This is a genomic window from Flavobacterium sp. HNIBRBA15423, from assembly GCF_052655965.1.
Genome location: NZ_CP199751.1, coordinates 346,030 through 576,715, shown reverse-complemented (window position 1 = coordinate 576,715; position 230,686 = coordinate 346,030). Strand labels below are relative to the sequence as shown.

Below are 230,686 nucleotides of genomic sequence, written 5' to 3'. Positions count from 1 at the left end.
AATACCAACAATCTTATAGGAATAATGATCGTGAACTTCACCTTCCGCAGCATCTCCATGTGAACCAAAAAATTCATCACCTACTTTTAAATTCAATTTTTGGGCCATTTCTCCACCTACTACTACTTCAAAGTTCTTTTCGAATATTTTCCCTTTAGATATTTTAGCTCCATATTTCTCTAAATAATCAGGTGTTGTTCCTAAAATTTTATACCCTTTATAATTATCTCCAAATGCCAAAGGAATTGCCTTCTTAATAAACGGATGCTGCATCCAAACTTTTGCAGAATCATAACTAATATTACCTGTAGGAGCATCTACTTGATAAACTGAAGACAATATTAATTGTAACGGACTTCCTTGTGCTCCAAGCACTAAATCTACTCCATCAATATTACTATTAAATTTCTCTTCAAATTGTTTTTCCAGCAACACTAAAACCGTAATAATTGCTACACTTGAAGTTAATAAAATAATACTTAAAATGGTATTTAAAGGCTTAAACCAAATATTTCTCCATGCTAGTTTTGTTATCATTTTACACTAAGGTTATTCGGTTACTAAATTTTTCTTTGATTCGACTATCGTGCGTTACTATAATTAAAGCTGCTTTGTATTCTTTAGATAAAAAAGTCAGTAATTCAATTACTTTTTCAGCATTTCTATCATCTAAACTAGAAGTAGGCTCATCAGCTAATAGTACTTTAGGTTCATTCATTAAAGCACGAGCAATAGAAACACGTTGTTGTTGACCAATGCTTAATTGATTAGGCAATTTATCACTTTGACTTATAATATCTAATTGTTCCAAAAGTTTTTTGGCTCTTGCCGAATTTTTCTTACCTGTTGCTAACCAGCTTGCCATTTCTAAATTTTCTAAAACTGTCAAAGCGCTAACAAAGTGAGATTTTTGAAAAACTATTCCAATATTCTGACCTCTAAATTTATCATTTTTACTTTCAGATAAAGTTACAATATTAGTCTTATCAATCTCTATTGTTCCCGTTGAAGGACGAAGCAAACCTGCTAAAATATGCAAATAAGTAGTTTTTCCTTTTCCTGAATCACCAGTTATCAAGATTGTATTTCCTGCATCACAGTGCAAATCAGGCAAAATAAAGATTTGATCTTTGTTATAAGAGAATGTAATGTTTTTAGTGCTTATCATTTTTGATATGCTTAGTTTTTAATGAGCTGCAAGATAACAAATTGAAAAGAAAGAATTTCTTAATGTTTTAAAAAAATTTGGCCTTTGTAGTTTATATGAAAACGTATTAATAACCAAACAATAACAATTAACTCCACAAAGAGCCAAATTAATTTACAACACTAATGTTTATGCTTTTTCAAATTCAATACATGACCTAGAATCATTCCAATTCCAGCCAAATACATTATAATAGTATGCTCGTGAGTTATGATTGTATAAATTATACTAAAAAAAATAGAACTTATTGAAATCAATAAAATGGCTTTAATATATTTTTGAACATTAGTTTTTAGTATTTTTACAACTGCATACAAACCAATCATTACAAACAATAAATCTATCCAATGATTATGACTTATTCCTACAGGAATAATTGCTAATAGAGGAAAAAGAACACAATGTATTAGACATAAAGTGGCACTTGAAATTCCTATATAGTCAAGAGATTTTGAAATTTGAGTTTTCATTTTTTAAAATATTTAAACGCAACATTGTTGCAAATATATAATAAAAAATAATATAATGGATAAAAAAATAAAAAGAGAAAGAAATTCAACAACTAAACAAGAAATAATAAATTTATTAGAAAACAAGCAAGAAGCCCTAACTCATAAAGATTTTCAAGATTTTTTTAAAGAAAAAATAGATAGAGTTACAATATATAGAGCATTAGATCGATTAGTTGACGAAGGAAAATTACATAAAATTGTTAACCTTGAAGGAGGCATTCAATATGCTATATGTAAAACTTGCAATCATAAAGAAGAAATTCACACTCACAATCATATCCACTTCACCTGTAAAAAATGTGGAAAAACAATTTGTTTGGACAAAATAACTCCAGAAATAAAACTTCCAAAAGGATACAAAATTGAAGAAATGCAACTCTTGATTTCAGGAATATGTTCTAATTGTAGTGGATAAAATTATTTGAAAATTCTCTTATCAAAAGGAAAATCATCTTGTTGAATAATTTTAATTTTCTTAAAATCATCATGAAAAGGATTCAATAAATAATTATAATCACCTTGAACTACTGCTGAAGGCACTTTTAAAACTGCACTTTTTTTATTTCTAAGAAACTCATCCCCTATTTTCTGTGTATCTACAAGTTCTGGAAAACTATTCCAACCGAGTGGTAATTTCTTTATATCTACCATCTCTATAACAACTTCGTCAGGAATAAAAATAGTTAGCATAGCATAACCACTGGGTAAAGTTGCTAAAGTAACATGAACTACAACTTCAGCCATAGCGAGCGCTCTACTCTCAGCTGTGTAAACCACTTCTATTCCTTTAGAATTCCATCTTGCACCTGTAATAGAAGCACCAACTCCTGAAAGTTCGATAGGATATTTTTTATTGGCTAACCGAAATACTTCCATTACACAAATATTCCGTATTGAATTTTATTCAACTCATTCATAACCATTTCTTTTCCGTATGAGTCTTTTAACAACTCAAAAGGTTGCAAATTTCCTAAGGCAAAATTAGGAGTATTTAACCAAAGGTAAAATTGTTCTTTGGAATCAAATACTTCTTTTCCAAGCGAAGTAACTTCAGCTAATTCTAGAATCTTTTCTGTAGGAATAGGATCAAAAACAAAATCTTTTTTTGACTTATTACGCTGTAATGTTCGCAAAGAAACACCTAAAAACTGAGCCCAATCTTCTTCATTAAAAGGAGTGCGTTCTTTAATTAAATCATATAATTCATAAGGCAAACCTCTTCTAATAGAATGTACAATTAACATTCTATTAGATAAGAATTTTTTATAAGTAATATTTTTATCAACCACAGTTAAATCAGACTCCTTTCCCACTTTAGAGACATACATTCTAACAGCTTTATCTATCTTAACATCTGAATTCGCAACTAACTTTGTCATAATAACGTCATTTGTCTGTAAATTTACGACAATTGTCCTTAGTAAACAAATTTATTTACATCATTCCTTCATCTGCAAAACTAAAATAGCCATTTTCTGTAACTATAATATGATCTAGAACTTGAATCTCTAAACTTTTTCCAGCCTGTTGCAATGCTTTTGTTAATTGAATATCAGCCTGACTTGCCTGTAATTTTCCAGAAGGATGATTGTGTGATAAAATAATTGAAGTAGCATTATGTTCAAAGGCTAATTTAAAAATAACACGAGAATCAACAACAGTTCCAGTTAGACCTCCTTTACTAATTTGCGATTTATAGATAACCTTGTTTGCATTATTAAGATATATTACCCAAAATTCTTCATGTGACAATTCACCAATAATAGGCTGCATCAATTCAAAAACAGCTTTACTTGAAGTGATTTTTGCAAGTTCAACAACTTCCTCTACTCTTCTTCTTCTACCAAGTTCTAAAGCAGCCGCAATTGAAATTGCTTTGGCTTCACCAATTCCTTTAAATTGCATTAATTGAGTAATGGAAAGTTTACCAAGTAGATTAAGATTATTGCTTGAAGAAGCTAAAATACGTTGACATAATTGAACGGCACTTTCATTTCGAGAACCTGAACCGATTAAAATAGCAAGTAATTCAGAATCTGATAAGGTTGATTTACCTTTAAGGAGAAATTTTTCACGTGGGCGATCATCTTCAGCCCACTGATTAATTGGCGTGTACATATATTGTTTATTTTGGCGTTTATAAAAAACAAATTAAATTATTTTTTTATTAGTTTCAAAATATTTAATTTACAATTTACTAATTACTTTTCCGTTATTTATTAAAAAATAGAAGATGAAATATATTTTACTTTTAGCATTACTTATCAATTCATTGGGTTGCCAAGAGAATAAAGAAAAAAGAAAATCTATAGTTGAAATTAAAGAAATAAAAAAAGACATTACAACTGAATTAATTTACCCAAAAACATTTGCAGAAAAGCTATCTAATGCTGCGATTTCAATTATTGACCCTGAAGTCGTCTACACTCCAAGTTATGTTGGTATAAAATATCCAAATGGTGATGTTCCTGAAAAAACAGGAGTTTGCACTGATGTTGTGATTCGCGCTTATCGAAAATTGGGAATCGATTTACAAAAAGAGGTTCATGAAGATATGAAGTCCAATTTTTCTAAATATCCAAAAACTTGGGGTTTAAAAACCACCGATAAAAATATTGACCACAGACGTGTACCAAATCTTGAAATTTTTTTTACTAGAAAAGGAGAAAAACTAGCCGTAAGTCAAAATCCAAACAATTATAAAACTGGAGAGATAATTACTTGGATGATAGGTGATAAATTACCCCATATAGGAATTATTACTCATTTGAAATCTAATGACGGTAAACGCCCTATGATCGTTCATAATGTAGGAGGTGGTCAAGTGCTAGAAGACTGTTTATTTAATTATACAATTGTAGGCCATTTTAGGTTTGAGAAGTAATAGATTATTTGCCATTTTAAATCGACACATTAAAAATAAATTAATTGACTAAATCTTTAACTTCATCAAAATCCAAACCTCCATAATTTCCTGAACTCATTAACAATAAAGCGCTATTATTAAAATTTTGAGAGAACAAAAAGTCTTTAAACTCCCTTGGATTTGTATAAATAATTAAGTCGTCTCGTTTAAAAGATTGAGCAATTTGGTCATAAGTTACCTCTTCTAGCTGTTTAATTTTTACTGCATCTGGTGAATAAAAAACAACTGCTACATCAGCACTGTCTAATGCTCCTTCATATTGTGTTAAAAATTCTGCATTTAAACTACTATAAGTATGCAATTCTAAACAAGCTATCAATTTTCTATCTGGATATTGATTTTTAACTGCTTTAGTTGTTGCAGACACTTTACTTGGTGAATGAGCAAAATCTTTATAGGCAACTTTATTGTTGCTTTCTGCAATTTTTTCTAATCGCTTGCTTGCGCCTTTAAAACTTCCAATCGCTTCGTAAAACTCAGCTTCATCCACACCCATACATTGGCAAACCCATTTGGCTCCAGCTAAATTATTTAGATTGTGAGCTCCAAAAACTTCAATTGGCATTGGTCCTTCTGGTGTATCTAATAAAGTCATTCCATTTTCAACAATATAGCTTGGTGTTTGATAGGCTATTTTACGAATTGGGTTTTCTGTTTCTTCAGCTACTTGCTTTACAGTTTCATCTTCTTCATTGTAAATTAAAATTCCACCCTTAATAATTTGATTTGCAAAAATTCTAAATTGTTCTACATAATTATCAAATGTTGGAAACACATTAATATGATCCCATGCAATTCCAGATAATAAAGCAATGTTAGGTTGGTACAAATGAAATTTTGGACGTAAATCTATTGGTGAAGACAAATATTCATCTCCTTCTAAAACAATAAAATCATTATCTTCAGTAAGATGAACCATCGTATCAAACCCTTCTAATTGTGCTCCTACCATGTAATCCACTTCAATATTATGAAAGTGCATTACATGCAAAATCATTGAAGTTATAGTAGTTTTTCCATGTGATCCACCAATAACAACTCTAGTTTTATTTTTCGATTGCTCGTAAAGAAATTCTGGATAAGAATAAATTTTCAATCCTAACTCTTTAGCTTTTAATAATTCTGGATTATCGGCTTTGGCATGCATTCCAAGAATAATAGCATCTATATTTGAAGTAATTTTTTCAGGAAACCATCCCATTTCTAGTGGCAATAAGCCTTTTTTCTCAAGTCTTGATTTAGATGGTTCATAAATAGCATCATCACTACCTGTTACATTATATCCTTTATTATGCAATGCTAATGCTAAATTGTGCATAGCTGCACCTCCTATTGCTATGAAATGTGTATTCATTTAAAATTCCAATATTTTAAAATCTAAATTCCAAATTTTCATTGATTGGATTTGAGATTATTATTTGTTATTTACTCTTTATTGTATTTATCTGATTCCTCTTGAGCTACTTTTGCTTTTTGAAAAAGTTTCATTTTATTATACAAATTAATTAATCTTTTATAAGCTGTAGCTGAGTGTGTTAAACTAACACTTTGTAAAAAATATTTTTCCGCAGAATTGTAACGTTCAAAATATTCATCTATGTGCCCTTTTGCCATTACACCATCAATTTTTGAAATGTTCATCAGTTCATCAGCGTATTTTTGAGATTTTTTTTCACTTCCACCTATTATTGCGGGTAATTCTAGATATAAAATTACTAAAGCCCAGCGTGTATCAATATGTTTAGTATCTAATTTTGCAGCTGTTTTAAATGATTCTTCAATTTCATCAATCATTCCTAATGCTTTAAACTTATTACTTTCTTTAGCTTTCATTCCCATTGCACCACCATATTTATAATGATAGTTCGCGTTTTTGGGAAATTTTTCTTTTAGAAGTTTATACCTTTCTATAGCTTCATCCCAATTTTTATAATATCCTGCAATATCTCCAAGATATTCAATAGTTTTATAATCATTTTTATTAGACTTTAAACAATCTTCAAAATACACATTAGCTTCACTATATTTTTTTTGATTGAATAGTTTCTCTCCTTTTTCAAAGTTAGTTTGAGAGAAAACAAAAATTGGTAAAAAAAACAAAATGATTTTATACATAATAAAATTTATTGCTCAAAATTAAGAAAATACAATGATTAAAACAGAATGAAAAAAATATTTATCTTAGGCAAAGGTTTTTTTAAAAATCAAATCCAACCTTTTATGTTTTTTATCACTCTATATTAGAAAACCCATTATATGAAGAATTATTTTATCCTTTTGTTTTTTTTAACAAGCTCAACTATTCTATCACAATCTAATTATAACAAAGAATGGCAAGAAGTGTATCAATACGAGCTTGATGGAAAAACACGTTCCGCATATGAAATCGTACAAAATATTTATAAAAAAGCCAAAAGAAAAGAAGATGAAACTGAAATTATAAAATGTTTTTTCTATGTCTCTAAGTTTACTCAAGCACTTGAAGAAGAAGCTCAATCAAAAATAATCGCAAACTTAACGAATGAAATTAAAGAAGCAAATACAACGTCAAGAGCCATTTTAAATTATACTTACGCAACGCTTTTAGTAAAATATATAGCCCAAAATAGATATAAAATCAATCAGAGAACTTCCATTGAAAATGAAGACGAAAGTAATTTTCTTTTTTGGTCTTTACCAAAATTTGAAACTGAAATAGAAAAAGCATTTGAAAACACACTAAAAAACAAAAGTGCTCTGCAACAACAAAACATAACCAATTACAAAGATATTTTTGTTATTTCACCTGATGTTGATGCCAAAAATTATACGTTATATGATTTTTTATGGAACGAAGTTTTAAAATATCGCAAAGACAAAACCAATACTTGGGAAATTAAAGCTACTGCTACTAATGATTATTTTGTTGAAAAATTATATGCTAATTCAACCACTTTTTTAAACGCATCAACTGAAATTATTAATGATGATAATTTTAAAAAAATAATACAATTATTACAAGAATACGAAAACTTCTATAATACTAAAGATAAAGACAAAACAGATGAAGCTCACTTAAACAGACTGAATTACATTCATTCCATTTTCAAAAACAGTACAGTTTACATAAAGGAAATAAAAGCTTTAGAAAAGCAAACTTTAAATAAGCATCTAAAACAACAAGTAAGAGTTGACAGAGCAAATTACTATTACTCTATTGCTCAAAAGAATTCTGAAAAAAACTATTATAAGGAAGTATTAGCACTTTGTGATTCTGTTCTACAATATAGAAATAACAATAATGCATTGGCAGCAGCTGAAACAATAAAAAATAATATTTTAAGAAAAACATTAAATATTCAAATTAAGAAAACACTTTATGAGAATGAAAACAGTAGAGCTTTTGTTACTTATAAAAACATTGACACATTAACCATCCATTATTACAAAATTCCTAAAAACTTAAATGTATTAAAAAATTACACTAAAGAATCGGATTCTATTGTTCGTAATATTATCAATAAAAAAGAAGCGATAAATTCATTTCGCAGCATACTTCCAAATAAAAAAGATTACTTTGAATACAGTACAGAAATTTTACTAGAAAAAATGCCAATTGGTGAGTATCTTTTAGTTTTTCAACCCAATAATAATTCTTTACAAGAAAGTAATTTTGAATACGAAACTATAACTGTTTCTAACATTGCTTTTATTCAAGATGCAGATAATAAATACGATTATTTCTATGCTTCAGATAGAAAGACAGGAAAACCACTTCAAAACATAGTCATCAAAAACAATGAAGCAACCCAGCTAACTGATGCTTTAGGAAAAGTAAGCTTTAAGAAAAAAAAATATACAAAGAACATAGCAACTGTTTCAAATGTGTTTTTTATTCAGAATAAAGACACTTTAATTGGTCTTTACAATAAAGGTTGGTTATATGAAAGTAGTAAAGAGGAAGATGATTACGAAGATTTTGATGCCAAAGCCAAAGTCTATTTTGACAGAGCTATTTATAGACCTGGACAAAAAGTATATTATAAAGGAATTATGATTCAAAATAAAGATGATGTAAAAAGCGTGGTGCCTTTTGTAACCGTTTTAGTTACTATTGAAGATGAAAACTACACTACTTTAAAAGAATACGAAGTACAAACCAATGAATTTGGTTCGTTTACTGGTGAATTTGATATTCCAAAAAATGTTTTAACAGGTCAATTTACCATCACTATTGATGAACCTGATAATTATGAAAACGATAAGAAATATTATGATAAAAAGGAAAACGAACATAAATTTTGGGATAATGTCGATTTAGATTATAACAATGAATTCCATTTTCAAGTAGAAGAATACAAACGTCCTACTTTTGAAGTCACTTTTGAAACCATTAAAGAAAATTATACTATAGGTGATACTTTAAAAATCATGGGTAATGCCAAAACTTTAGCAGGAAGTAATCTTACGAATGCCAAAGTAAATTATAGTATTTCCAAAAGATTATATACTAACAAATACAATAAAAATCTAAAAAGAGAAGACATCAACGAAACAATTGAAACGGATGCAAAAGGTAATTTCACTATTTTGTTGGTTGCGAATGATAGCCTAATTGCTAACAATGACATTAGAGAAATCAACTATACTATCGATGTAGAAATAATTGATTTGAATGGAGAAACTAGAACTGCCTCTAAACAGGTAACCGTTGGAAATCGAACACTAAAATTAAACATTACCACAAATCCAACTTTATATAAGGAAGACGAAAACCAGCTTACTATTACTGCAACAACCTTAAATGATTATGCCATTGATACAAAAGGGGAAATAGAAGTATATTATATTGAAAAACAACGATTCCTTAAAAAAAGGCAGTTTTCAATTCCCGAAATTCAAACTATAACAGAACCAACTTTTAAAAAATTATTTCCAAATGAACCTTATGATTCAAATGAAACAAAAGTTGAGGAAATACTAATAAAAACCATTTCTTTCGACACCAAAAACGGAAAAACAATTCCTCTTTATTTTTTAAAAGAATTTAAAAAAGGGAATTATAAATTGGTTGCCAAAGCGCTTGATAGTAAAAAAAATGAAATAGAAGCTACTCATCATTTCGAACTAAAATCAAAACAAGAAATATTTGATGCATCGGTTTTATTTACTTTTAAAGATGTCACAGATGTAAAAAGTGATTATTTCGAATTTGAATTTCAATCTATTATTCCTGATTTAAGTATTTTCTCTAGATTTTATATTGGAAAAGAATTGAATAAAGAAATTGTTGTCCAACTTAAAAATGGCATTGCTTCCTTAAAAATTAAAAAAGATACTGCTTCAAAAGAAAACTTCCATTTTCATTTTTCAACTCGCCATGATAATGACTATTTTGACAGAAACTATACTATTTCAAAAGAAGAAATAATCAAAAAATTAGAATTTGAGATTATTAGTCTTCGCAACAAAATAGAACCAGGAAGTAAAGAAAACTGGTCGTTTAAAATTGTGAACCAACAATTAACAACTGAAATTTTGGCTAGTATGTACGATAGTTCTTTAGATCAATTTAAAAAAGAAAACTGGGACAGTGATTTACGATTTAACACCAATTACAATTATCCAAATTACCCGTCCTATTATGAGTATAATGTACAAAATATCCATTTTAATAAATTTGATCAAAGTACAAGATATTACAACTATTATATAAAGAATCCAGAACTCAATTGGTTTGGATTTAATTTCAATGATGCTGACAACAAATATGTAAAAGACAAATATATCAAAACAATTGAGCCTTTAGTAGAAATACCTAAAAATGCAAAAATGCTAACTGGTACTATTTTAGACGAAAATGGTCTACCATTACCTAGTGTGTCCATTCAAGTTCAAGGCACAAAAAGAGGTACACAAACCGATTTTGATGGTAATTTTAGTATTAAAGCAGAGGCAAATGAAATTTTAACTTTTTCATATGTAAGTATGGTTGATTCATATTACACTTCAAAAGGAAAGAATGAAAATATAACCATTATGATGAAAGAAGATGCACATAGATTGGAAGAAGTAGTTGTAACAGCTTATGGAATTAAAAAAGAGAGCAAATCTTTAAGCTATTCAACAACTACTGTTATAGAAAGCTCTTATGCTGATGACGTCCCCTTATTACAAGCACTTCAAGGACAAGTAGCTGGCTTACAAATTTCAGTTGACTCAGGTCAACCAGGAAGTGCAGCATCTATTAGAATCAGAGGCACAAGTTCCGTTTCAGGAAATAACGAAGCTTTAATTATAGTAGATGGAGTTCCTATGAGTATAGAAGATTTTAAAAAACTCACTGTTGGCGACATTGAAAGTTTTTCAGTTTTAAAAGATGCTTCTGCAACTGCTTTATATGGTTCAAGAGCTTCTGGAGGTGCTATCATCATAACTACAAAAAAAGCACTAAAAGAAATTGTCCAAGTCAAAACAAGAACTAATTTTAATGAAACCGCTTTCTTTTTCCCACAATTACAAACAGATAAAGAAGGCAAAATAAACTTTTCTTTCACTTCTCCTGAATCTTTAACAAGATGGAAATTGCGTTTGTTAGGTCATAATAAAAACTTTGAAACTGGTTATTTCCAAAACGATATTGTTTCTCAAAAAGACATTATGGTCATGCCAAATTTACCAAGATTTGTAAGAGAAAAAGACACCCTTACCATTACTACAAAAGTGGTAAACATGACCAATGAAACAAAATCAGGTATTGCCATGCTTCTTTTATTTGATGCTACAAATGGAAAAGCCATTGATAGTATTGCATTCAACCAAAAGAACAGAAAAGATTTTATTTGTAAACCAAAAGAAAGCGTTTCCGTTTCATGGACAATTGCCATTCCTGAAAACCTACAAGGATTACAATATAAAATTGTAGCCAAATCCGGTGTTTTTTCAGATGGAGAAGAAAATATTTTACCGGTTCTGAGCAATAAAATTTTAATTACCGAAAGTATTCCGCTTTGGGTAAGAGAAAATAGTAAGAAGGAATATGTATTTGAAAATCTAAAAAACAACACTTCAAGTGCTTTACAAAATCATAGTTTTACTTTAGAATATACAACAAACCCTATTTGGTTTGCCATTCAATCTTTACCTTATTTAATGGAATACGAACATGAATGTGCCGAACAAACCTTTGCTCGTTATTATGCAAACACCATTGCTAGTGAAATTGTAACCAAAAATCCAAAAATCGCAAACTTGTTTGAATCTTATAAAAATGAAAAAACACCTAAAAACAAATTAGAAATAAATGAAGAATTAAAATCAATTTTATTAGCAGAAACACCTTGGTTTTTCGATTCAGAAAATGAAGGCGAAAAGAATAAACAATTGGCTTATTTATTTGATTTGGCAACATTAAAAAACAAACAAGAGCAAACTTTAGAAAAACTAGAAGCTAAATTATTACCTTCTGGTGGTTTTCCCTGGTTTGATGGTGGTAATGAAAACCCATTTATTACCCAACATATTTTAGCCGGAATTGGACATTTGAATACTTTATTTCCAAATGACAATACAAAATATAAAACAATTGTAAGTAAAGGAATTCCTTATTTAGATCAAAAATTCATTTCACAACATGTAGATAATAAAACTTTTTTTAGAAACTATTCTTACAACGACATTCACTATTTATATATGAGAAGTTTTTATTTAACAGAATATCCTATTTCAGTAAAATTAGATTCGTTGTTGCAATTGCAATTAAAAGAAGTGAAACAAAATTGGTTGACCTATTCTTTATTTCAAAAAGCACAATTAGCTCTAGTTTTTAATCGTTTTGGAGACACCGAAATGGCAAAAAAAATGATAACCCATTTAAAAGAAACAGCCTCTTTAAATGAAGATTTAGGCATGTATTGGATTGCAAATACTAAAAGTTGGCATTGGTACCAATCACCAATAGAAACACAAGCTTTATTGATTGAAGCTTTTAACGAAGTTACCAAAGACACAAAATCGATTGACTTAATGGAAGTTTGGTTGCTTAAAAACAAACAGAATAAGAATTGGGCAACCACAAAAGCTACAACGGAAGCCATTTATGCTATTTTACTTCGAGGAAACGACTGGACTTCTGTTAAGGATAAAACCAAATTTAAAATTGGCAATGAAAAGATATTGAGTGACAAATTGGCTTCCAACGAAAAAGAAGTAGAAAGCGGTTATATAAAGATCAATTGGAAAGTGGATGAAATTTCAAAAGATATGGCAAACATCAGTATTGAAAACAATTCGGATGTTCCTAGTTATGGAGGTATCTATTGGCAATATTTTGAGAATTTGGAAAACATAAAAGAAAGTACAAATGCCGTCTTAAACATTAAAAAAGAAGTATTTAAAAAAGATAAAACTGGAATTGGAACTATTTTAAAAGCTATAGAAAAAGAAGATTTGAAGGTTGGTGATATTATTACCATTCGTTTAACTATAAAAGCAATAGAGGACTTAGAATTTGTACATTTAAAAGATTTAAGAGCTTCTTGCTTTGAACCTTTAGATGTTATTTCGAAACATGAAAGTAAAGATAACTTATATTATTATAAAAGCACGAAAGATGTTGCAACTCATTTTTTCTTTGATAAAATAGATAAAGGGACTTATATTTTAGAATATGATATTCGCATTAATAACTCAGGAAGTTTCAACGATGGTGTTTCTACATTGCAAAGCATGTATGCACCTGAATTTTCAGCCAATTCAAAAAATAGTATAATAAAGGTTACAAAATAATAATTTTAACAAACAAAAAATAGCCTAAATTTTTCCTATATTTGAGTATTAACATATAAAACAAACAAATTATGGGATTATTTTCATTTGTAAAAAATGCTGGTGCTAAATTATTTGGTAAAAAAGAAGAAGAAGCTCCAGTTGAAGAAAAAGCAGTATTAAAAGCAAGTGCTTTACTTGAACATGTAAAATCTCTTGGTTTAAAATACAAAACCATTAAAATTAGCCTTAAAGGAGATGATGTTATTGTAGAAGGTGATGTTGACCAACAAGAAGATGCTGAAAAAATTGTTTTAGCTATTGGAAACGTTGAAGATGTAGATACTGTAGACAATCAAATGACTGTTATTGAACCAAAACCAGAAGCTCAATTTCATACAGTTGAAAAAGGGGAATGGTTATCTAAAATTGCTAAAAAATACTATGGAGATGCCAATAAATTTAATGTCATTTTTGAAGCTAATAAACCCATGCTAGATCATCCAGATAAAATTTATCCCGGACAAGTGTTACGTATTCCTAATTTAGATTAATCATCTTATAAAAGTATAAAAAAAGGAACGCAATGCGTTCCTTTTTTTATACTTAGTTTTTAACTTCCGAATCTGTATTCAACATTTTCCACAATTTATCTTTGAGCTCCTGTAACCCTTGTTGAGCAACAGAAGAAATAAACATATAATCAATACCTTTAAATTCTTTATCTAATTGTATTTTCATTTCAGCTTGCAATTCCTCATCTAACATATCTGCTTTAGAAACAACTATTAGTCTATCTTTATCTAACATTTCAGGATTGTATCGTCTTAACTCATCTAATAAAATTTCATATTCTTTCTTAATATCTTCTGCATCCGCAGGAACAAGAAACAAGAGCGTAGAATTACGTTCTATATGTCTTAAAAAATAATGACCTAATCCTTTTCCCTCAGCTGCTCCTTCTATAATACCTGGAATATCAGCAATTACAAAAGATTGGAAATCTCTGTAAGCTACAATTCCTAAATTAGGCTTTAAAGTAGTAAATGGATAATCCGCAATTTTAGGTTTTGCAGATGTTAATACAGACAAAAGTGTTGATTTTCCTGCATTGGGAAAACCTACTAAACCAACATCTGCTAGAACTTTTAATTCTAAAATAATATCAAGTTCTTCACTTGGCATTCCTGGTTGTGAATAACGTGGTGTTTGATTTGTAGAGCTTCTAAAGTGCCAGTTTCCTAACCCTCCTTTTCCTCCTTTTGCTATAACTCTTGATTCTCCATGCTCTGTTATTTCAAAAAGCACTTCTCCAGTTTCTTTATCTTTTACAACCGTTCCTAAAGGCACTTCTATAATTTTATCTTCTCCATCAGCACCTGTACTTCTTGAACTTCCTCCATCTCCTCCATGACCTGCTTTTACATGTCTTAAGAATTTTAAGTGAAATAATGTCCATAGTCCTTTATTACCTACTAGAATAACATGTCCTCCACGGCCACCATCTCCTCCATCTGGACCACCTTTTTCAATAAATTTTTCTCTATGTAAATGTGTAGAACCTTTACCTCCTTTTCCAGAAGCTAAATATATTTTCACATAATCTACGAAATTTCCTTCAGTCATTTTTTTATAAGTTTTCTGTAATTTATGTCCTAATAATTAAAAAACACTTCTTCTTACAGTTATTATTGTGATGTTACAAATTATAACCATTTAACTGATTATTAATCAATAACCTTATTGTACTAAATATTATTCTTTCAAATTTTTAATTAAAATTTTACTTATCTTAACTCCATTCATAAGAACTACTTCAAATTCTAATTTGTTCCAAACTAATTTTTGTCCAACTTTAGGGATTATACCTAATTCTGTTATAATTAATCCGCTTACAGTTGTAACTTCATAATCACCAATTAATTCATCCATATCAAAATAGGTTAAGAAATCGTGAAGTGAATAATGCCCATCTACTAGCCAAGAACCATCATTATTTGGCACTAATTTAAACTCGTGCTCATGAAAATCTGCTGCATTACCTACCAATGCTTCTAAAATATCATTCAAAGTAATAATTCCTTGAAAAACGCCATGTTCGTCAGTAACTAGTGCATAATGTATTTTTGATTTCTTAAAACTCTCTAATGCTTTATATGCGGTTGTATGTTCGATAAAATAAACTGGTTCAGATGAAATTTCTTTTAAATCAAATTTACCTTTTTCGAAATTCAGAAACAATTCTTTCAAAGATACTATTCCTTCAACATCATCTAAATTATCTGCACAAACTGGATAAATGGAATGAAGTTCATTTAAAACTTTTGATTTAATTTCTTCAATTGAATCTTCATAAGACAAATAAACAACAGCGTTTCTATGTGTCATTAATGAATTTACTTTTCTGTCACCAATATGAAAAACACGTTCTACTATATCTTGCTCAATTTCTTGGACTTCACCACCTTCTGTTCCTTCTTTAATGATAGCTTTTATCTCTTCTTCTGTTACTTTCCCGTCTGCAGTTGGCCTAATTTTTAATAATTTCAACAAAAACTCTGTTGAAGTTGTTAATAACCAAATAAACGGCATAGTAATTATAGAGATTATTTTCATTGGAACTGCGACTATTTTTGCAATTCCTTCTGGGTAATTTAGCCCAATTCTCTTTGGTAAAAGCTCTCCTAAAACAAGAGAAAAAAAAGTTAATATCACTACTACTATTCCAACAGCAATAGAATCAGCATAAGATTCTAGTATTTCAAAACTTGCAATATAATTTTTTACATCTGATGTAATCTTATCACCAGAATAAATTCCCGTTAAAATCCCAATTAGGGTTATACCTATCTGAACAGTCGATAAAAATGTATTGGGAGAATTAGCTAGATCTAAAGCTATTTTTGCGTTTTTATTTCCTTTTTTTGCGGCTGTTTCTAAACGATTTTTACGTGCAGAAATAAGTGCAATTTCTGACATCGAAAAAACACCATTTAACAAAATTAAAAAAAGAATAATTAAAATCTCCATAATTTAAATTTATAAAAAAGGAGCATAAATCCCAAATTTCGGGAATAGCTCCAATTTAGTTTGCAAATATCAGAAAAAAAAATCTAATGTTCTAAATTTATATTATTTACAGATCTTAAGATTATAATTGATCTAAAACTTCGCTTAATCTTTCTGTTACTTCTGCAATGCTTCCAATTCCATTAACGGTTTTGAATTTATTTTGTGCTTTGTAATAATCCATTAATGGTGCCGTTTTTTGATTATATTCTACATAACGATTTCTGATTTTTTCTTCATCTTGATCGTCTGGTCTTCCTGATGTTTTTCCTCTTTCTAACAGGCGTTGTACTAAAATTTCATCATCAGCTTCTAAAGCCACTGTTGCTGTAATTTCTTGGTTTTTTGAATTTAAAAAAGTATCTAAAGCTTGTGCTTGGGCAATTGTTCTAGGGAAACCATCAAATAAAAAGCCTTTTGCTTGAGGATTTTCATCTACTTCACTTTGCAACATTTTAATGGTAATCTCATCTGGAACTAAATCTCCTTTATCCATATAAGTTTTTGCTAACTTCCCTAGTTCAGTACCATTTTTGATATTATACCTGAAAATATCTCCCGTCGAAAGATGTACTAAATTGTATTTTTCTTTTAAGAAATCAGCTTGAGTTCCCTTTCCAGCTCCTGGCTTTCCGAATAAAACTATATTAATCATTTGTGTGTTTAAATTTTCTATTGCTAATTGATAAACGTCTGGTAAATTTCTTCCTAAACCATCATAGTCTAAACCAAAACCAACGATGAATTTATTAGGAACACGAATTCCTACGTAATCTAATTTAATATCCTTTTTATATGCGTCAGGTTTAAAAAATAAAGTTGCAATCTTTAAGTGTTTTACTTTCTTTTCTTTAAAAATAGCTTTTAACTCTTCAACTGTATTTCCTGTGTCGACTATATCTTCAACAATTACAACTGTTTTCCCTTCTAAATCTTCGTTTAAACCAATTAATTGTTTTACTTGATTAGTAGATTGTGTGCCTTCGTAAGAAGCTAATTTAACAAAACTCACTTCACACATTCCTCTGTAATACTTCATTAAATCGGAAACAACTTTGAACGAACCATTTAAAACTCCAATAAATACTGGAACTTCATCAAAAAAATCATCGTCCATTTGTTTTGCCATATTTTGAATCGCAAAATCTATTTCATCTGAAGAGATAAAAGGTTCAAAATGTTTATCGTGTAATTGAATCACAAGGTTTGATTTTAAAAATAAGCAACAAATTTACTAAAGTAGAAAGGATTAGCATATTAATAATTATTATTTTTTTTCATTTTTTGTATTTTTAGCGAATGAAATCATTTTTTTACACACAAATAGAAAATAGTACAGCTCATAGAAAATCTAGAGATTTTATTTGTGAATCCGCTTTAATAAATTCAGAGAATTTAGAAGAGTTGTTTCATTTAGCTTTTGACATTAGTAATAAAAATCATTTTAAAGCATGCTGGTCATTAGAACTTGTTCTTGAAAAAGACTTAAAATATATAATTCCCTATTTAGATATTTTCATAAATATAACTTTTAAATATAAAAATGATTCCGCTAAAAGATCCATTTCAAAAATTTGTATGTTTTTATCCAATTCAAAGCTTATTAAATTATCTGAAAAACAAGAACAAATTCTAGTGGAAACTTGTTTAGATTGGCTTATTAAAAATGAAAAAGTAGCTACTAAAGCTTATGCGATAAGAGCATTATATAACTTTAGTAAAAACCAACCTTGGATTAAAGATGAACTAAAAATTATTTTAGCACAGGATTATAGCTTGCACTCTGCTGCTTACAAAACAGTTGCTAGAGAAATTTTAAAAAAACTGAATAAATAAAAACATTTTTTTTACGTAAATTTGCGAAAACCATACGTATATGAATACTAAACTTACATTATCTCTCGAAAAAGAGGTAATTGAAAAAGCAAAAATATATGCCAAAGAAACAGGTACAAGTTTATCTGAGCTAGTAGAATCCTACTTTAAAAACTTGACTAAAAAATCTAAAACAGATAAGGATGTTCATCCAAAAGTAAGAAAATTGATTGGGAGAATTACTCTTCCTGAAAATTTTAACGAAAACAAAGCCAAAGAAGAATATTATAAAGAAAAACATGGTTTTTAAGCAAATTTTTTTAGACACTACTATATTAATTGACATTATCACTAATAGAAAACCTTTTTCTAATGAAGCTATTTTAATTTTTGATTATTGCCAAAGAAAGAAAATTAGAATGTATGCCACTTCTCATTCCATAGCAACTTTATATTCCCTATTAAAAACTATGGAAGAGGAAAAAGAATTGCGTTCCATTATAGATGATTTGTTAGATACAATATCGGTTATTGCTATTAGTGAACCTATTTTAAGAAAAAGTATAAAATCATCTCATAAAGATTTTGAAGATGCTATTCAAATTGTTGCTGCTCAATCTATACATACTATGAATTGCATTATTACTAGAGATATAAAAGATTATAAAAAAGCAAAAATAAGTGTTTTTACTCCTGACGAATTTTTAAATAAATTTTTTTAACAATGAATTATTTTTCTTCAGATTTCAAACTAGGTATTCTTGGAGGTGGTCAACTTGGCAAAATGTTATTAGCAGATACTCGAAAATTTGATATTCAAACATTTGTATTAGATCCAAGTGAAGAAGCTCCAGCACGATTTGGTTGCAATAATTTTTATAGAGGTAGTTTAATGGACTTTGATATTGTTTACCAATTTGGCAAATTAGTTGATTTGTTAACTATTGAAATTGAAAATGTAAATTTAGATGCTTTAGATAAATTAGAAGAAGAAGGTTTACCAATATTTCCTTCGCCAAAAACACTTCGTTTAATTCAAAACAAAGGAAAGCAAAAAGATTTGTATGTAAAAAACAATATTCCTACTTCAAAACATTTACGATTTGTAGGTCTAGATGATTTAAGAAATAGTTTAGCCAAAGATGAATTAGAATTTCCATTTGTATGGAAAAGTACACAATTTGGTTACGACGGAAATGGAGTTAAAATATGTCGTTCTGCTTTAGATTTAATAAAATTACCTGATGTAGAATGTATTGCTGAAGATTTAGTTCCTTTTAAAAACGAATTAGCTGTTATTGTTGCTAGAAGTTTTTCAGGGGAAATAAAAACGTATCCTGTTGTTGAAATGGAGTTTCATCCAGAAGCAAACCAAGTGGAATATGTTATTTGTCCAGCACGAATTGATGAAAAAGTTGCAAAAAAAGCACAAGAATTAGCTTTAAAAGTATCAGAAACCTTCAATCATGTTGGTTTGCTGGCTGTTGAAATGTTTCATTCTGAAGATTCTAAAGGAAACGATGTTGTTTTAGTAAATGAAGTTGCGCCAAGACCTCATAATTCAGGTCATTATAGTATTGAAGCAAGCTATACTTCACAATTTGAAAATCATTTGAGAGCCATTTTAAACCTTCCATTAGGAAATACAGATAGTAAAGTAGCTGGAATAATGGTGAATCTTGTTGGAGAAGAAGGTTATACTGGACAAGTTTACTATAAAAATATAGACAAGATTATGGCAATTGATGGAGTAACACCTCATATTTATGGAAAAAGAGAAACAAGACCATTTCGAAAAATGGGACATGTTACAATTGTAAATGAAGATATGACTGAAGCTCGAAAAATTGCTGAAGAAGTGAAAAATAGTATTAGAGTGATTAGTGTTCAGTAGCAATTTGCAGTTTGTCATGCTGAACTTATTTCTTTTTCTACTTTTAGGCAGTTTTCACTTTTTATCTGATAAATTTTATTATATCAAGGTTATTAGATGAAAATGATTTACAAAATAGTTCATTCATATATAATTTCATATACAATATTTTATTTTTATGGATAATTGTTTTCTTATATTTCCAAGTCAAACACAACTTTAAACTTGTAAACCTTTTCAACAAAATTAAACCATAATACACAACAACATTAAACTAAAAACAAAATGAGTAAAGTAGCCATCATAATGGGAAGTATCTCTGATATGTCTGTAATGCAAGATGCTATCGACATATTAAAAGAATTCAATATTGAAACCGAAGTAGATATAGTTTCTGCACACAGAACACCAGAAAAATTATTCGATTTTAGTCAAAATGCTCACAACCGTGGTATTTCTGTAATAATAGCTGGTGCTGGTGGAGCAGCTCATTTACCAGGTATGGTAGCTTCTATGTCTCCACTTCCAGTAATAGGTGTTCCTGTAAAATCAAGTAATTCTATTGACGGTTGGGATTCTGTTTTATCTATTTTACAAATGCCTGGTGGTGTTCCTGTTGCCACTGTTGCTTTAAATGGAGCAAAAAACGCAGGTATTTTAGCCGCACAAATCATTGGCAGTAATGATAAAAAAATCTTAGAAACTATCATATCTTATAAAGAAAGCTTAAAACAAGCCGTTTTAAAGGCTTCGGAAAATTTAAAATAAAAAAATCCCGATGCAAACAATAACATCGGGATAAAAATCTATTCACAATTAAGTGACAACTATAAAAAAAATTCTATTTCAGGGACAAAAAGGTTTTATTTCAACATTTTTGCTGGTACAAATATAATCACTTAATCGAATAAAGCAAACATTTTGTCGGTAAATGTAAAATATTTTATAAAAAAAATAAAAAATCATATTTTTAAAAGTAAAATTCTTACAATTTGATGATACTTTTTTAATATCAATTACTAAAAAAAGTGCTGGATTAACAACAAAAGGAGTGATATGGAAATTTGAAACCTTTTTTAATTCTTAAGTAGAAATCGTTATTTTTGAATAAAAAAAATCCCGATGCAAACAATAACATCGGGACAAAAATCTATTTCACAATTAAGTGACAACTATAAAAAAAATTCAGTTTTGGTGGCAAAAAGAGTATCTTTTTCGATAACTTTCTAATACAAATATATTCACTTTATCGTAAAAAACACTCACTTTGTCGGTAAAAAAATAAATAAAATGTAAAAATAATTTCAAAATACTGATAATCAACATTTTAAAAAAGTTAATAAAAATAAAAAATGACTATTCTAACAAAAAAATTTAATACAAAATATACAACAGCTCCTTTCTCAAAAATTCAAAATAAGGATTTTAAAGAATCTTTTATCCAATTAATTGCATCATCTAAAGAGGAAATTAACCAAATTATAATTAATACCGAAAATCCAACTTTTGAAAATACAATCGAAGCTTTAGATTTTACAGGTAATCAGTTAGATCGTGTTTCAAGTATCTTTTTCAATTTAAATTCTGCTGAAACTTCAGAAGAAATGCAAAAAATTGCTCAAGAAGTTTCTCCTTTACTAACTGAATTTAGTAACGACATAACTCTTAATGAAGACTTATTTAAAAAAGTAAAAGCAGTTTATGATAGTAAGGAAAGCCTAGAACTTTCAATTGAACAACAAACATTATTAGACAAAAAATACAAAGGTTTTGTAAGAAATGGTGCTTTATTAAATGAAGAACAAAAAAAGAAATTAAGAGAAATCGACACACAATTAGCAAAGCTAAAATTAACCTTTGGTGAGAATGTATTAGCAGAAACAAATAATTACCAACTTCACATTACAAATGAAGAAGATTTAAAAGGTTTGCCAGAAGGAGCAAAAGAAGCTGCAGCTTCATTAGCAAAATCAAAAGAATTAGAAGGTTGGGTTTTTACTCTCGATTTTCCAAGCTATTTACCTTTTGTAACTTATGTTGAAAATAGAGCACTAAGAAAAGAAATAAGTATTGCTGCGGGCAAAAAAGCATTTCAAAACAATCAGTTCGACAATCAAAATAATGTAAAAGAAATTGTGCGTTTACGTCACGAAAGAGCAACTCTTTTAGGTTACCCAACTCATGCTCATTTTGTTTTAGAAGAAAGAATGGCACAAAACCCTGAAAAAGTAATTACTTTTTTGAATGATTTATTAGATAAAGCAAAACCAGCAGCCGAAAAAGAATTTGCAGAATTAACTGTTTTTGCTAAAGAATTAGATGGTATTAACCAATTAGAAAAATGGGATGGAGCTTATTATTCTGAAAAATTAAAACAAAAATTATTCAATCTTGATGATGAAAAATTAAAACCTTATTTCAAATTAGAAAACGTATTAAAAGGAGCTTTTACCATTGCTGAAAAATTATATGGCATTACCTTTAAAGAAGTTTTTGACATCGATAAATATCATGAAGATGTTCAAACATTTGAAGTATTGGATTTTGAAGGTAATTTAGTTTCAATATTCTACACAGATTTTTTTCCTAGAAAAGGCAAACGAAATGGAGCTTGGATGACATCATACAAATCACAATGGATTAAAGATGGCATTAATGAAAGACCTCATATTTCAAATGTATGTAACTTTACACCTCCTACTCCTACAAAGCCTTCTTTACTTACTTTTAATGAAGTAACTACATTATTTCATGAATTTGGTCATGGTTTACATGGTATGTTAGCAAACACTACTTATCCTAGCTTATCAGGAACATCAGTTTATTGGGATTTTGTAGAATTACCAAGCCAAGTAATGGAAAACTGGTGTTATGAACCTGAAGCCTTAGCGTTATTTGCAAAACATTATGTAACTGGTGAAATTATTCCGCAAGAATATATAGAAAAAATAAAAGAAAGTGCCAGTTTCCTAGAAGGCATAGCTACTATGAGACAATTAAGTTTTGGCTTATTAGACATGGCATATCATGGAAAAGTACAAACTATAAAAGATGTAAAATCTTTTGAAGAAAATGCATTTGAAAACACAAAATTATATCCAGATGTAGCTGAAAATTGTATGAGTACCTCATTTTCTCATATTTTTCAAGGTGGCTATTCTTCTGGTTATTACAGTTATAAATGGGCTGAAGTATTAGATGCTGATGCATTTACATACTTCCAAGAAAATGGCATTTTCAATAAAGAAGTAGCAACAAAATTCAAAGAAAATATATTGTCTAAAGGAGGAACCGAACACCCAATGACGTTATATAAAAAATTTAGAGGACAAGAACCAAAACCAGAAGCTTTGTTAAAAAGAGCTGGTCTTATTGAATAAAAAATTGTAAAGAAGTATATTTACCAAAAATAAAATAAAATGCAACATATTATAGATCGTTTTATAAGCTATGTAACTATAGATACAGAATCAGATCCAAATTCAGACACTACTCCTAGTACAGCAAAACAATGGGATTTGGCAAATAAATTAGTAGAAGAACTAAAAGCAATAGGAATGCAAGAAGTTACTATTGACGAAAATGCTTACATCATGGCTACTTTACCTAGCAATGTTGAATATGAAGTTCCAACAATAGGATTTGTCTCTCATTTTGATACCACACCAGATTTTACAGGAGCTAATGTTAAACCACAAATCATAGAGAATTATAATGGTAAAGACATTGTTCTAAATGCAGCACAAAATATCATTTTATCTCCTAATTACTTTGAGGATTTATTACAGTATAAAGGGCAAACTATCATTACAACAGATGGAACTACTTTATTAGGTGCAGATGATAAAGCTGGAATTACAGAAATTGTAAGTGCAATGGAATATTTAGTACAACATCCAGAAATTAAACATGGAAAAATTAGAGTTGGATTTACACCAGATGAAGAAATAGGTCGTGGCGCTCATAAATTTGATGTAGAAAAATTTGGTTGTGATTGGGCTTACACAATGGATGGAAGTCAAATAGGAGAACTAGAATATGAAAATTTTAATGCGGCTGGAGCCAAAATTACATTCAAAGGAAAAAGTGTACATCCTGGTTATGCCAAAGGAAAAATGATTAATTCTATGCTTTTAGCAAATGAATTTATAACAGCTTTACCAGATAATGAAATTCCAGAAAGAACTTCCGATTATGAAGGCTTTTTCCATGTGCATCATTTAAATGGAAGTATAGAAGAAACTGTTTTACAATTAATTATTCGCGATCATGATAAAGATCTTTTTGAAGCTAGGAAAGAATTAATTCATACAATTGCAACAAAAATCAATAACGAATATGCAAAACAGTTTGGTGAAGATATTTGTATAGCAGAAGTAAATGATCAATATTACAACATGCGTGAAAAAGTTGAACCTGTTTTCCATATTGTAGAAATTGCAGAAAAAGCCATGAAAGAAATAGGCATTACTCCAATTATAAAACCTATTCGTGGTGGAACAGATGGTTCTCAATTATCTTATAAAGGATTACCTTGTCCAAATATTTTTGCAGGCGGTCATAATTTTCATGGAAAATATGAATATGTTCCTGTAGAAAGTATGGTAAAAGCAACAGAAGTTATTGTAAAAATTGCAGAGTTAACAGCTCAGAAATAATTCAGTAAGGAGAAAGTAAAATTTCTCCTTTTTTTATATTTTAAATTATGCCTGAAAAAAACGCTTGGAACAAAACCAATCAATGGGAAAAAGAATTAGAACTTTTAAAATCTATCCTTGCTAAAACCAATTTGACAGAAACAGTTAAATGGGGTGCGCCAGTTTATACTTTTAACAAAAAGAATATTATAGGAATTGGTGGTTTTAAATCCTATTTTGGGATTTGGTTTTTCAATGGTGTTTTTCTAAAGGATGAAAAGAAATTATTAATTAATGCACAAGAAGGAAAGACCAAATCGTTACGACAAATGCGTTTTCAATCTCTAGAAGAAATAGACGAAAAAATTATTTTACAATATTGTAAAGAAGCCATTTCAATTGAAGAAAAAGGACTTGCTATAAAACCAGAAAAACAAACTTTTCATTCTGACCTTTTAGCAACCGAATTAAAATCAAATCCCGATTTAGAAAAAGCCTTTAATTTATTTACTAAATACAAGCAAAATGAGTTTATTGAATATATTGCAACCGCAAAGCAAGAAAAAACTAAACTTTCTCGCTTAGAAAAAATTAAACCTATGATTTTAGAAAATATAGGTTTAAATGACAAATACAGATAAAAAATCAATTAGATCATAAAAAAATCCAAATTACCTTTGAGTAATTTGGATTTTTTTTATAAGCATATTGAAAATTAGAAAAATTACTTTTTCTCTTTTTCTTTTTCTAATAATTTCGCACTCATTTCTAAAGAAATAGCCGATTTTTCCATCTTAATTTTTCCAGCCATTGTTTCAATAACAACTGTAGTATCAGATAATTCTGAAACTTTACCGTGAATCCCTGATTTTGTGATTACTTTATCTCCTACTTTCAAACCTGATTCAAAAGCTTTTTCTTTTTTAACTCTTCTTTGTCCAGGCAAGATTATAAAAAAATAAAAAATTGCTATTATTGCTAATACCTGTATAACTATTGGATTCATCTTTTTAATTATTTATTATTAAGTTTATTTTGCTATTCCACTACCTTCTTTAGGGAGAACATTTGCTTTAATAGTGAAATTTTCTTTTCCGTTTTCTGTATTTGTAGTTAAAGTAACTGTTTTACTTTGCTGACCTGTTTTTCCTGTAGAGTCAAAAGAAACTTTTATAGGTGCAGAACTACCCGGTTTAATTGGTTCCTTAGGTGGATTTGGAACAGTACAACCACAACTTCCTTTGGCATCTAAAATTACCAAATCTGCTTCACCAATATTTTTAACCATAAATTCAGTTTCAACTTTATCTCCATCTTTAATTGTTCCAAAATCATGCTCTAGTTTACTAAATTGAATTTTTGGATATTTACCATCTACAGGTTTAGTAGCTTGATTTGCATCAACTGTTTGAGATTCAGTAGACTGTGTTGTTCCGCTTTCACTATTAGCAATAACTTTTTCAGATTCGAAGGTTTTCATATCTTCTTCTGTTATTTTGGCAGATTCATTGTTTTTACAAGCTGTAACTGATAATAATAATGATACTACTAATAGACTTACTGTTTTTTTTAACATAACTAAAAAAATTTTAATTGTTTATAATAATCCTCTTCCCGCTTTAGTTAAACGGTTATCTTTTTGAAAATCTTTTACTAAATTATCAAGAATTCCGTTGATAAAAATACTACTTTTTGGTGTAGAATACTCTTTTGCAATCTCTAAATATTCGTTAATAGTTACTTTAACTGGTATTGAAGGAAATTTCAACAATTCGCAAATTGCCATTTTTAAAATAATAGTATCAATTTCTGCAATACGTTCTGTATCCCAATTAGGTGTTTTATCGATATATTCTTTAGCTAATTCTGTTTCGTTTAAAACTGTTTTTCTAAATAAGCTTTTTACATAATCTTTATCGTCAATATCTTTATACAATTTGGAAATAGAAAAATCTTCGTTGTGAGGTTTTAATTGTTTCAATTGTTTTAAAATCAAAGTATTTACAGTTGGTAAATCATCTAACCAAGTTAATTTATGCTCTTCTAAATAATCATATAATTTTTCATTAGGAGCTATTACTTCAGTAAACAGAGTAGCAATAAATTCTCTATCTTCATTGAAATCATTATCACCTGTACCATTTCCCATGTAATCCTCAAAAAAACTGCTAGTCTTTATCGCTTCTAATAAAAATAAAACGATATCATCATTACGCTTCCAATTTGTTATCTTTCTATCTTCGATAGCATTGTTTATAGAATTACTATTAGATAATAATTCTAAAACCTTATTTTTCACAAATTTTTTACTTGGATTTCGCTCTTCTTTAGTTGCTAAATGTTTCTTTGAAGCCAATTCTAAATATTCTTCTTCTTTTTCTCGAATCTCTATAAGAGCAGAGAGCATTAAAAGATATAAATCATGCATATTATCAATGCTTTGAAACAAGAATTTCTCCTCTCTATCTAGGTTTTCACCTTGATGTTGGTGCATAGCATAAATACTTTGCATCACTTTAACGCGTATATGTCTTCTATTTAACATACTAATTTAAGAACTTTTTAAAATTAAGAAAGCGAAAGAAACTCTTTCGCTTTGCAAAAATACAATATTATTTAAATATTATTTATTCTCTAACTCTTTTTTTCTATCGTCAATTCTTTTTTGAGCAATCGACAATGCTGCTTGATGAGTCGTAATATTATTCTTAGCCGCAAAATCGAAAATCTCAAGAGATGTATTATAAATATTCTCTGTTTTTTCCATTACTTGCGCTTTCGTTAAATTAGCCAATTCAGAATAAACATTAATTACACCACCCGCATTAATTAAGAAATCTGGTGCATATAAAATTCCCTTCTCTTTTAAAATTTGACCGTGAATTACTTCATTTGCTAATTGATTATTTGCAGCTCCTGCAATAATTTTAGCTTTTAATCTAACGATAGTATCGTCATTAATAGTAGCTCCTAAAGCACAAGGCGCATAAATATCTACATCAGATCCATACAAATCATCCCCTGTAAAAATCTTTGCTCCATATTTTGAACCTACTTCGTGTAAACGATCTTCATTTATATCAGAAATCGTAACAATTGCACCTGCTTGTGTAAGATGATCTACTAAAACCTCACCTACATGACCAATTCCTTGCACTAAAACTTTTTTTCCATCTAAATTATCAGAACCAAACTGATATTTTGCAGCTGCTTTAATACCTACAAAAACACCATAAGCAGTAATAGGTGAAGGGTTTCCTGAACCTCCTTTACTTTCTGAAATTCCAGAAACATATTTTGTTACTTCTCTTACAGTATCCATGTCTTTGGTTTCCATACCAACATCTTCTGCTGTTATATATTTTCCAGATAAAGAATCTACAAACTGTCCAAAACGTCTCATTAATTCTGGAGTTTTCTGAGTTTTTGCATCTCCTATGATAACCGCTTTTCCACCACCTAGATTTAATCCAGAAATTGAATTTTTAAAAGTCATACCACGTGATAAACGCAATACATCATTTAAAGCTTCCCATTCGTTAGAATAATTCCACATTCTGGTTCCTCCTAAAGCAGGTCCTAAAACTGTATTATGAATTCCTATAATTGCTTTTAATCCTGTATCTTTGTCATGGCAAAAAACAACTTGCTCATGTCCGTCAAATGAAACTTGACCAAAAACTGGATCAACTTTATGTAGCTCTTTAGCTTGTAATAGTTCTGTTGACATATGATTAATGTGTTGAAAATTATTCAATAATTGAACACAATATTACGAATTATTTTAAAATAATTCAATATATTATGTGATTTTTAGTAATATGATAATTTTTGTTGCCAAATTCAAAAATTTGTTTTTATAAAAATAAATCATAATTTATTGCTTTTTTAGCAAAGAACAATATAACTTATAAATCATAAATGAAAGAATTACAATATTTAAATAAATATTTTGCAAAATACAAATACCGATTTTTACTAGGTATTATCATTACCATTGCTGCTCAAATTTTCAAGCTGTTTGTTCCAAAGTTTTTTGGTGATTCTTTACGAGCCATCGAAAATAATTTGATTTCAAAGGAAGAAGCCTACAGTATATTAGTAGATAATTTCATTTATACTTTAATAGCTGCTTTAATTGGTGGTTTTTTAACTTTTTTAATGCGACAAACACTTATTGTAATGTCGAGACACATTGAATTTGATTTAAAAAACGAAATTTACAAGCATTATCAAGCATTGAGTCAAAAGTTTTACAAACAAAACAGAACTGGTGATTTGATGAGCCGTATAAGTGAAGATGTAAGTAAAGTAAGAATGTATGTTGGTCCTTCGGTTATGTATTCTGTAAATACTTTAATCATATTCATAGTAGTAATCATTCAAATGGCTTTAATTTCTCCAAAGCTTACTTTATATTCATTAATTCCATTACCATTATTATCGTATGGTGTTTTTAAAATAAGTTCAAAAATTCATGTGAAGAGTGGTTTATTTCAGCAAAACTTAGCTACACTATCCTCATTTGCACAAGAAATGTTTTCTGGTATTCGAGTAATTAAAGCCTATGCCATTGAAGAACAAAAAATGAATGAATTTTCAAAATTAACCAAAGACAGTAATGAAAAAGCGATGAGTTTAGCCAAAACCAATTCGTTATTTGGACCTTTAATGATTCTTCTTATAGGTTTTAGCAATTTAGTTGTTATATATGTAGGCGGAATGATGTACATCAATGGTACAATTCCAGACATTGGAGTGATTGCACAATTTATTTTATATATTAATATGCTTACATGGCCAGTAGCTTCTTTAGGTTGGGTTTCTTCATTAGTTCAAGAAGCAGAAGCTTCACAAAAAAGAATTAACGAATTTTTAAAAACTGAACCCGAAATTTTTAACCAAGTTGAAGAGCATACTGAAATAAAAGGAGACATTAGTTTTAACAATGTATCGTTTATCTATGAAGATACAAACATTAAAGCATTGGAAAACATTACTTTCAATATAAAATCTGGACAAACATTAGCTATTTTAGGAAAAACAGGATCAGGAAAATCATCTATATTATCTTTAATTAGTAGATTATATGATGTAACTTCAGGAAGCATTTTAATTGACGAAAAGCCAATTCAAAAAGTTAATTTAGACGACTTAAGAAACAACATAGGAGTAGTTCCTCAAGATGCGTTTTTGTTTTCCGATTCTATAAAAAACAACATCAAATTTGGTAATGAAAGTGCAACAGATATAGAAGTTATCGAAGCTGCAAAAAAAGCATATGTACATCATAATATTGAAGGGTTTACCAATAAATATGACACAGTTTTGGGAGAACGAGGCATAACGCTTTCTGGTGGGCAAAAGCAAAGGGTTTCTATAGCAAGAGCATTAATTAAAAACGCACCTATTTTATTGCTTGACGATTGCTTAAGTGCTGTAGATACTGAAACTGAAGAAGCGATACTTAATAACCTAATGGAGTTTTGTAAAAATAAAACTACAATACTTGTAAGTCACAGAGTTTCATCTGCGAAGAATGCCGATTTCATCATTATTTTAGAAGATGGAAAAATCATTCAACAAGGCACTCATAATCAATTATTAAATAAAGAAGGCTATTATAAAGAATTATACAATAAACAACTCTCAGAAAAAGAAATTGTATAATTTATTGCTTTATACATTTTTTTTTTAGACTTTTGGAAAACGATAAAACTAAAAATTGACAGTTTGGATTATGAGAGAAAATGAAATGTTAGAAAAAGAAGATATCTTTTCTAAGGTATTAAGAGCTGGAAGAAGAACATATTTCTTCGATGTAAGAGCTACAAAAGCTGATGATTATTACATTACCATTACTGAAAGTAAAAAATTCACAGAAGAAGATGGTTCTTATCACTTTAAAAAACATAAAATCTATTTATATAAAGAAGATTTTGTTGCTTTTAAAGAAATTTTAGACGAAATGACTGAATTTGTTGTCTCTCAAAAAGGAGAAGAAGTTATTTCTGAAAGACACCAAAAAGATTTCAAAAAAGAAGTTTATACAGAATCAACTTCAGAAATCTCTTCTACAGACAGTTTTACTAATATAGATTTTGATGATATTTAATCATTTTCTATTAAAAAAATAGAAGTCCGATTTGTTATCGGACTTTTTTTTATGCCATTTTTAGACCATTCGGAACAGGAAAATCAGGCGACAATAAAACCACATCCTTTTCTTTCCCTACTAAACCAAGTACTAAACATTCACTCATAAAATTACCAATTTGTTTCTTTGGAAAATTTACTACTGCAATAATTTGTTTTCCAATTAAATCCTCTAATTTATAATGGGTAGTTATTTGAGCAGATGACTTTTTGATGCCAATTTCACTACCAAAATCGATTTGCAATTGATAGGCTGGGTTTCTTGCTTTTGGAAATTCATTAACTGTTATTATTGTTCCTACTCTTATTTCTACTTTTTCAAAATCACTCCACGTAATCATACTATTTTCCACTAAAAATTGAATTTATTACCCATGCTGGGCCAATTAATAAAAACTGTAAATCTTTTAAAAAAGAAGGTTTTTTTCCTTCAATCTTATGTCCGTAAAATTGCCCTATCCATCCTGCTGCAAAAAGGCAAAAAGAAAACCAAGCCAAAGGAAGATTTTGTCCTATCCAATAATTTCCCAATAAACATACAACGGCAAAAAGTGTCATTTTTAAACCCATTGAAAACGATAATCTATAATAAAACAACAAAACTAAAAGCAAAACTACAAAAGCCCAATTAGCTATTATAGGATGAGTTGAAGTCAAAAATTGCAAGGAATCATTTGGAATACTCATAACTAAACCTACAACCGAAAAAAAAATCAAAGGCACGCAGATATAATGAATTTTCTTATTTGTTATATTCTGATGACTAACACTATATTCTACAAACCAATCACTTAAAGTTTTCATGTCCATAATATATTAATTGCTATATAAAACTAACTATTTTGTAACTAATTAGCAAATCTTACGTATAATAATAACAGAAGAAACTCTTCTAATCTCTAACATGTAATTTCTAATTTCATAATGGCACAAACTCCTTCCAATATGCTACCATTAGGTACAAAAGCGACTGATTTTTTATTACCAGCAACCAATTTTAATACCAATTTTAATTTTAACGAATGTAAAGGTCAAAAAGGAACATTAGTAATGTTCATCTGTAATCATTGTCCTTTTGTGTTGCATGTAATTGATGAAATTGTAATGATTGCCAATGATTATCGTGTACAAGGACTTGGCATTGTAGCTATTTCTAGTAATGATGTTGCAAAATATCCACAAGATGCTCCAGAAAAAATGGCTGATTTTGCCCTTGAAAACAAAATTGATTTTCCTTATTTATATGATGAAAGCCAAAATGTAGCTAAAACATACCAAGCAGCATGTACACCTGATTTTTACCTATTTGATTCAGAAGATTTATTAGTTTATAGAGGACAACTAGACGATTCTCGTCCAGGAAACGGAATTCCTGTAAGCGGAAGTGATTTAAGAAATGCTATTGATAGTATTATTTACAACAGACATTTGAATGAAGTACAAAAACCAAGCATAGGTTGTGGTATTAAATGGAAGTAGTGTTTTAATAATTAGTTTTCAACAACAGTTTTTAGGGATTAATTAGCTAAAAACAACTTGTATCGCTTGCAAATTGAAAAATTTGAATTGACAAGCAAATTATTTATTCGCTTCCAATAATTTAACTTTGAAAAATTAATGACTAACTTAATTACCAACAAAAATTGTTGGTAATATTTTAAGCACTTACTTTTTTATTGAAAAAAACTCCTTTTTTTGAAGAAACACATGGTTATTTTCCAATTGGAATAAGTATTTGGAGTTTTGCTTGTTACATTTCTTTCACTTTTTCAGCCAAAAACTAAACAAAACTTTCATTTTTTAGTTACAGAGGCATTTTTCTTTAATTAATTATTTTACCAAACTTGAAATTAAAATTAAAAGATTTTCAAAAAAAGTAGCATAAAATTATGAATATATTAACAAGAAAAAAAATATTAAAAAATAGTCTTTTTTTCATAATACTTTTTTTGAAAATAATGTATTTATGTATATTTTAGCCCATTATATAATTTATTAGCCCTTAAAAAACACTTTAACCTTATGATTCAAATTACCAAACCAAAACCCATAGACAGAGAAGTTACTTGGGACAAAAGAAAAACTGTTTTAAGTAAAACTGATAAGCGTGGCATGATTGAATATGCAAACGAGACTTTTGTAGAAGTTTCAGGATATGAAGATTATGAATTAATTTCACAACCCCACAATGTTATTAGACATCCTGACATGCCAAGAGTAATTTTTAAAATTTTATGGGAAAATTTAAAAAAAGGCAACAATTTTCATGCTGTAGTCAAAAATTTAGCTAAGTCAGGAAGATATTACTGGATGGTTACTGATTTCGAGCTTGTTTTTGATAATAATAATGAAATTACAAATTATATTGCTAAAAGAAAAGCAATGCCTGAAGAAGCATTACGCAAGCACATTGAACCATTATATAAAAAATTATTACACATTGAGCAAGTAAGTGGTATAGATGCAAGTGAAAAATACTTAATCGGTTTTCTTGAAGAAAGGAGAATGAGTTATGAGGAATGGATTAAAGACTGTGTAGGATCCAAAGGCTTTTTTTCTAAACTATTTGGAAAAAATTAATCATAAAAAATAAGGTCTTCTCGTGTAAGAAGACCTTATTTTTTATCATACAATCAATTTCTCTCTAAAATAACCTCGATTGGTCGATTAGTTCGTGGTCCAAACTGCCTTGATTGCTTTTCATTTTCTGAGGAACACAACACATACAAATTAAAACTTTGCAATGGAATCGTTTGTGTTTTGTAAATTCCATTTGTATCTTCTATTTTAATACTAAAGTTATCTGCTGGAAAAGTATTAGCTACTGAAATAAAATAATTGTCTTTTGCATACGGAAAAAAATAACGTTCCTTTTCTCCTTCTTTACTTACTAAATAATTCTGAGTAAAAACCATAGGCTCATTCCCTTTGTTCCAACTATAGATATTATTTACATTAATGACTTCTACACCATTCTCAGTAACGATCGTAATTTTTAACTCTTTTGGGTTTTCACTAATTCCGTTTTCATGAACATTTACAACTATATAAGACGTAAAATCGTAACCACAATGTTGAATTTGACTAAAAGTGATGAGAGAGAATAGAAAAAAGAGAACAGAATATAAATGTTTCATAAACGTATTAATATTGGCAAAAATACAAAATCAAAAATTGTACCAATAGATTTTGCCATAAAGCTCACAAAGTTCTCTCTAAGAACAAAAAAGTTCAAATATACTTTTTGAAATAGATTATTGTCCGTTATTTAAAGTATTTATCTAAAAAATCGAATACTAAGTCAAAATGTTTTAATGGCTCAGTATGACCTCCTTCAATAGGAATGTGCTGATAAAATTTATTAAAATCATTTTCTTTTAATCGATTAATAACACTATCAGACATTGCCGTAGAAGGCCATTCTTCATCATTAGTTGCAGAAATTAACAGTATATTTCCATTACTGTTTTCAATAGGAATTTGAGCTTTTTTTGCTGCTTCTGTTTCATTTAACATCAATTGAAAAGCACCTAAACGATCTCCTGAAAGTAAAAAAGGTATGATATCATAAGGTGGTAAAATAAAAGGCAGCTCTTTATCATTATGACACCAAGATGACGTATTGCTCATAAAAGTATGAGCTGGAAAACTAACATTACTAGGAACTATTGCTACAACAGCAGAAATATCTTTATATAAGCTGGCCAAATTTAAAACCAATTCTCCTCCTTTTGAACCTCCAATTATTGCAATTTTTGTTTTATCTATTTTAGGATTGTTAGCATTTTTAAGAATAGTATTATGTATGGCATTAAGTGAAATTCTGTCTAAATTGGATGGAGTGTTTTTTGTTCCAAAATAACCAATTGCTAAAAAAGCATATCCTCTTTTCAAGAACTCATCTCTAGTAGGTTTCCAATGCTGACTATCCCATGCATTACCCCCTTCAGAACCACCAAAACCCACAACTAGCGGCTGATTATTTGAGTTCCCTAAATACAATTTAGCTTCAACTTTTCCATAATTTTCATCTAAAGGAGGTGTATACTTTTCTAAGAAAAAATAGATTCCAACAACAAATAAAGCAAGAATTATAACCAATTTTAAGAATTTCTTCATTTTTTAAATTATTTTGATTTAACTCTACAAAATTGAACTTTAAAATGAAGAAAACATTTGATCTATATCAAAAAATTACTTTCTAATTCTACTTAATGTTTCTTGGGTAATTCCTAAATACGTTGCAATCATTCCTAAAGGAATTCGATGGTGAATATCATGATAAACCTTACAAAAGTGATAATATTTTTCTTTTGCATTGGTAAAACGGAGATTTGTGATTCGTTCAATTAAATGTCCAACCACAGTTCCCATAGATAATCGTGCGTATCTTTCCATTTCGGGAAAATTTTCAAATAAAAAAACCAAATCATTTACATCTAAGCAAAACACATTAGTATCCTCAATAGCATCAATAGAATAAATATCTAATTGTCTTTGCATAAAACTCTTAGGCGAATTAACCCACTCATTTTCACAACAAAAATATTCACTTATTTCTCTTCCATCCTTAAGAAAATAAGTTCTTAAAAGCCCTTTTTGAATAAAATAACTTTTGGTACATATCTTATTTGCATCATGAACTAATTCTCCTTTTTTAAAACTTTTAAAATCAAGTCTATTTAAAAGCTCTTTTTTTAAACTAGCATTTACAGGAATAAATCTTTCAAAATGCTCATATATAATTTCTGATTGTTCGATAATTTCAATTTTAAATTATTATTTGTGACACATAGTTCAAATATAGAGAATTCACTACATAATCTATAATCCTTATAAAACAAAAAATCCCGAAAAATTACTTCGGGATTCATTTAATTATTTTTATCCGTTTCAAATACTGAACATGAATTACTGTAAACTGAACACTATTTTACATCCATTAATTCTACATCAAAAACTAAAGTTGCATCTGGTGGAATTACACCTCCAGCACCACGAGAACCATATCCTAAATAAGAAGGAATTACAAAACGTGCTTTGTCTCCTACTTTTAATAAAGAAATACCTTCGTCCCAACCTTCAATAACTTGACCCACTCCTAATTGGAAATCGATAGGTTGTTTTCTTTTGTAAGAAGAATCAAAAACTTGTCCGTTTTCTAAAGCTCCTTGATAGTGAACAGATACTTTTTTTCCTTTTTCAGCTTGTTTACCATTTCCGTTTTGAATAATTTGATAACGTAAACCACTTTCTGTTTTTTGGAAACCAGCAGCTAATTTCTCTAAAGCTTCTTCAGCTTGTCTTTTTTGTTCAGCTAATCTTTTTTCACGAGAACCTTCAAATGTTCTAAATGCTTCAATAGCATTCCAGTTTTTCGCTTCATCACCTACTCTAACAATCTCTATAGATTCTATGGCATCACCTTGAGCAACTGCATCCACTACCTCTTGACCTTCAACAACATGACCAAAAACAGTATGTTTCCCATCTAACCAATCTGTAGGAATATGTGTAATAAAAAATTGGGATCCATTTGTGCCAGGACCAGCATTTGCCATAGACAACACTCCTGGTCTATCATGTTTTAATTCTGGATGAAATTCATCATCAAATTTATAACCAGCATCACCCATTCCAGTTCCTTGTGGACAACCACCTTGAATCATAAAATCTGGAATAACTCTATGAAATTTCAAACCGTTATAATAAGGAGTTCCCATTGGTTTTGCAGTATTTTCTAATTGACCTTCAGCCAATCCAACAAAATTACCAACAGTTCCTGGAGTTTTATCGTGCGTTAATTTTACTAAAATGCTACCTTTAGGCGTAGTAAACTTTGCGTAAATTCCGTCTTGCATGTCTTGTTTATTTAAATTAAAGTACAAATTTAGTAATATTATATCTAAAAGATTTATAAATAAACTATAAAATAATACTACTTTCTCTAATTTTGCAATCTCAAAAAATCAAAATGAATCCAATTATAATTTCTTACCAACCTGAATATAAGGCTAATTTTATCGCTCTAAATACAACTTGGCTTGAAGAATACTTTGTTGTAGAACCTCACGATAAAGAAGTTTTTGAAAATTTAGAAACGTATATTTTACAACCTGGTGGTGAAATCTTCTTTTGTTTGGTTAATGGAGAAATTGCTGGAACAGTAGCAATGCAAAGAGTTGATGACATTACTTTTGAATTGGCTAAACTAGCCGTTGACAAAAAATTTCAAGGTTTAAAATTGAGCAATCTTCTTATGAATGCTTGTATTGAATTTGCAAAATCAAAAAAGGCAACCAAAATTATGTTACTTTCTAATAGAAGATTAGAAACTGCATTGAAATTGTATTTAAAATATGGTTTTGTGGAAGTCCCAATGAAAGAAAATGAGTATGCAAGAGCTAATATTCAAATGGAATTGAGTCTATAAATAATACCTTTATTCTATATTAATTTTATTTTCAGCCTTCATATTAGTTTACTAATAAATTTTACCTAAAATTAATATAAATATACGACCTATAATGTCCAATTTAATAGCAAAGATGTAACTTTACTACAAACAAAAAAAACTAAAATGGAATATTTAAAAGGCAAAAAAGCTATTATTACTGGAGGAAGTAGAGGATTAGGAAAAGCCACTGCACTAGCTTTTGCAAAAGAAGGAATTGATGTAGCTATTACTGGGCGACACGAAAAAACACTTCAAGAAACAGTTAGCGAATTACAAGCATTGGGTGTAAAAGCTACTTATGCAGTTTTTGATGTAGGTAATTATGAAGAAGTAAAAAACGGAATTAAAAAAATTATTGCTACTATTGGTGCGGTTGATATTCTAGTAAACAATGCTGGAATTGCAGCTTTTGGTACATTCAATGATATGGAAGTAAATCAATGGGCTGAAATAATTCAAACCAATGTAATGGGAATGTATTATGTAACCAAAGAAGTTCTTCCTTTCTTGATAGAAAAGAACCAAGGTGATATTATTAATGTTTCCTCAACAGCTGGATTAATAGGAAATGCAAGTACTTCAGCTTATTCAGCTTCAAAATTTGCAGTTATTGGAATGTCTGAAGCTTTGATGAAAGAAGTTCGTAAAAATAACATTCGTGTTTGCACTTTAACACCAAGCACCATTGCTTCAGATATGTCTATTGAATTAGGAATAGCAAGTAAAGATTCAACAGAAACGGTTTTACAACCAGAAGATTTTGCCGAATTAATAGTTGCAAGTTTAAAGCTACCAAGAAGAGCCATGCTGAAAGGAGCTTCACTTTGGTCTACAAATCCATAAAATAATGCTATAGAACATTTTATAATAATGCATAATTGAAAAACAATTATGCATTTTCTATTTATACTTAAATATTCTTAGATAAAGGTATTGTATAATTGAGTTACTAGACATCGTCAATCAAACTCAAAAAATATACAATTATTTATCGTAAAACAATAATTATTTATATATTTGCAGTAATAATTTATTCGTTTTATGAAAACTACTAGAATCATTTCTGTTCTTTTATTCTATTTTGTTAGAATAATTTCTATTTTTTATTTAGCTACGACTATTCATATTACTTTGTCAACAATCTTTAAATTATCTTCTCTAAAAATTTTAGAGAATAACCGTTTTGCTGTTTGTTATCCTTTTACCGAAAAGCATTTCATTTTAGGCAGCGAATACACCTTTTCCTATATTACTGAAATGATTACAATACTTACCTTTTATAGTATTTTCTTTTATTTATTGAGTAACGTATTTAAAACTTTCAAACAAACAAAACTTTTTACCCATCAAGGTGTTTTAAATTTAAAAAGATTTTATATTATAAATCTTATAATAGCACCACTATTTTTCATTATTGTAAGTATCAATTCGGGTGAAGATTATCCTTATTTTGCAATAATAGCTGCACATTGCATTATTGGAATATTTGCCTTTTTTATAGCTTCTATTTTTCAGCAAGGAGTAAATTTACAAACTGATCAAGACTTAATTATTTAAATATGCCAATTATTGTAAACATAGATGTTATGCTAGCTAAGCGCAAAATGCAAAGTAAGGAATTGGCAGAAAAATTAGGAATAACGCAAGCCAATTTATCCATTTTAAAAACTGGTAAAGCCAAAGGTATTCGCTTTGAAACATTAGAAGCTATTTGCAAAGCTTTAGAATGTCAACCAGGTGATGTTTTAGAATTTGTAACAGAATAACAACTCATTTAAATCGTTTCTTTTTTCGACAAAACAATTGTCGACAGGAATTCTTTTGCTTAAAATTTAATCAAAAAGAAATACACAAATCATCAAAATCAATCAAAAAATGAACAATTTAAAAATTAGAAATCTCCAAAAAAAGTATAAAAATGGAGTAACAGCGATTAATGATATATCGCTAGATATTACAAATGGAATGTTTGGTCTATTGGGTCCAAATGGAGCTGGCAAATCTTCCTTAATGAAGACCCTTGCAGGATTGCAAAGTCCAGATAGTGGTTTTATTTTATTTAACGATGTTAACATTACCGAAAACCCTTCTTTCATTAAAAAACAATTAGGTTTCTTACCTCAAGATTTTGGAGTTTATCCAAAAATTACTGCTGCTGATTTATTAAACCACATTGCTATCTTAAAAGGATTAACTAATAAGAAAGAACGAAAAGAGCAAATAGGTACTTTATTAGAAAAAGTAAATCTTACTTTGCATCGAAATAAAGAAGTGCATACTTTTTCTGGAGGAATGCGTCAACGATTTGGCATTGCACAAGCTTTATTAGGCAATCCGCAACTTATTATTGTTGATGAACCCACTGCTGGACTTGATCCTGAAGAACGAAATCGCTTCAATAATTTACTAAATGAAATAGGTGAAGACATTATTATTATTCTTTCGACTCACTTAGTAGAAGATGTTAAAAACCTTTGTACACAAATGGCTATTATTGAAAAAGGAACCGTTCTCGCTCAAGGAAAACCAAATGATTTTATAGATGCCTTAAATGGAAAATTATGGCAAAAAGCTATTGATAAAAAAGAGATTAGTAAGTATGAGCAAGAATACGATATTGTTTTAAAGCAATTAAACATGGGCAAATCAACTATTCATGTAAAAGCGGAAAACAAACCTGACGAGAGTTTTGAATCGATACATCCTAGTCTTGAAGATGTCTATTTTTCTATTCTAAATCAAAATAAATAATCGTATGAATACCTTATTACATTTTGAGTTACAATCTTATTTTAAGAAAATAGGATTCTACATAGTAATAGTTTTTCTAATTGGAACAGGAATACTTGCAGGCTCTACATTTTCCATTTCACTTAGTCCAGATATTTATAAGAATTCGTCCTATACGATTGCTTATATGATAGGATTTCTTAGTCTTTTAAGTATTCTTTTCACAACACTTTTAGCATCTCAAATTTTATTTAAAGAAAAAGAAGCCAATTTTAACTTGATATTATATGCAACTCCAATAACTAAAATAAACTATTTATGGAATCGCTTTATTCTAATTTTTGGATTAAGTTTCTTCTTTCTAACACTTGTCATATTAGGATTTGGAATTGGACAATCATTAAAATTGAATGAATCAAATTATTCTAATTTATATTTGTCATTTTATATTTTACCTCTCTTTTTATTTGGTTTTATTAACACTTTATTTTGTAGTGCAATAATTTGTAGCATTAGTTGGATATCTCAAAATAAATTAATGACCTATATTTCAGGTTTGTTTATTTATATTTTATATATGGTGATGTTACTCTTTTCTGGCTCTCCATTAATGGCTAAATCAATGCCACAATCGGAAGTAGCCATGAAAGCATCAGCTATTTTAGATCCTTTTGGACTTTCTGGTTTCTTTATGCAAACAAATACTTACACCATTCTTCAAAAAAACACCAACTTACTATTTCCAACTGATTTATTTTTGGTAAACAGACTAGGCACTTTAGGCATTTCAATACTTTTCTTATTTATAGCTTTTAAACTTTTTTCATTTACCACTTCTGAAAAGAATGCAAGAAAAAAGAAGTTAGAAATAAATGATTCTAAAAAAATTAGTAGTGTTAGATTAAACCCAATTTTTCCAGTTTTCAACAGAAAAACCACTCTAAAAACACTTTTATCATTAATACGGTTAGACCTTACCTACATAACCAAAAGCATACCTTTTATTTTAATTTGTTTTGGATTACTTTTTAGTGTTTCAATGGAAATCTATGGAGCTATTGAAAAAGGAATTCGATTACCTCAAAAATATGCTTCATCAGGATTAATGGCTAATACTATTATTGATAGTTTTCCTGTTCCAGGATTAATAATCATTCTTTTCTATGCACACGAAATTATTTGGAGAAGCAGAAATAGCAATTTTCACCTTATTGAAAATACAACTCCACAATACGAAAGCACTATTCTTCTCTCAAAATGGTTCTCACTCTCAATAATTATTATAACACTAAGCACGTTAATGATTTTTCTAAGTATCTTTTTCCAATTCTTGTATGATTATGTAATTTTTGATTGGAAAGCTTATTTTAGCATCTATGTTTTTGTTAGTTTCCCTTTAATTTTAAGTGCAGGATTTATTTGTATCATTCAAAAATGGATTAACAACAAATATATTGGTCTAACAATATCATCTATTTTCATCCTTATTACTGCAACTTCAATAGGAAAATCAATTTTAATTCATCCTTTACTTCGCATTCAATTACCATTCAAAGGAATCTATAGCGATATGAATGAATATGGATCATATCTTTCTGCTTTCTCTTGGCGAAATCTATTTGGCTTAACCCTAGTATTACTAATTTTTATATTTAGTATGGAGATAAAACGAATGAGATTAAGAATATTATTACCATCAATACTTTTACTAATTGTAGCCTATATTTCTGGTACAATTTTTACCAATGGCTTTGTGTTTGAAAATCCAGAAAAGAAGTTAGAAAATCTAGCTAATTACGAAAAATTATATCGAAAATTTGAAAATATTCCGCAACCTTCAATTACTGACGTAGTTACTAATGTAGCCTTATTTCCAACGCAAAACGCTTATAAAATAATAGGAACTTATACTATTCAAAACAAAACCAATCAACCTATTTATCAAATTCTGATAAATTTTGATGATGGTTTCTCTATTAAGAAAGCCATATTAAGTCACAATAAAGAAGCATATAATACAACAAATCAATATGAGATAATAAAATTAAAGAAACCCTTATTACCAAAAGAAAAGGCTCAATTTGATTTTATCTTAGCATATCAATGGTTTCCAGTTAATGGACATAAATCTTTTAATTCAATTATTGAAAATGGTTCTTTCATGCGAATTAGTCGTTATTATCCTCAATTTGGATATTTATCTGAAAAAGAATTAGAAAAAGAAGAAGATAGGAAAAAGTTTCAACTTCCAGAAACTACTCAAATCCGTAAAATTGAAGAACCAAAAGCACTTGCTGACGATTTTATCAACTTAAAAATGACTATTTCTACTGAAGGAAATCAAACAGCTATTGGCATTGGAGAACTAACTAAACAATGGAAAGAGAATAACAGAAATTATTTTGTTTATGAAACCACCTCACCTATTCCATTTCGTTTTGCTATTTCTTCAGCAAAATATGCTGTAAAAACAACTACCCATAAGGGCAGAAAAATTGAAGTCTATTATCACCCTTCACACCATGAAAATGTAGTTCATTTACTGAAAAACATCAAACTTACATTAGAGTATTGCGAAACAAATTTTAAAAAATATCCTTTTAAAACAATACGTTTCGCAGAAGTATCATCATTTACCAAAGGTTTTGCAGCCACAGCTTACCCAACTAGCGTTTTTATGACAGAAGATATAGTATTTCATACCAATATAAAAGCAGATAAACAGCAAGATGTTATTAATGAATTAGCTGGTCATGAACTATCACATATTTGGTGGGGAAACAATCAAATTAATCCAGATGATAGAGAAGGTTATACTATGTTAACAGAAACGTTAGCCATGTATACCGAATTAATGTTAGTTGAAAAAATGCATGGTAAAAAAAGAGTCATGGAGAATGTTAATTTACATTTAGGCATCTATCTCAATGAAAGAGGGTTTTCTGAAGAACAACCTTTATATAAAGTAAATCATTATGATACACATATTTGTTATTCTAAAGGATTAGTAGTTATGCATCAACTTTGTGAAATAATAGGAGAGCAAAAAATAAATTTAGCATTAAAAAATTTCCTAGAGAAAAACACTTATCCCAATCTAAACCCAATATCTACGGATTTCATTGATGAATTATATGCGATTACTGATAAAAAGCTACATTCGAAAATTGATGATTTATTCAAAAAAATAACCATATATGATTTCCAAACAGAAAACATAAGTGTAAAAGAAAAAAAGGGTTTATATGAAGTCTCTTTCAATATCCTTGCAGACAAATATTATGAAGATGGTAAAGGAAATAAAACAAAAACATCTTTCAATGACTCCGTTGAAATAGTTTTTCACTTTATAGATGGAAGTAAGAAAACGATACAAACAACTCCATTTAAAAACAATCTTGACTTTAAAATAATTTTAGATAAAAATCCACTAAATCTATATTTTGATCCTAATCAAAGGTTTATAAAGAGAACTAATGAAACTATTCCTATAAAACAATGATTTATTTATAACAGAAAAAAACAAGCAGGAATTATAGATAGAATTAAATAAATTAACCCTCAAAGTCAAAAGTGCTTTGGGGGTTAGTTTTTTACTCCAAGTTATTTTTGTTTCAGATTTAAAGTTACTTAAATTTGCATCCAATGTTTTATACTTGAAACATCAAACCAGAAACAAAAGTCAAAATGCGTATTGATATCATAACTGTTCTACCAGAATTATTGAAAAGTCCGTTTGAAGGTTCAATTATGAAAAGAGCTATCGAAAAGGAATTAGTCGAAGTACATTTTCATAATTTAAGAGATTACACTACTAATAAACAAAAGAGTGTAGATGATTATCAATATGGTGGTGGTGCTGGAATGGTAATGAACATTCAGCCTATTGATGATTGCATTACTCATTTAAAATCAGAAAGAACTTATGATGAAATCATTTATATGACACCAGACGGTTCAACTTTGAATCAAAAAATGGCCAATGCTATGTCAATGTATGAAAACATTATTATTTTATGTGGTCATTACAAAGGTGTAGATCAAAGAGTACGTGATTTGCATATTACCAAAGAAATTTCTATTGGCGATTATGTTCTGAGTGGAGGTGAAATTGGCGCTATTGTATTTTGTGATGCGATTATCCGATTGATTCCTGGTGTTTTAAGTGATGAAACTTCTGCTTTAACAGATAGTTTTCAAGACAATTTACTTTCTCCTCCAATATATACAAGACCCGCTGAATATAAAGGCATGAAAGTTCCAGATATTCTATTAAGTGGGAATTTTCCAAAAATAGAAAAATGGAGAGAACAAAAAGCATACGAACACACTAAGAATAGACGACCTGATTTGTTAGAGGATTAGTAAAAGATAACGGTGTGAAGACTTAGATTTTCATCAAAAAACAAAATAATTGATAATTGATAATTTATATTTGATAATTATTTTTTACATTTGCACCCACATTTGGATCAACCTCTAGCGAAAGACGTGTATGTTGCTCTAAATCAAACATTTATTTTATACAAAATGGCTAATTTAGTTGATTTCGTAAATAGCGAATTCGTTACAAAAAAAGATTTCCCAGAGTTCAATTCTGGAGACACAATTACTGTGTACTATGAAATCAAAGAAGGTGAAAAAACTAGAACACAGTTCTTCAAAGGGGTTGTAATCCAAAGAAGAGGTTCTGGTATGACTGAAACTTTTACAATTCGTAAAATGTCTGGTGCTGTTGGTGTTGAGCGTATCTTCCCAGTTAACATGCCAGCATTACAAAAAATTGAGGTAAACCAAAGAGGTAAAGTTCGTAGAGCTCGTATTTTCTACTTCAGAGAACTTACTGGTAAAAAAGCAAAAATTAAAGAAAAAAGAAGAAGATAATCTTCTCTTTCTGAGAATTATAAAAAAGTCGCAACAATATTGCGACTTTTTTTATACACTTTTTCAAACAAACGTAAACTTAAAAAGAAATCATTTATTTAAGTATATTTGATATACTAACCTTAAAAAACTATTGTATGAGAATAGCAACAATTATCATTCGCATCCTTTTAGGATTATTTTTACTTTTTGCATCTATCACTTACTTTTTTCCAATAGGAGAACAACCAGCTCCAACAGGTGATATGGCAACTGTTTTTACTGGATTTATGGCAACAAAATACCTAATGCCATTAGCTAAAACTGTTGAGCTATTAGTAGGTTTATCGTATGTATCTGGAAAATTTGTCAAATTATTTAATTTAGTTTTATTACCAGTATCTTTAAATATCTTATTATTAAATATTTTTCCTTCACAAGATGCTTTACCTATAGCTTTAATTTTATTTTTAGGAAACTTATTTTTAATCTATTCACATTGGAATAGTTATAAAGAAATCATAAAAGCCTAAGCTTATAAAAAAATCCAAATTCTTAAAATTTTAAGAATTTGGATTTTAAACTATTTTGAAATCTTTAGGATTATACGTGTAAAGCTCTATTATCAGTAGCAGCTAATGCTGCTTCTTTAATTGCTTCTGCAAATGTAGGATGAGCGTGAGACATTCTTGAAATATCCTCAGCACTAGCCCTAAATTCCATAGCTGTTACAGCTTCAGCAATTAAATCGGCACAACGAGCACCAATCATGTGAACTCCTAAAACCTCATCTGTTTTTGCATCTGCTAATATTTTTACAAATCCATCAGTATCACCACCCGCTCTAGCTCTTCCTAATGCTTTAAATGGAAAACTTCCCGATTTGTAAGTAACACCTTCTTCTTTTAATTGCTCTTCTGTTTTACCCACAGCAGCTACTTCTGGCCATGTATAAACCACACCAGGAATTAAGTTATAATCGATATGTGGTTTTTGTCCTGCTAAAATTTCAGCAACCATAGTTCCTTCTTCTTCTGCCTTGTGAGCTAGCATTGCTCCACGAATCACATCACCAATTGCATATATATTAGAAACATTGGTTTGTAAATGATTATTTACCTCAACCATTCCTCTATCAGTAATCTTTACACCAGCTTTATCTGCATTCAAACCATCAGTATAAGGGCGACGACCTACAGAAACTAAAGAATAATCTCCTTCTAAAGAAATAATCTCACCTTTAGTGTTTTCAGCTTTAACGGTAACCACATCACCATTTCTTTCAACTGATTGTACTTTATGAGAAACATAGAATTTCATTCCTTGTTTCTTTAATACTTTCGTCAATTCTTTAGACAAAGAGCTATCCATTCCTGGAACAATTCTATCCATGTATTCTACAACAGAAACCTGTGCTCCTAATCGTAAATATACCTGACCTAATTCTATACCAATAACTCCTCCTCCAATAATCACTAAATGTTTAGGAACTTCAGGCAACTTTAAAGCCTCTGTAGAAGTAATTACTCTTTCTTTATCTAATTTAATGAATGGTAAATTAGACGGTTTTGAACCTGTAGCAATAATAATATATTTAGATTCAATTACTTCGGAAGAACCATCTTTTTTAGATACTTTCACATGTGTAGCATCTTCAAAAGAACCTAATCCTTCAAAAACCGTAATCTTATTTTTATCCATTAAATATTTAACTCCACCTGAAGTTTGATCCACAACTGCTTGTTTACGAGCAATCATTTTCTCTAAATTAATTTTTACATCCCCAGAAACTTCAATTCCATGATCTGCAAAATGTTGTAATTCTTCATAATGATGAGAAGAAGCTAGTAAAGCCTTAGAAGGAATACAACCAACGTTTAAACATGTACCTCCAAGAGAAGCATATTTTTCAATAATCGCAGTTTTAAATCCTAATTGGGCACATCTTATAGCTGATACATATCCACCTGGACCAGACCCTATAATGGTTACATCAAATTGACTCATAATATATTATCTTTGATTTGTTTTAAAGCACAAAATTAGGAAATATAAATCCTTTTTCGATATAATTTCAATATTATTAAAGTAAAAAAGTCTGCCAAACAATGACAGACTTTTCATATTTATTCACAAAATGAATTAAATTTCTTCTTTACAAGTATATACTTGCGGGCATGCAATAAATTGAACACAATAAAATGGACCAGTTACAGAACCACTGCAAGAACATCCACATTTAGATAAATCGTAAGGACCACTAACTCCTCCTAAAATATTTTTTTGATTTTCTTTAGAAAGAACTTCTACTCCTTTAATGTTTAAAAACTTACTTTTCATGATTAAAATTATTTATTTGTTTAAGTAGCTAATATACAAAAATCAATTATTATTTAATCTAAAAATAGTTGTATTTTTTACTTCTCCAATCATAAAAGTGCTATGTGTACTACCAATATGCTGAATAGTAGTTAATTTAGTAACCATAAACTCTCTATATGCTTCCATGTCTTTTACAAAAATTTTTAAAATATAATCATAATCACCACTTACATGAAAACACTCTAAAACTTCATCTAACTTAACTACTTCTTTTTCAAATTGAGCAATCAAATCTATATTATGTTGTATTAGTTTTATATGGCAAAAAACCACAAAATTTTTCTCTATCTTTGATTTATCTAGTAATGCAACATATTTTTGTATAACATGTTCACGTTCTAATTTTTTAATTCGTTCGTAAACAGCTGTAACAGATAAATTTAACTTCATAGACAATTCTTTAGTTGTCTTTTTTGTGTCAGCTTGTAATAACTCTAATAATTTCTTATCAATATTATCTAGTTTCATTTTATTTATTTTTAATCAAAAATAACAAATTATAGAATATAAAACTATATAAAAATAGTTTTATAGTTATTTATTCTAAATAAAGCAGTTTCTATTGAAAATTAAATTAAGTTTAAACAACTTTGATAAAAATTTTAAAAAACGAAACTATGAACTCATTCAACCCAGCAGACAACATCCAAGACTTACAATATTTTGGAGAATTTGGAGGAGTAAATCCATCTATATCTGACAGTTCAACCTATACATTTCTTTCCGCAAAAACCATGTTCGATACTTTTGAAGGAAATGCAGAAGGTTGTTATCTTTATTCTAGACATTCTTCTCCAAGCAATCTTTATTTAGACAAAGCATTAGCTGCAATGGAAGGTACCGAAACTGCAAATGTTGCAGCTTCTGGAATGGGTGCTATTACCCCTACTCTGTTACAACTATGTAGCAATGGAGATCACATTGTCTCAAGTAGAACAATTTATGGAGGAACTTATGCTTTTTTGAAAAATTTTGCTCCTAGAATGGGTATTCAAACTTCATTTGTTGATATTACCAAAATAGATATAGTTGAAGCAGCCATAACTCCAAATACTAAAGTCATATATTGTGAAACTGTTAGTAATCCTTTATTAGAAGTTGCAGATTTAGAAAGTCTATCAAAAATTGCAAAAAAGCATAATTTAAAACTAGTTGTAGATAATACTTTCTCCCCTTTATCAGTTTCTCCAATACAATTAGGTGCTGATATTGTTATTCATTCTCTTACAAAATACATTAACGGAAGTAGTGACACTGTAGGTGGTGTTATTTGTGCTTCTCAAGAATTTATAAATGATTTAAAAAATGTGAATTCTGGTGCTAGTATGCTTTTAGGACCAACAATGGATAGTATGCGCAGTGCAAGTATAATGAAAAATTTACGAACCTTACATTTAAGAATTAAACAACATAGCTATAATGCAGCCTATTTAGCTGAAAAATTTGAGCAAGACGGACTTAAAACAGTTTATCCAGGCTTAAAAAGTCACCCAAGTCATGAAGTTTACAAAAACATGATTAATCCAGAATATGGTTTTGGTGGAATGATGACTATAGACGTAGGTTCTCTAGAAAAAGCAAATGAATTAATGGAATTAATGCAAGAAAGGAATCTAGGTTACTTAGCGGTAAGCTTAGGATTTTACAAAACGTTATTTAGCGCACCAGGAACATCAACTTCTTCAGAAATACCTTTAGAAGAACAAAAAGAAATGGGCTTAACAGATGGATTAATTCGTTTTTCAATAGGTTTAGACAATGATATTGAAAGAACGTATCAAATGATGAAAATGTGTATGAAAGAATTAAACATTTTATAATAAAATACTAATTACATGTTATAAAATCCAATTACAAATCTTGTAATTTGGATTTTTTTTATCTTTGAAAGAAAGTACTTTAATGAAAAAGACAATTCTATTCCTTTGTTTCTATTATACATTATTCACTTACTCACAACAAGATTTTAAAATCTATGATATAATCAATAAAATATCATCTGAAAGAATAAAAAATGACATTACTACATTAGCCAATTTTGGTACAAGAAATACATTTAGCGATACTATTTCTAAAACTAGAGGAATTGGAGCAGCAAGAAGATGGATAAAATCTGAATTTGAATCTATTTCAAAAGAATGCAAAAATTGCTTGGATGTTTTTTACCAAAAAGACTATGTAACCACAAATGATGGAGAGCGTATTCCAAAAGACACTTGGATTGTAAACGTAGTTGCCGTTCAAAAAGGAACAAAATATCCCAATCGATTTATTATAATGAGTGGTGATATTGATAGCAGAAATTCAGATACAATGGATTTCACAGTAGATGCTCCTGGAGCAAATGACAATGCTTCTGGAATGGCTGGAACAATTGAGGTTGCCAGAGTACTTTCAAAATATCAATTTGAAAACAGCATCATTTATTTAGGTCTTTCAGGAGAAGAGCAAGGATTGTTTGGAGGAAAAGGATTTGCTAATTATGCTAAAGATAAAGACTGGGAAATTATAGGAATTCTAAATAATGATATGATTGGCAACATAGAAGGAGTTGATGGTGTAATCGACAATCGAACTTTTAGAATATTTTCTGAGCCAACACCCGCTAATGAAACAGAAAAAGAACGAAACATGAGACGTTTCTATGGTGGAGAAGTTGACGGAATATCAAGGCAATTAGCTCGTTATATAGAAAGAATAACAAAAATATACATGCCAGAAATGAACCCGATGATGATTTACAGACTGGATCGCTTTGGAAGAGGTGGTCATCATCGTCCTTTTAATGACTTAGGCTTTCCTGGAATTCGAATTATGGAAGCGCATGAAAATTATAACCGTCAACATCAAAATATTAGGGAAGAAAACGGCGTAAAATATGGTGATGTTTTAGAAGGAGTAAATTTTGAATATGCAAAAAAGCTCACTACAGTGAATGCAATTAATTTGGCATCATTAGCTTGGGCACCACCAGCTCCAAAAAATGTACTAATAGGTGGAATTGTAAAACCTAATGTAAAATTAAAATGGGATAAAAATGAAGACGAAAGCATATTAGGCTATAAAATATACTGGAGATTAACCACTTCTCCTCAATGGGAATTTAGCCGATTTGTAGGTCTAGTTAATTCTTTTGAATTAGATGGAATTGTAATAGATAACTATTATTTTGGTGTAGCAACAGTTGGTAAAAATGGTCATGAAAGTCCCGTAGTATTTCCTAATGACATCATAAGAGACACATTTAGAAAAAGATAGCTTTTAAATCTTATTAATTAACAAACCAAACTCCTATATATTAGTATTTGTTCTTTGAGAATACTAACACTTTGGCTATATTGCGTCTTCAAATAAAAATAAATGGACAAAAAAATTATAAAAAATAAAGAATTAAATATTTGGGAAGCACTAATTCCAGTTATAGCATTAGTTACAATGTTAGGCTACAATGTATATGTATTTGGAGACAGCGCATTAGGAGGAAGCAATCAATTTATTTTATTACTAGGTGCGGCAGTGGCTGCAATTGTTGGTTTTTTCAACAAAATATCCTTCAAAAATATGATGGACGAAGTAGCAGAAAATATTAAATCTACTACTGGAGCAATACTTATCTTATTAATGGTAGGAGCTTTAGCAGGCACATGGCTTGTTAGCGGTATCATTCCTTCAATGATATATTATGGTTTACAAATATTAAGTCCAGCTATCTTTTTACCAGCTACATTAATTATTTGTTCAGTTATTTCAATTGCAACTGGAAGTTCATGGACAACATCAGCTACGGTAGGAATTGCTTTAATTGGTATTGGTGGTGCTCTAGGCTTTCCAGTAGGAATGGTAGCAGGAGCCGTAATTTCAGGAGCCTACTTTGGAGACAAACTATCACCAATGTCTGACACTACAAATTTGGCTCCAGCAATGGCAGGAACTGATTTGTTCACACATATTAGATATATGACGTTAACTACGATACCAACTTATGTCATATCACTAATTTTATTTATAATACTAGGCTTGACTGTTGAAACAACAGGAATAGCAGATTCTTCTTTATTATTAGCAGATATTCAAAAATCATTCAATATAACTCCTTGGTTATTTCTAGTACCAGTAATTGTTATTGGGCTAATCATTAAAAAAACCGAACCCCTAGTTGCATTATTAGTAGGTATATTATTAGCAGCTATTTTCGCAATTATTTTTCAACCAGAAATTATTTTAATGCTTTCTGGAGGAGAATCTTTGAATTTTACGAATGCATATAAAGGTGTATTAAATGCTATCACTACAGATTCAGTAATTCCAACTAACAATGAAACTTTAACCGATCTTTTTAAATCTGGAGGTATGCAAAAAATGTTAGGTACTATTTGGCTAATCTTATGCGCTATGGTTTTTGGAGGAATAATGGATGCTATTGGAGCTTTATCAAGAATTAGTCAAGGTTTATTAAGTTTAGCTAAATCTACTTTAGGGCTATTTGCTTCCACTGTAGGAAGTTGTTTAGCTTTAAATATTACAGCTTCTGATCAATATTTAGCAATTGTTGTTCCAGGAAAAATGTTTGCAAAAGCATATGCCGATAAAGGATTAGCACCAGAAAATTTAAGTAGAACATTAGAAGATTCTGGGACTGTAACTTCTGTTTTAATTCCATGGAATACATGTGGAGCATATCAGTCAGGAACTTTAGGTGTTGATACTTTAGATTATCTTCCTTATGCCTTTTTTAATATTTTAAGTCCGTTTATGACCTTAATTTTTGCTGCATTCAATATTAAAATAAAACAATTAGTTTCTACTATTAAAAAATAGATACACTATAATCAAAATCTATTTTTAAATAAAAATTAACCATTACTTAAAAGAAGTAGTGGTTTTTTTATTTGTAATTTTGAGAAACAATCAATTGATTCTAAATGCATTTATCAACAAACAATAAATTAATAATAAAACCAACAAAATTATGGAACATTCAAACGACTTAAGTAAATGTCCTTTTCATCAAAAAGAGGATATTATAAAAGCAGGGACAAACAATCAATATTGGTGGCCAGAATCACTTAACTTAGACATACTCCATCAACAGGACACTAAAACCAATCCTTTAGGAGAAGATTTTAATTATGCGGAAGAATTTAAGAAAATAGATTTAGAAGCATTAAAAACAGATTTAAAAAATTTCATGACAGAAAGTCAAGATTGGTGGCCTGCAGATTGGGGTCATTATGGTGGTTTAATGATTCGTATGGCATGGCATTCTGCAGGAACATATAGAGTTTCAGATGGTCGAGGTGGAAGTAATACAGGAAACCAACGATTTGCTCCTCTTAATAGCTGGCCAGATAATGCAAGTTTAGACAAAGCTCGAAGATTACTTTGGCCAATTAAAAAGAAATATGGAAATAAACTTTCATGGGCAGATTTAATGATTTTAGCTGGAAACATGGCATATGAATCAATGGGACTAAAAACTTTTGGCTTTGCAGGTGGTCGTGAAGACATTTGGCATCCAGAAAAAGATATTTATTGGGGTTCTGAAAAAAAATGGTTAGCGGAAACCAAAGAAAGATATGATAGTGATGAAAAAAGAGAGTCATTAAACAACCCACTAGCTGCTGTTCAAATGGGTTTAATTTATGTAAATCCAGAAGGAGTTGATGGAAAACCAGACCCATTAAAAACAGCAATTGATGTGCGTACCACTTTTAAACGCATGGCTATGAATGATGAAGAAACCGTTGCTCTTACAGCAGGTGGACATACAGTAGGTAAAGCACATGGAAATGGAGATGCTTCAATTCTGGGAAGAGAACCAGAAGCTGCTGAATTACACGAACAAGGATTTGGTTGGCATAATCCTACAAGAACAGGTATTGGTGCAGACACAGTAACTAGTGGACTTGAAGGTGCTTGGACAACTAATCCAACACAATGGGACAATGGATACTTTTATTTATTATTTACTTATGATTGGGAATTAAAGAAAAGTCCTGCTGGTGCTTGGCAATGGGAACCAATCAATATTAAAGAAGAAGACAAACCTATTGATGCTTTCGATCCAACGAAAAGAAACAATCCAATCATGACTGATGCTGATATGGCTATGAAAATGGATCCCATTTATAGAGAAATCTCAGAGCGTTTTTATAAAAACCCTGATTATTTTACAGATGTTTTTGCAAGAGCATGGTTTAAATTAACTCACCGTGATTTAGGTCCAAAAAATCGTTACCTAGGATCTGATGTTCCAAAAGAAGATTTGATTTGGCAAGATCCAATTCCAAAAGTTGATTATACGCTATCAGATTCAGAAATTGAAGAATTAAAAGAAAAATTACTAAATAGCGGTTTAACAAGATCTGAATTAATCAATACCGCTTGGGATAGTGCTAGAACTTTTAGAGGTTCCGATTTTAGAGGCGGAGCAAACGGGGCAAGAATTCGATTAGCTCCTCAAAAAAATTGGATAGGAAATGAACCAGAAAGATTACAAAAAGTTTTAAATACCTTAACTCAAATCCAAACAGGTTTAACTAAAAAAGTTAGTATAGCAGACTTAATTGTTTTAGGAGGAAGCGCTGCAATTGAAAAAGCAGCTCAAGAAGCTGGCATTTCTATCAAAGTTCCTTTTCTAGCTGGGAGAGGCGATGCAACAGATGAAATGACAGATGCGGAATCATTCTCAGATTTAGAACCAACTCATGATGCTTTTAGAAATTGGTTAAAAAAGGAATACTTAGTAAAACCGGAAGAATTAATGCTCGATAGAGCGCAATTAATGGGATTAACTGCTCCTGAAATGACAGTATTGTTAGGAGGAATGAGAGTATTAGGGACAAATCATGGTGGAACAAATCATGGCGTTTTTACAGATAGAATAGGTGTTTTAAGTAATGATTTCTTTGTTAATCTAACTGATATGAAATATTCTTGGAAACCAACTGGTAGAAACTCATACAACATTGTAAATAGAAAAACTGGAGAAACTAAATGGACTGCTACACGTGTTGATTTAGTTTTCGGTTCCAATTCTATCTTAAGAGCTTATACTGAAGTATATGCACAAGATGATGCAAAAGAAAAATTTGTTAAAGATTTTGTCAAAGCATGGGTAAAAGTCATGAATTCAGACCGATTTGATGTATAAAGCATATAAATAAGTGAGATATGTAAAATTTTAAATACCACCTAATTAGGTGGTATTTAAATATATGAATAAATTATAGCTATAATATTAAATTATAAGCAAAAAAAACGTTAATATATTGTAAGAAATATATGCATAATTATTATCTATTACTCAATAAAAACAAACCATCTAATCAATCCATAAATGACAATTGATTTTGTAATTTTGAATTATTAAATTAACATTAAAAATTATTTAACTTATGTCATTAGTAGGAAAGAAATTCCCAAACATTACAGTTGATGCAATCTCGGAAATGGGAGATAATTTAAGAATCAACGTATTAGAAGAAGCTACAAAAAACAACAAAAAAGTTTTACTGTTTTGGTATCCAAAAGATTTCACTTTTGTATGTCCAACAGAATTACATGCTTTCCAAGCTGCTTTAGGAGAGTTTGAAAAAAGAAACACTATCGTTATTGGTGCATCTTGTGACACTAATGAAGTACATTTTGCATGGTTAAATACTCCAAAAAACAATGGTGGCATTGAAGGAGTAACTTACCCATTACTTGCTGACACAACAAGAAATTTATCTGCAGCTTTAGACATTCTTGATGCTGAATGGGTTTATGACGAAAATTTAGAAGAAGAAATACTAGAAGGATCAAATGTAACATTTAGAGCTACTTATTTAATTGACGAAGAAGGTAAAATTTTCCACGAAAGTGTAAACGATATGCCATTAGGTAGAAATGTAAACGAATATTTACGTTTAATTGATGCTTATACTCACGTTCAAACTAAAGGAGAAGTTTGTCCTGCTAACTGGGAAGAAGGTAAAGATGCAATGAATGCAGACCGTTTAAGTACAGCTGCATATTTGAGCCAAAACTAACAATAACAAAAAACAATGTCAAAATCAACATCACTAATTTAAAACATTATTGTTGTTGATTTTGACATTGTATTTTAAATTTTAAAATATGTTTACAGAAATAGAACAAGATAATTTATCAGAAATCATTAATACAAATAATATTGTAGTTGTACAGTATTCGGCTTCATGGTGTGGTAACTGTAGAATTATGAAACCAAAATTTAAGAAATTAGCTTCAGAAAATGAAAACATTCCTTTTTTAATGGTAGATGCTGAAAATTTTCCTGAATCTAGAAAATTAGCTAAAGTTGATAATTTACCCACATTTGCTACCTTCAAAAATGGAGTTTTAGTAAACCAAACTCAAACTAACAAAGCCGAAGTATTAGCCGAATTAGTGAGTGAAGTAATCTAACTGGTTTATTAGATTTATCGATTATTCGAATAATCCAAAATTCAAAAAATCTAAAATCCAAAAAAAAATGAAATTACCTGTTATAAAACAGTTGACGCAATTCATTGAAGACAATGATGCAGATTATTTAGTTGAAACTATTGAAGTCTTAGAAAACCTAACAGAAGTGAGTTCATTGAAGGATGAAGAACTTGATGTTCTAGGTGAATTAATATCTAATATGTATGGAGCATTAGAAGTTCATAAAATGACAAAAGAAGGAAAAGATAAAAAAACCGCTTTGAATGATTTTATGAAACGCGTACTTGGTTCTATTGATAAAGAATAAACTCTCATTATTGAGAGTTTTTTTTTATCTTAGTTCTAATGGAAATTATTATCATATCAATTGTTGCATTTGCAACTGCTATTCTCACTTTTTTTTCAGGTTTTGGACTTGGCACTATATTAACACCTGTATTTATGGTCTTTTTTCCTGTTGAAATAGCTATTGCACTTACTGGAATTGTTCATTTTTTCAATAATATTTTCAAATTATTTATTGTAGGTAGAAATTTTGACAAAGATGTAGCATTTCGTTTTGGAATACCTGCGATTATTTTTGCTTTTATTGGTGCTTTTCTATTATTACAAATTCCAAATATGGAAGCAATTTATAGCTATTCATTATTTGGGAAAACATTTCAAATTTTCCCTTTAAAACTAATTATTGCTACACTACTTTTATTTTTTGCAGTAATTGATTTGATTCCTTATTTTAAAAAATTAGAATTTAGCAAGAATAAATTACCTATTGGTGGAGCTTTAAGTGGTTTTTTCGGAGGACTTTCTGGTAATCAAGGAGCATTGCGAAGTGCTTTCCTTATTAAAGCTGGTCTATCTAAAGAAGCATTTATTGGCACAACCGTTATTATTTCATGTTTTGTAGATTTTACAAGACTAAGCGTGTATTCTTCAAAGCTAATAAAGATAAACTTAACTGATAATTTATCATTATTAATCTCTGCTACTTTAGCCGCTATGTGTGGAGCTTTTATTGGCAACAAATTATTAAAAAAAGTAACCTTACAATTTTTACAAATTACTGTTGCAATAATGTTGGTATTCTTATCAATAGCATTAGGATTGGGTTGGATATAATTTAATTAAAAATACAGCATTATATTTTATGTGATAAAATATAATGCTGTATTTAAAAAAAAAATTAACTAATTCAAAAAATAACTTTACTGTTTTACAATTTTACAAGTTTTTAATCCTAATGAACCCCTAAATTGAACAAAATAGATTCCAGAACTAAGAGTAGAAGTGTTAATTACAATCTTTGTATTATCATTAAAATTTCTCTCCTCTAAAATTTGACCTGCACTATTCATCATTAAAAGAGTTTCAAAAGAATCTTTATCTTTAATCTCAATAATTACTTCCTCATTTATAGGATTTGGATAAATTTTAAACATATCATCTGTTACTATCTTACTTTCCGTTAAATTTTCTGGCATTCTAGCACTATTACTAGTACAACTACCTAGAATAAAATTCATTTTATCATTAACTGTATTACTCTCACCTCCAGTTGGTAAGCTATAAGTATAATAGAAATATGCTGTTTGCCCTACGTTTAGATTTATCTTAAAAGGCACATTTGGTTGAACTAAATAACCAGGGTACGTTCCATTAAGAGTTGTATTGTAATATAAAATAAGTACACTATTACCCACACCAACTCTATTAGGAACAAAAGTTATATATGACTCATTAGAATCATTTGTTATTACAGCATTAAAATCTCCATTAGCTGTGACTCTTGTACAAGAATCTGCTGGAGGCGGTGGAGTTTGAGATGCTTCCGTAAATGTAAATTGTTCCCAAGTGTCTTGCGATTCTATTCCAACTTGTTTTAAAATACCAGCACTTGTCATTTGTAATCTTCTGAGGTTACTAGCAACAGTAGTAAGGTAAAATTTTCCATTCCCTGCTGGTGTTATTTCCCATCTTTCCCATGTACCATCATAACTTGATGGTTGCATATCTGTAAAATCTGAATTATCAGAACGTAATCTTGGATTTGTTTGTCCTCCAACACAATCTATATAATAAGTATTATTTGATGCTGCTGTAAATTTCCATTCTACTGTTGATCCTGTTGTAGTTATTGCTGTACTAAAAGGATTTTCTGAACCATTAGCACCAATTCTTTTATTATGGAAAGGATTGTTAATATAATATGTTTTATTTTCATCTGGTGTAAAAGTTGCCACTGTATTTACAGTTACAGAAAAAACTATACTACTTGTTGTTCCACAATTATTAGTAAAAGTAGCTGTATAATTGCCCGCATTACTTGATTGAACATTTGAAAGTGTTATTTCTCTTGTTGTAGCTGAAAAATTATTGGGTCCAGTCCAAGACCAATTTCCTCCAGTTGTAGGTTGTGGACCAAAAACAACACTATCACCTGATTGAAGTGAAACCGAAGTATTTGAAACCCAACTTTGTCCATTAACATTATAATATGGAGTAATTGGAGTTGGTTGACAAACTGAAGGATTACCATCAATCCAAGTAATGTCATCTATAGCAAACTGAAAATTATTCGTAGGAATAGCTCCATCACTTCCTATACGAAATAGATAAGACATATCTTGAAAAGCTACTAATCCTCCTAAATCACTTATTGGAATTGTAACTTCTCCCCATTCTCCATTCCTTACTAAACCGTATTTTGTTTGTCCTGCAGGAAATTTCACTTCAGCACTATTTGTATAATTATCATTAATTCCAATTAAAAAAGATACATCAGCTGGAATTTTTATTTTAAATTTCAACGAACCATTATCGCTATAATTAGACATATTTTTACCAAAAAGACTAATTATTCCTGCTCCAAACCAACCTTTAGTTTTATCATTTGTAAATAACAATACATTTGAACCTTCATAAGGTGATGTTACAGTATTAGCTACTAAAGTCTCTCCAAAAATGTAAAATTCTGAATCAGTACCAAATGTTAGTTTATTAGTTGTAGGTGTGTCATCTGTATAAACACCAAAAGTGCCTGTTTCTGCCACAATAGAACCATCTGACAAAGTTACGCTTCCATGACCGTTCCATTTGTGTACACGAACATAATCAACATACATTTTCCCAGGCAAAGGAGCACTAATCCCGTTGTTTGAAGTTACTCCTGGTAATGAACCTCCAACAGCTAAATTCATCAACATATAAAAAGGCTTAGTAAAAGGAGTTGTATTAGGATTATTAACATCTATTGGAAATGGATTTTCATATAAATCATACTCCGTATTTCCATCAACTACAGTAAAGCGAATTTGAGTTGGCTCCCAATAAATTCTATATTTTACAAAACGATCGTTTAAAGGTGTTGTAGCCACATAAGGTTTGTTATAATTTACATCATAAGCAATATTTCCTACTCCACCTCCTGGTGTGGGGAAAAAAGCATTAGCTCCCACATAATTATTAGTTGTCGAACTAGTTTCTCCTTGAATATCTCTAGCAGCTTGACTAAACCCCATTTCCATCATATCAATTTCCCCTTTCGTTGGCCATGTTAAGTTTGCAGTTCCTAACATCCAAACTGCTGGCCATAAGCCTTGAGTTAGATTTGGTACTCGGACACGCACTTCAATCATTCCATAATGAATAGCCACTTTATTATCGCTATTTATTTTTCCAGATGTAAAACCTCTTGAACCTGAAACTTCATTTTTAGCTTCTAGCACTAAAGCTTTATTTCCTGCTTCACTAGGAATATCAGCTACATAAACATTATTAGCTTCATAGGATTGTAACTCTTGGTTTCCCCAACCACATAGTCCAATATTGCATCCGTCACCAATATCCTTTGTCCATAATTGATTATTAAATGTATTGAAATTATCTTCCCAAATAACTGGACCAATTTGCGCATTTAGCACATAAGAAGAGGATAAAAAAAGAAAAAGAGGAAAAACATATTTAATAAAACTCTTTGAGCTTATTGATGCTGTATTACTTCTAATAAATAGACTTAAGTTTTTGTTTATTTTCATGTTTAGTATAGTTTTTGTTTATTTTAATGCAGAATCTTAGTTTATTTGTTCTCTATTCAAAAGAAGCTCCTTAAACCAAAAAATGAAATATTATTATTTTAAATCATTTATTTTTATAATTATATAAATTTAACGTTAAAAAAATATAATATAATCAAATACAAGGCTAAAAAAAATATACAAAATGAAAAAAAATTGATAATTATCAATTTACACATGCTAAGATGCACTTCATCGTCATTTTTGGTATTTAATAGATAGTCACTAAAGGAATTTGAAAAAAATAGCTGCTCAAAAAACAGGAGATTTAGAAGGTGTATAGGTAATGTTGAGCTAATTGCCTTTATTAACAAAAAATGAAGTAAAAAAAAACGACACTAATATTCTAAAGACAAGAATACTTACATTCTCTTTTACAAAATAGATTCAATATCTTTAAATTTTTATTGTATTGATAATTTTCTAGGCATGTTGGTTTTTTAGCCCAGATAGTAACAGCATCCTTTTGCAGTTGAAAACTAATTTTTGTTAGTCTTAAAAAGCGACCATAGAAGCTCTTTTAAGACTAACAAAAATAGTTTGAAACAAAAAAGATAACGTGAATAGCTGGATTAGCTACTTACAATTAACAACAACTTGAATCTGGTGCACATGAATTTTCTTTTAGTTTCCCTTCACCAATTTTTACTTTTAGTTTCTCTGCTGGAATACCGCATTTATCTTGAGCCAAACAGTTGGTTAGCTTAGAAGTTAGCAAGAAGTTTGTTCCGTCAAAATCCAAACTAAATTTACCAATGGTATCTTTCATTTGATATTCTACTTCTATTTCTAAATCTCCTATTTCGATAATTTTTTCAGCTAATTCTATGATGCGAATTAATTTTTCTGGATGCAAACGATGATCATAATCATTAGCTTCCCATAATTGAAAATTAGCCACTTCTTCTTTACGAACTGTTCCTCCACAATCAATAAAATGTTTAGAGACTTTACCCACTTCTGTTACATGAAAATGATTAGGAACTAAATCTCCATTTGGTAATTGAAAGGCAATTGTTGACAATTCTTTCAGTTTGTTTTTAATTTCTGATAACTTCATAATTTTATAATTAGTAATTAATAATATAGGATTAACATTATCTATTTTTATTTGATAATCCTTTAAAATAGTTTTTGAATAGTTGTAATTATCCTTTCGTTATGACAATGCCAAGAAATAATTTTAAATAAAAAAGCAATTTGATTTTACTTGTTTGTAAAAAATTATTTTGAAACTCTAATACAAATATTATTGTATTGCAATATTACGATATAATAATTAAATAGACTAAAATATTCTAAAAAATTTCTTTCTAAACTAACAATGATACATCATAACAGCAAGTTGTTACATTCGTTATAATAAAAGACACATGAGAACTTTAACTTTGAATGATAAAATCTAAAATTAAACATCATGAAAAAATTTAATTTACAATTGATTAGTCTAGTATTTCTTTTTCTTTTATCGTGCCAAAATGAATTAGAAGAAAAAGACAATAAGGAGTTTCAAAATGAAGAAGTCAACAATTTTCAAAGAGCAGCAGCACCTTGTCGAGAACTTTATGCATTAGTCTTACCAGCTAGTGGAACTGGAAGTCCAATTTTACCTAATATTGAATCTTTTATTTTCAAAGTAGAATTAAACACAATTCCAATTGGGTATAATTTTGTTTCGCAAATTAAAATAGCTGGAACGCCTGTAACTTGTGTAACTGGTTTGTCTGATATGATTGGTATTCCAGATTATGCATGGGCAGTAACTGGTCAAAATTCAAATTTTCCAAAAAAATTGCTAAAAGTAAATATTTCATCTGGTCAAGCTACTATTGAAGCCAATACAACTGACTATTTACAAGACATCGAGAATTTAGATGCGAGTGGCAATAACCTTGTAGGAATAAAAGAAGGAACATCTCAATTAATGAAAGTAGACATTCCCTCAGGAATTTGCACACTTTTTGGCCCTAATGGACCTACAGAACAATATAATGGATTAACTAGTATGGGTGGAAAATTATATGCAATTTCTGGATTGACAGATTATATTTGTCCTTCAAAAAGAGGTGATATTTTTGAATATGAATTAACAGGTGGTGATTATATTAATAAATATTCCTACAAATCAACTAATGCCACCTATACTATGAAGGAATTAGGTTTTTACTATGATAATTGCTATGGAAAAAAATGGCTTATTGGGAGTTCACAAGCTATAATAACAAATAACATCAATATAAAACCATGTATTCTACCTTATCCAACGTTCTTATTAAATACAACCACAACCCATCAAAACTTTCATGGTATATTTGACTTTATGACCAAATGATTGTATAAAAAAACTCCCAACTTTTACAAGTTGGGAATTTTAAATATTAAAAATTAGAAAAAATTATTTTTTTTCTCCTTTTTCCATTTTAGCTTTTAATTCAGCTAATACATCAAGATCACCTAAAGTTGATTTTTCTGCATTATTATTAGTAGAAGAAGTATTATTAGTTTCAACAGTTTTAGCTGCTTTTTCTTCTTCTTCACGGAAGATAGCTGTATGAGAAGCTACAACTCTTTTGAATTCTTTATTGAATTCAATTACTTTAAAGTCAGCAACATCACCTTTTTTCAATTTTTTACCATCTTCTTTTTCTAAATGACGAGTTGGAATAAAAGCAACAACATCATCACCAAAATCTACAGTTGCACCTTTGTCAACGATTTCACCAATAGTACCATTATGAACAGTTCCTACAGCAAAAGCATCTTCATGTTTATCCCATGGATTATTAGTAGTTTGTTTATGACCTAAAGATAATTTACGTCCGTCAACATCTAATTCTAATACAACAACGTCCATTTTATCTCCAACATTCACAAATTCAGATGGGTGCTTGATTTTCTTAGTCCAAGATAAGTCAGAAATATAAACTAAACCATCGATTCCTTCTTCTAATTCTACGAAGATACCAAAGTTTGTAAAGTTTCTAACAATACCTGTATGTTTAGAACCTACTGGATATTTTGCTGTGATATCAGTCCATGGATCTTGAGTCATTTGTTTAATCCCTAAAGACATTTTTCTTTCATCTCTATCAAGAGTTAAAACAACTGCTTCAACTTCATCACCAATTTTCATAAAATCTTGAGCACTTCTTAAGTGAGTTGACCAAGACATTTCAGAAACGTGGATTAAACCTTCAACACCTTCAGCAACTTCGATGAAAGCACCGTAATCAGCTAAAACAACTACTTTACCTTTTACTTTATCACCAATGTTTAAATCAGCACTTAAAGCATCCCAAGGATGAGCATTTAATTGTTTTAAACCTAATTGAATTCTTGTTTTCTCGTCATCAAAATCAAGGATTACAACGTTTAATTTTTGATCTAATTCAAGAACTTCGCTTGGATGATTAATTCTAGACCAAGATAAGTCAGTAATATGGATTAATCCATCTACACCACCTAAGTCAATGAACACACCGTAAGAAGTAATGTTTTTAACCACACCTTCTAAAACTTGTCCTTTTTCTAATTGACCAATAATTTCTTTCTTTTGTTCTTCGATATCTGCTTCGATAAGCGCTTTATGAGAAACAACTACATTTTTGAATTCGTGGTTAATTTTAACTACTTTGAATTCCATAGTTTTGTTTACATACTGATCGTAATCACGGATTGGCTTCACATCAATTTGAGAACCAGGTAAGAATGCTTCAATTCCGAAAACATCTACAATCATACCACCTTTAGTTCTGCATTTTACAAAACCATTAACGATTTCACCAGACTCATGAGCAGCAATAACTCTATCCCATGCTTTGATAGTTCTCGCTTTTCTGTGAGATAATACTAATTGACCTGTTTTGTCTTCACGAATATCGATAAGTACTTCTACTTTATCTCCTACTTTTAAGTTTGGATTGTAACGGAATTCGTTTAAAGAAATAACACCTTCAGATTTAGCATTGATATCAACGATAGCGTCTCTATCAGTAATTCTAACTACAGTACCTTCAACAACTTCTTCATCTTTAGTATCAATAAAAGTTTTTGATACTAATTCTTCAAATTCTAATAAGTTTTTTTCATCTACTACATCAATTCCTTCTTGGTAATTGTGCCAGTTAAAATTTGCTAAAAACTCTTCTTGTGTTTTGTTAATTTCAGACATATGCTGATTTAAAAATTTGTATGTTGTGCTTTTACAGGGTTTTTCAATACAGACTAAAAACAACAACAGTGTTTACATAAATGATTGATACCTAATGAAAACCCAATTCTGTCAAAAGGTGTGCAAAATTACAAATAATTTATTAATTACCAAATATTTACAAAGAGAAAATAGATGAAAGAAAAAAAGAAAAGAGAATCTAAAAAATGCCTTATAAGATATTTCAAATACAATAACCATACACAATTAAAAAAACACTAAAATATTTAGCACTTTATGTTCAAAATATTTTAAACTTAAAACAAGAATTTAAAGTGTTATATTCCAAATAAATATCTGTTATTTAAACTCCAATTTTTTACTTGTTCTGATTTTTCATTATATTTACTATTCAATAATTTTGTTATTTATTTCATTTGAAAACTCATTCGTTTTTCAACTATACTGAAGACTTCAAGAAAAGGAATTTGTAGAACAACAGTTGTATTTGAAGATTTAATTGAACCAAAAAATAAAATATGAAAACCAATTTCACATCCGTTGATGATTACATAATTACTTTTCCAAGTAAGATCCAACATCTATTGCAAAAAATTCGGGAAACAATAATAAAAAACGCACCAAATTGTATAGAAAATATATCTTATGGAATGCCAGCTTATAAACTCAACAATAAACCTTTGGTATATTTTGCGGCTTATAAAAACCATATTGGTTTTTATGCCACACCTACAGGACATAAAGAGTTTGAAAAGGAATTGTCAAAATACAAACAAGGGAAAGGTTCTGTTCAATTCCCTCTTACTGAATCCATACCTTATGATTTAATAGAAAAAATAGTAGTATTTAGAGTAAAAGAAAATTTGAGTAAGTAAAAAGTTTAAACAAAAAAGATTCTAAAATTTACATCTTCTCTTCAATCAACTTCATAACTAATTCAAACTGTTCTTTTTTACTCAAAGTCGAATTGTTTATTTCAATAGCATCTGAAGCTTTTACTAATGGTGAATCTTCTCTATGTGTGTCAATATAATCACGCTGTTGTACATTTTCAAGCACTTCTTCAAAAGTAACATTTTGCCCTTTTTCAACTAATTCTTCAAAACGTCTTTGTGCTCTAGTTTCTGCGGAAGCATTCATAAACAATTTCAATTCGGCATCAGGAAAAACCACTGTTCCAATATCTCTTCCATCCATCACAATGGCTTTATTTTTACCCATAGCTTGTTGCTGCTCCACTAATTTAGCTCTTACTTCAGAAATTTCAGCTATTTGGCTTACATTTCGAGACACTTCAATTGTGCGAATAGGTTGCTCTATATTTATATTATTCAAATACATTTCAGCAAACCCTAAATCATAATTATATTGGAACTGTAATTGAATATTAGGTAACTCAGCTATTAAACCTTCTTTATCTAAATATTTTTCAGTAATAAACCCGTTTTGCATAGCAAAGTAAGTTACTGCTCTATACATTGCTCCAGTATCTACATATACATAGCCTAATTCTTTCGCTAATTGTTTAGCCAAAGTACTTTTACCAGTTGACGAAAAACCGTCTATTGCTATTGTAATTTTTTTCAAACTTTTACTATTTATAGTTTGTTCTTTATGATTATAATTGCTCAGATTGAAATTCTATTTTCTCTGCTCTTTCCTCTTTATTCTAAATTAATCATCAAACCAAACAAATTGCTACTTGCTGCTAATGTGTATCTAGAATACGAATAATCAAACTTTATTTTTCCAAATCGCAAACCAAATCCTGCAGAAATTCCTGCAAAACTTCTTTGATCTAATATTTTTAATTCTTGTCCTCTTCTAAAATTATAACCTAAACGAATATTGAATCCTTTTTCAGGGAATAGTTCTGCACCCATAATTACATGTCGCAAAGCATTATTAAAAAAAGATACTTTTTCTTCATTAGTTTCACCATCTAATGTATTTTCTGCCCTATTAGGATTTGAAAATGCAATATTCCATTGTTGTAAATTTTCAAAGGTTAAATGCCAACGAATAGGAACATTTTCTAATAATTGAGAAACTCCAGCATCAATCGATAAGGGTAGTTTTTCTCTCACATCTTGATAAGGAGTAATTTGAAAACCTAAATTACGAACGGCAAGTCCGTAATTAATATCATTTTTCTCGTCAACATATAAAAACCCTAAATCGGTTGCCACTCCCCAAGAATTATAAGACTCTAAAGTGGATGAAATTAATTTTAAATTGGTTCCAATATACATGTCTGTCCAAGGAATATTATAAGCATACCCTAAAGACAAAGCAGCCTCGCTACCTGTAAAATCGGAAGTAGTATTTCCTAACTCATCTCTACCTTCAAATGTTCCATAATTAATATAATTGACTCCTGCATGAAAAGTTTGTACATGTTGATCCCAAGTATAAGCGTAAGCAGCTGTCCCATAAGAAACTTCTCCATAATAATTTCCATAATTAGCAGATAAGCGATTGCTCATTTTTTGATTAATGGTAGCTGGATTATAGAAAGCCTGATTCACATCATAATCCACAACAGTAACCGTTTTTCCTCCTAAAGCCGCCTGACGTGGAGATTGTGCTAAATTTAGAAATTGGTATACATACTTACCTCCTATTTGTCCATAATGAACAGTAGAGAAAAGAAACAAAGAAAATAGCAATATTCTTTTAAGCATTTTGAAATGTATAAGCTATAAACGCTTATGCGAAGATAAAATTATATATGGATATAATAAAAACAAATTCCGACTTATTTCTAAATCGGAATTTCTCTTATATACTAAAATTGAAAATTAATCTAATTTCTTAGCATTTTTTACTTTTTGATTAGTAATTGCTATAGCAACTACTTCATTCATTCTATCAACATAATGAAAAGTTAATCCTTTTAAATATTCAGGTTTAATTTCATCTATATCTCGTTTATTTTCATGGCAAAGAATAATTTCTTTAATATTAGCTCTTTTAGCAGCTAGTATTTTTTCTTTAATTCCACCTACTGGCAAAACTTTTCCTCTTAAAGTTATTTCCCCTGTCATGGCTAAACTTTTTTTGATTTTCTTTTGAGTATATGTAGAAACCATAGAAGTTAACATAGCAATACCTGCACTTGGTCCATCTTTTGGAGTAGCACCTTCAGGAACGTGAATATGAATATTATTATTATTTAAAACTTCATCAGGAATGCCGAGTAATTCACTATTTGATTTAATATATTCCAAAGCAATTGTTACCGATTCTTTCATTACCGTTCCAAGGTTTCCAGTCATAGTCATTACTCCTTTTCCTTTTGAAATAGTCGACTCGATAAACAAAATATCACCACCTACTGAAGTCCAAGCTAAACCTGTTACTACTCCAGCCGTTTCATTGTTTTCATATTTATCACGTTCTAAACGAGGAGATTTTAATACTGCTAAAATATCTTCATCGGTTAAGGTTTTATTATATGTTTCTTCCATTGCAATAGATTTTGCAGCATTACGAACTACTTGTGCGATTTTTTTCTCTAAACCACGCACACCAGATTCTCTAGTATAACCAACAACTATTTTTTCTAATTGTTTTTTACCAATATGCAAATCATCTGAACTTAATCCGTGTTCTTTTAATTGTTTTGGCAACAAATGCTTTCTTGCAATTTCTACTTTTTCTTCAATAGTATAACCTGACATGTTAATAATTTCCATTCTATCTTTCAAAGCAGGTTGAATGGTTGACATGCTATTTGATGTTGCTATGAACATTACTTTAGACAAATCATAACCTAACTCTAAGAAATTATCATGAAAATCACCATTTTGTTCAGGATCCAAAACTTCTAATAAAGCTGAAGATGGATCACCATTAAAACTACTTGATAATTTATCTATCTCATCTAAAACAAAGACAGGATTTGAAGTTTTTGCCTTTTTTATACTTTGAATAATACGACCTGGCATTGCTCCTATGTATGTTTTTCTATGCCCACGAATTTCAGCTTCATCACGCATTCCTCCTAATGAAATTCTAACATATTCTCTTCCTAAAGCTTCTGCTATAGATTTTCCAATGGAGGTTTTTCCTACACCTGGAGGACCAAACAGACATATAATAGGAGATTTCATGTCATTTCTCAATTTTAAAACGGCTAAATGCTCTATTATTCTTTGTTTTACATCTTCTAAACCAAAATGATCTCTATCTAATATTTTTTGAGCTCTTTTTAAATCGAAATTATCTTTTGAAAATTCGTTCCATGGCAAATCTAAAAACAATTCCAAATAATTTCTTTGAATACCAAAATCGGGAGAATTTGGATTAGAACGTTGTAATTTTGAAACTTCTTTTTCAAAGTGCTCAGCTACCTTTTCATCCCATTTTTTCGCTTTAGCTTTCTCACGCATCTCCTCAATTTCTGCCTCATAAGAAACACCACCTAATTCTTCTTGAATGGTTTTCATCTGCTGATGCAAGAAATATTCTTTTTGTTGTTGATCCAAGTCAAATCTAACTTTGGACTGAATATCATTTTTTAATTCGAGTTTTTGTAACTCTAAATTCATAAAACGAAGTGTCTCTAGTGCTCTTTCCTTTAAATTATTAATAGAAAGTAAATTTTGCTTTTCTTCAACTGAAAGATTCATATTTGAAGACACAAAATTGATTAAGAAAGGATTACTTTCAATATTTTTAATAGCAAAAGTAGCTTCTGTTGGAATATTTGGACTTTCCTTTATGATTTGGATAGCCAAATCTTTTATAGAATCTACAATTGTATTAAATTCTACATCATCAGCATTAGGTCTTGCTTCACTAACTTCTTTAATTGTTGCTTTTAAATAAGGTTCTTCTTGTGTAAAAGTATCTATTTCAAAACGTTTTTTACCTTGAAGGATTACGGTGGTATTTCCATCAGGCATTTTTAAAACTCTAATAATACGAGCAACAGTACCTATATGGTGTACATCATTTGGAGTTGGCTCTTCAATATTTTCATCAATTTGAGCTACAACACCAATAACTTTTCCACCAGCATTAGCATCATTAATTAATTTAATAGATTTATCTCTTCCTGCGGTAATTGGAATAACAACTCCAGGAAATAAAACGGTATTTCTAAGCGATAGAATAGGTAAATCATTTGGCAATTGTTCATTATTCATCTCCTCTTCATCTTCAGGAGTTAATAATGGAATTAATTCTGCATCAGAATCAATTTCTTGAAGTGACAAGTTGTCAAATGTTAATATTTTTTGATTTGGCATAATTATAAAAGGGTCATTTTGTCATTAATAACTAGTAAAAATGGTTATTATTGTATTGCAAAATTAGTATTAAAATACTGAAAATCAACAATAATAAGCAATTTAGCTTCTCACAAGCTAAATAAGAAGTCAAGATTTGTGCCATAAAAAAATCCTGAAAGTTTTCTTTCAGGATTTAAATATTTTTTTTTAAACTTTTTTACTGATAATAAACATCAAATTCCCCATCACTAATACTATGTGTATCTGTGGTAAGAAAACTAGTTCCGGTAAACTGAAATGTACCAACTATATGCTTTGTTGCAACATCATGAGTAGTAATTGTTACGGTACCAGGATTAGCACCAAATGAATTCATTCCAGACGCATCTTGATTATATAATCCGATATTATTAGTACCTAATGGCAAATTCTCTAAGTCATATGTCCCTGGAGCCATTCCTCCTACTAAACTTAAAGAAATATTTTCTATATTTCCCCTTCTACCGATTATTGTTATAGAATTATTAGCTTGAATACCATCAACATTTGTAGGAATAAAATCTGAACCATCTAACTTACAGAAAAAACTATTTGTAGAAGGAGATGTATTATTAGATGTGAAAGGAACAGAAAATTGACCATTTGTAAAATTTTTTGTTTCCGTTTGCGTTAAAGTACTATCATATCTTACTCCAGTAAACTTAAAAGTACCTGTTATAATATTTGTAGTTGTGTTAATTGAAGAAATCACTAATTCTGCAGTATCTACATAATTTGTAAAGCCTTGATTAGTTGCGTCAGAATTACTTAGGCTGACAAATGGCACCTGACCACTTCCAGCAGAATAAACTAATCCAAGAGAAGTTATAGATGTTGCAGTAGCCCAATTATAAGTTCCTACTGTTCCTTGAGGAATTGTTACTTGAAAAAAACTTCCATTACTCTTCATTGCTGAAATAGATATATAATCTGAATTCACTATTGCTTGTATAGTTGAAGCATTATTCCATGTTTGTCCATCAAAATCAGCTTTAAAAACAGTTCCTGTAGTACTTCCTCCTCCAGAATTTCCTCCACCAGTACTACCTGATCCAGAACCATTTCCATTACCCGAATTTACTTGACCAGACAAAACAGGATCCAAAGGCTCCACTTCGCTACAAGAAGTGATTGAAAAAGTAGCTATTAAAACAATAAAAGCAAAAAGATTGTTTATTTTTTTCATTACATATAAATTAAAAGTAGCCAAAAATAGTTTTTATTTTTATTTTTTTGGCACTCTTACTAATAAAAAGACTCCTATTATAAAAAAAGCAGCTAAAAAAACAATTGCATTTCGCATAGAACCAGATATTTGATCAATTGTCGCAAAAATCCCCATTCCTATAACAATACCTATTTTTTCCGCTACATCATAGAAACTAAAATAGGAAGCTGTGTCTTCTGTTTCTGGTAAAAATTTAGAATATGTTGATCGAGATAAAGATTGAATTCCACCCATAACTAAACCTACAAATCCTGCTGTTACATAAAAATGAATAGGTTCTGTTACAAAAAAGGCAAAAACACAAATTACTGCCCAAATAACATTGATAAAGAGTAATGTTTCAATATTTCCGAATTTTAGAGCCATTTTTGAAGTGATATAAGCTCCAAATACAGCAACCAATTGAATAACTAATATACTTATAATTAATCCTGAAGTTTTTTGACTATCCGTTTCCCAATTAATCTCTTGTTCTCCAAAATAAGTCGCAACAAGCATAACTGTTTGCACAGCCATACTATATACAAAGAAAGCTATCAAATACTTTTTTAAGACCAAATTATTAAATAACTGTTTTTGAACTTTTAGCAATTCTTTAAAACCGTTTAAAAATATTTTTCTGGAGACTTTATTGTTCGATTTATTTCCTTTTGGTAAATAATAAAAAGTATATTGACTAAATAGAAGCCACCATATACCTGTTAATACAAAGGACAACCTCATAGCATTCGTTGATTCTTCCTTACCTTCTTTAGTTAAAATTAATCCCAAACAAATAAGCAACAAAATAACACTCCCAACATATCCATATGAAAACCCTTTTGCACTAAGAGAATCTTGTTGTTCAGTATAAGCAATATCTGGCAAATAGGAATTATAATAAACAATACTTCCCCAAAAACCGATTAACCCAAAATAGAAACAGCAAATACCCCAATAAACATTTTTTTCTGTAAACCAATACAAACCAATACAAGATAAAGCTCCTAAATAACAAAAGAATTGCATAAATCGCTTTTTATTACCCACATAATCAGCAATACCAGAAAGTAAAGGAGACAAAAAAGCTACCGTTAGAAAAGCAAAAGCTGTAACATAGCTAATTAGTGCCGTGCTTTTAAAATCGTTTCCTAAAAAATTTATTGTTGGATTTTCTTTAGAATACAAAAAACCAAAATATAAAGGAAATATACTTGAAGATATTACTAATGAATATACAGAGTTTGCCCAATCATAAAAAGCCCAAGCGTTTAATAACTTTTTACTTCCTTTTTGTAATTTTTCCATAATGATATTAAAATAAAAATCCCGAGTTTAAATCGGGATTGAATATACTTATTTTTTTAATATTATTTAAATGTAACACCAAATTTTGCAGCTTCTGTTTTTGCTGCAGGAATTAATGCCGTTAATTCTTTTATTCTCGTTTCATTACTAGGATGAGTACTTAAAATTTCTGGAGTAGAAGAACCAGTAGCTAGGGCAGACATTCTTTCCCAAACACGAACTGCATTAATTGGATCATAACCTGCAATTGCCATTAAATTTAAACCAATCATATCCGCTTCACTTTCATGACTTCTACTAAAAGGCAACATTCCTCCAACTTGTGAACCTACTCCATAAGCTTGCATTATTAATGCTTGTGTTTGCGGATCTTTATTACCTACTGCAACTTGTGCTCCTACAGCACCTAATTGTTGTAATAAACCTGCACTCATTCGTTGCTGTCCGTGATTTGCTAATGCATGTGCAACTTCATGCCCCATAACTGCTGCAATACCTGCATCGTCTTTACAAACTGGAAGAATCCCTGTATAGAAAACAATTTTACCGCCTGGCATACACCAAGCATTCAATTCCTTACTATCCACTAAATTATATTCCCAAGCATATCCTTCTAAATAATCTGATTTACCATTAGCGTTCAACCATCTTTCAGCAGCAGTTTTAATCTTCATTCCAATATTTTCAATTTTTTTTGCTTCTGAAGTTCCTTTTACAACTTTATTCTCAGACAAAAACTGATCATATTGTTGAAAAGCTGATGGAAAAATTTGACTATTAGGAACAAAAGCCATTGTTCGTTCTCCTGTAAAAGGATTTTTCGCACAGGATAAAACCAATGCAAAAAATAATACAAATAGAAATTTTATTTTATGATTCATCTTTAATTTGTTTTAAACAAAGTTACTACTTTTTAAAAATGAATTCAAACATTCATTAAGAAAAATTAATAGTATTTTTGTATCTTAAATCTACCAATAATATTGATATATGAATAAAAGAAAAAAAAATATTTCTACTGATTCTATTCCTTCTTCATTACTCAAATTTATTTCTATTTTACAAAAAGTATCAACCAAGCTTACTGTTAAATTTGCGACTAAACTCTTTGGTTCTCCTATAAAATACAAAATTCCAAAAAGAGAATTTTTTATGGATAAAAACAGCAAGCAAGAATTGTTTTATATTCCAAAAATCAAAAAACAAATCATGGTTTATCAATATGGAGAAAGTATAAAAAAAGTATTATTAGTTCATGGTTGGTCAGGAAGAGGCACTCAACTTGTAAAGATTGCAGATAAATTATTAGAACTTGGCTATTCTACTATTAGTTTTGATGCTCCTGCTCATGGTAAGTCACCAGGAAAAAGCACTTTAATGCCAGAGTTTATCGAAAGTATCTTAGAACTTGATAGAAAATTTGGTCCTTTTGAATATGCAATAGGACATTCATTGGGAAGTATGTCAATTTTAAATGCCATTAAAAATGGTTTGCAAGTTCGAAAATTAGTTATCATTGGCAGTGGAGATAGCGTAAATGACATTTTAAAAGATTTTGTATCAAAATTGAAACTAAAACCCATTATTGCAGAAAAAATGAGAAACTTATTTGAAAAGAAGCATAATATCAATATGGAAAGTTTTTCTTCAAATGTAGCTGCAAGAAATATTGATGTTCCTACTTTGATAATTCACGACAAAAATGATATAGATGTTCCTTATACAGCATCTAGAAACATACACTTACATTTAAAAAACAGCCAACTAATTACAACTGAAGGTCTTGGTCACCGAAAAATATTAGGAGATGAGAAAGTAATTCAAGAAATTGAATCATTCTTATTAAACTAATTTAAAACAAAAAACACTTCTAATTATAGAAGTGTTTTTCATTGTTTTGTAAAACATCACGCTAACTACATTCCTAACATTGATTTTTTTAAATCTTTATCTGCAGGATTGTTAGACAACCAAATGCCAAATAATGCTTTTTTAAAGTTTTGCCCATCAACAGAACCTTTTTTCACGCCATTTTTATAAACGACTACTCCTGTTCCTGGAACATTTGCAAATGTAAAAGAATCTCCTTTTTTAAACTTTTCATTAAAAAAAGATTTAAATTTAACAATATCATTTTTAATTGGCTCAATGTTATTATTTGTTGATTTTAAAAACCCTTCATCTAATGCACTCATCATTTTTTCAGAAGAAACCATTCCTGAAACAACGTCTAATTTTATTGCTGCCATTTCAGTACTATTTACTACTTCAGTTCCATTAGTGCTTTTTTTAGGAAGATATAAGGATCCAACATATAAATCTATCCACCATTTCTCTCTAGTTCCAGCACCATTAAAAACTAACTTCTTACCTTCAACAGTAATAGTTTCGTCAAGTTTTACACCAGAAACTGTTGTTTGAGCACCAACATATGATGTAATAAAAATAATTAAAAATGTAAAAAAATGTTTTTTCATAATTTTGTTTATTGTTTTTTTGCTAATTTACATTTTTTTATTGAAATTTTTATGAAATTCCTTTTGTTAAAGAAAATAAATATCTATTTCACAAAAAAATTACAAGCCTAGCATAGCTTTCTTTAATTTTTCATCAGCTGGTTTTACACACAGCCAAACACCAAATAAAGCTTTTTTAAAGTCATGACCTTCAATGACACCTCTTTTTACACTATTCTTAAAAACTGTAATTCCAGTTTTAGGATTATAAACAATCATGAATTCATCATTTTCTTTCATTGTGCTATCAAAAAATGAAATAAATTTATCTATTTCAGTTTTTAAAGCAGAAGTACTTCCATTCATTGAATTTTGGAAACCTTCATCAAACATTTCCTTCATTCTTTCAGACTTTAATAATCCAGAAACTACATTAATTTTAATAATCGCTGGTTCGGTACTGTTGATAATTTGATCTGCATTTGTAGTTTTTGTTGGCACATACAAAGATGCAACATACATATCTATCCAAACTTTTTCTTTGACACCCGCACCATTTAAAACGAGGCGATTGCCTCCAAAAGATAATGTTTCATAAACACTTACACCAGACAATTTAGATTGAGCTGTAGAATAAATTAGGGGTAACATTGTAAAAGTTAACAGTAGGTAAAGTTTTCTCATAGTTCAAATTTATTAAATAATTGTTAAATATATAAATTTTTTCTTTTTAATTTGTTAATAGTTGCATTTAATTCGAAACCTAGTAAAAGAACCATACAATTTATCCAGATATAAAACATTAAAACAAGAAGCGTGCCAATTGATCCATACAACTCATTATATCTTGCAAATTTCTCAACATAAATACCAAATATATAAGAAGTTAGAATAATTAACAAGGTTGTAAAAACCGCTCCATAACTAATAAAAGAGATGTTTTTTGTTTCTGTTGTTCCAAATTTATATAAAATTGATGTTGTTATTAAAATCATTAAAATCACAAATAAATATCTGCCCCATTCCATCAAATAAACATCATTACTTATAAATCCTTGAAACTTAATTTTTTGAATTAATACCTCAAAGATTATTATTGAAGCAACTGTAATAATCAATATTAAAGACAACGTTATTGAAATAGCTAAAGAAATAAAATATTGTCGAAAAAAACCTCTTGTAATGGTAATATGTGTCGACATTTCAAAGCCACCTAATATTGCATTTACCCCGTTTGTCATTAAAAAAATAGACAAAATAAAACCAGAAGAAAGTAAACTTTTATAACTAGTATTCATAATATCACTGATAATTAACGCTATAGCTTCATAAGTATTTGGAGGTACGCCCTTCTCAACAAAATACAAAAAATCATCTTGAAAATTTTCGATTGGAATATAAGGAATTAAATTTAAAATAAATAATGCAAATGGAAATAATGCCATAAAAAAACTAAATGCAACAGCACTAGCCCTATAAGAAAAGGCTCCTTTGAAAATCCCTAAAACATATAATTCAATTATATCATAAAGTGATAAGCCTTCCAAAGAAGAGAAAGTAATCTTCTTCCCTAAAGCAACAAGATGTTTTACAACTGGAATTTTATCCAATTTATTTTCAATCACTTCAGACATTAAATTGCTTTTAAGCTTAAATCCATGTTATAAACAGAATGTGTTAATGCACCGGAAGATATATAATTAACACCACATTCCGCATATTCTCTTATTGTATTTTCATTAATATTACCTGAAGATTCTGTTAAGCAAGTATTACCAATTAATGCAACCGCCTCTTTCGTCATATCAAAAGTAAAATTATCTAATAATATTCTGTAAACAAAATTTGCTTGAAGAATTTCCTTAACTTCTTCAATATCTCTTGCTTCAACAATTATTTTTAAATCTTTATTATTTTCTTTCAAATATTTCTTTGTTTTCTCAATTGCTTGAGTAATACCTCCTGCAAAATCAATATGATTATCTTTAAGCATTATCATATCATAAAGAGCAAACCTATGATTTTCTCCACCACCAATCTTTACTGCCCATTTTTCAGCAGCCCTAAGTCCAGGCGTTGTTTTTCTAGTATCTAAAACTTTAGTAGAAGTCCCTTCTAATAAATTTACATAGTGATTAGTTTTAGTAGCAATTGCACTCATTCGTTGCATAGCATTTAAAACCAGTCTTTCTGCTTTAAGTATAGATTGTGAGCTTCCAGAAACATGAAAAACTACATCACCATATTCTACTTTCTCTCCATCATTAATAAAAGTTTCTATAATCATTTCTTTATCTACATAAGCAAATACCATTTTAGCAAATTCTACTCCTGCAATAATTCCTTTATCTTTAACTAATAGTTTTGCTTTCCCTTTTGCTTCTTTAGGAATACAGGCTAATGAACTGTGATCACCGTCTCCAACATCTTCTCTTATGGCATTAGCAATAATTAAATCTAATTCTTTTTGAAATTGTTCTTCTGAAATCATATTCTAAAATTTGAAATGCTAAATTAAGAATTCGATTTCATAAATATTTTATTTTTAACATAAATACAAAAAAAATCCCGATTAAATCGGGATAGATTAAACAACTTATTATTTATAAGCAGCTTCTTTTTTAAAATGCTTCGTTAATAAATAATAAAAGACTGCTCTATATTTATTTTTATTTGATTTTCCATATTGATCAATTACTGCTGCAATTGCTTTATCTAATTCAGGTCCGTCTTTTAAACCTAATTTTTTAATTAAAAAATTATTTTTTACAGTTGCTAATTCTTTATCATCTGTTCCAGAAACTGTTGAAGAATCTGCATTATAAATTGATGGTCCACAACCAATTGTTACTTTAGTTAATAGCTCCATATCTGGAGTAACACCACATTTATCTTTTAAATCTGCTGCGTACTTGGTAATTAACTCGTCTCTTTTACTCATAATTTTGTTATTTAAGTTGTTTTTAGATTTTTTTAAAATTAGTTAATTTTACTACAAAATGTAAGATTTATTCATAAAAGTATAATTTTATTTTAAATTTTTAAAATAATCTAATAAAATTTTATCGTTTATTTTTTCTGGAGTATTAATTTCTAGTAAACTTGGTTTATCCTCTTTTAAAAAGAATAAAGACAATTCCGATTCTAATTCTTCCAAGTTAGTAGCTCTTTGATAATTAAACCCAAACATTTTAGCTAGATGCTTTGCATTCAAACTATGTGAAGTTTCAAAATATGTATTAAAAACCTCATCTTCTTTATGCCCTGGTAAAATTCTAAAAATACCTCCACCATTATTATTAATCAGTATAATTTTGAAGTTTTTTGGAATATAATTATTCCACAACGCATTACTATCATAAAAAAAACTAATATCACCTGTAATAAAAACCGTTTGTCTATCAGAAGCGACAGCCGCTCCAATAGCAGTTGAAGTACTTCCGTCTATTCCACTAGTTCCTCTATTACAGAAAACGGTTATAGATTTATCAATATTTAATAATTGTAAATATCTTATAGCTGAACTGTTACTAATTTGTAACTGACAATTATTAGGCAAACTTTTAGTTATAAAATCAAATACTTTAAAATCTGAAAAAGGAATTTCACTTAAATAAGAAATCGTTTTGTTTTTTCTTAACTGAATAATTTCTTGCAATTTTAAATTATACCCTTCTTCATAAGAACTATTAGGAGTTAGTAGTTCTTTAAAAAAGGTTTGAATATCAGTTTGAAAATGTTTTGTAAGACTTCCATATGTATTATAAGCTCTTAATGTATCTACATGCCAATGTTCATTTGGTTTATATTTCCTAAGAAAAGCCTTTATTCGTTTTGAAACCACCATTCCTCCAAAGGTTAACAAAATATCGGGTTTAAAATAAGAGAATTCTTCTTCTGTAAATGGAGTAATAATAGTATCAATATGACTCACAAAACTATCATGATGAAGATTAGATGTTTTTTCAGTCATGACTATTAGAGAATTGTCTTTAGCCAAAAAGTTTATGATAGATTCTTCAATTATATTTGGCTTACTTTCTCCAACTAGTATTAATTTTTTCCTACTTGAATTCCATCTTTTGACATCTTCTTCTTTGAGAACAAAACTTGATTGTGCTTTACTCTCAAATGAAGCCCATTTAGGAGTTACCAAAATTTCATCGACAGTTTCATACAAAGGTTCTTCAAAAGGCACATTAATATGCACAGGACCTTTTTGGCTTACAGCCAAATGCAAAGCATATTGAATAGCAATATCGTTTTCTTCAGAAACATTTTCAGTTAAATTTGCACTATTAATAATATGATTTGAAAAAACATTTTCTTGACGAATCGTTTGACCATCACCAATATCTATTTTATCTTGAGGTCGATCTGCACTAATAACAACCAATGGAATTTGGCTATAAAAAGCTTCCGCAACAGCTGGATAATAATTTAAAACAGCAGAACCAGAAGTACAAACAACCGCAACAGGTTCGCTTAATTGTTGTGCAATTCCCAATGCGAAAAAAGCTGCACAACGTTCATCTGCAATACTGTAACACTTAAAAAAAGAGTTGCTTACAAAACCTATAGTTAAAGGAGCGTTTCTAGAGCCTGGAGAAATAACAATATGTTTTAATCCTTTGGCCTTACAAATAGCAATAATAGTTTGCGCTAAAGGAATTTTAGGGTATTTATTTTTTGGTATCAAATCTTTACAGTAAAGGTTCTTAAATGGAACGAATAAATTGAACTACAAAGGTAAAAAGTTAACAAGGTTTTTAATAATTTTACAAGAAAATAAATTCTTCTTCAATGTCAGTTACCTTAAGACCTTATAATTCCTCAGATTGTAAAGCTATTTTAGATATAATAAATTATAATATTATTCATACTACTAATATATATGAATATGAGCCAAGAAATCTTGAAGAGCAATTAAGTATATTTGAAGAGAAGCTTGCAAAAAGCTTCCCAATTATTGTTGCAGAAGTAAATCAAAAAGTAGTTGGCTTTGGTTATTATAGTGAATTTCGCTTAAGAATAGCTTACCAATTCACAGTAGAACATTCGGTTTATGTTTCTAAAGATTACCATAAAAAGGGAATAGGAAAATTACTATTAGCCGAATTAATTACATTAGCCAAAAAACAAAATTTGAACACAATGATAGCTGTTATAGATTCAGAAAATCAAAACAGTGTGTCATTTCATAAAAATTCAGGTTTTGAAATGATTGGAACAATAAAACAATCTGGTTATAAGTTTGATCGCTGGCTTAATTCTATCCTAATGCAATTATTTTTAAAACCTTAATTACTCTTTATTTTCAATCCAATTAACAATTGAAGCATCAGTTGGTGAAGTACGTGGTGAAATTACATTTTCCAATTCTCCTTTTTCATTAATAAGGTATTTCTGAAAATTCCATTCTACTTCACTATTTTCTAAACCGTTCTTTTCTTTTTGGGTCAAAAACTTATAAATCGGATCCATATCTGATCCTTTGACAGAAATCTTACTCATCATAGGAAAAGTAACTCCATAATTTCTTTCGCAAAAAGCTGCTATTTCCTCATCATTACCTGGTTCTTGAGAAGCGAAATTATTTGCAGGAAAACCTACAATTACAAAATTATTGTCTTTATATTTATCATACAAAGTTTGCAAATCTTTATATTGTGGTGTTAATCCACATTTAGAAGCTGTATTAACTACCATTATTTTCTTTCCTTTTAAAGTGGAGAAGTCAAATTCATTCCCTTCAATATCTTCTACTTTAAATTGGTATATATTTTCTTTCATAATTTCGTTTTTTGTTTTCTCTTTCTTATGAGTCGTTTGAGCTTGTAAATTCTGACAAATCGAAAATAGAATAGTACAAATAATTAAAACCTTTTTCATTTTATAAAATTTATGATAAAATTACGTTTTTTAGCATGCTAATCTTCTTAAACAAATCATAAATATTAATAAAATTTTGTACTTTAGAAAACTAAATAAATAAGCATTATGTTTTTCTACAGAACCTTAATTTCATTTTTGCAAGATGATGAATACCGAGATTTGTTAATTACCACCATAATGATTGTCTTAATTGGAACTGTTACTTATCATTTTTTAGAAGGATGGAGTGTAATAGATTCACTTTATTTTTCTGTAGTTACCCTAACTACTATAGGTTATGGGGATTTTGCTCCAAAAACTGATGGTGGAAAATTATTTACTGTTTTATATATAATAGTTGGTATTGGTATGATTCTTAGTTTTATTAATACCATTCAACATCATTACACGCACATGCGTTATAAAGAACGCAAAGAAATTTTAAGAAAGAAATTAAAAAAACAAGGAAAGGATTTCCAATAATTTACCAAACATTTATAAAACAAAAACGAATTATCAATTAAGACAATTCGCTTTTAAAACAAACATGTCAAGAATTTATCTTAGTGTTTTTTATGACCTTTATGTTTTCCTTTATTATACTTATGTTTCTTTGTTTTATATTTCATTTTATGATCGTGAAAATAGGTATAAGGTCTTTGTCCATGGTAATCTAGCTCTACTCTATATCCTCTCTGAACATCATAATCATTGTAATATCTAGGTAAACATTTAGTTCTAACCCATCCATTTGAACCATAATAAATAAATACAGAAGATTGTAGATCAAAATAAACTTCAATTTCTGGGTAGTAATAATAATCTACTACTTCTTCATGATGACATCTTGTATTATGAACATGTCTATGTTCAGTTTCATATACACGACTTGTATTTGAATTTATAATAATACTAACCGATAGTTGAGCATTACTTTGTAAAGCAAAAAATAATACAAAAAGAAAAAGAAAAGTTTTCGTCCTTTGTCTTACAACTTCATTAGTACTTTTAGTGTTTATAGTTTTCATAATATATTTCTTTAATTTGTTATTGATAGAATAAATCCAAATATTATGCCAAAACAAACTTTCATTTTTTTTTGAAAGTTTAAAAACTTTTATATACATTTGTACTATCAAATATGATAAAACAAAAAAATGGAATTCAAAGAAGCAAAAAACAAATTCGTTCAAACTTGGGGAGCATTAGGTTCGCAATGGGGAATTAATAAAACCATGGCTCAAATTCATGCTTTGTTAATGATTAGTAACGAACCTGTTTCTATGGAAGACATTATGGAAGAACTACAAATTTCTCGTGGTAATGCAAGCATGAATATTAGAGCTTTAATGGATTGGGGAATTGTTTACAAAGAATACAAAGCTGGTGAACGTAGAGAATTTTTCACAGCAGAAAAAGATTTAGATGAATTAGCCGTAAAAATTTCTAGAGAAAGAAGCAAAAGAGAAATTAAACCAGCTTTAAAAGTATTAAAAGAGGTGTCTTCTATAGATGCAAAAAGCACAGCAGAAGAAAGACATTTTGTAGAACAAACTAGCAAATTATATGATTTTGTTTTAAAAGCCGATAATGTTTTGGATAAGATTACAGAATACAAAGACAATTGGTTAGCCAAATTGGTTGTTAAAATAATGAAGAAATAACTAAAAAAATTTAATCAAAACTTTCATTTTTTTCTGAAAGTTTAAAAATAAATAGATTTATGAAAGCGATACGATATTGGAACACATTTGCTATAGGATTACCAATTATACTTTTATTTTTGGGTTGTATAAGTGAAACATTCCTATTTTATGCTGCTGTATCCACCATGTTAACAGGGCTAATTCAAGTTATTTTAGGATTAATAATGTTATTTAAAAATCCTTCAAACAAGAGTTTACAATTGTATGTTGTAAGTGTTGGTTTATTTTTTATAACATGGGCAATAAATGCAGGATTGGATTACATAGATATTGTAACTTATATATTAGCACCTATACCTTTTATTTTACTGGTTTATTTTTCAGTAATTATTTATAACACTAAAAATTAAGCTATGAAATTATCAATAAAACATATTAAAGTCATCAATATAATTGCACTTCTCTTTCTACTTTTTGGTGGATATGGAATAGGTTTTACAGGAATATTTCAAGTTTTAGCTGCAATTCTTTTTATGCTACATTCTCCAAAAAACAAACTAATCTATATTTATTTTGGTTTAGTTTTCTTTTTCTTCATTTTTTGGGATGGTAAATTTAGTTGGTTCTTTTTAATTCCTGTTTTTTTAATTTTCTTTCTAACTTATATTATTCATATTCGCAATAGAAAGCCAATTAGCTTCTTAACCGCAAACTGGAAAAACTTGGCCTTAATCAATTATGAAATTGATACTACAATTTTAGAAAAATATCTACCAAAGGGAACTGAAATCGATTTATATAATGGAAAATGTTATGTAAGCTTGGTTGGTTTTCTTTTTCAAAACACTAAAATATTAGATTGGAAAATTCCTTTTCACGTGAATTTTGAAGAGGTAAATCTTCGTTTTTATGTCAAACGTTTTGAAAATAACGAATGGAAAAGAGGTGTTGTTTTCATTAAAGAAATTGTTCCTAAACATGCTTTAACCTTTGTAGCTAATACTATTTACAAAGAACATTATCAAACACTTCCTATGAAACATAGCATTATAATTTCTAAAGAAATATCAGATTTTGTTTACCAATGGAAATTAGACCATAAATGGAATTCAATTGAAATAACTGCAAAAAATGAATTACTTCCTATTGAAGCGAATACTGAAGCTGAATTTATTTGCGAACATTATTTTGGCTACACCAAATACAATGATAGAACCACTTTTGAATATGAAGTAAAACATCCAAGATGGGAACAATATGAAGTTATAGATACAAAAATTGATGTCGATTTTAAAAATGCTTATGGAACTGATTTTGCTCAATTAGAAAACACAAAACCAAGTTCAATAATTTTAGCAAAAGGTTCTGAAATAAGTGTGGAAAATAAAAGAAAACTCTATCATGAAAACGCTAAATAATCATACCCTGCTTTACGATGAAGATTGTCCGATGTGCAACCTTTATACTTCTGGATTTATAAAAGCAAACATGCTAGATGAAAACGGAAGAAAATCATTCACAACACTATCGGATGAGGAACAAAAGTATATTGATTTAGATAAAGCTAAAAACGAAATTGCATTAGTAGACACTAAAAATAAAAAAGTGCTTTATGGAATAGACAGTTTACTAAAAGTGATTGGCAATTCATTTCCTTGGATAGAACAAGTAGGTAATTGGAAACCAATAAATTACTTTTTAAAAAAGTTATATAAATTCATCTCATACAATAGAAAAGTAATTGCTCCAAGTAAAATAATTTATGAAAACAAATTAGCCTGCGTACCAGATTTTAACATAAAATATCGGATTTTCTATATTGCATTAGCAACACTTTTCACAGCAAATATATTGTTTCAATATGCGGAATTCATTACACTTTTACCCAAATCTAATTTTGGCAGAGAACTTTTATTAGCTGTTGGACAAATTGGTTTTCAATATCTTTTTATTCGAAAAGCAAGCAAACAAAATCAACTCAATTATATCGGAAACTTGGTTACCATTTCTGTCATGGGAAGTTTGCTTTTGACACCTCTTTTACTAATAAGTCAATTTATTACGATGCATGAATATGTTGTTCTAGGTTGGTTTGGGCTAACCGTTACTTTAATGATATTGGAACATTATAGAAGAATTAAACTTTTAAAATTACCAAAACACTTAACATTAACATGGATTTTATATCGAATTCTAGCTTTAATCTTCATCATACTTTTATAACATGAACAAAATAGTCATAGTAGCAGGAACAGGTTTTTTAGGAGCAGTTTTAATCAATTATTTCAAAACCAAATGTGAAGAAATCGTGATTTTAACGCGTGGAAAATCTGAAATTAGAAACAATATAAAATATGTGCATTGGGATGCAAAAACACTCACAGGTTGGGAAACCGAATTAGAAAACGCAACTGCATTAATCAATTTAGCAGGAAAATCTGTGGATTGCCGTTATACTGCCGAAAATAAAAAAGAGATTTATGCTTCAAGAATAGATAGTACTGCGATTCTTAATATTGCTGTTTTAAGTTGCAAAAAACCACCGAAACACTGGTTAAATTCTTCAACGGCTACTATTTACAGACATTCTGAAGACAAACAAATGACTGAATTAAATGGTGAAATAGGAAATGATTTTTCTATGAATATAGCCAAAACTTGGGAACAAACTTTTTTTGAAGTGCCTACAAAAGAAACTTTAAAAACGGCATTACGAACTTCAATCGTTTTGGGTAAAAAAGGTGGTGCTTTTATTCCATTAAAAAGGTTAACACAATTTGGTTTAGGTGGAAAACAAGGCAATGGCAAACAATTTATAAGTTGGATTCATGAATATGATTTTGCACGAGCTATCGAGTTCATTTTACAAGAAAAAATGACTGGTGTTGTTAATATTGTTTCTCCAAAACCTATACGAAACAACGATTTTATGAAGCAATTGAGAAAAGCAGTAAAAATGCCCATTGGTTTACCAACACCTACTCTCTTTTTGAAATTTGGAGCAAAAATAATTAGAACAGAAACTGAACTCGTTTTAAAAAGTAGAAATGTCATTCCTGAACGATTACATCAAGAAGGTTTTCAATTTGAATTTGATACATTAGAAAAAACATTTCAAAATTTAGTATAAATTATGACAACAATTCACCTCACTACTATAATAAACGCTCAAATTGAAACTGTTTTCAACAACTCTAGAAATATCGATTTACATCAACAATCGGCTAGTCAAACTCATGAAAAAGCAATAGCAGGGAGAATTACAGGATTAATTGAAAAAGGAGAAACTGTAACATGGAAAGGAAAACACTTTGGTTTTTATATTCAACATCAAAGTATTATTACAGAAATGGATTTCCCTACTTATTTTGTGGACAAACAATTGAAAGGTCATTTTAAATCATTTAAACACCAACATCTATTTGAAGAGAAAAATGGTACAACTATAATGCAAGATATTTTGCAATATGAAACACCTTTTGGATGGTTTGGAAAATTGTTTGATTATTTTTTTCTAAAAAAGCATTTGATTGCATTTCTACTGTATCGAAATGAAATCTTGAAAAATAAAAAATAAGAGAGGTATACAAAATTTGCAAACCTCTCTTCTATTTGATATAAATTTATTTTACCTAGTTCATTTCACTTACATCTGCAACTCTAGCAACGTTTGGCCCCATTTCTTTTGTTGTAGTTAATTTTATAAAATATGCATACGGTCCATTTGCAGGTTCTTCTGCTATATAAGCACAATTCCAACCTGTTCCCCAAGGTAATTTGGTATCCCATTCAGGTTTATGTTCATTATCCCAACTCCATGCCTTAGCATTATCTGTTGGCTTTTCTGGGAATCCACTTTTATAAACATATACTCTTCCTTGTTGTGCTCTAAATGGTGCATTAGTACTCCATTTTAAAAACAAATTCCCTTGTTTTTCATAAGCTTCTAACTGCCATGTGAAGGTTGATTTTTCCATGATATTTATTAATTTATTTGTTTCCTTACTCTTAAGGCTTTTCAGGTTTCGCCTCGTTTTTTAATGTGGTTTCAGAACTCCACTATGCCTTTTGTAATATTACAGTGTAAAAATACTTCTTAACTTTTGTGTTTTTTAGAGTATAAACATCTGATTTTCAAATACGTAAAAACACTCAAGCTCTAGGTAGAAATCCCTATTCAAATCAAAAAAGCACAGAAAAGTCTGTACAATAACAGAAGTATCTACAAAATAATTCTTTAGTAAGAAAAGATACTCCCATAGTAAAAATGGAACAGATAATGAAAAAATTGAGATAATCAATAAAATGGATATTTTAAAAAATAATCCATACTTTTCTTATAAATAAAAAGCACTATTAAACCAGCTTATAAATAAATTTATTAAGCAAAAGGATAAATGATTTCAACAGCTACAAGCTGACAAGAAGAACTTGTAATATCATTGTTATTTGGTGGTAAATATCCAGGAGGCTCTGGTTTAATTACAACCATGATGGTTTCATTTGTTTCATTTAAAAACCTATAAGAATAAGGGAATGTCATCGATGGTTTTCCTATTGGTTTACCTAAAAAATTAAATTTTGATTCTTTATTTTTTTCGAAATAATTTTTTACTTTTTTTACGTCACAGTTTGTAAATGTAATATATAACTCAAGAAACTGACTAAACACAATGGAATTTATAAATCCAAAATCTCCATCTTTGCCAAAATTAAAACTAGGTTTACTATTAAACACATAGCCAGTAATACCAGTAGGAGCTGGATATCCGTTTTTAATTGCCTCTTGTACTGGTTCAGAAAGCATCCAGCCAGTATTTGACATAATATCAAAAGGCCTAGGAGTACATTTCATTTGTGGATTAACAACTGGATTATTAACGATTGCTTCTACAAAATAAGATGTGCCAGAAAATGTTTCTTTAAATACACTAGTTATAATTCCATTTTCTAAAGTATTAGATAAAAATCTTAAAGGGGAAATCGTAACTTCTTGAGAATTTACAATTTTTATTTTTAAAAGATTTGAAGATAATTTAACTACTTTATTATTATTGCTATATAGAACAACAGGATTCATATTTAGTTGATTTACTATATTATCAGGATTAATAGGTTCAAACAATAATCCTGGAATTAGTTTACTAGATCCAGTTAAAGAAAGTCCTTTATTCTCCTTAGTAGGCCTTTGTAAATTACTGATTATACCCGCTAAGGTATGAATTGCATTAGCAATACAAGATGTTATTTGTCCTGCTGCTCCTGAAAGTTTATATACATTTATCATTAATTCCACCATCTCATTAATAACTGTTTTTGGAATTTGATTGTAAATATTTTTAAAATCATCGATATGCACATAAGGAAAAGAAGGATCTTCCTTTAATGTTTCAATATACTCATGATTAATCCATATTGTATTCAAAGTATCTGTAATTTGAATTAGTGCAATGTCTGTATTCGTTTCATTTAATTTACTAACGTTTTTTGGCTGAAATTGAGTAACCCAAGTATTCCATAAAGGAACCAGTTCTTTTATTGTGGCTGCTACACTAACATTTATCCTTTGTTGAGTTGCTTTGTCACTTGGAGATAATTGATACCTTAATTTTGTATAAACACTTAAATAACTATTTATAAATGAATCTAGTGTTAAACTTACTTGCTTCACCCCATATTGAGCTCCTTCTCCTAAAACTCTTTGGTTTAATAAATTATTATATAGACTAGCATTAACTGCTCCTTTATTGTCCATAAAATAAAATGAAGCTTGTGCACTAGATGTTCCTAATAAAAACTGTAATCTACTTGAATTTGGTAATTGCGAAATAATATTTGACATGTATTCTGCATAAATCTGATATTCTTCAAGGTTATCTGACGAAATATCATCAACAGTTCTATTATAGATATTTGATATAAAAGTTTCCATTTATGTTTATTTTAATTAATCATTTCTTTTTATTACAATTTCACTATATAATTAAGACTAATATTTAATAATAAGAGGATTACTAACCATAAATCCTGATTAATAATCCTCTCTTAAATTAATTTAACTCAATGAAATTAAGCAAAAGGGTATTCTACTCCTACAGCAACTAATTGAGATAATGATTGATTAATACTATCTGTTCCTGGAACATACCCTGGTGCTACAGGTTTTATTGTAACTTTAATTGAAGTAGTAGTTTCTTCACTATAAGAATAACTATAACTTGCAGATTGACTTACTCCTCCTAAACGAATACCTAAGAAATATACTCCAGTATCTGTATGCTCTTCAAAGTATTTTCTAACTTGTTTGCTGTCACATTTTTCAAAACTAATGCTAATTTCAAGAAATTGACTAAATACTAACGAATTAATAAATCCGAAATCCGCATTCTCATTAAAATTAAAGTTTGGTTCGCTATTAAACACATAACCTGTAATACCTGTTGGTGCTGGATATCCATTCTTAATTGCGTCTTTTACTGGAGAAGTTGACATCCAACCTTGTTTAGTCGAAATATTGTAAAGCATTGGACTACTACTCATAAGTGGACTAAGGGTTGCGTTATTAACAACTATATTTACTTTAAAATCTGAACCTGAATAGTCTCTTTCAAAAATACTTGTTTTAACTCCTCCACTTGCTCCAATAGAAAAGAACGATAAAATAGGAATCGATATTCCTCCACTAGCTGATGCTTGAACATTCAATGTAGTTTCACTTGATTTAGTAACTCTTCTTGAGAATTGAAAAACAGAAGAAGGAGGGAAAGTGCTAAGTTGCTCCACTAAAGCGTTTGGTCTAGCTGGTTCAAACACTAATCCTGGAATTGCTTTATCAGATCCTGTAATTGTCATTCCACCATTTCCACCATCTCCAGTCGTTGGTTTTTGTATATTATCTATAATACCAGCTAAAGTTTGTGTTGCATTAGCAATATCAGCAGTTATCGCTCCAGCTGCACCAGATTTATTGAATACTTCTATCATATAATCTCTCATTTGTTTAGAAACAGATACTGGTATTTTATTATAAATAACATTAAAATCGTTTAGATGAGTATAAGGAAAAGAAGAATCATTTTGAATAGTTTCTAAATATTCTGGATTAATCCAAACTGTATTTAGAGTATTAGTCATTTGAATCAAGGCTATATCTGTATTAGTTGCATTTAGCTTCTTAACATCTGTAGGTTGAATTGCATCATACCAAGCATTCCACAAAGGAATAAGTGCTCTTACTGTTGAAGCAACATCTGCATTAATCTTTTGTTGGGTAGCTTTATCATTTGGAGACAATTGATATCTTAATTTTGTATAAACACTAAGATAACTATTGGTAAATGCATCTTGTGCTAGTCCTACTTGATCCACTCCATTAACTTGCCCATCTCCTTCAATTCTTTGATTTAATAAATTATTATACAAAGTAGCGTTTACTGCACTTGTTGCATCATCTAAAAAATAAAAAGATGCTTGTGCGCTTGAAGTATTTGTTAATAATTTCAACTTACCTGGATTTGGAAGTTGCTTAATAATATTTGACATATATTCTGCATAAACATCATATTCTGCAGGTGTGCCAAGTGTTTTCAAAGTCGCATTTTCTTTTAAAATTTCTTGTAAAGTTTCCATGATTCTATTTATTTGTTTCCTTACTCTTAAGGCTTTTCAGGTTTCGCCTCGTTTTTTAATGTGGTTTCTGAACTCCACTATGCTTTTTGTAATATTACAGTGTAAAAATACTTCTTAATTTTTGCTCTTTTTAGAGTATAAACATCTGATTTTCAAATACGTAAAAACACTCAAGCTCTAGGTAGAAATACCTATTCTATAAATCAAAAAAAACAGAAACATTTGTACAATAACAGAAGTATCTAAAAATAATTCTTTAGTAAGAAAAGATACTCCCATAGTAAAGATGGAATAGATAATGAAAGAATTGAGGTAATCAATAAGTTGTTTTAAAAAAGGCTTTATATTCATTCAAAAAGCCACAAAGTTGTGGCTTTTTGAATGAATAAATTTAAGTTAAAGAAACAATTATCCTTGTAATTGTGGATTTAAAACTCCTGCAGTTACTGTATAAATTAAACCATTTGGACCTTCTTGAGCAAAACCGAAAATACCATACTCTCCTTCTTGATAAATCTGATTATCTCTCTCATTATAAGGTATTGCTGCCCATTTTTGAACATCTGATGCTTTAACTGTAATTGATGTTTTTGGATAGTTTGAATCTGACGGACATGAAATTTGTAATTCAAACGAAGTTTCTGAAATATCACTATCAGGTATTAGAAACCATGTTGGTGTTGGCCCTGAACCATTTTGTCCTGGAGGAGTTGTTAAATGAACCAGTTCATTAATAGGAAACGAACCTGTTCTTAAATTGCCTTTAGCAATTTTTGTTACTTCACAAAAAATTTTACTCCCGTCTGCAGCTCCATTCTCATTTTGACTTAGTGCTGATAATTGAAATACTTTACTTGTTGTCATGTTTTTGTATTTAGTTATTAAATTTAAATTCTATAATATTTAGTTGAATATTCATTTTTTATTTCTCTAATAAAGTTATTGCTTTATAACTGCTTTATTAGAGAAATAGTCATAAGTAGCTGATTTTTATCCATGAGAAAGGAAAACTTAAGCATGAGACTACTGTTTTAAAACAAAGCATTCTTTTATTTATATTAATCTACAATAGCAGTAAGAAGAGAAATTTGTAAGGTGTCTACAGTTGCCGGATTTAAGGAAACTAATACAGGTGAAAAACGATCAGAATAAGCAAAATTATAAGCATCCGATAGCTTTTGTAATGTAGCTGCATATTGATTATAGTTGGAAGGACTATTTTGTAAATTACTAAACAAAGAAGTATTGGGTATAGTAAACCAATCAGTACTAGTCATTGCTCCAACCATTGTTTTATTAATTACAGTTTCTGAACCAATCGCTCCAATGTTTAACCCAGCTAGTAAATCACCCGTAATCCAACCATAAACATCATTTGCTGGATTTTGTGAAGCTCCTCCATTAAGTGAAAAAGGAGCATTAGCACCATATATGCCACTTGGGTTTATAAGGTCACTTTTTTTATAAACCATAGTAGTCGTTCCAGAAACGCTTCCTACAGTTCCTGAAAGTGTTATATCTCCTGAAGTATCTATTGAAGCAGTTAAATTATATGTCTGAGCACTTTGTGGTCCAGATGTAGGAACGTTTGGACCAACACCGTTAAATTGACCCGCAATTGTTGCTATATTTCCATTTCCTAGTTCAGGAATCGTTTTCCCAACAGTAGTACTTGGTCCAAAATTTTGAATTAGAAAATTTAGATACGCTTCAAAAAGATTATAAGGAGTAACAGGAACTCCTCCAATTGGTGGATAAGATGATGGACCTATAATACGAGCGAATCCTGTACCAGGTTGATTAGGTTGTTGTGTGAAATTTCCTGGAACAAGTGCTGGCAAAGCATTTGCTAAACCAGATTGTGGTGTAGCTGTTAATGCATTTAATTGTGTGTAAATTTCGTAAGAAGTCATTCCTGTTTTAATACCGTTATCCGTTTGAACAATTGTTCCGTTTAGATAAGTTTCTAGTTGCATAGGAATGCTCCAATAATCGATACTTGTTAAATCGGCTACATCTGCTGGATTTCCGTTAAACGTTAGTTCCATTTTATCATAACGGAGGAAAAAATTTGCATCTGTAATATTTTGTGCAGGCTCATAACCCGTGTTCAAAACCGACCATGTTTGTCCATAAGAAATGTAAATTCTGCCACTAAAATTTTGAATGGAAACTCCATTACTCAATTCCTTTAAAGAATACCAATTTCCTTTACCTATTTCTTGATTTAATGGTTGTACTTCTAATTCTAATGGTTCTAGTGAATTTGGACTTGGATAGCTAATGCTAAATGGTGCTGTTTGACTACCTGACACAAAACCAATAGACACAAGTTTGTCTGATAATCCACTGTTGTTTTTAAAAATTACTTTTAATGTTGCCATACTATACTTTTTTGAAGTTTATAAATTGATTTTTATTTACTTCTATAAAGTTAGATTCAAAAGTAATTTAGAATTTAAAAAAAGGCATAAGATGGTTAATTAAGAGCACAAGAGTAGTGTATCGAAATAGGAATACCATTTTATAGCTATTAATACTAACTAAATAAAATGAGATTTAAGTAAAAAAGGAATTGGCAATTATTTTAATGTTCGTACTTTTTTTATGATATCCTTATATTTTTCACTCAATGTTATTTTGTGACCTCCAATTAAAATAATAAGATTATCGCTAGGAACAATTTCTGTTATTTTTTTAGTATTCACAATGTAATTTCTATGTGTTCTAGAAAAAATGGTTTCATCAAATAATTCCAAAATTTTAGTTAGTGAAATTAGAATAACAAACTTTTCTTTTTCTGTAATGATGTTACAATATTTTTCTTCAACTTCAATATAAATTATATCTGCAATGAGTACTTTTTTTAGTGATTTTCCTTTTTTTATGAATAGATATTCTTCACTAATGACGGTGTTTTCTTCATCGCTAAGAAAAACATCGTTCTGTGCATAGAATTTTTCAACAGCCAGTTCTAAAGCATACAAAAGTTCAAGTTCATTAAAAGGTTTCATTAAATAACTAAATGGTTTAGTCAGTTTTGCCCGTTCAAATATTTGTCTGTCTGTAGAACTTGTAAGAAAAACAAATGGTTTTGAAGCGTTAGGCACAACATTAATAGTTTCTGCAAAAGCAATACCATCTGGAGAACCGTTTAAGAAAATATCAATTATTACAATATCTACTTTATTATTATAAAATAATGTGAGAGCATCTTTATGATTTGTTGCTAAACCAACTATATTGTAATTATTTGCTTCTAATACTTTTATTAAAGCATCACTTTCTGAAGGAGAATCTTCAAGTATTAACACATTGATATTATCCATTTGGTTCCTTTTTAGACAAAGATACGATGATTTTTGTTCCTTTCCCTAACTTGCTTTTTATATCTAATTTTCCATTGTTTTTCTGTATCATTGATTTACAAAGTTGCATTCCTAATCCTGTGCCTATTGTTTTCTCGTTTTCTTTTTTAGACAATAAAGTAGTCTCTTTTAAAAGATTCTCACGTGTGTTTTCACTCATGCCTAAACCGTTATCTTCAATAATTAAATCGCAATAGTTTTCATCATTATTCTCTGAATAGATTTTTATAATGCCGTTTTCTTTGGAAAATTTAATTGCATTATCTAAAAAGTTTCTGAGTATTATTTTAAGTGATTCCTGATCGGCAAAGATGATGTCTTTCTTAGACACTGTATTTTCAAACTGAATCTTTTTTTCTAGCATTAAAGGTTGATAATTATAAGCCATTTGTTCAACAATAAAATACAAACGCATAGAAACTATTTCAAAATAGGACTGTTTGGTTTGTAATAATGCCCAATGTAATAAATTGTCTAATAGATTATAAGTACCGTTTGCAATAGCACTATTTTGATGCAGAAGAGCGTCTAGTTCTTCTAGGTTTTTAGTTTCAAGATTTTCTAACAACTTAGCATTACTCGTTTTCATAGCATTTACCGAAGAACGCAAATCATGACTTACAATGGAAAACAACTTATCTTTTGTAGCATTTAACTCATCAAGCGATTCCTTCTGAGCTAAGATTATTTTATTTGTTTTAATTTTTTCTCTATAAAAATAAATTGCTGTTCCAAGTAATAAAAGCAAAACAATAGCAGAATAGAACAAACCATTTCTCTCTGCTATTTTAATTTTATTTTCTGCTTGTAAAAGACTTACTTCTTTTTGTTTTTCTTTAACTGCAAATTGTTTTTCTAATTGGGCAACTTCCCATACTTTATTTTGATCGTTCAAAGAGTCTTTCCATTGCTCAAATTCTTTTCTATATACTAATGCTTTTGGAAAATTTTTGCGATTTTCTTCTACTACAGCCATATTGAGTGCTGTATTTTGTTTTAATTGGTGATTATTTATTTTTTTAGATAAATCATAAGCTTTCTCAAAGTAAGGAATGGCCAAATCATCTTTGTATTGCTCATAGTACAAAGTAGCTATGTCTCCATAAGAGCCTATTAAATCTAAAGTATCTTTTTGCTCTTCTTGAAGTTTTACACTTTCTAGTAAGTAAAATTCTGCTTTATCAAATTCTTCTAAGTGCAAATAACACAATCCCAAATTATGTTTTACAAAACTCTTTTTTATTCCTAAAAGCTGATTATCATTTAACTCTTCAATTTCTTTAAAATAATGAATTGCCTGTTTAAATTCTTTTTGTTCTAAAGTAATTTCTCCTAATTTAATTCTTACTTTATAATAAAAAATAAATTCTTTAGAAATTTTAGATAGTTCTTTTTGACTCTGATTAAATATCTTTTTCTCTTTTAAACTAAATCCTCTAAATAAATGACAGTAATTTTTAATTTCTTGATTTTGATTAGGCAAACTTAACTGCCTCATTGTATATACTAAAGTAGAATCCCAATTTTTCTCTAAAAAAAATAGCTGTGCCTTTTTAAAATTAGGCTCATCCATAAATTGACTACTCCTATTTTTAATTTCTTCTTCAAAAATAGTTGTATTCTCTATATTTTGAGAGAAAACAAATAAAAAATTAGCTAGAAAACTAAACAATAATAGTAATTTAAATGAATACTTCATAAGCGAAATTTATTCGCAATGTAGTTTAAATTCAAGATAAAAAAAAACAGAGATTATTGTTCTCTGTTCTTTTTTATCTTGAATTTTTCTATTTCTTTTAGGCAGATTTCACAGTTGTAACCGTTCCTCTAGAACCCACAGGGTCTTCGTCCCATAAAAAAGAAACAATCTCTTTTAAGTCTAAAATATTCGGATCTGGCATAACTGGTAAAGTTCCATTTGGAGTATATCCTTCAGGAGAATTAATTGCATTGAAAGTTAATTGAAAAACATTAAAAGCCGAACACGGTTCAGGTGCTATATCATAACATACATAAAAATTAGCATAAGGCATTTTATCGTTAGTATAACTAAAATCTTGAATAACACATAAATCATCTGAACTTATATCTGTGTTTTTACTAACAAAAACTACAATACTAATCTCCATTTCATTATTGTCATTTATTGCTACTTCTGCAATAGTAGGTAAAGGTTTGTTATGTCTAGGATTAGGGAAACTTATTTGAAAACCTAAGTTATTTACCTTAACTTCTTTTATTTCAATACCCGCAGGTTTTACTGTTTTTTCACAAGAACCGTCTTGTTGGTTAGTTGCATTCATAATACTATTTTTTAATTCTTAAATTGTTTTTAAATGTAAGCAAATACATCTTGCTGTTAAAAAGATTAGGGAAGTTTTTTAATTCTCAACTCTTTCCAAATGTATTTTACACTCCTAAAACAAGCCATTTAGAAGTGATTATTCCTCCTGGATCACCACCTACATTTATGGTAACCACTCCTGCTGAAACAGTAAATGTAAATGTCATAGGTACGCATCCATTGTTTAACTGCATAACATTACCCGAAGTAGTTAAACTTGCATTTGTACTTGAGTTTAAAACAAATACATCATTAGTAGTACAATCTAAATAAATCGTTGCTACTGCACCTTTAGCACCAATACAATTTTCTTTTAAAGAAACCATTAACATAGCAGATGTATTACCTACTGGAAAACCCATTTGTTGACCAAAAGCTGTTGTAGCAAAGCTATAATATGGAGCACCCGCATTTACTGGTGTAGTCCAAGTAGCTAATCCATTAGCATCAGAAGTTAATACTTTTCCATCACCTTGTGTTCCATCAGTAATTTTTATAGTACCTGCTACATCTAGTTTTGCAGTTGGGTTATTGTTACCAATACCAATATTATTATTTAACCCCCAAACTTCTGGACCTGTACTTCCCAATTTTAAAGCTGCACGATCTGAATTTTGAACACCATAAACTCCTAAAACATTTGGCACATCAACATCACTTAAATAAGTATCATCACCTATTTGAAGGTTTTTTCCTCCAGCGGTATAAATGTCTGCTAACTGTAATTGAGCAGTTGGTGAAGTTGTATGAAGTCCTATACTTGTACCATTATTATAAAAATTGGTGTTATTTGTAACCCAAGTTGTTCCATTCCAAAATGGTGTAACACCAGCAGCTGAACCATCATTTAGTCCTCCAGCAGCACTTCCTGCATACATTGCATAAGGTACACTTAACAATTGGCTTGTACCTGAAATTGTATAAGATGTACCACCAGTAATATCTGTTTCTGACTTGATATAATAGTCTCCTGTAGACCAATTTATAGTTGAAAGATTACCAGAAACTACTGATCCAGACCCAATTTCAATACTAACCAATCCGTTAGCGTTTGTTGTTGGTGTTTGTGTTTCAACATACACTGCTGTTCCTGATGCAGAACCTTGTAAAATTGATATTTCCATTCCAATTGATGTAGAAACAACTAAATTTCCACTAGCGTCTCTTATGACTGCTTGGTAACTCATTTTTTGTGGAACTTGTGCCAAAGCAATGGTGCAAATAAATAGAAATGTAATTAAAGTAAATATTTTTTTCATGAGAATTATTTTTTAATGATTTTAAATGTTTTGATGATGGTATTGTTTTGAGTTACATTAAGAATGTAAATGGCTTTTTGATATTCAGTCATAGGAATGGCTGTACTTTGATTGGAAATTGTACTACTTTTGATTAATCGTCCGTTGAAATCAATAAGTTGATAGGACATGCCTGAAAATTCGCTTTCTTCAATAGATAAATTTAACACATCGGTTGTTGGATTTGGGTATGCCAACATTTTTAATTTAATTGAAAATAATTCGGTACCTAATACCTCTTGAATTTCGAAAGGTTGCTGCACACCTTGTGCTACTGAACCATTTGTACCCGTACTAGTGGTGTAAAATGGCTGACCAATTGTGTAGGCTACACTACCTTGCGTAGCAGAAGCATCTCCTCCTGAACTGACGGTACCATTTTGAGCTTTCATTCCAAAAATACCCAAGCCAAATAGCATTGCTACATAATACTTTGTCTTTTTGTTTTTCATAATTTTACTTTTTATTGATTAAACATACATTTGTATTTAAAAAAAGAAAAGTTTCAAAAGGCTTACCCCTTAGTAAAAGCTAAGTCTTACAAATGAAACTAATCTTATTAAAAAAACAAATCGAATTAATCTTGATTCTAGCAGTAATTAATTCTATTCAAATGTATTCTAGAAATGAAAATGAAAAATAGAAAATGGCATAAGACTGTCTTTTTTTGGAACGAGATAAACCATTAAAATCATAAAAAAAATGTTTTCATAATAACTATGAAAACATCTTTTAAATAACTTATAAAATCGAATTGAGAAAAAACTCAAAAATTGCTTTTTACTTACTCATTATAAAACATACCTCTTACTTAAACGCAATAAAAAAACCGTAATTCAGTAAATCACGGTTTTCTATATTAAATGAGGTTTATATTAGTATTCATACTCATAATCAACAATTGTTTTTAATTTTCCTGTATGTTCTATATGTGTCTTAGGATAATTTAAATCATTATAGGTGTACACATATTTATATTCTTTTTTGGAAGGTGTTGTTGATGTAAATTTTAAAAAATTATGATAAGAAATGCTTTCTAATGGAAATTCTTTTTCATGTGGTGCTATCAAAGTAACAATTGTTTTATAATTCTTACCAAAAACATTTTTTACTACTAATCTCATAGCAGATTCTTTATCGTCGTAATCGTAATTATCTGTCGATTTATCTCCAAATACTCCTTTGTAAGCAATTAAATCTCCTTCAATATAATCTATTCTTTTATTACTAATGACTTTTTGATTAATATCTCGCTCTGATTCATTAATAATTCTACCGTTTTCCAAAGTATAATCTATCCATTGCACAAATTTAAGTGTACTATTACTTTTTTTAGTTATGGCTCTAATTTTGCTTCCCTCATAATTGTAAGTAATTGTTTTGGTAACACTTTTACCTCCATCTACATATTCATTAATATATTTTATCAAATTACTTCTCTCATCATAGAAATAAGAAGCCACTTCTTTCCAATCACTCATTTCGTTTTCACGAACGGTTCTATCTAAATTTCCTTCTTTATTATAAAAAAAAGATTGAATGATATCTGAAGTTTTAATGGTAGCTAATTTACCATTTTGAAAAGAATATGTTTTAGTAATAACTTCTCCAGTACTAGTATTAGTTTCTGTACTTTTAATTTGTTTTAACTTTACTGATACTTCTGTTTCTTGGGCTTGTGTAAATAATGCTAGCACAAACCCTAATAGGGTAAGTAATCGTTTTTTCATAGGTGTATTTTGTTAGATTTGGGATTGCTAAAATACAAAATCGTTTTTTATAAAAAAACTTTTATAACATCATTCTCAAAAACAGCTTTTTTAAAAAATTGATTTACAACAAAATATGATTGAAACATTTATTTAGATTACATAATATAGGTACAATAATATAGAAGCTATTTGCAAGAACCTTTTTTCTATTGGATAAATTGTAATTCCTGTGTTTTCTTCTCCTTTGATTAGCTCTCCTGCATCAGACCATTGTATTAATTCTCCAGAGGAGCTTGTAAATTCTCCATTTTTATAAACTCTAATTACTGCTTTTCCTTCATTGTCAAGAAATAGCGTCTCATCTTCTCCTAATTTTAAAATTGTTCTTCCTTTTTTATCAGAAATTATTCCGTTTTTTTCCACACAACCTACTTTATCACCATTTTTAGTTATAGTTCCTTTTTCATCAATTTTAATTATAGATTGACCGTTAGCATCGGTAATTTTAAATTTAGAAAAGTCTAATTTTTCAGGTTCTGCTTCACAAGCTAACACAGTTATAAATACTACTAATAAACATTTAATCTTTCTCATTTTACTTTATTTTAGTTATTATATTGTCTTAGCTCTTTTCTGAAATAAAATTTCATTTCTATGCTATCCTTATTCAAAAAGTGTATTTTGAAATACAACTACAAAAGCATTTCTTAAATTACTTTCATTAAATACTCAAATGTAAAAACAACAATATGGAGGCTGTTTGAAAGGAATTTTTGTCTGCTGGAAAGATTCTTAATCCTGTTGTCTCATCCCCTTTCATTAATTCTCCACTTTCTGACCATTGTATTATTTCTCCAGAACCTTTATCTACCGTACCTTCTTTATCAATTTTAATTACGGTATTTCCTTCTCCATCAATAATTTGATTATCCTCTATTACTTCTGCTAAGACGGTGCCGTTTTTTGTTATTATTGTTCCTTCTTTATCTATGATTCCAATTAAATTATCGCTTATAAAAATAGAACCATTATCTTCCACTTTTATCTCTGTCAATCCTCTAGCGTTACTGATTATAAATTTTGAAAAGGTCAATTTTTCTTTCTTAGTGGCACAAGAAATTAGCAGTAGAAAAAGCAACATAAAACGAGTAATATTCTTCATACCTCTTTAAATTAATGATTTATTGTTTTTTTTAAACAAGTTAATTTCTTGTATATAAAATACTTAAAAAAAATATCTTCTTTAAAAATAAGAAATTTAATAGAACCAGTCAATACGTATTTATACGTATTTTTGGGCTTTTTCCTACGTAGAAATACGTACTTATTCTTACAAAAAGGCAGTTTTTGTTAAAAAAGGTATATTTTCTTCCTATTTTTTTATGCGATTAATTAGTACAAAAAATGGTGAAAATTAGTTTTAAAATCAGTAAAGTGAATTTTATACGAATAGATGAGAATTTAAAGTTAAATAACTTTATAAAAATGAATGTTCAATTTTGTTTTCATACTATTTGCTCCCAGTATCCTAACCTTTGATTAACCTTTGATTGGGAGTAATAAGCAAGTAAGGATGAAGTAAACCCCCATTATTTTTCATTAAAAACCACCTTCAAAAACCTTAACAAAAATTACAGTTTTTCTACCTCAAAAGTTAAAGTCAAAATAAAACTATTTTTAACTACCTAACCTACATATTTTTGCTGCAGAAAAAAATAAAAGTCTTTTAACCAACCTTTTCGTGTTTTTTACCCTCTAATAGTATAAAAAGAGGCAAACTACGTAAAAATACGTAGTAAAAAAGGGCAAAAATACGTATAAATACGTATTGACTGGTATAGGAAGAATGACCTAGTTTTGTTCTCGAGTAAAAATTATATGCTATTCTTATGATAAAAAACACCCACTTATGTTTGGTTGCATTCCTATTTGCGACCAGTTTAGCCTATTCCCAAGACATCCTTTGGGAGAAATCCTACGGAGGTAAACATGCCGAATTTTTATACGATGCCATTGCCACACCAGACTATGGATTTATTCTAGCAGGAAGTTCGATTTCAGGAAAAAACGGTAATAAAGAAGACAACAACAAAGGAGACCTAGATTATTGGCTTTGGAAAATGGACGAAAAAGGCAATCTCGATTGGCAAAAAAGCTTTGGAGGCAATAAAGTAGATTTACTACAAAGCATTGCCATTACTCAAGATGGTGGTTTTATCCTAGGAGGCACTTCCACTTCAGACAAAGGAATCGACAAAAAAGAAGACTCCAAAGGACAAGAAGACTTCTGGGTGATTAAACTCAACGCAAAAGGACAAGAAATCTGGCAAAAAACCATAGGAGGCAGTAGCATGGAAAAACTACTAAGCATAGCACCAACAAAAGATGGTGGCTATATTTTAGGAGGCACTTCTAGTTCAGATGCTTCAGAAGATATTGAAAAAGACAAATACTCCAAAAATGAAGATTCCAGAGGAAACTTAGATTATTGGGTAGTAAAATTAAAGTCAGATGGCACGATGCAATGGCAAAAAACCATTGGAGGTCAATACCAAGACGAATTAAAAAGCATCCATCAAACTACAGATGGTGGGTATATCTTAGGAGGGTATTCCAATTCTCCTATTTCAGGAGACAAAACAGAAGCCAACTACGGATTAGGCGATTACTGGATTGTAAAACTAAACGAAGAGGGTGTTATTGAATGGCAACGCACATTAGGTGGTGATAAGGATGACAACTTATTTGCGCTTTCTCAAACGAAAGACGGTGGCTTTATAGTGGGCGGAAATTCCAATTCAGGAGCTACGAATTCCAAATCAAAATCCAACAAAGAAGGCACTGATTTTTGGGTACTAAAACTCGATAAAAACGGAAACATCGATTGGCAAGAAACCTATAATTATGGTAAGATTGACGTCTTAACTTCGATAGTAGAAAACCCTGATGGTAGTTATTTAATAGGTGGTTATGCACAGAGTGAGGCACAAGTGAAAAGTCAAAAGTCAAAAGTGAAAAGTTTGCAATCAGATAAAGAAGGTATTAACGACTACATTGCTTTAAAAATCAATGCTAAAGGAGAAGAAATCTGGACGCAAAGCGTAGGCAGTAAAGGCGATGAAGTACTAAAAAAATTACTAGAAACCAGAGATGGCGGATACTTATTAGCAGGAACTTCAAACGGAAACGCCTCAAGAGACAAGAATTCCACAAAAGGAGGTACCGATTTTTGGGTAGTAAAACTACGTGACAAAGAAAAAGAAGAAAAGCTAAAAATCACAGTAGAAGCCATGCCCAATCCTGCCATTAGTTTTACCAATGTCATTGTAAATTTTGACTACCAAAATGGCACGGCAACCCTGTATGATTTAAACGGAAGAAGCCTACAAACCCAAACCTTAAAAGGAGAACACACCATTCCTATGGAAGTAAGCCGCCTACCACAAGGCATTTATCTAATCGAGATAAAAACCAATACTGAAACAGGAAGTGTAAAAGTGATTAAAAAATAAGATAGAACATCATGAAATATATAAACAAGATTAAAACAATTGGACTACTCCTTTTATGTAGTTTTTCGGTTTTTGGACAAGAGTTACCACAAGTAGTGCCGCCTACACCAGAAGCAAGTCAGATAGCTAAATTTGTAGACATGCCCGTTTCATTGTATAATGGAACACCAAATATAAACATTCCGATATATACCATTAATTCAACAGGAATTCAAGTACCTATTTCTTTATCCTATCATGCTAAAGGAATTCAGGTTTCAGAAATTGCATCTCGAGTTGGACTAGGATGGACCTTAAATGCAGGTGGAGCTATTACCCGACAAATTAGAGGCATGGCAGATGAATCTAATAATGGGTATATTCATGAAGATTATATTCAAGATTTCACTACAAATTCTATTAAAAGACAGTCCCTACATACAGACGATACAAATAATCAATTAGACTATTACCCCGATTTGTTTCTGTTTAATTTTATGGGCTATTCTGGAAAATTTGTATTTGACCACACCACAGGAGAACCTGTTTTACAAAGCTTTTCGGATATTAAAATCGAAAGATTTAATGGAAATACTGGGCATTTTGACAGTTTCATTATAACCACACCCGATGGGACTAAATATTATTTTGGACAAAATGACCATCATGATTACAGTACTACTCATAGTTATAAATACACCAATAATTCTACTGGACAAGAAGATTTAGGAAGTTCACCTTACAGTTTTCCTACCACTTGGCATTTAACTAGAATTGAAACTATCGCAAATAATAATGTCTATTTTGGTTACGAATTAGATGATATAGTTCATTATGAAGTTTCAGAAATTAACAATCAAGGGAATACGAAATACATGAGCTACGTAAAAAATACTAGCTATCAAAAACAAATTAAAGAGATTAGTTTTAAGGAAGGAAAAGTTATTTTTAATGCCTCACAAGAAGACAGATTAGATTTGTTTGGGGGAAAATATTTAGATAATATAGAGATTCAAGATAATCTTGACAGTATTATAAAAAAGTTTAAATTAAACCATTATTACACAACCAGTACAGATGATAATTTACAAACCGTATATGATTTTTTAAAGATTGAACCACAAGCTAATCTATCTAAAAAAAGATTGTTCTTGTCCTCTATTGATCAAATTAATTTAATTGATAATTCAGAGCTGACCACTTCCTTTGAATACAACCCTATTGTTTTACCCAACCGGTTTTCCAATGCAAAAGACAATTGGGGATATTATAATGGAAAACCAAACCATTTTTTAAATGTTTTCTTTAATACCGATAGAACAGTAGACATAGTGCAATCGGAAGCAGGCATGTTGAAAAAAATAAATCATCCTACTGGAGGATATACAGCATTTGAATATGAACATAATAAAGTGATTCCGCCCACTTATTTTAAAAATATGCTGATTCCTTTTAACAACCCTACAACTACAAAAACAGTTGGGTTGCTTAAGGATTATAATCAATACGATTCGGCTACTAATAGTTATTATAAAACGTTTGAAGTTAAGTACAAAAGAACAGCATTGGATTTTAATGTGTTATTTGATTACACCAATTGCCAAATGAATGGTCCTGATCAACCTGGATGTAAGTATAGTATATATATTACTACTGAAAACGGAGGAATAATCTATCAACTAGTTTTAGGAGCAAATAATGGTTTGGTTTTATATCCCGGAATCTATAAGATTAAAGTTACTCCAAGAGGAACACATCATCCAAATGAATTTATAGAAGATGAAGAATTTGCCATAAATGGAAATTGGGAAGAACAAGAAATACCTGACGATCAAGAATTACTAGTAGCAGGTAAAAGAATTAAAAAGATTACAAAAGGAGACATAAATGGTGTGCTACTTGAAAAAGAGTTTTTATACACAGATGAAAACGGATTGTGTAGTGGGAGAACATTTTCACTACCTGCTTTTTATGACATAATCACCACCGTAGGAACAGCTAACTTTGTAGGACGCCAAGTTTCTGGAGCTACAGGTCCTATATCTGAATTTGCAGGTAACAATTTAGGCTATTCGATGGTTACAGAAATTCAAAAAGGAAATGGAAACAATGGAAAAATAGTAAATACCTTTACTAATTATGAAAACGGAGGAGAATATTATAAATTTCCATATCATTTACCCATAGACTATGAATGGGGAAGAGGATTACCTAGAGAAGTAAAATATTATAAATATACCAATGGTACTTATAGTTTAGTAAAAAAAACAATTAATAAATATGCTTTTTATAAATACGATTGTGCAGCAGGTCCAGACCCTGATTGTGTTAGTAATGCACCATTGGATCCCGATTTACCACCAAGTGGAGTTTATCCAGATTATTTTGTTTCTCCACATAGATATATTGTTCCATCTTATAAATTTGGAGGCTATTGGAATGGTTTAACAGCTCCTTGTAAAATTACTTCTCCAAATTGTTATCGAACTACTTATTTTATTGGAGGAAGGTTTAATCTTTCCGAAACTGAAGAATTTAATTATGTTCCATCAGGATCAGTTTATTCAAAAGCTACTTATAATTATGATAGCAATTTGCATTATCAAAAAACATCTGAGACTTCAACAAATTCTCTAGGAGAAACTTTAGAAACCAAATATTTCTACCCACAAGATTCACAAATGAGTACCAAACCTGTAGTAAACCCTTTAATAAGCAGTAATATGGTAGGTATTCCTTTGGTGGTTGAATCTTATAATGGAACGGAAAAATTATCAGAAGTAGAGACTGTTTATAGGGATTGGACTAACGGTTTATTGGCTCCAGAAATTATAAAAACGGCAAAAGGAAACAATGCATTAGAAACACGAGTGAAGTATAATGTACTGGATAATTCCAATGGTAACCCACTAGAAGTACAACAAGAATCAGGCATTCCTATCACTTATATTTGGGGATACAATAAAACCCAACCTATTGCCAAAATAGAAAATGCCACTTATGCAGAGGTACAGCAATATGAAGCAAATCTACAAACCCTTTCCAATGGAACCGATGAAGCTAGCTTGATAACTGCTTTAAATAATTTAAGAACCGCCTTACCAAACGCAATGGTAACCACTTATACCTACAAACCATTAGTAGGAATCAGCACCATTACCGACCCAAAAGGAAACAAAATAACCTATCATTACGATTTGTTCAATCGTTTGGAATTTGTAAAAGACCAAGATGGGAATATTTTGAGTGAGAACAACTATCATTATAAAAACTAAGGCAAGATGAAGAAAATATTATACATACTAACACTTATACCAGTTCTTGCTTTAGGACAAAGTTTAGATCAAAACTGGGTGCAAACCACAATTTATAAACAACCAACTACTACACCTATTACTAACCCAGATGTGACGGTTGCCAATGTACAAATCACCTACTTTGATGGACTAGGACGTCCCATCCAACAAGTAGCACACAAACAATCCAATTCAGGGAAAGACATTGTAACGCATATTGAATATGATACCTTTGGCAGACAAACCAAAGAGTACTTACCTTATGTGAATCAAACTCCTTCCTTAGATTATACCAATCCTGCGACAGTAGTTACCGATTTAACTAGTTTTTACAGTTCCTATAACGGAGGTACAACCCATCCTTATAGTGAAAAAGAACTAGAAGCCTCACCACTAAACCGAGTATTCAAGCAAGCAGCACCAGGAGATGCATGGGCAATGGGAAGTGGAAAAGAAATAAAGTTCGACTACCAATTTAATGAAACTAGCGATGCAGTAAAACTTTTTACAGCAACAGCTTCATGGGATGGAAATGCAAATAATAAAATTTACAATTCGGTTATTAATGATTTAGGGACTTATGCGGAAACCCAATTATACAAAACCATTACCAAAGACGAAAACTGGACCTCAGGAGTAAACAACACCACCGAAGAATTCAAAGACAAAGAAGGACAAGTCGTTTTAAAAAGAACCTACAACAATGGTGATAAACACGACACCTATTATGTCTATGACCAATTTGGAAATCTAACCTACGTTTTACCACCAGCAGCAGAAGGAATTGGAACACAAACTACTCTTGATAATTTAGGTTACCAATACAAATATGATTACAGAAGTCGCTTAGTAGAAAAGAAACTACCAGGCAAACAATGGGAATTTATCATTTATGACAAACTAGATAGACCAGTAGCCACAGGACCAGCTTTTTCTCCTTATGGAGGAAGTGATATAGGCTGGATGATAACCGAATATGACGTCTTTGGAAGAGTAACCCAAACCGGATGGAAACAAATGACAGTAACAGCAACAACCAGAACAACTAATCAAAACAGCGTTACTGCTGGAAGCAATCCATTTGTTTTAAGTGCCAATGATATTCTGACCAAAAACTATTATGATAATTATACTTATCCAAATGCTCCACAAGTTCCAGCACAAATTGAAGGACAAAATACAACAACCAGTCTAAAAGGATTACCAACTGGAACATGGACAAAAGTATTAGATATAAACAATCCAAACGCTTCTGAATTATCATATACCATTTATGATGAAAGATACAGACCCATTCGAAGTTATACTAGCAACCATTTAGGAGGCTTTACCCAAGTAGACAGCAAACTAGACTGGGCTGGTAAAACAGAATATACGGTTACAACTCATAAGTACGATACTAACGGTACAGTAGTTACCATAACCGATATCTTTGAATACACCGACCAAGACCGTTTAAGCCTGCACAAACAACAAATTGGCAGTGGAAGCGAACAATTAATTGCCAAAAATACTTATGACGAACTAGGACAATTAATAAGTAAAAACGTAGGAGGTCAAGATGCAATAGGAGCTTCTGGTTTACAAACTGTAGATTACAATTACAACATAAGAGGTTGGTTAAAAAACATAAACGATGTTGGAAACATAGGAAATGATTTGTTTTCGTTTAAAATTAATTATGATGATTATCAATCGCTAGGAACGAATGATCTTCAGCCAGAGGCACTTTATAATGGAAATATCTCGGCTACCTATTGGAAAACTAAATACGGTTCGCTTAAAAAATACAACTATGAGTATGACAATTTAAATAGGTTAACCGAAGCGGTATATTTAAAACCAGAACTTTCCATAAATGACATAAACGCTTATAATGAAACCTTGTCTTATGATAAAAACGGCAATATTCAAACATTAAATAGAAATGGAGGCATCAATGCAGGACTTCCAAATCCCATTGATGATTTAGCCTATACTTATGATACCAATAATAAAAATTTATTAGTGAAGGTAGCGGATGCCTCGACTTCACCACAAGGGTTTAAAAACGGAAGCAATACAGGTAATGATTATGTTTATGATGCCAACGGAAATATGACCATTGATAACAATAAGGGAATTAGAAAAATCGTTTATAACCATTTAAATTTACCTACAGAAATTACTTTTGCAGGTACTGATAAAATTTCCTACATTTACAATGCAACAGGTCAAAAAGTAATAAAAATAGTGACAGAAAACAGTGTCTTAGCAAAAACTCATTATTTAGCTGGAGGATTTCAGTATAAAAACAATGTGCTACAGTTTTTTCCACAAGCAGAAGGCTATGTAAAAAAGGAAGCTAACAGTTACAAATATGTCTTTAATTACACAGACCATTTAGGAAATATCAGATTAAGCTATACCGATATGGACAACAATGGCACCATAGACATTGACGAAATAGTTGAGGAAAATGAATATTATCCTTTTGGGTTGAAACATGAAAGCCATATTTCTTCTAATGCGTACCAGATGAAGTACAATGGGAAAGAATTACAAACGGAGCTTGGACTTAACATGTATGACATGGATTTTAGAGACTACGATCCAGCAATAGCTCGTTGGGTAGCGCAAGATCCTGTAGTGCATTTTAGAATGTCTCCGTATAATGCATTTGATAACAATCCCGTATATTGGGCTGATCCTAGTGGTGGTGATTCTGAAATGCCTAGTTGGATGCAAGACATTTGGAATAGCTCAGGAAGTGGTACAACAACTTGGAATAATAATGGTAATGGTGGTTTTTCAGTAGCATGTCCCGATTGCCCAGGAGGTAGTCATTCAAATGGAACAGAATGGATTGGGTCAGATGGAGGTACATATGTCTATGATGATCTTTATGGAGGTTGGAGTAGTGGCCCTCAAATAACAGTTAGTTCAAAACCTAAAAAAGCAAATGCTAATTTAGCAGCTTCTGCTCTTGTACTAGGAGGAACACAAACTTCTGCTACACCATCTATATATGTAAATCCATATGCAGCTGCAATTGCAACAGGATTATCAATTGGATTAGGTGCTAGATATTTATATGATTCAATTGACGATGCGTTAACTGATGACTATATTGAGACAGATGATGGAGTTCCATCTATAACACTTTTTAGAGGTGTTTATTTTGGTCATCCAGATTATGCAAATGCATTAAACGGTATTGCAACTCCTATTGGAGGTCATGATGATCCTTTTTTACATAACTGGGGTGATAATGAAAGTATTTTTACAAGTTGGAGTGTTAATATCGCAGTCGCTAAAACACATGCATCTAAAGCAATGGTTTCTAATGGTGTAATTTTAATGAAACGATTTAAAGTTTATGAAATAGTACCTTCTCCCGATAAAATGAAAGAAGGAGAATTTCTAGTGCCAGGAGTAGTTAATGGAGCTAAAGTTATAAAACAATAGCTTATAAAATCTAAAAGTAAGATGGAAAATTTTTTAGTTGATTATAGTTTTTTGTTTGATAACAAAACTATTCCTTATGTTTTAGAAAGTTATAAAAACATAGAGAATGGAGAAATACTTTTAAAAGAAAATATTAATAAAAACAAAGCAAAAAAAAGCAAAGATATATTTGAAATTTATTCAGTTCGAAAAGTGATTCAAGACGCTTCAAATAACGACAACAAAACAGATTTTGACTATTTGCTTGATAATTTAAAAAAAATCCCAGAAGATGTACATATATTTAGTATAATTGTTGTATGTAAGGAGTGTTCTTACACTTTTTTTTACGAAAACAAAAATTTAATAGGAATTTTAAAATCAAACGAATTGACTTTAAATAAAATAAATGATTTAATTCCTATCTATAGAGAGAAGAAACTTACATTAAATTACAAGAAATTTATTAATGGTAAGTATAAAGAAACAATTAATTAGAAAAGAAGATTAATTTTGGTAATGTTTCAGAGTTAGTGACAGCCCTTTTCACACAAGCTAACCAATTGAAAATTAAAATTTAATTAAAAAAATGTATAGAAAAGGAACGCAATGGCGTTCCTTTTTGTGTTATATAATGTCTTAAAACAAAGGGTAATGTACCAGATTTAGTGATGAAGGTTATAAGAGTTACTAATAAATTGATAATCAATGAAAATTAAAAATAATTATAAAAAAGATGAACTATATAGTTCATCTTTTTTTATGTTTAAAGCTTTTAAAACGAAGAAAATGATAAAAAACGCGACCTCATGTATCAGAATTAGTGATAACCAAAAACACCTACGACGAACTAGGACAATTAATCAGTAAAAACGTAGGCGGTCTAGATGTAACAGGAGCTTCTGGCTTACAAACCGTAGATTACAGTTACAACATAAGAGGTTGGTTGAAAAACATAAACGATGTCAACAACATAGGGAATGATTTGTTTGCTTTTAAAATTAATTACAATGATGCAGAAACCGCAACCGATTTATACAACGGAAACATTTCAGAAACCTTTTGGAAAACAAATAGCGATAACAAACTAAGAAAGTACCAGTTTTCTTATGATAATCTAAATAGATTGTTAAATGCAAGTTACAGTCGAATAAACGAAACCACAGCACCTAATGCTTACCGTGAACAGTTAGATTATGACAAAAATGGGAATATCCAAAAACTCAATCGATATGGAGTAATTGATGATGCGACTTATGCCATTCAAATCGATGAATTGGTATATGCATATGACCCACAAAACAAAAACCAACTTTTAGCAGTAGAAGATAAAAGTCAATCTCCAAAAGGATTTAAAGACGGAGTAAACGAAGGAAACGATTATGAGTATGATGCCAATGGAAATCTAATAGCCGATAAAAACAAAGAAATTGAAACCATTATTTATAATCATTTGAATCTGCCAACAGAAATAAATTTTGCAAGCGCTGACAAAATTGAATATCTTTACAATGCAACAGGGCAAAAAGTAACTAAAATAGTGACACAAACAGGCATTAAAACACAAACCGACTATTTAGCTGGAGGATTTCAGTATAAAGTGAATGAATTACAATTCTTTCCACATCCAGAAGGCTATGTCAATGTAATAGACGATAAGTATAATTATGTATTTAATTACACCGATCATCTAGGAAATATACGAGTAAGTTATGGAGTTGACCCAAGTACAAGTACTTTAAAATTACTAGAAGAAAACCATTATTATCCTTTTGGATTAAAACACGAAGGTTATAATATGGACTATAAAATGTATCAAAAAATACAAAGCGGTGCAATAGCCATTAGATTAGCTGCTCCTTTGCTGCCTAATTACCACTATCGTTTTAATTCAAGAGAATATCAAGGCGAACTAGCGCTTAATGTTACAGCTATGGATTATCGTCAATATGATTCAGCTATTGGTAGGTTTAATTCAATGGATAAACTTTCCGAAATGTCACATAATATAACTCCATATCGTTATGGTTTTAATAATCCTGTTTTTTGGTCTGACCCTACAGGTTTATTTGAGTCTAGAAGGGAAGCTAGAGCATATAGAAGAGAACATGGATTAGAAGAGCAGAAAATGGAACATTTGAATTATATGGTAAAGAAGGAATGGTTTATAGTGCTGGTGATGATTCACCATACTCTTCAACTGATTCAAATCCAAATGATGGAGTTATTGCTTCTCATTTAGCGGAAGGTTCAGGTAGTTCAAATGATACAGGTGGTTCTAATGAATTAGGAGGTATTATTTCAACAGGTTTATGGGGTGTTAATACGGGTATTGGTTTTCTATCTACTGGTATTGCTTATAAAGGGCAGTATCATCGGATGAATGAGATTTGGCATGTTACCAAAACAGCAGGGACAAGATATTTTTGGCAAAATCAATGGAAAAATTCAGGGGCAAAATTTCATAGAACCCAACAATTAAATAAAGTTTCGAATATTCGAAATGCATCAAGTAAACTTACAAAAATTGGAGGTGTTTTATTAGTGGGAGATATAGCATTATCTGGAGATATAAAACCCTCACATGTAATTAATGGAATTATGTTAGGCGCAGCAACAACTGGGGTTGGTACAATTGTAGCTGCTGTATGGTTCATTGCAAATTTTGGAACTATGGGTGTAAATTATCTTGTAAATGGTGAAGCAAAAGGAATCGGTGATATGATAGACGAAAGTAGTTTTGGGAAAAGTGTAACAGTAAAAATGTATGATGGACTCTACTGATAATATAAAGTTTCCTTTGTTAGATTTGATTATTAATGATTGGTCAAAAATTAATGATGTTTCTGAAATCTTATTTGATGATGAATTTATTTATTCTTCATCAGATACAAACTTTAAGTTGTATCTTTTTAATCATTTATTGGTTGATGATAATGGTAATCTTTTTAAAATAAAGGAGAAAGAAAATTTACCATTACTAAAACGTATTATTCCTTTTGGGAAAAAGGCTAAAATAATCTTTGAAAACTTAAATAAAACTATTGATTTTAACGAAGTAAAGGAGATGATGTTGTCGAATATGAGTAAGTTAGAAGTGAATGATTTAAATAAAGATTTTATAAATAAATGGTATTCAAAAATTATGGAATCTAAATCAATATCAGAAATGTTTTGGGAAAAGGACAACAATGGAAATGTATGAAGGAGTATATTAATAAAATACAATTTCCAGTTTTAGATATTTCGATAAGTGATTGGAATGGGGAAATTATAAATGAAATAATATTTTATGATCTTTATTTTTATAATTCTTCAAATACTATTTTTAAGAATTTAAGATATAACCATGAAATCGTCGATTGTAAGGGTAATTTGTATAAAATTATTGGAATAAAAGAATCAAAAGGTTGGAGAAAAGTTTTTCCTTGTTTTTCAAAACGTGAAATGAAAATTGAGAACCTGAATAAAAATATTACATTAAAAGATTTAAAGGATTTAATGCTAGCAAAAATATATAAACTTGATTCAAATCAATTCAAAGAAGAATGGATAGAAAATATTAAAAAAGCAAATACTTTTGAAGAAGTAATCGTTTAGGGAAAAAGTAATATTCTAAAATTAGGGTAATGTTTCAGAGTTAGTGATATGTATTCTACAAACAACTAACTATTTTAAAATCAATAAAAATTAAAAGTAATTGTAAAAATGATGAGCTGTATAGTTCATCTTTTTTATGCATGGAATCTTTAAAACGAAGAAAATGCTAAAAATTTGGGTATTGATAATTTTAGTAATCCCAAATGCTTTATACTTTCAAGAGAAAGAAGTAATATGGTGAAAGTATTAAATGCAATAATGTCAATAAAAATTTAACATGAAAGTATTAACAATTAGTAGAATATTAGCAATATTATTTTTTGTCATTTTTATAAAATGTAGTTCTATTTCGAAACAAAACTTAACAGGTACTTATGTTTTAAAAACTAAAGTTGGTAACGAGTATATTAAATTAAATAGAGATGGTACATTTAACTTTAAATCTCAAATACCTTTAATTCAATCTGAAAGTAACGGTAGTTGGTCGCTAAAAAATAATAATTTAATACTTAGTAGTTTTTTAGAGTATAAGAATGATTTTATTGAGGTTGAAGAACTAACGAATAAAGACAAGTCTCTTATACAGGTAATGGATAAAGAAAACAAGGGTATGTTTGGTATTATAGTTAGGATTAATGATGATGAAAACATTTTTTCAACAGATATAAATGGATACATATCTTTAGAGAAGTTGGAATTAAAACAGGGAGATATTGTTAGAATTAATACAATAAATTTATCATCTGAAAATATATTTTATAAAATTAAAAAAAGTGATAAAAATAAGTTTATTAAAATAAAAATTTATGAAAAGGACGGAGTAAAAAGATATTTTGAAAATGACACTTTAGAGATTAAAAAGGATAAAATAATTTTAAATAAGGACATTTATAAAAAAAGTGAATAAGGTAATGTTTCAGAGTTAGTGATATATGTCTTACGAACAGCTAACAAATTGAGGTAATATTTCAAAGTTAGTGACAACCCTTTTCACAGAAGCTAACCAATTGAAAATTAAAATTTAATTAAAAAAATGTATAGAAAAGGAACGCAATATGGCGTTCCTTTTTGTATTATATAATGTCTTAAAACGAAGAAAATGGTAAAAAAGTCGACCTCGTGTATTAAAATTAGTGATGCAGGAATTTGTTCTCATTGTAATACTAAAAACTTAGTCAAAAATGGGTTTACCAAAAATAAAAAGCAACAGTTTTATTGCAAAAATTGCTATAAAAGGGGTATCGATTTTTATTGTTACAAAGCCTATAAACCAAATACAAATGCTAAAATTATTCAATTTATAAAAGAAGGTCTAGGAATAAGAAGTACAGCAAGAATAGTACAAATTTCAACTACTACTGTTTTGAAAAGAATTATTGCTATTGCAAAAAAGATTTCTAATCCTATCTTCTTCAAGAATAAAATTTATGAGGTAGATGAAATGCGTTGCTATTTAAAAACGTAAAGACAAACCAATTTAGATTGTGTATGCCTTAGAAAGAAAAACGAAGCGAGTTGCTAGTTTCAGTTTAGGAAGAAGGTCAAAACGAACGATACAATATGTTATCAATTCATTATTACTTGCTTCTCCTAAAAATAGCTATACAGATGGTTTAGTGCTTTATAAATCTTTAGTAAATTTAGCAATTCATAAAGTAAAGCGTTTTGGCACTAACCAAATTGAAAGAAATAATCTTACTATGCGAACTCACTTAAAACGATTGCAGCGAAAAACCATTTGTTTTAGCAGAAATTTTATTCTTTTACAATGTGTTTTGCGTATTTATTTTTGGGCTTAAAACTTCTAATTGTTGCCAATTATTGTATGATTGGTTTATTCCCAACTAGCCTTTTTAGGTTTGGTTAAGGCTTTGTTCGAGTTTTGTTCGGGTTTTGTTCGTAGTTGTGGTACCTAATTTCGTTCCTTTTAGATACTTATAACGAAGGAAAGTGGTTTTTAGGAGCAAATACTAAAACCAAATATAAAATGAAACAGTAAACAGTCTTTATTTTAAAAGGTTCTCAATGCTTTTTTGTTCTGTTTTCCCTGTAGAAAAAACTTAAACTATTAATGTTAATCAATTAAAGAACTAGTAGTAACAATAACCAAAATAGTGGAATGCTTTCTACCCAAAAACTGGTGTAGTATTTGTTGCGTTTGGCATTGGCAAAAAAAGTAAAAACAGCAATTAGTATCGCTATTGAAATAGTGGTCGTTAAATGGATTTGAGAAATATGGGGTTTTAGAAAATCCATGGCTATAAAAACCACTAGTAATAAATAAGCTAAATATTTAGTCTGTTTTATTCCTATTCTTTGTGGTATGGTTTGTAGTTTCTTTGAATCGAATTGTAAATCTATGATTTCAAAGATTAGCAGTAAGACAAAAACAAATATAAAACGCTGCAAGCATTTTAATAGCACTACAATATCAAATGCATAATTGCTGTCAAAAACTGGCAACACCACTGTTACTATTACCCACGAAATGGCAACTAAATAAATTTTAACACCGCTCCAGTTCCGCATATTTTGTTTTCTAGGAAAGAAAGGCAAAGTGTAAATTATGGTAATAAATAAAGCAATGAAACCTATCCATTTTGTTTTGGTTTGTAGCTCTAAAAAATAATAAAAAGTGGCTAATCCTGCTATAAAACTTAATCCAATAATAGCTTTAAAAGTTGGTGTTAATACTACTTTTTTTACCCTTGCTAGTTCATCATATTTAATGAAGTTATAACCCACAATAGTACCAAAAAAACCAAAATAAGCTACTGATTCATCATAGGCAATATTTAACTTTAAAAAGGTAATGCGAATTAACGCATAAACAGCTAAGGCAACGTGCAAGCTACTTTCAATGTAAAAATTGAGTATTTTTTTAAAGATAGGCATCATACAAAAATAGTGAATGTGTTAATAAGATTGGCTTTTTGTTCAAAAAATCACAAAAATTAGCCTTTTAAAAACAAAATATTACAAGATTAATAATTACTTTTGCTGTCTTTAAAACAACACAATTTTACTTACTTACATTTACAACTAAATGAGAACAGATGCATTCGCTTTGAGACATTTAGGTCCACGTGAAGGAGACTTAAATCACATGTTAAAAACTATTGGTGTGGATTCTTTAGACCAATTAATTTATGAAACACTTCCAGATGATATTCGCTTAAAAAAGGACTTAGATTTAGAACCTGCCATGACTGAGTATGAATATGCAGCACATGTGCGTGAATTAGGAAGAAAAAATAAAGTTTTCAAATCTTATATTGGTTTAGGCTATCACCCAAATATTGTTCCTGCTGTAATTCAAAGAAATATTTTTGAAAATCCAGGATGGTACACTGCTTATACTCCTTATCAGGCAGAAATTGCACAAGGTCGTTTAGAAGCCCTTTTAAATTTTCAAACTACTATTATTGAATTAACAGGAATGGAAATCGCAAATGCTTCTTTACTTGATGAGAGTACAGCTGCTGCGGAAGCAATGGCTTTGCTTTTTGATGTAAGAACACGTGACCAAAAGAAAAATAACGCTCATAAATTCTTTGTATCGGAAGAAATATTACCCCAAACTTTATCGGTTTTACAAACTCGTTCTACTCCAATAGGAATTGAATTAGTTGTAGGAAATCATGAAAACTTTGATTTTTCTACAGAATTCTTTGGAGCTATATTACAATATCCAGGAAAATATGGTCAAGTTCATGACTATGCAGGATTTATAGCGAAAGCAAAAGAAAATGAAATTAAAGTAGCTGTTGCCGCTGATATTTTATCGTTAGTAAAATTAACACCTCCAGGAGAAATGGGTGCTGATGTTGTTGTGGGAACTACACAACGTTTTGGTATTCCAATGGGTTATGGCGGTCCTCATGCTGCTTATTTTGCTACTAAAGAAGAATACAAACGTTCTATGCCAGGTCGTATCATTGGAGTAACTATTGATACTAACGGAAATCGTGCGTTGCGAATGGCTTTACAAACTCGTGAGCAACATATTAAGCGTGAAAAAGCAACGTCAAACATTTGTACGGCTCAAGTTTTATTAGCTGTTATGGCTGGAATGTATGCTGTATATCATGGTCCTAAAGGCTTACAATATATTGCTACTAAAGTTCATGCTTCTGCTATTGCTACGGCTGATGCTTTAAATAAATTAGGGGTTTACCAAACAAACACTTCTTTTTTTGATACTATTGTTGTAAAAGCTTCTTCTGAAAAGGTAAAAGCAATTGCTGAAAGCAAAGAAGTGAATTTCTATTATATTGATAATGAAACCATTTCTATTTCATTCAACGAAACAACTTCTTTAAAAGATATCAATCAAATTATTGGCATTTTTGCTGAAGCTACTGGAAAAGAAGCTAGTTTAGTTTCAGAATTACCTACTCAAATTAATTTCCCATCAACAGTTGAAAGAAAATCAACTTTCTTACAGCATGATGTGTTCAACAACCATCATTCGGAAAGTCAGTTGATGCGTTATATTAAAAAATTAGAGCGTAAAGATTTATCATTGAATCATTCTATGATTTCATTAGGTTCTTGTACTATGAAATTGAATGCTGCATCGGAAATGTTGCCTTTAAGTATGCCTTATTGGAATAACATTCACCCTTTTGCACCTTTAAATCAAACTGAAGGTTATCAATTAATGCTTAAAAAATTAGAGCAACAATTAAATGTTGTTACTGGTTTTCAAGGTACCACACTTCAACCCAATTCTGGTGCGCAAGGAGAATATGCAGGTTTAATGGCCATTAGAGCTTATCATTTATCAAGAGGCGATAACCACAGAGATGTGTGTTTGATTCCTGCTTCTGCACATGGAACAAATCCTGCTTCTGCTGCTATGGCTGGAATGAAAGTGGTAGTAACTAAAACCACTCCTGAAGGAAATATTGATGTGGAAGATTTAAGAGAAAAAGCCATTTTACACAAGGATAATCTTTCTTGTTTAATGGTTACTTATCCTTCGACCCACGGTGTTTTTGAAAGTTCTATAATAGAAGTAACTAATCTTATTCATGAAAATGGTGGATTGGTTTATATGGATGGTGCTAACATGAATGCACAAGTTGGATTAACAAATCCTGCTACAATTGGTGCTGATGTTTGTCACTTAAATTTACACAAAACTTTCGCTATTCCTCACGGTGGTGGTGGACCTGGTGTAGGGCCAATTTGTGTAAATGCTAAATTAGTTCCTTTTTTACCTTCAAACCCTATTTTAAATGTAGGTGGTGACCAAGCAATTACTGCTATTTCTGCTGCTCCTTATGGTTCTGCTTTGGTATGCTTAATTTCCTATGGTTACATTTGCATGCTAGGTGCAGAAGGATTGAAAAATGCTACTACTTATGCTATCTTGAATGCCAATTATATGAAAGCACGTTTAGAAGAGCACTACCCTATTTTATATTCTGGTGAAATGGGAAGAGCGGCTCACGAAATGATTTTAGATTGTAGAGCATTCGAAGAAAAAGGAATCAAAGTTACTGACATTGCAAAACGTTTAATGGATTATGGTTTCCATGCTCCTACTGTTTCTTTCCCTGTTGCAGGAACTTTAATGGTGGAACCAACAGAAAGTGAAGATGTTGCTGAATTAGATCGTTTTTGTGATGCCATGATTGCTATTCGTAAAGAAATTGAAGCTTCTACTAAAGAAGATGCTAACAATGTATTAAAAAATGCTCCCCATACTTTAGCGATGGTTACTGCTAATGATTGGAATTTTCCATATACAAGAGAACAAGCTGCTTATCCACTGGATTATGTTGCTGATAACAAATTCTGGCCAATGGTTCGTCGTGTAGATGAAGCTTATGGTGATAGAAATTTAGTTTGTTCTTGTGCTCCTATTGAAGCTTATATGTAATTTGAAAATTAAAAACCAATTAAAAACCCCAAATACAAAATATGTATTTGGGGTTTCTTTTTACCGTTGATAGTTGAATTATTTTTAGAGCTAATAAACTACCGTTTTACCTACTATTTTTACTTTGGCTTGTACTACTTTTTTCGTTGCTATTCGTGTTTCACTAGGTTGCATTCCTCCAACAGAAAATAATAACTCTCCTGAGGAAAGTTCTACTATATTATCGTTATTCATTTGTGCTAATTGTTTAGGATGAATGGTAAAAGAAACTCTTTTTGTTTCTCCTACTTTCAAGAAGACTCTATCAAAACCTACTAATGTACGAATGGTATTTAGTTCATCTCCTTTAGGATTCGTAAAATAGCACTGAACTACTTCGTCACCCTCTTTTTGCCCTGTATTAGTAACATCGACTGATAGTTTTATTTCTTTATCAGCAGTTATTTCATTTTGGACAACCAAATTATCATAAGAAAAAGTAGTATAGCTTAAACCAAACCCAAAATCGTATAAAGGTGTTTTTTGAAAATAGCGATAGGTTTTCCCTTTCATACTGTAATCATTAAATTCAGGTATATCTGCAATATCCTTATAAAATGTAAGAGGTAATCGTCCTGATGGATTATAATCGCCAAAGAGTACATCAGCGATGGCAGTTCCTCCTGCTTGACCAGGATACCAAGCTTCCAAAATAGCTGGAATGTTCTCATTTTCCCAATTAATTCCAACAGCACTTCCATTTAACATTACTAGTACTATAGGTTTGCCCAATTCTTTTAATTTCTTCATTAGATTTGTTTGAGAAGCAGGTAATTTTATATCATTTCTATCTCCACTAGAAAAACCATCTACTTTTACTTTCATCTCTTCCCCTTCTAGCATTGGGCTAAGACCCATACATAAAATCACCACATCTGATTCCCTTGCTAAATCAAGAGCTTCTTTTTCAAGAGTATTGCGAGGAGTATCCCATAAAAAACGCATAATAGCATGTTCTGTGTTGTCTTGCTTGTATTCTAATTTGATTTTATAAACTTTTTTAGCTTCAAGAGTAACGAATTCATAGACTTTTTTAGGCTCGTGCATATCCTCTCTTTCGACTATTAATTTATCATCTAAAAATAATTTCATTCCCGAAAAAGCTTCACCACCTAAGGCATACTTCCCAGATTCTGAAACTGATAAATAACCAGTCCATAAAACGGAGTATTTATCATAGCTCATATCCTTAAAAGGGGCTGTTGTTTTCCAAGTAAAATTTACTTGTTTGTCTATTTGAGAATGTAAAGGAGTTCCACTAAAATCTAAATTATTGAAATAGGCTGCGTTTAGTCCGTTCACTTTACAAGAACTATCTGTAAATAAAACATCAGGAGAAACCGCTTCCAAAATAGGCAACCCATCTGCCAAAGGACAACCTTGAGCAAACTGAACTTCTGCTTGTGGTAATTTCTTTTGTAGTCCTTTAAGCGGTGTAATTCCATTGGAAGGGAAACCATTATAATTTCCTAATAAGACATCCAATTCATTTGCATTTGGTCCTATTACAGTAATTTTTTTAAGGTCTTTACTTAACGGTAAAATATTGTTCTCATTTTTCAATAAAACCATTGATTTTCTTGCCGTTTCCAAAGCCAATAATCGATGTACTTCAGAATCTACCACACTAAATGGAATTTTTTCATATTTTACATCTCCAGCTGGTGCAAAAAGACCTAATTTCATACGAGCGCAAAGCAATCGTTCTACGGAAACGTATAATTCTGCTTCTGTAATTAATTTTTGTTTAACCGCATTAATTAGAGAAGGATAAGAATCCCCACAATTTAAATCCGTACCTGCTTTAACTGCCATTGCAGAAGCTTCTTCTTTAGTTGCAACTATTTCATGAGCTCCTTTGTCATAAAAATCTTTTACAGCCCAACAATCAGAGACAATATAACCTTTAAAACCCCAATCATTACGTAGTAAATCACTTAATTTTTTATTCCCACAACATGGCAATCCTTTAAAACTATTATAAGCACACATTACTGAATACACGTGAGCTTCTTTTACTACTTTTTCAAATTGCGGACTATATGTATTTATCATATCAAAAGAAGAAGGTTCCGCATTAAAGCTATGCCTTTCATTTTCTGGACCACTATGTACTACAAAATGTTTAGCAGTAGCGATAATTTTATAATATTTCGGATCATCTCCTTGTAATCCTTTTATAAATTGTACTGCCAATTCCCCTGTCAAATAAGGATCTTCCCCGTAAGTCTCCATTCCTCTTCCCCATCTTGGGTCTCTAAAAATATTAATATTTGGGGTCCAATATGTTAATCCTTGATAGATACCTCTTTTATTTCTTGAGGCAAACTCGGAATGTTTTGCTCTGGCTTCATCTGAAATAGCATCTGCAACTTTAAACATTTGATTTCTATCCCACATGGCACTCATTCCAATTGCTTGTGGAAAAACTGTTGCTTTCCCAGCACGAGCTACACCATGTAAACATTCGTTCCACCAGTTCATTTCAGGAATTTCAAGTCTTTCAATAGCTGGTGATTGATAGGTCATTTGTGATACTTTTTCTTCTAAAGTCATTTGTGAAACAATATATTTGGCACGTTCTTCAAATGTCTTACTTGCGTCTTTATGAATTGCTATTTCTTTTTTAGTCTGACATCCTAAAACAAAGAACAATAGTATAAGTGTTGTTGCTTTTCCAAACATAATTGTAATACTTTTCGCTTTTTAATTATTTATTCTAATCCTTCTAAAAATCCAGTATGCGTTACTTTTCTATTAAATGAATTATCAAATAACAAAGGCCAATCGACTCTATTAAATTGATTTAAAATCCATGATTCATTGTCTTTAATACCCCAAACTGTTATGGCATACTTATAAGTTGTAGGAATAGCATTATAGACTTCAACTACTTCTCTGTATTTCATTTTTTGAGCTGATTTTCTTTCTGGTGTTAAAGTATTTAATACTTGGCTATCATTAGAATTAGCTCTCACATCTAATTCTGAAAAATGAAGTTTTAAATTTCTAGCTAGTACTTTATCAACATCCGTTTGTAGTTCTTGTTTGGTAGGACTATCATATTTAATATGCATTTGAAGACCAACACCATCAATTGGCACATTATTAGCTTTTAAATTATCTATTAAAGCATATACATCATTTTGTTTAGAAATATCAGTAGATGTATTATAATCGTTATAAAACAGAAGCACATTCGGATCTGCCTCTCTTGCCCATTGGAAACATTTTGCAATATAATTAGCACCCATTTTTTGAAGAAAAATAGTATTTCTTGTTCCTCCTCCATCGTTAATAGCTTCATTTACCACATCCCAAGAAGTTACTTTTCCAACATATCTAGTAACAACTGCAGTAATATAATCATGAACTAACTGTTCAAATTCAGCATCAGTTCCTGTATAAGAATTCATCCAACTAGGTACCGAACCGTGCCATACTAGCGCATGACCGTGAACATTTATATTGTTCGCTACTGCATAATCTACTATGGCATCAGCTTGCGTCCAATTATAAGTACCAGGTCCTGTAAAAATGCTTTCCATTTTCATTTCATTTTCAGCGGTTATACTACTAAATTCTGTCGTTATTAGTGTATTATATGCCCCAGACAACCTACTTGAACTTACCGCAGCACCTACAAAAAAATTATTTGCTGCTTTAACTTTCAAAGGCGTATCTGGATTTACAAATGTTCCTGAAGTAATTACAGAAATCACATTAGAATAGTTAGATACCTCTGTTCCTCTTGCAGCTCTTACTCTGTAATAGTATTGTGTTCCACCTGTTAAATTCATAACGATATCATTTAAATCATTTACTGATTTTGCATTATAATTAGTTACAAAATCAGTAAAATCAGGAGACAGAGAAACATCTAATAAATAATTTTGAGCTGAGGAAACAAAATTCCATTTGGCTTTAAAACTAGCATCAGTAATTTCTGTTGCTGGATTTGCCACTGGAGTAGCAAGTATAGCGGAGCTGGGAGTGTCGTCTTTAGAACAGGCATTCAAAAAAAAGACTATTCCTGTACAAATGAGTACAAATTTTTTTTTCATAAGTAATTTATTTATTCTTTTCAAAATTGTTTTTTATTTAAGTTATTGGCTTTATTATAGTATTTAGTTAGTGCTTATAAGTATTTATTTTATAGTAGGAACTATATAATTTTAGAAAAAAGTTGTTATTTTATAACAACTTTTTTCTAAAATTAAAACTAACTCTAACATTTCTACTCCATATATTTTATTTTAATGTTGTCAAAGTTCAATACCGTTGGATTTGGTGTATTATTTTGAACCACTCCAATTTTAATTTCATTGATTTGTGAAGGATCTGGATCACCGTTTGTATTGGAACCATATCCATAATCATCACTAAAATCAGAAAGTAATAAAGAATAATTAGTCCAATTGGTATCTGTTACTATAAAGTTATATCCATAATTAACACCACCAATAGTATTAAGTTGAATGGCTACATGAGCACCAATATCATTAGCGCTTATATCTAAATCGATGTATCCTTTTTCTCCATCAGTACTAGTAGCACTTAAGAAATTTGCACCTCCACCTCCACTTGTGCCATTATAGCCATTTGTATTTGCTCCTGACCAAGTTAGTGTTGCATAATTACCTGTAGGTCCTCCCATAGTATTAGCATTAAAAGTAGCTATATCACCATAAGAACTCCAACTAGTTCTTTCTCCGCCTCCATCAAAATCAGAAACATTCACTATGGTAAATCCTAAACTTACATCCATAAATCGTGTAGCAGATCCACTTGGAGTAGTAACAACTAAATCAGCACCGGTAGTTGCTGTGGCTGGAACAGTAATTGTTATTTTAGTCGCTGAATTTACCGTATAATTAATTTGATTACCATCAAAAGTCACGCTAGTCACATCATAAAACCAATCTCCATTTATAGTTGCTGGCTGTCCGACTAAAGGGGTTTCTGGATTAAATCCACTAACAATTGGGAGCGGACGTAAAATTTCAAAATCTTTAGTTACTGAACCATTTCTAGTAATAAAAGTGATAGGTTGCACCCCAAATCTACTTCCTTGAGTTATATCAAAAGGAACGGTAAAAATAAAAGACTTATCTGAATTATAAGTTGGGTTAAAACTTACATTAATTCTATTATCCAACACTATTTGTTCTAGATCTGAAAGTCCTTGACCTTCTACTCTTATTTTACTAAAAGGAAAAGCTTCATTTAATAAATCTCCTGGTTCTGAAACCATTGCATCTACTTGTACAACTACATCATCATCATTTTGACATGCCATAAAAGAGGTCAAGATCAAAAAAGACAAGAATATATATTTAATTTTATTCATAATAATATTATTAGTTAAAGTTATAAGGAACAGGTGGTTCTGTTAATGAAGGATTAGTATCAATTGCTGACTGTGGCAATGGTAATTCAAAATAATTACTACCTGGAGTAATCATTGTAGATACTAAAATTGTTCTTTCATCATCGGAATAAAAACCAACTTCTTGTTGTGAAATAATTGCTATAGCTTCACTTAAACCTCTACGTTTTAAGTCAAAGAAATATTGCCCTTCAAGAGCGAATTCAATTCTTCTTTCTTTGAATAAATCATCTCTAGTTAAAATAGTTTTAATTGGCAAACCAGCTCTTATTCTAACTTCATTATAAGCATTTAATGCCGCTCCATCTGTAGTAGAATTTCCTCCTGCTAACTTTGCTTCTGCATACATTAGCAAAATATCTGAATATCTAAGAATAATTGTATTTTGAGAAGTTCTCATAAAAAAAACATCGTTTCTTTCTGCTGCTGAACCTACAATGTACTTTCTAAAATTAGCAGCAGTTGCTGAATAGATTTTTTCATATGTAAATCCACCGCTAGAGCTTAATAATTCAGGATAGAAGTCACCATCAGTCATAATAGTATGCTTCTTTCTTAAATCCCCATTTTCAAAACCATTTTGCAAAGATATTGACGGTAGATAAACACCCCATCCATCACCACCACCTGTTATTCCTGATCCTGCAGGAACGATATAGGCTTGATTGGTGTTTTGTGTTCCCCATTGTGTAGCAATAGCTTTCCATTGTAAAGCGAACAAACTCTCAGAACTATTATTATCCTCTGGGCTACTAAACATTTTCCCATAATCTTGAATTAGAGAATATTGTCCACCCATGACTTCCTCAATTAGACTTGCACATTCTGCATATTCATTTAAAGTTAAATGGACTTTAGCTAAAATACCTTTAGCAACTGTTTGATTCACATATCCTCTCTTTACAGACGTTTCAGGTAAATTTTCAATTGCATATTGCAAATCCAATTTAATAAATGTGTACACATCTTCAATAATATTTCTTTTAGGTTGCGAAGCCGAACCCGCATTAGCGACAATAGGTACAGCTCCAAAAGTTCTAACTAAATAGAAATAAGCATTGGCTCTCATAAATCTCGAAATAGCTATTGAGTTTTTATATGATGCCTCAGGCAATTCATCCTTTCTCTCTTCAACCAAACTCATAAGATTATTGGCTTGATCTATTACTGAGAATAAGGAAACATATCCTTCTGTTAATATAGGATTTTGTGAGGTTACCTGAGCTTCTTTAAATTGCTGAAAGGCACCATCAAAAGTAAAGGCATTTCCTGCATACATATCTCCCACGGCAATTAAAAATTTATCATTAAAAGCAAACCAAGGCTTGAAATACATACTTTCTGCAATTCCATCGAAAGGGGTAACACCTTCAGGTAAATCAGCAGGTGTTAATTGATTTTCAGATGGAGCATCTAGAAATTCATCTGAGCAAGATAATAAAGACACTAATGTTATCAACATTACTATCGATAAAGGTTTTATAAAAATTTTCATAACATATAATTTAAATATTTGAATATCATAGCTTTACATTCTTTAAAATTGTGCTTTTTATTACTAATTCTAAAATTCTAAATTTAGCCCTAATGATGTTGTTCGTGGGACAGGATATCTCCCTAAATCAATACCATTTAAAGTTACATTTTGATCAAAATTTCCTAACGCTGGATCAAATCCTGAATATTTTGTAAATGTGTATAAGTTTTGAACATTGACATAAAGTCTAGCTTTCGAAAAAATTGATTTACCAAATATTTGAGTAGGTAAATCATACCCTAGTGAAATATTTTGAATTCTTAGATAAGAACCATCTTCAACAAATCTATCAGAAACTCTACCATTTCCATTTGGATCTGTTAAAGTAATTCTAGGAACATTAGTATTTTCATTTACACCCACTTCAAATGCATTTAATACTTCAGTACTCACATTTCCAAATCGATCTCCAAAACCAGGATATATTCCATCAGTATAATGACGTGTGAAATTATAAATTTCGTTTCCTTGACTTCCTTGAAGCACAATAGATAAATTAAAATTTTTGTATTTAAAATTATTAGATATCGAATAGGTAAAATCTGGAATAGCGCTTCCTATAGGAGCTTGATCTTTAGTGTCAATTTTACCATCACCATTTATATCTTTAAATCTAATATCTCCAACAGCAGTTCCAGATTCTTGAATAGGACCAACAGCTAATTCTGCATCATTTCTAAATAACCCATCTGTTACATAACCATAAAATTGTCCTACAGGTTCACCTTCAGTAGTTCTAGTGATTGTATATAAATCAAATTGAACTTTTCCTAATAAAGATTTTCCTTCACCCTGAAAACTTGTTAACTGGTTCGTGTATTTAGAAAAAATTACTGTAGTATCCCACTTAAAATTTTCATTGGAAATATTAATAGTATTTAATGATACGTCTATCCCTTTTGTCTCAATTTTACCAGTATTTAAGTAAAAATTAAGTGCACTTTGATTAGACTCGTCATTTATTTGTTTGGTTAAGAAATCAGAAGAGTTTTTAATATAAAAATCAAAGTCAATTTTTATAGCATCATTAAATAATCCCATTTCAAAACCTGCATTAAACGATTTGAGAGATTCCCATTTTATGTCTGGATTCCCTAAATTATCAATAGTTGGAGATGTCCCTCCAAACGGTGATGAAATTAAAGACAATATAGTTTCATATCTATTTGCTGGAATATTTTGATTTCCTACAGAACCATATCCAACTCTATATTTTAAATAATTTATAGTTTCTTTTAATGGTTCAAAAAAGGGTTCATTACTCATTGTCCAACCTCCAGAAACAGATGGGAAATACCCCCATTTATTATTAGGACCAAAATTAGAAGAGGCATCAGCTCTTAATGAAGCAGAAAAAGAATATTTATCAGAAAAACTGTAATTTAATCTTGAAATATAAGAGGTCATTGACCATCTACCTGATCCATTTCCATTAATTGCAGTATCAATATCACCAATGTCTAAATTATCAAAATCATTGCTCAAAAATTCTCCTGACCTGTAACCACTTAAGTATTCATATCTACTTTCCTGAGCTTCTTGACCAAATAAAAGTGTAAAATTATGATCTTCATTTACAGTTTTACTATAGGTAAAATAATTTTTAATATTCCAATAAAAACTTTGATCTTGTTGTTTAAATGATTTATTTAAAAGTTCTGAAACATTACCTAAAGTATATTTAGGTGCAAATGATTTACTTTTTGCAAAATTCAAATCATACCCTAATTCTGATCTAAAAACTAAGCCTTTCAACAAATTAATATCTGCAAAAAGATTACCATTTATTTTATATCTCTGAGTTGTTGCATTATTAAGTTCTGCTAAAGCAATTGGATTTGAAGCTTCATTTGCAGAGGTACCTACGTTGCCAGTAGGTCCAGCAAAAGAACCATCAGGGAATCGAACTGGTAATTCTGGTGATTGTCTTAAAGTATTCATTACTAAACCTCCTCTGTCATCGTTTCTTACCACTCTTTGTGAAGACTTGCTTAGCGACATGTTATTTCCTATTTTCAACCATGATTTTACATTACTATCTACATTCAATCGTAATGATAATCTATTAAAATCAGAGTTTAATACAATTCCTTCTTGATCAAAATAATTTAACGAAGTATAATAGTTAGTTCCTTCTTTTTCTCCAGAAAAAGACAATTGATGATTATAGATAGTTGCAGTTCTAAAAAGTTCATCTTGCCAATTAGTACCATTACCTAATAAATCAGGTCTTTGGTATTGAAATGGTATAGGTTCTCCTGATAATTGATATACTTTAGTTTGATATACCGCATATTCTGGTAAATTTAGAACATCAACAAAATTAGTAGCTTCTTGAGTACCAATATAAGTTTCATAAGCTATAATTGATTTTCCTTTTTTTCCTTTTTTAGTAGTAATTAAAACCACTCCATTTGCTCCATTTGCTCCATAAATTGCTGTTGCTGAAGCATCTTTCAAAATATCTATAGATTCAATATCTGATATATTTAAACTAGCCAAGGCTGAGTTTTTAGTCTGTCCGCTTCCTCCACCTAACGCACTGAATGAAAAAGAATCATTATTTCTATCTGCAAATACTGGAGTTCCATCTATTACATATAATGGTTCATTTCCATTTATTGATGTTATACCTCTAATTTGAACAGAAATTCCTCCTCCAGGTGTTCCTGAATTTTGAGTTACATTTACACCAGCCGCTTTCCCAATCAAAGCTTGATCAATAGAGGTAAATGGTTTATCTTGTATTTCTGAAGCTTTGATAGATGAAATGGCACCAGTAATGTCTTTTCTTTTTGTAGTACCATAACCGATTACGACAACTTCTTCTAGTGCTTGTGCATCTTCAAACATAGCTACTTCCATTGTAGAACCTATTTTTGCAGGTACTTGAATGGTTTTAAAACCTACATAACTGAAAGTAAGCGTAGCACCAGCAGGAACATTACTTAATGAGAATAAACCGTCAAAATCGGTATTTGTTCCATTATTAGTACCGTCCACTACTACACTTACACCTGGTAAAGAAAAACCTCCTGATGTTACTTTACCTTTCACTGTTTGTGCAAAGAAAAAATTTCCCGATAGAAACAAAAATAGAAACAGTAATTTTTTTATTAATTTTTTCTTCATAAAAAGGATTGTTTAGATTTAGTTTTTAGTTAATTGTAATTTTAATTAATAAAATATTTAAAAAAACATTGTTATGTAACACTCCTTTTTATAAAGCATAATTGACAATGATTTTTGTTAAATATTTCTTAACTAAATTACTCTGAATGCAACAAAATTGATAGAACAAATGATGCGTTTTATAGTAAATTTGATGCAAAAAAGCTTCAAAATGGAGTATTAGGATTGTGGATATAGTTATTTATCGAAACAAAAAATAAAGTATTCATAAAAATTAACTTAATTTTTTTTTATAACTATAAATAATTGAAAAAATCTAGTTTTATTAAAAAAAGAACTGGTCTTTATTTTTTAAGATAAATAATTGATAGTATCATTTTTAATTAACTTTAAACAAGTATTCTTAATCTCTAAAGTTTTTCTCTTGTGTAGGAAGGTGACCGTATTTTACTTTGTAACATTTAGTAAAATATGAAGGAGAAGTAAAACCAACTTTATAACTAATTTCATTTATATTATTATCACCTTGTTCAATTAGATATTTAGCTTTTTCTAAACGAACATTTCTGATAAACTCATTGACGGAAACTCCTGTTAGTGTTTTTATTTTTCGATACAACTGACTTCTACTTAAAAAAACTTTTGAAGAAAGTAGTTCCACATTTAATTGAGATTCGCTTATATTTTCATTGATTAGATTTAAAATTTTTTGAATGAATTCTAAGTCTAATGTTGTCGTTTTTTCTTTACCTTGTTTTGTAATTCCAGTATATAACTTATTAAAAATAATTTGTCTACTAGTAATAAGCTGAGCTAAACTTGATTTTAAAATATCCATATCAAATGGCTTACTTAAGTAGATATCAGCTCCTGAATCAATTCCTTCTAAACGGTCTTTTACCATAGCTTTAGCAGAAAGCATTAATAAAGGTATATGACTTGTTTTTATATTGGTTTTAACTTTTTTACAGAAATCCAATCCATTCATTACAGGCATAATAACATCTGTAATTATTAAATCTGGCAGCTTAGAAACAGCCAATTCATATCCTTTTTTACCATTCTCTGCAACGATAATCTTGTATTGCTTTTTTAATTCGCTCTTTAAATAATTTCTTAATTCTGAATTATCTTCAACAATCAAAATAGTATGTTCTTTTTTAATTTCGACTTCATCAATCTCAACATTATTGATTTCTTCAAAAGATTCTGTTTGGAATTTTCTTTTTAAACTTCTCTTTTCAAAAGGTTCTTTACAAATTTGATTTTCTTCAAAATACTCTTTTCCTATTGGAAAAGTTACTGTAAACTTAGTTCCAACTCCTAACATACTTTCAACATCAATCTTCCCTTTGTGCAACTCTACAAATTCTTTCACCACTTCTAAACCAATTCCTGTACTACCATAATAGGCTTTATTCAAATTATTAACTTGATAAAAACGATCAAAAATTCTTTTTAAATCTTTATTATCTAAACCTGAACCAGTATCTTCAATAGCGATAGAATAAGTGGATACTTTTTGAGTTTCCGCATTTAGCAAAAACGTATCTTGGGTGAGTTCTTGTTTCTTTATAGTTACTATAATAGTACCTCCATCTGGTGTGAATTTAAAAGCATTTGAAATAATATTGAAAATAATTTTTTCAAACATTTTTGGATCCAACCAATCTTCTAAAGTTTCTTCTGAGCATTCAAATGAAACGGTTATGTTTCTAACCAAAGCTTCTTCATCAAAATAACTAATAATTTCTTTTACAAAACCTATAACTTCAAATTTACTTACTTGCAGGGAAATTGTATTAAATTTTAGTTTATTAAAATCCATTAACTCGTTAATCAATCTAGAAAGTCGATCAGAACTTTTATGAATCGTTTTCAATTTATTGTAAACTGTACTAGACAATTCTTGGCGTTTGTTTTTTAATATATCTTCTAAAGGATTGATAATCAAAGTAAGAGGTGTTCTAAATTCATGAGAAATATTCGTAAAGAACTGTAATTTTTTATTGTTTAATTTTTCAATTTGAATTGTTTTTTCACGCTCTAAAATAATAGCCTGCTTTGCTTTGAATCGGTTTTGATAAAATCTAACGATATAAAAAGAAAATAATCCTGTAAGAATAAAATAAACCACATACGCATAAGAAGTTTTCCACCATGGAGGCAAAACTGTAATCTTTAATTCTAATGGTTTTTCATTCCAAGAACCTGCTCTATTTCCTGATTTTAATTTAAATGTATATTCTCCAGGTTCCAAATTAGTATAGGTAGCTGATCTATTATTCCCTACATAATTCCAATTTTCTTCAAAACCTTCTAAATAATATGCATATTCATTTTTTCTAGAATTATTATAATCTATTCCCGCATATTCAATTGTAAAAACTGATTGTGAATGTTTTAGTGTAACATGATTCGTTTCAGTAATAACTTTAGTTAACGGAGATTCATCCTCATTTGGAGTTACCGATTTATTAAACAATTTAAAATCACTAAAATACAAAAGAGGTTCTTTTTCTGCTTTAGTAACTTGATTTGGGTCAAAATAATTCATCCCTTCATAATTACCAAAATACAATTCACCATTATTCCCTTTAAACACAGCGTTATTACTAAACTCATTTGATAAGAGACCATCTTCAACTGTAAAATTTATACTTGTTTTATTTTTAATATCTAATTTAGTAATTCCTGAACCTCCACTAATCCATAAATAATCGTGATCATCTGCTATGATTGCTCTTACCGATTTTTCCTTTAGACCTGGAAAATCAGTATAGTTTGAAAATGTATTGTTTTTTTTATTATAGCTAAATAATCCTGCTCCATCTGTTCCTACCCAAATTGTTTTGTCATTTGATTCATATAATGACAAGATTGTATGAATGCTATTGTGTTTTTTTAAATCTTTCATCATTAAATTTTTCATGGATTTAACTTGAAATTCAGATTCTTGTTTTAAACTTACTTCATATAATCCTAAGATAGTTCCTACCCATAACACATCATCAGAATCAACCAAAAGTTTTCTTATATAGGATAAATCCAATTCACTTTCCACAAAAGATTTAGACTCGCAATGAAAAAATTGATTTTGAATGGGATCATAATAATGCAATCCTTTAATAAAAGTCCCTATCCAAATCCTTCCTTTAGAATCCTCAGTAAAACAAAAAATACGATTTGATTTAAGTGTAGGTGTATTACTTACGTTATAATTTACAAAAGCATTCGTCCCATTTTTTAAAAAATACACCCCTTGATTCCAACTTCCCACCCAAATATTTTGCTTACTATCAATAAAAATAGTTTGTACGTCATTTGCATCTAAACCTGAATAGTAATTTTGATTTTTTTTATTAACTTGGATAAAAGTTTTATCGACAGGATTGAAGATATCTATTCCACCTCCTTCGCTACTGATTAATAATTTCCCAGATTTATCTTTTACTACAGAAGTTACTGAACTCGTTTGTAAGGAATTTTCATTGTTTAAAATAGACTCTACTGCCTTAAACTTAGCATTTGGCTTATCAAACACACCAAATCCTTTATTGTAATATCCTAACCAAATTCTATCCTCTTCATCTTCGTACAATGACCAAACAGAATTTGATTTTAAGCTGTTATTATTGTATTTACTATGCAAATACTTTTGTTGAACTTCACCATTATAATTTACAATAATTAATCCATGATTTTCAGTACCACAAATAATAAAATTGAGATTACTTTCAATAATTGATAATATTTTATTTGTAGTTATTGGAAAAACTTCAAATTGATAATTATCATTGTCAGGTTTCATTTTTATTAACCCATCTGAAGTAGAACCTAACCAAAGATACCCTTGTTTGTCAACAACTAAAGTTTCAATAGTTTCATAAATGGGCTTTTTTTTGAATTTATCTTTATAAACCTGAACTACTTTATCATTTGCATCTAAACTTAATAAGCCATAATTTGAAGCAATATAAATAGTCCCATTTTTCTTTTTAGCTAGGTAGTTTATTTGAGAATCATTTTTTGCTAATAAACCATTTCTAATTTGAGTTGTTTGAAGTGTTTTAAGGTTCACTTTTAAAATACCGTATCCAAAAGTTCCCAGAATTAAATTGCCATTATTGTCTTCAATTATGCTTTTAACAGTTATTGGTTCATTATACCCTTTAGCGATAACTTCTTCAATATTAATTTTGACAAAACTATCTAAATCTCTGTTATATTTACAAAGACCTTCATCCGTTCCTACCCATAAATTATTATGAGTATCAACATGCATACTATAAATTAAATTACTATTTATTGAACCTTCATTTTTAGCATCATATTCATAGCCTATATAATTAAAACCATCATATTTAAATAAACCAGCACCATTAGTTCCAATCCAAATAAAGCCATACTGATCTTTTATGATTGTTGATATAGCTCTTTTTGAAGTTGCTTCCTTTATACTTCTAAATTGATAATTTTCAAATTTATTTTGAGAAAATAATAAATTTACCAACGTTAACAAGAAGATTACTAAATATTTGATTTCTTTTTTAGACATTTATAAAATTACCATTTATCTTAATTTGATTTCAAAAGTAAAATATATTGTTAAAATATATGTAATATTCAAAAAAAATTAAGACCTATATTTATATTGTATTAAATTTAAAAACTCTAGTATTTAAATAAATCTTATTGAGCATTAAAATAGCATTTGAAAAATGAGAATCATTAGGTGCGTCAGGATAATTTTGAGCTTCAAAACAAATTGCAGAATAGATTATTTGAGAAAAATTTGATTTAAAAGACATATTAGGAAATTGTTTAGGAGTATAAACTACTAATATTGGTTGATTGCTGAATATTTTTAATTCTATTCCGCTTTCTTGAGCATATAAAGTTGTTTTACATGACGACAAAACTGAATTTTCTGTTACCTTCTCTATTATCCAATATTTTTGATCAAATCCATTTCCTCCATGAAGATTCACTCCATTTTTATGTGGAATTTTATCTTTTTTATCTTTAATTTTGAAACTTATTTTAGAAATTCTTCTTGCATACCTTCTAATACTGTTTATTTTTTGAATATGTTTTTTATATACTCCTCAGGATGTTCAAGTTCAACAATTACATCTACTTTATCACCATTCTATCTGAAACTAACAAATTGATTATTGTTGCTCCAAAATGGATAACACATAGTTCCGTTTTTTGTTATTAATGGTGATTACCCGAAGTTTATTGATACTCATAAACAATTATTTCAATTCAAATCTATCTACTAATCCTTCTACGGAACTACCTCCAACCATAATATTAAAAAGACCTGATTCAACGTTAAACTTTCCATTATTATCATAAAAACCTAACTCTTTATCGGTTAATTCAAATTGAATTATTTTTGTTTCTCCTTTTTTCAAGAATACTAATTCAAACCCTTTTAATTCTTTTACAGGCCTTACAATACTCGCTACTGGATCATTAACATACAATTGCACTACTTCTTTACCATCAAAATCACCTGTATTGGTTACCTCAACAGATAATAATATTGTTTCTCCTTTTTTAGGCGTTAAATTATTTATTTTTAAATTTTTATATTGAAAAGTAGTATAACTCAACCCATATCCAAATGGATACAAAGGTGTTTTTTCAACATCGTTATAATGTGACCAAAACACATTATCATCTTTATCTGTTGGTCTTCCCGTATTATATAAGTTATAATAAATAGGACATTGCCCTACATTTCTAGGAAAAGACATTGGCAATTTCCCACTTGGATTATAATCTCCATACAAAACTTCAGCCACTGCATTTCCAGTTTGAGTACCTAGTTGCCAAGCTTCCACAATTGCTGGAACGTTTTCAGCAGCCCAAGGAATTGAAAGTGGACGCCCATTATTTAAGACTAAAACAATATTAGAGTTTACCTTATAAATTTCCTCTAATAGTTGCTGTTGGTTTCCAGGTAAACCTAATTCAGTTCTACTTCTTCCTTCACCACTTTGAAAACCAATTTCACCTAATACCATTACCACAATTTCTGCTTCCTTAGCAGCTTTTTTAGCAGCTTCAAATTCAGAAAAATCAGTGTAATTTATTTTCACTTCTTGTACAAATAACTGTTTTTCTTTAGAAACATCGGTTCCTTTCTCATAAACAAGTTTATTACCTTTATATTTTTGCATTCCTTCTAATACCGAAATTGCTGTATCATCATCTGCTGCAATTCTCCAACTCCCTAAAGGACTGTTTTTATCACTAGCTAATGCCCCAATAAGAGCAATTTTAACTCCTGTTTTTTTCAATGGAAGTAAATTTCTTTCATTTTTCAATAAAACAATGGATTTTTTTGCCATATCCAATACAGCCTCGTTATTTGATTTATTACCAATAGTTGCTTTTTCACGATTTTCATCACAATATCTATAAGGATCATCAAACAAACCAAGTTCAAATTTCACTCGTAGTATTCTTCGCACTGCATCATCTACCAAACTCTCATTTACTGTTCCGTTTTTCACTAACTTAACTAATTCTGTTACATACAAATGAGATTCCATATCCATATCAGAACCTGCCTGAACTGCTTTAGCAGAAGCATCTGCTCCATCAATAGCATATCCATGAGCTATCATTTCTCTTATAGATGCCCAGTCAGAGACCACAAAACCACTAAATTTCCAATCTCCTTTTAAAACCTCTCTTTGTAGAAAACTATTTCCAGTTGCTGGCACACCATTTAAGGTATTAAATGAATTCATAAAAGTACGAACACCCGCATCGACAGCCGCTTTAAAAGGAGGCAAAACAGTATTGTATAATTTTGAAGTACTAATATCAACACTATTATATTCTCTGCCTGCTTCAACAAAACCATAAGCTGCAAAATGTTTTGCACAGGATGCAATCGTATTATTTGCTTCTAATTTTTCACCTTGAAATCCTTTTACCCTTGCTTCAGCTATTAGGCTTCCCAAATAAGGATCTTCTCCAGCACCTTCCATAACTCTTCCCCATCGAGCATCATTAGAAATATCTACGTTGGGTCCGAAAGTCCAATTTAATCCTGATGCTGAAGCTTCGTCTGCTGCTACACTCGCTGATTTTTTAATAGCTTCTAAATCCCAACTTGCAGCTTCCGCTAATGGAATTGGACTTAATGTTTTATATCCATGAATAACATCAAAACCAAATAGTAATGGAATTCCTAACCTAGTTTCCTCTACAGCAATTTTTTGAACAGCTCTTACTTCCTTGACTCCTCTTATTGTTAACATAGACCCAACCCAACCTCGCTTCAAATGATTATATTTTTCCTCTTCAGAACCTGATTCTGGTTTTGGACCAGTAAAATCCCAAGTTCCGTTATATTGATTCATTTGACCTACTTTCTCTTCTAAGGTCATTTCTTTCATCAAAAGAGTTATTCGTTCTTCTATTGGCAGTTTTTTATCCAAATGTTTTTTAGTTTGTGCATTAGCCATAAACATTGAACTAAATAATAGTATCGTAAATATTCTATTTTGTTTTCTCATTTTTTATAGTGTGAAATCATTTATTTTATATTCCATAAATTTTCTATTTCTTCTAAAGTTTTCTCTTTTGTTTTGGGTACTAATTTTAGTACAAAAAAGATTCTTATCAAATTCATAGAACCATATAACCCATAAGTAACCTAGTATTAATTTCTCTGTTAAAAAAAATTATCATCCATTATTGGAAAAGTTAACGACACTAAGTAATTTACTATCCATTACATTGCAACAGCAATGTAGAAGCGCCATTCATATATCTTGAATTAGAAAAACAATTGGCTGTTCCTCAAATCAATTTAATTCTAGATTTATTTTTCTTTTCTTTAATATAATCTGTTATCATTAAAATTTCCATACCATATACAAATGAAAAAGCAATACCTTCTAATGAACTCCCAATATCATATCCAATATAGTATATTGCTATTTTTTTGATAGTATTTTTTTATTTATATAATTTTAAACACTTAATATTAAGATATTACAAAATTATATTGTTGTAAAAATACTTTTATAGAGAGGATTTTGAATAGCACATTTGAAGCATTATCTAAAACAAATGTTGTATAGAGTTAACTAAACACTTTAATACTATTTATTAACACTAAATTTGATTTCTATTTTAGAAGTAAACTATTTAAAAAACAATTGATTATTTTTAATTTAATTTAAAAAAATGAAAGACATAGAAACAAGAGAAGATATTTTATTAATCATGAGAAAGTTTTATGATAAGCTTTTAGCAGATGATGCTATTAATTTTTTCTTTACGAAAGTGACTTCTGTGAATCAACATTTGGAAGAACATTTTGAAACATTGGCAACCTTTTGGGAACAATCTTTGTTTTTAAAGGGTGGTTATTTTAATAACATGTTTCAAATTCACAAAGAAGTAAATGAAAAATCTGCTTTTACTAAAGAGCATTTTCAAATTTGGTTAAACCATTTAAACACTACTATTGATGAGTATTTTAAAGGAAAACATGCCGAACAAATGAAAACGCAAGCGCTAAGTATGGCTACAGTAATGCAAATAAAATTTTCGCAATAAAAAAGACTGCCTAATGATGACAGTCTTCCACTAGAAAAATAAAACCAATTGCTTATTATTTTTATTGTTATTAACTAATTCGTTTTTATCTAAAAATAATACCCAATACTCAACTGAATAGCTGATGCTTTTAATTCTACATTTTTAACACTTGTTTTTAAAACTTCAGGAACACTTACTCCATTTGCGTTGTATACAGCATTATTAGCATCTGCATTTTTAGAAAAAGAGGTTAACCCAATATTATAACGAGCGTCAACAAAAAATCCTTTGTTAAATAAATATTGAAGACCTATAGTTCCACTTAAGTTTAAGTCATTTAATTCATAATCATGTGCAACTGTCTCTTGATTATTACCAGATACAAATGTGGTTGTTGAAGCATCCATAGCTGTATCTGAATAATAACTAACTTGTTCTGTAGGATCTGTAATCACCGTTGTTTGATATGAATTTGCAGATAAAAAATAATCTAACTGAGGTCCAACTTGTACACTTAAATTTTTATACACTATATACTGAAATAAAACTGGCAAACTAAGGTTTGAAATTTTCACTTCTTGTGTAGAAGAAAAATTTACATCATCTATACTAACGCTATTTGTGTTTTCCGATTTTCCTTGTCCAAAATAAAGTTCTGGTTGAAGATTCCATTTTTCATTAAGTGGAATAGTAACTAATCCTCCTACTAAAAAGCCAGCTCCCATTTTAATATCTCTATCTTTATTAGCAATAGTAACTAAATTAAGGCCTGCTTTAGCTCCAAATTTAAATTCTTGTCCGTTTGCAAGTGTTGTTACAAAACATAAAATTGTGATAATTTTTTTCATTTGATTATTTTTAAAATTTCATATCAAAAATAAATCAAGGTATATTCTTTTTGAAATCTTAACTTCCGAATGAAACCTTTCGACTTCTGAAAAGAAAAAGCGACTTCTACAAGTCGCTTTAATAAACAAAATATCTAAAAACTATAAAAATTACTCTTTAATTATTCTTTTCTTTACCTCTATTCCCGTGGTTGTTTTCGCTTTTAAAATATATAATCCTGAAGCTAAATTTGACATATCTATTCTATTATCTACTACTGCAATTTTCATTTTTTGACCTGAATAATTATATAATTCTACACTTTCTATTTCTGCATCAAATTGAATAGTTATTATGTCTTTTACTGGATTTGGATACAAAATAAAAGAAGAAGCATCTGGAAAAACGGTTGAATTTAAAGTTGCACAATTATCGCTATAACTAGTCGTTATGTCTTTTATCCAACTACCATTTGTTGGTGGTGTAAATCCGTTATCAATTTGGATACAAGTTAAATTTGGGTTATTTGATGCATCAAGACCAGATATAAATGCATTAGTACCATTTGCTAAATTCAAACTATTTAATTGATTGTTCTGACAACTTACATATAGTAAATCATTATTTTGGCTAAAATCTAAAGTAGTTATCTGATTACCATAACAATATAATGCCTGCAAATTTGAATTTGTAGCAACATCTAAAACACTTATTGAATTAGTATGACAATACAACTCTAATAAAGAAACATTTGTTGAAACATCAAGGTTTGTTAATAGGTTTGTATGACAGTATATTCCTTGTAATGCTGTATTATTTGAAAGATCTATTGAAGTTAGTTGATTAGTATAACAAGATAAAACTTCTAGATTAACGTTTTGACTTATGTCTAAAGATGTCAATTGGTTTAAACCACAGTTCAAGGTAATTAAGGCTGTATTTTGAGTTAGATTAATATTTGTAAGTTGATTACTCGCGCATATCAAAGCTGTTAAACTAGTAAAAGCTTCAATACCTGTTAAATCGGAAATATTTAGTCCAGAACAATTAATGGTAGTGGCAAAAGCAGCTGCTTCGCTACATTGAATTTCTGTATCTCCGTTTGTATTTATATTTGTATCACCAACTAAATAATTTTTAAAATTAGTATCTGGAATATTTACTAAACAAGCATTTGGCTGAGCCAATTTTACTATATAACCATCATCGCCCACAGAGCCAGAGTTACTTACTGTATCATTTCCTAAAGTTGGGTCTAAATCAATACTTGAACCAGCAGCATATCCAGATACAAAAACATTATAATTAGGATCTATTGAAATACCCCAAGCATCGTCATTACCAGAACCTCTAATAGTTCCTCCCCAATTATAAACACCTGCATCATCAAAGCTTACTACATAAGCATCTTTACCACCAGTACTAATAAAATAATCATTAGCTGCAGCTTGAGGGTTTAAATATACTTGAGCTGTAAAAGTTCCAGTTGCATATACTTTTTCAGGAGTTCCTTTTACGGTAAGCCCTGTACCTCTAGTATCGGAACCCGAACCTGCAATTCCTCTAATTGGTCTTGCCCATACAAATGTGGAACTAGAAGTATATTTTGCAATAAAAGAATCAATAGTACCTACTCGATTAATTACATCTCCACCACCTGAACCTGTTGTGTTAAAATCTGCTTGTGTACCTGAGAAATATCCTGTAACATAAATATTATTATTGGCTGTAGCCACATCATAAACACCATCATTAGAAGCTGAACCTAATGATCTTGCCCAAGAAAAAGTACCATCTGAAGCGTTCAATACCTGAATGAATCCTGTACTATAGGAATTACTATTACTATATAAAAGGGTACTTGCTGCACCTGGATCAAAATCAACCGATGTTCCTACAAATGTTCCAGCCGTAACTACTTTATTATCATCTGTAAGTGTAATACCATAAGGAATTTCATCGTAACCTGCTCCTGTCTTATTTGACCAAATTATTTCACCACTAGTATTATATTTCGCTACAAAAAAATCATAGTTTGCACTCGAACCAGAACGAGTTAAAGTGGTCCATGTTGAATTAAATCCTCCGAGAGTAGCCGATGCAGTATTAAAAAAGCCAGTTGTATAAACATTTCCTAAATTGTCTATAGTAATTCCTAAAAATCCTTCTGTTCCTCCACCTGAAAGATCCAAAACCCATTCTAATGTTCCTGAAGCATCTATTTTTAACAAAAACCCATCATAACCACCGTTACTAGAAAAACCTCCAAAACCTGTGAAAGTAACTGTATTTTGAAAACGTCCTCCTACATACACATTATTGTTATTGTCAATACTAATTCTAGAACCAAAATCTATTCCTGTTCCTCCATAAGTTTTCACCCAACTAAAAGATCCTGTTGCATCTAACTTTAAAATAAAAATATCCCTTCCTCCAGAAGCAGTTGCTGTCTGATTAAATGCTCCTGCTCCAGGATCAAAATCTACTGTTCCAGAATATTCACCCGTTAAATAAACATTTCCATTTGTATCTACTGCATTGTCATAAACATAGATATTCATATTATTTCCTATCAATTTCCCCCATTCGTAGGAAGGTATTTGTGCGTTCATTGTAAGGAAAATAAAAAGTGAGATAAATAGTAATACTTTTTTCATAATTAATTATTTAGAATTTTAAATCAAAAGTAGAGGTAGGATATGACAATTTTAAATACCAACTTCTGAATGATTTATTTGGGCTTCTAAATAGAAAAACGACTCAAGAGTCGCTTTCAAATTAAACTAAAGAGCAACAAACTATTCTTTCATCACCTTGCTAGTCAAAACTTTACCTACACTTGTTGTTGCTTTTATCAAATAATGTCCTTTAGGTAATTCAGACATATCGATATTCTCATTTTCTTGAGGAAGAATCATTTTTTGCCCTGTAAGATTATAAATAGCAATTTCATATAATAATTCTTCTGATTCCACCTTTAATATATTTTTTACTGGATTAGGATAAAAAATCAAAGTATTAGAGATATCAAAAATTGAATTTGACAAAGTGGGTTGCGTTAATTTTGTGATAAAAATATCACTACTCCCATTAACATTACCTGTTATTAATTGGTCTCCTGCGTAAGGAAGCGGGTTTAAATCCATTTGAGTAGCAGAAAAGTGTCCAGCAATCAAAATATTGTAATTATCATCCACATTGATACCCCAAGCATCGTCATTATTATTACTATTGGTAAATGATGTTCCCCAACTGTAGTCTCCATTAGAATCTAATCTAACAAGAAAGATATCGCTAGTTCCTGCAGTACTTCCATAATTAGGTACACTAACCACAGTTGCGGAAGGGTCTAAATCCAATCCACCAAAACTATTATAAGTTCCAATAACATAGATATTACCTAAGTTATCGACATCTATACCGCTTCCTTGTTCATTCGTTCCTGAACCAATTCCTTGAAAAGATTTAACCCATTGATAATTCCCTGCAATATCATATTTAGCAACAAACGCATCAAATCCTGAGCCCCCATTTGAATTAGCAATAACTCCAGAGCTGAAATTAGCAGATGTTCCTGCAAATTTTCCAGTAACATAAACATTATTAGAGTTGTCAAAAGTAGCATCATAAGATGCACAAGCCGCAGTAGAATTACCAAAAGCTTTTGCAAAAATAAAACCTGCAGAAGAATCAAGTACATATAGGAAACCAGAATCGGCATTTCCAATAGAGCTTAAGTTGTAAATGGTAGATCCAGCTGTATCAAAATCGATTATCCCTCTAAAATAACCAGAAACTACTATTTTAGTCTCATCATCAGAGAGTTTCACACTATAACCAATATCATTAGAATTGTCTCCAAATTTATAAGCCCAAAGTGTAGCGCCTGTGCTGGATAACTTTATTAATAAAAAATCATAAAATCCTTGCGCTGAATTACCAAAATTAGATACTGTACCTGGTCCTAATTCAACGGTACCTCCTTTATAACTAGCCGTCGCATACACATTACCATTACTATCTACATCTATGCCAACAAAAAAGTCGGTACTTGCACTAGCTACTTTTTTATACCAAATTGGCTGTCCATTGTTGTCCATTTTTAATAAAAAACCATCATAATCACCTGCGCTAGTCACAGATCCAACAGGAGCAAACGAGATCGCATTTTGAAATCTTCCACCTACATACACATTTTGGAAATCATCTACAACTACTCTAGAAATTAAATCCAATCCAGTTCCTCCAAAGGTTTTAACCCAAACAAAGTTTCCTTGAGAATCTAATTTTAAGACGAAAGAATCATTTTGTCCTGCTGAAGTTACATTTTGAACGCCAGTTGCGTCAGGGTCAAAATCGATGGTGCCTACAAATTCACCAACAAGGTAAACGTTCCCACTAGAATCGAAAGCATTATCCCAAACTTTAACATCGTTTAAACCTCCAATATGTTTTCCCCAATCAAAAGTAGGAGTTTGAGCAAACATAGTAACTGTAATAAATAATGCAAATAGTAAACTTTTTTTCATAATCGACTAAATTTAATTTTTCTTCAAAAATAATCTGTTATGAATACCATTAAAAGCCCCAACTTCTGAATGGTATATTTGAACTTCTAAAACATTATCAATATAATAGCACAAAAGCAAAGAGTCCTATAAAAGCATACAAAAAGAAAAGAGTAATCTCGAGTCGGTTTTCTTCTAAAAATTTTCGCATAAGCATTTATATTGGTTAATTTAATGAGCTTATTATTTTCATCAATTCCTCTCTCTTTTCTTTTGAGACAGGTACTAAAAAATTATTTTCCATTTCAAGATAAGTTCCTTCTTTCTTTACTAATTTTTGTAAATACTGAAGGTTTACCAAATAGGAACGATGTGGTTTATAAAACATTTCCTTATTATCCAATAAATCTGTAAAATACTTCAATGGTTTACTTATCAATAGCTTTTTATTGTTTTTCAAATAAAATTTCGAATACATTCCATCTGCTTCGCAAAAATAAATGTCTTCTAGTTTAACAAACAAAACACCATCTTCAACTGGTAATGCCAATTTATTAAATTTTTCTGATGATAAAGCCTGTTTTAATTCTGTTAAGCGTTGTTGCAGTTGATTTTGCTCTAATGATTTTTTAGCTTTTTCAACTGCTTCTTTAACTTTATTGGGACGAAGTGGTTTTAATAAATAATCTATAGCAGAAAATTCGAAAGCTTGAATGGCATAATCACTATATGCTGTTGTAAAAATGATTTCAAAATCGACTTCTTCAATATTTAGAAAATCAAACAATTGCAAACCTGAATGATTGGGCATTTCTATATCAAGAAATAGTATATTAATAGGTTCTTTTTTTATGATTTCGATGCCTTTCAATAAATTTTCAGCTTGAAAAATGGTTTCGATTTCCAAACAATATTCGCTGATAATGGTGTGCAAAAGCGATCTTGCTTTACTTTCGTCATCTATAATTAATACTTTCATGATTTCTCACTTTAATTTTTACTTTGAAATTGGTATCGTAATTATAACTTTTGTTCCTAATGCTTTTTCGTTTTCATCATATAAATCTTCAATAATAAGACCTATCTTATTTCCAATATTTTGATTTAAAAGTTGTAATCTATTATTACTTGCTTCTGTCGCAAAGGATTTGTGCTTTCTGTTTTTATTAATTTCCTGACTTGCTTTTCTCCCTATACCATTATCGATAATTTCACATTTTAAGATTATAGGACTTTCTAATGAAAAATGAATTATAATTTTTTTCTTGCCTTCTTTATGCAATAAACCGTGCTTAATGGCATTTTCAACAAAAGGTTGAATTAAAAAAGAAGGAATCTCTAATGCGTCTACATCTATATTTTTCTTATAGTTCACTTCATAATCAAAATCGTTTTCAAAGCGTATTTTTTCTAGTTTTAAATATAACTCTAATGTTTCGATTTCATCTCTAAGACTAATATAATCTTCTTGACTATATTGCAAATAACTTCGCATTAAATCGGCAAAATCACCTAAATAGTTTGATGCTAGTTCTTTTTTATTTTGCAAAATGAATTCTTGAATACTGTTTAATGCGTTAAACATAAAATGTGGATTCATTTGCGATTTTAAGGCAGTAAGTTTTGATTTGTTTAATTCTTGAATATATTTTTCTTTCTCAATTTCTTCATTTTTCTTACGAATCAAATAACGAATTCTCATTCGATAATAAATAATAAAACTCAAGAATACTAAAAAAATCATTCCAACAATAAATTGCCATTTTTTCCAAAAGACGGTTTCGACTTCAAAAGAAAATGTTTCAATTTGATTAGAAATTATAGAATCATCTTTTAACTTTACCTTAAATTGATATTTCCCTGCAGGTAACTTAGTATATTTTACTTTATTGTTATAAAAATCTGTTGTGTACCAATTCTCATCATAACCTTCTAATTGGTATACATATTTTAAATTTCTTTTATCTTTATGTGTAACAGATAGTAACGAAAACTCAATATTATTTTCTTCAGAGGATAAGTATTCTCTATCAGTAATTTTTTTAAATCCATTAATCAGTACATTATTTATCTGAATGTTTGGCAACTTTTTAGCTTCCGTTAAATCATCAAAACTAAACTTCTGAATGCCTTTTGAAGTAATTATGTAAATTTGGTTTTCCAAAACTTCAAAATCAAAAATAGCATTTGAAAGTAATCCTTCTGATTTAGTAAAATTTTTGAATGTTTTATTTAATAAATCATAGCGTTGTAATCCTTCATTTGTGGATGCATATACAAATCCATTATCATAAATTAATTTAAGAACATTATTTGAAAGAAGTTCATTTTTTATTGTAATTTTTTTTACAAGTTTATCCTTTTCAAAAATTAAAATACCACTAGAAGAAGCTACCCAAATTTGATTCTCAACAGCAATAATACTGGTAGTAAAAACCGCTTGATTATCTACTTTTACTTTCTTAAACTCTTTTTTACTTACTGTTTCTAATCCTGTTGAAGAACCTATCCAAAAAGTTTCATTCTTTTCATCATTAAATATTGCATAACTTCTTACCTTATAATCTAATTGCCTAGAATTAAGCTTTTCCTCTAAATTAAAGAAACCTGCACGAGTTACATAATAAATGGAATCAGAATAACTATTTTGGAAAATATCATATTTATTAAAGTTATTTGCTACAAGAAATTTAAAGTTATTTCCAGCATAAACTTCATTATTAACAAAAAACAAATTTGCTTTTGGTAAATATTTTAAATACTCAATCTTTCTAGTATTTTGTAGCTCAAGTTTTATTTCATCCTTATTAAGCTGATAAATTGCTCCTTTTGTTCCTCCAAAATAGATTTTATCATCCTTTTTAGTAACTTTTTTTAAATCGTCTTTTTCTAATAATTCATTGTTTGTATAATCAATTACATTTAAATTAGGGATTAAAACAATGCCTTTTCCAAATGTACAAAACCAGAAATTCCCTTCAGAATCTTCCAAATAAGATGAAATAAAATAATCTTTAAACAATAATTTATTATTGTAAAGTGCTTTACCTTTGGAATCAAAGCAATAAACCCCATTTTTAGAACTCGTTATCCAAATTAAATCATGATTTTTAGATACTAATCCTGTATAAAGAATAGATTTATCATTACTAACATTAAAATTAATAGGATAAAAAATTTCGTTTTTTTTAATTAATGCCTTAGCTTCTAAATTTACAAATAAACCAATATTTCCATTTTGAAGTATTTCTGGTTTCATTAAATTCTTAGAAATAAGCTGTAAATTATCTTTCTCCACTTTAACTTTACCATTATAATAACTATATAATCTTCGATCATGATAAAAATACAAATACTGATTTTTATCTTTTACAATTTGACAAGCTGTTGATTTATCTAAATCGAAAATAACTTCAAAATTTGATTTATCTTTAACTCTTAATAAACTCGCTACTGAAACAATAAGATTGTTTTCATTATCAAAATTTATATAAATTAGACTTGAAATATATTCTTTTGGTATTTGCCAATACAACTCAAGTTTATTTTCTTTGATTCTAAAAATTTGTCCACTTAAATTATAACAATAAATAAGTCCATTATTGTCTTTTGTTAAGCCAAAAAGAGATAAATCTTTTACTATATCACTTTTTATTAAAGTAAAATATAACCCATCATAATGGTACAAACCATTGTTAGTAGAAATCCAAATTGTGTTATCAATATCTTGAATAATACTATAGATATTTATGCCTGCTAATTCATCCTCTCCAATAATTATATGAGAAGGTTGTTGAGCAAAGCAAAAAGACGTTAAGAATAAGAAAAATATTATTTTTATTTTCATTCAAGATATATTAACTCAAAAATACAGTTTTGTATCATTATTTAGAAAGATAAACTTTTAAAATAGTCATTTGAGTTTCTGAAAAGTCTCTCTTTGTTTTTAGCAAGTATTTAATCTGACAAAATTAAAAGCTATAATTAGTTCTGAAATTAAGAATATCTCATTTTTAAAACCAAAAATTATTAATTTATCAATAAATTGAAATAAATATTCATTTTTAATCTTTTGTTGAGAAATAATCAATAATTTCGTTATGTTAACCCAAAAATAAACCTATGAATGTAAAAATAACTGGCTCTGGATGTTATATTCCAACGGAAGTCGTATCTAATATAGATTTTGCAAAACATGTTTTTTTAAATGATGATGGAACTCCATTTCCACATCCTAATGATGTTGTTGCTCAAAAATTTCTTGAAATTACAGGAATACAAGAAAGAAGATATGTGACTAATGATTTAAACACTTCAGATATAGCAGCTTTAGCAGCAAAAAGAGCAATTAAAGATGCTAATATAGACCCAGAGACATTAGATTATATTATTTTCGCACACAATTTTGGAAATGTAAAAAAAGGAGCCATTCAAGCGGATACTTTACCAAGTTTAGCAGCAAGAGTAAAATTTGATTTACGAATTAAAAACCCTAAATGTGTAGCATATGATATGCTATTCGGTTGTCCAGGTTGGATTGAAGGAGTTATTCAAGCAAAAGCTTTTATTCAATCAGGAATGGCAAAAAAATGTTTAGTAATTGGTGCCGAAACTTTATCAAGAGTTGTTGATTTACACGATAGGGATTCTATGATTTATTCAGATGGTGCTGGAGCAACTATAATTGAAGCTACTGATGAAGAAGGTGGTATTTTAGCTCATGAATCGGCAAGTTTTACTTATGATGAAGCTTATTATTTATTTTTTGGTAATTCATTCAATATAACGCATGATCCAAATGTACGCTATATAAAAATGCATGGTCGCAAAATTTATGAGTTTGCTTTAATGAATGTTCCAAAAGCAATGAAAGAATGTTTAGATGCAAGTGGAATTGCCATTAATGAAGTTAAGAAAATATTAATACATCAGGCTAATGAAAAAATGGATGAAGCTATCATTCATCGTTTTTACAAACTTTACAAGCAAACTCCACCAGCTGATGTTATGCCTATGAGCATTCATCGATTAGGTAATTCTAGTGTAGCTACAGTTCCGACTTTATATGATTTACTAGTTAAAGGTGAAATTGAAAACCATAGTTTAAAGAAAGGTGATGTTATTTTATTTGCTTCGGTAGGAGCTGGAATGAATATTAATGCAGTAGCATATAGAATGTAATTTTTTTTTTAAAGATAAAAAGGGAGTTTGCTTATTATTACAAACTCCCTTTTTAGTTAGATTATATAAAGTTTATTCATTTTTAAAAACTTCTCCAGCTTTCATAACAAAAGTAACTTTACCCATAACTTCAATATCTTTTGTTGGATTACCGTCTACGGCAATTATATCAGCAAATTTTCCTTTTTCAATTGTTCCAATAAATTCTGACTGTCCTAATAAATCTGAAGCGTTAATTGTTGCCGTTTTTAGAATTTCCATAAATGGCATACCCACTTCACTCATATAAATAAATTCTTTCCAGTTGTCTCCATGTACAAAAACTCCAGCATCTGTTCCAAAAGCAATTTTAACTCCATATTTATAAGCTCTTTCAAAAGTATTTTGAATTTTTGGTCCAATGGCTAACGCTTTTGGCACTACAATATCTGGATAATAGTTTGGTATTTTTGCGAATTGCCCAACTGCTTTTCCTGCTGTTACTGTTGGTACTAAATAAGTGCCGTGTTCTTTCATTAATTGCATGACCTCTTCACTCATATAAGTGCCATGCTCTATAGAATGTACTCCACCTATGACTGCTCTTCTCATAGCTTCTTCACCATGACAATGAGCTGCCACTTTAAAACCATAATCATTTGCTGTTTTTACAATAGCTTGAATTTCTTCAATAGTAAATTGTGAATTCTCTCCACTTTTAGCCACACTTAAAACACCACCAGAAGCCGTAATTTTAATTAAATCACTTCCATTTTTGTAGCGTTGTCTTACTGCTTTTACACATTCATCAACTCCATTTGCCACACCCGATTCTGGTCCTGGATTACCCATTAAGTCGCTTCGATAACCATTTGTGGGATCAGCATGACCACCAGTTGAAGCAATCGACTTTCCTGCTGTAAATACTCTTGGCCCTTTAACTAAACCAGCATCTATAGCTCTTCTAAGTGAAATATTCACATTCGTTCCTCCTAAATCTCTTACAGTTGTAAATCCTGACAATAAAGTTTTTTCAGCATAACCAATAGAACGATAAGCAATATCTGCTTCATTCATGGTAAATTCTTCCAGATATTGTTTGGCATTAGTTTCATGTTCCAAATGTACATGCATATCAATTAAACCAGGCATAACCGTTTTGGAAGATAAATCAATAAAAGTATCATTTTTACCTAAGGTTACTTTCTTATCTGTTACCTCGTCAATTTTTCCATTAACTACAACAATAGTTCTGTTTTCAAGAATTTTATTGTTTTTGGCATCTACTAATTTTCCACATTTGATAATGATTTTATTTTGAGCAAATAACATAGTGGCTAAAAATAGCAATACAATTGTGCCTGTTTTTCTCATCTTAATTTTTGTTTGATATGGTTAAAAATACAAAAAAACGACTTCATAAAATAATCATTTTAAAAGCATTGAATTCTTTGTAACTTTGCGACCAATCATAAATTTATGAACGAAAGCCGATTTTGTTCTCTCAATACCCTATGTACGAAAAAACATATCCTAATAAACGATTTAGAATTACGTTAGAATTTCTAAAAAAACACATTTCAACATCAGAAACAATTCTGGATTTAGGCGTTCCCAATCCTTTTTCTAAAATAATGGAAGAAAATGGATATAGTGTTATTAATACTAAAGGAGAAGATTTAGACAAGAATCAAAGCACATTAAAAAATGAAGAATATAGCGTTTTTACTGCTTTTGAAATTTTCGAACATTTACTAAATCCTTACACTATTCTTGAAAATGTAAAATGTGATAAAGTGCTTATTTCTATTCCAATGCGTTTATGGTTTTCTAGCGCTTATAGAAGCAAAACCGATAAATGGGACAGACATTACCATGAATTTGAAGATTGGCAACTAGATTGGTTATTAGAAAAAACAGGATTTAAAATTATAGATAGCATTCAATTTACACATCCTGTTAAGAAGGTTGGCTTTAGACCTCTATTGCGTTATTTTACGAATCGATATTATTTGGTTTATGCAGAGAAAGTGAAGAGTAATTAGTAAATAGTGATTAGTAAAAATGAATTATCAAATAATTATTCCAGCTCATAATGAAGAACAATTTATAGGTTTAACCTTAGATTCTTTGGTAAACCAAACTATTTTGCCTTCTAAAATCATTGTGGTAGATGATAATTCTACAGATACTACTTCTCAAATTGTAAAATCATTTACTGAAAAATATACTTTTATTTATTTGGTCGAAAAAAAATCAGATGCCATTCATTTACCTGGAAGCAAAGTAATTCAGGCGTTTCATGAAGGAGAAAAACATATTGATGCTGATTATGATATTCTTGTAAAAGTTGATGCAGATTTAATTTTTCCGACCAATTATTTTGAAACGATAATCGGGCATTTTCAATCAGATGACAGAATAGGAATGGTTGGTGGCTTTGCCTATATAGAAAAAAATGGTGAATGGATTTTAGAAAATTTAACTGATAAAGATCACATACGTGGTGCTTTTAAAGCTTACAGAAAAGCAACTTTTAAAGAAATAGGTGGATTAAAACCAGCCATGGGTTGGGACACAGTAGATGAATTATTATGCAAATTCTACAATTGGAAAGTAGTTACGGACGAAACATTACCTGTAAAACACTTAAAACCTACAGGAGCAAATTACAATAAAGCATCTCGTTACAAACAAGGTGAAGCTTTCTATAGTTTGGGTTATGGCTTTTTTATCACAGCAATTGCTTCTTTAAAATTAGCTTTACGAAAGAAAAAACCATTGCTTTTTTTAGATTATATTAAAGGATTTTGGAAAGCTAAATCTTCAGGAAAAGAGTTATTTGTAACTGATGAACAAGCAAATTTTATAAGAAATTATCGTTGGAAAAAGATGAGGGAAAAATTGTTTTATAAATAATTATAAATAAGAAATCAATTTTCCAATTGACTTATTCACAAATTGACACATTAAATTATTATTTTAGCAGATATTTATAAACCATGATGCTCATTCGTTACTTATCACAAATAGGAAGGTATTTTATTATGCTCAAAGAGGTTTTTAACAAACCCACTAAATGGAGTGTAATGAGACAACTTATTTTTAAAGAGATTGATGATTTAATTATCGATTCCTTAGGAATTGTTTCTTTTATATCATTTTTCGTTGGTGGAGTTGTTGCTATACAAACTGCCTTAAACTTAACCAATCCTTTAATTCCTAAATACTTAATTGGTTTTGCAACTAGACAATCTGTTGTTTTAGAATTTGCCCCAACATTTATTTCGATAATTATGGCTGGGAAAATGGGTTCCTTCATTACATCGAGTATTGGAACCATGCGTGTAACGGAACAAATAGATGCTTTGGAAGTAATGGGTGTAAACTCATTAAATTATTTGGTTTTTCCAAAAATAATTGCGCTTCTATTATATCCTTTTGTAATTGGATTGAGTATGTTTTTAGGCGTTTTTGGTGGTTATATGGCTGGAGTTTATGGTGGTTTTACTTCTAGTGCCGAATTTATACAAGGAATTCAAACCGAATTTATCCCTTTTCATATTGCCTATGCCTTTATAAAAACAATTGTTTTTGCTTTAATACTTGCCACAATTCCTTCTTTTCATGGTTTTTACATGAAAGGTGGTGCTCTTGAAGTAGGAAAAGCAAGTACGGTAGCTTTTGTTTGGACATCTGTTGTTATTATTTTAATGAATTATATTTTAACCCAACTTCTTTTAAGCTCATGATAGCAGTAAAAAACTTAGAAAAAACATTTGGAGACCAAAAAGTTTTAAAAGGCATAACTACTGTTTTTGAAGCTGGAATGACTAATTTAATCATTGGTCAAAGTGGTTCTGGTAAAACAGTCTTTTTAAAATCGTTATTAGGCATTCATACGCCTGAAACAGGAACTATTGAATTTGACGGACGAATATACTCACATTTAACTGATGACGAGAAAAGAGAACTTCGTACTGAAATAGGAATGGTTTTCCAAGGAAGTGCATTATTTGATAGTATGACTGTGGAAGAAAATATTGGTTTTCCTTTAAAAATGTTTACCAAAAAAACTCCTGCAGAAATAAAAGAACGTGTTAATTTTGTAATAGACAGAGTAAACCTCATTAATGCAAACGATAAAAAACCATCAGAAATTTCAGGTGGAATGCAAAAACGTGTAGCAATTGCTAGAGCTATCGTAAATAATCCAAAATATCTATTTTGTGATGAACCAAACTCTGGTCTTGATCCAAAAACTGCTATTGTGATTGATAATCTAATTAGAGAAATTACAGAAGAATACAATATAACAACTGTTATCAATACACACGATATGAATTCTGTGATGGAAATAGGTCAAAAAATTATATTCTTAAAAAACGGCTTGTTGGAATGGGAAGGTTCAAATAAAGAAATTTTCAAAACAGACAACGAAGCAGTGACTGATTTTGTGTATTCCTCAGAGCTATTTAAAAAAGTAAGAAAAATGTACTTAGAAGAAGATGATGTAAAATAAGTTAGAATTATTCCGACTTAACTACAACTTTCTTGTTTTTCATTTTTTGAATTAGCCAATTTTGATATTTGGCTGTTTCTTTGGTAATTTCAGTTTTATTAGTTTTGGAATTCCATTTTAAAACAAAATTAGGAACAGTATCTGTTTTTTTGAAATTAGTAGAAATACGATTATAAAAAGTGATTGAAGTAATATTAGAATTTAAACTTTTAATTTCTTTAGAGACTTCATCAAAAGAAATACTCATCGTAGCGTTTAATTTGTTTTTTAGCTCATAAATTTCTTTGTCTTTATTGACTAATTGTTCTTCTTTTTTGACTAGTAATTGTTGAGTGGTTAAATACGAATTTTCAATTTCACTCAAACGACTTAATGTCTCTTTGTTCTCAACATCTTGCAAAACTTTAAAGCTCACGTTTTCATAACCTAGCTTCTTCATTTTATTCTGAATTTTGTAAATATCTTCATTTTCTAAGCTTTTTCCTAAAACAGCGAACTCAACAATATTGTTTTTATAATTAGAATCAACATCTAAGATACTTATTCCTTTATCTTCTTTTAATTCTAACAACACATTATTCACTTTTTGTTCAAAATCAGATTTTTTGTACAATTGGTAAAACATAAAAACACTTGGTAGAAAAATAAGCAATGCTAAAAATGTTAATCCTTGCGAAATTCTTTTTTTACGAAGTTCATCTGCATATTCTTTAAGAGGAAATTTTAAAAATTTAACTACTACATAAGTAGCTGAAGCAATAAAAATTGTATTGATTGAAAACAAGAAAATAGCACCTCCAAAATAAGCCCAACGTCCTGTTGCTAAACTAAAACCAGCAGTACACAATGGTGGCATTAATGCTGTAGCAATTGCTACTCCAGCTATTGTATTAATTGATTTATTTCTACGACTTAAAGCAATAATTAAAGCCAAACCACCCGATAATGCAATAATTACATCTAAAACATTAGGTGAAGTTCTAGCTAAAAGTTCTGGAGTTTCATTTTTAAATAATGGAATACTAAAAAACAAAAATGATGTTGTTAAACTCAACACAACCATCACTGCAAAATTCTTCAATGACTTTCGTAACAAATCCAAATCATTAATTCCTAAAGAAAGTCCCATTCCTAATATAGGCCCCATTAATGGAGAGATTAACATGGCTCCAATAACAACTGCTGTTGAACTAACATTCAAGCCTGTAGAAGCAATTAAAATGGAGAAAATTAAAATCCATGCGTTTTGACCTTTCATATCAATTCCCGACTTTATGTCTTCAATTGTTGCTAAACGGTCTGTATCAGTCGAAATATCAAAAATTCCTCTAAGAAATAATTTTATCCTTTTCGAGATATCTGCAAATGAATTACTATCTCTCTCCATATATTTTACTTTAATTTGGTAACTATTCTTTTAATATCTTGTTCTTTACTTTTTGGATAAATCAACAAAACATTTTCTTTATCTACCACAATAAAGTCATTAAGACCATCAATAACAACCAGTTTCTTTCCTTCTGTACGAATTATGTTATGAGATGCATTTTCTAAAAACACATCAGCATTTACTACTGCATTGTAATTTTCATCTTTAGGAAGTTTATCATAAAGTGATCCCCAAGTTCCTAAATCGTTCCAATCAAAGGTTGCAGACATTACAAAAACATTTTGTGCTTTTTCTAAAATTGCATAATCAATAGAAATATTTTCAGCTAAAGGGTAATTTTTATGAATAAAATCTTTTTCATTTTCTGTATTATAAGCTTCATAACCATTCAAAAAATGTTGAAACATTTCTGGTTGAAACGCATGAAATGCATCCAAAATAGACTTCACACTCCAAATAAAAATTCCTGCATTCCAAAGAAAATTTCGGCTTTGTATAAATTGACGAGCTGTTGCATAATCAGGCTTTTCTCTAAATTGAACCACTTTTTTTACAGGTCTGCTGTCTAGTTTATCATATTCTATGTAACCATATCCAGTATTCGGAAATGTGGGTAAAATTCCTAAAGTCATTAAATTATCTTGTGATTCACAAAAATCAAATGAACGTTGAATATTAGCTACAAACTGCATTTCGTCATCAATCCAATGATCACTTGGTGCGACTAGAACAACTGCATCTGGATTTTGTTTTTTTATTTTTAGTGATGCATACAAAATACAAGGAGCTGTATTTCGCATCGCTGGTTCTAAAATAATTTGATCTTGTTTAACTAAAGGTAATTGTTCCAAAACAATATTGTTATAACTTTCATTTGTTAAAATCAATATATTCTCTTTAGGTACAATTTGAGAAAGTCTACCAAATGTTTTTTGAATTAAAGTCTCACCTGTTCCTAGCATATCGTGAAATTGCTTTGGAAAATCGGTTGTACTTACTGGCCAAAAACGAGAACCAACTCCTCCAGCCATTAATATTGCATAATAATTTTTATTCATTGTCTGTGTTTAATTTGGTACAACTTCCACTTCAGCATTAGGCTGAAACAAGAACATTCTACCAGTTTGCAACTCTATACATTCATATCTTTTTACACGAAGTGCTATTTTCTTAAAGACTCTTCCGTTATGTATTCTAAAATATGAACCGTAAGGTATTTCAAAGATATAATTTTTGTCTGACTCTTTCTCATCATATTGCTTTAAAGCTAATGATAATGTTGCATCTGTATCACTACTAGCTTTTGGGTTTTTAAAATGCCTTGCTAGTAAAGGTAATAATTGATTAGGAAAAATTTCTGGTCTAATAAAAGGTAGCATCAATTGGCGAAATGTCAATTTCCATTCGTCACCATGAGGTTTAATGTATCTTCCATATTTTTCAAAAGCAACTAAATGAGCTATTTCATGTATTAAAGTAATTAAAAAACGATATTTATTTAAACTTGCATTCACTGTAATTTGATGATATCCATTCGTGTTTTTTCTATAATCACCATGACGAGTTACTCGTTCATTTACAATTTTTAAATGTACATGATTTACTTTGATTAGCTCAAAACAAGATTGAACTGCGTGTTCTGGTAGATATTTTTTTAATGTATCCAATTATAACTTATCAATTTATGGTGTTGTTGATGAAACTTGCAAAACCTTTCCATTATAAAACTTATTCCCTGTTAAAGCAAAATTAAAAATATAATTAGCCATTTCTTTCGCTGAAACAGGAGCTTCATAACCAGGAAATGCTTCTTGTAACATTTCTGTATTTACAGAACCTAATGCCAAAACATTAAATGCAATTCCTTGTTCCTTATATTCTTCTGCTAATAATTCTGAAAGTGTGATAACCGCTCCTTTACTTGAGCTATAGGCTGCTAAACCAGCGAATTTCATACTGCCTTGAATACCTCCCATTGAACTAATTGTTACTACATGACTTCCTTTTTTTAAAAACGGAATACAAATGCGTGTTAGTTCTGCAACTGCAAAGACATTAACTTTATACACTTGCTCAAAGTCTTTTAATGATAAGTTTTCAAAAGGTCTATGTATCAATAAACCAGCATTATGAATAATTATATCTACTTTACTTTTCCAGGATTGGCTTACAAACTTTTCAACTTTTAATAATTCCTCTTCAATAGAAATATCAATATTTAAGCAAGTGATGTTTTCATTTTCTAAAAACTTCTGAGGAATTTTTCTAGAAATCGCAAGAATTTGATGTCCTTCATTAGCAAATTGTAGAGCTAACTCATACCCTATTCCTCGAGATGTTCCAGTTATAATTATATTCTTCATTATTGCTTCATTTGAATTTCCTTCGTTTCTGCATTTATCATAGCTTGTAAAACTGGAATTGTTTTATTAATCACATTTGTCATGTGTTTAGTATCCATTAATTCGAATTCGTCACCTGGTTGATGATAAAATTGGAAATTTTCAAAATCAAAAGTAGAAACCGTTTGAGCTGGAACATCAAATTCTGTAAAAAACGGATAATTATCTGATGCTCTAAACAATTGATACTGTGTTTCTGCTGGAATATAACCAATTAATTTTTCACCAGCATAGTCATTCATTTTTTGAGCCATATTGCTTTTTCCAAAACCTGTTAAATACAACAACATTTCTTCTGTATTCATCTTAACCCCTATCATTTCATAATTAAACATGAAATATAGATTTAAATTTTGTTCTTTTAGTTTTTTAGCCAAATGTTTTGAACCCAACAGACCTTTTTCTTCAGCTGAAAAGAAAGCAAAAATTAAGCTACGTTTATTCGTTTTATTTTTTGCAAAATATTTTACTACTTCAGTTACAGCTGTTGTACCAGATGCATTATCATTAGCTCCATTAGCAATATCATCTCCATTTACCGCATTAATTCTTCCTATATGATCATAATGTGCTCCGATAATAACAAATTCGCTTTTTAGTTTTGGGTCATTACCTTCAATAAAACCAACAATATTATATGCTGGTTTATCCAAATTAGACAATGTATCCTTATATACTTTAAAATAAGGTTTTACTCCATTTTCTTTTAACAAATTCTCTAAATAAATACTTGCTTTTTCAATCCCTTTGCTTCCTGTATCACGCCCTTCTAATTCATCAGATGTTAAAAATTTAAGCGTTTTTGAAACATTTTCTTCTTTTACAAAATCTATTACAGTTACAGTATTAGTAGTTGCAACATTATCGGTTGGTATATTAGAAACAATAGGCTTAGTACTTCCACAAGCAACAAGAAGTAAACTTACAAGAAAAGATATTTTTTTCATTATTTTATATTTTCGTAAAAATAATAAAATCCTGACAATATCAGTATTTTTAGTACTAGAAGATTTAAAATCTATATTTTAAGCCTTACTAAACTTGAGATTTTATTCCTATTAATATGCACTAAAATGAAGCAACAAATAAAAGTAATAATAGCTAGAACAAACAAAAAACCTCCATCATTTTGTACTTCTATTCCTAAAATGGTAAAATGAGACAATATGGCTCCAAACATAGTTACTAAACCTAATAAAGCCCCTATCAAAGTAGTTCTAGGTATTAAAATTAAAAGAGAAGCTATTAATTCTATTATTCCTGAACCTATTCTGCCGTAAGGTTCGACACCAAGCGTTGAAAAAATGTAAATACTTTCTGAAGCTCCTGTAAACTTAAAAAACAAAGTTTGCAATAAAATAATTACTGCTGTAAGCTTAATAACCCAAATTAAAATTGTTCTCATCATAATTATAGTTTTCATTTCGAAACAAAAATAATTTATACTAACCAACTAAAATGTTAGCTAGAATACTATAGATGAATTTAATAAACAAAAAATCCCGTTTACACGGGATTTTTTGTTTATATATAACTATTAAAATTAGGCTAACATTGTAACTGGATTTTCCATAAAAGCTTTAAGTGTTTGTAAAAACTGAGCTCCTGTTGCTCCGTCAACTGTTCTATGGTCACATGCTAATGTTACTGTCATTGTATTTCCTACAACAATCTGACCATTTTTAACAACTGGTTTTTCAACAATAGCTCCTACAGATAAAATTGCAGAATTAGGCTGATTAATAATTGATGTAAAAGACTGAATACCAAACATTCCAAGGTTAGAAATAGTAAAAGTACTTCCTTCCATCTCTGCAGGTTGGATTTTCTTAGCTTTAGATCTTCCAGCCATATCTCTTACACTTGCACCAATTTGAGTCAAACTCATTAAATCAGTAAACTTCAATACTGGCACCACTAAACCATCTTCAACTGCAACTGCAACACCTATATTGACATGATGATTAATAATCATAGCCTCATCTTTCCATTGTGAATTAACTTGAGGATGCTTCTTTAATGCCATTGCACAAGCTTTGATAACCATATCATTAAAAGATACTTTTGTTTCAGGAAGCGAATTAATCATCGTTCTAGAAGCAATAGCATTATCCATATCTAACTCAATAGTTAAATAATAATGAGGTGCTGTAAATTTAGATTCGGCTAAACGTTTAGCAATCACTTTACGCATCTGCGAATTTTTAATTTCTTCTTGATATACTTCTCCAGCTGGAACAAAAGGTTTTACAGTTGCAACAGAACTTATAGCTTCTTTAACTGCTTCTGCAGAACTATTCGAAGTAACTGAAGTATTTACACTTGATGGAGTAAAGTTTTCAATATCCGATTTTACAATTCTACCGTTTTCACCAGAACCTTTAACTTGTGATAAGTTGATTCCTTTTTCCTCAGCAATTTTCTTAGCTAATGGAGAAGCAAATATTCTACCAAATGAATTTGTATCTGAATTTTGAACAGTTGTTGAAGAAGTTTCTGGTTTTACTTCAGACTTTACCTCTTCTTTAGTTGATTTCTCTTCTGAATTACCTGCTTTATAATTAGCAACAACTCCAGAAATATCTGTCCCTGATGGACCAAGTATTGCTAAAACACTATCTACAGGAGCAGATTCTCCCTCTTGAACTCCAATATGAAGTAAAGTTCCTGCATTAAATGATTCAAACTCCATTGTAGCTTTATCCGTTTCTATTTCTGCAAGAATATCTCCTTCAGAAATAGTATCTCCTACTTTTTTCAACCAAGTTGCTACCGTTCCATCTGTCATTGTATCACTCAAACGTGGCATTGTAACTACTACAACTCCTTCAGGCAAGGACGAATTTGATTTTGACTCTTTCTCAATTTTTTTATCAGTATTCTCAGGTTCAGATGAAGGCTTTTTTTCTTCTGTTTTCTTATCGTTTAACAAACTTGAAATATCTTCTCCTTCATTACCAATGATCGCTAAAAGCGAATCTACCGCAGCTGTTTCACCTTCGTTAATACCAATGTGCAATAAAGTTCCTGCATTAAAAGATTCAAACTCCATTGTTGCTTTATCTGTTTCAATTTCAGCTAAGATATCTCCTTCTTGAATTTTATCTCCAACTTTTTTTAGCCATGTTGCCACGGTTCCTTCTGTCATTGTATCGCTTAAACGAGGCATTCTTATTACTGTTGCCATAATACTTATAATTTATGAGGTAAAAATGGATAATTTTTTTGATCGTATACTACATCATACATCACATTTAAATCTGGATAAGGAGACTCTTCTGCAAATTTTTCACATTCGCTAACTAAATCCCTTACTCTATTATCAATAGCTACGATTTCCTCATCGGTAGCATAATTGTTTTCTTTAATAATATCTAGAACCTGAGTGATTGGATCTATTTTTTTATACTCCTCTACTTCTTCTTTGGTTCTATAATGTTGTGCATCAGACATAGAATGTCCTCTGTAACGATATGTTTTCATTTCAAGAAAAGTTGGCCCATCACCTCTTCTAGCTCTTTCAATTGCTTCATGCATAGCTTCTGCAACTTTAATTGGATTCATTCCATCAACTGGTCCACAAGGCATTTCATACCCTAATCCTAATTTCCAAATATCTGTGTGATTTGCAGTTCTTTCAACAGAAGTTCCCATTGCGTATCCATTATTTTCAACGATAAACACAACTGGCAATTTCCACAACATAGCCATATTAAAAGTCTCATGTAAAGAACCTTGACGTGCTGCCCCATCGCCAAAATAAGTCATTGTAACTCCACCTGTTTCAAAATATTTATCTCCAAAAGCTAAACCAGCTCCTAATGGAATTTGACCTCCAACGATACCATGACCTCCGTAGAAACCATGCTCTTTAGAAAATATATGCATAGAACCACCTAATCCTTGAGAAGTTCCTGTTGCTTTACCTAAAAGCTCAGCCATAACTCTTCTTGGATCAACTCCCATACCTATTGGCTGTACGTGATTACGATAAGCAGTAATCATTTTATCTTTTGATAAATCCATTGCGTGTAAAGCTCCTGCTAACACCGCTTCTTGTCCATTATATAAATGTAGAAATCCTCTTACTTTTTGTTGAATGTAAAGCGCAGCAAGTTTGTCTTCAAACTTTCTCCAAAATTGCATTTCTTCATACCACTTTAGGTAAACTTCTTTTGTTATTGGTTTCATTTGTTTATGAATTAAATTGGATTATTTTACAAAAAAAGATAAAAACTTCATTTGAAAAATTTTACAAAAAGCAAAAATACTACATACAAGCCTATTGAAAAAATTAATTCTTATCAATTTTCTTTATTTTATTACGAATATGTTATATTTTATCAACGATAACGTTATAGATGCTTTTTTTCAAATAGAAAAGGCAATAAATTTTTCAATGAATTTGAGTGATATACTTTCCCTTTTGAGCCCATAAAATAAATCTCAATTTCAACATCTTGCTTCATTTCATATTCAGCAATTGACTGCCTACAAGACCCACAAGGAGGAATAGGGTCTTCTAATTCTCTATCCTGAGGGGATGCTGAAATAAATAATTTTAAAACTTTTGCATTTGGATAATTTGCTCCAGCATAAAAAATAGCCACTCTCTCTGCACACAATCCTGATGGATAAGCAGCATTTTCTTGATTAGCCCCTAAAATAACCTCATTATTATCTAATAAAACTGCGGTACCAACGCTAAATTTAGAGTAAGGAGCGTATGCTTTTTTTCTTGCTTCAATGGCTTGCAACATGATTTTTTTATCTTCCTTGTTCAATTCTTCTAAAGAATCATAAACTGAAAATGTTGTTGTAATAGTAATTTGCTTCATATATAAGGAAAAAAAATCCAAACTCTAGAGGAATTTGGATACTTTAATTTTTAGTATTTTTATATTATAATTCATCATAACCATCACCAAAATTAAATGATAGTGAAAAACGAAGTGTGTTTTCTAATGGGTTTCTTACTTTCGACGCTGAAAACAAATAAGAAACGTCTATTTTAACTGCATTGTATTTAAATCCTGCTCCTAAAGTAAAATATTTTCTAGCTCCTTTTGTAGGACTTTCATGAAAATATCCTGTTCTTAATGAGAAAGAATCTTGATAAGCATATTCAGCTCCTAAAGCATAAGTAAACTCTTTTAATTCTTCACCAAATCCATCTGGAGCATCATTGAAAGATTTAAAAATTCCACTTACCCAGCCTGTTTTTCTATAGTCTAAACTCGCATTACTATTTGCTTGTCTAACATCAGCTTCATCAATATTTCCATCACCATTCAAATCTTCATTAACTTCAGTAATTAAAGCAGGAGGTGTTGGCACTAATAATTTTGTTATCTCAGCAGAAACAGCCACTTTATTATATTCGTCAAAGATAAAATCAAAACCTGCTCCTAAACGCATATTGGAAGGAATGAAATTTGAATTCTCTTCTAATCTATCGTTATCGTAATTAATTTTTGGTCCTAAATTTTGAAAATTAAAACCTGCTCTCCATCTACCATTAAAATCCTCATAAGCAATTTCTTCTGATTGATAATATCCTGCAATATCTACAGCAAAAGTAGAAGCTGCAGTAGCGTCATTACCTTCTGTTGCAATTTTTAAATTAGAACGAATAAATCTACCTCCTACAGCCATAGAAAAACGCTCACTTAATTTTAAAGAATAGGAACCATCTAAAGCTAGCTCATTTGGACTAACAACATTTTGTAAATCACCTGAGGCATTTGTTAATTGAATATCTCCTAATCCAAAATAACGAAGTGAAGCTGCAAAAGCACTTCTTTCATTAATTCTATTAAAATAAGTTACTTGACCTAAAGATATATCATTAGCTATACTTGTTAAATAAGGAGTATAACTTAAAGAAAAACCTTGTTTTTCTAAAGAAAAAGCATATTTAGCAGGATTGTGTTGTTGTGAAAATGCATCTGTAGAAGTTGCCACACCCATATCACCCATACCAGCAGATCTTGCATCGGCAGCAATTAATAAAAAAGGAACACCTGTCGTAATAACTCTTTCTTGAGCTTTTAAATATTGACCTGTTATAAATATAGTTAAAAAAACTGCTATTTTCTTCATTCTTGTTGTAAATTAATTAGACAAATATAATATTTTATTATAGTATTACAAGTTTCTCATATTTTTCTGCTGAATCACCATTATTTGCAGATCTTACAGTTAACTTATAAACATATACACCTTTACCTATTTTATCACCAAAATCGTCTTTACCATCCCATTTCAAATCCCTACATAAAAATCCATCAGTAACCACTTGTTGATTAATGGTTCTTACCAACTTTCCTGTGATTGTTAAAATCTGAACCTGAACATCTAGTGGTTCAAATGGTCTATTGTGTGTAAACCAAAACTCCGTATAACTAACAAAGGGATTAGGATAATTAAGAACTCTTTCTAAAGTTATATTTTCACTTCCACAGACAGCATTAAACTGAATCTCTGTTGTTACCAAATTATTATACACATCCCAAGCTTTAAAAACAATAGTATGTAACCCAGGAGACAAATCTCTAAATTGATATCTTACTTTTCCTCGAGTAAAATCGTCATTCTCGGTTTCATAATAATCATTTAAAACATAAGGATTAGATTCGTCTCCATCTAGAATAGCTACAATATCGTGACCAATTCCACTAGCTGTATTTATTCCATTTTCATCTTCTAAAAAAGCTAATAATATAGGAGAACAATTAGAAATTCCACCAGAAACAAAACCCTCATCGTTCAAATACAATCTAACCACAGGCGGAGTATTATCTACAGGAGCATTAGTATTCACACCGCCTATAAGAATATCCTTATTGTAACCTGTTTGATCTTCCAAAATAGGATTACTCCTTTTTGAATAAAAGCTAATTTTTCCATTTCCAACTGGTATTTTAATGTCTTGAGGCACTACAAAACTCAATTCAAAAACTCCATTTGTAACTGAAGCATTACCTCTAAAAATGGTTTCTCCAATTGTAGTAAAATCCATTATTATTAAACCCGATGCGTTTGAAGCTCCATTATTTCCTAATGTAGATCTATTAATATCCTTATCAAAAATTTGCACTGCTAAATCCCCATTATAATTTGTGATTACCGCATCATTCTCATCAACTACACTTCCTTTAATTTTCATTAAACTTAAAGCTTGAAAGGTGCCTGTAAATTGATCTATTGGAACATCATTAACTTCTGTCAAAACCACTTTAGGTTTTGGTATTGCTAATTTTAAAGCTGGATCACCTATATAAGAAACAACCCTTCTATTATCTGAGGTTCCAGGTTGTAATTTCACTAACCGAAGTGCTTCAGCTATGGTTGGATACTCATTTGAACCAAAAGCATATAATCTTTCATTCAATAAATCATTCATAACGAGTCCTGTATTAACACCTATCAGTCTTGTTGTTGCAATAAGACTAACTGCACCGCCTTGAGCGTTCCAATACAAATATTCACCACCTGAAAAACGATTTGGATCATCAAAACGAGTAAAATCGCAAGTAATTGTTATAAATAGAGGATATCTATATGGATTATGTAGATTCTGAGCATCTAACTTTTCAAACAAACGTTCTCTTGCTAAAGATTCTTCACTACCATGCCCTAAATAATTAATAACCAACGCCCCTAATTGTAAAGCATCTAGAAAATCATTTTTTGCATCAGGATAACGCTCTCCTCCTGCAGTTACTTGCTGAATATAGGCATCTGTATGAATTTTTTTAACATTCACAAAAGGTTTTTGACTTGTCAATTCGTCAGCCAAATTATCCAAAGCAAATTGCAATTGAGCATCACTCTCTGTGTCAGCATCATCAGAGTAAATTATATAATTATTTCTCCATCTTCCATAAGATTGTTCGTCATAATAATCAATAACTTTATCAACCACTTGACGAGCTTGTTCTACAGAGGAAACCAACATTCTTCCTGTAGCAATATCAATACCATCACTACCACTTAACATTGGACCTTCATTATCATCCATTAATCCAAAAAAATCATCAGATATAAACGCAGTAAACAAAGACATATTAGATGAATTGTTAACTTCCCCTGCATTTGGATTAAAACCATGAAAAACTGGAACAATATTAGTATTATTTGTCAATCGATCTTTATAATCGTAAGAAGCATCACCAAAAAGATTCACATATTTTACTCTTTTGGAAGGCTCCGAAGCATTCCAATATACATATCTGATGAAATTTCGAATAGCAGCTATATCTTGCTTTCCTGAACTGAATTCTTGATAAATAGACTCTAAACTAACCACTTTAACAACTAGACCTGAATTATTCCTATGAAAATTAGCTAAACGCTCTGCTTGATTTACCAAAAAACCAGAAGTGATTATTAAATAATCTATATCTTGAAAATTACCTTGATTGTCATTAAAAATTGTTCCTTTCAAATTTTGATTGTAAACACTAGTAATAGTCTCTTTTAAAGGAGTATAATAATCTGCATTATCAAGTGCGATATATTTTTTTTGAAAACCAAGAGGAACTTTAAACGAAAACGAAGATTGATTTGCATTTGGATAGCTAGTCACATTATAAATATCGGTAATATCCCAAACTTGATTTATCGAGTTCGCATTAGAAATAGTATATTGTCCTACACCTATATTATTTTGCTCATCATTATTGTAAAATAAAAACTGTTTTCCATATCCTTGCAAATTTCTTTTCGATCTTAATATTATAAAATCTAAATAACCATTAGAAGATGGTACCCCTCCATTATTATAAGTTAAATCAATTGAAACAGATGAAGAAGCCACAAAAGAACTATTCAAAACATTCTCAAAACCTTCAGCTGTACTGCCACTTTGCAAAGCTGGAAAGCTCACATTTCCTAAAGATTGATTATTCGCTTTAATACTAAAGGATGTATTACCAAAGGATGTTGAAGCCAAATTAACCTTTATTGTAATTGGTACTGAAGTATCAACATTAGGAATAGAAAAATTAAAGGTTTGATTATTATTAACATTAAACGCTTCACCAAACCATCTTCTACCTACTTTAGCAACATTAACTAAATCTTTTTCATAAATCAGAACATCATCAAACTGAGTAAAATTTAATGAAGCACTAGTTTGCGGTTCAGTTGCAGGAACAATTCTTTTACCTTGACCTCCACTTGAAGTAACATAATAATAGGACTTGTCAGAAAAGAGATTATTTTTTGTTAAACTTTCAGTATTCCATGTATCAACACCTTCAGCATAAAACAAAATATAATCACTATCATTAAAAACGCCATCCTCTTCACCTATAAATTGAATCGCATTCTCTTCTATATCTTCAGGATAAAAAGTACTATTTAACAAAGGAAGCATTCTTCCTCCATTACCATATATTTTAATATTTCTAGGATCTACATTTACATTAAGTCCTAAACTTTGTAAAAAAGATTTAGAAATTTTATATACTCCCGATTTTTCGACATAAAACTGATACCAATTTCCAGAAGCAAAAACAGAATTTGTTATACTTTGTATTCCCAAAAAACGATTAGGATTAGACTTAAAACTATAATTATAATTCAAAGAAACAACTTTCTTATATGCGTTACCAATTTTTACAATTGGTGAAAAAGTAAACAAAGAAACAAATTGATCACGAGCAACAAATGATTCAATCTTTGGAAGTATAGAAGTGGGAATTTTATCTTTATCTAAATTAAACAACTCTTCTTCATTTAGAGTTTGATATGAAATATTTGTAACCAATAGAGAATTTTCATCTATCAAATTAGGCACAATTTCTTCCCCTTTATAAAAAATAGTAGCTTCTGCTAAGTTTAAAGAAAAAAACAAACCATCAAAACTAGGATACTTATATTTAAAATCATCACTAGAATATATGACTCCATCATTCCATTTTAAATTAACGGATTTACTATTCTGAGCACTTAAAACAGTCCCAATCAAAAGAAAGGCATATAATATTTTCTTTTTCATTTAGAAGAATAACGCAATTAGTGATTTAATATTACAAAGAGAAATAAAAAAAATTAAAATACAGTATTAACACAATAAAAAATGAAATAATTCGTTGTAATAAAGCAATTTTAACATAAAATTAATTTTTTTTTACATTTTTTTAAAATCATGTTGCAAATTAACACATAATTACTATCTTGCGACACTAAATTTATTACCTACTAGAGTATGAAAATTAAGCAAATTATGACTTTGAAGGCGTTATTGATATTATCAATAACTATTGGTTTGAGCAGTTGTAGCAAAAGTTCTAGCACAAAAGGAGCCTCAAGAGCTACTGGATGGAAGATCAATGATAAAAATGGTGGCTTCCAACACAATTCTAAGTTTACCCAACAAGAAACTCCTCCTGGAATGGTTCCTATTGAAGGTGGTACTTTTACAATGGGTAAAGTACAAGATGATGTAATGCATGACTGGAATAATTCTCCAAGTCAACAACACATTCAGTCTTTCTACATGGATGAAACTGAAGTTACAAATTTAATGTATACTGAATACTTGTTTTGGTTAAAAACAGTTTTTCCTCCAACGGAAGAAAATTACAAAAACATATATACAGGTGCAATTCCTGATACATTAGTTTGGAGAAACCGTCTTGGTTATAACGAAACTATGACAAACAACTACTTAAGACATCCAGCTTATGCGGAATATCCTGTAGTTGGTGTTAACTGGATTCAAGCAGTTGAATTTAGTAAGTGGAGAACAGATCGTGTAAACGAAAATATGTTAGAGAAAAATGGGTACTTAAAGAAAGATTCTAAAGTAAAATTAGGTTCTGAAGTTACAGCTGAATCGACTTTCAGTACTGAAACTTATTTATCTGCCCCAACAAAAACATATGGTGGAAACGAAGATATTCTTATAAAAAGAGAAATGAATGGTGGAAGAAAAGAAGTTTCTGATACGGCTAAAAATGTTTATGCGCAAATAAACTCTGGTTTAATTCTTCCTGAATTCAGATTACCTACTGAAGCAGAATGGGAATATGCTGCATCTGCATTAGTTGGAAACAGAGAATTCAACATATATAAAGGGCAAAAGAAATACCCATGGAATGGTCAATATACTCGTTCTGGAACAAGACAACAAAGAGGCGATCAATTAGCTAACTTCAAGCAAGGTAGAGGTGATTATGGTGGTATTGCTGGTTGGAGTGATGATGGTGCAGATATTACCAATAAAGTAAAAAGTTATCCTGCAAATGATTTTGGTCTATATGATATGGCTGGAAATGTAGCAGAATGGGTAGCCGATGTATACAGACCAGTAGTAGATGATGAGGCAAATGATTTCAACTACTACAGAGGTAACGTTTACATGAAAAATAAGATTGGTGAAGATGGAATTGTTGAAGTTGTAACTGCTGAAAACATTAAATACGATACATTAAGTAACGGTAAAATTTTAGCAAGAAACTTCCCAGGTCAAGTAGCTCAAATTCCAGTTGATGAAGAAGAAACATATTTAAGACAAAATTTCTCAACTTCAGACAATAGAGATTATAGAGATGGAGATAAACCTTCTACAAGATATTTTGATTTTGGTTCTGAAGACGAAGGTGAAGCAGACGATAGCAAAAGAATGTATGAATCACCTAAACATTCAATTTCTATAGATAGTGCTTCTGGAGAAATGAATAAAAAATATGACAAATCAGACAAGAGAACAACTTTAGTAAACAACGAAGTAAGAGTGTATAAAGGAGGTTCTTGGAGAGATAGAGCATATTGGTTAGATCCAGCATCTAGAAGATATTTTCCTCAAGATATGGCAACTGATTACATTGGATTTAGAAATGCAATGTCTAAAGTAGGTCCTAAATCAAACAAGAAAACACCTAGAGGAAATCCAAAATTCTAAGACAAAAATAATTTTCATATTAAAAGCCCATTTTTTTAAAAAAATGGGCTTTTTTATTATATTCGCTTTATGAATATTGAAGCTATATACACAAAATTTCTAGAGTGCAACTCAGTTATAACAGATACAAGAAAAATAGAACCTAATAACATGTTCTTTGCCTTAAAAGGTGAAAAATTTGATGCAAATACTTTCTCAAAAGAAGCCTTAGAAAAAGGAGCAAAATATGTTATTATAGACAATAACGACTATTATATTGACGACCGAACCATATTAGTACCTAATACCTTAGTTGCCTTACAAAAGCTTGCTAATTTTCACAGAAGAACATTAGGAACAAAAATTATAGCGTTAACTGGTAGCAATGGAAAAACAACTACAAAAGAATTAATCAATTGTGTGCTATCAAAGAAATTTAAAACCACAGCTACTGTAGGTAACCTTAATAATCACATAGGTGTTCCATTAACATTATTGTCTTTTACAAAAAAAACAGAGATAGGAATTGTTGAAATGGGAGCCAATCATAAGAAAGAAATAGAATTTCTTTGCAATATTGCCGAACCAGATTATGGTTACATAACCAATTTTGGAAAAGCACATTTGGAAGGTTTTGGTGGAGTCGAAGGTGTTATAGAAGGTAAAAGTGAACTGTATAAACATCTTGAAAAAGAACACAAAGAAGTTTTTGTAAACCTTGATGATGAATTACAAAACAAAAAAACAAAAAACAGTAAGAGATATACATTTTCAACAGATAAGAATAGTGATGTCATAATAAAAGATATTAAAGCTAATCCTATGGTTCAAGTAAATTACAAGAATCAAACAATAAAATCAAATTTAATTGGCATCTATAATGCAAACAATATTAATGTAGCCATTACTATTGGCAATTATTTTTCAATTGAAACCAACTTAATAAAAGAGGCTATTGAAGAATATATTCCAACAAACAATCGATCCCAATTAATTAAGAAAAATAATAACGAAATTATTTTAGATGCTTATAACGCTAATCCTAGTAGTATGAGTGCTGCGATTCAAAATTTCATTCAACTTAATCACGCAAATAAAACTATCATTTTTGGAGATATGTTTGAACTAGGTACAGAAAGTTTAAATGAGCATAAAAAAGTTATTGAGACACTAAAAGAACAAAACAACATAACTTGTTATTTTATTGGAAATGATTTTTATACTAATAAAATTGAAAAAAATAGCTTCCATTTTTTTGACACTTTTACAAGTTTTACAAATTCATTCACCAAACAAATTCCTGAAAACGGTTTAATTTTAATAAAAGGTTCAAGAGGTATGGCTTTAGAAAGAGTTTTAGAACTTTTATAATTAGAATAAAGAAAAATAGTAATAGTTAAGTAAATAAAACAATTAATTATAATTATTCTTTATCAATTTTATTAGTTAAAGGAAAAGAGGGCTTCATGAGCTCATAAAAAAGGAAAACAAATACAAATAAATATTCTAAGAAAACAATAAAAAGATTCTCTTTGAAAGGTACTTGACTATAAACAAAATAGCTTAAAACTACTGTAAAAGTCCAAGTAACAATAAATCTATATTTTGTAAAAATTGCAATAATTAATAGATTAGTTATATACCAAGGGTGTACAGTTGTAGCCAATAAAAAGTAAATAGTAAGAGCAAACAAACTATTTACAAAAAAATGCTTAAGAGTTTTATTGCTTTTTAAAAGCGAATAAAAAAGAATAACTAAAATTGAGAAAACAGGTGTAATTTTTCCAATAGTACCTATTGTATTATATCCTTTGATCCAATACCCAATTTCTCTAAATATATAATAAAAACTCGCGTTAAATTCAAAATTCACAAACCACAGAGAAATCGTTTCGGAATAGTTATGAATTAAGGTTTCTGAAATAAAAGGCAAAAAAAGAATAAGATTAATTAATATAACTATTGCATAAAAAGCAACACTCTTTTTAAAACCTAGCATTTGATAAAAAAAAGGTAATAACAATAAAGGCAACAACTTAGTTGATATAGATAAAGCAATAAATAGAGCACTCACTAACCATTTGTTTTTAAAGAAAAAATATATTCCTAAAACAAAGAACAACAACATTACTCCTTCGAAATGAGCATTTCCTACGAGTTCAACTATAACTAAAGGATTTAAAAAATATAAAAAAATACACTTAGTATCCAAATTTAAAAAATATAGTATTTTTTTTCCAAAATGGTAAATTCCAATGTCTGAAAAAAGAATAATTATCTTAAAAATAAAGGATGAAAAAAAAATAGATTTAGGTGAAAATATAGCTGCAATACTAAAAACAAACTGATTAACTGGAGGATAATTTGAAAAATGAGAAGCGCTTAAATCTCCCATTCCTTTATATAATTCTTGAGATTGAAACATCGTTATATTTTCAATCAAATCATTTGGTCGAAATAAATAAGGATTAATTCCTGAAAGGACTAATCTTCCATCCCAAATGAAACGATAAAAATCTTGTGACCAAAAAGGCAAACAAAACAATAATAATACTCTAAAAATTACCCCAAACGTAAATAATTTCTTTTCGGAAAGAAATTGTGAAGAATAAAAAAAATAAAAAGCTATAAAAGCAAGGGAATAAAAGAGAAATAAAAAAGAGAAATTTTCTCTTACTACAAAATAACCTAAATTGACATAAGCCACAATAGATAAAACAACAAGATAAGTATCTTTATATTTTATAGAAGACAAATTCAATTTTAGGTTGATTTAAATGATTTTACAAAAACATATCCATAACCAATTAGCAACATTAAATGAAAAGGTAACAATCCAAAATCATTTAACATATACCCACTATAAATACCAAATAGAAAGTACAAAACTAATAAACCTTCTACAATAGTGTTTTTAGAAATCTTGTGAGATATATAAACATTTTCTTTCCATTTTTCTTTTAATGATTCTATATTAAATTTTGGAGTTCTTACAAATTCACTTTTTTTACCTATTAACCCTTCTAAAACAGCTATTGTATTCTGAAAAGAAAACCCCATAGCAATAGTATAAAAAGTAAAAAACATTCTAATATATCTAAAGAAACTACTAATTCCTCCTCCATTAATTTTCTTATAGGTAAACCAATAACAGATAAAGAAGATAATTGATGTAACTACAAAAAATGCAACAATATTGAACAAAATTTTTAAATGTGGAAATTCATTTTTAATATACAACGCTGGAACACTTAAAATAGCCATTGCAAAAATGCATAAAAACATAGAGCTATTTAAAAGATGTAATAAGCCATGCAATTTTGTCTTTGTTTTAATATTATGAGCTTCAATTACTCTTTTTGACATTTTTTTAAAATTCTCTGCTCCTCCTTTATTCCATCTAAACTGTTGAGAACGAGCTGCACTTAAAACCACAGGAAGTTCTGCTGGAGTTTCAATATCTTCCAAATAAACAAATTGCCAATCTTTTAATTGGGCTCTATAACTTAAATCTAAATCTTCCGTTAGAGTATCACTTTCCCAATTTCCTGCATCTATAATACAAGATTTTCTCCAAACACCAGCTGTACCATTAAAATTAATAAAATGTTCTTTTGAATTACGTCCTACTTGTTCTAATGTAAAATGAGCATCTAGAGCAAAAGCCTGAATTTTTGTCAATAAAGAAAAGTTCCTGTTTATATGTCCCCATCGTGTTTGAACCACACCCACTTTTTCATCTTTAAAATAAGGAATGGTTTGCAAAAGCCAATCTGTTTTTGGAACGAAATCTGCATCAAAAATTACTATAAACTCTCCCTTTGCCGTTTTTAAACCTTCCTTTAGCGCACCAGCTTTAAAACCTACTCTATTTTCTCTTCTTATATGTTGAATATCTATTCCATTTTTTGCAATACTATCAATTATCTGTTTTGTTTCTATAACAGAATCATCAATTGAATCATCTAAAACTTGAATTTGAAGTTTTTCTTGTGGATATTCTAATTTTGAAATAGTTTGCAACAGTCTTTCTATTACATATTTTTCATTAAAAACAGGAAGCTGAATAGTCACAAAAGGAATTTCAGAAGCATTTTTAAAGTCAAATTTCTCTCTCTTTTGAACTTGCTTTTTACTTTTTAAATAGTTTAAAAGCAAATTAAATTGGGCCAAACTATAGAAGAAAATCAATACTATTGATAAGCTATAAAAAAATAAAATTATGTAAGAAAGTATAAGATATGTCATTATTTTTTTAAACTATATTTAAGTATCCAACCTATGATTTTTATTCCTGCCATTATGGTTCCTTTCACTGTTCCAGATACTTTTGAAACGCCAATTCTGTTTTTATAATGAACTGGTATTTCTATATATGTAAGATTTTGCTTTAAAGCCTTTAATTGCATTTCTACTGTCCAGCCATAGGTCTTATCTTCCATTTGTAAAGCTAATAATTTTTGATATTTAATAGCTCTAAAAGGTCCTAAATCGGAAAACTTAGCGTTAAAGAAAACTTTCATTAAAAAAGTTGCCAACCAATTACCAAAAATTTGTTGAGGAGTCATCGCTCCTTTTTCTCGAAACTTCTCTACTCTTGCTCCTATTACAAAATCGATATCTTGATTTAGAATAGGTTCTATTATTCTTAATAATTCTTCTGGATAATCAGAATAATCCCCGTCTAAGAAAACAATAATGTGTGGTTTTTCATTTTGTTCACTTATATAATCTAATCCTTTTAAACAAGCATATCCATAGCCTTTCCTAGATTCAAATAGAACAGTTGCTCCTGCATTTTTAGAAACTAATGCCGTTTTATCATTAGAATTATTATCGACTATAATAATTTCAGAAACAATACTGGGAATTTCACTTATTACATTAACAATCGCTTTCTCTTCATTAAAAGCAGGAATAACTACCTTTATTATTGGTTGTATCATAAAAATAGAAACGGATTATCTTTTTTGAAAGCTGCTACACTTTCCCATTGATTTATTTTTTCATTCATAAAGTATTCTTCAGCACGTATGATCTTATTTTTTTCATAGACAATGGTGAATCCATTTAATTTATTATTTTTAAATTCACTTTTTTTACTAACTTTTCCTTTACTATTATAAAAAATCCACCATTTTACTTTTTGATTTTCATTAAAATGTCCTTCTTCTTTTTTTGTGCCATTATCATTATAAAAAAACCAATAATCAACTTTTTGGTTATTTTCCACCCAGCCTTCTTCTTTTAAATTACCATTTTCATAATAATTTTTAACATAAGACTTTTGTCCAAAAGTAAAAGGTATTGTTGCCAAAAAAAAGTATAGTATAACAATTTTATTCATATTCTTTTTTAAATTATCCAAAAAAAATAAACTTATAAATTAATATACGTTGAAATAGCATTCTTGGATTTTTAAGTTATTTATGATTGATTAAATCCAGTAAATTTACATCATTACCTAATAAAATTTCGTTAGGATTAATTCTTCCCTTTTCTGATGTATTTTCCAATTTCAACACACCTCTAGGACATACAGCAGCGCAAATTCCACATCCTACACAAGACGCTCTCACAATATTTTCTCCTTTTTGTGCATAAGCTCTCACGTCTATTCCTTGCTCACAGTAAGTAGAACAGTTTCCACATGAAATACATTGCCCACCATTTGTTGTAATTCTAAATCTGGATTTAAAGCGTTGTATTATACCCATATAAGCTGCTAAAGGACAGCCAAAACGACACCAAGAACGGTTTCCAAGAATAGGATAAAATCCAGTGCCAATTACTCCTGCAAAAATAGAACCTATAAGAAATCCGTAAATTTCATTTATTTTGTAAGCGTTAATTCCAAATAATGAATTATCTCCTATTTTTAAAGGATTATAAACAATATTATAAGTATTATAACCTACCACAATAGTCATAATAATAGCAAAAACTAAAATGGGATAAATCGTCCATCTTTCGATTTTCCAAGCTATTAATCTTTTGTCTGATAATTGTCTATATGGATCGCCTAATGTTTCTGCTAAACCACCACAACCACAAACCCAAGAACAATACCAACGTTTACCATACAAATAAACCATTACTGGAACAATAATCAAACTTAAAACTATTCCCCAAACAAACATAAACTTGCCCAAATGACCTGCTTCTAAATGTTTTTTTACGTTCCAATCTGTTACAAAATTATAATCTAGTGGCCAAGCATTTTTTAAATCTACACCTGGTAAATCAAATAAAGGTAAAATTTCAACTAGTAAAAAAGCAAAAATGATTTGGAAGAACAAAACGCTTGCTGTTCGTACAATTTGATAGCTATTGTGTCTATATTTGATGAACATTCGTATTCCCATAACTAGCATAGATACACAATATAAAACTCCATAAAGAAACCATTGGGAAGCTTTTGCTCCTTCTTTAAATAAAGATTTTAAAGGGTCTACAATATTCGTCCAATTAACAATGTAGTAGGGATAAAAATATAATAAGATGTAAAAAGAAACTAAGAATACAAATACAAATAGTGCTACCCAACCTCTATTCGTGGCTTCAGACAAATAAATACCATTATTTTTAATTCCTGCAATAGGTTCAAGAAACAATCCTGTAATAATAAATAATAACGAACCAATAACTCCTAAACCAAAAGTTAAAAATAAGTATAGTATCTTATTTTCTTTTAATGACCCAGTAATTGATGATTTTGCAATATCAAATTTGGTATACTTATTATCATCCAACAAGAACTCTTGTGCATTATTTCTATTTATATCTGCTATTTTATTATTGAAATCATTTTTAAAATCAGCTACTTTTTCATATTTTTTAGCTGACGAATACATCCAATTTGTAGCTTCATCAACTAGTCTTACTTTATCGGAATTATTTTGGAAAACAGATTCTAATACAGTCTTTGAATAATTTACCTTATTATCTGTTATAGACTTAGAAAATATTTGATTAATTTCAGCTTTAGAAAGTCCTTTTTCAGTCTCAATATCCGAAGTTATTTTTGTATTATATGTTTCTAATAATGCAGTTATTTCGTTATTAAAAGAAAATGGATTTTCGATTTCTTTATTTAAAATTTCTCTTTCTTTTGCTACATTCGTAAAAGTTGCAATAACTCTTTCGGGCTTACCTGAAAATTTTTCTTTAATAACATTTTCGGTTAAAGAATAACTACCAATGCCTAAAGTTGCAATAAAAATAAATACCGATGCAACAAAAACAACTAAGCCTATAAATCGTAAAGTTTTTAATTTTTTCATCTTAAGCTTTTAAAGTTTGCAATTCTTTTTTAAATTGATTTACAATCTCTTTTTCATAATGAGTATAAAATTCAGGGTCAAAATTGGCTTGCTTTAAGTTTTCCACTACAAAGTCTACACTTTCCTTATCACTTAAAACTTTATTAAAGAACTCATGACGCATTCTTATTCCAAAAGTATTTATTCCTAAAAATTCATTAGTTCTCTTATGGTAAGAAATACGGATAGCTATTTTTCCGGATTTATGTTCCCAATAAAATTGGTTCTCGTAATCTTTTGGTTTTGCCCAAACCCAACCATAGGTTTGATATTCTATATCCAGAAATTTAGCTGAATTAAACCAGTGTCCAGGATTGTATTGCATTTTGTTTCCACATATTGTTTGTGCTAAAACTTCACCCATCATTCTACCTGTATACCAAACTGCTTCAATATTTTTTCTATATCCTATAGCTTCATGTTGTTCTGCGCAATCTCCAATTGCATATATATTTGGAATGTTTGTTTCCAAAAATCGATTTACTAATACACCTCGATTAGTTTCAATTCCTGAATCTCTTAGAAAATCTATATTAGGTGAAACTCCCACGGTTAAACCAACTATATTACATTCTATTATTTCACCTGCTTCTGTTATAACAGCTTTTGCTCTTCCATTTTCATCTGAAACAATTTCTTTTAAATTAGTATCTAATCGCAAATCTATATGATGTTCTAAGATATGTTTTCCAATTAATTTTGCTTCTCCTTCTGGTAAAACTCCACCCCAAAAATGAGCTTCTCTCACTAAAAATGTAACTGGAATATTTCTAGTGATTAACATTTCGGCTAATTCTATTCCTATTAAACCTCCTCCAACAATAACTGCTCGCTTTGCGTCTTTTGAAAGATTTTCCAATTCCTCTAAGTCGTTTTTATGATACAAACCTAAAACACCTTTTAAATCTTGACCTGACCAACCAAATTTATTTGATTTAGAACCTGTTGCAATAACTAGTTTATCATATTTTAGAATAGAATTATCATTCATAAGTAAAATAGTATCAGTTGGAATAACTTTTTCTACTTTCTTAAATACTAAGTTTATTTTGTTTTTTTTCCAAAAATGATTTTCATAAGGTTGGGTATGTTCAAATTTCATGTGTCCCATATAAACATACATTAAAGCAGTTCTTGAAAAAAAATATTCTGTCTCTGCTGAAACTATAGTAATCTTTTTATCTGAATTTTTACGAATATGCCTAGCGAGTGTGACACCTGAAATTCCATTACCAATTATAACAATATGTTCCATACAAAAAATTTAACAGGGTAAAAATAAAGTATTAAGTTACTAATTAAAGTTAGAAATCTTACTTTTATTTAAAAAACCACTCTTAACTTAAATTAAATGATTGACTAATTTGACAAGAATATATTCCTTTTTTTAAGATATTTCAATAAAAATAATATCTTACAATGATGTAGCCTTTACCATAAATATTATATATATGAAAAGATTATCTTATTTACTTTTTTTGCTTTTTGCCTTTTGTTCTTCACAAGAAAGCAAAATAAACGGAATTAGTTTTGTTGCATCTAATAAATTAACTAGCCAAGAAGAAGTTAATCCTGTTTTAGAAACAAATGCAAATTGGGTTACCTTAATGCCTTTTGCTTTTATGAAAACTTTAAATGATACGGCTCTTTTTTATAATTCTAAAAGACAATGGATAGGTGAACGAAAAGAAGGAATAGATAATGCTAGTACTATTTTTCATTCCAATAATATAAAAGTAATGTTAAAACCTCAAATCTGGATTCCAAAAGGTTTTACTGGTCATATCGAAATGAAAACGGAAAAAGAATGGCAACAATTTGAAGCTAATTATGAGAAATTCATGCTGTTTTATGCTGAATTAGCTCAAAATGAAAACATAGAATTACTTTGCATCGGCACAGAGCTAAACTCATTTGTAAAAAACAGAACTCCATTTTGGAATCAATTAATTGAGAAAATAAGAAAAATTTATAAAGGCAAATTAACTTATGCTGAAAACTGGGACACTTTCCAATCTGTTCCTTTTTTTAAAAAATTAGATTATATAGGTATTGATGCTTATTTTCCATTGGTAAACGAACAAACTCCTTCTATTTCACTATTAGAAGAAAAATGGACAACTCATAAAAAGAATATTGAAATTTTTTCAAAAAAGTTGGATAAAAAAGTATTATTCACAGAATATGGTTATCAAAGCATGGATTATACTACTCATGAACCTTGGAATTTTTCTCAAGAAAAATCGGTTAATTTAGAAGCACAATCAATTGCTTTACAAGCATTGTACAATCAATTTTGGGAAGAAGATTGGTTTGCTGGAGGCTTTTTATGGAAATGGTTTGAAAATCATGCAGATGTAGGCGGATTGAATGACCATGATTATACTGTTCAAAACAAACCTTCTCTAGATATAGTAAAAGAAGTTTATAAAAAAAAGTGACGCTTTTTTAGGAATAATACTGTTCTAAAAAGTATGTAAGTTACAAATAATGAGGTTTTCCTTTTTATAGTTACTAGCTATCATCTCAATCTAAGATTTAGAACATAATGATAAAATCATTTCTCTACTCATTTAAACTCCAATTATAATCTAAATACTGTACTTTAGCTTCTTCGCTAATTTTTGTTTCCGAATATTTATTTAAAAAATCAATAACTGAAGTGTTTGCAGTTTTAAAGTCTTTGGAAAACCAATTAAAAATTTCAGATATTTTAATATCCTTTTCTGTAATTACATTCTTTGAAGAATCATTAATGAATTTTTTAGTAACTTCTGTAAGCTGTTTATCAATGGTATTCGAAATATAAGCCTGATTTGCTAAATTTGGACATGAATAAGAGGCACAGTTAATTGCAAAATGTATTCTTGGTTCGTTCATTTTTCTTAAAATTTCATGTTCTACTTGTTCCAAACTGTAGCTTACTCCTTCTAATTCAAAAAACTTTTTCCCCCAAGGATTAGCAATGTTCTTTATACTTTTTGTAGGATAATTGTCTACAATTAATTTTATAGTAAATGCATTATATACATTTATCCAATAGGCTAATTTTGCATTTTTAGACCAATTAGCATCAGGAATTTTAGCAGATAACATATTTAAATAAGATTCTAGCAAAATCTTGTCCTTAAGAAATCCTTTATAATTTACGTTACCTAAACTTGAAACATTTTTTCTTAATAATGCATTCCATTGTGAATGGTCAACATCATTAACCTCAACTTTTTTCTCAATAACATCCTCCACTGCTTCGGATTCTTTTATTGTTTTTTGTGTTACAATATCTATCTCTACTGTTTGATTTTTATCTATTCCTTCATTTTTAGAATTTACTAAATCTTCTTTTTTAGCATCTATATTTTTTACATCTTCAGAATTATCCGCTTTTGTGTCACCCTCTATTTTTTCAGTGGTTTCAATTTGCTTACTTATTGAATCTAATTCATTTGTATCAACACTAATAGATTCATCCGTTTTATTGAAACGACATGAAGTAACCATAACTAGTAATAAGGACAGAAAAAATAATTGCTTCATTTTTTTATTTTTTGAACGGATATAGTTCTTGATTAATAAAATTATTTGGAAAACTTTGAATATCTTCAAAACCCAACTCGATATCTTTTCCGTCATTTGGTATATAATTACTCTTAAATAAATAATCCCATAAACTTAATGAAATACCAAAATTTGCTCCATATTTTCTAGGCATTTCTTTACTGTGATGCCAAATATGCATTTTAGGATTATTTAAAATATATTTTAATGGTCCGTAATCCCAACCAATATTAGCATGATTTAAATGACCAATTGTAATGGAAATAAAATGAACAATAAATACATCTTTGATTGAAAAACCACCTATTAATGCCAAAGGAATATAAAGTAATGTTTTATAAACTACAGGTTCCATCCAGTGATAACGTAAATGCGCAGCAAAACCCATTTCGGTAACTGAATGATGTACTTTATGAAAGTTCCAAAAAAACTCAAAACGGTGCAACAATCGATGTGTATTCCATTGAACAAAATCTGACACAATAAAAAATATGAATAATGACAATCCTTTTGGTAACTTAGATAAATCTACAAGTTGTATTGATGTTAATTGTAATCCAAAAAGAGATAAAAAATCATTAAACAATTGTGCAGTTACATTATTCATTGCAATTAGAATTATCATGTTAAGCAAGAAAAAATTGAAAAACATGTAAAAAGTATCTAACCAAAAGCCTTTTCTAAAAACAGGTTGATTTTTTCTCCAAGGAAATAAAATTTCTAAAACGAAGACTATTAAAGAAATAATAATCAAACCGTAAAAAAAGTTCTCTATATGTAGTGTAGTTAGTTCATTTTTCAGATAGTTAAAATAACCTGAATAGGAATTAACAATTATTTCTTTGTATTTATTCATTCATTTACAATTTTGTATAAACTCCAATATTTATAGTTGGTGCTAAAGGAGCATTATCTATCCCAAAAGCCCCAAAAACTGAAAAATTAGCTCCAAATTTATCTTGTATAAATTCGTAATTAGTTTTAATTCCAAAAGCATTATAGGCTTGCCTGTCTAAGTGAGATGTCCACTGAATATTATCATTAAAATAAGCATCTTCTTTTGTTACAGGGTTTCTAGTATCTAAAACTAGCATTAAATGACCTTTTGGAATTACATTATAACCTATTTCAATTGTAGCTTTTAGATAATCGGAATAATCATTATCCATATAAGCATAGCCAATGTTTCCAAAATAATACCATTTATTATAGCTTGTACCAATACTAATGTAAGGCAAAAAAGTAGAAGCATTAATGCCTGTAGAGCTTACTTCTAATGTTGCCTCTTTTTTTATTGAATTTGCCGAAAACAATAAACCCGAACTTATTTTCCAATTTTTATCTGATATTTTATATTTTAAACCTAAAGTTACATTTCCTATACCAGAAATACTTTCTGAGATACCTTCATCCTTATAGTTAGCCAATTTATAAGGCAAAATAAGTTGGGCTTCTAATTTAGAAGTAATTCCATATTCAGAATAAATTTGTATTGTTACATCTGAATAGTCACCAATATTTTCGATTTTTTCTCCATTAAATTGAACTGCATCATAGGATAAACTTGTTAATCCAAGTTGAACGTATGCTTTTCCTTTTTCTCTTGTCCAAGGGCTTTGTGCATTGCTTAATTGAAACCCAAATGTCCAAATAATAAATAAAATAGCTGTTTTTTTCATTTTTTTGTTTTTGAATTTGGTAAAAGTAATATACAACAAAAAAACAAAAAGTTAGCTGTAAAACATAAATAGACAAAATGTACTAAATATTGCATTTAATTTCTAACAACAACCGCCTCCGTTGTAATGAAAAGTACTTTCGCTAATAAAAATATCGTTTCTATTTAAGCTAGCAATTGCTTTTGCAGTTTTATCACAAATAGCTAAAGGTTGATTTTTCATTAACACATGACCCTTTTTATCATCAAAATAATCTTCTTTCCCATAATAAATAGCTGTTTTTCCTGTAAAAACACAAGGTCCATCAAGTGGCATTGGATCTTTTATCGCACATACTTCAATACTTTCAATATAGATTAACTCTTCTGTAGGATAATTTTCTGTATCTAAGATGCGATATGGACGACGTCCTCGAATTTCAATAGTTCCAAAACCAACATCAGTTAAAGCTTTTATATAATCGGCAATTGGAATACTTCCACTTAAACATAATGCTCTCAAGTGATTATCATTTCGCAATGTTTCATTCATTTCTTGTTCACAAGTAGGATCACTCATTACTAATCGTCCATAAGGTTTTAAAACGCGATACATTTCTTGTAATGCTTTTTTTAAATCTTCTGCTTTAAAGATATTGAACAAACAATTTTGAGCGGCTACATCTATGCTTTCATCTTCAATAGGTAAATTAAGCGCATCTCCTTTTTTTAATTCTACAAATTCGCTTTTAAACCAATCATTTTGTTTTTCTGCAATTTTAAAATTTTTGCGTGACGCATCTAACATTTCGTCAACTACATCTACTCCTATAACGCCACCTTTTTGACGAGAGAAATAGGCAAATTGTAATAATTCCATTCCACCACCAACACCCACGTATAAAACTTTAGGATTATTGATTAAATCTTGAGCAGAAATAGTGCTTCCACATCCATAATTCATTTCTTGCATAATCATTGGAATTTCAAGACCAGGGAATTTCCAAATAGGTGTAGTTGTGCAGCACAATCCAACATCTGGAATTAAAGCTGCGTTTTTGTATAAGTCGTTAGTTGCATTTAAGTAACTCATTTTTATATTATTATGTTTAGTTTATTACAGATTAATTCTTAAATCTGACGAATTAATTCTTTAAAAAGTATAATCATTTTTGGTTCTGCTTCTCCTGCCACAGCAATAATTTCTGGAATATTTACTGGTTTTAAATCGTCTGGATTGCATTCATCTGTTAAAACAGAAACTGCTATTACAGGCAGATTTAAATGATTGGCTACAATCACTTCAGGAACGGTACTCATTCCTACTGCATCTGCTCCAATAATTTTTAGATATCGATATTCTGCTCTTGTTTCTAATTGTGGTCCTACAACTGCAACATAGACGCCTTTGTGTAAAATAATATTATTTTCTTTGGCTATAGCCACTATTTTTGTGTTTAAATCAGCATTGTAAGGAGCACACATATCTGTAAATCGTTCTCCAAAATCAGAAACATTTTTAAATGCTAATGGTGAACCTCCTTGCAAATTAATATGATCTTCTAACAGCATTAAATCTCCTTTTTTGTAATTTAAATTGATAGCACCCGCAGCATTTGACACTAACAGACTTGAAATACCTAGTGCTTTCATTACTCTAACTGGAAATGTAATTTCTTGTAAAGTGTAACCTTCATACAAATGAAAACGTCCTTGCATTACAATTACTTTTTTTCCTTCTAAGATTCCAAATAATAATTTACCAGAATGAAATTCTACAGTTGAAACAGGAAAATTTGGAATATCTGTGTAATTTATTTCTACCTCAACTTGTAAATGATTTACTAATTGACCTAATCCTGTTCCTAAAACAATTCCTATTTGTGAATTATGAAATCCTTTTTCTTTTAAAAATGTGGTGGTTGTGTTTAAAATTTCTTGTGTCATTTATTTGTATATTTTTTAAAAACGGGAACATCTCTTATATCCTCAAGAGTATCGATATCATTTTTTTCTTGTAATAAATAGTGTTTTAAATTCTGGACATCTTTTAATGTTTCTTTTAAGACGGTGTTTGTCCCCCATTCTTTATTTCTAAAAATATTTTCAGGAATTTGTTTCATTCCTAATAAATAATAACCTCCATCTTGAGCTGGTCCAATAACAATATCATTATTCACTAGCTTTTTAATGGCTTCTTTTATATCATTACTTTCTAGTTCTATTAAATCGGAGCCAATGATTACTATTTTTTTGTAACCATCGTCAAATCCTTCTTTGAATGCATTATACATTCTTACTCCTAGGTCTTTCCCGAATTGCAATTTCTTTTGAAACAAGTGATTATTCCATATATCGTTTGTGTTTATTTCTTCAGAATATAAAACACGTTTGTCAAAATTAGTTTCAAGAGTTACTTTTTTAGTATGTTCTAATAAATGTTTATATATTTCTAATGCATTTTCTTCTCCAATAGAAGCTGCTAATCGTGTTTTTACTTTTCCAAGTTCGGGGTTTCTAGTAAATATTAGAATTAGGTTTTCGTTCATTTTAACAAGTCTTTTTATGCCACAACTCCTTGACAGCTACTACCTGCTCCAGCTGTACAACCATAACAATGTTGGGAAATAACAATATTTCGGTTACTTAATTCTTCTTCATTAAAATTTGAAATATGTTTTGATTTAGAGGCAACTTTTAATCCTAGCATTTGATTAAAATCGCAATCATACAACCAGCCATCCCAACTTACAGAAATAGTATTTGTACACATAACATTAACTATTGTAGCTGGATTATAAGCTTCTACTAATGCATACATATAATCTTCATAATTATCAGAAGCGATTAAATAATCGAGAAATCGAGAAATTGGTAAATTAGTAATTGCAAATAAATTATGAAAATGAATATCAAAGTCCTCTTTTAATGCTTTTTTAAAGTCTTTTTCCATAGAGAATTGACTACTAGGTAAAAAAGCTCCTGAAGGATTGTAAACTAGGTCTAATTTTAAATTACTCTCTGGTATTCCATAACCTACTTCATTTAATTCTTGTAAAACTTTTATAGATTTATCAAAAACACCATCTCCTCTTTGTACATCTGTTTTACCTTTTGTCCAATGAGGCATGGAACTTACAATATGTATATTATGTTTTTTAAAAAAATCTGGTAAATCATAATATTTTTTATTCGCTCTCATGATTGTTAAATTTGAACGAACTATAAAATCTTTCACTCCTATTTTTGAAGCTTCTTCCACAAACCATCTAAAATTTGGATTCATTTCTGGAGCACCACCTGTTAAATCTAGTGTGTTTACTTCTGTCGTTTTTAAAACATTTAAGATTTGTTGCATCGTTTCAACTGTCATGATTTCTTTTCTATCTGGTCCTGCGTCTACATGACAGTGTGCACATACTTGATTACACATGTAACCTACATTTATCTGTAAAACTTCAATCTTCTTTGTTTTTAAAGGAAATTGATTTGTTTTTTTAATCTGATCAGCAAAAGTGGGTAAAGAACCGTCTTTAAAAATTCCATTTGAAAGTATTTCTAATTGTTTTTCTGTTTTAGACAACGGACTTTCTTTAGCTTGAAGCGATTTCAACATAGTTTTAAATTTATTCAAATTTTGATAATCTCTACAAAAATAGAATTATGATTTTACACAAAGTGTTAGCTATTTTACATATATACGGAAAAACTACATTGATAGTTTTTTATACTTATTCATCATCTGAACACCATGTACTAATGCAGCTCCACTTTTTATTGCAGCAGTAACATGCACTGCTTCCATCATTTCTTCTTTTGTAATTCCTCTTTTTAGTCCATCACCTGTATAAGCGTCAATACAATAAGGGCATTGCACTGCATGAGAAACGGCTAAAGCTATTAAAGATTTTTCTCTAGCTGAAAGGCTTCCTTCTTCAAATACTTTTCCATAATATTCAAAAAAACTATTTCCTAATTCTTCGCTCCATTCTACAATTTTTCCAAATTTTTTTAAATCTGCTGGATCATAATATGTTTTTTCCATTTCTTATCTTTTATCTTATTTATAAATTTTAATACCTCTTATCAAATATTTTCCCCACATTTTAGAAAAAGCATGAACTTCCTCAGTAGTTATATCTTTATTATTAACTACTTCATTGCCTTTGTTTTTCCATTCAAAAATGCCACCGTATAAGTTATAAACATTTGTATATCCTAATTTTATTAGCTCTTCTCCTCTATTTTCGCTTCTTACTCCTAAAGAACAGTAAACTATTATTTTAGCATTCTTATTAGGGATAATAGTAGCTACCGAATCTTTATTAAAATGTTTATCACCAATAAAAATTGCGTTTCTTATATGACTAACGTTGTATTCTTCCATTTCACGAACATCTAATAGTATACTATTATTTTCTCTTTTTAATTCTTCTACTGAAATATAGGCAACCGTGTTTTTATTAAATTGTCTTATAACATCTGAGATTGTTTCTTGAGAAAACAAGAGGTTTATTGCATTGAGAAATAAAAAGGTATACCACCACTTCATGTTACTTTATTTTATATTGAAGCTAAATTACAATAAGTTTTCGAAATTTAGAGACACTACCTTTTTTTGCCTACTTAAAATCTCTATGATACTAAAATGAATTACTACTTACACTATTTATATATATTATATTACTTGGCATCATATCAAATACGTTATAAATACATTATAAACACGCTATATATACGCTATATATACGCTATATAAATGCTATAAATTTATTTTTGACTCGTTTTTGACCCGTCCTAAAATAGCTATACAGGAATCGAAAAACTGAATTACTAATTGTTATTACAATTGGAATTTTAGGAGAAATTACTGGTCTAATATTCGTTGAATTCATATTCAAAGAAATTATACTCGGAATTTATAAATTATTCAAAAAAACGATTAATTTTATTTGTGCCAAAATCTTCGAATTAGAATCGAAAAAAGCCACTATAACATCTATAAGTACAATATAGTTCTTAGCCCTTAATTAAAAGTTAATAGTAATTTTGAAAGACAAGGTAACAACAAAAAATATGGATACGGCATTAGAATTAAAAATCGGTATTGACAATGGACAATTTTTTTCCGTTAGACAAATTATTGAGAAACTTCAAAATTCTAAACTTGTACAAGAAATAACGGCCAATTTACCTGACAAACCTCTTGCTCTTGTTTGGCGACTTATATGTATAAGTGAAATTCCATTTAGTTATAAATTAGACTATACACAAAAGTTAATTGAAACTGTTTATGAAAAACTGGCAACTCCTTTTGGTTTTTCATTGAGTGGTGACGAAAAAATGTTCTTACCATGTTACAATGCTATGATTGTTTCTGCACTCTGTCGTTTGGACAGAGCAAATGACAAACAAGTTAGAAATGCGGTTGAGTGGATTAACTCAAACCAACCAATGGAAAGAGGGGTAAAAGTAGATTTACCAAATTTCAACTTTGACAGATATGGTGGTTGTTTTAAAAAGACGCCTTGCTATATTGGTTTGGCTAAATCCGTTTTTGCTTTACAAGATTTTAAAGAACATACAAACGAAAAGAAGTATGACACTAAATTAGAGAAAGGGATTTTATATTTGCTTAAACACAAATTTTTCAAACGTTTAAGCAAAGATGAACCTATTAATAAACATATAACTGACATATCATTCCCAGAGACATATCACCTTAACTCTCTTGAATTACTAAGATTTGCAAAAAAAGCAAAACTATTAGATAATGTAAACACAAAAGACCTAATTACCCATATTGAAAAACAAAAGACGAAAGACGAAAAATGGAAGAACAATTTTAACTATAAAGCAGAAGGTTACATAGCTTTTGACAAAGGAAAAAAAACTAGTGAATGGACGACGCATTTAATAAATCAAGGCTTAAAAATTAAAAAATGATTGTAAGAGGCATCTCTTTTAAAGCAATTTAATAAAAATATTCATTTTAAAAACTAATTTAAGTTTGAAAAAAAATATACTCTTTAATTATATTTGTTTTGTTATGCAACATGTACTGTGATAAGCAATAGTGACATACAGTGGTAAACAAAGTTAATACTAAAAAAGCTTATAATTTGTCTGTTCGTATAGACACATAAAAACACTATACAGAAATGACAAAATAAAAGTATCAATAAAAGCAATGACTATTTTGGAGATGATTATGATGAAAAAGAAACCACACAAAATAAATCAGTAGAATATGCACTGTAATTAAGTTTTCATATAAACTTTAAGAGTCAGTTTGAAGATAAGTTTTTATAATCTTGAGGGCATAAATTTATAAAAAAGTGGTTTTTAATGTTGTTTTTTTGTTATTTTTGTAAAACGTGTACAACATACACAAACAGCCAAACTAAAACAAGCTAAATTATTGTATTTCATATGATTATAACTTTTAATACATTAAAATTAAAAAAATATTTAATGATTAAAATTTATGTCTAGTTGTTCTACCAAAGGACAATATAAAAAGTTGTCCTATATTAAATTCAAAAATGAAAAAAGATATAAAAACATTTTATCTCCTAATTTTGACAACAGCATTTGAAATAAAAAAGAGTCAAAATGAAAAAAGGTTTTTGTTGCTATTTTCAACTACCTTTTCTAAATTATTACTATGTTAAATTATGTACTTAAATATAAAGAATTTTTAATAATCAAAAGATAATTAAAATGAAAAGTAAAATCCTACTTCTGTTTTTTATTCCTTATTTATCCTTTACCCAAACGGGGATAAACACCACCGATCCTAGAACTACATTAGATGTCAACGGAGCTGTTACTCAGAGAGAGACAAGTTTTACTGTGGCTACTAATGCGGCTAACATTAATACAGAAACTTCTCTTGCTAATATCACTGGCACTGCTACAAGTACAGTTGCTGTAACGGCATATACTCCAACTATCAATGGTCATGTGTTAGTTATTTCTAATAATACCACGGGCGGTTTTGGTGCCACGTTTGCAGGAACAACAATTCCTAATGGTCAAGCCATAGGTTTTGTTTATACCAATGGTGCATGGAAGACTACAATGGGATCATCAACCATATCAACATCCAATTTTTACAACAGCAATGGTACGCTAACAAGCAATCGTACGGTAGCCCTTGGGGCTAATAATCTTACCTTTACAGGTACAGGAAGGGCTGAATTTCAAAATTGGTTCGGATATGCCAAAGATACCCGAAAGGGGATTGCGACAATTTATAATGAAGGTGGAGGTGATGTGTATGGTATGGAGCAGGTTTCAAGTTCCCAAAGTGGTACATCTCCAGCATTGCGTTTGTTTACATCAAATATAGGATCAGCACATCTCGCTTTTGGAAAATATACAACTGCAACTGCTTATACTGAATATGCAAGATTCACAAATACAGGTGATTTTGGCATTGGTATTACTGCTCCAACCTCTACTTTTCATGTAAACGGCAGTATAGCTAATAGTATAACCGTTATTTCAGCTAATCTAACATTAAACCAGACCCATAAAACCGTAATTATTCCGCTTGGATCTACATTTACCGTTACCTTACCCGCTGCGTCAGGAATATCGGGGAGAGTTTATACCATTGTTAATAATACAGTGGGTTCAAAGTCCCTGACAGTAAATTATATTGATTTAACAGGAAGTACAGTAAACACAATCAATGCCGCAAGCAGTATAGAAGTACAGAGTGATGGTACTAATTGGTATCAAATACAATAATTGACTATAAAGATAATTAAAATGAAAAGTAAAATTCTGTTGCTATTTTTTATCCCGTATTTATCCTTTGCCCAAGTTGGAATAAATACCATAGATCCCAGAACCATGCTAGATGTCAACGGAGCGGTTACTCGCAGGGAGGTAAGTTTTACTGTGGCCTCTAATGCGGCCAATATTAACACAGAAACTTCGCTGGCCAATATTACAGGTACTGCTACTGGTACTGTTGCCATAACAGCATATACCCCTACTATAAATGGTCACCTGTTAACCATTTCCAATAACACCACAGGCGGTTTTGGTGCAACGTTTGCAGGAACAACTATTCCCAATGCTCAGACCCTAGCTTTTGTCTATACCAATGGCGCATGGAAAACTACCATAGGTTCATCGGCTATATCAACCAATCTCTATAACAGTAATGGCACCCTGACTGGCACTCGTACGGTAACGATGGGCGCTAATAATCTTACTTTTTCAGGAGGAAGGACTGAATTTCAGGCTCCAGTCGGATTGGAATTTGCTAAAGATACAAGAATGGGAATAGCTGCAATATATAATGCCTCCATAGGTGATGCTTATGGTATGGAGAAAGTTTCAGCTGCCCAGACGGGTACAACTGATGCGTTGCGTCTGCTTACATCTAATTTTACAGGGATTCCACCACATCTAGCCTTTGGTAAGTATACAAATGCAACTAATTTTACTACTTTTGCAAGATTTCTCTACGCTGGTAATTTTGGCATCGCAATTACACCTACCTCAACCTTTCATGTAAATGGTAGTATTGCCTCTAGTATTACAGTTATTTCAGCAGATTTAATATTAAATCAGAGTCATAAAACAGTTATCATTCCACTTGGGTCTACATTTACCGTTACACTACCTGCTGCATCAGGAGTGTCGGGCAGAATTTATACTATTATCAATAATTCTGTTGCTTCAAAATCCCTAACTGAAAATTATATTAATTTAGCTGGAAGCTCTATAAATACAATTAATGCAGCAAGCAGCATAGAAGTACAGAGTGATGGTATTAACTGGTATCAAATACGATAGATTAACTATTTAGAGATTGTATAACTCTTTTAAAGCCAAGGAAAAAGCAATGGGTTTTCTTCCCAACAAATTTTCTAAATCATTTGTCACCTTTTGGTGTTGATTGTTTTTAATATCAGCTGCAAATGCACTAAACATCTGAATATATTGTTCGGGAACACCAATTTGTTTAAGGAAATCTTCGTAAGCATTAGATTCTAAATCGGTATAAGCTACAGTTGCACCCGATAATTTTGAAAGTTCAGAAGCTACTTCAGCATACGAATGCGATTCTGAACCTGTAATTTCATAGGTTTTATTATCATTGGTCGTTGCCAACAAATCATTGGCAATTGCTTCGCCTATTTCTCTACGAAGTGCAAAACCAACTTTTCCGTTTCCTGTAGGTAACGCAATGCCTGTTTCAAAAGGATTTTCGCCAGCAAACATCAAGATGGTATCGGTATATAAATTATTGCGGAAAAATGTATATTTCAAGCCACTTTCTTTGATGTAGTCTTCTGTCTGAAAATGACTTTGCATCAAAAACTGATTGGCAGATGTGGATAGGTTTTCAATTACAACACTTGTATAAGCTATTCTATTCACTTCATTTTTTATTGCCGCATCAACCACATTTTTGTGCTGTTGAAAACGGTTTACTGGATCTGCTCCTGAAATCAATAGTACAGTATCGATTCCTTTTAGGGCTTCATTCAATGAGGTTGAATCGTCAAAATCTCCTATTCTTACATCTATTCCTTTATTTTTAAAATCAATCGCTTTGGCTGCATCTCTTGCTAAAATGGCAATGTTGTTTGCTCCTGTTTTTGTTAAAAGTTGGTTTACAACTGCTTTTCCTAAATGGCCTGTGGCTCCAGTTACTAAAATCATTTTATTTGTTTTTAAATTAAACTATTTCTATTTGTTACACAAAGTAACTAATAAAAGATTACATTTGTAACCAATGCAATTAAAATACTGGTAACCTAATCGTAACTAACAATGGAACTACTCGAAAAGAAAATAAATTGTCCGGTTACTGCCACTTTAGAATTGATAGGAGGCAGGTGGAAAGCACCTATATTGTATTATTTATCCAAAGGAACAAGAAGGTTTGGACAAATAGATGCCACGATAACTGGAATTTCCAGAAAAGTACTGACGGAACAACTCAAACAATTAGAAAATGATGGTTTGATTTATAGAGAATACTATAAAGAGCTTCCTCCAAGAGTGGAATATTCCTTGACTGATTTTGGAAAAAGCCTTGATGTTGTTTTTACATCAATTGTTGATTGGGCTGAAGCCAATTTGAGTATTGAAAAAGAGTAATTACACTATTTGTTTAGCTTTTATTTCATAGCATCATTTACCAGTTGACTATCTACAAACTGTTCAAAACTTACAATTTTGCTGTCTTTTAGTTTCCATACGTGAGCTACTCTGGCAGTGAATGATTTACCTGTAAGCTTGTATGTCCCAGTATAAGTGCCGTAAGCTACGACTTTATCATCGCTGGCAACATAATCTTCGGGCGTGAATTTATAATCAATCCATTCATTTCCCAAACGGTTGAAAACATTTTTGGTTACGTTTTCCAAACCAATATACGTTCCTGCATACGGAAAACCTTTGGCTTCTGTCCAGGAAATGTCATCAGCTACATATTTAGCCAAATTTTTACCGTTTTCTTCCGAAGTTTTTCCTTCGTAAGTGCTTTTTACGATTTCAAGATTTGTCATTTTTTCTTTGTTTAAAGAACAGCCTGACAACACAAAGCATCGCCAAGCTGTAGAGGATTGATTTTACCATTTCATTTCGCCAGTATTGACTTTTGCTCCAATTTGTAAGGCTATTTCAAAAGTTAATGTTGGATATTTTGCTTTCAAAGCTTTGATTAAAGCTTCCGAAGTTTTGTTTGTTTTCAAAGCTTCCTCGTAGAATTGAATGTAGTTTTTGGTATGATTTACGGCAGTTATATCGAATGGAGAATTTGAATTGGCGTGAGCAGGAATAACGATTTCAGGATTCAAAGCCGTAATTTTATCTAAAACGGATATCCAGTTTTTACGTGCTTCTGGAGTTTGTGCATCTGCCATCCAAAGATTGAACGATGTTCCAAAGACATTGATTCCGCCAACAACTGTTTTTATGGAAGGAATCCAAACAAAAGTTTTATTCGGGAATTCTTCCAAACCAACGATTTCTAATTTTTGGCCTTCCAATTCAATACTATTTCCTTTTAAAACCTGAGGTAAAATTGCGTTTGAAGTAATGTTTTTGCCTAATCTTTCGCCCCAAACTTCTAATTTTTTTTGAGCCGTAGCCTTGATATGTTCTACTGTTGCAGGAGACGCATAAGCGGTAACTTCAGGGAAATGTTTTTTGAAAACTTCCAGTCCGAAGTAAAAGTCAGGATCACCGTGAGAAACAAAAATGGCGGTTAGTTTTTTACCACTTGCCTTAATTTCCTGTGCTACTTTTTCGGCATCAGCCAAAGTAAATTGGGCATCAATTAAAACCGCATCTGTTTTTCCAGATACAATTACCGATGCTACTCCAAAACTATTTTCTGAGGCGTTGTAAACTTGAAGTTTCAAATTTTTAGCTTCAATTGTTTTGAAACTTTGTGCTTGTGTTTCCATATTTAATAAAATTAAAATTGTTAATAATACTTTTGAGATACTTGACTTCATTTTTGTGATGTTTTAAATTAACACTGCAAAGATGAGACGGTAAGCTATCTCAAAACATTAAACTAGTTTAATAAATAAAAGGAAAGTCTTATTTTTTGTTGGCAATTTTCTTCCGAATATTACTCAAAAAAACGTTGGTAATACCTAAATAAGCAGCAACCTGAATGTTCGAAAGACGCTGAATAAGTTGTGGATATTTTTCAGCGAATTCTATATAACGAAGTTCTGCTGTTTTACTTAAATTGTCTATCATTCTGCGTTGAAGAGCCACGTGCGTTTTTTGAGTCATTACCCGAAATAGCTTTTCTATTTTAGGTAAATTTTCATAGGCAAACTCCTTGTCTTTCTTAGAAATTAAAAGCACTTCGCTGTCTTCAAGGGCTTCTATAAAAAGTTGCGATGGTTTTTCATTGGTAAAACTATCAATATCGGTTATCCACCAATTTTCTATGGCAAAATAGAGTATTTGTTCAAAACCATTTTGGTCAATATGATAGACTCGAAAGAGCCCTTTGGTAACGAAACCTTCGAATTTGCAAATTTCGCCTTCTCGCAACAAAAAACTTTTTTTCTTAATTGTTTTATGTTGAAACAAATTGCAGAATGCTTCTGTTTCTGCATCTGAAAGGGAAATATGTGCTGCGATATTTTGTTTAAGAAGTTCGGTCATAGTTTTTCATTAAAGCGTATAAATATAGTCAATTTTGATATTGAGAAAACAAGTCTTGGATTGTAACTTTAATAGCAATAGCCACGAAAGTCTTTTATCTCGTGGCTATTAAATTTCTAAAAACTGGATTTTTTATAGAAGTATAGCATTTAAAGTAATTTCAGCATTTAATAACTGTGAAATCGGACAATTTTCTTTTGCATTTATGGCAGCTTCTTGAAACTGTTCTTCACTTATTCCATCAATTTTTGCCTTAAGATCTAAATGGATTAGTGTTATTTTTCCATCTTCAAAAGTTACCTTCGCAATGGTATCAATGCTTGTAGTCACAAAACCCATATCGGTTAACACAAAACTTAATTTCATACTAAAACACCCTGAATGTGCGGCAGCAATAAGTTCTTCTGGATTAGTTCCCACACCTTCTTCAAAACGGGTTTTAAAGGATAATTGTGCTTTGTCTAAAGTGGTACTTTGGGTAGATATTGTCCCTTTTCCTTCCATTCCTGTTCCTTGCCAATTGGCATTTGCTTGTCTTGTAAATTTCATTTTTATTTATTTTAATGGTTATTGAATATTATTTTTCTAAAAATTTGATTAGCTCTGAGTTGAATTTTCCAAGTTCTTCAATGAACAATCCGTGTCCGCTATTTTCAAATTTTACGATATACGAATTTTTAATTCCTTTTTGCATTTGTTCCGCTAGTGCAAATTCACAGATTTTGTCTTTTGTTCCGTGAAAAATGGCGGTTGGAATATTTATTTTGGATAATTCAGAACGCAAATCGGTATCTCTTAAGGCTATTAAGCTTTGTGTAGTAGCATAAGGAGACGCTTCTAAATTTATTCCTCCTAACCAATTAGCAATGCCTGTTGATAATGCTGTTTCATTGGCAGCGAATATTTTTCCAAAGTTTTCTAAAAGTTGTAGTCTATTTGTTTTACTCAAATCAATTAACCCGTTCACGTCTTCTTTAGAAAATCCATAAGAATTGTCATTTCGTTTAGTCCACAATGGTGCTGCTGCTGCAAACAATGCCAGTTTATTTACGTGGGCGCTGTTATATTTAGCGACATAATGTATCGCTATAGCACCTCCCATTGAGAAACCTCCTAAAGTTGCATTTTGAATATTCAATTTATCCAACACCACTTTAATATCATCGGCAAACACATCATAATCATATGTACCATAAGGTTTGTCCGATTTACCAAAACCCCTTAGTGTAATACCTACTACTCGATATCCTTTTTCCACTAATTCCTGATATTGGTATTCATACATGGCATCGCTTAAAGGCCAGCCGTGAATTAATACAACTGTTTTACCTGTTCCCCAATCGGTAACGTGAAGACGAACATTCTTTTCTACTTCAATAAATTCTTCACGCGCTGATGAAGCTTTTTGTTGAGCAATTGCCGAAATAGATAGTGCAAATAATACTACAGCAGTAAACAAAGTTCTTATTTGAGTTGCTAGATTTAATTTTAATTTCATTTTTTATTGTTTTATGTGATTTAACGGTACAAAGGTGTTATGTTTGTAGTTATAAATCAAATTAATAATTTTTATACATCATAAATAAAAAGTATAATCATGACCTTGCAGCAATTAAAATATATCATCGCATTAGATAAAGAAAGGCATTTTGCAAGAGCTGCAGAAGCCTGTTTTGTATCACAACCCGGATTAACATTACAGTTAAAAAGTTTGGAAGAAGAGTTAGGAATTAAAATATTTGACCGATCAACTGTGCCTCTAAAACCGACGTTATTAGGAGCTTCCATTATTGCAAAAGCTAAAAAAGTACTGAAAGAAGTAGATTCCATTAGGGATTTTGTAATTGATGAAAAAAATATATTGGAAGGAGACATAAAACTTGGGATAATTTCAACGCTTTCACCTTACTTGATCCCAATATTAATCAAAGATTTAAGAGCTAAGTTGCCCAAAATAATCTTTACCATTAAAGAAGAAACTACTGTAGGTTTAATGAAAGATTTGGAAGAAGGAATTATTGATATTGCCATAATGGCAACTCCAACAGGAAATTCGTCTTTATTAGAATTTCCTGTTTTTTATGAACCATTCGTGGCTTTTATCAATAAATCATATGGTTCAGATACTGACATTCTTTTCAAACTTTCGGAAAGCAATAAATCCGATTTATTATTGCTCCAGGATGAATACTGTTTTAATGCGCAATTGCTGGATATTTGCAATTTGAAGAGCGAAAATAAAGCACCAGAAAAATTCTTCTACAACATCAACTCGATTGAAACTTTAAAAAATTTAGTGCGGGCCGATTTGGGTTTTGCAATTCTTCCAGAACTATCTATAATTAATGAAGAACCGAATAACGGCTATAAATCATTTGAAGACCCAAAACCAGTCAGGGAAATTAGTTTAGTTGTTTCGGACACATTTGCCAAAAACGTATTGCTTGAAAAGATAAGAGAAGTCATTTGGGATTGTTTGCCTCAAAAATTAAAACAAACTGTCAACTATAAGAAAATAAGTTGGAATGACTCACCTTATTTTAAAAAAGCGATAAGTAAAAGCTGAATGGTTATATTATGGATTAAATCCCAAATATGAACATTTTGAATAGTGATAAAAAGAAAAAAAACCTGTAAATCATAAAACTTACAGGGTTTTGCTACCGTTTAGGATTTTTTCAGCGGAGAAAGAAAGTGTCGAATTGATTGTGTAATCCTAGAAATTTAAGATTATGAATAAAATTGTAGAGAGAGAGAGCGACCGCTCCCACACTAAAGTTTTTTAAAATGCCGAACTATTGGTTTAGTTTTGGCTGCTGTTGGCGGAACGATTTTAGCAGCACCAGTGGCTTTGCCAGTAATAGTTACTACCATTGATGGTTATGTTGTGGCTGTAGGTGGTGTTTTGACCACAGTTAGTCAGTTGACTACAACTAATGACAGCGAATAACCATACATTAATTGGTACTGCTGGAGGTACATTTTTAAGCATTATATCGAATATTCATTCTGAAGATATTGCAAAACTGTTATTTTAGCATCAGTTGGAGCTGTTGTCAGTTTTACTATTTCGTTGCTGCTTAAAAGCCTAAATAAGAAGCACAAAAATAAGTATAACCTTAGTTGTGGTGACCTTTGGGTTAAACAAAATGAAAGCCTGTCGTGAGATCAGGCTTTTTTAGATTTAAAGATAATGTCAATTATTACTCATTAATAATTTTCTTTCTATGTTGAATGCCCCATTCTGTGAGGTTTCTTATGATTGTTTGCAAAGTTTTGCCGTGTTCTGTAAGTTCGTACTGAACCGTTATTGGTTGGGTTTCAAGTACTATTCTTTTGATTAATTTATTTATTTCTAATTCTTTTAATTCCTTACTCAACATTTTGTTGGAAATCCCAGGAATATCATTTAAGACATCTGAAAATCTCCTCTTATTATAATAGCAAATGGATGAGATAATAGATATTTTCCATTTTCCGCTTAGCACGTCCATAGAGTCTTGCACAGCCATCATTTCTCTCTTATGTTCGTCTGTATTGAATTCACTGCATTTCATATTGATTCTTGTTACTTTTATGTTACTGTGTTACTTCGATGTGATTGTAACTTTTGGTAACAAAGTTACTAAAATAAATAAGGGTGTTATAGCTTTGCTCAATAATTTAAAAAACATATTATGAGTAAATTAAAAAATAAGGTTGCAATTGTTACTGGTGCTTCGAAAGGAATCGGGGCTTCAATTGCAAAATATTTTGCAGCAGAGGGTGCAAAAGTTGTCGTAAACTATTCTTCTAATAAAGAAGATGCAGAAAAGGTTGTTCAATCCATTACTGACCATGGAGGAAATGCCATCGCTGTTCAAGGAGATGTGTCTAAATTATCTGATGTTGTCAGACTTTTTGAAGAAACTAAAAATACTTTTGGTTCTTTGGATATTTTAGTCAACAATGCAGGCATCTATCCTGCTGCATTTATTCAAGACGTTACAGAAGAAGCGTTCCATAAGCTTTTTGACATTAATGTATTGGGACCTCTTTTAACTATTAAAGAAGCCGTAAAATTGTTTGAAAATGCTGGTGGTGTTATTATCAATATCAGCTCAGGAGTTAGCACTACTCCACTAGCCATGATGTCTGAGTATTCGGCTACTAAAGCTGCTTTGGATGCTATTACTGTTTCGCTATCCAAAGAGTTTAGTGGTAGAAATATTCGAATCAATTCCATTCTTCCGGGTGGGGTTGAAACTGAAGGCACGAGAACAGCCGGAATTACAGGTAGTGAATTAGAAAAGACCATCATTGAAAAAACACCACTTGGTCGTATTGGCCATCCTGACGACATTGCAAAAGTTGCTGTTTTTCTTGCTTCGGACGATTCAGGGTGGATTACAGGTGAGAAAATCACTGTTGCAGGGGGTCTTTATGGATTGTAAAAGGCAAAGGCAACCTCTGAATTAAACAAAATGAGAGCTCAAACCAAAAGGAATGGGCTTTTTTAATTTTTAGACTTCACCAAATTGATTGATTACCACCTCAACAATTACAACTTCAGAATTATACCAATACAAATCGTTGCATTTTGCATAGTCTAATGCTTTTGTTCTGCTATCAAATACTCCAAAAAACTCTTGATGCTTTTGATTTCCAACTGTCGGTTTGAAATAATAAAAAAATGCTCATAGGATTGATTTTAAAGGTTAACTAAGATTATTTTTTTTGCAATAGCGATATAAAATGACTCTTCTTAAATCATTGATTAAATTGATGTTTTTGCGAAATTGTTTTTCTTTTTGCTCTAATATTTTAAGAGCTGTTATGTTCTTTTTGTGTTGCTCGAAATCAGTCATTATTTCATTTGCTTTCATATTTAGGTTTTTTGCAAAATCATTGATTCATCTGTATGGGAATTACAGAACCTATAAAGAATTGATGTCAAAATTTTACTCTCCATAAGCTTTTGCAGATGGATTCTATGTTTTCGCAATCTTCTGAACATTGGAAAATGATAACAAAACAATTCGGGCAGGGTTCATTCAAAGGTTTGCCTGTGTTTAACCCTTTGTGTAGGATGAAGAAATGAGAGTTTGCGTATTTTACTCCGTTTTGGTAGTGTTTCATTTTAAAATTTATCATATCGTGGCTTTTTAGGATTTATCGACTAGACACACTTTTCCATTAAAATTTTTTTCCGCTACGCTTTCATTGTTTTTTATCGGAAGCGAAGAATGTAAGCATTTGCCTTCTTTTAAACAGTTGGTGTTGATGGCGGAGAAGTTTGGAGTAACCCCTAATCCAATAAAGTATAGATTAAACAGTGTCTTGATTAGTTGCTATTAACCAATCAAGAGGGTAATTCTATACAAACATTTTACGCAGCAGATTTACTGCATTTTAAACACTAAACCTATAAGGGTATTAAAGACATATTTTTTCATTTTTTCTGATAGGTTTAATATGTTATAAACATTATTTTAGAAAGTAAGATGTTGTGTTGTCTTGATATGTTCTTTACACATTACTCAAAAAATTCCACATAAAAGTTTCTTCCAGATATTGTTTCACGGTTAATGGTTTTCGACCCAATAATTTTTCCATTTGTGAACCATCACTTTCCAATTCCCCCTGTTTTGTAGCTGCGGAGAACCCACCAATCATTTTAGCACATCTTTTAGACATTCCTTGATCAATCACAGTTTTGAGAAATGCATCTAAACTAGGGCTTAAATAGGTGATGTTTTTACCTGTGATTTGAGAAATATACTCTGCAATTTCAAAGAATGAATAGCTATCTCCTGATACATTATACGTCTTGTTTTTATGCCCCTTAGATATCAAAACCTTTGCTGCCGTTTCTGCCATTTCACTTCGTAATGCAAATCCTATTTTTCCATTACCGGCAGGCAGGTAAATACCATATTTGAAAATGTTTTCACCTAAAAATGAAGGCAATATGTCCATATATAATCCATTTCGCAATATGGTATAATTCATACCGCTTCCTTTAATGGCATCTTCAGTTGCTACATGTGAACTTACTATAGACTCAATGAGGGAAAAATTAACTTCTTTATGCTTCTGACTTGTGTAAAGAATATCCTTAATTCCAGATTCTACTGCCGCATTCACTACTTTTAGGTGCTGCTCACTACGGTTTTCTACTGTACTACTTGAAACAAAAAGTAGTTTGTCAATACCAGAAAATGCGTTCAACATTGAACTATAGTTGTTGTAATCGCCGCATACAATATTAACATTCAAAGATTTTAATTTCTCTACTTTTGTATGATTCCTTGCCATGGCATAAATCCTATTTTCATGCACTCCATTTTTGATCAATGATTCAATAACTGCATACCCATAATGACCAGTAGCTCCTGTCACTATTATTTTATCATTTTTTGTCATTTCCTCTTTTCTTTTTTAATTAACTAATCTTCCTCATCATCGTCATAATCATCATCGTCATCATCACGATAATCTGTGGTATTTTTAAATCTATAAGTAAACATAAGGTTGATTTGACGCTCAAAGTATTGGTATTCAGAATTAGAGAGGAAGCTTTTACTAGAGGCTTCTTGGCGACGAACTCTTGAGTTAAATACATCAGAAATATTAAGGTTTATTGCTCCTCGACCCTTAAATAATTCTTTATTAACCGAGATATTTGACACTAAAATATCGCGTCTTGTGGTGTTGACTTCTTTAAATGGAGCATCATATTGAATGCCTATTTGCAAATCGATATGCTTTGGGAAAGCAATCTTTGACGATACTCGTGTAAACCAGCTGGATGAACTAGTATTTAGTGATTGTCTTTGAGTAATAAGTTCACTATTATCGTTGGGATCTTGAATAGTGTTATCATTGCTAGCGTTTTGTTCAAAATGAAACCAGTTAAGCGAACCATTAACTTGTAACCAATTTGCTGGGCTGTAAATGGATGATACTTCCATACCATATCTGTTTTCTGTACCTACATTTAATGGTCTGGTAATTAAAATAGGAATATTTTCTTCATTTAACATACCTGAATTAGTAGTTATGAGTTGAAAAATATCTTCTGAATACTGAAAATACCCAGTAGTTTCTAACGATATTTTATCCCAATTTTTAGTATGCCCTAACTCTAAAGAATTTGTAAAAACAGGGTCTAAATCTGGGTTTCCTGAAATGAGGTTCAGATCGTTGGAATAATCAGCAAACGGATTTAATTCACGAAAGCTAGGACGACTTATGCGTCTGCTATAGCTCGTTTTGAGTTCGCTTTTTTCATTTAGTTTATACCTTAAATTGAATGAAGGGAACAGGTTGCTATAGTTTTTATCAAATTTTACATTTGTCGTAAATTGGGTAACATTTATATTGGTAACTTCTAAACGGAGACCAGCAAGTATATTAAATTTGCCAAAGGTATTAGTATACTGAGAGTAAGCTGCGTAAATATCTTCACCATAATTCATTCGATTGCTTAAATTAGTATCACGTTCCCAATTACTGGTGTTTGTATTAAAATTTTCAACTGTTGAATTGAATTTTATGGTACGTATAGTACTGCGGTAGCCTGCTTCAAAACTACCGGTTTCAGAAAACGGAAACACATAATCCGCTTGTATCAACAAGTTGTTTTGACGTTCGTTGGTTGCGGTACGGTCTTGCGTGTTTTCAGAATTTCCAAAGGTATAGGTATCTTTAAAATTTGCCGATTCTATTTCTGTATTGCTATCATACTTGGCTTCAACAGTCAACAAATGTTTTTCCTCTTCATCAAAAATAGATTTATAAGTTAACGTGTACTCGTCACTAGCATCTTCTTCTAATTCTCTCTCGTCACGTAATCTTGTACTTATTAAAGTTCTATTTACATCGAAGGTGTTAAAAGTGGAAAGACCTTTATTGTCATTACCCTCATGGTCATATAAGCCCATAAAAGTAAGTGTGTTTTTTTCGTTAAAATAGTAATCGACACCTATAGCTAATGTATATTCTGAACCACCACGAGTAATGCCTTGACTTTGGGTTAAAAACCCTGTTGCTGTACCTGTGGTCTCGTCTAAAAATGTTGTGTTTACTGATTCGTTTCCTGGGCGTTTTGAATCTTCAAAATTGAAGTTTGTAAATAAATTAATTTTTTTTGTTCGGTAATTTAAGTTACCTCCAACACCTAAGGTTTCGGGTATTCCTATAACTGTCTGAACTGCGCCATTAAACCCTAGATTTTTTCCTTTTTTGAGAATGATATTGATGATTCCAGAAGCGCCTTCAGCATCATACCGAGCAGATGGGTTCGTTATAATTTCGATACTCTCCACAGCATTGGAAGACAGCCGTTCCAACCCTTGGGCGTCACTAATACCCACTAATCCAGAAGGTTTACCATTTACCAAAATACGTACATTATTATTCCCTCTAAGCGTAATACTACCATCTACTGAAACCGAAACTGAAGGCACATTATTTAAAGCTTGAAGTACATTTGTGCTTTGCGCATTTAAGTCTTGACCAATATTATAAATCTTTTTGTCAAGTTTGTTTTCCAATAGACTTTTTTTCCCTTTTACTATGACTTCACTCAGCAATTTTGCATCTTCTGAAAGATAAAGTATCCCCAAATCCAGATCATTCTCAATCCTTTTATTTTCTAGAAAAAATGGCTTAAAACCGATAAACTCAATTTCTATAGTGTACGTTCCTTTCTCGACTTCAATCGAGAAGGTTCCATTTTCGTCAGTGATTCCACCGAATTCTGGGTTTGGTTTTCCAGTTTCTGTGAAGGAAACAGTAGCGTATTCTAAAGGGATATTGGTTTCCTTTTGCAGTATTTTTCCTGTTACTATAATTTTAGCATTGCCATACATCAATGCTGTAGTTAAAAAAAACAAGAATTTTATTGTCCTAATCATTATTTTTGATCTTATGAGTGTTTGTTCTATTTGACATTGTATGTTGGAATCACTATTACCAACTCAAAATGTTTTTCCATACCGGTTATCAATATTCCTCAATAGGTATTAAAAGTTGTAGGCTCAAAGCCAAATCCGGCATTGTTCCAAGCAAAATATCTCCTATTTTTTTATAGGTATTTTGAGTTGAAGTCAGAGGCACGACCTGCGCATACATTAGTGACGAACTCAAAAATAAAAGCGCAAACTATAGCTCTAAAACCAAACAAACTTCTTTGTGGAATTGTGATATTATTCATGATTCTCAAGTCGAAGTGTTTAGATTTGGATAAAGTGCATTTTCAACAAGCACTATCAGCTCATTGATTTTTAATTCATTGATTTTTACGGCAGCACTACCCTCGTTGTAAGGTTTGTATTTTTCTAGTTCTGCATTTGAGAATAAACCAATAGTAGGGGTAAGCGATGCGCTAGCCAAATGCATTACTCCGTTATCGTCACCAATAAAAACATCTGTATTTGCAATTATAGCTGTCAGTTCCCTTATGTCGATGGAATACAAAGTAGGGGCTCTGAAGCCAATCTGAGAGGTATTTTCTTGTGGAAGTATTTCAATAATATTTACATTTGGAAATGCTTGCTGTAACTGTTCATATAGATTAAGCCACCATCTTTCTGTATCGTATTTGACATCAGTGGTCTGTGTAAATAAACAAATGGTTGGTTGTGCGTTTTGCACTAAGTCATATACCAAGCTACCTCCATGGATGAGTTCATCGTTCGCAAGTCGCAAGTCCAAGCTAGCAGGAATTCCATCATTTGGTTTGACTCCTATATTGGGCAAAAACGCTCTCAAGGAATAGATTACTTGTTTTGCTATATGTATTTCTTTTTTGTCTGAATCTTTGTCTCCTATAAACTTGCATTTTGCGTTTGCCATGCTCGTACATATTCTTCCAGAGCAAGATTCTTTGACAGCGTTTATGGCCAAATCATATTTCTTGCTTCTAAGTTGTTTACAAGTTCTTATGTACTTTATGGGGTTTTTGAAGAGGCTCTGTGGGAATTCAATAATTTGGTTCACATTATCGTAATTTTGATACAGTTTGATAGCACAGGATTGGTTTACTAGCATATCAATTTCGCTATTTGGAAATGTGGATTCCAACTCTTGAACCAAAGGTGAAAGCAACAGTAAATTTCCTAATCTATGATTTGGTCTACAGATTAGGATTCTTTTTACTTCATCATTACTATTGACCGTTTTACCTATCTTGTTTTTAAAACAACCAGTAAGATATTTAGCTGCATTCTTTTTTATTACGTTGATGCTTTTTTTTAGATTCATTTGTGCAATTTTTGTTTTAAGTTTCCAGAGCGTTTATCGGATTCTAACATGTTCTCGAGCCAATTTATCTATGGAAATGACTAGAAAAATAAAGGTGGTTTGTGATACTTATTCAAAATTTATAGGTGTAATTCATTTTTTTATTCCATTCCTTATTACTAGTTCTGAATACGCATTTTTGTAACTTGAAACCACCTTTTATCCTAATTGTTAATTAATCGTATATGATGTAGTGTCAAATTCTCCTAGTCTAAAATATCCCAATACTTCTTCGTTAGCATCATTGGCATTTTTGCAGTTTCCTTTTAACTGTACAGGTGTAGTTGGAAAAGGTCCATTTTCATCACTTCCAGATTGTTGAATCAATATGTATAAATAATCGTAATATCGTTGTGAAATACCATACACATTAATACCTACATTTACTCCAGCAAGATATTTGTCATTTTCGTTTTGAATAAAATTTTCATTGCCATCTGAGAATTCATCTTTGATAACAGCTAGAGCAGGTAGTGGTAAATTAGACGGAGTAAATTCGCCTAAATAATAATTTTCAACATCTACTGGGTCGTCAAAAAATACTTGAAGTTGAATTTCAGTGTCATCTCCAGAATTTTCAATAGTTTGCTCAACTCTATTAATAGTAGGTGCAGCAATTAATGTTTCTGTTGCTGTGTAGATGTTACCGTTGTACAGGATTTCCAAAGTGTAGGATGCGTTTATTTCTGGAACAAAATCGGTTGCAGTGTAACTACCATTATTTTGGTCAGCAAACACCACTATTGACCCGTCGTTTACTTTGGTTACTGTTACTGAAGCACCTGTAACAGGTGCGTCTGGATTGTTATTAAAAAAAGCAGTTGATTTTCTTAGATAAATAGTTTGTGTTTCTCCTGAAGTACCTTTTTGCCATTTAATAGAAGCATCCACCACCAATCTTGCGCCACCGTTTGGAACATTCACATTTACGACATCTGTACATGAATTTAATATTCCAATTAAAATAAGGAGCATTGCTAATTTTTTATATCTATTTGTATTTTTCATTGTTTTAAAATTTAAAGTTGTATGTTACAGAAGGAATAATGCCAAATATGGATGTACGAGTAGCTTCACTTGCACCTGTTTCTTGATTTTGACCAAAAGAAATAGAGGCAGCATTCATACGGTTGTAAGCGTTGTATATGCCAAATACCCATTCGCCTTGCCATTTTCTATCTATATTTTTTCGAGGTGTTAAGGTTGCAGAAAGGTCTAGTCTATGGTAGGCTGGTAATCGATCTGCATTCCTGTCAGAATAAGTTGCTACTGATAAACCATTATATAAAAACTTTCCATTAGGATAGGTAACTGGTCTACCTGTTTGGAATACCATATTAGCCCCAAATTGCCATTTTTCGTTGAGTTTGTAACTTCCGGTAAACGAAAAGTCGTGGGTTCTGTCCCAGTTAGAGTTATACCATTTACCATTGTTAACTCCTAACCCGCCTGCTGCTCCACCAGGTGTACGCTGTTGCGATTTTGACAATGTATATGACACCCAACCTGTAAAATTGCCTTTGTTTTTTCGCAATAAAAATTCTAATCCATATGCTCTTGCTTCACCAATTAAAATTTCGGTTTCAATGGTATTTTGTGCTATAAGTTCTGCTCCATTGATGTAATCTACCCTATTGTCGATTGTTTTAAAATAGGCTTCGGCTTCAATAGAAAGCATATTATCCTTGAAATTTCTGAAGTAGCCTACAGCATATTGGTTTGCAATTTGTGGCTTAAGAAACTTCCCACTAGGCGCCCAAATATCTAATGGTGTAGCTGATGTGGTGTTGGAAATTAAATGCAGGTATTGCGCTATTCGGTTATAACTTGCTTTAAAAGAAGACTTCTCGTTTAGCTGATATGAAAGTGCAAACCGAGGTTCTAAATTATTGAATGTGGCTATGCTTTTTCCCTTGCCATAATTGGTATTAGAAATAGGCTCAGTACGTTCATAAATACCTAATTCTTCGTTGTAAACTACTGGTAAATTATTGGCATAATTGTTTAAGGTTTGGTTTCCTAGTCGATTGAAGTAACTAAAACGCAAACCATATTGAGCAGTGAGCTTATCAGAAATTTTATGTTCTAAACTTGTGTACACTCCAGCTTCTAATGCAAATTTATCATCTAATTTTTTAGGATTAACTCCTGAATTTGCATTTAAGGGCTTTAGGTTTCCTGGATTAAAATTGTAATAAATACCATTTACTCCAAAATCAAATTTTAATTTATCGCTTGCATAATACCCAAAGTCATAACGCATATTATAATTGTTGATATCTGACTTCCAATCAATTCCTTCAATAGGGATTTCTAGGTTGTAATTGTACCGACTGTATATTAAAGATGCGTTGGAGAATAATTTGTTATTAAAAATATGATTCCATCTCAAGTTTCCGGAAAGGTTTCCGTATGAATTAGAGAAAATTCCTCCAAGGTTAAAGTTGTCATTGCCCAAATAACCCGATAGATATAATTTGTTCTTCTCATCAATTTCATAATTGGTTTTCAGATTTAAATCGTAAAATCCAGCTCTACTACTTTCGTTAGCTAAGGCCAAAAATATATTTGCATAAGCAGCTCTACCAGCCATTAGAAAAGAACCTTTATCTTTAAACATAGGTGCTTCAGCTGCCAAACGACTGGAAATTGCACCAATTCCACCAGTCAGTTTAAATTCCTTATTATTTCCGTCTTTTTGGCGTATATCTAGTACTGAAGAAGCTCGTCCTCCAAAACGGGCAGGAATACCTCCTTTATAAAGTTTAACATCCTTAATGGCGTCAGCATTGAATACCGAGAAGAAGCCAAACAAATGTGAAGCGTTGTAAATAATTGCCTCATCCAAAAGAATTAGATTTTGGTCTTCTGCACCACCTCGCACATTGAAGCCCGATGCACCTTCACCAGCATTGGCAACACCTGGCAGTAATTGAATAGACTTGATTAAATCTACCTCACCCAAAACAACAGGTATCTTTTTGATCTCGTTAATTGAAAGTTTTGCCACACTCATTTGTGGTGTGCGAAGGTCAACTTTCTTTGATTCTTCGGCCGTGATGATTACTTCATCTAATACAGCGGCATCCTCTTTAATCTCAACGTTGAGGTTTTGATTAGAGTTAAGGTTTACTGTCTTTTCAAAAGTTGTAAATCCTATATAAGAGATGGTTAATGTATAATTACCCTCAGGTGCTGAGATAGAATAAAAACCATATTCGTTGGTGGTACTTCCAATCGAAGTACCTTTTAAAACGACGGTTGCCCCCAAGAGTGTTTCACCGTTGGCAACATCCTTGACTACACCACTAATAGTGTATTTTGTTTGTGCAAAAAAGAATACTGGATACAACATCATCACCACAAATAAGGCGTGTCTTTTTCTTGACCTAAAGAGTTTAAATTGCTTTGTTTTTGTCATAATTACTAGAAATTTTAATTAAGGTTTTCATTCAACCGAGGTAAAATTAGACTAGCTTCCATAGCGATAAAAATGAAGTAGGTTTCAAATTCGTTTTCAGTACGCATTTGTTATCAAAATGGTTTTAAAACTCTGAATATCAATATGTTAAATTTTAATAAGTGTATGATTTTAAAGGTTCTAAATGCGTTTCTAGCACTTAAAACGTTGCCAACTGTAGAATTTTTGGTTTTTTTTCATATTTAGAGTTATGAGGATTTGTTAGTTTAAGCTTAAAAACTATGGTAATTCAAAAAAAATCGTTTCAAATTGGGCAGTACTATTTGAGGCTATCGATACCAAATAGCTATCCTTATACTGCCACAATATTACTATTTGGCTATTGTATTGAAGGAAATAATCCGATATGCATCAGAAAGTGGAGGTTTCTTTAATTTCTAAGAGGTATTCCGAAAGCGGAATTGGAACGTAATTCTTCTATGAAGAATAAGGAAAAAAAGTGAGATTTAAACTACTGAGGATAATGTCTTTTTAAACTCACTAGGAGTAACCCCGTATATTTTTTTAAAAGTAGTGTTGAAAGAGGATTTGGATTTGAAACCAACTTCGTTGGCAATGCCCATAATGGAGTAATTCTTGAACTTGTCATCCTTGAGGCATTCTGCAAATTCTTCAGCCCTGTACTTGTTCATGTAGTCTTGAAAATTAGATTTTAAATACACATTCAAGACTTCAGATAAGTACTGTCTTGGAATACCCATCTTTTGAGCTACTTGGTTGACCGTTATATTACTATTGGTATAAGGCTTCTCTTTATCCATGAGCGTTAAAAACTCTCTTTTATATACCTCTGCTTTGGATTTACTAAGACTTGAAGCTTTATAAGCCTTGGTATCAGCCTTTGGTAGTATAGATTTTGGTGATACAACAAGCTTAAATAAAATTATGTAGAGAAGTATTGCTGATACTCCAATAATTCCATAGGTTTCTAGAAAGGAGAAATAATCATGATCTTTTGTTATAATAAATGAAATTTCGTCTATTAAGTTCAATAAAGCATAAGGCACTATAAAAAACAGCATCCATCTTTCCTTTTTGTTTTTAATGATATCAAAGATGGTATAACCTAAATAAACCAATAGTGTTACGCCTGCTAGAACTTCTCCCGTTATTAACCATATGTTTTTACCTAAACCGTTAATGTCATCTATGATTTGAAGTGTAATAAAAAACACATACGGAATAAAATAGAGAAGATCCCTAAATTGAAATTTATCCTGTTTGGAATTGTGATATTTTATAAGTAAAAAGAACAGTGTAATGATTAATGGGGATTGGAAAAAATACCAATTAACATTAGAAAAAAATAGGTTAAAATCATCATCTCCGATAATGTTCAAAAGCAATGCAATAATTGACCCTAAAAGCAATATGAAATTGACCCGCTTGTAACTTTCTTGTTTAACGAGCAGAACACTTAAAAGAAACAAGCCCTGAGTAAGGGAGATAATTTGAATTATTTCTAACATAACTAATGGAACACTTTCTCTGAACTGGCTAAAATAATTCAAAAAAAACGAAAATTGATTGAAGATTTATTAAATACCAAAATCTAACATTCTGCCACAAGCCCAATGAACAACCAATTTTCTTGAAATTATTATACATTTTTCAGATTTATTTCTAGATTAGATAACGAAAATTTTGGCGAATGATTATGCTTGGCCTTCAATATTTTTGCAACTTAACTTAAATTTTTGTCTTTTCCTTCTCAAAAGCAATAAACTCTCCTAGTCTTACTTTGAAGAATATATTTATTCTTTGCTTTAATCCCCAGCTAAATTAGTATATCCATCTTTTTTTTCTAATGTAAATTATTGCTTGATTTGATTTCTGTTTTTTTGAGTGATAGATTCCTGAATTTATAGTATGTAATTCGCGAATTTACTACTGAAATTTTTCTATTTCACAAAAGAATGTAAGGAGTTGATTTACTAAATTTTATAATGGTAGATTCTGGGTAACATTATATGAAAGCTAAAGTATAGTTATATTTAGAATATCCTCATGGATTTGAGTTTACTTTTTTGAACTAAGAACTTGAAATTTCTCCTTCAAAATCTTCATATTCTCACTTACTTTTCTATCTAGAACTTTTGCGTAATGTTGAGTTGTTCTTAAATTCTTATGTCCAAGCATTTTACTTACACTTTCTATTGGAACTCCATTTGTAAGCGTTACAGTAGTTGCAAAAGTATGACGAGCAATGGGAAAGGTTAGTTCTTTTTCAATCTCACAAACTCCGGCTATTTCTTTTAGATAAGCATTCATCTTTTGGTTGGATAGGATAGGTAGAAGTTTATCTTCATTGATACACTGCGGATGATTTTCGTATTTATCGATAATCATTTGTGTCACTGGAAGGATTGGAATTTTTGAAGCTGATTCCGTTTTCTGTCTATGGGTAAATATCCATTTCTCGCCATCAATACCATAGCTAATATGAGATTTTGTTAAGTTTTTGACATCAATGTATGCCAAACCTGTAAAGCAGCTGAAAAGGAAGATATCGCGAACTAGTGATAGTCTTTCTGTTTTGAAATCTTTTTCAATGATAGATTGGATTTCAGCTTCAGTAAGATAAACTCGTTCCACTTCTTTAACTTTTGATTTGTAGTTGGCAAATGGATTTTTATCTAGCCAGTCATTGGCCAAACAAATTTTAATTATTTTATTGAAATTCTTAATGTATTTTACTGCTGTGTTATTAGCACAATTTCTAACACTTCGTAACCAGAACTCGTAATCGGTAATAAAGGCATGATCTATCTTTGTAATATCAATATCAGAAACGTTGTATTTCCATTGCATGAATTCAATAGTATGTTTCAAAGAAGTAGTGTAACGTTCTAATGTTCCAGGAGCATATTCTTTTCCAACTAACTCTTTTATTTTGTTGTTGTGATCTTGGAAGATGGGAACCAACATTCTTGCTTTTTTATCTGTTCCTTGAAGCTTTGCTTTAATTGATGTAGCAGTTGCTTGGTCTTTATCTTTTAATATTTGGTGGTGCGCTTCGTAAACTTGTTGCTCTAAAGTCTTTAAATATGCATTTAGTGATTTTACTTCAATACTTGAGCCTATTATTTTTTGAAGCTTATTATCCCACTTATCAGGATGAATTGTTCTTTTTGCTGAAATTTCTTTTGTAACTCCATCAATAGTAATTCTTAAATAGATTGGAGCAGTACCATCGGCTTTGATTTTGTTTTTCTTGATGAAGAAAAGCAAGTTGAATGTTTTGTTCATAATGTGGTGACTTTAAGTTTATAAAATTATCCTTAAAAATCACTTGAAACAAGATGTTCAAAACGTGAACACCTTATTATACAAGTGTTTCAGCGTTTTTTAGTGACCTATTTGGGTTTATCAAAATAGGTCACTGAAAGCATACCTTTTTATGAACTTTATTGGTATAGTCACCAATGAAAAAACGCTGTAAAACATAAGTTTTACAGCGTTTTGTTGAGGCTTGTTAACCTTTCAGCGGAGAAAGAGGGATTCGAACCCCCGGACCTGTTACAGTCAACAGTTTTCAAGACTGCCGCATTCGACCACTCTGCCATTTCTCCAATAAGTCATGCATTCATTTCCTGATTGCGAGTGCAAATATATAAACCTTTTTTGAGTTTCAAAAAGAAAAACAAAAAAATATTTTTTAAAAAATAGAATTTCACATAACCATTTAATATACAAGTAATTAGAATTTAAATTAATTTTCAATTATTTATATTAATATACCTAAAAAGAATAAAAAACGTAAAACGACTATAATACCTATCTTTGTAAGTAAAGAAAATATAATAAATTTAATAGTCAGAAAACGAACTCAATATGAAAATAAAAACACTATCCTATTTATTTGTTTTGATTTTTTTAGCATGTCAATCTAAAAATGACAAGATTGAAATCTATACTAAACTACCTGAAAAATTAAAAGAAACTTCAGGAATTAGTTTTTCTAAAGAATTTAATTTATTATTTGTAATAGAAGATAGTGGTAATCAAAATAAAATTTATGGTATCAATAAAAAAGAAGAAATAATTAAAGAGATTACTGTTGAAAATATAAAAAACACAGATTGGGAAGATCTAACAATGGACAAAAAAGGAAATCTATACATTGGTGATTTTGGTAACAATAAAAACGTCAGAAAAGATTTAGCTATATATAAAATTAATTCAACGAGCTTAAATCAAGATACAATTCATAACATAGAAAAAATCTCTTTTCATTATTCAGAACAAAAACTATTTCCTCCAAAAAAGGACAGTCTTTTCTATGATTGTGAAGCCTTTTTTGAATGGAATAATAATTTTTATTTGTTTACTAAAAATAGAAGCAAACATTTTGACGGAACATCTCTCATTTATAAAATACCTAATTCTTCTGGTCACCATGTCGCAGAATTAATAGGTAAATTCAAAACTTGTACAAATAAGACAGATTGCGCAATAACGAGTGCTACTATAAGTCCAGATGAAACTAAAATTGTTCTACTTTCTCGAAAGAAAATATGGCTGTTTGAAAATTTTGAGAAAGAAAACTTCACAAATGGAACTGTTACCGAATACAATCTAGATCACTCATCACAAAAAGAAGCAATTTGTTTTAAAGATTCTAACACCATTTTAATTGCCGATGAAAGAGAAAAAAAGAAAGATGGAAATATTTATTTTCTTTCTTTAAAAAGTTTAGAACGCAAACCCTAATCCAAATGCTACTCTAAAACCATCATTGGAATTAAAAATCCCTAAGTTAAGACTTAGTAATTCTGCACCATTAATAAAAAAACCACCTCCATATGAATTATTCCATTTCTTGGAATCTTCATGTTTAAGCCATACTCTTCCATAATCAAACGCTCCATAAGCACCTAGTTTAATTGGAATAAATTGAGTTTTAACTCGGTTAAAGCTATATCGAATATCTGTATTTTGATAAAATGATTGATTTCCTAAAAAACGTTGATTTCTATAACCTCTCAAACCATCATTCCCTCCTATTGAAGCCCCTTGATAAAATTCAAAATCATCTCCTATATTTATTTGGCTTTTTATTTTGGTAGCCAACACTAATTTACCTGAAGAACTTAATTTATGATTAAAACTTATTTCTGGAATAATATAACCAAAGTTTCTGCCTTTTAAATCCAGGTTTTTCTTGTATCCTATTTCTAAACCTATTTGCATACCTATCGTTGGATAGGCTTTATTATCATAATTTTCAAAGAAATACTTTACATTAGTATTGAAAAACTGATTTTCATCAAAAATATAATCTGGCAATTGCGGGTTATTTTCTACAAATCTAGTCTCTGTTTTTTGAACTTCAACAGATGCATACTGAAGTCCAAAACTCACTTGACTTCCTCCATATAATTTCCAAACTAAAGATGGCCCTATGTTAAATTCCCTAACTTTAACTCTATTGTAATTCAATCCAAAATCATCATCATTATTTGGTATTTCATTTCCATATCCAAAAAAATTCAAACTAAAATTTGGGCTCTGAAATTTTGATTGCAATACAAGGTTTAAATCCCCAACAACATTTGCAAATTCCCCTTTATAATCTAATTCATAACCGTTTGTTGCGAAATAGTAAGCTCCTTTAAATTGATGTTGTCTAGTAAATGGATTACGTTCAAAACCATAAACCGTGTATGTGTTATTAATTCCTATTTTAAAACCATCATCTGGATTTGCTCCAATAGTTGGTATTAGCTGGTTTGTATTTGTTTTTAACTTTTTGTAATCATATACATTAATAGTGTATTTATCTTGAAGCTTTAATGTTGCTTTACTCGCATTGGTAACATCATTCTTCTTTGTTTTATAGTCATAAATAACTATATTTTTACCTTTTTCTACTTTATAGGCATCATTATTTTGTCCTCCAATTAAACGAATTTTTATTTTTTTACTTTTTCCTATAACTTCAAAAGTATCATCATCATCTAAGCCATAAATCCATATCTCCTTTGTTAACTTGGGATTGTATACTCTATGATGAAATAAATCTTTAATAGTATTGTCTTTTTTTCTAAAAACTGAAACCTCAACTTCTCCATTACCTTTTGCTTCAATTTTAATATAATCATCTTTATTTGTAGCAGTTATTACTGCATACTTATTAACTAAATCAAAATATCGATCTGAAATTTTTTGAAGATTCTCTCTTCTATTTATAAGCATTGTCTTTATGTCATCTACAGTTTGATCACTTACTTCTTTAGGTATGGACTGAAATGCTTTATCAATAACATCATTTGTAATGTTTTTTTGAATTAATGCAACTTGTTCATCCCAAACCTCTTTTGTTGCATCCGTTATAAAAGCTATATCTAAAGGAAAAGGCTCAATATTAAACCCTTTTACATTCTTTAAATCGGAATCATATTTCTTTAATAATTTTGCAGTTGGAATTAATTTTACTGCAGCACCTAAAACAAAACCATCTGACATTCTAGAAAATGGTTGATCTCTATCTCTAGGAAGAGGACGATATATATACCGCTCGTTTTCTTTAAATTCTAGCCATCTCCACTGATCTTGATGTCTATCCCAATCTCCTACTAGCATATCAAACAAACGAGCCTTTATAAATTCTTTTTCATCAATCATTTTAGATTCATCATCATGAATTTCTTTTAAAACATCCATAGTGCTAATTATGTTTCCAGTAAAATTTCCACTTACTAAATCATTATGACCATCAGAAGCATGTTCTTCAAACAAATATAATTCACCTCCAAATTCGTCATTAAAATCCCCTAATGCATCTTGTTTAGGAATATAATATAATTTCGAATTTAGATGAGCTAAACCTATTGCATCTGATAAAACATCCATAGTAAAAGGTGCATAAGGATGAGAACCAGTAAAAACATCTTTTACTAAAGATTCTGCCTTTGTATTTTTAAATTCACCTTCCATATATTGGTCTTTAAACATAGCTGCTTGTATATACTGTGACGCATTCTTTTTCATGGCTCTCATCACATACTGTTTTCCGTCTTTATCTTTAAGACGAAGTGCTCTAGATTGTGTTCCTCCTCCTTTACGAACTGGAATTAAACCTCCTTTTAAAGTATCTAAATATGCTATCTTTGCTTTTACAGGAATGCTATAATATTTTCTAAATCTTTCGCCCCATAGAAAAGTGTAAAATTTCCCTTTTTGGGTTTCTTCTTTACTATATATCGAAGATTGAATAGAATCTTTTGTTAGAATCGGGTAACTCTTTTCCTTTTTAAAAGAATGTGGTTTCAAGACAATTGTCTCAAACTCTACTTTATCATTCTTTGCAGAAATGAAACGAATTTTTGAAGTTCCATTTTTATATATATCCAAAATAGCATACCCATTTACCCCGTAAGAAAATCTTCCTCCTTTTACATTTCGTGTTGGTGTTGTCTTTGAACCAGAACCGCTTATAATTTGAGGAATATTATCCTCGATCAAATATTGCAAACTGTGTTCATGACCAGAAATAAAAATCACTCTATCATTCTGCAATGCTGCTGCAACAATATTCTTTTTTAAATCGTTGTAATATTTATTAGACAAATCTGCATTAACTATTCCTGTTGTTTTTCTTATGATATTTTTTAATGTCCCTAAAATGGGAGCAGGTTTTAAATGCTCTTTAAAAGAGTATTGCCCTCCATGTGGTCCATTACTATACATAGGATGATGAATGGCTACTAATGTAGTTTTACCTCTAGCCTTCTTAATTTCACTTCTAAATTCATCTAAAAACTGATTTCTAGTCTTTATTTCACACTCGTCATTAAGAGTTGGATGATTATCCCAATTTGTAATATACCATTCAGAATCTATAATAATTAAGACAATTTCATCACTAATGTCAATAGTTTTTATTGGACATCCATCTTTTGGCAAAAACGAATTCTTCCCAAGTTTTTCTTCAACATATTCTTGTTCCCTTTTTAAACCATTTACACCATCAGAATACCAATCATGATTTCCAGGAATGAATATTGTTTTTCCTTTAAAATTCTTTACTGCATTTATTTGTACATCTAATTGATGCACTGCTAATTCCCTACCCAAATCATTCTTTTCTGGCATTCCCTTAGGGTAGATATTATCTCCTAGATATAAAACAGTTGCTTCTTTAGAAGATTTACTTAATGTTTTCTCAAAACTACTTAACGCAATAGTAGTACTGTCTTTTTTAGCATTTCCCGCATCTCCTAATAGATAAAAAGTATGAGCAATTTCTGACTGCAAAACATTTTCTGTTAATTTTGTTTCATCAGTTTTGTTGTTTATTTGAACTACTTTTGTTGCACAAGAGACTATAGTACTAAAAATAATGGTAAGTATAAAAAATCTCTTTACCTTTAAAAGTTTATTATTTAGTAAAAACAAATTCATAAATTAGTCAGATAAATTAGTAAAATAAATAAGGATATATGAATATAGTTGAAGCAGCATCAATATATGTTAAACAATTATTTGACAATAATTTACCTCAAAATTTTGTTTATCATAATTATCATCACACAATAACTGTTGTAAAAGCTGTTCAAGAAATAATTGACACTATCGAAATTTCTCACGAAGATAAAGAAAAATTACTTATTTCTGCTTGGTTTCATGACACTGGATATATAAAAGGGACTACAAATCATGAAGAAAAAAGTGTGGAAATTGCTAGTGAATTTTTAAAAGATAATCACAAAGATCAAAACTATATTTCAGACGTAAAAAATTTAATTATGGCTACTGTTTTTGATTCTATTCCTAAAACTGAATTAGAAAAAATAATCAAAGATGCTGACTATGTACATTTTTCAAAAAAGGAATACATTAAAACTTCCGAGTTATTAAGGGAAGAATGGGAACAAACTTGTAATAAATGTTTTTTTGATAAAGAATGGATGTTAGGGAATTACAAATTATTAAAACAAAAACATCATTATTATACTAATTATGCAAAAAACAATTGGCAAAAAAACAAAGAAGAAAACATTAAAATTATAGAAAAACTACTAGAAAATTCTCAAGAAATGGAAATACAACAAGAAAAAGAGGATAAGAAAAAGAACAAATCAACTAAATATGATAGAAGTGTTGACACTATGTTTAGAGTTACGCTCAATAATCACACTAGGTTAAGTGAAATTGCAGACAGTAAAGCTAATATTTTACTCTCTGTAAATGCAATAATCATATCTATTGCTCTTTCTACAATAGTACCTAAACTGGACAGCTCACACAATACACATCTAATCTTCCCAACTTTTATAATGGTAATTTTTAGTGTAACTTCAATTATTTTTGCAATACTATCAACTAGACCAAAAGTTACCTCTGGAACTTTCACAAATAAAGACATTGAAGACAGAAAAGTAAACTTACTCTTTTTTGGTAATTTTTATAAAATGCCATACGAAGATTATCAATCTGCTATTAATGACATGATGAAAGATAGCAACTACTTATACAATTCAATGATAAAAGATTTATATTTTTTAGGAATTGTTTTAGAAAAAAAATATCGTCTTTTAAGAATAACCTACAATATTTTTATGGTAGGAATTATAATTTCAGTAATTGCTTTTGTAATCGCTTTTAAAATAGGAAATATTTAATTTAATTCATTCAACAAATCTTGATAAGAATATTTTTTATCTGCAACAGTAGTATTTACTACTTTAACTCTAATTGCTCTAAGCCCTGAAATACCTTGTAAATCTTCAACTTCAAATTGTTCAATTGTGTCTTCTAGCAATAATTTATGTTGTAAATATTTAATGTATTTTAAATATTCTTTTTCTTCATGGGAGTGAGAATAAACTATGGTTATTTTTTCTTTCTCTGTAATACGTTCATTCGTACCTAAAATCAATGCTTTGTCAATGCGCTTTTTTACAACTTCATATCTTGCATTATAGGAACCGTCAACATCAAAACGTTTTTCATCCATTCTAAAACGAATAGAAATAGGCGAACTAAATACTAAAATCAAAGAAGTAACATCAAGTGCATAAGGCAATGTGTCTTTTATCCTGTGATGCTCTAATTCCATCTCACATAATGTTTGCAACTGCCATAGTCTTAAATTACTAATATACATTTTATCAAATGGTACATTTGGTGAAATTGAAGACCCTATATAAAGATTATGCTCTACACCATCAGTTTTAAAACGCTCATAATAGTGTGGATAAATCTCTTGTGCTTCTAATTGTTTAGCATCAAGTATAGATGCCATTTTTTTATTTATAATAGTTAGTGTATAATCAAAATCCTTTCTATGATGATAAAACATTCCTGTTTTTAAATCTAGGCTTTCAAAATAGCTTTCTATTTTTTCTTTTACAACAAGATGATCACTTTTATTTGCATTTAAAATTCCATGAATCTCTGTTTCAATATAATTCTGAATCTGCTGTTCCGTATCAGCTTTTAATGGCAAGTTAAGTTCTCCTAAATATTCATTTAATTCAAACTTTCTTTGCTCTAAAATCATAAGATTTTGAGATGTTTTTATCATTCCTAAAATTGAAATCAAGGTCTCTATTTGTTGAACTAAATCTTTCTTTACTGTTTCATTTCTTTTATCTGAGGATCCTTTTATGTCAATCTGACCATACATTGGATACACTTCCTTAAAACTAATCTCTTTAAAAATATAATCTTTTGTATTACTTATAGAATCAATATAATTTTTTGCTTCTCTTTTAAACTTCCAATAAACACTTGAATGAATTGCTGTATATTCCTTTTGAATAATGGCTTCTTCTAAGTTTTTTAAATCATTATCAGAACGAACAATTGTATCCGTTATGAAAGGCATTACCAAGTCTAATTTATTTGCATTAATAGAATTTAAAGCTCCAACAGTATTTGAGGCGACTTCTAAAACACCTAGCAACACTCCTTCTTTAACAATTGGTGCCATTATACAACTTTGAACATCTTGCTCTAAAAATATATTTGCTACTTTGTCAAAATGCACCTCTTTCTTATAGTTTTCAACATTTGAAATAATTAATTTTCTTTTATTTTTAATTAACAAATCGAATGAATAATCACATAAAACACCTCTACATTCCTCTTCTTCTATATTTTCTAATAAAAAACTTTTGAAGTTAGTATTACTAAAAGGAGGCCTAGAAAATGTCATTTCTTCACTATTAAATTTAGTAAAACCAATCCTTAAATCCGCTATCTTAAAAATTGATCTAAAAATAGTTTGAATATCATTTATACTATCTAAACTTTTCTTTTTAAAAACAGATTGTATCAAAGTAGTCTTTAATTTAGAAATTGCATTTTCAGTAGTAACATCTATTAGAGTAGCGATAACAAATCCTTTTAAAATCCAAGATTCTTTTGGGAAATATTTTTTCCATAAATCAAGATTTTCATAATTATCAATTAAGGTTGTAATTTCTTCTTGACTTAATTGGATAGATTTTTCGGTGGGAAATATCTCAACAAAATCAGCATTATATAAAATTCTATAATGCTTAACTATTCCATTACTATCAGGAATATCAAAAAAAATAGGAGTATTAAATTCAATGTTCTGATTGTAATAGAAATTTAATATCAAACAACAATTAAACACATAAAACTGATGCTCATCAAAATCACTAATATTTATCTCTAAACTATAACCAACATCACTTAGAATTTTTTTATAACGCTCAGAATAATTAAACGTAATATTTTGAAAAGGAATGGTAGCTGCTTTAATCTCATTATTAGTTAATGAAGTGGGAAACAAATCAGCCAAAAGGTTTTTTATAAGACTTTGATTTTCATAAATAATGGTTAAGTCTTCAATTCCTTCTTTAAATTCCGGTTTCTTTTCAACTTCTTTTAAAAGACTTTTTGCATAATTAGAACGATAATCAACATCAGACTTCGCTATCTCTTCTAAACTCTCAATAAGCTTATGAAAAGAGATTAACGTTTTAAAAGGGCTATCATATTGATACTCTAACACCATTGCATTCAATTTTATACAAAAATAAACATTAAAAAATAAATAAAATCATAAAAATTTAAATGATTCCTTTGGTTAGAATAGGTAAAAAAGTAAAGACTCCAATAAATTAAAATTTATTGGAGTCTTTTTGTGGGCGATGAGGGGTTCGAACCCCCGACCCCCTCGGTGTAAACGAGGTGCTCTGAACCAGCTGAGCTAATCGCCCTTATTGCGGGTGCAAATATAGAATAGATTTTATAAATTACAAATCTTTTTTATAAAAAATTACACAATTTCTGCTACAACAAAAGTACTTCCTCCAATATAGATAAAATCGTTAGCTCTAGCATTTTTTTTAGCTTCATTATAAGCCATTGAAACAGAATTAAATACCAAACCCTCTAAACCAAAATCACTTGCTTTTTGCTTTAAAATTGTTGCATCTAAACCTCTATCTATATTTGGCTTACAAAAATAATATTTAGCATTTTTTGGAAACAAAGGCAAAATAGAGTCTAAATCTTTATCACTAACAACGCCTAAAACAATATGCAAAACCTCAAATTTTTCTTTTTTAATCTGATTTAATACAATTGCTAAACCTTGACTATTATGAGCCGTATCACAAACAGTTTTTGGATAAGTTCCTAAAACTTGCCATCTTCCCAAAAGTCCAGTATTATCAACTACATTTATAAATCCTTTTTTTATAGCTTGAGAAGAAATTTTAAAATAATTTTTTAAAACTTCTAGTGTTTGCAAAACTCCTTTCTTATTTACTTTTTGATAATCCCCTAATAAAGCACTTGCAAAATCAGGAAAATCTTTATCTTGAGCAAAATAAATTGAAGCATTTTCATTTAATGCTTTCTCTAAAAAAACTGGTTTTGTTTCAGCTAGATATTCACTAACTACAACAGGAATCATATTTTTAATAATTCCAGCTTTTTCAAAAGCAATTGCTTCTAAGGTATTTCCTAGAAACTGAGTATGATCAAATCCTATATTGGTTATTAAAGACACTAAAGGAGTAATTATATTTGTTGAATCTAACCTTCCACCCATTCCTACTTCAATTATAGCTATATCTACTTCCATTTTTGCAAAATAGTCAAAAGCTAGCCCAACTGTCATTTCAAAAAAACTGAGCTTATTCTCTTCAAAAAAGAATTTGTTATTAGCTACAAAATCAATTACAAATGATTTGGAAATTTTTTTTCCATTAATTCGAATACGTTCTCTATAATCCTTTAAATGTGGTGAAGTATATAATCCAACTTTATAACCTGCTTCTTGCAAAACGGAAGCTAATAAGGACGAACAAGACCCCTTGCCATTAGTTCCTGCAATATGAACCGATTTAAATTTAGTTTCAGGATTTCCCAAATGGTTTACTAATAGAATAGTATTAGACAAATCCTTTTTATAAGCAATTGCGCCTTGCTGTTGAAACATTGGCAACTGATTAAAAAGCCAAGAAGTAGTTTCTTTATATGTCATTTTGAAAATATGAAGCGAATATTTGGGCGTTCTTGGTTTCCATTTTCCCGCTATCCATTACAATCAATGCAATTGCATTGGATTTCCATTACTATCGGGGCTAAATAGTTGTGATTTTACTTTCTTGGTTATTCACCTAATTTGAAGTTTATTACAACAAAACCTATTTGTGTTTCTGGAGCATTAGCATCAGCTTGCCATTTAAAACTTTTAGCCGTTTCAAGAGCAGGATTTACTAAACATGGATTTGTATTTGTAGTTCCTTGACTTCTTTCTGCCTTTATTACGTTTCCACTCCTATTTACCCAAATTTTAATTACAACTTTTCCTTCTTCATTACAATCTTGTTGTTTTTTACTTTTATCAGCTAATTTTCTACCAGCTAAACCCCAACCTGTTCCGTTTCCAGAACCTGTTCCGTTCCCTGATCCATTTCCATAAAAACTATTGGAATACAAACTACCATTCGGATCACCTTTATCCCCAGCCAAACCATCATCACCATGTCCTCCTTGAGCCGTTCCTTCAGATTTTGGTCCATTTAACAAGGCATCTAAAGCACTATTAGTTGCTTTCGAAGGTTTTGGAGTCTCAACTTTTGGCTTAACCGTTTCTTTTGGCTTCTCAATTGGTTTTTTTGTTTCCTTTTTAGGAACTACAGCCACTGGAGCGTCTTCATCTTGAGTTAAAATATCATCTTCTTGAGACGTCACAGGCTCACTAACCGTCGGTTGTGGAGCCGATTGAATAGGTTCAGTAGGTTGAATTTCTCCTTGCCCTACATCGCTAGTTCCAAAATTAATTGCAATTCCATTTTCTGGTGGTGGATCCATATAAGTTAGACCTAAAAACAGACACAACAACAAAAGGATTACAAATATTGCACTTGTAATTGCAAACGATTTTTTCTCTTCTGGTGTTTCTAGAAATATCATCTTTCTTTATTTTGGATTAACAGCTACCACCATTTTAATTCCGTTTCTGTAGGCAATATCCATAACATATACCACTTTTTCATGTGGTACTGATTTCTCTGCACGTAAAATAATTGCTTTGTTTTCTGCATTAGCAACTAAACTAAGCAATAATGTTTCCAACTGAGTTTCATCAATCTTATCTTTATCAATAAAAAAAGACAACTCTTTATCAATACTAACTGAAATACTTTTATTACTATCTGTTTTACCTTTACCTTTTGGTAATACCAAATCCAAGGCATTAGTAGTCACCATTGTTGAAGTTATCATGAAAAAAATCAATAACAAGAATACAATATCTGTCATGGATGACATATTGAACTCTGTAGAAACTTTATTTCTTGTTTTTCCTAACTTCATTATACTGGTTCATTTAGTAAGTCCAAGAAATCGACTGCATTTGCTTCCATTTGATTAACAACCTTATTTGTTTTAACAACTAAATGATTATAACCAATATAAGCAATAATACCTACAACTAATCCTACTACGGTAGTTGTCATTGCTGTATAGATTCCTTCAGCAAGTGAACCTACTTCTATTTGTCCACCGCCACTTGCCATTTTATGGAAAGCAAGAATCATACCAACAACGGTACCAAGAAAACCAATCATTGGTCCTGCTCCAGAAATGGTAGCAAGCATACTGGTATTTTTCTCTAATTTATACAACTCTAAATTCCCAGCATTCTCAATAGCTGTATTAATATCTTCCAGAGGTTTGCCAATACGAGAAATCCCTTTTTCAATTAATCTTGCAACAGGAGAATTTGTTTGTGCACAAAGCATTTTTGCTGCATCAATCTTACCCGTTGTAATATTCATTTTAATATTATTCATAAAACTAGCATCTATTTTACTAGCTTTATTAATTGCCATTAATCTTTCGAAATAAAGAAACAATGCAAAAAACAATAAGATAAATAAAACGACCATTATGGAAATACCACCTACACCACCACTTGTTAATAAATTCCAGATTGAAAGGGTTTTTTCTATTGGTTGATCCTCTAATAAAGCTTCATTTGCAACTGCTAAACTATCCACTTGAAGAAATATGCTCATACTTATTATTTTATTTAGTAATAACGGTAAAATTAATTAAAAATTATAATTTTAATGAGATACGTTTAAAAGAAAATCTCTTAATATAACAAAAGCTATAGCACCTGATAAAAAACCAGCCAATGCTAACCAACCTATCTTCTTTAAATACCAAATAAAATCAATTTTTTCCATTCCCATTGCTACAACTCCAGCCGCAGAACCTATAATCAACATACTACCACCTGTTCCCGCTGCATAAGCTATAAAATGCCATGCTGGTTCATCCATTCCTATTTGAAACATCCCAATACTAGCAGCTACTAATGGTACATTATCTATAATTGCTGATCCAGCACCTAACAATAAAACTACCAAATCTGAAATTTTTGTTGAAGCATGTTCTGTTCCTAAATAAGGAACTTTATCCTCTAATATCCCGGCAAAATCAAATAACATCCCTAAAGATTCTAAAGCTGCTACCGCCATTAAAATACCTAAGAAAAATAATATACTTGGCATTTCAATTTTTGATAATGATTTATGAACTGGACTATGATGCACAACTGAACCATCACCAGAAGTTGCATTTCCCATACTGAATTTTCTATTACTAAGAAATTCAGCAACAGCTGCAACAATTGCTAAAGAGAGCATCATTCCCATATAAGGTGGTAAATGGGTAAAAGTTTTAAAAACTGGCACAAATAAAATAGAGCCTAATCCTAAATAAAAAATTAAGCTACTATACTTTGGAGAAGGAGCATCATCATTAGAATCTGCCTCAATAAATCCTTTAAAAATTTTCATTCTTGACGCAATGAATGTTGGCACTGCATAGCATATAATAGAAGGGATTAAAACATGTTCTATTAATTGTGAAGCTGAAACTTTGTTAGCAATCCATAACATAGTTGTAGTTACATCTCCAATAGGAGACCAAGCTCCTCCAGCATTTGCTGCAATAACTATTAATCCAGCAAACCACAAACGGGTATCTTTCTCTTTCACAATTTTCTGCAATATGGTTATCAACACAATAGTTGCAGTAAGATTATCTATAATTGCAGACAAAACAAAAGCTAGAGTTGTAAACAACCATAATAGCTTTGATTTACTCTTTGTCTTTACAAAAGATTTAATTGTAGAAAAACCATCAAAATAATCAATAATTTCAACTATTGTCATTGCTCCCATTAAGAAAACAAGAATTTCAGCAGTTTTTCCTAGATGATGTAGTAAAACACCTTCAAGATGATGTGATTCTTTACCTACTCCAGGTACAATATCAAAAACTTCTAGGTGATTTACTGCTATTAACGCCCACAAAATAGCCATCATAGCAAGCGCAGGAATTAATTTATCTATTTTTATAGAATGCTCCATAGCTATTCCTAAATAGCCAAGAACAAATATTACTATAAGTAAAATTTCCATTTTTATTAAGTTAGTTTTGGGTTAAATTTAGATTAACTGTTTTAATGCAATTTCAAAAGCTCTAGCACTTATATTTTTTTTATCAGTACTAGCATCATATACTTTTTGAATAGCATTTTTTATAATATTTGAAGTATCAGAGAAAATAGCATCATCGGTCATTTGCACTTTTTTCTCCATAAAATAAGCAAAAACTCTAGCCATTCCACAATTAGCAATAAAATCAGGAATAAGGCTTACTTTAGAATCTGTTTCTTCCATGATTGAGCCGAAGAAAATTTCTTTATCAGCAAAAGGCACATTGGCACCACTAGAAATAACTTCTAAACCAGAAGCAATCATTTTATCAACTTGAGATTTAGTAACCAATCGAGAAGCTGCACAAGGAGCAAAAATTTGAGCTTCAATAGACCAAATTTTCTCATTAATTTCCTCAAAAGGAATCATATTGGAAGCCACTAATTTATTCCCATCTTTATTTAAGAAAAAAGTTTTAATCTCTTCAAAAGAAAACCCTTGCTCATTAATTAAACCTCCATCTCTATCTATTATACCAACAATCTTAACTCCCATTTCTGCTAAATAAAAAGCAGCTGCAGAACCAACATTACCAAATCCTTGTACAATAGCTTTTTTCCCTTTCACGTCACCACCAAAAATAGTATAATAATGTCGCACAGCTTCTGCAACACCATATCCAGTAATCATATCTGCAACAGTGTATTTTCTATTAACATTAGGGGAAAAATCAGGATTTTCAATTACCTTTATAACGCCTTGTCTTAATTGTCCTATTCTATTAATTTTATCAGCTTCAGTTGGTTTAAAATGACCATTAAAAACACCTTCTTGTGGATGCCAAACACCACAATCTTCTGTCATTGGAATAACCTCATGAATTTCATCAACATTTAAATCACCACCTGTACCATAATAATTTTTTAATAATGGTGAAACAGCTTTGTACCATCTTTCTAAAACCCCTTTTTTACGAGGGTCATTTGGATCAAAATTAATTCCTGATTTTGCTCCTCCAATTGCTGGACCAGATACTGAAAACTTAACTTCCATTGTTTTTGCTAAAGAAAGTACTTCATTCATATCCAACCCTTTACGCATTCTAGTTCCTCCTCCTGCTGCACCTCCTCTTAAAGAGTTTATTACTGTCCATCCTTCTGCCTCAGTTTCTGGATCTTTCCAATTAAATATTATTTCTGGCTCTTTATTTTCGAATTTCTTAAGTAAATCTTTCATTATGATATTAAAATTGTTAGACAAATTTAAGTTTTTCCTTTTTTTTAATTGCTTTTTTCCTGCTAATATTTTTAAATACTTTATTATTTAACAATTTCTTCACATTGTATAATATCACATTAATAAATAAAAAAAATACATAAAATTTTTTTATTTAGATACCAATTGGTATCTTTACATATGAGAAAACCACAATATACAAAAGAAAAAATCATCAAAGAATCTAGTATACTCTTTAATACAAAAGGATATAAAACAACTTCTTTAAGTGATATTACAAATGCAACTGGTTTTACAAAAGGCGCTATTTATAAACATTTTGAAAACAAAGATGTTTTAGAAATGGAAGCATTTGAAAACATGTTTAAACAAATAACAAAAACATTACTTTTAAAAATAAAAAAAGAAAACAATTCAAAAAACAAACTATTTGCGATTTTAGATTTTTTTGAAACGTATATAACTCATCCATTTATAAAAGGTGGTTGCCCTATACTCAATGTTGCTATTGAATTTGACAACACAAACTCTCCTTTAAAAGACAAAGGACGAATTGGCATTAAATATTTAAAAGATAGTGTAATAAAAATTATTACTAATGGTAAAAAACATAACCAAATTGACCCAAATTTAAATGAAGAGAACTTCGCAATATTATTTATAGCATCTATTGAAGGTTCGATAATGATGAGTAATCTTAACAATAATAGTAAGGATATAAATATTGTCTCTAATTTTTTAAGAAAATACATTGAAGAAAAAATCATTTTATAAAAAAATTTAACTTAAAAAATACCGATTGGTATCTATAGTATGAAAAAATTAATAATAAAAATCACTCAAAAATCAATAGGATTATATTTTAACACTCTTGCAATTTTAAACTCAAAACTTCTGGAAAAAAAAGGGTTTGAATTATTTTGCAATCCTATGACAAAACCATTAGAAAAACATCAATTAGATTTTTTAGAAAAAGGGAAATCTTCAATTATAATGCATGACAACATTACTATACAAACATACAAATGGGGAAATGGCTCAAAAAAAGTGTTACTAATACATGGCTGGGCTAGTCATACTTTTAGATGGAAATCATATATAAAAACTTTATTAAAAAATGACTTTACAGTTTATGCTTTTGATGCTCCTGCTCATGGCCTATCAACAGGAAAAATGCTTAATCTTGTTTTATATAGTAAAATAATTGATCTTATGATAATAAAAAACAATGATATAGAAAGTATAATTAGTCATTCAATAGGGGGTTTTGCAACAACATTTTGGTTGTATGAAAATAAAAAAAACAGTTCAAATGTTAAAAATGTTGTTATTATGGGTGCACCTGGTGAAGCAAAAGATTTTTTTGATTTCTACAGAAATATATTAAGTTTATCAACAAAATCAACACAAACAATCATGAAAAGTTTTGCTGATTTTTTAGGGTATGAACCAAGTTATTTTTCTTCATCAAAATTTGCTTTAGAAATGGATAAAAATTGTTTAATAATACATGATAAAAAAGACAAGGATACAAATCCAAAATATTCAATTGAATTAAATAAAAACTGGAGAAATAGTAAATTAATTTTAACTGAAGGCTTAGGTCATAATTTAAAGAGTACAGAATTGGAAGAAAAAGTGATACAATTCATTTCAAATTAAGAAGCATAAACCACTCCAGAAGAATGGTCAAATTTAGCTCCAGTTACTGAAGCCAATACATTAATCTCATCTCTTAATTTCAGAACACCTAAAAAACCGAATATTAAAGCTTCTTTAAATTGAATAATGTTGTCACTTGGTATAATCAAGTCAACATTTGGTAAATAATATCTAATTCTTTCCAATAAAAAATCATTATATGAACCACCACCCGTGATTAGCATATTTTTAGCATCATGAGAAAGAGAAAGACCAATTTGATAAGCAATATGTTCTACAAAAGTTCTAAGTATGCCTTCAACAGAAATTGCATAAGAATTTATTATTGGAAAAATAATCTCATTAACAAACTCCATTCCTAATGACTTTGGAAAATCTTGACTGTAATAAACTAATGCATTTAATTCATTAAACAAATCTTTATTTACATTACCTGTTTTTGAAATATTCCCTTTATCATCATAAGCAAATCCTAATTTATTAGAATAAAAATTCAAAACTGTATTTACTGGAGAAATGTCATAAGCAAGTCTACAATTTCCTTGTTCAAATGATATATTAGAAAAACCACCTAAATTTAAACAATAGTTATATTCAGAAAAAAGTAATCGATCTCCAATAGGTACAAGAGGTGCTCCTTGACCACCAAAATCGACATCTTGTACTCTAAAATCACACACAACTGGCAAATTTAAAAGTGAAGCTATTTTTCGCAAATTACCAATTTGTAAAGTATAACCTTTTTCTGGTTGGTGTAAAATAGTATGTCCATGACTACAAACTGCATCAATAGCCTCTATTTTGTATTTAGCAATAAACTCTAAAATTATAGTGCTTAATAAAGTAGTGTATTCTTCATTAATAGTAGCCAAATTCTCTACAGACAAATTAATGGCTCCCATAAGTTTTCCCAACCACTCGTTAGTATAAGGAATAGTTTCGCAGTTAAGAATTTGAAAACTCCAATTGTCCCTTTTTCGAAAAGAAATATAAGCCAAATCAACTCCGTCAAGCGAAGTACCAGACATCACACCGATAACGTTGTAGTTTTCTTTAAACATGGGTTAAAATTACAAATAGTTATTGAAAAATAAGCAATAAATACCTACATTTGATGCGAAATTAAAAATAATTAAATAGTATATCAAATAATATGGATTTTAAACTAACCGAAGAACAAATAATGATTCAACAAGCTGCGAGAGATTTCGCTCAAACTGAATTATTACCTGGAGTTATTGAAAGAGACGAACACTCAATTTTTCCAACAGAGCAAGTAAAAATGATGGCAGAACTTGGCTTTTTAGGAATGATGGTAGATCCAAAATATGGAGGTGCTGGTTTAGACAGCGTATCTTATGTACTTGCAATGGAAGAAATTGCAAAAATCGATGCATCAGCTGCAGTAATTATGTCTGTAAACAATTCTTTGGTTTGTGCAGGAATAGAAAAATATTGTAATGAAGAGCAAAAACAAAAATATTTAGTTCCATTAGCAAAAGGAGAAGTAATAGGAGCATTTTGTCTATCTGAACCAGAAGCTGGCTCAGATGCAACTTCTCAGAAAACTACTGCTATTGATAAAGGAGATTATTACTTATTGAATGGTACAAAAAACTGGATTACAAATGGTGGTACAGCATCAACATATGTAGTCATTGCGCAAACTGATATTGAAAAAGGCCATAAAGGAATCAATGCATTTTTAGTAGAAAAAGGATGGGAAGGTTTTTCAATTGGACCAAAAGAAAAAAAGATGGGAATTAGAGGATCAGATACACATTCATTAATGTTTTCTGATGTAAAAGTTCCTAAAGAAAACAGAATAGGGGCTGATGGTTTCGGGTTTAATTTTGCTATGGCAGTATTAAACGGAGGAAGAATAGGAATTGCCTCACAGGCTTTGGGTATAGCTCAAGGTGCTTACGAATTAGCATTAAAATATGCTCAAGAAAGAATAGCATTTAAAAAACCAATTATTCAACATCAAGCAATTGCATTTAAATTGGCAGATATGCATGTTCAAATTACTGCAGCTAGAATGTTATGTTTTAAAGCTGCTTTTGAAAAAGATAATGGAGAAGATATTTCTCATTCTGGTGCTATGGCAAAATTATTCGCTTCAGAAACAGCAATGAATACTACAATTGAAGCTGTGCAAATACATGGAGGTAATGGTTATGTAAATGAATATCATGTAGAAAGAATGATGCGTGATGCAAAGATCACTCAAATTTATGAAGGAACATCAGAAATACAAAGAATTGTAATTTCAAGAGGCTTAACAAAGTAATTAATAGTAAAATAAGCATATAAAAGAGCTCAATTTTAAAATTGGGCTCTTTTTTTATTACTTTTAAATAAAAATGCTATTCAATAATTGGAAAGAAAATCTTGAACCCATAATTAAAAAGTATAAGAGTAAAAAGCATCCATTACTTTATCAAAATTTATATCAACTTTTAATTATGGTAATTTTATCTGCACAAGATTCAGATACTAACATAAATAAAGTAACAATTCCATTCTTTAAAAAATATCCTGATATAGATTCTCTTTCCAAATCATCAATTGAAGAAATAACAACCTATATATCAAAAGTTAAAAACTTTAAGAGTAAAGCCAATTGGATACTAGAAACCGCAACTATTTTAAAATCAAATGAAAATATTCCAAATAAATTAAAAGATTTAATAAACTTAAAAGGAATTGGAAGAAAATCAGCAAATGTAATTTTAAGAGAAAATAAGATGCAAGCTGAAGGAATAATTGTTGATTTACATGTAATAAGAGTAGTTCCAAGAATTGGATTAACTCCAAAATACAAAAATGGTAACAAAATTGAAAAAATATTAATGCAGGAACTTCCATATGAAATTTGGAATGATATAGGCATGGCATTTTCATTTTTAGGTAGAGAAATTTGTAGACCAATAAACCCAAAATGTAATCTTTGCCCAATAAACATTGATTGCGAATATTACAAAAACAATAATCATTGATTATATTTTTTATCTATCAAGACTTACCAATTAACTAGATTTATTTAATTCCAAAATTACTTTTCCTCTTTAGAATAATATAGTTTTTGTACTTCCATTTTAGGGCAAGACAACATTAATATTAAAACAAAAAACCCTCATCAATTAAATGATGAGGGTTTTTAAAAGAAAGGCGACGACATACTCTCCCACAAGATTGCAGTACCATCTGCGCAGTCGGGCTTAACTTCTCTGTTCGGAATGGGAAGAGGTGAGCCCCGACGCAATAATCACCTTAAGTTTTAAGTCTAAAGTCGATTGTCATAAAGTCTAAAGTTTCCTTTTTAACTTTGGACTTTCGTCTTTAAGACTGCAACTTCGTTGCAAATATCTTAACATACTGAGACAAGAAAATAATTAATATAGAAAGTTTCTTCCCGAGTCTTGCGACTCGGGATGACGTACATAAGCTTACGGGTTATTAGTACTACTCGACTATGACATTACTGCCTTTACATCTATAGCCTATCAACCTAGTCATCTTCTAGGACCCTTAAAAGAAATCTCATCTTGTGGTGGGTTTCGCGCTTATATGCTTTCAGCGCTTATCCCTTCCAAACGTAGCTACTCTGCAGTGCTCCTGGCGGAACAACAGATACACCAGAGGTTTGTCCAATTCGGTCCTCTCGTACTAGAATCAGATCCACTCAAATTTCTAACGCCCACAGTAGATAGAGACCGAACTGTCTCACGACGTTCTGAACCCAGCTCGCGTGCCACTTTAATGGGCGAACAGCCCAACCCTTGGGACCTTCTCCAGCCCCAGGATGTGACGAGCCGACATCGAGGTGCCAAACCCCCCCGTCGATATGAGCTCTTGGGGGAGATCAGCCTGTTATCCCCGGCGTACCTTTTATCCTTTGAGCGATGGCCCTTCCATGCGGAACCACCGGATCACTATGCTCTACTTTCGTACCTGATCGACCTGTATGTCTCTCAGTCAAGCTCCCTTATACCATTGCACTCTACGCACGGTTACCAAGCGTGCTGAGGGAACCTTTAGAAGCCTCCGTTACTCTTTTGGAGGCGACCACCCCAGTCAAACTACCCACCAAACAATGTCCCCCACAATCGCGGGGTTAGGCCTCAGACAAGCAAAGGGTGGTATTTCAACAATGACTCCACAACGCCTAGCGACGCCACTTCATAGTCTCCCACCTATCCTACACATCACGTGTCCAAGGTCAATATTAAGCTATAGTAAAGGTGCACAGGGTCTTTTCGTCCCACTGCGGGTAATCGGCATCTTCACCGATACTACAATTTCACCGAGCTCATGGCTGAGACAGTGTCCAGATCGTTACACCATTCGTGCAGGTCGGAACTTACCCGACAAGGAATTTCGCTACCTTAGGACCGTTATAGTTACGGCCGCCGTTTACTGGGGCTTCAATTCAATGCTTCTCCGAAGATAACATCTCCTCTTAACCTTCCAGCACCGGGCAGGTGTCAGGCCCTATACTTCATCTTACGATTTTGCAGAGCCCTGTGTTTTTGATAAACAGTCGCCTGGACCTTTTCACTGCGGCCCCGATTGCTCGGGGCGACCTTTCTCCCGAAGTTACAGGTCTATTTTGCCTAATTCCTTAGCCATGAATCTCTCGAGCACCTTAGGATTCTCTCCTCAACTACCTGTGTCGGTTTACGGTACGGGTACTTATAATCTAAGTTTAGAAACTTTTCTTGGAAGCCCTTAGGCACACTATCCCTTTGTCCGAAGACTCCGAGTACTATCGTATTTCACCATTCTCTACGGATTTGCCTATAGAGAATATAGTTAGGTACTTCAACGAACTATTCCGTCAGTTCGCGGTGCTTTCATCACTCCGTCATTCCATCACAACTATAAGTAGTACGGGAATATTAACCCGTTGGCCATCGACTGTTCCTTTCGGATTCGCCTTAGGACCCGACTAACCCTCAGCTGATTAGCATAGCTGAGGAAACCTTAGTTTTTCGGTGTGCGGGTTTCTCGCCCGCATTATCGTTACTTATGCCTACATTTTCTTTTCTAAACAGTCCAGCAATACTCACATATCACCTTCAACCCAGTTTAGAATGCT

Annotated in this window: 196 protein-coding genes, 2 tRNA genes, 2 rRNA genes and 3 pseudogenes (2 of these 203 running past the window's edge); 77 read left to right on the top strand and 126 right to left on the bottom strand. The window is 30.2% G+C overall.

Annotation, left to right across the window (positions count from 1 at the left end):
* The 3 genes from ACULEV_RS02470 to ACULEV_RS02460 all read right to left on the bottom strand — a co-directional run.
* On the bottom strand, window positions 1-537 hold the 5' end (the start) of the coding sequence (locus ACULEV_RS02470; RefSeq protein ID WP_445457107.1) for an ABC transporter permease. The gene continues 762 nt to the left of window position 1, outside the view; the window shows 537 of its 1,299 coding nt (coding positions 1-537); it begins with the start codon at window positions 535-537; its stop codon lies off the left edge, out of view.
* A gap of 1 nt (window position 538) precedes the next feature.
* Window positions 539-1,168: an ABC transporter ATP-binding protein gene (locus ACULEV_RS02465; protein ID WP_445457106.1), complete on the bottom strand. Its 630-nt coding sequence runs from the start codon at window positions 1,166-1,168 to the stop codon at window positions 539-541.
* 161 nt (window positions 1,169-1,329) lie between these two features.
* Window positions 1,330-1,677 (bottom strand): MerC domain-containing protein, encoded by a 348-nt coding sequence (locus ACULEV_RS02460; protein ID WP_445457105.1) that lies wholly within the window; start codon window positions 1,675-1,677, stop codon window positions 1,330-1,332.
* A gap of 55 nt (window positions 1,678-1,732) precedes the next feature.
* Here ACULEV_RS02460 and ACULEV_RS02455 point away from each other — a divergent pair, with 55 nt between their 5' ends.
* On the top strand, window positions 1,733-2,134 hold the full coding sequence (locus tag ACULEV_RS02455) for a Fur family transcriptional regulator (protein WP_445457104.1): 402 nt from the start codon (window positions 1,733-1,735) through the stop codon (window positions 2,132-2,134).
* 2 nt (window positions 2,135-2,136) lie between these two features.
* Here ACULEV_RS02455 and ACULEV_RS02450 read toward each other — a convergent pair whose 3' ends face one another.
* From ACULEV_RS02450 to radC, 3 genes are read right to left on the bottom strand one after another with little or no spacing between them, the layout of a single operon-like run.
* A complete protein-coding gene (locus tag ACULEV_RS02450) occupies window positions 2,137-2,595 on the bottom strand; it encodes an RES family NAD+ phosphorylase (RefSeq protein ID WP_445457103.1) in 459 nt (152 codons plus the stop codon).
* On the bottom strand, window positions 2,595-3,098 hold the full coding sequence (gene parS / locus ACULEV_RS02445) for a type II RES/Xre toxin-antitoxin system antitoxin (protein ID WP_445457102.1): 504 nt from the start codon (window positions 3,096-3,098) through the stop codon (window positions 2,595-2,597). The genes ACULEV_RS02450 and parS overlap by 1 nt, the downstream gene beginning before the upstream one ends.
* Before the next feature lie 55 nt (window positions 3,099-3,153).
* The gene (gene radC / locus ACULEV_RS02440; protein ID WP_445457101.1) at window positions 3,154-3,837 is read right to left on the bottom strand and encodes a RadC family protein; all 684 of its coding nucleotides are present in this window, start codon (window positions 3,835-3,837) and stop codon (window positions 3,154-3,156) included.
* 115 nt (window positions 3,838-3,952) lie between these two features.
* Between radC and ACULEV_RS02435 the strand changes: the two genes are divergently transcribed.
* Entirely contained in the window at window positions 3,953-4,603 is a 651-nt protein-coding gene (locus tag ACULEV_RS02435; RefSeq protein ID WP_445457100.1) for a DUF1287 domain-containing protein, read from the top strand.
* Between the two features lie 40 nt (window positions 4,604-4,643).
* Here the strand turns inward: ACULEV_RS02435 and ACULEV_RS02430 are convergent, their stop codons facing one another.
* Together ACULEV_RS02430 and ACULEV_RS02425 are read right to left on the bottom strand one after the other, a co-directional pair.
* Window positions 4,644-5,999 (bottom strand): UDP-N-acetylmuramate--L-alanine ligase, encoded by a 1,356-nt coding sequence (locus ACULEV_RS02430; RefSeq protein ID WP_445457099.1) that lies wholly within the window; start codon window positions 5,997-5,999, stop codon window positions 4,644-4,646.
* A gap of 71 nt (window positions 6,000-6,070) precedes the next feature.
* Entirely contained in the window at window positions 6,071-6,760 is a 690-nt protein-coding gene (locus tag ACULEV_RS02425) for a tetratricopeptide repeat protein (protein ID WP_445457098.1), read from the bottom strand.
* A gap of 141 nt (window positions 6,761-6,901) precedes the next feature.
* Here ACULEV_RS02425 and ACULEV_RS02420 point away from each other — a divergent pair, with 141 nt between their 5' ends.
* Together ACULEV_RS02420 and lysM are read left to right on the top strand one after the other, a co-directional pair.
* Complete coding sequence (locus ACULEV_RS02420; protein WP_445457097.1) at window positions 6,902-13,411, top strand: alpha-2-macroglobulin family protein; 6,510 nt, start codon at window positions 6,902-6,904, stop codon at window positions 13,409-13,411.
* 71 nt (window positions 13,412-13,482) lie between these two features.
* Window positions 13,483-13,944: a peptidoglycan-binding protein LysM gene (gene lysM / locus ACULEV_RS02415; RefSeq protein ID WP_445457096.1), complete on the top strand. Its 462-nt coding sequence runs from the start codon at window positions 13,483-13,485 to the stop codon at window positions 13,942-13,944.
* A gap of 52 nt (window positions 13,945-13,996) precedes the next feature.
* On the opposite strand, the gene obgE is transcribed toward lysM, so the two are convergent.
* The 3 genes from obgE to ACULEV_RS02400 form a co-directional block, all read right to left on the bottom strand.
* Window positions 13,997-15,016 (bottom strand): GTPase ObgE, encoded by a 1,020-nt coding sequence (gene obgE / locus ACULEV_RS02410; protein WP_445457095.1) that lies wholly within the window; start codon window positions 15,014-15,016, stop codon window positions 13,997-13,999.
* A gap of 129 nt (window positions 15,017-15,145) precedes the next feature.
* Complete coding sequence (locus tag ACULEV_RS02405; protein ID WP_445458509.1) at window positions 15,146-16,369, bottom strand: hemolysin family protein; 1,224 nt, start codon at window positions 16,367-16,369, stop codon at window positions 15,146-15,148.
* A gap of 172 nt (window positions 16,370-16,541) precedes the next feature.
* On the bottom strand, window positions 16,542-17,660 hold the full coding sequence (locus tag ACULEV_RS02400; protein WP_445457094.1) for an adenylate kinase: 1,119 nt from the start codon (window positions 17,658-17,660) through the stop codon (window positions 16,542-16,544).
* A 98-nt stretch (window positions 17,661-17,758) separates the two neighbouring features.
* Between ACULEV_RS02400 and ACULEV_RS02395 the strand changes: the two genes are divergently transcribed.
* The 8 genes from ACULEV_RS02395 to ACULEV_RS02360 all read left to right on the top strand — a co-directional run bounded on the left by ACULEV_RS02395 (window position 17,759) and on the right by ACULEV_RS02360 (window position 25,425).
* Window positions 17,759-18,295 (top strand): hypothetical protein, encoded by a 537-nt coding sequence (locus ACULEV_RS02395; RefSeq protein WP_445457093.1) that lies wholly within the window; start codon window positions 17,759-17,761, stop codon window positions 18,293-18,295.
* A 40-nt stretch (window positions 18,296-18,335) separates the two neighbouring features.
* A complete protein-coding gene (locus ACULEV_RS02390; protein ID WP_445457092.1) occupies window positions 18,336-18,584 on the top strand; it encodes a DUF6364 family protein in 249 nt (82 codons plus the stop codon).
* Entirely contained in the window at window positions 18,574-18,996 is a 423-nt protein-coding gene (locus tag ACULEV_RS02385) for a PIN domain-containing protein (protein ID WP_445457091.1), read from the top strand. The genes ACULEV_RS02390 and ACULEV_RS02385 overlap by 11 nt, the downstream gene beginning before the upstream one ends.
* A 2-nt stretch (window positions 18,997-18,998) precedes the next feature.
* The gene (locus ACULEV_RS02380; RefSeq protein WP_445457090.1) at window positions 18,999-20,168 is read left to right on the top strand and encodes a 5-(carboxyamino)imidazole ribonucleotide synthase; all 1,170 of its coding nucleotides are present in this window, start codon (window positions 18,999-19,001) and stop codon (window positions 20,166-20,168) included.
* 264 nt (window positions 20,169-20,432) lie between these two features.
* Complete coding sequence (gene purE, locus ACULEV_RS02375) at window positions 20,433-20,915, top strand: 5-(carboxyamino)imidazole ribonucleotide mutase (protein ID WP_445457089.1); 483 nt, start codon at window positions 20,433-20,435, stop codon at window positions 20,913-20,915.
* Window positions 20,916-21,499: 584 nt separating this feature from the next.
* On the top strand, window positions 21,500-23,527 hold the full coding sequence (locus tag ACULEV_RS02370; protein ID WP_445457088.1) for a M3 family metallopeptidase: 2,028 nt from the start codon (window positions 21,500-21,502) through the stop codon (window positions 23,525-23,527).
* Between the two features lie 39 nt (window positions 23,528-23,566).
* Window positions 23,567-24,805 carry a peptidase T gene (pepT, locus tag ACULEV_RS02365; RefSeq protein WP_445457087.1) on the top strand — a complete coding sequence of 413 codons (1,239 nt, stop codon included), beginning with the start codon at window positions 23,567-23,569 and terminating at the stop codon, window positions 24,803-24,805.
* Window positions 24,806-24,852: 47 nt separating this feature from the next.
* Window positions 24,853-25,425, top strand: a complete 573-nt coding sequence (locus ACULEV_RS02360; protein ID WP_445457086.1) for a YdeI/OmpD-associated family protein — start codon at window positions 24,853-24,855, stop codon at window positions 25,423-25,425.
* 83 nt (window positions 25,426-25,508) lie between these two features.
* Here ACULEV_RS02360 and yajC read toward each other — a convergent pair whose 3' ends face one another.
* From yajC to ACULEV_RS02340, 4 genes are all read right to left on the bottom strand, one after another.
* The gene (gene yajC, locus ACULEV_RS02355; protein ID WP_445457085.1) at window positions 25,509-25,790 is read right to left on the bottom strand and encodes a preprotein translocase subunit YajC; all 282 of its coding nucleotides are present in this window, start codon (window positions 25,788-25,790) and stop codon (window positions 25,509-25,511) included.
* Window positions 25,791-25,814: 24 nt separating this feature from the next.
* Complete coding sequence (locus ACULEV_RS02350) at window positions 25,815-26,360, bottom strand: DUF1573 domain-containing protein (protein WP_445457084.1); 546 nt, start codon at window positions 26,358-26,360, stop codon at window positions 25,815-25,817.
* A gap of 21 nt (window positions 26,361-26,381) precedes the next feature.
* Window positions 26,382-27,329 (bottom strand): transcription antitermination factor NusB, encoded by a 948-nt coding sequence (gene nusB / locus ACULEV_RS02345; protein ID WP_445457083.1) that lies wholly within the window; start codon window positions 27,327-27,329, stop codon window positions 26,382-26,384.
* Window positions 27,330-27,407: 78 nt separating this feature from the next.
* A complete protein-coding gene (locus ACULEV_RS02340) occupies window positions 27,408-28,514 on the bottom strand; it encodes a Glu/Leu/Phe/Val dehydrogenase dimerization domain-containing protein (protein ID WP_445457082.1) in 1,107 nt (368 codons plus the stop codon).
* A gap of 191 nt (window positions 28,515-28,705) precedes the next feature.
* On the opposite strand from ACULEV_RS02340, the gene ACULEV_RS02335 reads away from it, so the two are divergent.
* Together ACULEV_RS02335 and ACULEV_RS02330 are read left to right on the top strand one after the other, a co-directional pair.
* Window positions 28,706-30,454 (top strand): ABC transporter ATP-binding protein, encoded by a 1,749-nt coding sequence (locus ACULEV_RS02335; protein WP_445457081.1) that lies wholly within the window; start codon window positions 28,706-28,708, stop codon window positions 30,452-30,454.
* 70 nt (window positions 30,455-30,524) lie between these two features.
* A complete protein-coding gene (locus ACULEV_RS02330) occupies window positions 30,525-30,899 on the top strand; it encodes a PUR family DNA/RNA-binding protein (protein WP_445457080.1) in 375 nt (124 codons plus the stop codon).
* Between the two features lie 49 nt (window positions 30,900-30,948).
* On the opposite strand, the gene ACULEV_RS02325 is transcribed toward ACULEV_RS02330, so the two are convergent.
* A complete protein-coding gene (locus ACULEV_RS02325; RefSeq protein WP_445457079.1) occupies window positions 30,949-31,281 on the bottom strand; it encodes a tRNA-binding protein in 333 nt (110 codons plus the stop codon).
* Between the two features lies 1 nt (window position 31,282).
* Window positions 31,283-31,744, bottom strand: a complete 462-nt coding sequence (locus ACULEV_RS02320; RefSeq protein WP_445457078.1) for an Mpo1 family 2-hydroxy fatty acid dioxygenase — start codon at window positions 31,742-31,744, stop codon at window positions 31,283-31,285.
* A gap of 120 nt (window positions 31,745-31,864) precedes the next feature.
* Between ACULEV_RS02320 and ACULEV_RS02315 the strand changes: the two genes are divergently transcribed.
* On the top strand, window positions 31,865-32,419 hold the full coding sequence (locus tag ACULEV_RS02315; protein ID WP_445457077.1) for a thioredoxin family protein: 555 nt from the start codon (window positions 31,865-31,867) through the stop codon (window positions 32,417-32,419).
* 543 nt (window positions 32,420-32,962) lie between these two features.
* A complete protein-coding gene (locus tag ACULEV_RS02310) occupies window positions 32,963-33,520 on the top strand; it encodes a PAS domain-containing protein (RefSeq protein WP_445457076.1) in 558 nt (185 codons plus the stop codon).
* Window positions 33,521-33,573: 53 nt separating this feature from the next.
* On the opposite strand, the gene ACULEV_RS02305 is transcribed toward ACULEV_RS02310, so the two are convergent.
* The 4 genes from ACULEV_RS02305 to ACULEV_RS02290 all read right to left on the bottom strand — a co-directional run bounded on the left by ACULEV_RS02305 (window position 33,574) and on the right by ACULEV_RS02290 (window position 36,801).
* Window positions 33,574-34,077 carry a hypothetical protein gene (locus ACULEV_RS02305; protein ID WP_445457075.1) on the bottom strand — a complete coding sequence of 168 codons (504 nt, stop codon included), beginning with the start codon at window positions 34,075-34,077 and terminating at the stop codon, window positions 33,574-33,576.
* A 127-nt stretch (window positions 34,078-34,204) separates the two neighbouring features.
* Entirely contained in the window at window positions 34,205-35,059 is an 855-nt protein-coding gene (locus ACULEV_RS02300) for an acyl-CoA thioester hydrolase/BAAT C-terminal domain-containing protein (RefSeq protein WP_445457074.1), read from the bottom strand.
* Between the two features lie 75 nt (window positions 35,060-35,134).
* Window positions 35,135-35,659: a Crp/Fnr family transcriptional regulator gene (locus tag ACULEV_RS02295; protein WP_445458508.1), complete on the bottom strand. Its 525-nt coding sequence runs from the start codon at window positions 35,657-35,659 to the stop codon at window positions 35,135-35,137.
* Between the two features lie 209 nt (window positions 35,660-35,868).
* Window positions 35,869-36,801, bottom strand: coding sequence for a peptidylprolyl isomerase (locus ACULEV_RS02290; RefSeq protein ID WP_445457073.1), 933 nt, complete (start codon window positions 36,799-36,801; stop codon window positions 35,869-35,871).
* A 113-nt stretch (window positions 36,802-36,914) separates the two neighbouring features.
* Here ACULEV_RS02290 and ACULEV_RS02285 point away from each other — a divergent pair, with 113 nt between their 5' ends.
* The 9 genes from ACULEV_RS02285 to ACULEV_RS02245 all read left to right on the top strand — a co-directional run bounded on the left by ACULEV_RS02285 (window position 36,915) and on the right by ACULEV_RS02245 (window position 45,523).
* Window positions 36,915-37,373 carry a GNAT family N-acetyltransferase gene (locus ACULEV_RS02285; protein ID WP_445457072.1) on the top strand — a complete coding sequence of 153 codons (459 nt, stop codon included), beginning with the start codon at window positions 36,915-36,917 and terminating at the stop codon, window positions 37,371-37,373.
* A 147-nt stretch (window positions 37,374-37,520) separates the two neighbouring features.
* A complete protein-coding gene (locus tag ACULEV_RS02280) occupies window positions 37,521-38,240 on the top strand; it encodes a 3-ketoacyl-ACP reductase (protein WP_445457071.1) in 720 nt (239 codons plus the stop codon).
* A 198-nt stretch (window positions 38,241-38,438) separates the two neighbouring features.
* Window positions 38,439-38,954: a DUF2975 domain-containing protein gene (locus ACULEV_RS02275; RefSeq protein WP_445457070.1), complete on the top strand. Its 516-nt coding sequence runs from the start codon at window positions 38,439-38,441 to the stop codon at window positions 38,952-38,954.
* Window positions 38,955-38,956: 2 nt separating this feature from the next.
* Window positions 38,957-39,163: a helix-turn-helix domain-containing protein gene (locus tag ACULEV_RS02270; protein WP_445457069.1), complete on the top strand. Its 207-nt coding sequence runs from the start codon at window positions 38,957-38,959 to the stop codon at window positions 39,161-39,163.
* Between the two features lie 109 nt (window positions 39,164-39,272).
* A complete protein-coding gene (locus ACULEV_RS02265) occupies window positions 39,273-40,148 on the top strand; it encodes an ABC transporter ATP-binding protein (RefSeq protein WP_445457068.1) in 876 nt (291 codons plus the stop codon).
* Between the two features lie 4 nt (window positions 40,149-40,152).
* The gene (locus ACULEV_RS02260) at window positions 40,153-43,629 is read left to right on the top strand and encodes a M1 family aminopeptidase (RefSeq protein ID WP_445457067.1); all 3,477 of its coding nucleotides are present in this window, start codon (window positions 40,153-40,155) and stop codon (window positions 43,627-43,629) included.
* Window positions 43,630-43,814: 185 nt separating this feature from the next.
* Window positions 43,815-44,492 (top strand): tRNA (guanosine(37)-N1)-methyltransferase TrmD, encoded by a 678-nt coding sequence (gene trmD, locus ACULEV_RS02255; RefSeq protein ID WP_445457066.1) that lies wholly within the window; start codon window positions 43,815-43,817, stop codon window positions 44,490-44,492.
* A 165-nt stretch (window positions 44,493-44,657) separates the two neighbouring features.
* Window positions 44,658-45,011, top strand: a complete 354-nt coding sequence (gene rplS, locus ACULEV_RS02250; RefSeq protein WP_445457065.1) for a 50S ribosomal protein L19 — start codon at window positions 44,658-44,660, stop codon at window positions 45,009-45,011.
* Window positions 45,012-45,148: 137 nt separating this feature from the next.
* Window positions 45,149-45,523 carry a DoxX family protein gene (locus tag ACULEV_RS02245; RefSeq protein WP_445457064.1) on the top strand — a complete coding sequence of 125 codons (375 nt, stop codon included), beginning with the start codon at window positions 45,149-45,151 and terminating at the stop codon, window positions 45,521-45,523.
* Between the two features lie 70 nt (window positions 45,524-45,593).
* Here the strand turns inward: ACULEV_RS02245 and lpdA are convergent, their stop codons facing one another.
* From lpdA to ACULEV_RS02230, 3 genes are all read right to left on the bottom strand, one after another.
* The gene (lpdA, locus tag ACULEV_RS02240) at window positions 45,594-46,997 is read right to left on the bottom strand and encodes a dihydrolipoyl dehydrogenase (protein ID WP_445457063.1); all 1,404 of its coding nucleotides are present in this window, start codon (window positions 46,995-46,997) and stop codon (window positions 45,594-45,596) included.
* A 135-nt stretch (window positions 46,998-47,132) separates the two neighbouring features.
* Entirely contained in the window at window positions 47,133-47,330 is a 198-nt protein-coding gene (locus tag ACULEV_RS02235) for a hypothetical protein (RefSeq protein ID WP_445457062.1), read from the bottom strand.
* A 42-nt stretch (window positions 47,331-47,372) separates the two neighbouring features.
* Window positions 47,373-47,840: an Lrp/AsnC family transcriptional regulator gene (locus ACULEV_RS02230; RefSeq protein WP_445457061.1), complete on the bottom strand. Its 468-nt coding sequence runs from the start codon at window positions 47,838-47,840 to the stop codon at window positions 47,373-47,375.
* 149 nt (window positions 47,841-47,989) lie between these two features.
* Between ACULEV_RS02230 and ACULEV_RS02225 the strand changes: the two genes are divergently transcribed.
* The 8 genes from ACULEV_RS02225 to ACULEV_RS02190 all read left to right on the top strand — a co-directional run bounded on the left by ACULEV_RS02225 (window position 47,990) and on the right by ACULEV_RS02190 (window position 56,942).
* Window positions 47,990-49,192, top strand: coding sequence for an aminotransferase class I/II-fold pyridoxal phosphate-dependent enzyme (locus ACULEV_RS02225; protein ID WP_445457060.1), 1,203 nt, complete (start codon window positions 47,990-47,992; stop codon window positions 49,190-49,192).
* A gap of 82 nt (window positions 49,193-49,274) precedes the next feature.
* Window positions 49,275-50,630: a M28 family peptidase gene (locus tag ACULEV_RS02220; RefSeq protein ID WP_445457059.1), complete on the top strand. Its 1,356-nt coding sequence runs from the start codon at window positions 49,275-49,277 to the stop codon at window positions 50,628-50,630.
* A gap of 102 nt (window positions 50,631-50,732) precedes the next feature.
* Window positions 50,733-52,190 (top strand): Na+/H+ antiporter NhaC, encoded by a 1,458-nt coding sequence (nhaC, locus tag ACULEV_RS02215; RefSeq protein ID WP_445457058.1) that lies wholly within the window; start codon window positions 50,733-50,735, stop codon window positions 52,188-52,190.
* 151 nt (window positions 52,191-52,341) lie between these two features.
* On the top strand, window positions 52,342-54,525 hold the full coding sequence (gene katG / locus ACULEV_RS02210) for a catalase/peroxidase HPI (RefSeq protein WP_445457057.1): 2,184 nt from the start codon (window positions 52,342-52,344) through the stop codon (window positions 54,523-54,525).
* A gap of 244 nt (window positions 54,526-54,769) precedes the next feature.
* A complete protein-coding gene (locus ACULEV_RS02205) occupies window positions 54,770-55,405 on the top strand; it encodes a peroxiredoxin (protein ID WP_445457056.1) in 636 nt (211 codons plus the stop codon).
* Window positions 55,406-55,493: 88 nt separating this feature from the next.
* Window positions 55,494-55,802: a thioredoxin family protein gene (locus ACULEV_RS02200; RefSeq protein WP_445457055.1), complete on the top strand. Its 309-nt coding sequence runs from the start codon at window positions 55,494-55,496 to the stop codon at window positions 55,800-55,802.
* A 67-nt stretch (window positions 55,803-55,869) separates the two neighbouring features.
* Window positions 55,870-56,130, top strand: coding sequence for a DUF6952 family protein (locus ACULEV_RS02195; RefSeq protein ID WP_445457054.1), 261 nt, complete (start codon window positions 55,870-55,872; stop codon window positions 56,128-56,130).
* A 38-nt stretch (window positions 56,131-56,168) separates the two neighbouring features.
* Window positions 56,169-56,942, top strand: coding sequence for a sulfite exporter TauE/SafE family protein (locus ACULEV_RS02190; protein WP_445457053.1), 774 nt, complete (start codon window positions 56,169-56,171; stop codon window positions 56,940-56,942).
* Between the two features lie 86 nt (window positions 56,943-57,028).
* On the opposite strand, the gene ACULEV_RS02185 is transcribed toward ACULEV_RS02190, so the two are convergent.
* Window positions 57,029-59,857 carry a family 16 glycosylhydrolase gene (locus ACULEV_RS02185; RefSeq protein WP_445457052.1) on the bottom strand — a complete coding sequence of 943 codons (2,829 nt, stop codon included), beginning with the start codon at window positions 59,855-59,857 and terminating at the stop codon, window positions 57,029-57,031.
* Window positions 59,858-60,482: 625 nt separating this feature from the next.
* Window positions 60,483-60,956, bottom strand: coding sequence for a DUF6428 family protein (locus ACULEV_RS02180; RefSeq protein ID WP_445457051.1), 474 nt, complete (start codon window positions 60,954-60,956; stop codon window positions 60,483-60,485).
* A gap of 357 nt (window positions 60,957-61,313) precedes the next feature.
* Between ACULEV_RS02180 and ACULEV_RS02175 the strand changes: the two genes are divergently transcribed.
* Entirely contained in the window at window positions 61,314-62,228 is a 915-nt protein-coding gene (locus tag ACULEV_RS02175; RefSeq protein ID WP_445457050.1) for a hypothetical protein, read from the top strand.
* 63 nt (window positions 62,229-62,291) lie between these two features.
* On the opposite strand, the gene rpsA is transcribed toward ACULEV_RS02175, so the two are convergent.
* Window positions 62,292-64,067, bottom strand: coding sequence for a 30S ribosomal protein S1 (gene rpsA / locus ACULEV_RS02170; RefSeq protein ID WP_445457049.1), 1,776 nt, complete (start codon window positions 64,065-64,067; stop codon window positions 62,292-62,294).
* A 518-nt stretch (window positions 64,068-64,585) separates the two neighbouring features.
* On the opposite strand from rpsA, the gene ACULEV_RS02165 reads away from it, so the two are divergent.
* A complete protein-coding gene (locus ACULEV_RS02165) occupies window positions 64,586-64,942 on the top strand; it encodes an iron chaperone (protein WP_445457048.1) in 357 nt (118 codons plus the stop codon).
* Between the two features lie 28 nt (window positions 64,943-64,970).
* Here ACULEV_RS02165 and cmk read toward each other — a convergent pair whose 3' ends face one another.
* The 6 genes from cmk to ACULEV_RS02135 all read right to left on the bottom strand — a co-directional run bounded on the left by cmk (window position 64,971) and on the right by ACULEV_RS02135 (window position 72,739).
* The gene (gene cmk, locus ACULEV_RS02160; RefSeq protein WP_445457047.1) at window positions 64,971-65,654 is read right to left on the bottom strand and encodes a (d)CMP kinase; all 684 of its coding nucleotides are present in this window, start codon (window positions 65,652-65,654) and stop codon (window positions 64,971-64,973) included.
* A 77-nt stretch (window positions 65,655-65,731) separates the two neighbouring features.
* The gene (gene porQ / locus ACULEV_RS02155) at window positions 65,732-66,751 is read right to left on the bottom strand and encodes a type IX secretion system protein PorQ (protein ID WP_445457046.1); all 1,020 of its coding nucleotides are present in this window, start codon (window positions 66,749-66,751) and stop codon (window positions 65,732-65,734) included.
* A 117-nt stretch (window positions 66,752-66,868) separates the two neighbouring features.
* The gene (lon, locus tag ACULEV_RS02150; RefSeq protein WP_445457045.1) at window positions 66,869-69,322 is read right to left on the bottom strand and encodes an endopeptidase La; all 2,454 of its coding nucleotides are present in this window, start codon (window positions 69,320-69,322) and stop codon (window positions 66,869-66,871) included.
* 199 nt (window positions 69,323-69,521) lie between these two features.
* A complete protein-coding gene (locus tag ACULEV_RS02145; RefSeq protein ID WP_445457044.1) occupies window positions 69,522-70,529 on the bottom strand; it encodes a DUF6252 family protein in 1,008 nt (335 codons plus the stop codon).
* A gap of 39 nt (window positions 70,530-70,568) precedes the next feature.
* Window positions 70,569-71,858, bottom strand: coding sequence for an MFS transporter (locus ACULEV_RS02140; RefSeq protein WP_445457043.1), 1,290 nt, complete (start codon window positions 71,856-71,858; stop codon window positions 70,569-70,571).
* A gap of 62 nt (window positions 71,859-71,920) precedes the next feature.
* Complete coding sequence (locus tag ACULEV_RS02135) at window positions 71,921-72,739, bottom strand: M48 family metallopeptidase (protein ID WP_445457042.1); 819 nt, start codon at window positions 72,737-72,739, stop codon at window positions 71,921-71,923.
* A 109-nt stretch (window positions 72,740-72,848) separates the two neighbouring features.
* Here ACULEV_RS02135 and ACULEV_RS02130 point away from each other — a divergent pair, with 109 nt between their 5' ends.
* Entirely contained in the window at window positions 72,849-73,709 is an 861-nt protein-coding gene (locus ACULEV_RS02130; RefSeq protein ID WP_445457041.1) for an alpha/beta fold hydrolase, read from the top strand.
* A gap of 65 nt (window positions 73,710-73,774) precedes the next feature.
* Here the strand turns inward: ACULEV_RS02130 and ACULEV_RS02125 are convergent, their stop codons facing one another.
* The 6 genes from ACULEV_RS02125 to menD form a co-directional block, all read right to left on the bottom strand.
* Entirely contained in the window at window positions 73,775-74,335 is a 561-nt protein-coding gene (locus tag ACULEV_RS02125; protein ID WP_445457040.1) for a chalcone isomerase family protein, read from the bottom strand.
* A 99-nt stretch (window positions 74,336-74,434) separates the two neighbouring features.
* Window positions 74,435-74,998 (bottom strand): chalcone isomerase family protein, encoded by a 564-nt coding sequence (locus ACULEV_RS02120; RefSeq protein ID WP_445457039.1) that lies wholly within the window; start codon window positions 74,996-74,998, stop codon window positions 74,435-74,437.
* A 23-nt stretch (window positions 74,999-75,021) separates the two neighbouring features.
* A complete protein-coding gene (locus tag ACULEV_RS02115) occupies window positions 75,022-75,948 on the bottom strand; it encodes a YihY/virulence factor BrkB family protein (protein WP_445457038.1) in 927 nt (308 codons plus the stop codon).
* Complete coding sequence (nadC, locus tag ACULEV_RS02110) at window positions 75,948-76,805, bottom strand: carboxylating nicotinate-nucleotide diphosphorylase (RefSeq protein WP_445457037.1); 858 nt, start codon at window positions 76,803-76,805, stop codon at window positions 75,948-75,950. Before nadC ends, ACULEV_RS02115 begins: the two co-directional genes overlap by 1 nt.
* A 108-nt stretch (window positions 76,806-76,913) precedes the next feature.
* Window positions 76,914-77,255 carry a DUF2853 family protein gene (locus ACULEV_RS02105; protein ID WP_445457036.1) on the bottom strand — a complete coding sequence of 114 codons (342 nt, stop codon included), beginning with the start codon at window positions 77,253-77,255 and terminating at the stop codon, window positions 76,914-76,916.
* Between the two features lie 87 nt (window positions 77,256-77,342).
* On the bottom strand, window positions 77,343-79,013 hold the full coding sequence (gene menD, locus ACULEV_RS02100) for a 2-succinyl-5-enolpyruvyl-6-hydroxy-3-cyclohexene-1-carboxylic-acid synthase (RefSeq protein ID WP_445457035.1): 1,671 nt from the start codon (window positions 79,011-79,013) through the stop codon (window positions 77,343-77,345).
* Window positions 79,014-79,117: 104 nt separating this feature from the next.
* Between menD and ACULEV_RS02095 the strand changes: the two genes are divergently transcribed.
* Complete coding sequence (locus ACULEV_RS02095; protein ID WP_445457034.1) at window positions 79,118-79,618, top strand: GNAT family N-acetyltransferase; 501 nt, start codon at window positions 79,118-79,120, stop codon at window positions 79,616-79,618.
* On the opposite strand, the gene ACULEV_RS02090 is transcribed toward ACULEV_RS02095, so the two are convergent.
* Window positions 79,619-80,206 (bottom strand): glutathione peroxidase, encoded by a 588-nt coding sequence (locus ACULEV_RS02090; protein ID WP_445457033.1) that lies wholly within the window; start codon window positions 80,204-80,206, stop codon window positions 79,619-79,621.
* A 108-nt stretch (window positions 80,207-80,314) separates the two neighbouring features.
* On the opposite strand from ACULEV_RS02090, the gene ACULEV_RS02085 reads away from it, so the two are divergent.
* Window positions 80,315-80,671 carry a potassium channel family protein gene (locus tag ACULEV_RS02085; protein ID WP_445457032.1) on the top strand — a complete coding sequence of 119 codons (357 nt, stop codon included), beginning with the start codon at window positions 80,315-80,317 and terminating at the stop codon, window positions 80,669-80,671.
* 80 nt (window positions 80,672-80,751) lie between these two features.
* On the opposite strand, the gene ACULEV_RS02080 is transcribed toward ACULEV_RS02085, so the two are convergent.
* Window positions 80,752-81,216 (bottom strand): hypothetical protein, encoded by a 465-nt coding sequence (locus ACULEV_RS02080; RefSeq protein ID WP_445457031.1) that lies wholly within the window; start codon window positions 81,214-81,216, stop codon window positions 80,752-80,754.
* 129 nt (window positions 81,217-81,345) lie between these two features.
* Between ACULEV_RS02080 and ACULEV_RS02075 the strand changes: the two genes are divergently transcribed.
* The 6 genes from ACULEV_RS02075 to ACULEV_RS02050 are packed head-to-tail and all read left to right on the top strand — an operon-like array spanning window position 81,346 to window position 85,411.
* A complete protein-coding gene (locus tag ACULEV_RS02075) occupies window positions 81,346-81,852 on the top strand; it encodes a GbsR/MarR family transcriptional regulator (protein ID WP_445457030.1) in 507 nt (168 codons plus the stop codon).
* Between the two features lie 59 nt (window positions 81,853-81,911).
* Complete coding sequence (locus ACULEV_RS02070; RefSeq protein ID WP_445457029.1) at window positions 81,912-82,244, top strand: hypothetical protein; 333 nt, start codon at window positions 81,912-81,914, stop codon at window positions 82,242-82,244.
* Window positions 82,245-82,247: 3 nt separating this feature from the next.
* Window positions 82,248-83,252 carry a YqjF family protein gene (locus ACULEV_RS02065; protein WP_445457028.1) on the top strand — a complete coding sequence of 335 codons (1,005 nt, stop codon included), beginning with the start codon at window positions 82,248-82,250 and terminating at the stop codon, window positions 83,250-83,252.
* Entirely contained in the window at window positions 83,236-84,057 is an 822-nt protein-coding gene (locus ACULEV_RS02060; RefSeq protein WP_445457027.1) for a DCC1-like thiol-disulfide oxidoreductase family protein, read from the top strand. Before ACULEV_RS02065 ends, ACULEV_RS02060 begins: the two co-directional genes overlap by 17 nt.
* 1 nt (window position 84,058) lies before the next feature.
* On the top strand, window positions 84,059-84,964 hold the full coding sequence (locus tag ACULEV_RS02055; protein WP_445457026.1) for a TIGR01777 family oxidoreductase: 906 nt from the start codon (window positions 84,059-84,061) through the stop codon (window positions 84,962-84,964).
* Between the two features lie 3 nt (window positions 84,965-84,967).
* A complete protein-coding gene (locus tag ACULEV_RS02050; RefSeq protein WP_445457025.1) occupies window positions 84,968-85,411 on the top strand; it encodes an SRPBCC family protein in 444 nt (147 codons plus the stop codon).
* A 55-nt stretch (window positions 85,412-85,466) separates the two neighbouring features.
* Here ACULEV_RS02050 and ACULEV_RS02045 read toward each other — a convergent pair whose 3' ends face one another.
* From ACULEV_RS02045 to ACULEV_RS01985, 13 genes are all read right to left on the bottom strand, one after another.
* Entirely contained in the window at window positions 85,467-85,811 is a 345-nt protein-coding gene (locus ACULEV_RS02045; protein WP_445457024.1) for a hypothetical protein, read from the bottom strand.
* 404 nt (window positions 85,812-86,215) lie between these two features.
* Window positions 86,216-87,766: a hypothetical protein gene (locus tag ACULEV_RS02040; RefSeq protein ID WP_445457023.1), complete on the bottom strand. Its 1,551-nt coding sequence runs from the start codon at window positions 87,764-87,766 to the stop codon at window positions 86,216-86,218.
* 137 nt (window positions 87,767-87,903) lie between these two features.
* On the bottom strand, window positions 87,904-89,463 hold the full coding sequence (locus tag ACULEV_RS02035; RefSeq protein ID WP_445457022.1) for a hypothetical protein: 1,560 nt from the start codon (window positions 89,461-89,463) through the stop codon (window positions 87,904-87,906).
* 408 nt (window positions 89,464-89,871) lie between these two features.
* Window positions 89,872-90,327 (bottom strand): hypothetical protein, encoded by a 456-nt coding sequence (locus tag ACULEV_RS02030; RefSeq protein WP_445457021.1) that lies wholly within the window; start codon window positions 90,325-90,327, stop codon window positions 89,872-89,874.
* A gap of 194 nt (window positions 90,328-90,521) precedes the next feature.
* Entirely contained in the window at window positions 90,522-91,847 is a 1,326-nt protein-coding gene (locus ACULEV_RS02025) for a beta-1,3-glucanase family protein (protein WP_445457020.1), read from the bottom strand.
* Between the two features lie 198 nt (window positions 91,848-92,045).
* Window positions 92,046-92,792, bottom strand: coding sequence for a LytR/AlgR family response regulator transcription factor (locus ACULEV_RS02020; RefSeq protein ID WP_445457019.1), 747 nt, complete (start codon window positions 92,790-92,792; stop codon window positions 92,046-92,048).
* A complete protein-coding gene (locus ACULEV_RS02015; RefSeq protein ID WP_445457018.1) occupies window positions 92,785-94,530 on the bottom strand; it encodes an ATP-binding protein in 1,746 nt (581 codons plus the stop codon). The genes ACULEV_RS02020 and ACULEV_RS02015 overlap by 8 nt, the downstream gene beginning before the upstream one ends.
* A 97-nt stretch (window positions 94,531-94,627) precedes the next feature.
* Window positions 94,628-95,134 (bottom strand): hypothetical protein, encoded by a 507-nt coding sequence (locus tag ACULEV_RS02010; protein WP_445457017.1) that lies wholly within the window; start codon window positions 95,132-95,134, stop codon window positions 94,628-94,630.
* A 106-nt stretch (window positions 95,135-95,240) separates the two neighbouring features.
* Window positions 95,241-96,434, bottom strand: coding sequence for a hypothetical protein (locus ACULEV_RS02005; RefSeq protein ID WP_445457016.1), 1,194 nt, complete (start codon window positions 96,432-96,434; stop codon window positions 95,241-95,243).
* Between the two features lie 5 nt (window positions 96,435-96,439).
* Window positions 96,440-96,925: a T9SS type A sorting domain-containing protein gene (locus tag ACULEV_RS02000; protein WP_445457015.1), complete on the bottom strand. Its 486-nt coding sequence runs from the start codon at window positions 96,923-96,925 to the stop codon at window positions 96,440-96,442.
* Window positions 96,926-97,348: 423 nt separating this feature from the next.
* Complete coding sequence (locus ACULEV_RS01995; protein WP_445457014.1) at window positions 97,349-98,203, bottom strand: hypothetical protein; 855 nt, start codon at window positions 98,201-98,203, stop codon at window positions 97,349-97,351.
* Window positions 98,204-98,335: 132 nt separating this feature from the next.
* Window positions 98,336-98,779 (bottom strand): hypothetical protein, encoded by a 444-nt coding sequence (locus ACULEV_RS01990; RefSeq protein WP_445457013.1) that lies wholly within the window; start codon window positions 98,777-98,779, stop codon window positions 98,336-98,338.
* A gap of 127 nt (window positions 98,780-98,906) precedes the next feature.
* Window positions 98,907-99,347, bottom strand: coding sequence for a hypothetical protein (locus ACULEV_RS01985; protein WP_445457012.1), 441 nt, complete (start codon window positions 99,345-99,347; stop codon window positions 98,907-98,909).
* A gap of 727 nt (window positions 99,348-100,074) precedes the next feature.
* Here ACULEV_RS01985 and ACULEV_RS01980 point away from each other — a divergent pair.
* The 10 genes and pseudogenes from ACULEV_RS01980 (at window position 100,075) to ACULEV_RS01935 (ending at window position 113,797) form a co-directional block, all read left to right on the top strand.
* On the top strand, window positions 100,075-101,697 hold the full coding sequence (locus ACULEV_RS01980; protein ID WP_445457011.1) for a T9SS type A sorting domain-containing protein: 1,623 nt from the start codon (window positions 100,075-100,077) through the stop codon (window positions 101,695-101,697).
* An 11-nt stretch (window positions 101,698-101,708) separates the two neighbouring features.
* The gene (locus ACULEV_RS01975; protein ID WP_445457010.1) at window positions 101,709-104,951 is read left to right on the top strand and encodes a hypothetical protein; all 3,243 of its coding nucleotides are present in this window, start codon (window positions 101,709-101,711) and stop codon (window positions 104,949-104,951) included.
* 6 nt (window positions 104,952-104,957) lie between these two features.
* Complete coding sequence (locus tag ACULEV_RS01970; RefSeq protein WP_445457009.1) at window positions 104,958-108,419, top strand: DUF6443 domain-containing protein; 3,462 nt, start codon at window positions 104,958-104,960, stop codon at window positions 108,417-108,419.
* A gap of 21 nt (window positions 108,420-108,440) precedes the next feature.
* Window positions 108,441-108,896, top strand: coding sequence for a hypothetical protein (locus ACULEV_RS01965; protein WP_445457008.1), 456 nt, complete (start codon window positions 108,441-108,443; stop codon window positions 108,894-108,896).
* A 325-nt stretch (window positions 108,897-109,221) separates the two neighbouring features.
* On the top strand, window positions 109,222-110,640 hold the full coding sequence (locus ACULEV_RS01960; RefSeq protein ID WP_445457007.1) for an RHS repeat domain-containing protein: 1,419 nt from the start codon (window positions 109,222-109,224) through the stop codon (window positions 110,638-110,640).
* Entirely contained in the window at window positions 110,559-111,182 is a 624-nt protein-coding gene (locus ACULEV_RS01955; protein ID WP_445457006.1) for a hypothetical protein, read from the top strand. Before ACULEV_RS01960 ends, ACULEV_RS01955 begins: the two co-directional genes overlap by 82 nt.
* Window positions 111,166-111,603: a hypothetical protein gene (locus ACULEV_RS01950; RefSeq protein ID WP_445457005.1), complete on the top strand. Its 438-nt coding sequence runs from the start codon at window positions 111,166-111,168 to the stop codon at window positions 111,601-111,603. The genes ACULEV_RS01955 and ACULEV_RS01950 overlap by 17 nt, the downstream gene beginning before the upstream one ends.
* Window positions 111,600-111,998, top strand: a complete 399-nt coding sequence (locus ACULEV_RS01945; protein WP_445457004.1) for a hypothetical protein — start codon at window positions 111,600-111,602, stop codon at window positions 111,996-111,998. Before ACULEV_RS01950 ends, ACULEV_RS01945 begins: the two co-directional genes overlap by 4 nt.
* 277 nt (window positions 111,999-112,275) lie before the next feature.
* Window positions 112,276-112,905, top strand: coding sequence for a hypothetical protein (locus tag ACULEV_RS01940; protein WP_445457003.1), 630 nt, complete (start codon window positions 112,276-112,278; stop codon window positions 112,903-112,905).
* A 192-nt stretch (window positions 112,906-113,097) separates the two neighbouring features.
* Window positions 113,098-113,797: pseudogene (locus ACULEV_RS01935) on the top strand (IS1 family transposase).
* A gap of 283 nt (window positions 113,798-114,080) precedes the next feature.
* Here the strand turns inward: ACULEV_RS01935 and ACULEV_RS01930 are convergent.
* On the bottom strand, window positions 114,081-114,896 hold the full coding sequence (locus tag ACULEV_RS01930) for a hypothetical protein (RefSeq protein ID WP_445457002.1): 816 nt from the start codon (window positions 114,894-114,896) through the stop codon (window positions 114,081-114,083).
* 148 nt (window positions 114,897-115,044) lie between these two features.
* Between ACULEV_RS01930 and gcvP the strand changes: the two genes are divergently transcribed.
* Window positions 115,045-117,888: an aminomethyl-transferring glycine dehydrogenase gene (gene gcvP / locus ACULEV_RS01925; protein WP_445457001.1), complete on the top strand. Its 2,844-nt coding sequence runs from the start codon at window positions 115,045-115,047 to the stop codon at window positions 117,886-117,888.
* Window positions 117,889-117,978: 90 nt separating this feature from the next.
* Here the strand turns inward: gcvP and ACULEV_RS01920 are convergent, their stop codons facing one another.
* The 9 genes and pseudogenes from ACULEV_RS01920 to ACULEV_RS01880 form a co-directional block, all read right to left on the bottom strand.
* Window positions 117,979-120,612: a glycoside hydrolase family 3 C-terminal domain-containing protein gene (locus tag ACULEV_RS01920; protein WP_445457000.1), complete on the bottom strand. Its 2,634-nt coding sequence runs from the start codon at window positions 120,610-120,612 to the stop codon at window positions 117,979-117,981.
* A gap of 29 nt (window positions 120,613-120,641) precedes the next feature.
* Entirely contained in the window at window positions 120,642-121,991 is a 1,350-nt protein-coding gene (locus tag ACULEV_RS01915) for an endo-1,4-beta-xylanase (protein ID WP_445456999.1), read from the bottom strand.
* 173 nt (window positions 121,992-122,164) lie between these two features.
* A complete protein-coding gene (locus tag ACULEV_RS01910) occupies window positions 122,165-123,277 on the bottom strand; it encodes an IPT/TIG domain-containing protein (protein ID WP_445456998.1) in 1,113 nt (370 codons plus the stop codon).
* A 10-nt stretch (window positions 123,278-123,287) separates the two neighbouring features.
* The gene (locus ACULEV_RS01905; RefSeq protein ID WP_445456997.1) at window positions 123,288-124,811 is read right to left on the bottom strand and encodes a RagB/SusD family nutrient uptake outer membrane protein; all 1,524 of its coding nucleotides are present in this window, start codon (window positions 124,809-124,811) and stop codon (window positions 123,288-123,290) included.
* Window positions 124,812-124,880: 69 nt separating this feature from the next.
* Window positions 124,881-127,985, bottom strand: a complete 3,105-nt coding sequence (locus ACULEV_RS01900; RefSeq protein ID WP_445456996.1) for a SusC/RagA family TonB-linked outer membrane protein — start codon at window positions 127,983-127,985, stop codon at window positions 124,881-124,883.
* A gap of 403 nt (window positions 127,986-128,388) precedes the next feature.
* Complete coding sequence (locus ACULEV_RS01895; RefSeq protein WP_445456995.1) at window positions 128,389-132,543, bottom strand: hybrid sensor histidine kinase/response regulator transcription factor; 4,155 nt, start codon at window positions 132,541-132,543, stop codon at window positions 128,389-128,391.
* A gap of 91 nt (window positions 132,544-132,634) precedes the next feature.
* Window positions 132,635-132,976 (bottom strand): aldose epimerase family protein, encoded by a 342-nt coding sequence (locus ACULEV_RS01890; RefSeq protein WP_445456994.1) that lies wholly within the window; start codon window positions 132,974-132,976, stop codon window positions 132,635-132,637.
* Window positions 132,977-133,246: 270 nt separating this feature from the next.
* The gene (gene bglX / locus ACULEV_RS01885) at window positions 133,247-135,529 is read right to left on the bottom strand and encodes a beta-glucosidase BglX (protein ID WP_445456993.1); all 2,283 of its coding nucleotides are present in this window, start codon (window positions 135,527-135,529) and stop codon (window positions 133,247-133,249) included.
* Window positions 135,530-135,549: 20 nt separating this feature from the next.
* A pseudogene (locus tag ACULEV_RS01880) lies at window positions 135,550-135,654 on the bottom strand (hypothetical protein); the annotation flags it as partial.
* Between the two features lie 551 nt (window positions 135,655-136,205).
* On the opposite strand from ACULEV_RS01880, the gene ACULEV_RS01875 reads away from it, so the two are divergent.
* Entirely contained in the window at window positions 136,206-136,580 is a 375-nt protein-coding gene (locus ACULEV_RS01875) for a group III truncated hemoglobin (RefSeq protein WP_445456992.1), read from the top strand.
* Between the two features lie 89 nt (window positions 136,581-136,669).
* Here ACULEV_RS01875 and ACULEV_RS01870 read toward each other — a convergent pair whose 3' ends face one another.
* From ACULEV_RS01870 to ACULEV_RS01850, 5 genes are all read right to left on the bottom strand, one after another.
* Window positions 136,670-137,410: a porin family protein gene (locus ACULEV_RS01870; protein WP_445456991.1), complete on the bottom strand. Its 741-nt coding sequence runs from the start codon at window positions 137,408-137,410 to the stop codon at window positions 136,670-136,672.
* Window positions 137,411-137,560: 150 nt separating this feature from the next.
* Entirely contained in the window at window positions 137,561-140,047 is a 2,487-nt protein-coding gene (locus tag ACULEV_RS01865; RefSeq protein ID WP_445456990.1) for a T9SS type A sorting domain-containing protein, read from the bottom strand.
* Between the two features lie 141 nt (window positions 140,048-140,188).
* On the bottom strand, window positions 140,189-141,919 hold the full coding sequence (locus tag ACULEV_RS01860; RefSeq protein ID WP_445456989.1) for a T9SS type A sorting domain-containing protein: 1,731 nt from the start codon (window positions 141,917-141,919) through the stop codon (window positions 140,189-140,191).
* A gap of 205 nt (window positions 141,920-142,124) precedes the next feature.
* The gene (locus ACULEV_RS01855; protein WP_445456988.1) at window positions 142,125-142,877 is read right to left on the bottom strand and encodes a LytR/AlgR family response regulator transcription factor; all 753 of its coding nucleotides are present in this window, start codon (window positions 142,875-142,877) and stop codon (window positions 142,125-142,127) included.
* Window positions 142,878-142,895: 18 nt separating this feature from the next.
* A complete protein-coding gene (locus tag ACULEV_RS01850) occupies window positions 142,896-145,745 on the bottom strand; it encodes a histidine kinase (RefSeq protein WP_445456987.1) in 2,850 nt (949 codons plus the stop codon).
* Window positions 145,746-146,020: 275 nt separating this feature from the next.
* On the opposite strand from ACULEV_RS01850, the gene ACULEV_RS01845 reads away from it, so the two are divergent.
* Window positions 146,021-147,079, top strand: a complete 1,059-nt coding sequence (locus tag ACULEV_RS01845) for a 3-oxoacyl-ACP synthase III family protein (protein ID WP_445456986.1) — start codon at window positions 146,021-146,023, stop codon at window positions 147,077-147,079.
* A gap of 72 nt (window positions 147,080-147,151) precedes the next feature.
* Here the strand turns inward: ACULEV_RS01845 and ACULEV_RS01840 are convergent, their stop codons facing one another.
* The gene (locus tag ACULEV_RS01840; protein ID WP_445456985.1) at window positions 147,152-148,432 is read right to left on the bottom strand and encodes an amidohydrolase family protein; all 1,281 of its coding nucleotides are present in this window, start codon (window positions 148,430-148,432) and stop codon (window positions 147,152-147,154) included.
* 140 nt (window positions 148,433-148,572) lie between these two features.
* Between ACULEV_RS01840 and ACULEV_RS01835 the strand changes: the two genes are divergently transcribed.
* The 4 genes from ACULEV_RS01835 (at window position 148,573) to ACULEV_RS01820 (ending at window position 151,580) form a co-directional block, all read left to right on the top strand.
* A complete protein-coding gene (locus ACULEV_RS01835; RefSeq protein WP_445456984.1) occupies window positions 148,573-149,103 on the top strand; it encodes a methyltransferase in 531 nt (176 codons plus the stop codon).
* Window positions 149,104-149,122: 19 nt separating this feature from the next.
* Complete coding sequence (locus ACULEV_RS01830) at window positions 149,123-149,977, top strand: glycosyltransferase (RefSeq protein ID WP_445456983.1); 855 nt, start codon at window positions 149,123-149,125, stop codon at window positions 149,975-149,977.
* A gap of 83 nt (window positions 149,978-150,060) precedes the next feature.
* Window positions 150,061-150,810: an MlaE family ABC transporter permease gene (locus tag ACULEV_RS01825; protein WP_445456982.1), complete on the top strand. Its 750-nt coding sequence runs from the start codon at window positions 150,061-150,063 to the stop codon at window positions 150,808-150,810.
* Window positions 150,807-151,580: an ABC transporter ATP-binding protein gene (locus ACULEV_RS01820; RefSeq protein WP_445456981.1), complete on the top strand. Its 774-nt coding sequence runs from the start codon at window positions 150,807-150,809 to the stop codon at window positions 151,578-151,580. The genes ACULEV_RS01825 and ACULEV_RS01820 overlap by 4 nt, the downstream gene beginning before the upstream one ends.
* A gap of 7 nt (window positions 151,581-151,587) precedes the next feature.
* On the opposite strand, the gene ACULEV_RS01815 is transcribed toward ACULEV_RS01820, so the two are convergent.
* The 11 genes from ACULEV_RS01815 to porU all read right to left on the bottom strand — a co-directional run bounded on the left by ACULEV_RS01815 (window position 151,588) and on the right by porU (window position 165,378).
* Window positions 151,588-152,967, bottom strand: coding sequence for a DUF389 domain-containing protein (locus ACULEV_RS01815; protein ID WP_445456980.1), 1,380 nt, complete (start codon window positions 152,965-152,967; stop codon window positions 151,588-151,590).
* A 5-nt stretch (window positions 152,968-152,972) separates the two neighbouring features.
* On the bottom strand, window positions 152,973-154,028 hold the full coding sequence (locus tag ACULEV_RS01810) for a mannose-1-phosphate guanylyltransferase (protein ID WP_445456979.1): 1,056 nt from the start codon (window positions 154,026-154,028) through the stop codon (window positions 152,973-152,975).
* Between the two features lie 9 nt (window positions 154,029-154,037).
* Window positions 154,038-154,637, bottom strand: a complete 600-nt coding sequence (locus ACULEV_RS01805) for a SprT-like domain-containing protein (RefSeq protein WP_445456978.1) — start codon at window positions 154,635-154,637, stop codon at window positions 154,038-154,040.
* A 15-nt stretch (window positions 154,638-154,652) separates the two neighbouring features.
* Window positions 154,653-155,333 (bottom strand): SDR family NAD(P)-dependent oxidoreductase, encoded by a 681-nt coding sequence (locus tag ACULEV_RS01800; RefSeq protein WP_445456977.1) that lies wholly within the window; start codon window positions 155,331-155,333, stop codon window positions 154,653-154,655.
* A complete protein-coding gene (locus tag ACULEV_RS01795; protein ID WP_445456976.1) occupies window positions 155,333-156,319 on the bottom strand; it encodes a M28 family metallopeptidase in 987 nt (328 codons plus the stop codon). The genes ACULEV_RS01800 and ACULEV_RS01795 overlap by 1 nt, the downstream gene beginning before the upstream one ends.
* A gap of 71 nt (window positions 156,320-156,390) precedes the next feature.
* Entirely contained in the window at window positions 156,391-156,780 is a 390-nt protein-coding gene (locus ACULEV_RS01790; RefSeq protein WP_445456975.1) for a DoxX family protein, read from the bottom strand.
* Between the two features lie 135 nt (window positions 156,781-156,915).
* The gene (locus ACULEV_RS01785; RefSeq protein WP_445456974.1) at window positions 156,916-158,559 is read right to left on the bottom strand and encodes a 2-oxo acid dehydrogenase subunit E2; all 1,644 of its coding nucleotides are present in this window, start codon (window positions 158,557-158,559) and stop codon (window positions 156,916-156,918) included.
* 5 nt (window positions 158,560-158,564) lie between these two features.
* The gene (gene pdhA, locus ACULEV_RS01780; RefSeq protein WP_445456973.1) at window positions 158,565-159,563 is read right to left on the bottom strand and encodes a pyruvate dehydrogenase (acetyl-transferring) E1 component subunit alpha; all 999 of its coding nucleotides are present in this window, start codon (window positions 159,561-159,563) and stop codon (window positions 158,565-158,567) included.
* Window positions 159,564-159,727: 164 nt separating this feature from the next.
* Window positions 159,728-160,210 (bottom strand): cytidine deaminase, encoded by a 483-nt coding sequence (gene cdd, locus ACULEV_RS01775; protein ID WP_445456972.1) that lies wholly within the window; start codon window positions 160,208-160,210, stop codon window positions 159,728-159,730.
* Between the two features lie 64 nt (window positions 160,211-160,274).
* The gene (gene porV / locus ACULEV_RS01770; protein WP_445456971.1) at window positions 160,275-161,474 is read right to left on the bottom strand and encodes a type IX secretion system outer membrane channel protein PorV; all 1,200 of its coding nucleotides are present in this window, start codon (window positions 161,472-161,474) and stop codon (window positions 160,275-160,277) included.
* Between the two features lie 37 nt (window positions 161,475-161,511).
* On the bottom strand, window positions 161,512-165,378 hold the full coding sequence (gene porU / locus ACULEV_RS01765) for a type IX secretion system sortase PorU (protein WP_445456970.1): 3,867 nt from the start codon (window positions 165,376-165,378) through the stop codon (window positions 161,512-161,514).
* A gap of 210 nt (window positions 165,379-165,588) precedes the next feature.
* Here porU and gldJ point away from each other — a divergent pair, with 210 nt between their 5' ends.
* Together gldJ and ACULEV_RS01755 are read left to right on the top strand one after the other, a co-directional pair.
* Entirely contained in the window at window positions 165,589-167,286 is a 1,698-nt protein-coding gene (gldJ, locus tag ACULEV_RS01760) for a gliding motility lipoprotein GldJ (RefSeq protein WP_445456969.1), read from the top strand.
* A gap of 69 nt (window positions 167,287-167,355) precedes the next feature.
* Entirely contained in the window at window positions 167,356-168,636 is a 1,281-nt protein-coding gene (locus ACULEV_RS01755; protein WP_445456968.1) for a UDP-N-acetylmuramoyl-tripeptide--D-alanyl-D-alanine ligase, read from the top strand.
* Between the two features lie 52 nt (window positions 168,637-168,688).
* On the opposite strand, the gene mptB is transcribed toward ACULEV_RS01755, so the two are convergent.
* The 6 genes from mptB to ACULEV_RS01725 all read right to left on the bottom strand — a co-directional run bounded on the left by mptB (window position 168,689) and on the right by ACULEV_RS01725 (window position 175,842).
* Window positions 168,689-170,020 (bottom strand): polyprenol phosphomannose-dependent alpha 1,6 mannosyltransferase MptB, encoded by a 1,332-nt coding sequence (mptB, locus tag ACULEV_RS01750; protein ID WP_445456967.1) that lies wholly within the window; start codon window positions 170,018-170,020, stop codon window positions 168,689-168,691.
* A gap of 8 nt (window positions 170,021-170,028) precedes the next feature.
* Entirely contained in the window at window positions 170,029-171,513 is a 1,485-nt protein-coding gene (locus ACULEV_RS01745; RefSeq protein ID WP_445456966.1) for a cellulose synthase family protein, read from the bottom strand.
* Window positions 171,513-172,211 carry a glycosyltransferase family 2 protein gene (locus ACULEV_RS01740; RefSeq protein ID WP_445456965.1) on the bottom strand — a complete coding sequence of 233 codons (699 nt, stop codon included), beginning with the start codon at window positions 172,209-172,211 and terminating at the stop codon, window positions 171,513-171,515. The genes ACULEV_RS01745 and ACULEV_RS01740 overlap by 1 nt, the downstream gene beginning before the upstream one ends.
* Window positions 172,208-172,612 (bottom strand): toxin-antitoxin system YwqK family antitoxin, encoded by a 405-nt coding sequence (locus tag ACULEV_RS01735; protein ID WP_445456964.1) that lies wholly within the window; start codon window positions 172,610-172,612, stop codon window positions 172,208-172,210. Before ACULEV_RS01735 ends, ACULEV_RS01740 begins: the two co-directional genes overlap by 4 nt.
* Window positions 172,613-172,688: 76 nt before the next feature.
* The gene (locus tag ACULEV_RS01730; RefSeq protein WP_445456963.1) at window positions 172,689-174,548 is read right to left on the bottom strand and encodes a 4Fe-4S binding protein; all 1,860 of its coding nucleotides are present in this window, start codon (window positions 174,546-174,548) and stop codon (window positions 172,689-172,691) included.
* Window position 174,549: 1 nt separating this feature from the next.
* Complete coding sequence (locus tag ACULEV_RS01725) at window positions 174,550-175,842, bottom strand: NAD(P)/FAD-dependent oxidoreductase (protein WP_445456962.1); 1,293 nt, start codon at window positions 175,840-175,842, stop codon at window positions 174,550-174,552.
* 196 nt (window positions 175,843-176,038) lie between these two features.
* Between ACULEV_RS01725 and ACULEV_RS01720 the strand changes: the two genes are divergently transcribed.
* Window positions 176,039-177,028 carry a glycoside hydrolase family 113 gene (locus ACULEV_RS01720; RefSeq protein ID WP_445456961.1) on the top strand — a complete coding sequence of 330 codons (990 nt, stop codon included), beginning with the start codon at window positions 176,039-176,041 and terminating at the stop codon, window positions 177,026-177,028.
* A gap of 124 nt (window positions 177,029-177,152) precedes the next feature.
* On the opposite strand, the gene ACULEV_RS01715 is transcribed toward ACULEV_RS01720, so the two are convergent.
* The 9 genes from ACULEV_RS01715 to ACULEV_RS01675 all read right to left on the bottom strand — a co-directional run bounded on the left by ACULEV_RS01715 (window position 177,153) and on the right by ACULEV_RS01675 (window position 184,354).
* Window positions 177,153-178,124 carry a DUF547 domain-containing protein gene (locus ACULEV_RS01715; RefSeq protein WP_445456960.1) on the bottom strand — a complete coding sequence of 324 codons (972 nt, stop codon included), beginning with the start codon at window positions 178,122-178,124 and terminating at the stop codon, window positions 177,153-177,155.
* A 4-nt stretch (window positions 178,125-178,128) separates the two neighbouring features.
* A complete protein-coding gene (locus ACULEV_RS01710; protein WP_445456959.1) occupies window positions 178,129-179,001 on the bottom strand; it encodes a sterol desaturase family protein in 873 nt (290 codons plus the stop codon).
* Between the two features lie 4 nt (window positions 179,002-179,005).
* Window positions 179,006-179,824, bottom strand: a complete 819-nt coding sequence (locus tag ACULEV_RS01705) for a hypothetical protein (RefSeq protein WP_445456958.1) — start codon at window positions 179,822-179,824, stop codon at window positions 179,006-179,008.
* Window positions 179,825-179,926: 102 nt separating this feature from the next.
* The gene (arsM, locus tag ACULEV_RS01700; protein ID WP_445456957.1) at window positions 179,927-180,895 is read right to left on the bottom strand and encodes an arsenosugar biosynthesis arsenite methyltransferase ArsM; all 969 of its coding nucleotides are present in this window, start codon (window positions 180,893-180,895) and stop codon (window positions 179,927-179,929) included.
* Between the two features lie 38 nt (window positions 180,896-180,933).
* The gene (locus ACULEV_RS01695) at window positions 180,934-181,749 is read right to left on the bottom strand and encodes a purine-nucleoside phosphorylase (RefSeq protein WP_445456956.1); all 816 of its coding nucleotides are present in this window, start codon (window positions 181,747-181,749) and stop codon (window positions 180,934-180,936) included.
* Window positions 181,746-182,351 (bottom strand): TIGR04282 family arsenosugar biosynthesis glycosyltransferase, encoded by a 606-nt coding sequence (locus ACULEV_RS01690; protein WP_445456955.1) that lies wholly within the window; start codon window positions 182,349-182,351, stop codon window positions 181,746-181,748. The genes ACULEV_RS01695 and ACULEV_RS01690 overlap by 4 nt, the downstream gene beginning before the upstream one ends.
* 14 nt (window positions 182,352-182,365) lie before the next feature.
* Window positions 182,366-183,418 carry an arsenosugar biosynthesis radical SAM (seleno)protein ArsS gene (gene arsS, locus ACULEV_RS01685; protein WP_445456954.1) on the bottom strand — a complete coding sequence of 351 codons (1,053 nt, stop codon included), beginning with the start codon at window positions 183,416-183,418 and terminating at the stop codon, window positions 182,366-182,368.
* 93 nt (window positions 183,419-183,511) lie between these two features.
* On the bottom strand, window positions 183,512-183,847 hold the full coding sequence (locus tag ACULEV_RS01680; protein WP_130734070.1) for an arsenosugar biosynthesis-associated peroxidase-like protein: 336 nt from the start codon (window positions 183,845-183,847) through the stop codon (window positions 183,512-183,514).
* A 15-nt stretch (window positions 183,848-183,862) separates the two neighbouring features.
* Entirely contained in the window at window positions 183,863-184,354 is a 492-nt protein-coding gene (locus ACULEV_RS01675; RefSeq protein ID WP_445456953.1) for a rhodanese-like domain-containing protein, read from the bottom strand.
* Between the two features lie 524 nt (window positions 184,355-184,878).
* Between ACULEV_RS01675 and ACULEV_RS01670 the strand changes: the two genes are divergently transcribed.
* The 3 genes from ACULEV_RS01670 to ACULEV_RS01660 all read left to right on the top strand — a co-directional run bounded on the left by ACULEV_RS01670 (window position 184,879) and on the right by ACULEV_RS01660 (window position 188,619).
* Window positions 184,879-185,748: a hypothetical protein gene (locus tag ACULEV_RS01670; RefSeq protein WP_445456952.1), complete on the top strand. Its 870-nt coding sequence runs from the start codon at window positions 184,879-184,881 to the stop codon at window positions 185,746-185,748.
* 909 nt (window positions 185,749-186,657) lie between these two features.
* Complete coding sequence (locus ACULEV_RS01665; RefSeq protein WP_445456951.1) at window positions 186,658-187,560, top strand: hypothetical protein; 903 nt, start codon at window positions 186,658-186,660, stop codon at window positions 187,558-187,560.
* 21 nt (window positions 187,561-187,581) lie between these two features.
* Window positions 187,582-188,619 carry a hypothetical protein gene (locus ACULEV_RS01660; protein WP_445456950.1) on the top strand — a complete coding sequence of 346 codons (1,038 nt, stop codon included), beginning with the start codon at window positions 187,582-187,584 and terminating at the stop codon, window positions 188,617-188,619.
* 9 nt (window positions 188,620-188,628) lie between these two features.
* Here the strand turns inward: ACULEV_RS01660 and ACULEV_RS01655 are convergent, their stop codons facing one another.
* Window positions 188,629-189,492, bottom strand: coding sequence for an SDR family oxidoreductase (locus ACULEV_RS01655; RefSeq protein ID WP_445456949.1), 864 nt, complete (start codon window positions 189,490-189,492; stop codon window positions 188,629-188,631).
* A gap of 111 nt (window positions 189,493-189,603) precedes the next feature.
* Here ACULEV_RS01655 and ACULEV_RS01650 point away from each other — a divergent pair, with 111 nt between their 5' ends.
* Window positions 189,604-189,933, top strand: a complete 330-nt coding sequence (locus ACULEV_RS01650) for a winged helix-turn-helix transcriptional regulator (protein WP_445456948.1) — start codon at window positions 189,604-189,606, stop codon at window positions 189,931-189,933.
* Window positions 189,934-189,953: 20 nt separating this feature from the next.
* On the opposite strand, the gene ACULEV_RS01645 is transcribed toward ACULEV_RS01650, so the two are convergent.
* From ACULEV_RS01645 to ACULEV_RS01625, 5 genes are all read right to left on the bottom strand, one after another.
* Window positions 189,954-190,343, bottom strand: a complete 390-nt coding sequence (locus ACULEV_RS01645; protein ID WP_445456947.1) for a nuclear transport factor 2 family protein — start codon at window positions 190,341-190,343, stop codon at window positions 189,954-189,956.
* A gap of 63 nt (window positions 190,344-190,406) precedes the next feature.
* Window positions 190,407-191,297 carry an MBL fold metallo-hydrolase gene (locus tag ACULEV_RS01640; RefSeq protein WP_445456946.1) on the bottom strand — a complete coding sequence of 297 codons (891 nt, stop codon included), beginning with the start codon at window positions 191,295-191,297 and terminating at the stop codon, window positions 190,407-190,409.
* 88 nt (window positions 191,298-191,385) lie between these two features.
* Window positions 191,386-191,967 (bottom strand): Crp/Fnr family transcriptional regulator, encoded by a 582-nt coding sequence (locus ACULEV_RS01635; protein WP_445456945.1) that lies wholly within the window; start codon window positions 191,965-191,967, stop codon window positions 191,386-191,388.
* 132 nt (window positions 191,968-192,099) lie between these two features.
* Window positions 192,100-192,516: an OsmC family protein gene (locus ACULEV_RS01630; RefSeq protein WP_445456944.1), complete on the bottom strand. Its 417-nt coding sequence runs from the start codon at window positions 192,514-192,516 to the stop codon at window positions 192,100-192,102.
* A gap of 28 nt (window positions 192,517-192,544) precedes the next feature.
* Window positions 192,545-193,465, bottom strand: coding sequence for an alpha/beta fold hydrolase (locus ACULEV_RS01625; protein ID WP_445456943.1), 921 nt, complete (start codon window positions 193,463-193,465; stop codon window positions 192,545-192,547).
* A gap of 99 nt (window positions 193,466-193,564) precedes the next feature.
* Here ACULEV_RS01625 and ACULEV_RS01620 point away from each other — a divergent pair, with 99 nt between their 5' ends.
* Both ACULEV_RS01620 and ACULEV_RS01615 read left to right on the top strand, forming a co-directional pair.
* Window positions 193,565-194,533, top strand: a complete 969-nt coding sequence (locus ACULEV_RS01620; RefSeq protein ID WP_445456942.1) for a LysR substrate-binding domain-containing protein — start codon at window positions 193,565-193,567, stop codon at window positions 194,531-194,533.
* Window positions 194,534-194,776: 243 nt separating this feature from the next.
* Complete coding sequence (locus tag ACULEV_RS01615) at window positions 194,777-194,917, top strand: hypothetical protein (RefSeq protein WP_445456941.1); 141 nt, start codon at window positions 194,777-194,779, stop codon at window positions 194,915-194,917.
* A gap of 253 nt (window positions 194,918-195,170) precedes the next feature.
* Here ACULEV_RS01615 and ACULEV_RS01610 read toward each other — a convergent pair whose 3' ends face one another.
* A complete protein-coding gene (locus ACULEV_RS01610) occupies window positions 195,171-195,524 on the bottom strand; it encodes a winged helix-turn-helix transcriptional regulator (RefSeq protein ID WP_445456940.1) in 354 nt (117 codons plus the stop codon).
* 120 nt (window positions 195,525-195,644) lie between these two features.
* On the opposite strand from ACULEV_RS01610, the gene ACULEV_RS01605 reads away from it, so the two are divergent.
* Entirely contained in the window at window positions 195,645-196,400 is a 756-nt protein-coding gene (locus ACULEV_RS01605; protein ID WP_445456939.1) for an SDR family NAD(P)-dependent oxidoreductase, read from the top strand.
* Window positions 196,401-196,664: 264 nt separating this feature from the next.
* Here ACULEV_RS01605 and ACULEV_RS01600 read toward each other — a convergent pair whose 3' ends face one another.
* The 11 genes and pseudogenes from ACULEV_RS01600 to ACULEV_RS01550 form a co-directional block, all read right to left on the bottom strand.
* Window positions 196,665-196,832, bottom strand: coding sequence for a DUF6943 family protein (locus tag ACULEV_RS01600; protein WP_445456938.1), 168 nt, complete (start codon window positions 196,830-196,832; stop codon window positions 196,665-196,667).
* 67 nt (window positions 196,833-196,899) lie between these two features.
* Window positions 196,900-197,085 (bottom strand): DUF6943 family protein, encoded by a 186-nt coding sequence (locus tag ACULEV_RS01595; protein ID WP_445458507.1) that lies wholly within the window; start codon window positions 197,083-197,085, stop codon window positions 196,900-196,902.
* 390 nt (window positions 197,086-197,475) lie between these two features.
* Complete coding sequence (locus ACULEV_RS01590) at window positions 197,476-198,372, bottom strand: SDR family oxidoreductase (protein ID WP_445456937.1); 897 nt, start codon at window positions 198,370-198,372, stop codon at window positions 197,476-197,478.
* A gap of 23 nt (window positions 198,373-198,395) precedes the next feature.
* A complete protein-coding gene (locus ACULEV_RS01585; protein ID WP_445458506.1) occupies window positions 198,396-200,504 on the bottom strand; it encodes a TonB-dependent receptor domain-containing protein in 2,109 nt (702 codons plus the stop codon).
* A gap of 30 nt (window positions 200,505-200,534) precedes the next feature.
* Window positions 200,535-200,822, bottom strand: a pseudogene (locus ACULEV_RS01580) (carboxypeptidase-like regulatory domain-containing protein); the annotation flags it as partial.
* A 349-nt stretch (window positions 200,823-201,171) separates the two neighbouring features.
* Window positions 201,172-202,215 (bottom strand): glycosyltransferase family 9 protein, encoded by a 1,044-nt coding sequence (locus tag ACULEV_RS01575; protein ID WP_445456936.1) that lies wholly within the window; start codon window positions 202,213-202,215, stop codon window positions 201,172-201,174.
* Between the two features lie 210 nt (window positions 202,216-202,425).
* Window positions 202,426-203,262, bottom strand: coding sequence for a DUF4249 domain-containing protein (locus ACULEV_RS01570; RefSeq protein WP_445456935.1), 837 nt, complete (start codon window positions 203,260-203,262; stop codon window positions 202,426-202,428).
* Window positions 203,263-203,266: 4 nt separating this feature from the next.
* On the bottom strand, window positions 203,267-205,675 hold the full coding sequence (locus ACULEV_RS01565; protein ID WP_445456934.1) for a TonB-dependent receptor: 2,409 nt from the start codon (window positions 205,673-205,675) through the stop codon (window positions 203,267-203,269).
* A gap of 506 nt (window positions 205,676-206,181) precedes the next feature.
* Window positions 206,182-207,204, bottom strand: a complete 1,023-nt coding sequence (locus ACULEV_RS01560) for a helix-turn-helix domain-containing protein (protein WP_445456933.1) — start codon at window positions 207,202-207,204, stop codon at window positions 206,182-206,184.
* Window positions 207,205-207,754: 550 nt separating this feature from the next.
* Window positions 207,755-208,984 (bottom strand): site-specific integrase, encoded by a 1,230-nt coding sequence (locus ACULEV_RS01555; protein WP_445456932.1) that lies wholly within the window; start codon window positions 208,982-208,984, stop codon window positions 207,755-207,757.
* Between the two features lie 238 nt (window positions 208,985-209,222).
* Window positions 209,223-209,307 (bottom strand) — tRNA-Ser (locus tag ACULEV_RS01550).
* Between the two features lie 262 nt (window positions 209,308-209,569).
* Here ACULEV_RS01550 and ACULEV_RS01545 point away from each other — a divergent pair.
* On the top strand, window positions 209,570-210,448 hold the full coding sequence (locus ACULEV_RS01545; RefSeq protein WP_445456931.1) for a hypothetical protein: 879 nt from the start codon (window positions 209,570-209,572) through the stop codon (window positions 210,446-210,448).
* Here the strand turns inward: ACULEV_RS01545 and ACULEV_RS01540 are convergent.
* Complete coding sequence (locus tag ACULEV_RS01540) at window positions 210,431-214,141, bottom strand: metallophosphoesterase (RefSeq protein WP_445456930.1); 3,711 nt, start codon at window positions 214,139-214,141, stop codon at window positions 210,431-210,433. The genes ACULEV_RS01545 and ACULEV_RS01540 overlap by 18 nt on opposite strands.
* A 38-nt stretch (window positions 214,142-214,179) precedes the next feature.
* Between ACULEV_RS01540 and ACULEV_RS01535 the strand changes: the two genes are divergently transcribed.
* Window positions 214,180-215,361, top strand: coding sequence for a Pycsar system effector family protein (locus ACULEV_RS01535; protein ID WP_445456929.1), 1,182 nt, complete (start codon window positions 214,180-214,182; stop codon window positions 215,359-215,361).
* Here ACULEV_RS01535 and ACULEV_RS01530 read toward each other — a convergent pair.
* The 8 genes from ACULEV_RS01530 to ACULEV_RS01495 all read right to left on the bottom strand — a co-directional run bounded on the left by ACULEV_RS01530 (window position 215,358) and on the right by ACULEV_RS01495 (window position 223,920).
* Window positions 215,358-217,730, bottom strand: coding sequence for a GAF domain-containing protein (locus ACULEV_RS01530; protein ID WP_445456928.1), 2,373 nt, complete (start codon window positions 217,728-217,730; stop codon window positions 215,358-215,360). The two genes, ACULEV_RS01535 and ACULEV_RS01530, sit on opposite strands and share 4 nt — an antisense overlap.
* 130 nt (window positions 217,731-217,860) lie before the next feature.
* Window positions 217,861-217,935 (bottom strand) — tRNA-Val (locus ACULEV_RS01525).
* A gap of 59 nt (window positions 217,936-217,994) precedes the next feature.
* On the bottom strand, window positions 217,995-219,209 hold the full coding sequence (locus tag ACULEV_RS01520; RefSeq protein WP_445456927.1) for a bifunctional folylpolyglutamate synthase/dihydrofolate synthase: 1,215 nt from the start codon (window positions 219,207-219,209) through the stop codon (window positions 217,995-217,997).
* Between the two features lie 128 nt (window positions 219,210-219,337).
* Window positions 219,338-220,144 (bottom strand): energy transducer TonB, encoded by an 807-nt coding sequence (locus ACULEV_RS01515; RefSeq protein WP_445456926.1) that lies wholly within the window; start codon window positions 220,142-220,144, stop codon window positions 219,338-219,340.
* Between the two features lie 6 nt (window positions 220,145-220,150).
* Window positions 220,151-220,546: an ExbD/TolR family protein gene (locus ACULEV_RS01510; RefSeq protein ID WP_445456925.1), complete on the bottom strand. Its 396-nt coding sequence runs from the start codon at window positions 220,544-220,546 to the stop codon at window positions 220,151-220,153.
* Window positions 220,546-221,250: a MotA/TolQ/ExbB proton channel family protein gene (locus tag ACULEV_RS01505; protein ID WP_445456924.1), complete on the bottom strand. Its 705-nt coding sequence runs from the start codon at window positions 221,248-221,250 to the stop codon at window positions 220,546-220,548. The genes ACULEV_RS01510 and ACULEV_RS01505 overlap by 1 nt, the downstream gene beginning before the upstream one ends.
* A 51-nt stretch (window positions 221,251-221,301) precedes the next feature.
* The gene (nhaD, locus tag ACULEV_RS01500; RefSeq protein ID WP_445456923.1) at window positions 221,302-222,666 is read right to left on the bottom strand and encodes a sodium:proton antiporter NhaD; all 1,365 of its coding nucleotides are present in this window, start codon (window positions 222,664-222,666) and stop codon (window positions 221,302-221,304) included.
* Between the two features lie 27 nt (window positions 222,667-222,693).
* On the bottom strand, window positions 222,694-223,920 hold the full coding sequence (locus ACULEV_RS01495; protein ID WP_445456922.1) for a Glu/Leu/Phe/Val dehydrogenase dimerization domain-containing protein: 1,227 nt from the start codon (window positions 223,918-223,920) through the stop codon (window positions 222,694-222,696).
* A gap of 180 nt (window positions 223,921-224,100) precedes the next feature.
* On the opposite strand from ACULEV_RS01495, the gene ACULEV_RS01490 reads away from it, so the two are divergent.
* Window positions 224,101-224,694, top strand: coding sequence for a TetR/AcrR family transcriptional regulator (locus ACULEV_RS01490; RefSeq protein WP_445456921.1), 594 nt, complete (start codon window positions 224,101-224,103; stop codon window positions 224,692-224,694).
* 39 nt (window positions 224,695-224,733) lie between these two features.
* Window positions 224,734-225,582 (top strand): alpha/beta hydrolase, encoded by an 849-nt coding sequence (locus tag ACULEV_RS01485; RefSeq protein WP_445456920.1) that lies wholly within the window; start codon window positions 224,734-224,736, stop codon window positions 225,580-225,582.
* Here the strand turns inward: ACULEV_RS01485 and ACULEV_RS01480 are convergent.
* Window positions 225,579-226,643, bottom strand: coding sequence for an anhydro-N-acetylmuramic acid kinase (locus tag ACULEV_RS01480; protein ID WP_445456919.1), 1,065 nt, complete (start codon window positions 226,641-226,643; stop codon window positions 225,579-225,581). The genes ACULEV_RS01485 and ACULEV_RS01480 overlap by 4 nt on opposite strands.
* A 92-nt stretch (window positions 226,644-226,735) precedes the next feature.
* Here ACULEV_RS01480 and ACULEV_RS01475 point away from each other — a divergent pair, with 92 nt between their 5' ends.
* Window positions 226,736-227,875 (top strand): acyl-CoA dehydrogenase, encoded by a 1,140-nt coding sequence (locus ACULEV_RS01475; RefSeq protein WP_445456918.1) that lies wholly within the window; start codon window positions 226,736-226,738, stop codon window positions 227,873-227,875.
* 73 nt (window positions 227,876-227,948) lie between these two features.
* Window positions 227,949-228,584, top strand: a complete 636-nt coding sequence (locus ACULEV_RS01470; RefSeq protein WP_445456917.1) for an endonuclease III domain-containing protein — start codon at window positions 227,949-227,951, stop codon at window positions 228,582-228,584.
* Window positions 228,585-228,751: 167 nt separating this feature from the next.
* Here ACULEV_RS01470 and rrf read toward each other — a convergent pair.
* A 5S ribosomal RNA gene (gene rrf / locus ACULEV_RS01465) occupies window positions 228,752-228,861 on the bottom strand.
* A gap of 163 nt (window positions 228,862-229,024) precedes the next feature.
* A 23S ribosomal RNA gene (locus ACULEV_RS01460) occupies window positions 229,025-230,686 on the bottom strand (it continues 1,210 nt past the right edge of the window).

Excerpts from the sequence above, each read along its gene's own strand:
- ACULEV_RS02465 (WP_445457106.1), bottom strand. The coding sequence starts at position 1,168 with ATGATAAGCACTAAAAACATTACATTCTCTTATAACAAAGATCAAATC.
- ACULEV_RS02460 (WP_445457105.1), bottom strand. The coding sequence starts at position 1,677 with ATGAAAACTCAAATTTCAAAATCTCTTGACTATATAGGAATTTCAAGT.
- ACULEV_RS02455 (WP_445457104.1), top strand. The coding sequence starts at position 1,733 with ATGGATAAAAAAATAAAAAGAGAAAGAAATTCAACAACTAAACAAGAA.
- ACULEV_RS02450 (WP_445457103.1), bottom strand. The coding sequence starts at position 2,595 with ATGGAAGTATTTCGGTTAGCCAATAAAAAATATCCTATCGAACTTTCA.
- parS (WP_445457102.1), bottom strand. The coding sequence starts at position 3,098 with ATGACAAAGTTAGTTGCGAATTCAGATGTTAAGATAGATAAAGCTGTT.
- radC (WP_445457101.1), bottom strand. The coding sequence starts at position 3,837 with ATGTACACGCCAATTAATCAGTGGGCTGAAGATGATCGCCCACGTGAA.
- ACULEV_RS02435 (WP_445457100.1), top strand. The coding sequence starts at position 3,953 with ATGAAATATATTTTACTTTTAGCATTACTTATCAATTCATTGGGTTGC.
- ACULEV_RS02430 (WP_445457099.1), bottom strand. The coding sequence starts at position 5,999 with ATGAATACACATTTCATAGCAATAGGAGGTGCAGCTATGCACAATTTA.
- ACULEV_RS02425 (WP_445457098.1), bottom strand. The coding sequence starts at position 6,760 with ATGTATAAAATCATTTTGTTTTTTTTACCAATTTTTGTTTTCTCTCAA.
- ACULEV_RS02420 (WP_445457097.1), top strand. The coding sequence starts at position 6,902 with ATGAAGAATTATTTTATCCTTTTGTTTTTTTTAACAAGCTCAACTATT.
- lysM (WP_445457096.1), top strand. The coding sequence starts at position 13,483 with ATGGGATTATTTTCATTTGTAAAAAATGCTGGTGCTAAATTATTTGGT.
- obgE (WP_445457095.1), bottom strand. The coding sequence starts at position 15,016 with ATGACTGAAGGAAATTTCGTAGATTATGTGAAAATATATTTAGCTTCT.
- ACULEV_RS02405 (WP_445458509.1), bottom strand. The coding sequence starts at position 16,369 with ATGTCAGAAATTGCACTTATTTCTGCACGTAAAAATCGTTTAGAAACA.
- ACULEV_RS02395 (WP_445457093.1), top strand. The coding sequence starts at position 17,759 with ATGAAATCATTTTTTTACACACAAATAGAAAATAGTACAGCTCATAGA.
- ACULEV_RS02390 (WP_445457092.1), top strand. The coding sequence starts at position 18,336 with ATGAATACTAAACTTACATTATCTCTCGAAAAAGAGGTAATTGAAAAA.
- ACULEV_RS02385 (WP_445457091.1), top strand. The coding sequence starts at position 18,574 with ATGGTTTTTAAGCAAATTTTTTTAGACACTACTATATTAATTGACATT.
- ACULEV_RS02380 (WP_445457090.1), top strand. The coding sequence starts at position 18,999 with ATGAATTATTTTTCTTCAGATTTCAAACTAGGTATTCTTGGAGGTGGT.
- purE (WP_445457089.1), top strand. The coding sequence starts at position 20,433 with ATGAGTAAAGTAGCCATCATAATGGGAAGTATCTCTGATATGTCTGTA.
- ACULEV_RS02370 (WP_445457088.1), top strand. The coding sequence starts at position 21,500 with ATGACTATTCTAACAAAAAAATTTAATACAAAATATACAACAGCTCCT.
- pepT (WP_445457087.1), top strand. The coding sequence starts at position 23,567 with ATGCAACATATTATAGATCGTTTTATAAGCTATGTAACTATAGATACA.
- ACULEV_RS02360 (WP_445457086.1), top strand. The coding sequence starts at position 24,853 with ATGCCTGAAAAAAACGCTTGGAACAAAACCAATCAATGGGAAAAAGAA.
- yajC (WP_445457085.1), bottom strand. The coding sequence starts at position 25,790 with ATGAATCCAATAGTTATACAGGTATTAGCAATAATAGCAATTTTTTAT.
- ACULEV_RS02350 (WP_445457084.1), bottom strand. The coding sequence starts at position 26,360 with ATGTTAAAAAAAACAGTAAGTCTATTAGTAGTATCATTATTATTATCA.
- nusB (WP_445457083.1), bottom strand. The coding sequence starts at position 27,329 with ATGTTAAATAGAAGACATATACGCGTTAAAGTGATGCAAAGTATTTAT.
- ACULEV_RS02340 (WP_445457082.1), bottom strand. The coding sequence starts at position 28,514 with ATGTCAACAGAACTATTACAAGCTAAAGAGCTACATAAAGTTGATCCA.
- ACULEV_RS02335 (WP_445457081.1), top strand. The coding sequence starts at position 28,706 with ATGAAAGAATTACAATATTTAAATAAATATTTTGCAAAATACAAATAC.
- ACULEV_RS02330 (WP_445457080.1), top strand. The coding sequence starts at position 30,525 with ATGAGAGAAAATGAAATGTTAGAAAAAGAAGATATCTTTTCTAAGGTA.
- ACULEV_RS02325 (WP_445457079.1), bottom strand. The coding sequence starts at position 31,281 with ATGATTACGTGGAGTGATTTTGAAAAAGTAGAAATAAGAGTAGGAACA.
- ACULEV_RS02320 (WP_445457078.1), bottom strand. The coding sequence starts at position 31,744 with ATGAAAACTTTAAGTGATTGGTTTGTAGAATATAGTGTTAGTCATCAG.
- ACULEV_RS02315 (WP_445457077.1), top strand. The coding sequence starts at position 31,865 with ATGGCACAAACTCCTTCCAATATGCTACCATTAGGTACAAAAGCGACT.
- ACULEV_RS02310 (WP_445457076.1), top strand. The coding sequence starts at position 32,963 with ATGATTCAAATTACCAAACCAAAACCCATAGACAGAGAAGTTACTTGG.
- ACULEV_RS02305 (WP_445457075.1), bottom strand. The coding sequence starts at position 34,077 with ATGAAACATTTATATTCTGTTCTCTTTTTTCTATTCTCTCTCATCACT.
- ACULEV_RS02300 (WP_445457074.1), bottom strand. The coding sequence starts at position 35,059 with ATGAAGAAATTCTTAAAATTGGTTATAATTCTTGCTTTATTTGTTGTT.
- ACULEV_RS02290 (WP_445457073.1), bottom strand. The coding sequence starts at position 36,801 with ATGCAAGACGGAATTTACGCAAAGTTTACTACGCCTAAAGGTAGCATT.
- ACULEV_RS02285 (WP_445457072.1), top strand. The coding sequence starts at position 36,915 with ATGAATCCAATTATAATTTCTTACCAACCTGAATATAAGGCTAATTTT.
- ACULEV_RS02280 (WP_445457071.1), top strand. The coding sequence starts at position 37,521 with ATGGAATATTTAAAAGGCAAAAAAGCTATTATTACTGGAGGAAGTAGA.
- ACULEV_RS02275 (WP_445457070.1), top strand. The coding sequence starts at position 38,439 with ATGAAAACTACTAGAATCATTTCTGTTCTTTTATTCTATTTTGTTAGA.
- ACULEV_RS02270 (WP_445457069.1), top strand. The coding sequence starts at position 38,957 with ATGCCAATTATTGTAAACATAGATGTTATGCTAGCTAAGCGCAAAATG.
- ACULEV_RS02265 (WP_445457068.1), top strand. The coding sequence starts at position 39,273 with ATGAACAATTTAAAAATTAGAAATCTCCAAAAAAAGTATAAAAATGGA.
- ACULEV_RS02260 (WP_445457067.1), top strand. The coding sequence starts at position 40,153 with ATGAATACCTTATTACATTTTGAGTTACAATCTTATTTTAAGAAAATA.
- trmD (WP_445457066.1), top strand. The coding sequence starts at position 43,815 with ATGCGTATTGATATCATAACTGTTCTACCAGAATTATTGAAAAGTCCG.
- rplS (WP_445457065.1), top strand. The coding sequence starts at position 44,658 with ATGGCTAATTTAGTTGATTTCGTAAATAGCGAATTCGTTACAAAAAAA.
- ACULEV_RS02245 (WP_445457064.1), top strand. The coding sequence starts at position 45,149 with ATGAGAATAGCAACAATTATCATTCGCATCCTTTTAGGATTATTTTTA.
- lpdA (WP_445457063.1), bottom strand. The coding sequence starts at position 46,997 with ATGAGTCAATTTGATGTAACCATTATAGGGTCTGGTCCAGGTGGATAT.
- ACULEV_RS02235 (WP_445457062.1), bottom strand. The coding sequence starts at position 47,330 with ATGAAAAGTAAGTTTTTAAACATTAAAGGAGTAGAAGTTCTTTCTAAA.
- ACULEV_RS02230 (WP_445457061.1), bottom strand. The coding sequence starts at position 47,840 with ATGAAACTAGATAATATTGATAAGAAATTATTAGAGTTATTACAAGCT.
- ACULEV_RS02225 (WP_445457060.1), top strand. The coding sequence starts at position 47,990 with ATGAACTCATTCAACCCAGCAGACAACATCCAAGACTTACAATATTTT.
- ACULEV_RS02220 (WP_445457059.1), top strand. The coding sequence starts at position 49,275 with ATGAAAAAGACAATTCTATTCCTTTGTTTCTATTATACATTATTCACT.
- nhaC (WP_445457058.1), top strand. The coding sequence starts at position 50,733 with ATGGACAAAAAAATTATAAAAAATAAAGAATTAAATATTTGGGAAGCA.
- katG (WP_445457057.1), top strand. The coding sequence starts at position 52,342 with ATGGAACATTCAAACGACTTAAGTAAATGTCCTTTTCATCAAAAAGAG.
- ACULEV_RS02205 (WP_445457056.1), top strand. The coding sequence starts at position 54,770 with ATGTCATTAGTAGGAAAGAAATTCCCAAACATTACAGTTGATGCAATC.
- ACULEV_RS02200 (WP_445457055.1), top strand. The coding sequence starts at position 55,494 with ATGTTTACAGAAATAGAACAAGATAATTTATCAGAAATCATTAATACA.
- ACULEV_RS02195 (WP_445457054.1), top strand. The coding sequence starts at position 55,870 with ATGAAATTACCTGTTATAAAACAGTTGACGCAATTCATTGAAGACAAT.
- ACULEV_RS02190 (WP_445457053.1), top strand. The coding sequence starts at position 56,169 with ATGGAAATTATTATCATATCAATTGTTGCATTTGCAACTGCTATTCTC.
- ACULEV_RS02185 (WP_445457052.1), bottom strand. The coding sequence starts at position 59,857 with ATGAAAATAAACAAAAACTTAAGTCTATTTATTAGAAGTAATACAGCA.
- ACULEV_RS02180 (WP_445457051.1), bottom strand. The coding sequence starts at position 60,956 with ATGAAGTTATCAGAAATTAAAAACAAACTGAAAGAATTGTCAACAATT.
- ACULEV_RS02175 (WP_445457050.1), top strand. The coding sequence starts at position 61,314 with ATGAAAAAATTTAATTTACAATTGATTAGTCTAGTATTTCTTTTTCTT.
- rpsA (WP_445457049.1), bottom strand. The coding sequence starts at position 64,067 with ATGTCTGAAATTAACAAAACACAAGAAGAGTTTTTAGCAAATTTTAAC.
- ACULEV_RS02165 (WP_445457048.1), top strand. The coding sequence starts at position 64,586 with ATGAAAACCAATTTCACATCCGTTGATGATTACATAATTACTTTTCCA.
- porQ (WP_445457046.1), bottom strand. The coding sequence starts at position 66,751 with ATGCTTAAAAGAATATTGCTATTTTCTTTGTTTCTTTTCTCTACTGTT.
- lon (WP_445457045.1), bottom strand. The coding sequence starts at position 69,322 with ATGCCAAATCAAAAAATATTAACATTTGACAACTTGTCACTTCAAGAA.
- ACULEV_RS02145 (WP_445457044.1), bottom strand. The coding sequence starts at position 70,529 with ATGAAAAAAATAAACAATCTTTTTGCTTTTATTGTTTTAATAGCTACT.
- ACULEV_RS02140 (WP_445457043.1), bottom strand. The coding sequence starts at position 71,858 with ATGGAAAAATTACAAAAAGGAAGTAAAAAGTTATTAAACGCTTGGGCT.
- ACULEV_RS02135 (WP_445457042.1), bottom strand. The coding sequence starts at position 72,739 with ATGAATCATAAAATAAAATTTCTATTTGTATTATTTTTTGCATTGGTT.
- ACULEV_RS02130 (WP_445457041.1), top strand. The coding sequence starts at position 72,849 with ATGAATAAAAGAAAAAAAAATATTTCTACTGATTCTATTCCTTCTTCA.
- ACULEV_RS02125 (WP_445457040.1), bottom strand. The coding sequence starts at position 74,335 with ATGAAAAAACATTTTTTTACATTTTTAATTATTTTTATTACATCATAT.
- ACULEV_RS02120 (WP_445457039.1), bottom strand. The coding sequence starts at position 74,998 with ATGAGAAAACTTTACCTACTGTTAACTTTTACAATGTTACCCCTAATT.
- ACULEV_RS02115 (WP_445457038.1), bottom strand. The coding sequence starts at position 75,948 with ATGTCTGAAGTGATTGAAAATAAATTGGATAAAATTCCAGTTGTAAAA.
- nadC (WP_445457037.1), bottom strand. The coding sequence starts at position 76,805 with ATGATTTCAGAAGAACAATTTCAAAAAGAATTAGATTTAATTATTGCT.
- ACULEV_RS02105 (WP_445457036.1), bottom strand. The coding sequence starts at position 77,255 with ATGAGTAAAAGAGACGAGTTAATTACCAAGTACGCAGCAGATTTAAAA.
- ACULEV_RS02095 (WP_445457034.1), top strand. The coding sequence starts at position 79,118 with ATGTCAGTTACCTTAAGACCTTATAATTCCTCAGATTGTAAAGCTATT.
- ACULEV_RS02090 (WP_445457033.1), bottom strand. The coding sequence starts at position 80,206 with ATGAAAAAGGTTTTAATTATTTGTACTATTCTATTTTCGATTTGTCAG.
- ACULEV_RS02085 (WP_445457032.1), top strand. The coding sequence starts at position 80,315 with ATGTTTTTCTACAGAACCTTAATTTCATTTTTGCAAGATGATGAATAC.
- ACULEV_RS02080 (WP_445457031.1), bottom strand. The coding sequence starts at position 81,216 with ATGAAAACTATAAACACTAAAAGTACTAATGAAGTTGTAAGACAAAGG.
- ACULEV_RS02075 (WP_445457030.1), top strand. The coding sequence starts at position 81,346 with ATGGAATTCAAAGAAGCAAAAAACAAATTCGTTCAAACTTGGGGAGCA.
- ACULEV_RS02070 (WP_445457029.1), top strand. The coding sequence starts at position 81,912 with ATGAAAGCGATACGATATTGGAACACATTTGCTATAGGATTACCAATT.
- ACULEV_RS02065 (WP_445457028.1), top strand. The coding sequence starts at position 82,248 with ATGAAATTATCAATAAAACATATTAAAGTCATCAATATAATTGCACTT.
- ACULEV_RS02060 (WP_445457027.1), top strand. The coding sequence starts at position 83,236 with ATGAAAACGCTAAATAATCATACCCTGCTTTACGATGAAGATTGTCCG.
- ACULEV_RS02055 (WP_445457026.1), top strand. The coding sequence starts at position 84,059 with ATGAACAAAATAGTCATAGTAGCAGGAACAGGTTTTTTAGGAGCAGTT.
- ACULEV_RS02050 (WP_445457025.1), top strand. The coding sequence starts at position 84,968 with ATGACAACAATTCACCTCACTACTATAATAAACGCTCAAATTGAAACT.
- ACULEV_RS02045 (WP_445457024.1), bottom strand. The coding sequence starts at position 85,811 with ATGGAAAAATCAACCTTCACATGGCAGTTAGAAGCTTATGAAAAACAA.
- ACULEV_RS02040 (WP_445457023.1), bottom strand. The coding sequence starts at position 87,766 with ATGGAAACTTTTATATCAAATATCTATAATAGAACTGTTGATGATATT.
- ACULEV_RS02035 (WP_445457022.1), bottom strand. The coding sequence starts at position 89,463 with ATGGAAACTTTACAAGAAATTTTAAAAGAAAATGCGACTTTGAAAACA.
- ACULEV_RS02030 (WP_445457021.1), bottom strand. The coding sequence starts at position 90,327 with ATGACAACAAGTAAAGTATTTCAATTATCAGCACTAAGTCAAAATGAG.
- ACULEV_RS02025 (WP_445457020.1), bottom strand. The coding sequence starts at position 91,847 with ATGGCAACATTAAAAGTAATTTTTAAAAACAACAGTGGATTATCAGAC.
- ACULEV_RS02020 (WP_445457019.1), bottom strand. The coding sequence starts at position 92,792 with ATGGATAATATCAATGTGTTAATACTTGAAGATTCTCCTTCAGAAAGT.
- ACULEV_RS02015 (WP_445457018.1), bottom strand. The coding sequence starts at position 94,530 with ATGAAGTATTCATTTAAATTACTATTATTGTTTAGTTTTCTAGCTAAT.
- ACULEV_RS02010 (WP_445457017.1), bottom strand. The coding sequence starts at position 95,134 with ATGAATGCAACTAACCAACAAGACGGTTCTTGTGAAAAAACAGTAAAA.
- ACULEV_RS02005 (WP_445457016.1), bottom strand. The coding sequence starts at position 96,434 with ATGAAAAAAATATTTACTTTAATTACATTTCTATTTATTTGCACCATT.
- ACULEV_RS02000 (WP_445457015.1), bottom strand. The coding sequence starts at position 96,925 with ATGAAAAACAAAAAGACAAAGTATTATGTAGCAATGCTATTTGGCTTG.
- ACULEV_RS01995 (WP_445457014.1), bottom strand. The coding sequence starts at position 98,203 with ATGAAAAAACGATTACTTACCCTATTAGGGTTTGTGCTAGCATTATTT.
- ACULEV_RS01990 (WP_445457013.1), bottom strand. The coding sequence starts at position 98,779 with ATGAGAAAGATTAAATGTTTATTAGTAGTATTTATAACTGTGTTAGCT.
- ACULEV_RS01985 (WP_445457012.1), bottom strand. The coding sequence starts at position 99,347 with ATGAAGAATATTACTCGTTTTATGTTGCTTTTTCTACTGCTAATTTCT.
- ACULEV_RS01980 (WP_445457011.1), top strand. The coding sequence starts at position 100,075 with ATGATAAAAAACACCCACTTATGTTTGGTTGCATTCCTATTTGCGACC.
- ACULEV_RS01975 (WP_445457010.1), top strand. The coding sequence starts at position 101,709 with ATGAAATATATAAACAAGATTAAAACAATTGGACTACTCCTTTTATGT.
- ACULEV_RS01970 (WP_445457009.1), top strand. The coding sequence starts at position 104,958 with ATGAAGAAAATATTATACATACTAACACTTATACCAGTTCTTGCTTTA.
- ACULEV_RS01965 (WP_445457008.1), top strand. The coding sequence starts at position 108,441 with ATGGAAAATTTTTTAGTTGATTATAGTTTTTTGTTTGATAACAAAACT.
- ACULEV_RS01955 (WP_445457006.1), top strand. The coding sequence starts at position 110,559 with ATGGTTTATAGTGCTGGTGATGATTCACCATACTCTTCAACTGATTCA.
- ACULEV_RS01950 (WP_445457005.1), top strand. The coding sequence starts at position 111,166 with ATGATGGACTCTACTGATAATATAAAGTTTCCTTTGTTAGATTTGATT.
- ACULEV_RS01945 (WP_445457004.1), top strand. The coding sequence starts at position 111,600 with ATGAAGGAGTATATTAATAAAATACAATTTCCAGTTTTAGATATTTCG.
- ACULEV_RS01940 (WP_445457003.1), top strand. The coding sequence starts at position 112,276 with ATGAAAGTATTAACAATTAGTAGAATATTAGCAATATTATTTTTTGTC.
- ACULEV_RS01930 (WP_445457002.1), bottom strand. The coding sequence starts at position 114,896 with ATGATGCCTATCTTTAAAAAAATACTCAATTTTTACATTGAAAGTAGC.
- gcvP (WP_445457001.1), top strand. The coding sequence starts at position 115,045 with ATGAGAACAGATGCATTCGCTTTGAGACATTTAGGTCCACGTGAAGGA.
- ACULEV_RS01920 (WP_445457000.1), bottom strand. The coding sequence starts at position 120,612 with ATGTTTGGAAAAGCAACAACACTTATACTATTGTTCTTTGTTTTAGGA.
- ACULEV_RS01915 (WP_445456999.1), bottom strand. The coding sequence starts at position 121,991 with ATGAAAAAAAAATTTGTACTCATTTGTACAGGAATAGTCTTTTTTTTG.
- ACULEV_RS01910 (WP_445456998.1), bottom strand. The coding sequence starts at position 123,277 with ATGAATAAAATTAAATATATATTCTTGTCTTTTTTGATCTTGACCTCT.
- ACULEV_RS01905 (WP_445456997.1), bottom strand. The coding sequence starts at position 124,811 with ATGAAAATTTTTATAAAACCTTTATCGATAGTAATGTTGATAACATTA.
- ACULEV_RS01900 (WP_445456996.1), bottom strand. The coding sequence starts at position 127,985 with ATGAAGAAAAAATTAATAAAAAAATTACTGTTTCTATTTTTGTTTCTA.
- ACULEV_RS01895 (WP_445456995.1), bottom strand. The coding sequence starts at position 132,543 with ATGTCTAAAAAAGAAATCAAATATTTAGTAATCTTCTTGTTAACGTTG.
- bglX (WP_445456993.1), bottom strand. The coding sequence starts at position 135,529 with ATGAGAAAACAAAATAGAATATTTACGATACTATTATTTAGTTCAATG.
- ACULEV_RS01875 (WP_445456992.1), top strand. The coding sequence starts at position 136,206 with ATGAAAGACATAGAAACAAGAGAAGATATTTTATTAATCATGAGAAAG.
- ACULEV_RS01870 (WP_445456991.1), bottom strand. The coding sequence starts at position 137,410 with ATGAAAAAAATTATCACAATTTTATGTTTTGTAACAACACTTGCAAAC.
- ACULEV_RS01865 (WP_445456990.1), bottom strand. The coding sequence starts at position 140,047 with ATGAAAAAAGTATTACTATTTATCTCACTTTTTATTTTCCTTACAATG.
- ACULEV_RS01860 (WP_445456989.1), bottom strand. The coding sequence starts at position 141,919 with ATGAAAAAAAGTTTACTATTTGCATTATTTATTACAGTTACTATGTTT.
- ACULEV_RS01855 (WP_445456988.1), bottom strand. The coding sequence starts at position 142,877 with ATGAAAGTATTAATTATAGATGACGAAAGTAAAGCAAGATCGCTTTTG.
- ACULEV_RS01850 (WP_445456987.1), bottom strand. The coding sequence starts at position 145,745 with ATGAAAATAAAAATAATATTTTTCTTATTCTTAACGTCTTTTTGCTTT.
- ACULEV_RS01845 (WP_445456986.1), top strand. The coding sequence starts at position 146,021 with ATGAATGTAAAAATAACTGGCTCTGGATGTTATATTCCAACGGAAGTC.
- ACULEV_RS01840 (WP_445456985.1), bottom strand. The coding sequence starts at position 148,432 with ATGAGAAAAACAGGCACAATTGTATTGCTATTTTTAGCCACTATGTTA.
- ACULEV_RS01835 (WP_445456984.1), top strand. The coding sequence starts at position 148,573 with ATGTACGAAAAAACATATCCTAATAAACGATTTAGAATTACGTTAGAA.
- ACULEV_RS01830 (WP_445456983.1), top strand. The coding sequence starts at position 149,123 with ATGAATTATCAAATAATTATTCCAGCTCATAATGAAGAACAATTTATA.
- ACULEV_RS01825 (WP_445456982.1), top strand. The coding sequence starts at position 150,061 with ATGATGCTCATTCGTTACTTATCACAAATAGGAAGGTATTTTATTATG.
- ACULEV_RS01820 (WP_445456981.1), top strand. The coding sequence starts at position 150,807 with ATGATAGCAGTAAAAAACTTAGAAAAAACATTTGGAGACCAAAAAGTT.
- ACULEV_RS01815 (WP_445456980.1), bottom strand. The coding sequence starts at position 152,967 with ATGGAGAGAGATAGTAATTCATTTGCAGATATCTCGAAAAGGATAAAA.
- ACULEV_RS01810 (WP_445456979.1), bottom strand. The coding sequence starts at position 154,028 with ATGAATAAAAATTATTATGCAATATTAATGGCTGGAGGAGTTGGTTCT.
- ACULEV_RS01800 (WP_445456977.1), bottom strand. The coding sequence starts at position 155,333 with ATGAAGAATATAATTATAACTGGAACATCTCGAGGAATAGGGTATGAG.
- ACULEV_RS01795 (WP_445456976.1), bottom strand. The coding sequence starts at position 156,319 with ATGAAAAAAATATCTTTTCTTGTAAGTTTACTTCTTGTTGCTTGTGGA.
- ACULEV_RS01790 (WP_445456975.1), bottom strand. The coding sequence starts at position 156,780 with ATGATGAGAACAATTTTAATTTGGGTTATTAAGCTTACAGCAGTAATT.
- ACULEV_RS01785 (WP_445456974.1), bottom strand. The coding sequence starts at position 158,559 with ATGGCAACAGTAATAAGAATGCCTCGTTTAAGCGATACAATGACAGAA.
- pdhA (WP_445456973.1), bottom strand. The coding sequence starts at position 159,563 with ATGAAACCAATAACAAAAGAAGTTTACCTAAAGTGGTATGAAGAAATG.
- cdd (WP_445456972.1), bottom strand. The coding sequence starts at position 160,210 with ATGAAGCAAATTACTATTACAACAACATTTTCAGTTTATGATTCTTTA.
- porV (WP_445456971.1), bottom strand. The coding sequence starts at position 161,474 with ATGAAGAAAATAGCAGTTTTTTTAACTATATTTATAACAGGTCAATAT.
- porU (WP_445456970.1), bottom strand. The coding sequence starts at position 165,378 with ATGAAAAAGAAAATATTATATGCCTTTCTTTTGATTGGGACTGTTTTA.
- gldJ (WP_445456969.1), top strand. The coding sequence starts at position 165,589 with ATGAAAATTAAGCAAATTATGACTTTGAAGGCGTTATTGATATTATCA.
- ACULEV_RS01755 (WP_445456968.1), top strand. The coding sequence starts at position 167,356 with ATGAATATTGAAGCTATATACACAAAATTTCTAGAGTGCAACTCAGTT.
- ACULEV_RS01745 (WP_445456966.1), bottom strand. The coding sequence starts at position 171,513 with ATGACATATCTTATACTTTCTTACATAATTTTATTTTTTTATAGCTTA.
- ACULEV_RS01740 (WP_445456965.1), bottom strand. The coding sequence starts at position 172,211 with ATGATACAACCAATAATAAAGGTAGTTATTCCTGCTTTTAATGAAGAG.
- ACULEV_RS01735 (WP_445456964.1), bottom strand. The coding sequence starts at position 172,612 with ATGAATAAAATTGTTATACTATACTTTTTTTTGGCAACAATACCTTTT.
- ACULEV_RS01730 (WP_445456963.1), bottom strand. The coding sequence starts at position 174,548 with ATGAAAAAATTAAAAACTTTACGATTTATAGGCTTAGTTGTTTTTGTT.
- ACULEV_RS01725 (WP_445456962.1), bottom strand. The coding sequence starts at position 175,842 with ATGGAACATATTGTTATAATTGGTAATGGAATTTCAGGTGTCACACTC.
- ACULEV_RS01720 (WP_445456961.1), top strand. The coding sequence starts at position 176,039 with ATGAAAAGATTATCTTATTTACTTTTTTTGCTTTTTGCCTTTTGTTCT.
- ACULEV_RS01715 (WP_445456960.1), bottom strand. The coding sequence starts at position 178,124 with ATGAAGCAATTATTTTTTCTGTCCTTATTACTAGTTATGGTTACTTCA.
- ACULEV_RS01710 (WP_445456959.1), bottom strand. The coding sequence starts at position 179,001 with ATGAATAAATACAAAGAAATAATTGTTAATTCCTATTCAGGTTATTTT.
- ACULEV_RS01705 (WP_445456958.1), bottom strand. The coding sequence starts at position 179,824 with ATGAAAAAAACAGCTATTTTATTTATTATTTGGACATTTGGGTTTCAA.
- arsM (WP_445456957.1), bottom strand. The coding sequence starts at position 180,895 with ATGAGTTACTTAAATGCAACTAACGACTTATACAAAAACGCAGCTTTA.
- ACULEV_RS01695 (WP_445456956.1), bottom strand. The coding sequence starts at position 181,749 with ATGACACAAGAAATTTTAAACACAACCACCACATTTTTAAAAGAAAAA.
- ACULEV_RS01690 (WP_445456955.1), bottom strand. The coding sequence starts at position 182,351 with ATGAACGAAAACCTAATTCTAATATTTACTAGAAACCCCGAACTTGGA.
- arsS (WP_445456954.1), bottom strand. The coding sequence starts at position 183,418 with ATGTTGAAATCGCTTCAAGCTAAAGAAAGTCCGTTGTCTAAAACAGAA.
- ACULEV_RS01680 (WP_130734070.1), bottom strand. The coding sequence starts at position 183,847 with ATGGAAAAAACATATTATGATCCAGCAGATTTAAAAAAATTTGGAAAA.
- ACULEV_RS01675 (WP_445456953.1), bottom strand. The coding sequence starts at position 184,354 with ATGAAGTGGTGGTATACCTTTTTATTTCTCAATGCAATAAACCTCTTG.
- ACULEV_RS01670 (WP_445456952.1), top strand. The coding sequence starts at position 184,879 with ATGGATACGGCATTAGAATTAAAAATCGGTATTGACAATGGACAATTT.
- ACULEV_RS01660 (WP_445456950.1), top strand. The coding sequence starts at position 187,582 with ATGAAAAGTAAAATTCTGTTGCTATTTTTTATCCCGTATTTATCCTTT.
- ACULEV_RS01655 (WP_445456949.1), bottom strand. The coding sequence starts at position 189,492 with ATGATTTTAGTAACTGGAGCCACAGGCCATTTAGGAAAAGCAGTTGTA.
- ACULEV_RS01650 (WP_445456948.1), top strand. The coding sequence starts at position 189,604 with ATGGAACTACTCGAAAAGAAAATAAATTGTCCGGTTACTGCCACTTTA.
- ACULEV_RS01645 (WP_445456947.1), bottom strand. The coding sequence starts at position 190,343 with ATGACAAATCTTGAAATCGTAAAAAGCACTTACGAAGGAAAAACTTCG.
- ACULEV_RS01640 (WP_445456946.1), bottom strand. The coding sequence starts at position 191,297 with ATGAAGTCAAGTATCTCAAAAGTATTATTAACAATTTTAATTTTATTA.
- ACULEV_RS01635 (WP_445456945.1), bottom strand. The coding sequence starts at position 191,967 with ATGACCGAACTTCTTAAACAAAATATCGCAGCACATATTTCCCTTTCA.
- ACULEV_RS01630 (WP_445456944.1), bottom strand. The coding sequence starts at position 192,516 with ATGAAATTTACAAGACAAGCAAATGCCAATTGGCAAGGAACAGGAATG.
- ACULEV_RS01625 (WP_445456943.1), bottom strand. The coding sequence starts at position 193,465 with ATGAAATTAAAATTAAATCTAGCAACTCAAATAAGAACTTTGTTTACT.
- ACULEV_RS01620 (WP_445456942.1), top strand. The coding sequence starts at position 193,565 with ATGACCTTGCAGCAATTAAAATATATCATCGCATTAGATAAAGAAAGG.
- ACULEV_RS01610 (WP_445456940.1), bottom strand. The coding sequence starts at position 195,524 with ATGAAATGCAGTGAATTCAATACAGACGAACATAAGAGAGAAATGATG.
- ACULEV_RS01605 (WP_445456939.1), top strand. The coding sequence starts at position 195,645 with ATGAGTAAATTAAAAAATAAGGTTGCAATTGTTACTGGTGCTTCGAAA.
- ACULEV_RS01600 (WP_445456938.1), bottom strand. The coding sequence starts at position 196,832 with ATGAAAGCAAATGAAATAATGACTGATTTCGAGCAACACAAAAAGAAC.
- ACULEV_RS01595 (WP_445458507.1), bottom strand. The coding sequence starts at position 197,085 with ATGAAACACTACCAAAACGGAGTAAAATACGCAAACTCTCATTTCTTC.
- ACULEV_RS01590 (WP_445456937.1), bottom strand. The coding sequence starts at position 198,372 with ATGACAAAAAATGATAAAATAATAGTGACAGGAGCTACTGGTCATTAT.
- ACULEV_RS01575 (WP_445456936.1), bottom strand. The coding sequence starts at position 202,215 with ATGAATCTAAAAAAAAGCATCAACGTAATAAAAAAGAATGCAGCTAAA.
- ACULEV_RS01570 (WP_445456935.1), bottom strand. The coding sequence starts at position 203,262 with ATGAAAAATACAAATAGATATAAAAAATTAGCAATGCTCCTTATTTTA.
- ACULEV_RS01565 (WP_445456934.1), bottom strand. The coding sequence starts at position 205,675 with ATGACAAAAACAAAGCAATTTAAACTCTTTAGGTCAAGAAAAAGACAC.
- ACULEV_RS01560 (WP_445456933.1), bottom strand. The coding sequence starts at position 207,204 with ATGTTAGAAATAATTCAAATTATCTCCCTTACTCAGGGCTTGTTTCTT.
- ACULEV_RS01555 (WP_445456932.1), bottom strand. The coding sequence starts at position 208,984 with ATGAACAAAACATTCAACTTGCTTTTCTTCATCAAGAAAAACAAAATC.
- ACULEV_RS01545 (WP_445456931.1), top strand. The coding sequence starts at position 209,570 with ATGAAAATAAAAACACTATCCTATTTATTTGTTTTGATTTTTTTAGCA.
- ACULEV_RS01540 (WP_445456930.1), bottom strand. The coding sequence starts at position 214,141 with ATGAATTTGTTTTTACTAAATAATAAACTTTTAAAGGTAAAGAGATTT.
- ACULEV_RS01535 (WP_445456929.1), top strand. The coding sequence starts at position 214,180 with ATGAATATAGTTGAAGCAGCATCAATATATGTTAAACAATTATTTGAC.
- ACULEV_RS01530 (WP_445456928.1), bottom strand. The coding sequence starts at position 217,730 with ATGGTGTTAGAGTATCAATATGATAGCCCTTTTAAAACGTTAATCTCT.
- ACULEV_RS01520 (WP_445456927.1), bottom strand. The coding sequence starts at position 219,209 with ATGACATATAAAGAAACTACTTCTTGGCTTTTTAATCAGTTGCCAATG.
- ACULEV_RS01515 (WP_445456926.1), bottom strand. The coding sequence starts at position 220,144 with ATGATATTTCTAGAAACACCAGAAGAGAAAAAATCGTTTGCAATTACA.
- ACULEV_RS01510 (WP_445456925.1), bottom strand. The coding sequence starts at position 220,546 with ATGAAGTTAGGAAAAACAAGAAATAAAGTTTCTACAGAGTTCAATATG.
- ACULEV_RS01505 (WP_445456924.1), bottom strand. The coding sequence starts at position 221,250 with ATGAGCATATTTCTTCAAGTGGATAGTTTAGCAGTTGCAAATGAAGCT.
- nhaD (WP_445456923.1), bottom strand. The coding sequence starts at position 222,666 with ATGGAAATTTTACTTATAGTAATATTTGTTCTTGGCTATTTAGGAATA.
- ACULEV_RS01495 (WP_445456922.1), bottom strand. The coding sequence starts at position 223,920 with ATGAAAGATTTACTTAAGAAATTCGAAAATAAAGAGCCAGAAATAATA.
- ACULEV_RS01490 (WP_445456921.1), top strand. The coding sequence starts at position 224,101 with ATGAGAAAACCACAATATACAAAAGAAAAAATCATCAAAGAATCTAGT.
- ACULEV_RS01485 (WP_445456920.1), top strand. The coding sequence starts at position 224,734 with ATGAAAAAATTAATAATAAAAATCACTCAAAAATCAATAGGATTATAT.
- ACULEV_RS01480 (WP_445456919.1), bottom strand. The coding sequence starts at position 226,643 with ATGTTTAAAGAAAACTACAACGTTATCGGTGTGATGTCTGGTACTTCG.
- ACULEV_RS01475 (WP_445456918.1), top strand. The coding sequence starts at position 226,736 with ATGGATTTTAAACTAACCGAAGAACAAATAATGATTCAACAAGCTGCG.
- ACULEV_RS01470 (WP_445456917.1), top strand. The coding sequence starts at position 227,949 with ATGCTATTCAATAATTGGAAAGAAAATCTTGAACCCATAATTAAAAAG.